190 protein-coding genes, 1 tRNA gene and 2 pseudogenes (2 of these 193 only partly in view) are annotated in these 230,686 nt (G+C 37.7%); 66 read left to right on the top strand and 127 right to left on the bottom strand.

The window, feature by feature from the left end; all coding sequences use genetic code 11:
• Window positions 1-1,023, top strand: the 3' portion of a protein-coding gene (locus JP39_RS01195; protein WP_041499745.1) for a cytosine permease. Its footprint begins 333 nt before the window's first position; only the last 1,023 of its 1,356 coding nucleotides appear in the window; the start codon falls outside the window, past its left edge; its stop codon occupies window positions 1,021-1,023.
• A 478-nt stretch (window positions 1,024-1,501) separates the two neighbouring features.
• Here the strand turns inward: JP39_RS01195 and JP39_RS01190 are convergent, their stop codons facing one another.
• Window positions 1,502-2,920, bottom strand: a complete 1,419-nt coding sequence (locus tag JP39_RS01190; RefSeq protein WP_041499744.1) for an MFS transporter — start codon at window positions 2,918-2,920, stop codon at window positions 1,502-1,504.
• 71 nt (window positions 2,921-2,991) lie between these two features.
• Between JP39_RS01190 and JP39_RS01185 the strand changes: the two genes are divergently transcribed.
• Entirely contained in the window at window positions 2,992-3,516 is a 525-nt protein-coding gene (locus JP39_RS01185; protein ID WP_048698757.1) for a PadR family transcriptional regulator, read from the top strand.
• Window positions 3,517-3,579: 63 nt separating this feature from the next.
• Here JP39_RS01185 and JP39_RS01180 read toward each other — a convergent pair whose 3' ends face one another.
• From JP39_RS01180 to JP39_RS01120, 12 genes are all read right to left on the bottom strand, one after another.
• Window positions 3,580-4,428 carry a DegV family protein gene (locus tag JP39_RS01180; protein ID WP_041499743.1) on the bottom strand — a complete coding sequence of 283 codons (849 nt, stop codon included), beginning with the start codon at window positions 4,426-4,428 and terminating at the stop codon, window positions 3,580-3,582.
• Between the two features lie 5 nt (window positions 4,429-4,433).
• Window positions 4,434-4,967 (bottom strand): DUF1836 domain-containing protein, encoded by a 534-nt coding sequence (locus JP39_RS01175; RefSeq protein ID WP_041499742.1) that lies wholly within the window; start codon window positions 4,965-4,967, stop codon window positions 4,434-4,436.
• A 505-nt stretch (window positions 4,968-5,472) separates the two neighbouring features.
• Window positions 5,473-7,101, bottom strand: a complete 1,629-nt coding sequence (locus JP39_RS01170) for an APC family permease (RefSeq protein WP_041499741.1) — start codon at window positions 7,099-7,101, stop codon at window positions 5,473-5,475.
• Between the two features lie 587 nt (window positions 7,102-7,688).
• On the bottom strand, window positions 7,689-9,311 hold the full coding sequence (locus tag JP39_RS01165) for an APC family permease (protein WP_041499739.1): 1,623 nt from the start codon (window positions 9,309-9,311) through the stop codon (window positions 7,689-7,691).
• 687 nt (window positions 9,312-9,998) lie between these two features.
• On the bottom strand, window positions 9,999-10,607 hold the full coding sequence (locus tag JP39_RS01160) for an NAD-dependent epimerase/dehydratase family protein (RefSeq protein ID WP_041499738.1): 609 nt from the start codon (window positions 10,605-10,607) through the stop codon (window positions 9,999-10,001).
• 28 nt (window positions 10,608-10,635) lie between these two features.
• Complete coding sequence (locus tag JP39_RS01155) at window positions 10,636-11,556, bottom strand: aldo/keto reductase (protein WP_041499736.1); 921 nt, start codon at window positions 11,554-11,556, stop codon at window positions 10,636-10,638.
• Between the two features lie 117 nt (window positions 11,557-11,673).
• On the bottom strand, window positions 11,674-12,783 hold the full coding sequence (locus JP39_RS01150; protein WP_041499735.1) for a DMT family transporter: 1,110 nt from the start codon (window positions 12,781-12,783) through the stop codon (window positions 11,674-11,676).
• A 397-nt stretch (window positions 12,784-13,180) separates the two neighbouring features.
• Window positions 13,181-15,067, bottom strand: a complete 1,887-nt coding sequence (locus JP39_RS01145; protein ID WP_048698755.1) for an LTA synthase family protein — start codon at window positions 15,065-15,067, stop codon at window positions 13,181-13,183.
• 374 nt (window positions 15,068-15,441) lie between these two features.
• Window positions 15,442-17,325, bottom strand: coding sequence for an LTA synthase family protein (locus JP39_RS01135; RefSeq protein ID WP_048698753.1), 1,884 nt, complete (start codon window positions 17,323-17,325; stop codon window positions 15,442-15,444).
• A gap of 243 nt (window positions 17,326-17,568) precedes the next feature.
• A complete protein-coding gene (ltrA, locus tag JP39_RS01130; protein ID WP_048698678.1) occupies window positions 17,569-18,945 on the bottom strand; it encodes a group II intron reverse transcriptase/maturase in 1,377 nt (458 codons plus the stop codon).
• A gap of 833 nt (window positions 18,946-19,778) precedes the next feature.
• Window positions 19,779-20,369, bottom strand: a complete 591-nt coding sequence (locus tag JP39_RS01125) for an NAD(P)H-dependent oxidoreductase (protein ID WP_041501556.1) — start codon at window positions 20,367-20,369, stop codon at window positions 19,779-19,781.
• Window positions 20,370-20,578: 209 nt separating this feature from the next.
• Window positions 20,579-21,430, bottom strand: a complete 852-nt coding sequence (locus JP39_RS01120) for a YitT family protein (protein WP_041501555.1) — start codon at window positions 21,428-21,430, stop codon at window positions 20,579-20,581.
• Between the two features lie 755 nt (window positions 21,431-22,185).
• Here JP39_RS01120 and JP39_RS01115 point away from each other — a divergent pair.
• Window positions 22,186-23,049 carry an NAD(P)-dependent oxidoreductase gene (locus JP39_RS01115; RefSeq protein WP_041501554.1) on the top strand — a complete coding sequence of 288 codons (864 nt, stop codon included), beginning with the start codon at window positions 22,186-22,188 and terminating at the stop codon, window positions 23,047-23,049.
• 29 nt (window positions 23,050-23,078) lie between these two features.
• Here JP39_RS01115 and JP39_RS01110 read toward each other — a convergent pair whose 3' ends face one another.
• The 3 genes from JP39_RS01110 to JP39_RS01100 are packed head-to-tail and all read right to left on the bottom strand — an operon-like array spanning window position 23,079 to window position 27,080.
• Complete coding sequence (locus JP39_RS01110; RefSeq protein WP_041501553.1) at window positions 23,079-24,002, bottom strand: sce7725 family protein; 924 nt, start codon at window positions 24,000-24,002, stop codon at window positions 23,079-23,081.
• Window positions 23,999-24,715, bottom strand: coding sequence for a hypothetical protein (locus JP39_RS01105; RefSeq protein WP_041501552.1), 717 nt, complete (start codon window positions 24,713-24,715; stop codon window positions 23,999-24,001). Before JP39_RS01105 ends, JP39_RS01110 begins: the two co-directional genes overlap by 4 nt.
• Complete coding sequence (locus tag JP39_RS01100; RefSeq protein WP_041501551.1) at window positions 24,705-27,080, bottom strand: ATP-dependent DNA helicase; 2,376 nt, start codon at window positions 27,078-27,080, stop codon at window positions 24,705-24,707. Before JP39_RS01100 ends, JP39_RS01105 begins: the two co-directional genes overlap by 11 nt.
• A gap of 665 nt (window positions 27,081-27,745) precedes the next feature.
• Between JP39_RS01100 and JP39_RS01095 the strand changes: the two genes are divergently transcribed.
• Window positions 27,746-28,300: a TetR/AcrR family transcriptional regulator gene (locus JP39_RS01095; RefSeq protein ID WP_041501550.1), complete on the top strand. Its 555-nt coding sequence runs from the start codon at window positions 27,746-27,748 to the stop codon at window positions 28,298-28,300.
• Between the two features lie 129 nt (window positions 28,301-28,429).
• Here JP39_RS01095 and JP39_RS01090 read toward each other — a convergent pair whose 3' ends face one another.
• The 7 genes from JP39_RS01090 to JP39_RS01060 form a co-directional block, all read right to left on the bottom strand.
• Window positions 28,430-29,263, bottom strand: a complete 834-nt coding sequence (locus tag JP39_RS01090) for a methyltransferase domain-containing protein (protein WP_041501549.1) — start codon at window positions 29,261-29,263, stop codon at window positions 28,430-28,432.
• A gap of 6 nt (window positions 29,264-29,269) precedes the next feature.
• Window positions 29,270-29,836, bottom strand: coding sequence for an SOS response-associated peptidase (locus JP39_RS01085; RefSeq protein WP_041501548.1), 567 nt, complete (start codon window positions 29,834-29,836; stop codon window positions 29,270-29,272).
• A gap of 150 nt (window positions 29,837-29,986) precedes the next feature.
• A complete protein-coding gene (locus JP39_RS01080) occupies window positions 29,987-30,403 on the bottom strand; it encodes a DUF805 domain-containing protein (protein ID WP_245626343.1) in 417 nt (138 codons plus the stop codon).
• Between the two features lie 18 nt (window positions 30,404-30,421).
• Window positions 30,422-30,766: a fluoride efflux transporter FluC gene (locus JP39_RS01075; RefSeq protein ID WP_245626342.1), complete on the bottom strand. Its 345-nt coding sequence runs from the start codon at window positions 30,764-30,766 to the stop codon at window positions 30,422-30,424.
• Complete coding sequence (locus JP39_RS01070) at window positions 30,763-31,182, bottom strand: fluoride efflux transporter FluC (protein ID WP_041501546.1); 420 nt, start codon at window positions 31,180-31,182, stop codon at window positions 30,763-30,765. The genes JP39_RS01075 and JP39_RS01070 overlap by 4 nt, the downstream gene beginning before the upstream one ends.
• Before the next feature lie 59 nt (window positions 31,183-31,241).
• Complete coding sequence (gnd, locus tag JP39_RS01065; protein WP_041501545.1) at window positions 31,242-32,144, bottom strand: phosphogluconate dehydrogenase (NAD(+)-dependent, decarboxylating); 903 nt, start codon at window positions 32,142-32,144, stop codon at window positions 31,242-31,244.
• Between the two features lie 123 nt (window positions 32,145-32,267).
• Window positions 32,268-32,831, bottom strand: coding sequence for a MerR family transcriptional regulator (locus tag JP39_RS01060; protein ID WP_053085061.1), 564 nt, complete (start codon window positions 32,829-32,831; stop codon window positions 32,268-32,270).
• A 224-nt stretch (window positions 32,832-33,055) separates the two neighbouring features.
• Between JP39_RS01060 and JP39_RS01055 the strand changes: the two genes are divergently transcribed.
• Window positions 33,056-34,444 (top strand): hemolysin family protein, encoded by a 1,389-nt coding sequence (locus tag JP39_RS01055; protein ID WP_048699201.1) that lies wholly within the window; start codon window positions 33,056-33,058, stop codon window positions 34,442-34,444.
• Between the two features lie 212 nt (window positions 34,445-34,656).
• Here the strand turns inward: JP39_RS01055 and JP39_RS01050 are convergent, their stop codons facing one another.
• The 6 genes from JP39_RS01050 to JP39_RS01025 form a co-directional block, all read right to left on the bottom strand.
• Entirely contained in the window at window positions 34,657-35,412 is a 756-nt protein-coding gene (locus JP39_RS01050) for a class I SAM-dependent methyltransferase (protein ID WP_041501658.1), read from the bottom strand.
• A 301-nt stretch (window positions 35,413-35,713) separates the two neighbouring features.
• A complete protein-coding gene (locus JP39_RS01045; protein ID WP_041501657.1) occupies window positions 35,714-37,423 on the bottom strand; it encodes a glycosyltransferase family protein in 1,710 nt (569 codons plus the stop codon).
• 49 nt (window positions 37,424-37,472) lie between these two features.
• Window positions 37,473-39,143, bottom strand: a complete 1,671-nt coding sequence (locus tag JP39_RS01040; RefSeq protein WP_041501656.1) for a glycosyltransferase family protein — start codon at window positions 39,141-39,143, stop codon at window positions 37,473-37,475.
• A 127-nt stretch (window positions 39,144-39,270) separates the two neighbouring features.
• Window positions 39,271-39,618: an iron-sulfur cluster biosynthesis family protein gene (locus JP39_RS01035; RefSeq protein WP_041501655.1), complete on the bottom strand. Its 348-nt coding sequence runs from the start codon at window positions 39,616-39,618 to the stop codon at window positions 39,271-39,273.
• Window positions 39,619-40,210: 592 nt separating this feature from the next.
• Window positions 40,211-41,026, bottom strand: a complete 816-nt coding sequence (locus tag JP39_RS01030; protein WP_041501654.1) for a hypothetical protein — start codon at window positions 41,024-41,026, stop codon at window positions 40,211-40,213.
• A gap of 6 nt (window positions 41,027-41,032) precedes the next feature.
• The gene (locus JP39_RS01025) at window positions 41,033-41,695 is read right to left on the bottom strand and encodes an HAD hydrolase-like protein (RefSeq protein ID WP_041501653.1); all 663 of its coding nucleotides are present in this window, start codon (window positions 41,693-41,695) and stop codon (window positions 41,033-41,035) included.
• A gap of 320 nt (window positions 41,696-42,015) precedes the next feature.
• Here JP39_RS01025 and JP39_RS01020 point away from each other — a divergent pair, with 320 nt between their 5' ends.
• On the top strand, window positions 42,016-44,349 hold the full coding sequence (locus JP39_RS01020) for an HAD-IC family P-type ATPase (RefSeq protein WP_041501652.1): 2,334 nt from the start codon (window positions 42,016-42,018) through the stop codon (window positions 44,347-44,349).
• Window positions 44,350-44,617: 268 nt separating this feature from the next.
• Here the strand turns inward: JP39_RS01020 and JP39_RS12520 are convergent, their stop codons facing one another.
• The 5 genes and pseudogenes from JP39_RS12520 to JP39_RS01005 form a co-directional block, all read right to left on the bottom strand.
• Complete coding sequence (locus JP39_RS12520; protein ID WP_157492446.1) at window positions 44,618-44,773, bottom strand: hypothetical protein; 156 nt, start codon at window positions 44,771-44,773, stop codon at window positions 44,618-44,620.
• A gap of 11 nt (window positions 44,774-44,784) precedes the next feature.
• Window positions 44,785-44,949: a hypothetical protein gene (locus tag JP39_RS12515; RefSeq protein WP_157492445.1), complete on the bottom strand. Its 165-nt coding sequence runs from the start codon at window positions 44,947-44,949 to the stop codon at window positions 44,785-44,787.
• A gap of 95 nt (window positions 44,950-45,044) precedes the next feature.
• Complete coding sequence (locus tag JP39_RS01015; RefSeq protein WP_041501651.1) at window positions 45,045-47,201, bottom strand: SLAP domain-containing protein; 2,157 nt, start codon at window positions 47,199-47,201, stop codon at window positions 45,045-45,047.
• 151 nt (window positions 47,202-47,352) lie between these two features.
• Window positions 47,353-47,547 carry a hypothetical protein gene (locus JP39_RS01010; protein ID WP_041501650.1) on the bottom strand — a complete coding sequence of 65 codons (195 nt, stop codon included), beginning with the start codon at window positions 47,545-47,547 and terminating at the stop codon, window positions 47,353-47,355.
• Window positions 47,548-47,629: 82 nt separating this feature from the next.
• A pseudogene (locus tag JP39_RS01005) lies at window positions 47,630-49,072 on the bottom strand (glycoside hydrolase family 1 protein).
• Between the two features lie 279 nt (window positions 49,073-49,351).
• Here JP39_RS01005 and JP39_RS01000 point away from each other — a divergent pair.
• Window positions 49,352-49,726, top strand: a complete 375-nt coding sequence (locus JP39_RS01000) for a hypothetical protein (RefSeq protein WP_041501649.1) — start codon at window positions 49,352-49,354, stop codon at window positions 49,724-49,726.
• A 343-nt stretch (window positions 49,727-50,069) separates the two neighbouring features.
• On the opposite strand, the gene JP39_RS00995 is transcribed toward JP39_RS01000, so the two are convergent.
• Both JP39_RS00995 and JP39_RS00990 read right to left on the bottom strand, forming a co-directional pair.
• The gene (locus tag JP39_RS00995; RefSeq protein WP_041501648.1) at window positions 50,070-51,050 is read right to left on the bottom strand and encodes a ribose-phosphate diphosphokinase; all 981 of its coding nucleotides are present in this window, start codon (window positions 51,048-51,050) and stop codon (window positions 50,070-50,072) included.
• A 14-nt stretch (window positions 51,051-51,064) separates the two neighbouring features.
• Window positions 51,065-51,445 carry a YueI family protein gene (locus JP39_RS00990; RefSeq protein WP_041501647.1) on the bottom strand — a complete coding sequence of 127 codons (381 nt, stop codon included), beginning with the start codon at window positions 51,443-51,445 and terminating at the stop codon, window positions 51,065-51,067.
• A 466-nt stretch (window positions 51,446-51,911) separates the two neighbouring features.
• Between JP39_RS00990 and JP39_RS00985 the strand changes: the two genes are divergently transcribed.
• The gene (locus JP39_RS00985) at window positions 51,912-52,151 is read left to right on the top strand and encodes a hypothetical protein (RefSeq protein ID WP_041501646.1); all 240 of its coding nucleotides are present in this window, start codon (window positions 51,912-51,914) and stop codon (window positions 52,149-52,151) included.
• Between the two features lie 44 nt (window positions 52,152-52,195).
• Here the strand turns inward: JP39_RS00985 and JP39_RS00980 are convergent, their stop codons facing one another.
• The 5 genes from JP39_RS00980 to JP39_RS00960 form a co-directional block, all read right to left on the bottom strand.
• Window positions 52,196-53,158 (bottom strand): helix-turn-helix transcriptional regulator, encoded by a 963-nt coding sequence (locus tag JP39_RS00980; RefSeq protein WP_041501645.1) that lies wholly within the window; start codon window positions 53,156-53,158, stop codon window positions 52,196-52,198.
• Window positions 53,159-53,406: 248 nt separating this feature from the next.
• A complete protein-coding gene (locus JP39_RS00975) occupies window positions 53,407-54,072 on the bottom strand; it encodes a type 1 glutamine amidotransferase (protein WP_041501644.1) in 666 nt (221 codons plus the stop codon).
• Between the two features lie 70 nt (window positions 54,073-54,142).
• Complete coding sequence (locus tag JP39_RS12435; RefSeq protein ID WP_041501643.1) at window positions 54,143-54,952, bottom strand: MerR family transcriptional regulator; 810 nt, start codon at window positions 54,950-54,952, stop codon at window positions 54,143-54,145.
• Window positions 54,953-54,986: 34 nt separating this feature from the next.
• Complete coding sequence (locus JP39_RS00965) at window positions 54,987-55,334, bottom strand: nucleotide pyrophosphohydrolase (RefSeq protein WP_041501642.1); 348 nt, start codon at window positions 55,332-55,334, stop codon at window positions 54,987-54,989.
• A gap of 2 nt (window positions 55,335-55,336) precedes the next feature.
• Window positions 55,337-57,148 carry a DUF2075 domain-containing protein gene (locus tag JP39_RS00960; protein ID WP_048699209.1) on the bottom strand — a complete coding sequence of 604 codons (1,812 nt, stop codon included), beginning with the start codon at window positions 57,146-57,148 and terminating at the stop codon, window positions 55,337-55,339.
• Window positions 57,149-57,309: 161 nt separating this feature from the next.
• Here JP39_RS00960 and JP39_RS00955 point away from each other — a divergent pair, with 161 nt between their 5' ends.
• Window positions 57,310-58,104: a hypothetical protein gene (locus tag JP39_RS00955; RefSeq protein WP_041501640.1), complete on the top strand. Its 795-nt coding sequence runs from the start codon at window positions 57,310-57,312 to the stop codon at window positions 58,102-58,104.
• A gap of 252 nt (window positions 58,105-58,356) precedes the next feature.
• Here JP39_RS00955 and JP39_RS00950 read toward each other — a convergent pair whose 3' ends face one another.
• On the bottom strand, window positions 58,357-59,307 hold the full coding sequence (locus JP39_RS00950; RefSeq protein ID WP_041501639.1) for a zinc-binding dehydrogenase: 951 nt from the start codon (window positions 59,305-59,307) through the stop codon (window positions 58,357-58,359).
• 287 nt (window positions 59,308-59,594) lie between these two features.
• The gene (locus JP39_RS00945; RefSeq protein WP_041501638.1) at window positions 59,595-60,356 is read right to left on the bottom strand and encodes a glycosyltransferase family 2 protein; all 762 of its coding nucleotides are present in this window, start codon (window positions 60,354-60,356) and stop codon (window positions 59,595-59,597) included.
• A gap of 66 nt (window positions 60,357-60,422) precedes the next feature.
• Here JP39_RS00945 and JP39_RS00940 point away from each other — a divergent pair, with 66 nt between their 5' ends.
• From JP39_RS00940 to JP39_RS00910, 7 genes are all read left to right on the top strand, one after another.
• Window positions 60,423-61,187 (top strand): tyrosine-protein phosphatase, encoded by a 765-nt coding sequence (locus JP39_RS00940; RefSeq protein WP_041501637.1) that lies wholly within the window; start codon window positions 60,423-60,425, stop codon window positions 61,185-61,187.
• Window positions 61,188-61,857: 670 nt separating this feature from the next.
• Complete coding sequence (locus tag JP39_RS00935) at window positions 61,858-63,054, top strand: sensor histidine kinase (protein WP_041501636.1); 1,197 nt, start codon at window positions 61,858-61,860, stop codon at window positions 63,052-63,054.
• Window positions 63,047-63,670 carry a response regulator transcription factor gene (locus JP39_RS00930; protein ID WP_041501635.1) on the top strand — a complete coding sequence of 208 codons (624 nt, stop codon included), beginning with the start codon at window positions 63,047-63,049 and terminating at the stop codon, window positions 63,668-63,670. Before JP39_RS00935 ends, JP39_RS00930 begins: the two co-directional genes overlap by 8 nt.
• An 848-nt stretch (window positions 63,671-64,518) precedes the next feature.
• Complete coding sequence (locus tag JP39_RS00925) at window positions 64,519-66,459, top strand: ABC transporter ATP-binding protein/permease (RefSeq protein ID WP_041500971.1); 1,941 nt, start codon at window positions 64,519-64,521, stop codon at window positions 66,457-66,459.
• Between the two features lie 737 nt (window positions 66,460-67,196).
• The gene (locus tag JP39_RS00920; protein WP_041500972.1) at window positions 67,197-68,561 is read left to right on the top strand and encodes a zinc ribbon domain-containing protein; all 1,365 of its coding nucleotides are present in this window, start codon (window positions 67,197-67,199) and stop codon (window positions 68,559-68,561) included.
• 635 nt (window positions 68,562-69,196) lie between these two features.
• Entirely contained in the window at window positions 69,197-71,167 is a 1,971-nt protein-coding gene (locus JP39_RS00915) for an Ig-like domain-containing protein (RefSeq protein WP_041500973.1), read from the top strand.
• A gap of 151 nt (window positions 71,168-71,318) precedes the next feature.
• A complete protein-coding gene (locus JP39_RS00910; RefSeq protein WP_041500974.1) occupies window positions 71,319-73,298 on the top strand; it encodes a hypothetical protein in 1,980 nt (659 codons plus the stop codon).
• Window positions 73,299-73,727: 429 nt separating this feature from the next.
• Here JP39_RS00910 and JP39_RS00905 read toward each other — a convergent pair whose 3' ends face one another.
• The 14 genes from JP39_RS00905 to JP39_RS00825 all read right to left on the bottom strand — a co-directional run bounded on the left by JP39_RS00905 (window position 73,728) and on the right by JP39_RS00825 (window position 90,761).
• Window positions 73,728-74,471, bottom strand: a complete 744-nt coding sequence (locus JP39_RS00905) for a glycerophosphodiester phosphodiesterase family protein (RefSeq protein WP_041500975.1) — start codon at window positions 74,469-74,471, stop codon at window positions 73,728-73,730.
• Window positions 74,472-74,778: 307 nt separating this feature from the next.
• A complete protein-coding gene (gene nagA, locus JP39_RS00900) occupies window positions 74,779-75,939 on the bottom strand; it encodes an N-acetylglucosamine-6-phosphate deacetylase (RefSeq protein WP_041500976.1) in 1,161 nt (386 codons plus the stop codon).
• A 590-nt stretch (window positions 75,940-76,529) separates the two neighbouring features.
• Window positions 76,530-77,690, bottom strand: a complete 1,161-nt coding sequence (gene nagA / locus JP39_RS00890) for an N-acetylglucosamine-6-phosphate deacetylase (protein WP_041500978.1) — start codon at window positions 77,688-77,690, stop codon at window positions 76,530-76,532.
• 606 nt (window positions 77,691-78,296) lie between these two features.
• A complete protein-coding gene (locus JP39_RS00880; protein WP_041500980.1) occupies window positions 78,297-79,469 on the bottom strand; it encodes an SIS domain-containing protein in 1,173 nt (390 codons plus the stop codon).
• 28 nt (window positions 79,470-79,497) lie between these two features.
• Window positions 79,498-81,513 carry a hypothetical protein gene (locus tag JP39_RS00875; protein ID WP_041500981.1) on the bottom strand — a complete coding sequence of 672 codons (2,016 nt, stop codon included), beginning with the start codon at window positions 81,511-81,513 and terminating at the stop codon, window positions 79,498-79,500.
• Window positions 81,506-81,931, bottom strand: coding sequence for a PTS sugar transporter subunit IIA (locus JP39_RS00870; RefSeq protein WP_041500982.1), 426 nt, complete (start codon window positions 81,929-81,931; stop codon window positions 81,506-81,508). Before JP39_RS00870 ends, JP39_RS00875 begins: the two co-directional genes overlap by 8 nt.
• Before the next feature lie 14 nt (window positions 81,932-81,945).
• Window positions 81,946-82,761 (bottom strand): PTS system mannose/fructose/sorbose family transporter subunit IID, encoded by an 816-nt coding sequence (locus JP39_RS00865; protein WP_041500983.1) that lies wholly within the window; start codon window positions 82,759-82,761, stop codon window positions 81,946-81,948.
• Window positions 82,748-83,686: a PTS mannose/fructose/sorbose/N-acetylgalactosamine transporter subunit IIC gene (locus JP39_RS00860; RefSeq protein WP_041500984.1), complete on the bottom strand. Its 939-nt coding sequence runs from the start codon at window positions 83,684-83,686 to the stop codon at window positions 82,748-82,750. Before JP39_RS00860 ends, JP39_RS00865 begins: the two co-directional genes overlap by 14 nt.
• A gap of 24 nt (window positions 83,687-83,710) precedes the next feature.
• Entirely contained in the window at window positions 83,711-84,199 is a 489-nt protein-coding gene (locus JP39_RS00855) for a PTS sugar transporter subunit IIB (protein ID WP_041500985.1), read from the bottom strand.
• A 30-nt stretch (window positions 84,200-84,229) separates the two neighbouring features.
• On the bottom strand, window positions 84,230-84,946 hold the full coding sequence (locus tag JP39_RS00850) for a GntR family transcriptional regulator (protein WP_041500986.1): 717 nt from the start codon (window positions 84,944-84,946) through the stop codon (window positions 84,230-84,232).
• A 360-nt stretch (window positions 84,947-85,306) separates the two neighbouring features.
• Entirely contained in the window at window positions 85,307-86,245 is a 939-nt protein-coding gene (locus tag JP39_RS00845) for an L-lactate dehydrogenase (RefSeq protein ID WP_041500987.1), read from the bottom strand.
• 131 nt (window positions 86,246-86,376) lie between these two features.
• The gene (locus JP39_RS00840; protein ID WP_041500988.1) at window positions 86,377-87,993 is read right to left on the bottom strand and encodes a DUF262 domain-containing protein; all 1,617 of its coding nucleotides are present in this window, start codon (window positions 87,991-87,993) and stop codon (window positions 86,377-86,379) included.
• Between the two features lie 169 nt (window positions 87,994-88,162).
• Window positions 88,163-89,074, bottom strand: coding sequence for an L-lactate dehydrogenase (locus JP39_RS00835; RefSeq protein ID WP_041500989.1), 912 nt, complete (start codon window positions 89,072-89,074; stop codon window positions 88,163-88,165).
• Window positions 89,075-89,705: 631 nt separating this feature from the next.
• On the bottom strand, window positions 89,706-90,761 hold the full coding sequence (locus JP39_RS00825; RefSeq protein WP_041500991.1) for a D-alanine--D-alanine ligase: 1,056 nt from the start codon (window positions 90,759-90,761) through the stop codon (window positions 89,706-89,708).
• A 192-nt stretch (window positions 90,762-90,953) separates the two neighbouring features.
• Between JP39_RS00825 and JP39_RS00820 the strand changes: the two genes are divergently transcribed.
• Window positions 90,954-91,880, top strand: a complete 927-nt coding sequence (locus JP39_RS00820; RefSeq protein WP_245626385.1) for a DUF1002 domain-containing protein — start codon at window positions 90,954-90,956, stop codon at window positions 91,878-91,880.
• Window positions 91,881-93,320: 1,440 nt separating this feature from the next.
• A complete protein-coding gene (locus JP39_RS00815) occupies window positions 93,321-95,972 on the top strand; it encodes an HAD-IC family P-type ATPase (RefSeq protein WP_245626383.1) in 2,652 nt (883 codons plus the stop codon).
• A gap of 364 nt (window positions 95,973-96,336) precedes the next feature.
• Here JP39_RS00815 and JP39_RS00810 read toward each other — a convergent pair whose 3' ends face one another.
• Window positions 96,337-97,047 (bottom strand): ribonuclease H family protein, encoded by a 711-nt coding sequence (locus tag JP39_RS00810; RefSeq protein WP_041500994.1) that lies wholly within the window; start codon window positions 97,045-97,047, stop codon window positions 96,337-96,339.
• 69 nt (window positions 97,048-97,116) lie between these two features.
• Between JP39_RS00810 and JP39_RS00805 the strand changes: the two genes are divergently transcribed.
• The 5 genes from JP39_RS00805 (at window position 97,117) to cls (ending at window position 104,040) form a co-directional block, all read left to right on the top strand.
• Window positions 97,117-97,872 (top strand): alpha/beta hydrolase, encoded by a 756-nt coding sequence (locus JP39_RS00805; protein ID WP_041500995.1) that lies wholly within the window; start codon window positions 97,117-97,119, stop codon window positions 97,870-97,872.
• A 41-nt stretch (window positions 97,873-97,913) separates the two neighbouring features.
• On the top strand, window positions 97,914-100,673 hold the full coding sequence (locus JP39_RS00800) for a YhgE/Pip domain-containing protein (RefSeq protein ID WP_174795708.1): 2,760 nt from the start codon (window positions 97,914-97,916) through the stop codon (window positions 100,671-100,673).
• Window positions 100,674-100,703: 30 nt separating this feature from the next.
• Window positions 100,704-101,153 (top strand): hypothetical protein, encoded by a 450-nt coding sequence (locus JP39_RS00795; RefSeq protein ID WP_041500996.1) that lies wholly within the window; start codon window positions 100,704-100,706, stop codon window positions 101,151-101,153.
• A gap of 5 nt (window positions 101,154-101,158) precedes the next feature.
• The gene (locus JP39_RS00790) at window positions 101,159-101,857 is read left to right on the top strand and encodes a zinc metallopeptidase (protein WP_041500997.1); all 699 of its coding nucleotides are present in this window, start codon (window positions 101,159-101,161) and stop codon (window positions 101,855-101,857) included.
• 716 nt (window positions 101,858-102,573) lie between these two features.
• Window positions 102,574-104,040, top strand: coding sequence for a cardiolipin synthase (gene cls, locus JP39_RS00785; RefSeq protein WP_041500998.1), 1,467 nt, complete (start codon window positions 102,574-102,576; stop codon window positions 104,038-104,040).
• Between the two features lie 99 nt (window positions 104,041-104,139).
• On the opposite strand, the gene JP39_RS00780 is transcribed toward cls, so the two are convergent.
• Both JP39_RS00780 and JP39_RS00775 read right to left on the bottom strand, forming a co-directional pair.
• Window positions 104,140-104,550: a hypothetical protein gene (locus tag JP39_RS00780; RefSeq protein ID WP_041500999.1), complete on the bottom strand. Its 411-nt coding sequence runs from the start codon at window positions 104,548-104,550 to the stop codon at window positions 104,140-104,142.
• A gap of 120 nt (window positions 104,551-104,670) precedes the next feature.
• Window positions 104,671-107,199, bottom strand: a complete 2,529-nt coding sequence (locus tag JP39_RS00775) for an L-type lectin family protein (RefSeq protein WP_041501000.1) — start codon at window positions 107,197-107,199, stop codon at window positions 104,671-104,673.
• 338 nt (window positions 107,200-107,537) lie between these two features.
• Between JP39_RS00775 and pcp the strand changes: the two genes are divergently transcribed.
• Window positions 107,538-108,185 carry a pyroglutamyl-peptidase I gene (pcp, locus tag JP39_RS00770; RefSeq protein ID WP_041501001.1) on the top strand — a complete coding sequence of 216 codons (648 nt, stop codon included), beginning with the start codon at window positions 107,538-107,540 and terminating at the stop codon, window positions 108,183-108,185.
• A gap of 225 nt (window positions 108,186-108,410) precedes the next feature.
• Window positions 108,411-109,055, top strand: a complete 645-nt coding sequence (gene vat(E) / locus JP39_RS00765) for a streptogramin A O-acetyltransferase Vat(E) (protein WP_041501002.1) — start codon at window positions 108,411-108,413, stop codon at window positions 109,053-109,055.
• 129 nt (window positions 109,056-109,184) lie between these two features.
• Here vat(E) and JP39_RS00760 read toward each other — a convergent pair whose 3' ends face one another.
• Window positions 109,185-109,451: a hypothetical protein gene (locus JP39_RS00760; RefSeq protein ID WP_002328812.1), complete on the bottom strand. Its 267-nt coding sequence runs from the start codon at window positions 109,449-109,451 to the stop codon at window positions 109,185-109,187.
• A gap of 154 nt (window positions 109,452-109,605) precedes the next feature.
• Between JP39_RS00760 and JP39_RS00755 the strand changes: the two genes are divergently transcribed.
• Window positions 109,606-110,232, top strand: coding sequence for an endonuclease III domain-containing protein (locus JP39_RS00755; RefSeq protein WP_048699193.1), 627 nt, complete (start codon window positions 109,606-109,608; stop codon window positions 110,230-110,232).
• Window positions 110,233-110,561: 329 nt separating this feature from the next.
• Here JP39_RS00755 and JP39_RS00750 read toward each other — a convergent pair whose 3' ends face one another.
• Both JP39_RS00750 and JP39_RS00745 read right to left on the bottom strand, forming a co-directional pair.
• Window positions 110,562-111,824 (bottom strand): methionine gamma-lyase family protein, encoded by a 1,263-nt coding sequence (locus JP39_RS00750; RefSeq protein WP_041501003.1) that lies wholly within the window; start codon window positions 111,822-111,824, stop codon window positions 110,562-110,564.
• 561 nt (window positions 111,825-112,385) lie between these two features.
• Window positions 112,386-114,473 (bottom strand): putative ornithine decarboxylase, encoded by a 2,088-nt coding sequence (locus tag JP39_RS00745; RefSeq protein WP_041501004.1) that lies wholly within the window; start codon window positions 114,471-114,473, stop codon window positions 112,386-112,388.
• Window positions 114,474-114,719: 246 nt separating this feature from the next.
• Between JP39_RS00745 and JP39_RS00740 the strand changes: the two genes are divergently transcribed.
• The gene (locus JP39_RS00740) at window positions 114,720-116,168 is read left to right on the top strand and encodes an APC family permease (RefSeq protein WP_048699188.1); all 1,449 of its coding nucleotides are present in this window, start codon (window positions 114,720-114,722) and stop codon (window positions 116,166-116,168) included.
• Window positions 116,169-116,260: 92 nt separating this feature from the next.
• Here the strand turns inward: JP39_RS00740 and JP39_RS00735 are convergent, their stop codons facing one another.
• The 3 genes from JP39_RS00735 to JP39_RS00725 all read right to left on the bottom strand — a co-directional run bounded on the left by JP39_RS00735 (window position 116,261) and on the right by JP39_RS00725 (window position 118,163).
• Window positions 116,261-116,542 carry a type II toxin-antitoxin system RelB/DinJ family antitoxin gene (locus JP39_RS00735; protein WP_041501006.1) on the bottom strand — a complete coding sequence of 94 codons (282 nt, stop codon included), beginning with the start codon at window positions 116,540-116,542 and terminating at the stop codon, window positions 116,261-116,263.
• Window positions 116,543-117,204: 662 nt separating this feature from the next.
• Window positions 117,205-117,402 (bottom strand): hypothetical protein, encoded by a 198-nt coding sequence (locus JP39_RS00730; RefSeq protein ID WP_048699184.1) that lies wholly within the window; start codon window positions 117,400-117,402, stop codon window positions 117,205-117,207.
• Between the two features lie 32 nt (window positions 117,403-117,434).
• Window positions 117,435-118,163 (bottom strand): CPBP family intramembrane glutamic endopeptidase, encoded by a 729-nt coding sequence (locus JP39_RS00725; protein ID WP_041501008.1) that lies wholly within the window; start codon window positions 118,161-118,163, stop codon window positions 117,435-117,437.
• 352 nt (window positions 118,164-118,515) lie between these two features.
• Here JP39_RS00725 and JP39_RS12645 point away from each other — a divergent pair, with 352 nt between their 5' ends.
• Window positions 118,516-118,815 carry a hypothetical protein gene (locus tag JP39_RS12645; protein WP_137619762.1) on the top strand — a complete coding sequence of 100 codons (300 nt, stop codon included), beginning with the start codon at window positions 118,516-118,518 and terminating at the stop codon, window positions 118,813-118,815.
• Between the two features lie 289 nt (window positions 118,816-119,104).
• Here the strand turns inward: JP39_RS12645 and JP39_RS00720 are convergent, their stop codons facing one another.
• On the bottom strand, window positions 119,105-119,407 hold the full coding sequence (locus JP39_RS00720; protein ID WP_041501009.1) for a hypothetical protein: 303 nt from the start codon (window positions 119,405-119,407) through the stop codon (window positions 119,105-119,107).
• A gap of 149 nt (window positions 119,408-119,556) precedes the next feature.
• Window positions 119,557-119,751, bottom strand: a complete 195-nt coding sequence (locus tag JP39_RS00715; RefSeq protein ID WP_041501010.1) for a hypothetical protein — start codon at window positions 119,749-119,751, stop codon at window positions 119,557-119,559.
• Window positions 119,752-120,003: 252 nt separating this feature from the next.
• Here JP39_RS00715 and JP39_RS00710 point away from each other — a divergent pair, with 252 nt between their 5' ends.
• From JP39_RS00710 to JP39_RS00695, 4 genes are all read left to right on the top strand, one after another.
• A complete protein-coding gene (locus JP39_RS00710; RefSeq protein WP_048699177.1) occupies window positions 120,004-120,324 on the top strand; it encodes a bacteriocin immunity protein in 321 nt (106 codons plus the stop codon).
• A gap of 268 nt (window positions 120,325-120,592) precedes the next feature.
• Window positions 120,593-120,793 (top strand): protein Asterix, encoded by a 201-nt coding sequence (locus JP39_RS00705; protein ID WP_041501012.1) that lies wholly within the window; start codon window positions 120,593-120,595, stop codon window positions 120,791-120,793.
• 459 nt (window positions 120,794-121,252) lie between these two features.
• A complete protein-coding gene (locus JP39_RS00700; RefSeq protein ID WP_041501013.1) occupies window positions 121,253-121,438 on the top strand; it encodes a hypothetical protein in 186 nt (61 codons plus the stop codon).
• Window positions 121,439-121,647: 209 nt separating this feature from the next.
• Window positions 121,648-121,845, top strand: coding sequence for a hypothetical protein (locus tag JP39_RS00695; RefSeq protein WP_041501014.1), 198 nt, complete (start codon window positions 121,648-121,650; stop codon window positions 121,843-121,845).
• A gap of 204 nt (window positions 121,846-122,049) precedes the next feature.
• Here the strand turns inward: JP39_RS00695 and JP39_RS00690 are convergent, their stop codons facing one another.
• Window positions 122,050-122,517: a hypothetical protein gene (locus JP39_RS00690; RefSeq protein ID WP_041501015.1), complete on the bottom strand. Its 468-nt coding sequence runs from the start codon at window positions 122,515-122,517 to the stop codon at window positions 122,050-122,052.
• A gap of 422 nt (window positions 122,518-122,939) precedes the next feature.
• Here JP39_RS00690 and JP39_RS00685 point away from each other — a divergent pair, with 422 nt between their 5' ends.
• Together JP39_RS00685 and JP39_RS00680 are read left to right on the top strand one after the other, a co-directional pair.
• On the top strand, window positions 122,940-124,304 hold the full coding sequence (locus tag JP39_RS00685) for an Nramp family divalent metal transporter (RefSeq protein WP_041501016.1): 1,365 nt from the start codon (window positions 122,940-122,942) through the stop codon (window positions 124,302-124,304).
• 600 nt (window positions 124,305-124,904) lie between these two features.
• A complete protein-coding gene (locus JP39_RS00680; protein WP_041501017.1) occupies window positions 124,905-125,675 on the top strand; it encodes a TerC family protein in 771 nt (256 codons plus the stop codon).
• Between the two features lie 262 nt (window positions 125,676-125,937).
• Here JP39_RS00680 and JP39_RS00675 read toward each other — a convergent pair.
• The 3 genes and pseudogenes from JP39_RS00675 to JP39_RS00665 all read right to left on the bottom strand — a co-directional run bounded on the left by JP39_RS00675 (window position 125,938) and on the right by JP39_RS00665 (window position 129,202).
• Window positions 125,938-127,337, bottom strand: a pseudogene (locus tag JP39_RS00675) (APC family permease).
• 635 nt (window positions 127,338-127,972) lie between these two features.
• The gene (locus JP39_RS00670) at window positions 127,973-128,815 is read right to left on the bottom strand and encodes an AraC family transcriptional regulator (protein ID WP_041501019.1); all 843 of its coding nucleotides are present in this window, start codon (window positions 128,813-128,815) and stop codon (window positions 127,973-127,975) included.
• 27 nt (window positions 128,816-128,842) lie between these two features.
• Entirely contained in the window at window positions 128,843-129,202 is a 360-nt protein-coding gene (locus tag JP39_RS00665; RefSeq protein WP_041501020.1) for a DUF488 domain-containing protein, read from the bottom strand.
• A gap of 170 nt (window positions 129,203-129,372) precedes the next feature.
• Here JP39_RS00665 and JP39_RS00660 point away from each other — a divergent pair, with 170 nt between their 5' ends.
• Entirely contained in the window at window positions 129,373-129,810 is a 438-nt protein-coding gene (locus JP39_RS00660) for an Hsp20/alpha crystallin family protein (RefSeq protein WP_041501021.1), read from the top strand.
• Window positions 129,811-131,410: 1,600 nt separating this feature from the next.
• Here the strand turns inward: JP39_RS00660 and JP39_RS00655 are convergent.
• The 3 genes from JP39_RS00655 to JP39_RS00645 all read right to left on the bottom strand — a co-directional run bounded on the left by JP39_RS00655 (window position 131,411) and on the right by JP39_RS00645 (window position 133,924).
• Window positions 131,411-132,361: a LacI family DNA-binding transcriptional regulator gene (locus tag JP39_RS00655; RefSeq protein WP_041501022.1), complete on the bottom strand. Its 951-nt coding sequence runs from the start codon at window positions 132,359-132,361 to the stop codon at window positions 131,411-131,413.
• A gap of 240 nt (window positions 132,362-132,601) precedes the next feature.
• A complete protein-coding gene (gene ubiE / locus JP39_RS00650) occupies window positions 132,602-133,306 on the bottom strand; it encodes a bifunctional demethylmenaquinone methyltransferase/2-methoxy-6-polyprenyl-1,4-benzoquinol methylase UbiE (RefSeq protein WP_041501023.1) in 705 nt (234 codons plus the stop codon).
• A gap of 9 nt (window positions 133,307-133,315) precedes the next feature.
• Window positions 133,316-133,924: a histidine phosphatase family protein gene (locus JP39_RS00645; RefSeq protein ID WP_041501024.1), complete on the bottom strand. Its 609-nt coding sequence runs from the start codon at window positions 133,922-133,924 to the stop codon at window positions 133,316-133,318.
• 218 nt (window positions 133,925-134,142) lie between these two features.
• Here JP39_RS00645 and JP39_RS00640 point away from each other — a divergent pair, with 218 nt between their 5' ends.
• Complete coding sequence (locus JP39_RS00640) at window positions 134,143-135,474, top strand: uracil-xanthine permease family protein (RefSeq protein WP_041501025.1); 1,332 nt, start codon at window positions 134,143-134,145, stop codon at window positions 135,472-135,474.
• A gap of 426 nt (window positions 135,475-135,900) precedes the next feature.
• Here JP39_RS00640 and JP39_RS00635 read toward each other — a convergent pair whose 3' ends face one another.
• Window positions 135,901-137,877, bottom strand: coding sequence for a fructose-bisphosphatase class III (locus JP39_RS00635; protein ID WP_245626340.1), 1,977 nt, complete (start codon window positions 137,875-137,877; stop codon window positions 135,901-135,903).
• A gap of 42 nt (window positions 137,878-137,919) precedes the next feature.
• Between JP39_RS00635 and JP39_RS00630 the strand changes: the two genes are divergently transcribed.
• Window positions 137,920-138,822: an aldo/keto reductase gene (locus JP39_RS00630; protein WP_041501027.1), complete on the top strand. Its 903-nt coding sequence runs from the start codon at window positions 137,920-137,922 to the stop codon at window positions 138,820-138,822.
• A gap of 197 nt (window positions 138,823-139,019) precedes the next feature.
• Entirely contained in the window at window positions 139,020-141,407 is a 2,388-nt protein-coding gene (locus tag JP39_RS00625; RefSeq protein ID WP_041501028.1) for an SLAP domain-containing protein, read from the top strand.
• 36 nt (window positions 141,408-141,443) lie between these two features.
• Here JP39_RS00625 and JP39_RS00620 read toward each other — a convergent pair whose 3' ends face one another.
• From JP39_RS00620 to JP39_RS00605, 4 genes are all read right to left on the bottom strand, one after another.
• Entirely contained in the window at window positions 141,444-142,205 is a 762-nt protein-coding gene (locus JP39_RS00620) for an FAD:protein FMN transferase (protein ID WP_041501029.1), read from the bottom strand.
• Window positions 142,206-142,466: 261 nt separating this feature from the next.
• Entirely contained in the window at window positions 142,467-144,635 is a 2,169-nt protein-coding gene (locus JP39_RS00615) for a BspA family leucine-rich repeat surface protein (RefSeq protein ID WP_041501030.1), read from the bottom strand.
• Window positions 144,636-144,902: 267 nt separating this feature from the next.
• Window positions 144,903-145,682 carry an FAD:protein FMN transferase gene (locus JP39_RS00610; protein WP_041501031.1) on the bottom strand — a complete coding sequence of 260 codons (780 nt, stop codon included), beginning with the start codon at window positions 145,680-145,682 and terminating at the stop codon, window positions 144,903-144,905.
• A gap of 123 nt (window positions 145,683-145,805) precedes the next feature.
• Window positions 145,806-147,098, bottom strand: a complete 1,293-nt coding sequence (locus JP39_RS00605; protein WP_041501032.1) for a nucleobase:cation symporter-2 family protein — start codon at window positions 147,096-147,098, stop codon at window positions 145,806-145,808.
• A gap of 883 nt (window positions 147,099-147,981) precedes the next feature.
• On the opposite strand from JP39_RS00605, the gene JP39_RS00600 reads away from it, so the two are divergent.
• The 11 genes from JP39_RS00600 (at window position 147,982) to JP39_RS00550 (ending at window position 161,972) form a co-directional block, all read left to right on the top strand.
• Window positions 147,982-149,418 (top strand): C69 family dipeptidase, encoded by a 1,437-nt coding sequence (locus JP39_RS00600; RefSeq protein ID WP_041499212.1) that lies wholly within the window; start codon window positions 147,982-147,984, stop codon window positions 149,416-149,418.
• 107 nt (window positions 149,419-149,525) lie between these two features.
• The gene (greA, locus tag JP39_RS00595) at window positions 149,526-149,993 is read left to right on the top strand and encodes a transcription elongation factor GreA (protein WP_041499210.1); all 468 of its coding nucleotides are present in this window, start codon (window positions 149,526-149,528) and stop codon (window positions 149,991-149,993) included.
• Window positions 149,994-150,176: 183 nt separating this feature from the next.
• Entirely contained in the window at window positions 150,177-151,094 is a 918-nt protein-coding gene (locus JP39_RS00590) for a DMT family transporter (protein ID WP_041499209.1), read from the top strand.
• A gap of 702 nt (window positions 151,095-151,796) precedes the next feature.
• Entirely contained in the window at window positions 151,797-152,789 is a 993-nt protein-coding gene (locus tag JP39_RS00585) for a ketopantoate reductase family protein (RefSeq protein WP_041499208.1), read from the top strand.
• A gap of 243 nt (window positions 152,790-153,032) precedes the next feature.
• Window positions 153,033-154,040, top strand: coding sequence for a D-2-hydroxyacid dehydrogenase (locus tag JP39_RS00580; protein WP_041499207.1), 1,008 nt, complete (start codon window positions 153,033-153,035; stop codon window positions 154,038-154,040).
• A 422-nt stretch (window positions 154,041-154,462) separates the two neighbouring features.
• Entirely contained in the window at window positions 154,463-155,467 is a 1,005-nt protein-coding gene (locus JP39_RS00575; RefSeq protein ID WP_041499205.1) for a D-2-hydroxyacid dehydrogenase, read from the top strand.
• A gap of 596 nt (window positions 155,468-156,063) precedes the next feature.
• Window positions 156,064-157,194, top strand: coding sequence for a 5-methyltetrahydropteroyltriglutamate--homocysteine S-methyltransferase (locus JP39_RS00570; protein WP_041499204.1), 1,131 nt, complete (start codon window positions 156,064-156,066; stop codon window positions 157,192-157,194).
• Window positions 157,195-157,937: 743 nt separating this feature from the next.
• Window positions 157,938-158,321, top strand: a complete 384-nt coding sequence (locus tag JP39_RS00565; RefSeq protein ID WP_041499203.1) for a YxeA family protein — start codon at window positions 157,938-157,940, stop codon at window positions 158,319-158,321.
• 44 nt (window positions 158,322-158,365) lie between these two features.
• Window positions 158,366-158,746: a YxeA family protein gene (locus JP39_RS00560; protein ID WP_041499201.1), complete on the top strand. Its 381-nt coding sequence runs from the start codon at window positions 158,366-158,368 to the stop codon at window positions 158,744-158,746.
• A 678-nt stretch (window positions 158,747-159,424) separates the two neighbouring features.
• Window positions 159,425-160,798, top strand: coding sequence for an MDR family MFS transporter (locus tag JP39_RS00555; protein WP_041499199.1), 1,374 nt, complete (start codon window positions 159,425-159,427; stop codon window positions 160,796-160,798).
• A 97-nt stretch (window positions 160,799-160,895) separates the two neighbouring features.
• A complete protein-coding gene (locus tag JP39_RS00550) occupies window positions 160,896-161,972 on the top strand; it encodes a GGDEF domain-containing protein (RefSeq protein WP_048699173.1) in 1,077 nt (358 codons plus the stop codon).
• Between the two features lie 106 nt (window positions 161,973-162,078).
• Here JP39_RS00550 and JP39_RS12790 read toward each other — a convergent pair whose 3' ends face one another.
• The 5 genes from JP39_RS12790 to JP39_RS00530 all read right to left on the bottom strand — a co-directional run bounded on the left by JP39_RS12790 (window position 162,079) and on the right by JP39_RS00530 (window position 167,795).
• Entirely contained in the window at window positions 162,079-162,213 is a 135-nt protein-coding gene (locus tag JP39_RS12790) for a hypothetical protein (RefSeq protein WP_010018183.1), read from the bottom strand.
• Between the two features lie 749 nt (window positions 162,214-162,962).
• Window positions 162,963-164,432 (bottom strand): MFS transporter, encoded by a 1,470-nt coding sequence (locus tag JP39_RS00545; protein ID WP_041499197.1) that lies wholly within the window; start codon window positions 164,430-164,432, stop codon window positions 162,963-162,965.
• A gap of 534 nt (window positions 164,433-164,966) precedes the next feature.
• Complete coding sequence (locus JP39_RS00540) at window positions 164,967-165,830, bottom strand: metallophosphoesterase (protein ID WP_041499195.1); 864 nt, start codon at window positions 165,828-165,830, stop codon at window positions 164,967-164,969.
• 289 nt (window positions 165,831-166,119) lie between these two features.
• A complete protein-coding gene (locus JP39_RS00535; protein ID WP_041499194.1) occupies window positions 166,120-167,049 on the bottom strand; it encodes a DUF7916 family protein in 930 nt (309 codons plus the stop codon).
• A gap of 101 nt (window positions 167,050-167,150) precedes the next feature.
• Window positions 167,151-167,795, bottom strand: coding sequence for an SDR family oxidoreductase (locus tag JP39_RS00530; RefSeq protein WP_041499193.1), 645 nt, complete (start codon window positions 167,793-167,795; stop codon window positions 167,151-167,153).
• Between the two features lie 841 nt (window positions 167,796-168,636).
• Between JP39_RS00530 and JP39_RS00525 the strand changes: the two genes are divergently transcribed.
• The 3 genes from JP39_RS00525 (at window position 168,637) to JP39_RS00515 (ending at window position 170,712) form a co-directional block, all read left to right on the top strand.
• Window positions 168,637-169,059: a MarR family winged helix-turn-helix transcriptional regulator gene (locus JP39_RS00525; protein ID WP_041499191.1), complete on the top strand. Its 423-nt coding sequence runs from the start codon at window positions 168,637-168,639 to the stop codon at window positions 169,057-169,059.
• Window positions 169,060-169,071: 12 nt separating this feature from the next.
• On the top strand, window positions 169,072-170,010 hold the full coding sequence (locus JP39_RS00520) for a nucleoside hydrolase (RefSeq protein ID WP_041499190.1): 939 nt from the start codon (window positions 169,072-169,074) through the stop codon (window positions 170,008-170,010).
• Between the two features lie 120 nt (window positions 170,011-170,130).
• Window positions 170,131-170,712, top strand: coding sequence for a TMEM175 family protein (locus JP39_RS00515; RefSeq protein WP_041499189.1), 582 nt, complete (start codon window positions 170,131-170,133; stop codon window positions 170,710-170,712).
• A 162-nt stretch (window positions 170,713-170,874) separates the two neighbouring features.
• On the opposite strand, the gene JP39_RS00510 is transcribed toward JP39_RS00515, so the two are convergent.
• From JP39_RS00510 to JP39_RS00490, 5 genes are all read right to left on the bottom strand, one after another.
• Entirely contained in the window at window positions 170,875-172,005 is a 1,131-nt protein-coding gene (locus JP39_RS00510; protein ID WP_041499188.1) for an acetylornithine transaminase, read from the bottom strand.
• Window positions 172,006-172,024: 19 nt separating this feature from the next.
• On the bottom strand, window positions 172,025-172,768 hold the full coding sequence (argB, locus tag JP39_RS00505) for an acetylglutamate kinase (RefSeq protein WP_041499187.1): 744 nt from the start codon (window positions 172,766-172,768) through the stop codon (window positions 172,025-172,027).
• 27 nt (window positions 172,769-172,795) lie between these two features.
• A complete protein-coding gene (gene argJ / locus JP39_RS00500) occupies window positions 172,796-174,022 on the bottom strand; it encodes a bifunctional glutamate N-acetyltransferase/amino-acid acetyltransferase ArgJ (protein ID WP_048699170.1) in 1,227 nt (408 codons plus the stop codon).
• A gap of 17 nt (window positions 174,023-174,039) precedes the next feature.
• A complete protein-coding gene (gene argC, locus JP39_RS00495) occupies window positions 174,040-175,065 on the bottom strand; it encodes an N-acetyl-gamma-glutamyl-phosphate reductase (RefSeq protein WP_041499186.1) in 1,026 nt (341 codons plus the stop codon).
• 1,023 nt (window positions 175,066-176,088) lie between these two features.
• On the bottom strand, window positions 176,089-177,435 hold the full coding sequence (locus JP39_RS00490) for an SLAP domain-containing protein (RefSeq protein WP_041499185.1): 1,347 nt from the start codon (window positions 177,433-177,435) through the stop codon (window positions 176,089-176,091).
• Between the two features lie 162 nt (window positions 177,436-177,597).
• Between JP39_RS00490 and JP39_RS00485 the strand changes: the two genes are divergently transcribed.
• Window positions 177,598-178,497: a PhzF family isomerase gene (locus JP39_RS00485; RefSeq protein ID WP_041499183.1), complete on the top strand. Its 900-nt coding sequence runs from the start codon at window positions 177,598-177,600 to the stop codon at window positions 178,495-178,497.
• A 330-nt stretch (window positions 178,498-178,827) separates the two neighbouring features.
• Here the strand turns inward: JP39_RS00485 and rlmH are convergent, their stop codons facing one another.
• From rlmH to yycF, 8 genes are all read right to left on the bottom strand, one after another.
• The gene (rlmH, locus tag JP39_RS00480; protein ID WP_041499182.1) at window positions 178,828-179,307 is read right to left on the bottom strand and encodes a 23S rRNA (pseudouridine(1915)-N(3))-methyltransferase RlmH; all 480 of its coding nucleotides are present in this window, start codon (window positions 179,305-179,307) and stop codon (window positions 178,828-178,830) included.
• Between the two features lie 619 nt (window positions 179,308-179,926).
• Window positions 179,927-181,300: a S1C family serine protease gene (locus tag JP39_RS00475; protein ID WP_041499181.1), complete on the bottom strand. Its 1,374-nt coding sequence runs from the start codon at window positions 181,298-181,300 to the stop codon at window positions 179,927-179,929.
• Between the two features lie 370 nt (window positions 181,301-181,670).
• Window positions 181,671-182,477, bottom strand: coding sequence for an MBL fold metallo-hydrolase (locus JP39_RS00470; protein ID WP_041499179.1), 807 nt, complete (start codon window positions 182,475-182,477; stop codon window positions 181,671-181,673).
• Complete coding sequence (locus JP39_RS00465; RefSeq protein WP_041499178.1) at window positions 182,467-183,279, bottom strand: two-component system regulatory protein YycI; 813 nt, start codon at window positions 183,277-183,279, stop codon at window positions 182,467-182,469. The genes JP39_RS00470 and JP39_RS00465 overlap by 11 nt, the downstream gene beginning before the upstream one ends.
• Window positions 183,280-184,593, bottom strand: coding sequence for a YycH family regulatory protein (locus JP39_RS00460; RefSeq protein ID WP_041499176.1), 1,314 nt, complete (start codon window positions 184,591-184,593; stop codon window positions 183,280-183,282).
• Window positions 184,583-186,478, bottom strand: coding sequence for a cell wall metabolism sensor histidine kinase WalK (walK, locus tag JP39_RS00455; RefSeq protein ID WP_041499174.1), 1,896 nt, complete (start codon window positions 186,476-186,478; stop codon window positions 184,583-184,585). Before walK ends, JP39_RS00460 begins: the two co-directional genes overlap by 11 nt.
• Window positions 186,479-186,723: 245 nt before the next feature.
• Entirely contained in the window at window positions 186,724-187,941 is a 1,218-nt protein-coding gene (locus JP39_RS00450; protein ID WP_041501566.1) for an IS110 family RNA-guided transposase, read from the bottom strand.
• Window positions 187,942-188,498: 557 nt separating this feature from the next.
• Complete coding sequence (gene yycF / locus JP39_RS00445) at window positions 188,499-189,200, bottom strand: response regulator YycF (protein ID WP_041501435.1); 702 nt, start codon at window positions 189,198-189,200, stop codon at window positions 188,499-188,501.
• A 523-nt stretch (window positions 189,201-189,723) separates the two neighbouring features.
• Here yycF and JP39_RS00440 point away from each other — a divergent pair.
• Both JP39_RS00440 and JP39_RS12430 read left to right on the top strand, forming a co-directional pair.
• A tRNA-Lys gene (locus tag JP39_RS00440) sits at window positions 189,724-189,796 on the top strand.
• Window positions 189,797-190,139: 343 nt separating this feature from the next.
• On the top strand, window positions 190,140-190,229 hold the full coding sequence (locus JP39_RS12430) for a putative holin-like toxin (protein ID WP_169751858.1): 90 nt from the start codon (window positions 190,140-190,142) through the stop codon (window positions 190,227-190,229).
• A 271-nt stretch (window positions 190,230-190,500) separates the two neighbouring features.
• Here the strand turns inward: JP39_RS12430 and JP39_RS00435 are convergent, their stop codons facing one another.
• The 3 genes from JP39_RS00435 to JP39_RS00425 form a co-directional block, all read right to left on the bottom strand.
• Window positions 190,501-191,058, bottom strand: a complete 558-nt coding sequence (locus tag JP39_RS00435; RefSeq protein ID WP_245626339.1) for a 5-formyltetrahydrofolate cyclo-ligase — start codon at window positions 191,056-191,058, stop codon at window positions 190,501-190,503.
• 108 nt (window positions 191,059-191,166) lie between these two features.
• Entirely contained in the window at window positions 191,167-191,619 is a 453-nt protein-coding gene (locus JP39_RS00430; RefSeq protein WP_048699219.1) for a MarR family winged helix-turn-helix transcriptional regulator, read from the bottom strand.
• A complete protein-coding gene (locus tag JP39_RS00425) occupies window positions 191,619-192,572 on the bottom strand; it encodes a quinone oxidoreductase family protein (protein ID WP_041501436.1) in 954 nt (317 codons plus the stop codon). The genes JP39_RS00430 and JP39_RS00425 overlap by 1 nt, the downstream gene beginning before the upstream one ends.
• A 409-nt stretch (window positions 192,573-192,981) precedes the next feature.
• Between JP39_RS00425 and JP39_RS00420 the strand changes: the two genes are divergently transcribed.
• Window positions 192,982-193,386, top strand: a complete 405-nt coding sequence (locus JP39_RS00420) for a hypothetical protein (protein WP_041501437.1) — start codon at window positions 192,982-192,984, stop codon at window positions 193,384-193,386.
• A 385-nt stretch (window positions 193,387-193,771) separates the two neighbouring features.
• On the opposite strand, the gene JP39_RS00415 is transcribed toward JP39_RS00420, so the two are convergent.
• The 3 genes from JP39_RS00415 to mmuM all read right to left on the bottom strand — a co-directional run bounded on the left by JP39_RS00415 (window position 193,772) and on the right by mmuM (window position 197,705).
• Window positions 193,772-194,533: an SLAP domain-containing protein gene (locus JP39_RS00415; protein ID WP_041501438.1), complete on the bottom strand. Its 762-nt coding sequence runs from the start codon at window positions 194,531-194,533 to the stop codon at window positions 193,772-193,774.
• Between the two features lie 249 nt (window positions 194,534-194,782).
• Window positions 194,783-196,366, bottom strand: coding sequence for a cation:proton antiporter (locus JP39_RS00410; RefSeq protein ID WP_041501439.1), 1,584 nt, complete (start codon window positions 196,364-196,366; stop codon window positions 194,783-194,785).
• 391 nt (window positions 196,367-196,757) lie between these two features.
• Complete coding sequence (gene mmuM, locus JP39_RS00405; RefSeq protein WP_041501440.1) at window positions 196,758-197,705, bottom strand: homocysteine S-methyltransferase; 948 nt, start codon at window positions 197,703-197,705, stop codon at window positions 196,758-196,760.
• Between the two features lie 115 nt (window positions 197,706-197,820).
• Between mmuM and JP39_RS00400 the strand changes: the two genes are divergently transcribed.
• Both JP39_RS00400 and JP39_RS00395 read left to right on the top strand, forming a co-directional pair.
• Complete coding sequence (locus JP39_RS00400) at window positions 197,821-199,224, top strand: amino acid permease (RefSeq protein ID WP_041501441.1); 1,404 nt, start codon at window positions 197,821-197,823, stop codon at window positions 199,222-199,224.
• A 90-nt stretch (window positions 199,225-199,314) separates the two neighbouring features.
• Complete coding sequence (locus JP39_RS00395; RefSeq protein ID WP_041501442.1) at window positions 199,315-199,821, top strand: GtrA family protein; 507 nt, start codon at window positions 199,315-199,317, stop codon at window positions 199,819-199,821.
• 201 nt (window positions 199,822-200,022) lie between these two features.
• Here JP39_RS00395 and JP39_RS00390 read toward each other — a convergent pair whose 3' ends face one another.
• From JP39_RS00390 to JP39_RS00380, 3 genes are all read right to left on the bottom strand, one after another.
• Window positions 200,023-201,948, bottom strand: coding sequence for a copper-translocating P-type ATPase (locus JP39_RS00390; RefSeq protein ID WP_041501443.1), 1,926 nt, complete (start codon window positions 201,946-201,948; stop codon window positions 200,023-200,025).
• A gap of 23 nt (window positions 201,949-201,971) precedes the next feature.
• Window positions 201,972-202,343, bottom strand: a complete 372-nt coding sequence (locus JP39_RS00385; protein WP_041501444.1) for a cupredoxin domain-containing protein — start codon at window positions 202,341-202,343, stop codon at window positions 201,972-201,974.
• Between the two features lie 102 nt (window positions 202,344-202,445).
• Complete coding sequence (locus JP39_RS00380; RefSeq protein ID WP_041501445.1) at window positions 202,446-203,081, bottom strand: pentapeptide repeat-containing protein; 636 nt, start codon at window positions 203,079-203,081, stop codon at window positions 202,446-202,448.
• Window positions 203,082-203,619: 538 nt separating this feature from the next.
• Between JP39_RS00380 and JP39_RS00375 the strand changes: the two genes are divergently transcribed.
• The 5 genes from JP39_RS00375 (at window position 203,620) to JP39_RS00355 (ending at window position 208,095) form a co-directional block, all read left to right on the top strand.
• Entirely contained in the window at window positions 203,620-204,504 is an 885-nt protein-coding gene (locus JP39_RS00375; RefSeq protein WP_041499152.1) for an ABC transporter ATP-binding protein, read from the top strand.
• The gene (locus tag JP39_RS00370) at window positions 204,497-205,258 is read left to right on the top strand and encodes an ABC transporter permease (protein WP_041499150.1); all 762 of its coding nucleotides are present in this window, start codon (window positions 204,497-204,499) and stop codon (window positions 205,256-205,258) included. Before JP39_RS00375 ends, JP39_RS00370 begins: the two co-directional genes overlap by 8 nt.
• Window positions 205,255-206,352, top strand: coding sequence for a sensor histidine kinase (locus tag JP39_RS00365; protein ID WP_041499149.1), 1,098 nt, complete (start codon window positions 205,255-205,257; stop codon window positions 206,350-206,352). The genes JP39_RS00370 and JP39_RS00365 overlap by 4 nt, the downstream gene beginning before the upstream one ends.
• Window position 206,353: 1 nt before the next feature.
• Entirely contained in the window at window positions 206,354-206,959 is a 606-nt protein-coding gene (locus JP39_RS00360; RefSeq protein WP_041499148.1) for a response regulator transcription factor, read from the top strand.
• 146 nt (window positions 206,960-207,105) lie between these two features.
• Complete coding sequence (locus tag JP39_RS00355; RefSeq protein WP_041499146.1) at window positions 207,106-208,095, top strand: nucleoid-associated protein; 990 nt, start codon at window positions 207,106-207,108, stop codon at window positions 208,093-208,095.
• Between the two features lie 178 nt (window positions 208,096-208,273).
• Here JP39_RS00355 and JP39_RS00350 read toward each other — a convergent pair whose 3' ends face one another.
• Window positions 208,274-208,606 (bottom strand): ASCH domain-containing protein, encoded by a 333-nt coding sequence (locus JP39_RS00350; RefSeq protein WP_048699222.1) that lies wholly within the window; start codon window positions 208,604-208,606, stop codon window positions 208,274-208,276.
• Window positions 208,607-208,932: 326 nt separating this feature from the next.
• On the opposite strand from JP39_RS00350, the gene JP39_RS00345 reads away from it, so the two are divergent.
• Window positions 208,933-210,711, top strand: a complete 1,779-nt coding sequence (locus JP39_RS00345; protein WP_041499144.1) for a glycerophosphoryl diester phosphodiesterase membrane domain-containing protein — start codon at window positions 208,933-208,935, stop codon at window positions 210,709-210,711.
• A gap of 11 nt (window positions 210,712-210,722) precedes the next feature.
• Here the strand turns inward: JP39_RS00345 and JP39_RS00340 are convergent, their stop codons facing one another.
• Window positions 210,723-211,139, bottom strand: a complete 417-nt coding sequence (locus JP39_RS00340) for a winged helix-turn-helix transcriptional regulator (RefSeq protein WP_048699225.1) — start codon at window positions 211,137-211,139, stop codon at window positions 210,723-210,725.
• Between the two features lie 244 nt (window positions 211,140-211,383).
• Here JP39_RS00340 and JP39_RS00335 point away from each other — a divergent pair, with 244 nt between their 5' ends.
• A complete protein-coding gene (locus JP39_RS00335) occupies window positions 211,384-212,559 on the top strand; it encodes an NADH-dependent flavin oxidoreductase (RefSeq protein WP_041499143.1) in 1,176 nt (391 codons plus the stop codon).
• A 224-nt stretch (window positions 212,560-212,783) separates the two neighbouring features.
• Here the strand turns inward: JP39_RS00335 and JP39_RS00330 are convergent, their stop codons facing one another.
• The 8 genes from JP39_RS00330 to JP39_RS00290 form a co-directional block, all read right to left on the bottom strand.
• Entirely contained in the window at window positions 212,784-213,776 is a 993-nt protein-coding gene (locus JP39_RS00330) for a sugar kinase (RefSeq protein ID WP_041499142.1), read from the bottom strand.
• Window positions 213,777-213,786: 10 nt separating this feature from the next.
• Window positions 213,787-214,521 (bottom strand): 2-dehydro-3-deoxy-phosphogluconate aldolase, encoded by a 735-nt coding sequence (dagF, locus tag JP39_RS00325; protein ID WP_041499140.1) that lies wholly within the window; start codon window positions 214,519-214,521, stop codon window positions 213,787-213,789.
• 2 nt (window positions 214,522-214,523) lie between these two features.
• Window positions 214,524-215,621 carry a DgaE family pyridoxal phosphate-dependent ammonia lyase gene (locus JP39_RS00320; RefSeq protein WP_041499139.1) on the bottom strand — a complete coding sequence of 366 codons (1,098 nt, stop codon included), beginning with the start codon at window positions 215,619-215,621 and terminating at the stop codon, window positions 214,524-214,526.
• A gap of 1 nt (window position 215,622) precedes the next feature.
• On the bottom strand, window positions 215,623-216,735 hold the full coding sequence (locus JP39_RS00315) for an amidohydrolase/deacetylase family metallohydrolase (RefSeq protein WP_041499138.1): 1,113 nt from the start codon (window positions 216,733-216,735) through the stop codon (window positions 215,623-215,625).
• Window positions 216,736-216,739: 4 nt separating this feature from the next.
• A complete protein-coding gene (locus tag JP39_RS00310) occupies window positions 216,740-217,828 on the bottom strand; it encodes a DUF871 domain-containing protein (protein ID WP_041499137.1) in 1,089 nt (362 codons plus the stop codon).
• A gap of 269 nt (window positions 217,829-218,097) precedes the next feature.
• Window positions 218,098-219,375: a PTS sugar transporter subunit IIC gene (locus JP39_RS00300; protein ID WP_041499134.1), complete on the bottom strand. Its 1,278-nt coding sequence runs from the start codon at window positions 219,373-219,375 to the stop codon at window positions 218,098-218,100.
• A gap of 318 nt (window positions 219,376-219,693) precedes the next feature.
• Window positions 219,694-220,389, bottom strand: a complete 696-nt coding sequence (locus tag JP39_RS00295; protein ID WP_048699228.1) for a GntR family transcriptional regulator — start codon at window positions 220,387-220,389, stop codon at window positions 219,694-219,696.
• 382 nt (window positions 220,390-220,771) lie between these two features.
• On the bottom strand, window positions 220,772-221,227 hold the full coding sequence (locus JP39_RS00290; RefSeq protein ID WP_041499133.1) for a DUF2798 domain-containing protein: 456 nt from the start codon (window positions 221,225-221,227) through the stop codon (window positions 220,772-220,774).
• Between the two features lie 107 nt (window positions 221,228-221,334).
• On the opposite strand from JP39_RS00290, the gene JP39_RS00285 reads away from it, so the two are divergent.
• Complete coding sequence (locus JP39_RS00285) at window positions 221,335-221,766, top strand: MarR family winged helix-turn-helix transcriptional regulator (protein WP_041499132.1); 432 nt, start codon at window positions 221,335-221,337, stop codon at window positions 221,764-221,766.
• Between the two features lie 46 nt (window positions 221,767-221,812).
• Here the strand turns inward: JP39_RS00285 and JP39_RS00280 are convergent, their stop codons facing one another.
• The 10 genes from JP39_RS00280 to JP39_RS00235 form a co-directional block, all read right to left on the bottom strand.
• On the bottom strand, window positions 221,813-222,220 hold the full coding sequence (locus tag JP39_RS00280; RefSeq protein ID WP_041499131.1) for a DUF3021 domain-containing protein: 408 nt from the start codon (window positions 222,218-222,220) through the stop codon (window positions 221,813-221,815).
• Window positions 222,221-222,230: 10 nt separating this feature from the next.
• Complete coding sequence (locus JP39_RS00275) at window positions 222,231-222,683, bottom strand: LytTR family DNA-binding domain-containing protein (protein WP_041499130.1); 453 nt, start codon at window positions 222,681-222,683, stop codon at window positions 222,231-222,233.
• Between the two features lie 18 nt (window positions 222,684-222,701).
• Window positions 222,702-223,574 carry an ABC transporter permease gene (locus tag JP39_RS00270; protein ID WP_041499129.1) on the bottom strand — a complete coding sequence of 291 codons (873 nt, stop codon included), beginning with the start codon at window positions 223,572-223,574 and terminating at the stop codon, window positions 222,702-222,704.
• A 1-nt stretch (window position 223,575) separates the two neighbouring features.
• On the bottom strand, window positions 223,576-224,409 hold the full coding sequence (locus JP39_RS00265; RefSeq protein WP_041499127.1) for an ABC transporter ATP-binding protein: 834 nt from the start codon (window positions 224,407-224,409) through the stop codon (window positions 223,576-223,578).
• A 180-nt stretch (window positions 224,410-224,589) separates the two neighbouring features.
• The gene (locus tag JP39_RS00260; RefSeq protein ID WP_041499126.1) at window positions 224,590-225,462 is read right to left on the bottom strand and encodes a MurR/RpiR family transcriptional regulator; all 873 of its coding nucleotides are present in this window, start codon (window positions 225,460-225,462) and stop codon (window positions 224,590-224,592) included.
• 8 nt (window positions 225,463-225,470) lie between these two features.
• Window positions 225,471-226,370, bottom strand: coding sequence for an N-acetylmuramic acid 6-phosphate etherase (murQ, locus tag JP39_RS00255; RefSeq protein WP_041499125.1), 900 nt, complete (start codon window positions 226,368-226,370; stop codon window positions 225,471-225,473).
• A gap of 3 nt (window positions 226,371-226,373) precedes the next feature.
• Window positions 226,374-227,429 carry a MupG family TIM beta-alpha barrel fold protein gene (locus JP39_RS00250; protein ID WP_041499124.1) on the bottom strand — a complete coding sequence of 352 codons (1,056 nt, stop codon included), beginning with the start codon at window positions 227,427-227,429 and terminating at the stop codon, window positions 226,374-226,376.
• Between the two features lie 12 nt (window positions 227,430-227,441).
• The gene (locus JP39_RS00245; RefSeq protein WP_041499123.1) at window positions 227,442-228,890 is read right to left on the bottom strand and encodes a PTS transporter subunit EIIC; all 1,449 of its coding nucleotides are present in this window, start codon (window positions 228,888-228,890) and stop codon (window positions 227,442-227,444) included.
• Between the two features lie 19 nt (window positions 228,891-228,909).
• A complete protein-coding gene (locus JP39_RS00240) occupies window positions 228,910-229,809 on the bottom strand; it encodes an alpha/beta hydrolase (RefSeq protein ID WP_041499122.1) in 900 nt (299 codons plus the stop codon).
• A 786-nt stretch (window positions 229,810-230,595) separates the two neighbouring features.
• A protein-coding gene (locus JP39_RS00235) for an FAD:protein FMN transferase (protein ID WP_041499120.1) crosses the window boundary here: on the bottom strand, window positions 230,596-230,686 show its 3' portion. Its footprint extends 860 nt past the window's final position; only the last 91 of its 951 coding nucleotides appear in the window; its start codon lies off the right edge, out of view — the gene reads right to left on this strand; its stop codon occupies window positions 230,596-230,598.

Raw genomic sequence — 230,686 nt, 5'->3', positions numbered from 1 at the left:
TTTATCGCCGCAACATCAATCAGTATCATCCTCAAAGATATCCTCGGTTGGAACAGTTCTTCCTTCCACAATCAATTCAGTATTATCATCGGCATTGTCGTTATGTCCATTCTACATCTAATCTCGATTTCATTAGGTGAAAAATCTGTTAAATGGATCGAACGTGTCGGAATTATTCTTGTTATTATTCTAGTTACTTGGGAATCAATCGTCGTTTTGAAGACTGTTCCATTCCACGAAATCGTTAAATATGAACCAGCTGCTAAGTTCCAATTGCCTAGTGGAAAAATCGTTGATATCTTAGCTGCCTTTAACTTAGCTTGGGTAACAGCTGCCGCAGACTTCAGCCGTTTTACAAAAGATAAGCATGCTGCAACAACAGCTTCATTCTTAGGTGCTAACGTTGGTTTATTCTGGTTTGCTTTCATCGGTCTGATTGCCACTATTGCCACAGCCATCACCATCAATAAGTTTGATCCTAATAATGCCGATCCTAGTACAATCGCTGCCAAACTTGGCTTAGGAATCCTGGCTATGTTGGTCATCGTTATCACTAGTACAACTGCCAACGCCGTTAACTTGATGGCTGCAGGCTCAGCTTTAACAAATATTTTCCATCGCTTAAAATTAACACCTGCACTTTGGATTGTTACATTAGTCGCAACAGTAATGACATTCATCCCCGTTTACATCGCAAGTTTCCTAACAACTTTTGAAACCTTCTTGGATGGGATTGGTATGTTCTTGGGACCAGAAATTGCAATCTTCTTAATTGACTTCTTCGTCATTAAACAAAAGAACTATCAAGTTTCCGAATTCTCTAAAGTCAACGGTAGTTACTGGTATACCAAAGGCGTCAATCCAATCGCCATCGTCACATGGGCAATCGGTGTAATCAGTTACCTTATCTTGAATAAACTGGGATTCATCATCGCTACAACCGGAGCAACTTTCCCAGCAATGTTCATCACAGCAATCTGTTACTTAGTTGCTAACAAAATGGTTAATAGTAAACAAAACTAAAAATAGACTAATACTTATGATTACTCGTTATAAGTATTAGTCTATTATTTTTGTATTAATTAACGGTTAATTTAATGTAAAAATTTAGTAAATCTGACTTTAAACATCCCGTCTACAGAGCTGGGAAATATTCTCAAGCTGTGCGGAACGGTCCGAGCCAAAGTTCGGTCTCGAACCTCGGTTTGAAGCCTTGACACAGTTCGTCAAGTCTCCAAACACGTCCGGTGGTATGAGTACGGGAGATTCCTCCCGTACTCATACCACTACCACGGCACACAAATATTTCCCAGCTCTTCCGACTAATTAATCTGTAATAATTGATATAAATCTTTAAATAAATTATTGCTTAACACTACACTTCATCAAAAAAATAAATTAGTTGGAAGAATTGAGAGTATTCAACCAAGTTTCGAGGCTGCTCTTGAACTCGGTCAGCTCCGCACGGCAGATAAATAATCTCAGTTCTAAAAAAAACAAATTATTTCTGAGTAGCCTTACGATGCCACAAGAAAATTCCTAACAACAATATCACACTGATCAGGCACGATAAGCCAAATGTCATGTGCATCCCATCAATAAATAGTTGCGGTTTACTTGGGATATATGATTTAACTCGGCTGCCATCCAAAATTGACATTGAACCGAATAATAATGTTGTCGACATTGCTGAACCAACTACCATCCCGACTGTTCTGGCTAAACTGTAAACACTGCCTGCTGAACCATAGTCCTTCTCATCGACATTTTCCATAACTAAAACATTATTTGGCGAATGGAATAATCCATTACCTAAACCTGCAAAAGCTGCTCCGATGGCAAAAATCCAGATTGGATTATGGAGTCCACTAATGACGTAGAAAATCTGTCCAAAACTGATAATTGCTAAACCAACTAACGTAATTTTAAATGGATCGTGACGGTCAGCTAACGAACCTGACATTGGAGCAATAAACAATTGCACAACTGGGAATATCAACAAGAAAAAGCCACTGAATAGTGGACTGAAGCCACGTGCATTTTGTAGATAAAATGGTGCCAAAACATCGAAGAAGAAATCAACGATAAAGACCATGAAACAAGCTAACAATTGCATCGTAAACCATTTATTTTTAAATAACGCAACTGGTAGAATCGGTTCAGCTTGCTTGGACTCATAACGATAAAGAATAACTAACAGGATTAAACCGACAATCGTCAAACTGAGAATACGCCAATCAGCCCAGCCCCACTGTTGACTCAAGAGAATTCCGATAAACATACTGGTAAATCCGACTAATAATAAAACTGAACCAGCCAGGTCAAATCCATCATTGGCAAAGGTTTTATCCAATTTACTAGGTAAATATTTAACTAAAATATACGTTGCGATAAATCCTATTGGAACATTCAACCAGAAAATAATGTGCCATGGGAAAAAGTTCAATAAAATTCCACCCAAACTTGGTCCAATAATACCACCGAGTGAAACGAATGAACCCATCCACCCCAACGCTTGACCGCGACGATTGTCTGGAAAGACTTCTACAATAATCCCATTTGAAGTAGCCATCGTCATTGCGGCCCCAATTGCCTGCAGACTTCGTGACAAAATCAACGATAGCCAATTCACAGACAAGGCACACAGAGCTGAACTGATAACGAAAATCACTGTTCCTAATTTGAAAAATTTTATCTTGCCATACTTGTCACCTAATTTTCCAAATATCATCAGCGTACTGCTCATCACGATTAGATACATCGTCACGACCCAGTTAATCAAACTCATATTGGTACTCAATGCCTTACTCAAGACTGGTAGCGCCACGGTGACAATGCTACTATCTAGAGTAGACATGAATATCACAATGCCGATACCAAGCAAAATCATCGTTAAATTTTTATTCTCAACTTGTTTCATAATTCCCCTCGATACTATATATTAATATATATAGTTTAATACATAGTTTAGAATTGTAAAGGAGATTCTATATGGCACGTTCTAACACGCTACAATACATAATTCTAGGCTTACTGACGCGTAATCCATTAACCGGTTATGACATTAAGCAAACCTTCGACAAAGAAAAAGCAGAATTTTGGACAGCACCTTTCAGCCAAATATATCCCGAATTAAATCGAATGCTGAATAACGATTTAATCAGTCTCTTGCCTCCTACTGATATCAATACTCGTAAGAAAACTTACCAATTAACTGAGCATGGTCGCGATACTTTTGAGGAATGGTTGAAATTGCCACTATCTTCGCCTGAATCCACTTTAGATAACGACAACTTTATTCTGCGATTGCACTTTCTAGGAGATACGGATCCAACCTTTTTGAAGCAGTTATTAGCTTTACGAGTTAAAACACTCAATCTTGAAATTGCCCAATTAGAATTTGAATTAGCTGAGGTCGTCAATCATCCGGAACAGTACGGACGTGAACTCATTATCAAAAAAGAACTAACTAATAAGAAGTCCGATGTTAAGCTTTGGAAAAAAGAACTAAAATAATATTTTGGTCATTAAAATAGCGTTGCTAATCACGAAAGTGATTAACAACGCTATTATTTTTTTCTAAATTTTAACGATTCCAATTCCAATCAAACCAGGTCCGGTATGAACTCCCAAAGCAGGTCCAACTTGACCTAAGAATTCTTGCTTACCCTTAATTCCATTATCATGCAATAAATCCAGCATCTTTTGACCACCAGGTTCGTCAGCACCATGTCCAACTGCCAAAAGACAATCACTGCCATCACTCAAGAATTCCTGAGCAAAGTTCAACAACATCTTCTGACCTTTCTTCATACCACGTGCCTTAGCAGCAATCGTATATGAGCCATCGGTTTTACATGTAATAATTGGTGCCAATCTTAACATTCCACCAACTGCAGCGGCGGCAGCACTGATTCGTCCACCAGCACGCAAGTATTCCAATGTTGGAATGCAGAAGTAAACAACCGTTTTGGTAATCATTTCAGCAACTTTAGCTGTAACGTCAGCGAATTCTTTGCCATCGTCAATCATATTCTTGGCTCCAACAGCAATCAAACCTGCCGCTACAGCAACTTGCTTCGTATCAAAATAAGCTGAAGTGAATCTATCGTCATCATCAAGAAAGACTTTCAAGAAATTAAATGTTCCGCTCAAACTGGATGAAACCGAGATTGAGACAATGTGATCATATCCATCCGCAGCAATTTTATCGAGCGTCTCTTGAATCGACTCACCTGAAGGCAATGAAGTCTTAGGAATTTCAACTGGTAAATCTTGGTAAACTTTTTCAGCCGAAATTTCGACACGATCAAGGTATGTTCGGTCATGGTAAGCAATTTGCATTGGTAATTCATAAATACCAGGCTTTTCGAGATATTCTTTCGGTAAATCGCAACAGGAATCTACCAATACAGCAATCTTTTCCATTATAATTAACTCTTTTCGTCTAAATTATTCGTTTCAATCATTAATATTTTTTTCGTAATTAATTTCGTAGCAAAGGCCATCGTGACCATTTCCACCAACAAATAGGCTGATGATTGGTCTTTTTCGGAAAGCACTTGGCCTTCTTCACGATGATTGAGCATCTTCAATGCCAATTCCTGTTTGTCACAGAAAAAGTCATATGCTTTAGCAATACCGCCTTTTGATCTCGTCTGAACTTCAAGTCCCTCTTGAATGTCATTGATAGAAACAACTTGTTTCAAAAAAGTAATGGCAATCAAATAGGCTAAATGTTCACGAGTATACCGTTTCTTCTCAGGATGTGGCAACAAGCCATTTTTAACATAGTTATTAACCATTGAGGTTGTGACAACTGGACTATTCTCCAACCAAACTGGGCCAATATATTTATCAACTAGTGTTAATAATTGATCACGATACAAGTCCAATTCAGGTAGTTCCTCAAATCTTGGCAAGTGATAGTTTTCCATATTATCTAACCATGTTTGCAATTCATCCATAAGTAACCGCTCTCCTTTTGTAATTACCATTATAATTTATCATAGTTATTCTAACTATTCAATCTAGTTTCTAAAACTAGGTGTAAAAATATTATATATGTGTCTGCCGTTTCCAGAGCTGAGAGTATTCATTCTGCTGCGCGGCACGGCTCGAGCCAAAGGACGGTCTCGAACCTCGGTTGAAGCCTTTCCAAAAGGCGGAAAGTCTCCAACACGTCCGGTGGTGTAAGAGCTGAAGCTCTAACGCCACTTTCGCTGCAGATGAATACTCTCAGCTCTTCCAACTAATTTTTTATTTAGGATATTTAATCACCGAATACTTAAGATATGGTAAATTAAACCATCTGTTTTAATGGCGATGCTCATATCCAATTCAAATCTTTCAAATTTCAATAGATCAAAAGGTGTAAATTCGAACCCAACTTGAAGCTTTCAAAACCATAAAATTTCAAATAACGAATATTCTCTGTCCTGGAGACGGAAAGCAAAAAAAGCCCTGAATACTTTATTCAAGACTTTCCTTCAAATCATGTTCACGCCAACCCATCGCTATTACTAGCACAAGGCCCGCAGCTGTCAATAAAATAATATAACCAATATTACGGCCGAAATTGGTATCGCCTAAATACAAATCGCCTAGTAAAGTTGCCATCACGGCTACCCAGATTCCAACGCGTTGAACTCTTGTAAAGGCTGTCCCAGTTTGGCTCCGTCTTTCTCTCTTCGTAATATATGGTAATACAAAACCTAATCCAATTAAAACAATAATGGCTACAAAATTAATAACCAATTCATACCACCACATTGATGAACCGAATGGGACATCTTGTGGCCCTACGGCAGCGACTGTAGCTACTCCTGTGAGTAACAAACACCACCAACCGACAATTAATGATAATTTTTTATTTTTAATATAAACGTATCCCGAACTGAACTTGTCATCATGCCATCTGACTTTAATAAAGGACCAGAAGATCCAACAAGTTACACCGGGTGAAATAATTCCGTTCAAGTTTAGCAGCCAGTTGAAGATATCTTTCATGTTTGGCAACAAAATACCTAAGAACATGATAAAGGCACTCAAACCAACTGTTAATAAATACCCATTGATAGGTAATCCTGCGGAATTAGTTTTGCGCAAAAACTTTGGCATATATTTATTACCTGTATCAGAAATCAACATTCTCGTCATCGCATTTAACAAGACGGCCAACAAAGCAGCTAAGTAGAAAATTTCGGTAAAGGCAAAGAAATACATCAGCGTATTTCCCATATGGAATCGCTCGCCTAAAGCTTGGAACGCATAATAGGATCCGTTGATTTTCAAATCATCTGGCAAATGATAGGCGTTGAAAAAGACACCTAATGAGAATGATCCAAAAATCGTTAAGAATCCAGTCATTATAGACAACATAATCATGGCTTTAGGAAAGTCACGATTAGGATTACGCATCTTCGTTACAAATGGCGCAATTCTTTCAGCACCATTAATGGCAAAGATCAAAAATCCTAAAGTCGTCAGATAATGCAAATTAAATGTTGGTACAATCGTGTGGACGGTCAACGGCTTGGTCGCAATATGACCACCCATCGAAAGAGCTGTTACGGTCATCAAAACGAATAAGACCGTCATCCCAAACATGGCGATTCCACCAATAGTACTCAATATTTCAAGCGATCGCTCGAAACGGGATTGGATGATTATGAAAAAGATAAAGATCAACAATGTAAATAGTGCGAAATGACTGTTTGACATCTGTGTCTGTAGCTTAGCGTTACCGTTAACGACCCATCCCAATGCTACCGCGATAGTATTTGCGGTATCTACAACATAAGGAATCGAGGCAGCCCAATACGTCCAAGCTGCGAAATAGCCTAAGAACTCTCCACTAGTTTCTCTTACCCAAGATGTTAATCCACCACCGTCGTCATCGAACGTGGACCCCAACTGGCCCACCATCAACGAGTACGGAATAACATAAAGGAGAATCATAATGATCCAGGACGTTATAACGCCCATACCTTGGTTTTGGAAGTTGTAAGTCAGGTCATCGAACCCAACAACTGTCACAAAATCCATCAGGGCCAACACTGGCCAGCTGATATACTTCTTCTTTGTATCTAATTCTGTCATGGCGTTTTCCTCAAGTGAAAATAAATCATTCTTCCAAATTTATTCACCTAACGGTTACTTCAAATATACAATATTTAAAAATAAATAGTAGAAAAATGATTTAAAAATATCAAAAAAATTAAGCGCTTACTTCCCCGACATGACCGCAATCGCAAAGATTGACCTTTTGGTATACATTATGGAAAGTTAAGCAACTCGAAATATTTTACCATAAAAAAACTAGCTAGCATACAGAAATATTTTATGTAACCTTTTCTTGACGATACCATTAAAAAAAGAACGTGATAAAAGTTAATTTACCACGTTCTTTTTGAATTCTATTAAATTTAATTTATCAAATTATTCAGCTTGAAATATTCAACTACATATAAGTCAAACTAATATCCTAGCCGGAGGTGTTCAGTAATGCAGTCTGCAATGGAGGTGGCGTTATGGCTTTAGCCATTACACCACGGGACGAGTTTGGAGACTTACCGAACTTTAGTAAGTCTTCAAATCGAGGTTCGAGACCGCTCTTTGGCTCGGGCCGGTCCCCATAGCAGAACTACATTACTGATCACCTTCGGCGGCATACCTAAAAAAACAAATTATTTTTCAGCTAAATTATATTCTTTCCAGCCAAATGCAATTACAAGTGCAATTCCCAAAATACTTAACATAACAATTGAAACGATGTTGTGCTCGTAATTAGAACCACCCAAGTATAAATCACCAACAATTGTTAAGAACAATGCAGCTAAGATACCAGTCCATTGTAGACGTGTAAACGCTGAACCTGTTGTACTACGTGTCTCACGACGAGTAACGTATGGCAACAATGCCCCTAATCCAATCAAGACAATCAGAGATACAAAGTTAATAATTAATTCGTACCACCAAGTTGATCCACCAAAGGTAACATCTTGAGGTCCGATACCAAAAATTGTCGCTACGGCAGTGATAATTAAGCACCACCAACCAACTGACAATGCCAATTTATCATTTTTGATATAAACATAATCAGATGGGAACTTCTTACTATCTTGACGAATTTTAATAAATGCAAAGAAAATCCAGCAAGTAACACCTGGCGAAATGATTCCGTTCAAGTTTAATAGCCAGTTGAAAATATCATTCATACTTGGCAAGAAAATACCCAGTAACATGATGAATGCACTCAAACCACAAGTTAATAAGTAACCATTAACTGGCAATCCATTACCATTGGTTTTACGCAAAACTTTTGGCATATATTTAGCACCAGTATCTGAAATCAACATTCTTGTCATCGCATCCAACAAGACTGCCAACAACGCTGCTAAATAGAAAACTTCTGTCCAAGCAAAGATATACATTAACAAATTACCTAGATGATATTGTTCACCCAAGGCTTGGAATGCATAGTATGAACCATTCATTTTCAAATCATTTGGTAAATGATAAGCGTCAAAGAATACACCCAATGAGAATGATCCAAAGATAGTTAAAAAGGCCGTCATAACGGCTAACATAATCATAGCTTTAGGAAATTCACGTTTTGGATGGCGCATTTTCGTAACGAACGGTGCAATCAATTCAGCACCATTAACGGCATAAATCAATAAACCGATAGTTGTTAAATAATGTAAATCAAATTTCGGAACAATTGTATGAATATTCATTGGTTGCGTTGCGATGTGACCGCCCATTGATAAAGCAGTGAATGTCATCAGAACGAATAATACGGTCATTCCGAACATCGCAATTCCACCAATCGTACTCAATACTTCCAGTGAACGTTTGAAACGAGACTGAACAAAAATAAAGACGATAAAAGTTATTAAAGTCCAAAAGGCAAACCAGCCGTTCGACATATGGCTTTGTAAATGAGCATTACCATAATAAGCCCAGCCTAAACCAACAACAATTGAGTTGGCTGTATCAACAACGTAAGGAATTGACGCTGCCCAGTAAGTCCACGCAGTAAAATATCCTAAAAACTCCCCACTAGTTCCGCGGACCCATGAAGTCAGCCCACCACCTTCGTGATTGAAAACTGATCCTAATTGACCAACCATTAATGAATATGGGATAACATATAAAAATAGCATGATAATCCATGAAGTAATAACACCCATACCTTGGTTTTGAAAGTTATACGTTAAATCATCAAAACCGATTACGGTAACAAAATCCATTAAGGCAAGAATTGGCCAACTAATATAGCTCTTTTTTGGTTCCAAATCTTCCATAAATAATCTCCCCGATAAAATATTTATATATAAAACACAAGTTTATATTTTACAACTTATTAAATTACAACAATAGGGATGAAAACACTTACTTCTGATTTTATTTGCCGTCTCCAGAGCTGAGAGCGAGTATTCGCCTGCTATGCGGACCGGTCCGAACCTGGGGTGCGGTCTCGTACCTCGGTTTGAAGCCTTACCAAAGTTCGGAAAGTCTCCAAACTCGCCCGGTGGTGTAACGGCTAAAGCCGTAACGCCACACCCACAGCATGTGATACTCGCTCTCAGCTCTTCCGACTAATCTGTCTTTTACCATTTGTTAAATGATACTGACTATATATAATGACAACCAATATCAAAAATTGCTTTAAGCACTAAACAAGCAGGACATAAATTTGGAACTGGTCATTATTCCATTTAGAACCCAAGTTAATTCGAAAACAAAGAAATTAAAGCAATACCATAAGCGGAGGTCGTCAGTAATATAGTCCAGCTGTGAAGGTGGCGTTACGGCTTTAGCCGTTACACCACAGGACGAATTTTGAGATTCGCGCACTTTGCGAAGCTCAAAATCGAGGGTCGAGACCGCTCTCTGGCTCGAGCCAGTCCCATAACAGGACTATATTACTGACGACCGGAGCGGACCAAATAAAAAAGGCATCTCAATTATGAGATACCCGCTTTCAAAATCTATTCATTTACTTCATCGTTATCTAATTCTTCAATTCCTAATGTAACGTTCTTCTTAGAGTTTTCTACAGCATCAATTCCGACTAAAGCTACCATATCAACTGTAATACTGTGATACTTCTCGCTTGCATCAACTTTATCATCACTTGTTACCATGGTTGTTGGACGGATGACAACTGTTCTGAAACTGCGTTTGTTCAAGTTATCTTCAGCATCACGTTTGGTTTGGATATAACGCTTGTTAGCTCCAGGAATGTCTTCGGCTGAAATATAAACGAAGACGGGAACTTTATTTGCTTCAGCAGCGTCCGCAATATTCAAAGCACTTTGATAATTAACTTTTTCGAAAGTTAAATTCTCGTTTGGTTGTTCCTTATATTCACCAATTGTATCTACTACAACGTCAGCGTCTTTCAAATTTTCACTCCAGAATCCCTTTGACAAAGCATTGCCGATTTTCCAATCAACTTGTTTGTGCCATGCATCATTGCCTAGTGGCTCACCTGTTCTGGAAACGCTAGTTACTGAATCTCCATTTTCGATAAATGCCTTGGCAAACTCACTACCAACAAATCCATTTGCACCAAAGATTACTACTTTTTTTGCCATAATTACTATTTCTCCCTTATTCTAAGTTCTATTCGAAATCGGAAAATGCTTCGTCAATTGCATGATAGTCGGTATTTCCTAGATCCACGTTTAATGCGTTAACATTTTGTTCAACTTGTGCTGGTTTTCTAGCTCCTGGTATAACGATCGAAATATCAGGGTTCTTCATGTACCAAGCCAAGATAACTTGTGCAACGGTAGCATCGTACTTTTTAGCCAACTTGCGAACTTGGTCAATCGCTGCCAACACTTGATTGAATTGTGCCGGTGTATACTGACTAAATTTTTTAGCATCAGCCGCACTGTACTTTCCCGTCAACAAACCTGATGCTAATGGGAAATATGGTACAAATGAAATATTATTTTGACGCAAGTATGGGAACAATTCCTTTTCTGCATCCCGATGTAGCAGACTGTAATTATCCTCAACGATGTCGACCAAACCATCCTTATTAGCTTCCTTAATTTGAGCCAATGAGAAATTCGAAACACCAATGGCCTTGATTTTGCCAGCTTGCTTAAGTTCATTCAAAGCAGCGACAGCCTCATTCTTTGGTGTTTGTTCATCTGGAAAATGAATGTAAAAGATATCAATATAATCTGTCTTGAGACGTTTTAAAGCCTCATCAACAGCATTCTTTAAAAATTTTGGATCATTATTATTCTTTAAATCATTGTTTGCATCTTGAGCAGCCTTAGTGGCAATCACTAACTTACTCCGATCATAGTTTTGAATCACATCACCAATAATCTCTTCGGAACGCCCCAAGCCATACATGTAAGCCGTATCCAAAGTCGTAATGCCACTCTCAATTGCTTCTTTAACGACTGCATAACCGTCCTCATCTTTCAAATTCGGGAAGAGATTATGTCCTCCAACCTTGTTAGTACCAAGGCCGATTTTCTTACTTGTCACATCTGTGTTACCAATTCTAATCAAATTCTCCATTAGCAACGCACCTCCTCATTACAATCGGGTTGTTTTGAAACCGTTACCTTTATAATAGCTCAATGAAAACAAAAAAAATAAGATTATGCATAATTAGCATAATCTTATTTTTATATTTTAGTCTTCAGAAGGTAATTCGCGACTTTCACGTTTCTCCTCCAAGGAGTTACGAACAGCCTCTTCCGTAGCTTTACGGCGTTTAGCAAGTTCGCTATTTTCAATTTTATCTTTAACAACTTCCAATTCGTCAACTTGTGGATGTGCTTCAGGATTATTACGTCTGAAGATAGCCATAACTCCGTAAGCAATCTTTTCGCCCATAAGTGTGATCAATGAACCAAGTAAGATTACGACAATACCGAAAATAGTATTGGCATTCATCGATTCACCAAGAACGAACAAAGCTAGAACGGGAGCCAAAGCTGGTTTAACGAGGAAAATCAATGATGCTTGTAGAATACCAACTTTTTCCATTGATACGAAGTACAAACCGAAAGCCACACCAGTGACAAGTACGGAAATGTAAAGAATCAATGGCAATGTTTGAAGACTGATACCTTGGAAATATGGAATTCTAGCAAATTCTGAAAAGCCACTAGGAATAGCGTTAGCAACTGCTGGAATATGAGTAATACCCATTAAAATACCAAGCTCTGTAGCACCAAACAAGAAAGCTAAACAAGTCATTGAAAGACCGTTCAAGCCTAACTTGCCGCCATAGACACGTGACATAACTCCATAAATACCAAAGATAATTGATGACAAAAGACCTAAGACGATCCCCATTGCCCCGGAAAGGTGGAATGGATTGATGATAATCAAGAGACCAACTAATGTTAGGATCAAAGCCAAGACGTTAGTTCTGGATAATTTTTCTTTTAGGAACACGAAGCCAATGATCAAACCGAAAATTGGGTTGGCACTCAACATGATGGCAATGACAGAAGCTTTAGTCATTCCAATTGATAGTTGATAAAGTGTCATACTCAAAACTACGATAACAAATCCAGTTAGAGCAATTTTTCCCCAACCTGATCTGTTGATTCGAACATTATTCTTCTTTAGGTAAAGAATAGTAAATGGTAACAAAGCCAATCCACCAATCAAGAATCTAATGAAATTCAATTCGATTGGATTAAATTGTCCTCCAGCAATCTTCAACGCAATTTCCATTGAGCTGAACAAGAATGTTGGTATCAATATGTATAGAAAACCCTTTAAATTCAAAACTTAATGTCATCCCCATTTTTTGTAAGTGAATATCTTCAGTGTACTCTCATTTTTGGGTCGCAAAAAATGTAAGTGTTTCCATGTCTTAAATTATTCCGTCTCCGGAGTTGAGAGCGAGTATTTCGCCTGCTGTGCGGACTGGCCTGAGCCAAAGTACGGTCTCAGACCTCGGTTTGAAGCCTTACCAAAGACCGGTAAGTCTCCAAACTCGCCCGGTGGTGTAACGGCTAAAGCCGTAACGCCACTTTCACTGCACGTGAATACTCGCTCTCAGCTCCTCCGACTAATTTATCTTTTTAATTAATAATAATAAGAATATTTAAGAATCATTTTCGTATATAAATAGACTACAGTTTATCCTATTATGGAAAAACTGTAGTCTATTCAATATTACTTACTTATTAATTGTTGCTTTACTATAATCTTTGCCGACTGTTAAATCGTATTGGACTAGTTTGTAATCATGCAACAATTTCTTCTGTGATTCTGTTAAATCCTTTGTTGAAACTTGCTTACTATTGGAATCCACATAGAGATTCTCATTCTCTCCAACACTGTTTTTCGCCATTGCTGGTATCTTCTCTTGAACCTTTGTTAATAGAGCATAGTAAGGTGTTACTTGTTGATTCATCTGTTTCAACGCCAACGGAATGAAACCGTTTGGATCGGTTATTTTGGTTGAATCAGTTAACTTCTTGGTTCCATAATTATGGTCAATCGCATATTTATTACTATATATAAAGTAATCTGTTTCGTGCTGAATGACGTTATAATCATTCATTGAATTCTTAGCGTACAAGCCTGGCAAGTGGTCGCCGTACCAAACAACAGTAATTGGTTTCTTGATTGTATCTAACTTATCCAAGAAATCTTGGGTTGAATTATCAGTAAAATTAATACTTTTAGCATAATTTCCTACTTGCAGTGGAATCTCAGCACCTTTACCATTCGTTACGGTAAATTGATTATTGTCATACATAACGTTATAAGGCATGTGATTTTGCATCGTGACCAAACTTATAAATTGACCCCCTTTATTTTGATTAACTTGCCACAAAGTATTTTTGTAAGAGGCTTCATCGCTGACATAAGGATTATTGCCGATTGTATCGGTATATTTGAGTGCTAGTTTTCCTTTAGAATCAATATTGCGAAAACTTTGGAAACCAAATTTTGGATATACCGTCTGACGGTCGTAAAAGTTTCCGTGGAATGGGTGAATGGCCGCCGACTTCTTGAAACTATTGACGATATTGACTGGGTGATCTTGTTTCGTAACCAGCTGCGTATATGGAGATTGTAACGATTTCGAAAATTGATTGTATGCCAAGCCGGTGAAAGTCATGTATTCCATATTGGCAGTTCCCCCGCCATAACCCGAACTGAGCATCAATCCAGAAGTATTTTCCTTTTTGATATTCATAATCTTGGGTGCAGCTTCTGAACTAATTTTAATATTTGGTACTCGACTTGGATCAGCAAAACTTTCACTCAAAACAAAGATCAATGTTTGGTCGCTCAAATTATTATTGGGACGATCTTGATTAATATTATCAGCAACATTTTGATATTTAGTAACAAGATTTTTCATAGCTGTCTTATTATAGCCACTTGGTTGATCCATAATATCGACATGCATATTGCCTAAAAAGGTTAACAGCGGTCCATTAGTTGTGGCCGTCATACTGATATTTGGCGTGAAATTAGAGTAGCCAGCTTTCGTCATCAACTTATTAATGGTTGAGCCCTCTTTATTAACGTTATAAAAGACACCAATACTTGAAATTGCCAAAACCACTAGGACAACTCTTGTAACGATGTTAAAACGCCATAACTTATTCGAGAAAATCTTCTCCAAAATTACACAAGCTGTAACGACCAGTAAAATGACGGAAACGACAATCAAAACCACTTTGCCACTGATCATTGAGAGCATTTCTTTAGCGTTGGACAGAAATCCCAAATCACTTGGTAACACTGGCTCTGAGCGGTACATAACTTTTAATTTATTTGCCACAATATAAATCGCAAAGAATACGTAAAATACGGCAGTCGCATAGAAAAAGCGATTAAACAATCCGTACACACCTAAATACAGTAACGTTAAAATCAAGGCCGTTATTAAATATGGAACGACATTTGTTTTGAACAAAATACCGTTAGTCATTTCGAAGATTCCAGTCTGCGAATAGTTCAGTAGATAACCGACAATAAACGCCGATAGAATAATAAAGAATATTTGCAGACAATGTAAGAAGATATTAGATTTATTTTTATGCATAATAAAAACACCCTTATTTATTAATTCAATAACTTATATAGTAACCCATTTTCAACGGTACTCTAAAATTAATGTAATAAAAAAATGTGAATTCCAATAAATGAAATTCACATTTTTAATATGTTGATGATGTTTTCTTCTAGAATACGATAATTATGTATACTAAAACTTCTTGATTAAGAAACACATTTAGCTGGAGGTTGGCAGTGATTTTTACCTGCTGTGAAAGTGGCGTTAGAGCTTTAGCTCTTACACCACAGGACGACTTTGGAGACTTGCCGGTTTTGCAAGGCTTCAAATCGAGGGTCGAGACCGCACTTTGGCTCGAGCCGGTCCTCATAGCTGGTAAAAAATCACTGCCAACCGGAAGCAACCTACTTGTTGATAGTGGCCTTTGAATAATTCTTGCCGGCTGTTAAATCATATTGAACCAATTCATAATCACGAATCAATTTCTTTTGCTTAGCCGTCATATCCTTCGTAGTTACTTCCTTACTATCCTTGTTGACGTACAATGAATTGCTACCCTCGGCAACGTTTTTAGCCATCGCAGGTACTTCTTCTTGTACTTTAGTCAATAAAGCATAATAAGGTGTGACTTTTTGATTCATTTGTTTCAATGCTAATGGAATAAACCCGTTCGGATCAGTTACTTCAGTCGCATCAGTTAGTTTAGTTGTTCCGTAATTGTGGTCTCGAGCATACTTATTACTGTAAATAAAATAGTCCGTCTCATGTTCAGGAACATTGTATTCATACATATTGTCATTATCGTAAATACCTGGCAAATGATCGCCGTACCAGACAATCGTAATTGGCTTTTTAATATTGTCCAGTTTAGCCAAAAAATCTTTGGTTTCGGTATCGGTGATGCTGACGCCTTTAGCATAATTATTAACTTGATCACGCGTCTTATCCAGCACACCTGAGCCAGTATTCTTAAAGTCATTTTTTGCATATTGGTTCAAATATGGCATGTGATTTTGCATCGTTATCAAATTGATAAATTGACCGCCACTTGTTTGATTGATTTGCCAAAGCGCATCTTTGTAGGCTGAATCATCACTAATATATTCCATTCCCGGAATTGTGTTGGTGTATTTAAGTGCTAAATCCCCTTTAGTATCAAGGTTTCTAAAGGATTGGATTCCAAAACTTCTATAGACTGAATTTCTATTATAAAAGTTACCGTGATAAGGATGAATAGCCGCAGAAGTCTTAAAGTTATTAGAAATATTGATAGGATCATCTTGTTTGTTAACAACTTGTGTATAAGGCGATTGCAAGGTATCGGAAAATTGATTCATCGCCAAACCGGTCAAAGCCATGTACTCCATGTTGGCAGTCCCACCGCCGTAGCCAGAACTCATCATCAATCCTGAAGTTGTATTGTCCTTGATGTTTCTAATATTAGGCATTGGATCTTGATTCATCTTAATATTAGGCACACGATTTGGGTCAGAGAAACTTTCACTTAACACAAAAATTAATGTTTGCTTGCTCAAATTGTTGTTATCACGGTCTTTATTGATACTCTTAGCTTCTCTGCGATATTCCTTAACAATATCTTCCATCGCTTGTTTGTTGTAACCTTTCGGTTTATCCATAATATCGACGTGAATATTGCCCAAAAACGTCAGCATTGGACCATTAGTATTAGCTGATTTATTAATATTTGAGTCCAAATTTGTGTAACCCGTTGCAGCTAAGATTTTATAAGTTGCTGAATTAGTATCACTGGCTGTATAAAATATCCCGATACTGAAAGCAGTCAACGCAATAAAGATCAGTCTTGTAACGGGTCTAAAACGCATTGTTAACTTTCCAAAATGACGTTCTAACAAGATAAACAAGCCAACTGCCACGATAAATACGACAATCATCGCAACAATTAGCTTCGCCGTTACCATTGACATCAAACTCTTGATGTTCTTCAATAGTAAGAGATCACTTGGCAAAACGGGTTCGGAACGATAAGTAACTTTCAAACGATCGGCCACAGCGTAAATCAAAAAGAAGATAAAGTAGAACGCTGAAGCATAGAAAAATCGATTGAATAATCCATATAACCCCAAATAAATTATAAATAAAATCAAGACGGTTAATAAATACGTATTCAAATTACTTAACAGTACGATTGACATTGTAAATAGAAAATCATTAGTTTGAGCGTAGTTTAAAACAATCCCCACAGCGAAAGACGATGCTATCATAAATAGTATCTGCAAAATTCCTAAGACATTAATTTTTTTATGCATTAAATAAAACATCCTCATCTTATAATCATAATATGTATTTTAAACCATTTATTTTTAATATCTAGGGAAATATTATAACGACCATCAAATAATAGCAACATTGGTTGGCGTTATATTGAGTTTATTGCCGTTTTCCGTTTCCAGAGCTTAGAATATTCATCTGCTGATCGAGTAGGAGGTATCTCACGATACCGACCTCTCACACCACCGTACGTACGGTTCCGTATACGGCGGTTCATTAATTTAAGCATTTTGCAAAGACTGGAGTCTTTTGGTCATGTCTATTAGGCCAAAAGATTCTAGCTTTTTCTTGCTTAGGGCGTGTTGCACCACACTGCTGTGCGCTGTTCGCCAGTATCCTTTACTGGAGTTTGCACAGATAAACGCTTGACGCCGTGTCACGCCTAATTTAACCAACTTCCTATACTTTGCTTTGGGTCTTTTCCATGACTTCCAAATATATTGTCTAATACGTGCTCGCAACCAAGAATCAAGTTTTCTGATAAAATCCTTCATCGCACCAATTCCATAGTAATTGAGCCATCCAACCATCTTTTGTCTTATTTCTTTCAGGATAACTTCAAGCTTTCGACCTCGATTCCTCTTTGTGAGTTTTCTTAGCGATTGCTTGACCCTCTTTTCGGCTTGATAGCTCGGGCGTAAACATACGCCCTTGTTGGTAAAGCCTAAAGAGAATCCTAAAAACTTTGACTTTGTTGGCACTGTAATTTTGGTCTTTTCTTGGTTTAAAGTTAGCTTTAAACCACTTTCTAGGAACCTTGAAATACTATTCAGGACTCTTCTTCCTGCTCGTTTACTTTTGACATAAATATTACAGTCATCAGCGTAGCGGACGAATTTATGACCACGGGTGGTCAATAACTTGTCCAGCTCATTTAAATATATGTTGGCCAAGAGTGGAGAAAGGTTACCGCCTTGAGGCGTACCTTTTTCCATTTCTTGAAATAGTTTTCCATCCATTACGCCACTGGTTAGGAACTTACGAATTAGATTTAACAACCATTCATCATCAGTATATTGCTTGATGAACTTGATAAGTAAATCATGGTTCACCGTGTCGAAGTAAGACTTTAGGTCAAGGTCTATCACAACGTGATAGCCTTGCTTGTAAAAACTCACAACCTGTTTTACTGCGTCATGGGCACTTCGATTTGGTCTAAATCCAAAGCTGTTGTTAGAGAAGATTTTCTCAAAGATAGGGCTCATAACCTGCGCCACTGCTTGTTGTACCACACGGTCGAAGACTGTTGGTATACCAAGCTTACGCATAGTCCCATTTGGCTTAGGTATTTCTACCCTTTTGACGGGGCTAGGTTTATAAGTTGAATCACTTAAGGACTTAAGTAGTGCTTCCTTGTTCTTACGAATATAGTCGAACAAGTCATAGACAGTCATTCCATCTATGCCAGCTCCACCCTTGTTTTCCTTGACTCGCTTATAGGCTCTATTGAGATTATTTTCATCTAAAACTAGTTGCTTAAATGAAATGCCATTCTTATTCGTATTTTCGCCAGAAGCGGCGCTACGTACCATCATTTGTTCACATATGTGAGCATTAAAATGGTCGAATTTACATTCTATTTTCTGCGATTGTCGCATCGCTTCCACCTCCAATATCGAAAAGAATTATTAATGTTCAGTCCTTCGTCGCAAAGCGACTACTATGACCTCTGCTGACTTCTGCATCGTTCAGTTAGACATCACGGCCTAATTTGTCTGTAGGACTCATTTCGAGTCCTTGCCAGACATTCGATACAGACCTCCCTGGGTAAGAACGTTAACTTTCGTACCATGTAGCTGTTGGCTCTACTTGATTTGCCCTTGCAGTAGTGATCGGATTTGAATTCCGCGGCACCCTTATCCTGCAAATCCAGCCTTATAGCCACTTCTTGTACATCAGCTCGGTACTTTGCCTTGGACTTCCTTCAGATTCCACCTCACGATGGACACCCTTGTCCTAAGCTAGTGATTCCGACTACTACGGTTCACAGAGGACTTTCACCTCTAAGTTAACGCCCATGCCAGGCGCACCGCGGTACGGTCCGAGCCAAAGTACGGTCTCGTACCTCGGTTGAAGCCTTGCAAACCCGGCAAGCCTCCAACACGCCCGGTGGTGTAATGGTTAAAGCCATAACGCCACTTTCGCGGCATATGAATATTCTAAGCTCTTCCAACTAATTCAATTTTTAAAATAAATAATAAAGTACAACTATAATTGTTGCGAAAACAGTTATGGTTGTACTTTTTTAACTTTCATTCAGTTATATATATTCGCATAGATTATATTTCAGTATATAAAATTAGCTGAGAACAAAAACAATTGAATACTTTTAGATTCAATTAATATGGATTAACTAGTCGGAGGAACTGGGAAATATTTCCCAGCTCTGTAGACAGAATATTTACTGATACTACACGTTAATGTAAATCTTTTATCCTTTAATATTCTTGGCATAAAGCTGCGGTACTTCATCTAAAAACTTTTCTCTTTTTTCGTCTGTTGTTACATTGGCTTCACCAAAATGTATCCAGTTAACCGTCTTTGGATCAATTCCTAAATCGGCTAAGGTTCTATTAATGAAAACATCTTTGATTGGATTGCCACAATTCTTTTCTAAATATGACTCGGGCACGGTTGATGTCGTTATAACGGTAACCCGCTTAATGTACGTTAATAAGCCTTTCCAACCATTATCTTCGTTATAGGCAAAGCCTTTTAACATCGTTTTATCTAAAAATCCCTTTAGCATTGCGGGTGTACCTTGCCACCAAATTGGGAAAATAAAAATCAACTCATCAGAGGCCGCAATTCTGCGTTGATACCTTCTAACTAATTCGTCATCTGTTTTGCCCTGACTGTAAAGCTTTAATTCTGCATCGGTCAAAGTTGGATTGAAGTTGTCGGCATAAGGATTGATTATTTCAAACTCTTCATCATTTTTTGAAAAAGAATTCGACAATCTATTTAAAATCTCATGGTTAAAGCTACCCGCATATGGATGAGTATAAATAATTGTTTTCATATTCAAAATCTCCTTGTCACTTCTTGCATACAGTATATTATCTTTTGAGCGGTTACCGGATTCAATAAAGGGTGATTTTTATATTCTAATTTGACTTTGGTATATCATTTCTTCCGACTAATTTAATTTTGCACAGTAAAAAAGTCGAGTTCTTCCAAGATAAATTGGAATTACTCGACTTATAAAGTTATTAGCCATAAGCGGCTTCTTTAGTTATCGCTGAACTTTCCAGAGATAGACATTGTTGGTTGAATATTGATAAATGCATCTGGATCGACGTTCATAATAATTTTCTTTGCAAAGAATAGCTGATACTTTGTTAAAACAGTTGTAATTGATCCGATTTCTTCGCCAGAATAAGCACCACGTAAGTGATAATCCAACGTTAATCCACGATTTAACGACTTTAATAATTCTTTTGAAATATCATCGACTTTGTGTGAATAGATCGTAACGGTAATTTTTTGTTGTTGAATATACATTTTATCAATCACTACATTTGTAATGTAAATTGAAATAATTGTATACAAAGCTAATTCCCAACCAAAAGCAAAACCAGCGATTGTAATAATGATTGCATTAATAGCAAAACTAACTTGACCAACTGAACGACCGGTACTCTTTTGAACAATCAAGGCGATAATATCGGTCCCACCTGTTGAGAATCCGTAACGGAAACACAGTCCAATCCCTGCTCCAGAAAGGATTCCACCAAAGACTGCTGATAAAAGTGGATCTTTTGTTAATGGATATAGTGGAACAATCAAGATGAAGAGTGATGCTGAAACAACGGATATTATTGATAAAATCGTAAACTTTCTACCTAATTTGAACCATGCCAACAATATAAGTGGCAAATTCAACAATGCATACCACAGATAAACTGGTGTATCCATATGAGCAAATTCATTTAACAAGTTGACAATCAACTGTGATGCACCAGTAACACCACTGGTATAAAGCTTGGCCGGCTGTAGAAGTAATTGAATACCTAAAGCCGAGGTTATTCCATAAAATAAAGCTGCTAAAATACTTTTATAATAGTTCTTCACAAATGTCATGAAATCCCCTCCCACATCTATTTAGATTTGATTACACATCACCTGAATTATAGCAAACAAGGCACCTGAAAAAATACCTTAAGCAGATTATTGTTGATAAGTTTTTTTGCACTCTATAATTAGTCTAAATATTCCGTCTCCAGAGCTGGGAAATATTCTCAAGCTGTGCGGAACGGTCCGAGCCAAAGAGCGGTCTCGAACCTCGGTTTGAAGCCTTGACAAAGTTCGTCAAGTCTCCAAACACGTCCGGTGGTATAAGAACGGGAGGAATCTCCCGTTCTTATACCACTACCACGGCACACAAATATTTCCCAGCTCTTCCGACTAGTCAGTCAGTAATAATTGAAGGTTACATTATACAAATTTTCTAACTCAAGAAAATTCCACGCTCTCATCATTTATAATAGAGATAGTTAAAGATTGAAGGACGAAAATCACACATAAATACTGTTGCTACAGTTATAGTAACGATTTATTAAGTAATACAAAATCATTATTTGATTATCATTCACAAAGATAAATGAGTTGGAAGAGCTGAGAGTATTCATCTGCAGCGAAAGTGGCGTTAGAGCTTTAGCTCTTACGCCACCGGACGTGTTGGAGACTTTCCGTATTTTGGAAAGGCTTCAACCGAGGTTCGAGACCGCACTTTGGCTCGAGCCGTGCCGCGCAGCAGAATGAATACTCTCAACTCTGGAAACGGTATACTTCAATAATCTTTCAAACTTTGAATATTCCAATGGAGGTCATATACAATGCAAAAAATCGGATTTATTGGTACTGGTGTTATGGGTAGCGGTATTATTAATAATCTGCTCAAGGCCCATTATGATGTTGATATTTATACTCGAACGAAGTCTCGGGCTGAACCTTTGATCAATGAAGGTGCCAAATGGTTTGCTAATCCTAAGGACGTTGCCGAAAATGCTGACATTATTTTTTCAATGGTCGGTTTTCCCAAGGACGTTGAAGATGTTTACTTCAAGGACAATGGTATCATCGCTGGCCTAAGTGAGGGCAAAATTGTCGTTGATATGACAACAAGTACACCTACCTTGGCTAAAAAAATCGGTGAGAAAGCTCAATCCATTGGCGTTGAATGTATTGACGCTCCTGTTTCTGGTGGCGATGTCGGTGCTCGTGATGGAAAATTAACTATCATGGTTGGTGGTTCCAAAAAGGCTTTCGAAACACTTCAACCAATCTTCAATATTATTGGTAAAACTAATCACTACTTCGGTTCTTACGGTGCCGGTCAACATGCGAAAATGGCTAACCAGATTATGATTGCTGGAACTATGACTGGTTTAACTGAAATGTTTGTTTATGCTAAAGCCGCTGGACTTGATCTTTCAGCAGTCTTAGAAACTGTTGAAGGCGGCGGTGGCGACAACTGGAGTTTGGAAAATTATGGTCCCAGAATTCTAAATAATGATTTCAAACCGGGATTTTATTCCAAACATTTCTTGAAGGACTTGCGTATTGCGCTCGATGAAAGTGAAAAAATGGGTCTTGACCTTCCATCAACTAAACAAGCTAAGAAACTTTACGAAACATTAGTCGATGAACAAAAACTCGGTGATGATGGTACTCAAGCATTAATTAAATTATGGTGGTAAAAAAAACTGGTAATCACAATTCGTGGTTATCAGCTTTTTTTGTCTAAATTCAATAATCGATTCATTAGTTCTAAATGATGCATCAATGATAACTTTTTGACCATCCCTAGACCGGGAAATTTATCGTGATTACCGTACTCCAATAATTCTGCCAAAGCTGGCGTCGCGTTCAATCCTTTAATATTCTCTGAACACCAAGCAATCATCTTTCGTAACGCTTCGAAAAACTTATCCTTTTGACCACTCATTTTCTCATTACTATCCGAAACAAAATGGTGGATTCGCAACGTGCCATCTTTGGTGACATAAATTAAATGCAACGCAATGGCGCGTGACGGCATACCCTTATCAAAATAAACGTGTCCAACCATCGAGTAATCACCGAATCCATTATAATTTCCAATTTGATGGTACCAATCGGCCGGTTCGAAGAACTCATCATCTAAGTCGGCATAATCTTCCACATGACGAACGAACGTCAACGGATCAGTCAACGACGCTGCCTGCTGTCCAACTATCTTATGAATCCGCGCTACGTCTGGTATCAACACCTTATCCACAGCTTTCAAAACAGGTGTACCTTTATATGCTTTCAACAGTTCATAATTCTTAGCTATCAACAATGATTGTTGGTTTTTCCCAGTTTTAACAAAATCACTGCTGAAATCAGCTGCCAAAATGGCACTCGGATAATAAAAATCCAAGTTATTAACATCTGGCAGTGGATAAAGTTTCGTATCGTTTAATCCATACACACTAACTTGGGGATTAGCTATCACGCTAAATGGCTGCTCATGGTCAATGAACGTCTGGACCGTCTGCTGCAATTCCTTGGAATCACGGACTGGCTCAATAATCGGCACAATTTTGGAACTCAATTGCTTCTGTTCGCATAATTCCTTTAGAGCCAGTAAATCATACATTCGACCGCGAAAATATGGAAAATAAATCATATCTTATCCTCCAAATTTGGCTGTTGTAATTGCTGCAATTGCATTTTCAACTCTTGATACTCCGCATTTCTAGCATCAAGTTCTTCTTGTAACGCCGTTACGGCATCATCTTGTAAATCGTCCACAAAACGGTCATAAATATTATGATCTGGCGTATAGACATCATAGCCTGCTTTGGCACGCTTCTTTAATTCTTTAAATAATTGGTCATCACTATAAAGTTGCAAGCCCTTTTCAACCCGCTTGGCTTTATCGACTTCACGGAATAACGACGCTACAAAGTGACTAGTCAATTGCTTTTCATCAACTTGTAAATCTTGATATTGTGCTTTCTTAGCAACTGTTAAAAAGCCTGGGGCCCGTAACGTTTGAGGTGACGCCTCCATAGCTTTCTTATCAAACGCCCGATAAATTAAAACGCCGATATGACTGGGAATCTCATCTTCAACTTCATCGTATAATTTCTGTGGTAAAACAAAGTAATTATAATTTCCAATAAATGACAGCTTAGCTTTGGAATGGAAATCGGACTTAGTAACCTTCAGTTCATAACAACGCCATTCAATCTGATTATCAGCCAACTGTTGATAACTCAAAGTGTCGACAATTCCCTTTTTATCAGGCATGGAAACTTCTTCGACCACATATGAACCTTGCTCAAAGCAATACTGATAGAGCGTACTTTCTAGCTCTTTCGTTAACTTAGTTTTCATCTTGTCTTCCCCTCCAAAAGTTATGCACATCAGCATCTAATTGTGGCAATGAACTAACCCTGCGGTAATTTCGCCAGTGCTGTGGAAAAAGTTGGGTATATCTGGCACTGCCGAACCGTTGGTCCAATAATAAAATTATCCCGGCATCATGACTACTCCGAATCAAGCGACCTGCTGCCTGTAAAACATTATTAAATCCGGGCATTTGATAAGCATATTCAAATCCACGACCATTTTCGGCATCATAATAATCACGAATCAAGTTATTCTCAGCACTCAATCCGGGCAAACCAACGCTGACAACTGCTACACCAATTAGCCGGTCACCCCGCAAATCAATTCCTTCAGAGAAAATTCCTCCGAGCACACAAAAGGCGACCAACGTATGATCCGGGTTTTCCGTAAATTGATCTAGAAACTCTTGTCGTGCTTGATTTTCCATCTCACCTTGTTGAGCAATCACATCTACCTCGGGGTGAGCAATTTCAAAGGCATCCTTAACTTGTTTCAAATAGCTATATGACGGGAAAAAGCACAGATAATTGCCGGTTTTACTAGTAATCATCGTATTCAAACTTTGCACAATGCTGTCCTGACTAAATTGTCTTTGTCGATATGTCGTCTGTATATATTGCGTTATTAAAATTTCTTGGTTTTGCACAGGAAACGGCGATGGCAGTTGATAAGCCAAACTATTATCGATTCCCCCTAAAACACTGCGATAGTAGTCCATTGGCGACAATGTAGCGGAGAACAACACTGCACCCAAACCGAGATTCAGCGACTCATTAATAAAGTGGCTCGGATCAAGACAGAGCTCTTTTACAACCAAATTCTTGCCATCCAAAACGATTCTAGTTTTATAACTGTCATCAAATAGTGCACCGATTTTTACAAATGTCAGTGAATTGAAGAAATAGTCTTTCGTATCATCTAAAAAGTCTGACGGCTTTTGTTCAGCCATCCAATCACCCATGAAATCATTGAATTTACCCAAAGTATTAATCAATTTCTCTGGAGCGTCTGAGGTGATCTTCTCCTCCTGGTCATCTTCCTTCAAAACTTTTTTCATCTGTGTAAAAACTCGGCGAACTTTTTTCAATTGTTTCTGAAAATCTTCACTCGCTTTAGTATCAATAGCCCTAGCTTCCTTCAACAATTTAGCAATCGGAGCTTCAGGGATTTCGGCCGAATACATATCTCGAGAGCGGCTGACCAAATTGTGGACTTCATCAATCAGGAAGAAATTATCCGTATCCTTTTCCACAAAGAATCGTTGTAAATACACTAATGGATCGAATAAATAATTGTAATCGCAAATAATTAAATCACAGAATAATGAAGCATCAAGCGAAAACTCGAACGGGTCAACCGTATGTTTTTTGGCATATTTTTCAATTACCGACCTAGTTATGGCATCTTCATTAGTCAATAAATCTGACAATGCCGGTTTTAGTCGGTCATAATAACCTATCATATAAGGATTTTCTTCAGGTGGAACATCCTGTTCTTCCGGAAAACGAATCTTATCTTTGGCGGTCAAAGTAATGCTCTTCAATTTCAAACCTTTGCCAGCCATCAATTCAACCGTTTCTTCAGCAACATGCCGGGTACTCTGCTTGGCGGTTAAATAAAACAATCGTTGAACCTTTTCCTCACCCATAGCCTTGATTGCGGGAAAGAGTGTGGAAATAGTTTTACCAGTTCCAGTTGGCGCTTCAACAAAGAGCCTTTTCTCCAACAAAATTGACTTATACACAGCCGCAGCCATCTCGTGTTGACCAGCTCGAAATTTATCAAAAGGAAACGGCATCTTTTTTATCGAATCATTTCTAGTTTTACGTAATTTGGCTCGTAGAGTAATCCAATATTCATATTCAGTAATCAAGTCTTCGAAAAACTTGTCTAATTCCTCGTGTCCAAGTGTTTGTTCATCTATGGTGACTTCTTCATTGCTAACCTGAAAGTACGTCAGCTGTAACGTTACATGCTTTAATTCAGGGTGTTCTTGCAACAGGATGTAGCCATAGACTTTCACCTGACCCCAATATAACTCCAAGGTGTTGTCACTCAACTCATCGTAAGGTTGATCAGACGTTTTAATTTCTTCAATCAAAGCTTTATCCTTGGTCAAAGTTATCCCATCCGCTCGACCAGAAATAACATACTGATTATCATTCATCGTGACATCAGTTTTTAAATAAACTTCACTTTCATAATCATCATTCTTCGAACGTACTTTTTGGAGTCGACGATGGATTCGGGCACCATTCAGAGCCGTATTCTGACTATTTTTTGTTTCAACTAAATCTCCACTACGTAAAACGAACTCTACCAACTGGCGAATCCCAATCTTAGTCGTCATATACTTTCTCCCTTGCATTAAGTTAGCCGTCTACAGAGCTGAGAACATTTACCTGCTATGCGGACCGGACCGAGCCAAAGTCCGGTCTCGAACCTCGGTTTGAAGCCTTACCAAAGCCCGGTAAGTCTCCAAACTCGCCCGGTGGTGTAATGGCTAAAGCCATAACGCCACACCCACAGCTGGCAAATATTCCCAGCCCTTCCGACTAATTTATTTCATCTTCTATTGATTTAATTCTACTAATAATCTGTTCTTGTAATTTTCATCTTTAATTTTTTTCAATTAACTCATAGTTAAATAACAAAATAATATTACTTATTCAATCTCAAAACATCCAACAAAAACACTAGCCACGGGTTGCGAGGAATGGAGACTGCAGTGAAAGTGGTGATAGGCTGGTGAACTCCCGGCCTCACAGCACAGGACGTATTTTGAGACTTGCTGGTTTTGCAAAGCTCAAAATCGAGGGTCGAGACCGCTCTTTGGCTCGAGCCGATCCCACAGCAGGCTCCATTCCTCGCAACCCGTGGCGGCAAACCCAAACAACTAAATATCATTGTAAAACATGTGTTCGTTTTTGTCTTTAAACATTTTTTTCCAATGACGTTTTCATGAAAAAAATATATAATAAAAGGCACTTAACTACTTGGGGGGAATTAAATTCAATGTCATCTGATACTAAAAACGTCTTACGTGCTTCTCTTTGTGCCGCTCTACATCACAAACCTATTGATAAAATTACAATTAAAGACGTTGTTAGTGAATGTAATTTAACTCGACAAACTTTTTATAATCATTTTTCAGACATTTATGACTTAGTCGAATACTCGGCCAGTCTAGTTGCCAAGGAAGCTCTGGATAACAAATCCGACTACGATAATTGGCAAGAAGGCTTTTATCAGGTCATGGTTCTGATCAAAGATAACCATCGTTTAGCAAAGAACGTTTATCTTTCAGTTTATCGCGACGTTATGCACAAGTATATCTATGAGGTTATCTACAAATACATCATCGAAATTGTGGAAAAACAGGCTATTGGTATGAATGTTGACCAAAAGCATAAAAATTTCATTGCCCACTTTTATACTCTAGCTTTTATCTCGCTTATTTTTGAGTGGGTTAACAACGATATGAAAGAAGATCCGCAAGATATTGTTAATGAACTGGCCGTTTTAGTTCAAGGGGATTTTCAGAAAGCTCTAACAAAATACGCAAAATAAACGAGTTGGACAAAAACAATCAACTTCCAAATGCACGCTAAACAGGGACCGTAATCCGATTTTGATTACGGTCCCTGTTTGGGTTATTGACACAAATTTAACGAATCCCATAACTCTTTCATAACACCGTTATGCTTTAATCTTACCTACTAAGATTGTTGAACCAACAGTGATTTGCTTAACTTTATTCCAATCGATCAAACTGTTATCAACACTGAATAATAACGGCGTCATATTGATAAATGCTGTCCGCTCTTCATCAGAAACATCATACGTCTTGGTTGCATCGATTTGATCAACCAAATCGTAATGTTCCCCAAAGTAATCCAAAACTTTCTTATTGGAATATTTTTCTTGTTGCAACTGGTTTTTAGCTTGTTCACGCAATTCCTGCACATGAAATTCATTGGGAATAACTTTTAAGACATAACCACCTGGTTGCAAAATTCGATTGAATTCTTGATAGTTGGCTGGTGAAAAAATATCGATGATCCCGTCAATACTCTGTTTTTGAATTGGCAAGTGAGCTAAATCGCCAATGAACCACTCAACTGGAGTGTTGGGGCCTTTGGCAGCTAGCTGAATTGAATCCTTTGAAATATCGAAAGCTAACACTTTACGGTCAGCTAATTCAGCGATTTTTTTTGAGTAGTAACCTTCGCCACAACCGACATCTAAAATACTCTTCAGATTTAACTTTTCAATCAAAGCCAGCATCTTTTCAGCAATATGGTCGTACATACCGTGTTCCAAAATCAGATGACGATTCTCAAAAGAAGCCAAATCATAATTTTTCTGTTGCTTATTATTCAAAACAAAATCGACAAAGCCCTTTTTGGAAATATCAAAATTATGATTTTGCTCACAAACCAAGCTATTGCCCACGAGAACTAGTCTTTCTCCACAAATTGGGCATTGAAAATACTTGTTACTATTACTAAACTTTTGAATTTTACTATTCATGTGCACCTATTCTTCTGCTTGCGATATCAACTGTGGCATTGCACTATTCAAAAAATTCTTTGCAAAGTCATCGTTATATATCCAAGCATTAATTTGATTTTTAGCCAATATTAAAGGCATACGGTCGTGAATTTCAATCATCGACTCATTGGGCTGGGTGGTAAATAAAATGCTCTGTGCCACATCATCAAAATAATTATAACAACCTGCGATGAATAAAGTTTGCGGATCGTTACTAAAATTGAATTTATATTTCTGTTTAGCTTTACTCCACTCAAAGAACCCAGTCGTTGGATAGACGCAACGGCGTTTCAAAAAAGAGTCCGCAAACATGGATTTTTGTTGAACCGTTTCTGAACGAGCATTGATAATCGATTGACCAGCTTTAAAGCCAGGAAAGCCCCACTTCATCGCAACTACTTTAACTTGTCGCTCTCCTGCTACAATCAGCGCCGTTTCATCAGTCGGAAACACTTCACCAGTTTTAGGACTATAACCAGCATCAACAGCCAATTGATAAATTCGTTTAATCTCAGGATTCTTATCTGGTTGAAACATATAACGTCCGCACATAGCCTTCACCTCATTAAAATTATTACATAATTTATCTGCTTAAAACAAATAAGAGTGCGACAAAACATGACCAAATTTTGAGCATTAATGCGAATAGAGACCGTAATCCGATTTTGGATTACGGTCTCTATTTGTTTTAAACGAAAAAAATTATATTTGCTTAGGCCATCTATTTCCAAAATCATGTTGTGGCAAGCAAAGTAAGACTATCAGACCAATCTCACCAACGAACGGTACCAATCCAATCAATACCCACCAACCATGCAATTTTCGGTCATGTAAACGTCTGATTGTGGCTGTGAAAACTGAGATCCAATAGTAACCTGCCGTAATTGCCAAAGCCACGCCTACGATTGAACTCCAGTAGAAATCATCGACCGGCATCTTGGTAATTATCCACGCTAACAAACTAACTATAACGCCCGCAACGATGGTCATTCCTAAGAATCCCCACCAAAAATCTTTGCGGCTCATACGTTTTGCACCAACGAATAAATCTTGGAAATACAACCTTGTTGAAGAAATTATTCCTGGGCGAAAACTTTCATTCCATACTGATTCTCTCATTTGCATTTTAAATTTCTCCTAAATGTGGATACCAACGACGAATCCCAAAATTCCGAATATGTACGTCAAAGTAAAATACCAGAAACAGCGCCAACCTTGGCGTTGAAACCATAGTTGACTCAATTCCATATTGAATGTTCCGTACGTGGTAAATCCTCCACAGAATCCAGTGCCTAGCAATAATAATATCGCACCATTCTGAATTTGTGCAGTGAAAATACCCAGAGCAATCGCACCAGTGATATTTATCAACAGCGTTATGACGGGGAAATCAATTTTAATTTTAGATTGTATCAGCGTCAACTCGTTGCGTAAGAATGCCCCCACTGCGGCGCCACAACCAACAATTAGAAAATTCATCATTTGTGCGACCCCTTTTCTTTAAAATAATCATTGAATGCACTGGATGCTGCCCAATAATTACCGAGTAATGCGACAAAAAAGCCGCCAAACATCGTTATAGTCATATAAATCAACAACGACCACCACTGACCGTTGATATATAACCGATATGCATCTGCCGTGAACGTGGAAAAAGTTGTATATGAACCCAACATTCCAGTACTCAACGTCAAAATCATTTTGGATGACAAGTTAAATCGATCTTGTAAATAATGAATCAAAAATGGCAAAAATAAGGCCCCACTCAAGTTAGCAATCAGCGTTCCTAAAGGAAATCCATGACTAGTTTTAAAATTTAAACTTTCCAAATAACGTAAGTCGCTCCCGATAAAAGCACCAATAAACAAAAATACGAATATTTCGCCTCTTTTTTTCATAATTCAATAATTCTCCTCTAAAAACAAAAAAACTTGTCATCGACAAGTTTTTTTACAAATTATTTTTTACTATCAACAGCGTGTCCACCGAATTCATTTCGTAAGGCTGCAACAACTTTACCAGTGAATGTATCGTCTTCTAGCGAACGATAACGCATCATCAATGAGGCAGCAATAACGGGTGTTGGAACTTGAAGTTTCAAGGCTTCGTCCAAAGTCCACTTACCTTCACCTGATGAATGCATAACGCCTTTAATTTCATCTAATTTAGGATCTTTTGAAAATGCTGATTGTGTTAACTCCATCAACCATCCACGAATAACGGAACCATGTTCCCAAACCTTCGCAACAGCTTCGTTATCATAATCGAATTGGCTGTGTTCCAAAACGTCGAATCCTTCAGCAATTGCTTGCATCATTCCGTATTCGATACCGTTATGAACCATCTTCAAGTAGTGACCGCTACCAGCTTTTCCGGTATATAAGTAACCATCAGTTTGTGCAATACCTTTGAAAATAGGTTCAATATATTCAAAAGTTTTTTCATCATCTCCACCAATCATGAAGTTACCATCACGATTAGCACCGCTCATACCGCCTGATGTACCAACATCGAAGAACTTAATATTTTTGGCAGTCAAAATTTTGTTGTGTTGCAATGAATCTTTGTAAAATGAATTTCCACCGTCAATTACGATGTCATTTTCATCAAGAATTTCACTCAAGGTATCAATTGTTTGATTAGTTGGATCCCCAGCAGGCAACATTACCCAAACAATTCGTGGTGCACTCAAAGTCTCAACAGCTTCTTGTAAGCTCTCTTTAACCTGTGCCCCAAGTGTTGAAGCATCATTTCTAGCGCCATCGCTTAAATCAAAAGCAACCACTTCATTACCGTTACGAATCAAATTCTCGGTTAAATTGATTCCCATCTTACCGAGCCCAATCATTGCTAATTTCAAAATTAATCCTCCTAATTTGTCCTATCACAAGTTCTAATTATACATAAAAAAGCCGCGCCAAAACTAACATTTTGGTACGACCCGATTACGTAAGAGGTTGATATCATAGGATTAATTGGCTGACTAGCCTTTAAATCTGTTCCACCAGTGACCTTTTTTGTCGTCATTAACTTTTTCATTTACACGTTCTTTGATGTTTTCATCAACTTTGACGTCATTCTTTTCAGCTTTTTCAGCAGCTTGTTGTTTCAAAGTATCCAACTCAGCTTGGAGTTGTTCCTTTGCTTTTTGAGCATCAGCTAACTCTTGCTGAAGATCTTTGATCGTCAATTCGCGTTTCTTATTCTCAGATTCCAATTTAGCGACTGTTGTCTGCAATTCAGCAACTTCATCGCTTTGTTTCGTTGTATCGGTGTCAGTTTTAACATCGGCAGCGGGATAAATTTGCACGGCAGCAGTTTCTAGAGTCATCTTTGGACCATGACTCAACTTAACCATTTCTTTGAAGTCTTCGATATTTTTTTGAGTATATAGGCGATTGTTTTGAGTGTTACGCTCAAAATATTGGCTATTCTCGGTTGTTCTCTCTACTATCAAAGAGTATTTACGTAGCGTTGCAACGCTGATTCCTAAGTCCTTAGCAGCTTGTGCAGGAGTTAATAAATTGTTCGTTTTTACTTTACTCAAAAGGATTCCCCCAAGGTTGTTCATTCTCTTCATTATAAAAATAATGATTGGTAAGTTCAACTACAAAATTGTAGCGTTCCAAATTAAAATCGTCATAACTACATTTTAACCATAAAATTGGATATACTAAAGATGTAAAAATAAAATATTTACTCTCAGCCGACGCAGTCGGTTTTTCTTTGGTGTATAATTCGTCTTACAAGAATAGAAGGGGAAATCATATATTGTCTAGTTCTACAATTACAACTAATTTTATCATCATTTTGATAACCTTTATCTTTGCCTTCTTCTTCGTGGCTGCTGAATTTGCCCTCGTGCAAACTAGGTCCAGTCAATTGGAAGATGCAATTCAAAAAGGTACAGGTAACAAAAAGAAATTACAACGAGCACTCATGATGGTTAATAACTTGAACGAATACTTGTCTACAACACAGGTCGGTACTAGTATCGCTGGTATCATCTTAGGTTGGATTGGTGAAGGTACAATCGAATATCTTTTAGTAGAAGTTTTCGGTCTCGTTCACCTCTCAGCCAGTAGTAGTGGCGGTCTACACGCACTGAGTTCCATTATTGGTGTTCTTCTTCTAACTTACTTAGAAGTTGTTTTAACGGAAATCGTACCTAAGAATATCGCGATTGACATGCCAATGACAACATTGATGTTAGTCGTTACACCATTACGTTTCTTCCATTTAGCTGTTTATCCGTTCGTTTGGTTGTTAAACGTTTCAGCATCCGGTATCGTTCGTTTGCTAGGTATGAAACCAGCCGACTCAGAAAATGAAGTCTTTTCACAGTCAGAAATTCTCAGACTTTCCAAATCGTCAATTAAAGGTGGCGATATGGAACCTGACGATGTTATCTTCATGCAACGTGCATTCGAGTTAAACGATAAGGTTGCTAAGGATATCATGGTCGACCGGACAAGTCTTTACGTTGTTGATATCACTGACAAAGTCAAAGATGTCATTAAAGATTACTTACAACAAGGCTTTTCAAGATTCCCAGTTGTTGCAGATAATGATAAAGATAAAGTTTTAGGTTATGTTTATGCTTACGATATCGTTCGTCAGAATCAAGTAGACGGCGACGTTGGCATCAGCCGAATTTTAAGATCAGTCAATACCGTTCCTGAAACAATGCCTATCCAAGATATTTTGGATAAGATGATTAAGAAACAAACACCTATCGTTGTAGTCGTTGATGAATACGGTGGTACCAGTGGTATCGTTACAGATAAAGATATTTACGAAGAATTATTCGGAACTGTTAAAGATGAAATCGATGATGTTTCCGATGAATATATCGTTAAAAACGATGACGGTTCATATAACGTTTCAGGTAAAACGACGTTATACGACTTTGAGCGATACTTCAGAACCGACGTCAAGGAATTCCAAAAATCAGATATTATCACCGTTGGTGGCTATTTGATTGAGAAGTACCCTGACCTACACAAAGATTCCGAAATCACAATGGGCAACTTCAGATTTGTAGTAGCCGAATTCGATCACGGGTTTGTTAACTGGTTTAAAGTTTCAGTTGATAAAAAAGCCGTTACGAAACAAGATAATTTAGCTTCATTGACGGATGTTGATGATTTAAAGGAATAGAGCAAAGCAGAGAGTGGAGCAGGCCTGGGAATCCCCGAGCATTTGCATGACTTCACGAATTATCCGCGCTTTTTGCGGATGATTTGTGAAGTTAGGCAAAGCGGAAGGGATTGGCCTGCGGAACTCGTTTTAGAGCCACTGCCTATATAAAAAAACACAAACAAAAGAGCCAGTAATCAAATTTTCCATAATCTGATTACTGGCTCTATTTTTTATCTCTTAACAACATAACTAGCCCAGAACGTAGGGACATTAAAATCATGCAGTCTACCCTCGCTATTAGTATCCTCATACAAATCAACAATCTGGAAACCAGCCTTAATCTGACCACGCAACTGTTCATTCAAAGTATGTGAGAACTGAACGCCCTCTTCTTCAATTGGAAATTCCTTGTTAACCGAAGGATCCTTCAAAGGATTATAAGGCAATTTTTGAAAGAGCTTAGTTTCAGCTTTGTCAAAAATATAATTAATACCATTATCCAAACCAGTAATCATCCGACCACCCGGCTTTAAAATACGATAGCATTCGTTCCAAACCGGCTGAACATCTTCAATATAACAGTTGGCAACAGGTTGAATAATCATATCGAAACCATTATCCACAAAAGGTAATGGCTTAGTCATATCACCACGGACAATATCAATATCGTAGCCTTCCCTTTCAGCAACCAACTTTTCAGCATCCAACTGCTTTTGAGAGTAATCAAAGACAGTACAAATTCCACCTAAAGCGGTCAGAATAGGCATTTGTTGCCCACCACCAGAAGCTAATCCCAGAATCTTTTTGCCCTTAATAGGATTAGGATACCAATCATCAGGTATAGCAATATTAGGAGTTAAAACCAGTTTAAAGTCACCTTTAGTAGCAGCCACATATTCCTCATGACTAACTGGCTTACCCCATTCCCAGCCTTCTTCGACCCAACTATCGACAATCTTAGCGTTGTAATCTGTATAGTCTTTCATTATTAATCCTCTTTTCGATACAAAATTTCCAACAATTATACTCCAATTAATGGGTCTTTGGCGTTTCCAGAGCTGAGAGTATTCATCTGCTGCGCGGACGGACCGAGCCAAAGGACGGTCTCGGTCCTCGGTTGAAGCCTTGCAAAACCGGCAAGTCTCCAACACGTCCGGTGGTGTAATGGCTAAAGCCATTACACCACCTTCGCTGCGGATGAATACTCTCAGCTCTTCCAACCAATTTTTTTATGATTAGTATCCGTAAAAAATAGGCTGAACTCTCAAATGAGAATTCAGCCTATTTCTAACGAGTTTTATTACTTCTTAAACCTTCAATTTTATTAAAATCAACGAGATTCAATTTATGAATGAAACTAATTGCGATAATAACTAATAACGTCAAGAACGAGATGCGACGGCTGACTTTTTGTAACATCGTTTCAAAATAATCGACCGTTACTTTACCGTCACCATTGATCGTAACTTGCGCTAAATTGTTGTTATCTTTATCCATTGTCAACTTAGAAACTTTTCCTTTGGATTGGGTTGACTGGAATCCATAATAAGCAATAATTGGCAAATCAACTTTCGCGTTTTTGGCATCTTCAAAGTCAAAACTCAGTCTAGTACCGTACTGCTTGAAGTTGTTAATCTTAACCTTACCGCTCTGAATTTCAGGCTTATGAGCCGTTCGTTGCAGTTCACTGACACTTGTATCAACCGGCAAATATTCTTGTCCAGCACCAATACTGAAGGGCTCCTGCTGATTATAAGTGGCATAGTCGTTCAGTTGTATCTGCGAACCGTTGACCAAACGATAGCTGCTTGAAATGGCAAATAGGAAAACTAAACTCATCAAGCCAATTTTGGCATATTTACTTGAAAGAAATCCTAATGGATCAGCCGCTATAACGATGGCTAACAGAATTGTGGCAATCATATCAAAACGCCAAGGATATTGAATCATCTTGAACGGCGTGTGGTTGAAAATCACCCAAGGCATAACTTTCGTCGTACACAATAACATCAAAATTCCGATGACAGAAAATTGTTTCAGAATCGGATTCTTAATTTTAGTAATCAAAACTAGCAGAATAAACGCTGCTACAATCATCACCAAACCAATACTTGGCTGACCGATTCCGTTATTCAAACTAAACGTTACCATATCGGCAAAGTCAGTCGCCCCATTTGGCAAAAGGCTCTTGGTCTGAGTCAAAATAAATTTAGTATGACGCATCTGCTCCATCATTGGGACAAAATAGGCTAAGCTCAAAAGTCCTGAACATAACGTTGCCCACAATAGTGACACCAAACGTTTCGGATTAGCTTTCAACTCTGGAATTTGTGCGATTGCTATCAAAATAATCAAGACAGCAACTAAAATTGGCGAGATAGCGTGAGAATATATAATCCCCGTCATACCAAAAACTAGATATAACCAGTGTTTGCGCTCACCGTAGAAAATTTCATAAATTCCTAACACCGCAATTGGTAGAAAAATAAACGCTCCCACCTCACCAATATCTTGGCGAAAAAGCATGTCATGCAAGCGATATGTCGATAAGGTGTAAACAAAACTGAAAACTAAACTATTGAGGTATTTAGGCATGACTTTGTAAAAGCAAAGAAATGATACGCCAAAAGTTAAGAAGTTCAAGAACCAGAAGTAATATACAACTGTCTGAGCACTGGAGAGCCCTAACAGACGTAAGAATGCTGCTGGATAGAGCAAGAAATCTGAGTAGAAAATATTAACGATATAGCCAAATCCGTTCATAAATGACATATTAATAAACGGAAAAAATTGGTGCCGTTGTATCGAATGGTACAATCCTTCAATTCTCATCATGTGGAAACGATTGTCGCTGCTTCCTAGAAAAGCCCAGATTTTACCGTGAGAAACCTCCGTTTGATAAATTGCTAAAAAACTAACGAGGGCAAATAGTGCAATGGTAAAGATAACTGCAGCAATTTTCTTTGTTTTCTGATTTTTCAAAAAAGTTAATTGCATAAATATTGATACCTTCCTTTGTAACATGCAATAAACCTTATTATACTAACTACTTCTCAAATAAAGATACTCTATTTCGCATTCTTTTCTGAAAAATAATTGCAACTATCAGAATCAATAAACTAAAAATTGAAATTAACCGACTATATCTTTGAATGGCGGTCTCATAATAATTAATTCTCACAGTCCCAGTTCCATTGACAATCACTTGTCCCAAGCCATTATTATTGAGATCCATCTTAAATTTAGAAACTTCCCCAGTCGAATCCTTGGCTGAATAACCATAGTAACCAATCACCGGAACATCAATTTCTCCATTGTTGGCATTTTGGAAATTAAAACTAAGATGCGAACCTTGTTGAGAAAAGTCCGTTATAACGGCCGTACCACTCTCCAATTTTGGCATATGTGGTGTTGACATTAATACACTCAAATCAGCATTCATCGGCAAGTATTCCTCACCACTACCAATACTGTAGCTGTCCAACTTATTGAATGACTGATACGAACTATATTCTTGGGGATAATCAATAATCATTTTCTGTTCCGCTCCAACAATCAATCCCAAAGACAAACTGACCAACAGCCCTTTTTTCCACCAGGAACCGAACCAATTCAACGGATCACTGGCCAGAAAAATTGTGAATAAAATGGTCACCAACAAATCAAAGCGCCAAGGAAACTGAATCATGTTAAGTGGCGTGTGGTCAAAATATTGCCATGGAAAAAATTTAGTCGTCATAAACAACAGAATTTCACCGATAATGGCAAAATCACGTAGCGCTGGATTTTTCACGAACCAAATAGTCACCGGAATCAAAACGGCAATAATTAACATCAACAAGCCAATATTTTGATTGAATAAATCATCCGTCACGCTACCATGAATCAAATCATATAACGTCATTCCACTCTGTGATACGTAAATTAACGGTGCATGAGTCAACTTAAATTGAGTCCGCCGTAATTGTTCGACCATCGGCAAAAAGTACGCTAACGTCAACATCACTGACCAAAAAGCCGCTTTTAATAGCGACAAGATTCTTCCAGGTTCTTGAATCAATTTTTTAACTCTAAAAATAATTACCAAACAAATAAAAATGACAATCAAAACCGGCGACAACGCATGTGAATAAATCACCGCAACCATCCCAAACGTCAAATACAGCCAGCGATGCCAATCGCCGTAGAAAATTTCATAAACTCCCAATACGACCAAAGGTAAAAACGCCAACGTCAATGCTTCACCAATATCAAACCGCCTTACCATATCAAAAATACGATAAAACGAGACAGTATAAAGCAGACTGAAAACTAAACTTTTATCGTACTTACGACTAACTTGATAAAATGACCAAAACGAAATTACTAGTGTGCAAAAATTTAAAATAACGTAAAAACTGACAAAAGCCTGAACAGTCGTAAATCCTAATAATCTCAAGAATGCCGCTGGATAGAGCCACAAATCAGAATAAAAAATATTGGCAATATATCCAAATCCATCCATAAATGACATATTCACACTTGGGAAATAAACACCACGTTTCAATGATTGATATAATCCTTCAATCCGCATGACGTGAAACCGACCATCATCGTTCATTCCCAAAAAAGCCCAGATATGACCGTTCAAATCAGTCAGGTAAATTGAGGCAACACTGACAAAGGCAAATAACAATAAAGTAAACAATAATTTATGTTGAGAAAATAATTTTTTCATAATTTCCCTACCTTGACGGAAAAAGGGAGCCCGAAGACAAACGTCTCCAAGCTCCCTCAATATTTTACATTTACAAAACATACCAGCTTATTCCTCAAAACCACAGCTGGCATACATTCAAGATTAACTATTTAGCATCAATTATATTAACACTCTTATCGATAATTTCCTTTGTGTTAGAGAAGACCAATAATTGTGTTTTAGGATCAACCTTCAACGACATCCCATCATCCAAAAAGGCTTTAGCGCTATCCTTAAAATAAATAGTACCAATTGGACTTTCCAAATGAACCGAATAATCACTCAAATCAGCACCCTCATCGAGCACAAGAATCCGAAACTTAGTTAACAAAGCACAAGTACCCTCATCGGAATATCGGCCAAAACCATCATCAAGATCCAAAAGAATCTTTTTATCAGCTTCAACATATTTTTCCAATTTAGCTTGTGCTTGTTCAGTAACTTCAATTTTCATAAATAATTTACTTCGACTTTTATATAGTTGGTATTTAGCTTGTAGTGCTAATTAAATATCCCGTCTCCAGAGCTGGGAAATATTCTCAAGCTGTGCGGAACGGTCCGAGCCAAAGAGCGGTCTCGAACCTCGGTTTGAAGCCTTGACACAGTTCGTCAAGGCTCCAAACACGCCCGGTGGTATAAGTACGGGAGATGCCTCCCGTACTTATACCACTACCACGGCACACAAATATTTCCCAGCTCTTCCGACTAATTAATCTATATTAATTGAACATAAGAAGTATTCAATTACTTTTATGTTCAACCAATTTTATATGCTGAAATACAATCTATGCGGACATCTGCAATAAACTAGCACTATGCGTTATTTAGTCTTAGTACAGAAACTCAAAAAATAAACTAGCCGGAGGTCGACAGTGATATTAGTCTGCAATGGAGGTGGCGTTATGGCTTTAGCCATTACACCACGGGACGAGCTTGGAGACTTGCGGTTTTTGCAAGGCCTCAAGTCGAGGTTCGAGACCGTATTTTGGCTCGGACCGGTCCCCATAGCAGAACTAATATCACTGTCGACCGGAGGCGGCGGCATATTAATACTTATACTTGGTAGTACTACCCCAATCCAACAAACTAACAATAAAGACCATGAAAATGATTGAGATATAACTAAGCAAAATACCATTTAACACATTATATAAGACATCACGGATATTGTAATCGATGTTGCTTACAATTAAATCCTGAAGCGGATAATAGGTACATCCCAGCAATATTAATAACAGAATTGACGTACAAATACCGACAGTTCCCAAGTGATGGAAAAATAACATACCTGAGCCAACTTTTATCCGTAAACGAATAGCCAACAGCACAAATATGACTGCCGCAATAATCATAACCATTTTTATCAAACGTTTAATGGTTTGAATCTGCTCGATCACTTGCTCGATTTGACCTAAATCATTGTCGACAATTTGGTTCATAATGCCCTCATTGCTATGAATGACCGTATCAATTTCACTGTCAATATTTAGGCCATTTTGCCTAGCTTCTTTTTTTAATTTAGAACTGATTGTTGCTAAAATAGCAGTCCCAACAGTTAATTTTGAGTCATCACTGTATACTTCATCCACAGATGTATTAATAATTTTCTTAACATCATTATTAGTCAGAGTAACCGCTGAAAGATTGGATGACGCAGAGTAACTATTTACCAAACGTCCCAGTCTTTGATTGGTATAATTTCTAATCAACGTAACATTAGTTTCACTGCTGACCACTTTTTTGACATAGTTACTGTTCAAAACGGTTGAAAGAGTGATGCCTAAAAATACGATTACCATCAAACAAATTGATAATAAAACTAATGTGAATCCGTGTCTGTTATATGACAATGACTTGCTCATAATTTTCTAATTCTCCATAGCTAGTTTAGCAATCTCCTGTGGACTATTTACGATCCATTCAGAGTTAGCGGCTTTTAATTCGTCGTAATCACCAAAGCCATATGTCACCCCGATAGCTTTGAGATTATTCTTATGTGCCCCCACAATATCACTGCTACGATCCCCAACCATAACAAGATTCTTTGTATCTAATTCAACTGAAGTTTTTTCAATTCCGTAAGAAATTACGTCCTCTTTTAACGAACGAATCGATTCATCTTCAGCGGCGCCAAAAACGTGTCTAACATAATCTTTCATATTTAATTGATCGATAATTTTTTTCGCAAAAATCTCTGGTTTCGAAGTTGCGATAAAAATCTCTTTATCAGCATGTTTCAAGGATTCCATCATATCATAGATACCGTCAAAAACTGTATATTCTTCCCAGCCTTCAACTTGATAATACTCACGGAAGGCATTTATACTTTGAGTAATAAACGGATCATCTGGCGCGACGTGATCATATTTCTCAATTGAAGCGCCAATAGTTGGACCGATAAAAGTATGTAACGTTGCATCATCATGTGGCACATAGCCTAAAGTCTTCTTATACATGTACTTCAAACTTTTCATAATTCCAATTTCAGAATTAATAATTGTCCCATCCAAATCAAAAAATAAATTGTTCAAATTAAATTCATCCTTTTATGTTAAATTTAAGTTATATAACGTATTTGCCGTCTCCAGAGCTGAGAAGTATTTCACCTGCTGTGCGACCGGTTCGAGCCAGAGTGCGGTCTCGAACCTCGATTTTGAGCTTTGCAAAAACCGCAAATTTCAAAATACGTCGGTGGTGTAATGGCTAAAGCCATAACGCCACTTCCACTGCTGGTGAATACTTCTCAGCTCTTCCGACTAGTTCTTTTTATTAATCAAGACCACCACAAAATACGTTTATGTAAAGAGTATATAGCATTCCATAGAAAATAACTAACAGGCATAGGTAGAGTATGGTAAAAATAAAAAAGCCTAATGAATACACCGACCTCAAAACGGGTTTAACTGCTGCTCAGGTTGATGCTAAAGTCAAAGCAGGACTTACAAATGTCCAGATTAAAAAGCTATCACGACCCATTCCTAAAATTCTGGCCGATAACTTATTCACATTATTTAACTTTCTAAATTTAGTCATTGCTATCCTAATTTTCTTAACTGGCTCCTATCGGAATTTATTCTTCTTAGGACCCGTTGTGGCTAATATCATTATCGGAAGTTATCAAGAAATTCGTGCCAAAGTGACGATTGATAAAATCAGTTTGGTCAATTCAGCTACTTTCACAGTCACTCGAGATGGCACTGATCAGGAAATTGATATTGCTGACCTCGTTGAAGATGACATTGTTTCTATTAAACGTGGCGATACGATTCCAGCCGATGGAATTGTTCGTTATTCTAACGGATTACAGACCAATGAATCAAGTATTACAGGTGAAGCTGACACAATTAGTAAGAAAACTGACGATGAAGTCTTCTCTGGTAGCTTTGCAATTGCTGGTCAGGCTAAAGTTCAATTAACTCAAGTCGGGACCGAAAGTTTTGTTTCTTCAATTTCCGCAGCCGTTGGTAAAGAGAAACGTTCCGTCAGTGTCTTGATGAAAATTATCAATAATATCATTAAAATTCTAACATATACGATTATTCCTGTCGGGTTAATGTTATTCTTCCGTTCATTCCTAAAAAGTGGTGACTTTGCCAAAGCCATTCTAGGTACTTCAGCGTCAGTTATCGGAATGATTCCTGAAGGATTAGTTCTATTAACATCCGTTGCCCTAGCGACTGGTGCCTATAATTTAACCAAACGTCAAATTCTCGTTCGTTCCCTCAGTGCTATTGAAACATTGGCTCGTGTCGACGTCCTCTGTTTGGATAAAACTGGGACTATCACAACTGGTAAATTGACCGTTAAGAAAACTGAGACTTTTGGCGTTAGCGAACAACAAGTTCATGCAATCGCCCAAAAGATTGTCGATGCTACTCAAGAAACCAACGCCACAGCTATGGCAGTTGAGGCTTTAAAGGCAACGCCACTACAACAAGAAGTCAAAGAAGTTATTCCTTTCTCATCTGAAACTAAATATTCCGGATTCGTAACTAATGACAATACCCGTTATATCATGGGTGCTCCTGAATTTATTATTAAAAACCCTACTCCAGAGGTCACCAAAACAGTTGAAAAAGCAGCCGAACATGGATTTCGTGTCATCGCCATTTTAAAAGAAGCGCCCGAACAAACACTGTTAGGACTACTATTAATTTCCGATGAAGTGAGAAAACAAGCTCCCGATACCTTCAATTATTTACACAATCAAGGTATCGATTTACGAATTATTTCTGGTGATAATCCTGTCACAGTTGCTAACGTTGCTGCACAAGCTGGAATTGATTCTGGTAAAAACTACATCGACATGAGTACTGTTACTGAAGACGATGACTATCACAACCTAGTTAAGAAATATAAAATTTTTGGTCGTGTCCGTCCTAGTCAAAAAGCTGAACTCATCAAGGCCATGCAAGATAACGGTCTAACCGTTGGTATGACTGGTGATGGTGTCAACGATGTTCTGGCAATGCGTCAATCAGATTGTAGTGTTGCCATTGCCGGAGAAAGTGATGCTGCCGAGGCTTCAGCTGATTTCGTACTATTAAATCGTAATTTTGATTCAATGATTTTTATGCTCAACGAAGGACGTCGAGTTATCAATAACGTTGAACGTGTGGCATCCTTATTCTTGATCAAGACAATTTATTCAGTCGTTCTCTCGATTATCTTTATCATTCTAGGAACCGGCTACCCATTCCAACCTTCACAATTAACACCAATCAATGCTTTAACAGTTGGTATTCCAACATTCATCCTGGCATTGGAGCCAAATTACACCCCACCAGCCGGAAGATTTATGCGAAATGTTATGGAAATCGCGTTGCCTGCAGCCATCTGCAATATACTGTTAATCATGACCATTTCAATTTTAGGCAACCATTTAAACTTCAGTTACGAAACAACCTCAACCCTAGCCGTCTTCACCATCGGACTAATCGGTTACTGTGCATTAATATCCATCAGTAATCCTTTATATTTGCGAAAGAAAATCATGATAGGAATATCATTTGTGTTATTCGTAGTAACATTCATCTTTAGTGGCAATGCTTTCGGCTTACAGAGCATTTTAAGCTGGCAGTACACTTATATTTACATAGCGTTACTGCTAGTCTCATGGCCATTATTTATGTTTATGAGGGAAGTATTGGGGAGAAGAGTGTTCTCTAGGATAAATTGGAAGTAAGAGAGAGCGGAACAAGGGCGGTCAGCTCCCGAGCATTTTCGTGTTTTTGTGAATTGCACGCGCACCTTGCGGGCGATTTACAAAAACATGAAAAGCGGAAGGAGTTGCCCTTGTGTAGCTCGTTTTAGAGCCACCGCCTATATAAACAGTATTTAAAAAGACAAAAAATAAATCTAACCAAACCAAAAATAGGAGCTGCAAATCCAAAATCGGATTACAGCTCCTATTTACGTAACTCTAAAAATTTGAGCATATTTTGCCCACTTTTTTATGATTTCATTCTTCTCAAAATAATAGTACTAATAATCAAAATAACCAACAAAGCCCCACCGATTACCGTTTGACTAACATGTAACATGCTCAAGCCAAAGATAACGACAAAAGCTACGAAACCTAAAACCATTCCTTGTGTCATTCTGTCCATGGTTTTTCCCCCTATTTGTGGATTCTCATAATCAAGGCGATTGCATAGATGACTAACCCAACTAAAACGGCATAGATAATACTCTGTAAAATTCCATTCATCCGTAAAGTCGAAACAATGGCAACAACAAGTCCGGCTACCAACACAACAACTAACATTTCAATCATCTGACGCATCCAATCAACCCCTTACTTTAATACCAAGTGTACTCTTTTGTGAAAGCGCAGACAAAAAAATACACCAATATTTAAATTAGTGTATTTTCTGATAATTATCTTAATGTTGAATCAGAAGCTTTAATCCATTCATCAGTAGCGACACGATACATCTTTTGACCCCTGATAGTTGCAGAACGGTCTGTGTACCAAGGAGTATTTGTATCAAGCGCACGGTCGATAATTACTTGACCACGACTGTTATAAACTGGCGTCAAATTCTTACCATTTGTTGTAGCAACAGTTTGTAGAGGTGTGTACTTATAAACGTCACTAGCCTTTACATATTCGTTAGTAGCAACACGATAGTATTCTGCACCATTAATAGTCAATGACTTGTCAATGATCCAACTTGAACCTTCCGAAAGAACAACATCATTGTTCAACTTACCTTTTTCGTCATAAATCTTGATGTAGCCATTCTTTGGATAACCCGAAACGATGTTATCTTCAGTTTGATCAGATTTTTGAACGTAAACAGTTGATGTTGGTGTGTCCTTATCAATTGTGTAGTTGACATCATCGGCGTTAACAAATGCATAGTCTGTTGGGGCCTTTAGAACAATCTTAGAACCATCAGCACCCTTGCCAGCTTCAGTACCAACTTCTTTACCAGTATCTTGGTCGACATAGGAAATACTATATGGTGTGTCAGCGGCAACAACATATTTAGTTACGTTTTGGTTGTTCTTGAGTAGTAAGAACCCATTATCAAGAACGGAAGCAAAGGCATAACCATCTGGTGCAGTTAAGCCGATGTAATCACCTAAAGCTCCTTCACTCTTAACGGGGGTGCCAACTACTTTTTTAGTAGTTTTATCTTTATATGTAACTGTATATGAAAGATTGCCTACTGTGTTTTGAGTTTTCTTAACATAAATATTCTCAGTTGATTTGTCAGCATCTAATGTTTGTATTAAGTCGCCCGCATTAACCAATTGATAACCTGATGGGATTTGTGCTAGAGCAGTTATAGAGCCATTATCTCCTGATAAGGATTCAGTTGATTTTAATTGTTCACCTGAATTTATATCGTAATAATTTACTGTCGTATTTGCCTGCTTGGTAACTGTGAACGCAATATCTTTAGCAGTTGCCAAATCATACTCTTTTTGACTACCTTTTAATTTATAATCACTCCCCAGAGCTGAAGTAACAACGCTACTATTTTTATCAATGGTGTCAGTACTCTTACCAGACTCATCTACCGTATAAATGGGATTACCAGTTTTATAATCATTAAAGACAAGGGTATATCCAACTGGATTGTCAGCATCAGGTTTGACAATTACTTTTCCAGTAGAAGTTGTCTCATAAGATATCTCAGTACCATCTACTGAATCCTTTATAGGATTACCGGATGCATCAATTGGAGTGACATTATATGTAACTGTACCTGTCGGATTCTCAGCTGAAATATTTGAAGTACTTTCCTGTACTGGTTTAGCCAAGAATCTCTGATTACCAACAAAAAATACATATGGATCATTAGCGTTTTCTGGAGTTGCAACAGTACGATCACTTACATTTGGAACCTTATCATAAATATTTACTGTTCCGGTAGCTGGAATACCGTCTCCATAAATATCACTAGGTGTAAATTCAACCGCACCACTAGCAGTAACTGAAGCAGGAACTGGGCTCAACTTAGGCTTATTAACATTTCCCTTAGCATCATCACCATTTGTTGTTTTAGCAGTAACTAGATTACTTAAATTAGCCTTAGCTTCATCAGTAGACTTAAAGTTCATTGTTGTTCCCTTACTAAAGGAAACTGTTGGTTTCGTCAAATTATAACTGACTGTTGCTTTCTTAGTCGTTCCATTTAGAGTGTAACTAACATCGGTAGCAAAACCATGATTATTACTCTCAGTAACAGTCATGGGAACTAATTGCCCTTTATCATCTACGATGTTCAATTCACTTTGGAGAGTACTTGAGAATTCACTTGCGGACTTCTTACCAAAAATTGGTGTAGCAGTTAATTTACTGCCATCTTCCAAATCGGAAAAATTAGTCTGAGGATTTACCTTATTTGCTGTTGTTTTTGAATTCAATAATTCATTAATAACTTGAATAACATTATTAGCAATTGCACTTGTATCAACATTTAACGGATTATTACTTGCAGCCTTAACGACTGAAGTATTTGCCCCTAAAACGGCACTGGATAGCAGAACACCAGCTAAAACCATCTTCGTATATTTTTTCATAAACACATATCTCCCTGATCAAAATTAATATATATCTACACATCTATAGCATATCAGTAATGTATAAAAAAAGAAGGCATTTTTTGTCAAAAATGTCTTCCGCTTTCAATTTTCTTAAATAAATCTTAAATTTTATTACGTAATTTAGGAATTACTCTTTACGACGGTGCCGCATGAACTTATCGTGATCTTTTTCCATGCCACATAAATACACAGCCGACAAAACAATCACCGCAAATAATGCCAACATCGCGTTTGGTTGATTAATAAAAAAGAGTCCTATCGCAATTAATACCAGTACAATTATCGATACTCTCAGCGTGACCCTCGGTACTTTGTCTTTCATAAATAATTACCTCTTTGCTTTGAGATTGTACTACCATTATGAAAGCTTTTTTCCCATCACGCAATCAAGAGGCTCAAAAATTTTATAATTCGTCACCATTCGATTCGATAACTTTCTTATACCAGTAATAACTCTTCTTTGGCTTACGGCTAAAGTCGCCCTTTTCATCGTCGTCACGGTCAACATAAACGAAGCCATAACGCTTAGCCATTTGACCAGTACCTGCTGAAACCAAATCAATACAGCCCCAAGGTGTATAACCGATTAAATCAACGCCATCTTTGATAGCTTCCTTCATTTGTTCAATGTGACCTCTGAGATAATCGATTCGATAGTCATCATTGATTGATCCATCTTTTTCAACTGTATCTCGAGCCCCTAGTCCATTTTCAACAACCATAATTGGAATTCCATAACGGCCATAAACGTCGTTTAGATACCAACGTAAGCCTTTAGGATCCATACTCCAGCCCCATTCGCTGTACTTCAAGTAAGGATTCTTCACACCAGTTGAAAAGTTTCCGGCAGCCTCGCCTTTACTCTTATCGGTAGTCAAGGTGTTTGATGAATAGTAACTGAAACTATAGTAGTCAACAGTACCTTCCTTTAAAACTTCCGCATCTTCAGCTGTGATATTCAATTTAACATTGTGTTCATCCCAGAAACGTTGGGCAAAGTGTGGATAAGCACCACAAACTTGAACATCGCCACAGTAATAATTGTTAATCTCGTTAGCTAGCTAAGCTTTCAAAATATCGTCTGGATTAGATGTTAATGGATAGTTGACATTACCAGCAATCATGCAACCAATCATATTGTCAGAACTAATCTTGTGACCAATTTTAACAGCCAGAGCACTGGCAACAAATTGATGATGCAAACCTTGCAAGTTATTTTGAATATCCGCATCAGTCATTTCAGTATTGAAAGGTGCTGAACCGTCTTTAACAGGCAAACCAAGTGACATATAGCCACCGAATAACATTCCGATATTGATTTCGTTGAAAGTTAACCAATATTTAACGAGACCCTTGTATTCTTTGAACAAAGTTTTTGCATATTTAACATAGAAGTCGATAACCTTGCGGCTCCCCCAACCACCATATGCTTCAGTCAAATGGTAAGGCATTTCGTAGTGAGAAATAGTTACCAAAGGTTCGATCCCGTATTTGTGGCATTCTTCAAAAACATTCCGATAAAAATCTAATCCCTTTTGGTTTGGTGTCGCATCGTCGCCATTAGGGAAAATTCTTGTCCAAGCAACTGACATACGATAAGTTTTATATCCCATACCAGCTAATAATTTAATATCCTCTTTATAGTGGTGGTAGAAATCACTACCTTGATGAGATGGATAATAAGCACCTTTTTGAACCTCTTTAGTAAAAGTACGAGGTTTTTCGTAAGTTCAACCTAACAAAAGGTCGGCTGTGCTGACACCCTTACCGTCAACATCCCAGGCACCCTCATATTGATTGGCGGCAGTGGCACCACCCCATAAAAAGTTCTTTGGAAATACACTCATATGAATTACTCCTTCTTTTTAAACTATATATCTATGGTAACGCTTTCTATACTTTAAAATAAACATTGAATTTTATGGAAAACTTTGACTAACAATATCCCGTCTACAGAGTTGATAAATATTTGTATGCCAATCCCTCAATTTTTTAGAATACGTACCCGACAAATCGTCTGGCTAATTCAATTCGTTTAACTTCACAAATTAGTCACGCTTTCATTAAAATAAATGAAAATACTTGTGATATGATGAACTTAAAGCTAAATGAAAGGAGTCTTAAAAATGTCGAGAAGAGTTGTCGCCGTTGCGATTGATATCAAAAAGATTCCCTATGTTAATGACACAGAAGTTATTTTTACACCTGGGAAACAAAAAATTTGGTACACTGCCAATACTGTTTCAATTGAAATCCCCAAGGTTATTCAATTTGGAGATGTAATGATAAATAAGTTTATAAATAAATTTTTGAAGAAGTCGAAAAAACAAGATATTCTGAAATTAAGATATTTCACCATGCAGGTTGCAAAACTTTTAACGAAATCTGATTATAACGAAATTATATTTGAGAATGACGAATTAAAAAATCGGATTTCTTCCAAGTTAACCAAGGATTATGTCATTAGAGATGCAAAAGGAGCTTTATCCACTGAAGGATAAGCTCCTTTTTTATTTGCCGCCTCCGATTGTCAGTAATGCAGTCTGCTATGTGACCGGTGCGAGCCAAAGTACGGTCTCGCACCTCGATTTTGAACTTTGCAAAGACCGCAAATTTCAAAATACGTCAGTGGAGTAAGAGCTAAAGCTCTAACACCACTCTCACAGCTGTCTGCATTACTGACAATCGGAGACTAGGTTTTCGTATACATGCTAATTAGTTTATATTTCTAATTTCTTAAGCAACGAGACTAAATTCTATTTTAGAAAACACATTGAATACTCTCAGCTCTGGAAACGGCATAAAAAAATCTCAACCAAATTAATGGTTGAGATTTTTTTATAACTATTTGATTTCTGTAAAGCTATCACGTACTTCAAACAATGAATCGATTGATTCATTCATTTCTGTCATACGAATGGCATCGCCGACTAGATCTGTCACTGACAAAATCTTGAGTTTGTCAAAGCGGCATTCATCTGGAACAACGATTGAGTCAGAAACTAGAACTTCCATCAAAATAGAGTTTTCTAGTCTCTTGGCAGCATCTTTAGAAAAGATTGGGTGTGTTGCTGCAGCAGAAATAGTTTTGGCACCGGCAGCTTCAACAGCTTTAGCACTATTAACCATTCTTGTTCCGGTATCAATCAAGTCATCAACGATAACACATTGTTTACCTTCAACATCACCGATAATATCAGGAACAACTTCTTCATCTTCTGTCGATCTTTGATCAACAATCGCAATTTGTGAGCCAAAGACTTCAGCCAATGAACGAGCACGTTTTGTTGAATTGTGATCAGGAGCTACAAAGACGAAATCGTCTGGGTTCTTGATTTTCTTTTCGAAATAGCTGGCAAAGATTGGCATTGCACGCAAGTGATCAACCGGGATATCAAAGAATCCTTGAATTTGGTCAGCATGCATATCAAGTGCCATAACACGATCAACGCTACCTAATTCCAACATATTAGCAAATAACTTAGCCGAGATAGGTTCTCTTGAACGAGACTTTCTATCTGAACGAGTATATGCAAAATATGGCAAGACACAAGTGATTGTTGCGGCACTAGCACGTCTCAATGCATCAACAGCAATCATCAATTCCATAAAGTTATCATTTACGGGATCTGAAACTGAATGGATAATGTAAACGTCTCTTCCACGAATACTTTCATTGATTTGAATGTTAATTTCACCATCACTAAAGTGTGAAACGGAAGCATCCAACAATGGAACTCCCATGTAATCAGAAATTCTCTTAGCTAATGGTTTATTACCATTTAAAGAAAGTAAAGCAATTTTATCTAATGAATTATTAGACATATTGTCCTCCAAAATTATATAAGCACTGGTCTATCAACAGGTTTACCCTCGTTAGCAATAACCAATCCCATGTCATTATCAGTCAATTGACGGTCTCGATTACGCATTCCCGATTGTGAAACTATTGTAAACTTATACTTTAATTTTACACTCAAACGGAGGTAATTATCCAGTATATATGAATCTATTTTTCCATTTAGGTAAAGATGATACCCCGGATATTTTTTCATAACGCTTTCAACTGTCGCTTGATTTTCCTCGTTTTTAAGCTGTGCAACCGTTAAAGCGATTGCAACACGTTCGGCAAAGTTACCTAAGAATTTGTTCTTCTCATCAGGCTTTAATTGCGGTTTCCCAAAAATATTATCTTTGATGTAATCTTCAACGTTAGTCATATTTTGCCCTCCATATGCCATAGTATATCTAAAATGTTGTTGTATTAAAAGAAAACTACTGTTTTTGCTGCCGCCTTCGGGTGTGAGAAATTCTGCCTGCTGTGGGACCGGCTCGAGCCAAAGTACGGTCTCGGGCTTCGCTTTTGAGCCGAAAACCGCGTCTCAAAAGTCGTCCATGTTATAAGGACTCACGTCCTTATAACATCTTCACTGCTGGCAGATTTCTCACACCCGAAGGCTAGTTATCTTTTAGTTCAAAAGATTTTGATATTACTCCCATTGAAATATACTTCCAATCTTATTGAAGGAAATACAATAACTCTCTAAGAAACAAAAGTAAATTCTTTATATCATACTTAATAAATTGAAATTAATCGGAAGTGCTGAGAATATTCTCAGCACTGGAGATGGTCAACTTTCAACCTTTAGCTGTATAATAATAGCAAAGAGAAAGGATGTGTTACTTATGGACGAAATAGTATTTTTTAATCCCGGCGATGCAATTGCCAATTCAAAAGATTACGGCGAAGCTGTCCGTGGAGCACAAATTTACAAGGCAAAAGATCCGTATGAATCATCCCTAATTATTGCTGAGGATGTTAGCGATAATAAGAGTTTTGCTGTTTACTTTGCTAAAGATGAGAAATCTCACCTTAAAGATTCTGACTCTAGCGTTGTTCAATATCACTTGAAGAAAAAAATTTAGGTTATTAACACAAAAACTCCAAATCCGTGCGATTTGGAGTTTTTTTATTTCTCATCTGAATAATATTCCAAAGTTTTCTTCAATTCTTTACGTAATCGTTCAATTAAAGATTGTGGTCCCAGAACTTTAACCTGTGCACCCTGGCTCAAAACCCACAATAAAGCTCCTTCTGAAAACAAATCTCCCTCAACAATTGTCACATCAGGATTCTCAGGGTCATCATCGTTAGAAAGATATGAATTTGGCACATTCTCTAATGTTACCTGTTCATTGCCTTCATAACTAAATTTATAATGAACATGATTTCCACCACTTAACAAAAAAGTCTTATTAATCATGCGACCAATATCTGGCCGTTTGTCTGCTGGAACATTGACCGCCTTTCCATTGGGAACAATTTTTCCAAACTGATCCATGCGATAAAGAAAAGTTTTGTCAGCGTCAATCAAATACATCATTATATAAAAATGATGATTATCATAATACATGCTCAGAGGTACGCCAACTTGGGCTTCTAAAACATTGGTCCCATTGGAAACTCCATTGTATTTGAATGTAATTGATTTCTTAGCAATAATCCAATCGGAGAATTGCTTAACTCTTGGAAAAATCAATCCATCCACGGCTGGAATATAACTTTCACTTGTCGTCGTCAAAAGTGTTTTAATATTCGATTGATCTTCAGTTGCGACAGACTCCAACAGTTGCTCAGTCACATCATTTAGTTCTTTTTTGCTTAAAGCACGGCTGCCAATCAGAATTTTCAAAATTGCCAAAACCTCAGCTGAATTTATAACTCCTATATTAGTAACGTAATATTTCTTTTGGACAGTATTGTAATGCAACACATATCTGGCTGAAAAGTCCTCGTTATTTCTAATTGCCTCTAAATCTCTGTGGAAAGTTCGACCCGATTTCCCATAGATAGCTCGGTAATTATCGAAATCGATTTTCCCGCCTCGTAACATTCTCATCAATATATTAACAATCCGTTCACTACTGTTCATTTGTTTATCCCCACTTTTTGATACTCAGGATTTCTCAAATGGCTTACTGATTAATCCTTGTAACAAAATTCAGACTATCATCTGGGGGTGTCACATTATGGCGATACAGAAGACTGAACAAAATTTCTTCAAAAAATATTAGTTTAATTTGAAAATGGTGGGAACGGACTTGATCGGATATTGAACATTAGATGCAAATAAGAGCTGCAATCCGATTGGGGATTACAGCTCTTATTTGTATTGGCACGTTAAATTGTTATGAAATCTAATAGTTTATAAAGCGTTTGTTTATTATCATCAGAAATTCTAGTTTGTAAAATTTCTTCACTTGTTTGGTTTAAAACTGAATTTTTTATATATGGAAAATCATTTACAACCATCTCACGTACATTGTCAGCCTTTGGTTCCAAATGAAATTGTAGGCCAACAATACGATGATTCATGATGAAACCTTGATTCTCCAACTTATCACTTGAGAATAACAATTGAGCTTGAGCAGGGATTTCAAACATTTCTTCATGCCAATGTAACACGTTCAACTCTTCGGGAATGTTAAGAAACTTTACATCGCGTCGATAAACTGGTGCAAAACCGACTTCTTTAGCTGGGGCCTTGGTAACGTCATATCCCAAAGTCTTAACAATTTGTTGGGCGCCGTAACAAACTCCAAAGATTGGTTTCTCTTGATCCATCAACGTTTGAATCAACTCACGTTCTTGCTCAATCCAAGGCAAATCGTCATTTGGACTCATTGGTCCGCCTAAGATTACAAGCATGTCAGTTTCTTCAGCGGTTGGTAAATAACCGAATTGATAAGGATGATAAATATACATTTCATGACCATTTTTTTGCGACCAATCCTGAATCATCCCTGGTCCTTCATTAGGTGTATGCTGTAAAACGTTTATTCTCATAAGAATCCTTTCACATCAACGGCAATGTTTGATTTGGGTATCGCCAATACCTCAAGATAAAGTAAGTATATCACGCTGCCTCAATCAAATATTCCAAAAAGGCAAACTTGGTACCACCGTGCTCTTTCAACGCTTCACCACCAGTATCCATTTGCCATAAATCAGAATTCAATTTGTAATTATTCTTTACACAGAATTCGTTTAATTGTTTCAAACCTTTACAAATTCCCGGAGTATTATTCTCAACTTTGACGACTGCATATTTTCCAGCTTGCTTTTCAATCTTAGGCATAGCTTTTCCACTGTTGTTAGTCGTCGACTCTTTGATTACTCTAAAACCAGCGTCCGCGTACAAATCAGCTTGGGCTCCAGGTAAATCGGTCAAAAATCCTGACTGCGAACCATCCATCAAGGCTAAAGTATCTAATTGTTTATAAAAACTGGAGAATAACTCTGCAACTTCCTCAGCAGTACAAGATACCGATGCCTTTGAACACCAGAATTCAACTTGTGGTCGTTGGAGAACCATAGATTGATAAAGTGGAACTTCTAACTCAGTTTCTTTATTCAACTTTTGCGCCACAACATCTTTAATCTTCGATAATTCATCAATCTTGGAATCAATACTAGCTTGGACATCTAACAATTCGTGGACCATAGCCTTGTCAGTCGTGGACTGTAACTCTTTGATGCGGCTCAAAGACACGCCCATTTTCTTCAGTCCTAAAATGAATAACAAATCATATAACTGACTGTATTCATAATAACGATAACCAGCGTCATTACGGGATTTGGGTTGAAATATGCCCTCTTCATCATAAAAAATCAGAGTTCGTCTTGTTGTGTTGGCTAGTTTAGCCATTTCACTTATTTTTAGCATAGTTACCTCCTAACTTTAAAGATATAAAACTCTATTATTTATCAGTATCTTTCAATTCATTATATTTCAAATTCTTACCGTAACTCTGATCAACTGGATATTTGGCACTATCCTTCTTTAACTTCTCATCCATGATTTCGTCAATATCTAGTCCCAAGTTGTCTGCCATCATATAAGAATAAATCAGTACATCAGCCAACTCCTCTTTTAGTTCAGTTGGCTTTTTTGATACAACCTCATCGGACTTTTTCCATTGAAATAATTCCAACAATTCTGAAGCTTCTAAAGAAATTGAAATGGCCAAATCTTTTTCATTATGATATTGGCGCCAATTTCTATCATCACGAAACTTATTTACCTTGTCCATAGTTTCTTTTGTCATATTTACAATGTTCCTTTCTGCGCTTCTAATAATCTATTCTGCAATTGTTCATCCACAGCGTATATATACAAGCCATGCACTCCACGTGTTAACAAAACATTTAACTCATTTTTCAACAGAGTATCCGATGCGTCAATCTTTTCCCCTTCATAGGTTCTTCTCTGTTTTGCTTTGGTATTTTGACTAGCACTTTTATCAAAGATAATCTTTCCGTCTCGATATTTTACAGAAGGACCAATTATCACTCCTGCATAATTAAGATCAAACCCTTGAATAGTAAATGTTGAACCCACTTCTCCAATGGTTTGTTCTTGTTCTGCCCAAGCTAATCCTTTATTATGACGCTTTTGTTCTTTCGTTTGTGGCAATTGTAAATTCCATGGCATTGAGAAATCACCAACAGTCACATTCCAATACTTTTCACCATTATCTGGTTTTTTCTTATCAATATATTTCCAATCAAAAGTTGCCAATAGCCTTGAAATACCAGACTCTTCATTCAATGATTTCTTGCTTAACTGGCCATACAATTCTTCAGGTGAATTAAAAACCTTTAAGTCATACTTATTATCCATTGGAATATTAGTGACTTTCTGCTCATCTGTAATTCGTCTAATCCACTCAACAGTATTTTTATTACCATCAATCCGCATTTGGTTGTGTAATTCTACTAAATTACCCTCACTCAATGCGTCAAGAGTCATACGGTTCAGTTTATCCAAACCCCAATATTGCTCTCTGGATAGAATCTGATTAGGGTCAAAAACTGCAACAACCACACGTGCACATTTTAAAAGGTCATCCAGTTGATTTTCGCCCTGATAAGATTGTTTACCCTGTGTCCACAACAAATGTGCTTCATCAACTAGTACAACATCAACCATACTTTTACCTAAATGATCATTAATAAACTTAGTTGGCTTCTCCACAGTCTCTGGATTGACTTTGGATCTGATACCTAACTTATTAGCTATTTGCTTATAAACCTTTAATTGTTGATCATGATTTACTAACAGTGTTTGTGTCTTATTTTTTAAAATACTATTATCACTATTTTCAGCTGCCATTTGCGTTAAATCATAAAAAAGATTGCTCAACAGCACTGTCTTTCCGGCTCCAGCCTCACCCTTTACTAAAATCAGTTGCCCAACTTTATCTCTATTCAAAGCCTCTTCAATCTTCATAATAATGGTATCTTTCGCAGCGAGTTGTTCTGATGTTAACCGATGAAACGGTGATGCTTTAAAAATGGCTGAGTCACGAATCACACTCAAGACTGGGAATAAATTCTTATCTATTTTCCTTAATTGTCCCCATATTTTATAGAAAATAGGGTCAAGTTCATCCGATGTGTAATATTCATCCTGCTGATTAGAACGACCATTGTGCACAAGCTCAACAGTATCCACGCCAGTCATATAGTGCATTAATTTATTTTCAATATCCAAAGTTAACGACTTATTAAAGTGGTCATGTCCAATCAGGAACATTTTTGCATCATTTGATTCATCAATCTTTTTCCAAAAAGTATCTAATCTGGAATCATCTTGTAAATGTTCAGATGTTCTTCGTTTAATATTATTTGTCTCACCAACATAAACAGAATATTTATTAGGTGTCACTTCGTCATTAACAATATAAATAGTTGGATATCTTAATAAATATTTCGAATTTTTTTCATTTTTGATTTCATTTTCAAAATCATCGATTGAATCATTATTATAAGAAATTTCACGAATAATCGGCGTTGATATATTTTTCAAAGCTATGACCCTCACTGTTTTAGTCTCTTTATTTATGATACCTTCTGACATCAATAAGTAAAAGCGTTTATGAATAACAAAAATCAACGAATAATCTATCGGAAAGTATTATTAAAATAATACTTTTACTTTTTTCAAAAAATTATATGTGACACAATGTGTCATAATTGCTTGTTATAATGAACCTATAAACAAAAACATGGGGGTCAATTATGAAAACAATTAACGTTAAAACTGACTACGAATTATATAAAGCCATCAATACTGCTGATAATGGCGACACAATTTCCTTAAAACCTGGCGAATATTTTGCAACTCACTCAATATTCTTATCCCTAAAAAAAAGCTTAACTATCAAAGGCCAATACGCCAATGCTAAAGCCACAAAAATCAATGGTGGTCTCTTCTTTGGCAAAAATGTAACTCTGATTCTGGAAAATTTAGTCATGACTTTCGATGATGAAAAAGGCAACACGCTCGCATTGTATGAAGGCGCCAAACTCTACTGTAACAACGTTATTATTGACCGCTCAAACACCTCCTCTTGGGACACCATTTATTGCTCTAATTCTTTTCTTTCTCTCAAAAACTCTGATATCCGTTCTGATCGTCAAAAAACTGCTACCAGTACATCCCTCGAAAATAGTCAATTGATTTCCATTGGCTCAAACATGCATATGCCTAAACTAATCAATTCTACTGCTTACTTGAAAGACTCATTCGTTTCCTATTCACTTATATTGAAAGAAAAATCTAAATTATTCTTCACTGATCTCGCCATTGATTCAACCCAAAATAGTGAATACAGTGATTTCTATGTTTCTGGCGAATCGACTGTCAATGGCGAAAACCTTGATTTTTACAAAGACGAACCCTTTATTGACGTCCTAAATAGTGATTTTGAAGGCAATAACTTCTTTGCTGGAAAAGATAAAGTCCGCTGGCGCTACGATAATGATTCAAATGTTCTTCTTGATGGCAATCAACCATTCAATAATGCTTTATAAAATAAAAACTGCAATCGATAACCTGATTGCAGTTTTTATTTGTCTTAATATTCAAAATTTGATTGTATCTAATATATTTATTCGAAAAACTTAATATTAAATACTTTTACATCCAACTAATACCGATTAACTAGTCGGAAGAGCTGGGAAATATTTGTGTGCCGTGGTAGAGACCGCCCTTTGGCTAGGGCCGTTCCGCACGGCTTGAGAATATTTCCCAGCTCTGGAGACGGCATACCACACATTATTTAGTTAGTCTGTTGTAACAATAACCTGGCCCATTGGACGATCATGTTTCATGATATACTCTTGTGCCGCTTGAATTTCATCAAGTTTGAATACCTTAGCAACTGGAATTGTTAAATGATTGTCATTAATCAACTTAAACATTTCCGTAATAATTTCATCATTAACATCAACACCATCAAACGCTGTGGCATATTTTCCACCAAGACTTTCAAATGGATCAAAGTTCTTCCAGACCCACTCGCCAGCTAGTAAACCGACAGTCGTATAGTAACCGCCACGTTTAACATGTGACAATGAATCGCCAACAACAGAAGCACCGACCATATCCAAAAGTCCATCGTATGATTCATCAGTTTGCAACTTGCCATCTTGATCAATAACAACGTCGTCTGCACCCATATCCAACAACATTTGGCGGCGTTCTTCACGTCTTGTAGTTGAAGTAACTTTGATACCCATAGCTTTTGCCAAAACTAAAGCTGCCATACCAACACCAGTTGTACCACCACGAACTAGCAATGTTTGACCAGCCTTCACCTTAGTAGTCTTCAAAGCACCAAAAGCTGTGTAAAATGTTTCTGGATAGTTGGCAAATTCAGCCCATGAACCATCGAAATCAACTGGATGAATAATGTCGTCGGGAACCAAAGCATATTCTTCCTCGCTACCATCAAAAGCACGACCAAAGCCACCATTAACAACCATGATTTTTTGACCCTTGACTAACTTACTATTTTTAGAAGGTTCTGAAACTTCCCCAACCGCTTCAACACCGATAACTCTAGGAAATTTGACCGATGGTGAACCGCCTTCACGTGTCAAAACTTCATAACGATGTACCGCAAAAGCTTTGATATTGATGACAGATTGATCATCTGTTGCCTTAGGCATTGGGCGTTCCTCAATCTTCAATACTTCTGGTCCACCGGCCTTACTAATAACAACTGCTCTCATATTTAAATATCTCCTCTTTTTAAAAATCAACTTCCAATCTCTATGCTCTTACTATAAACCGTCCCGTTACGTTACAGTCAATACCTAACTCTTTCAAAAAGTTTTTGAAAGCAATCTCACCCCCTAAAATGGTATTCTTAAGGGGAATCGGGATACAAAAAAAGCCGAGCAATCAACTCAGCTTACCCGCTATTTATATATATTCTAAAAGCTCAAAACAATTTCTAATTCAAGATTCAATAATATGGTCAACCCATTCTGTTGGAACAACAAACCGAGTGGAAGCCCTAGATTTGGTCTTTCTCTTTTCGAGTGCTATCTCGAATAGCCTTATAGACCTTCATTCTAGCTACACCAACATCGCGGACATTTTCCACCGCAAACTTCTGCGTAATACTGCCCTTACGGGAAATGTAATGATATAACGGAACATTATCGAGATAAAATTTTCTAGCAACCGTCGCATATTCCACGTTGAAAACTTGATCTTCCATCAAATCAAGATCAGTTTGAAAGCCGAGGTTATTTTCCTCAATAATCGAGCGGACATACGCTTTGTTCCATGTGTAACCCATTACTGTGCCGGTCATTTTAATTATCTGCTTGATAACCTCATCGCGGCCAACGATACTTGTTTGACGTTTAGCAACCTTATTTTTGACCTTGCCATTTTCGTTTTGATTGAAAAATCCGCAAGTGACCATATCGACATCTTCATCATTAAAGATTTTCAAAAAGTGGTCTACATAATCGGGTTCAACCCAATCATCGCCATCAATAAACGTTACTAACTCACCGTTTGCCATTGAAAGTCCCGTATTTCTCGCTGCAGAGACTCCGGAATTCTTGGTATGGCAAACAACAGATATCCAATCATACTTTTTTTCATACAGACGGATTATCTTCTGAGTTTGATCTGTAGAGCAATCGTCCACAATAATTAGATTGAAATTCTGATTAGTTTGAGCAACAACTGAATCAATCGAACTAGAAATGTAATTAGCTACATTATAAGCTGTCATAATAATTGAAAGTTTATTCTTCACCATAAATCACCTTAGTATTATTTTACTTCTAATGACCTAAAATACGCAACGACTCAGGGAGGAGAAAAAATGAAACGCATATTAAATCTCGAAGGTGCCATAAATTTACGTGAACTTGGTGGATATCCCACTAAAGATGGTACGACAATTAAATATAATAAACTCTTACGTTCAGGGGATATAAGTAACTTAACAGGAAAATCTTTAGCCTACCTTAAAAAATATGGTTTAAAGTATGTTGTTGATTTCCGTTCCAACGATGAACAACGCAATTGGGCAGATACGACTTCTGATTTTTACAAAATTTATTCAGACCCAGTTTATCCGCTCAAAGGCAATGGCGACAAGCTAGCTGGCATTATTAATCAAGGCAGTTACAACTATTTGGGCATGATTTATCAAAGCGTGGTTCTCGACGCCCACGGTCAACAAGCATATAAATTATTTTTCGATTTAATGTTGCACAATGATAAACCAGACCAATCATTGCTTTTCCACTGTGCTGCCGGAAAAGATCGGACCGGTATCGGTGCCCTCCTAATTCTCAAAGCCCTTGGGGTCGACGACGAAATTATCACTAAAGATTACCTATTGACTAATTTGATGTACGAAAATGACCAGACGATTGAAGACATTTTGAACGATAAAGATGGCAATCAAGACGTCAATCAAATGAATATGACCAAAGGTGATTTAGAAAGTATCACCTCAGTCTTTAAAGCAATCGAGCATTACTATGGAAGTTTCGAGAATTATTTGGACAAAGCTTTGGACATCGATGCCGATAAACTAGCTCAATTGAAGTCTATTTATACTACGCGTGACGCCAAATGATAATGTGTTAGAAATATTTTTTTGCTTAAGATAGTCGGAAGAGCTGAGAGTATTTATACTGAATAATCAGCAGCTTAATATCCTGTTATATCAAACTAGGTTGGCAATGTTAAATTCAGATTAGTTATAATTAGCTTGCAGGGGAGACGAACCTCACCTCTTACAAATCCAGCCTGTTCTTCCCTGTCATTTCCAGTGTGTAACATTTCCATACCTTAAAGTTTTGACTAATACAAAACCAACAATCGTTTTCCTCATACATCTTCCCAAATGTATGAGGTTTTTTTGCGTCCTCAAAAATAGTATCCTACCTACGTATGGTAATAGTTAAATATGCCGTCTCCAGAGCTGGGAAATATTCTCAAGCTGTGCGGAACGGCTCGAGCCAAAGAGCGGTCTCGAACCTCGGTTTGAAGCCTTGACACAGTTCGTCATGTCTCCAAACACGTCCGGTGGTATAAGTCGGGGAGAAAGCTCCCCGACTTATACCACTACCACGGCACACAAATATTTCCCAGCTCTTCCGACTAATTAATTGTTATTATTTGAATGTAAAAGTATTCAAGCAATTTTAAACTATGAAATATTTGTCATAGGCTATCAATTAGTAACATGCGTAGTATCCTATAATTAATTTAGCTAAAATAATTACCCATAAAGGAAAATCAGGATGAAATTTAAAAAACATGTCGGCTTTTATTTGCGATTCTTTACTTTACTAATCGTTATCGCAGAAATATCAATCAAAAATTTCACCCCGGTCTCGAAGACTTTTTACTTGGTGATTTTGATTCTCACTATTTTTTCAGAGTTTTTATTCTTCGGGCCTTTCAACAAACATCTCGATGAAAAATACTTTGAATATTTTGGTTACTTAACTTTCATTCTGCTAGGAATAATTCAGCTGGCTGATCACCAGACCATACTCATAATTTATTATTATTTTATAGCTGTTTCCGTGGCTGAATATGTCGTTAAACAGAATCCTAGGCCGAAACATATTATTATTATTCTATTTATAATTTACTTTGCGTTTTTCACGGTTCCGCGCTCTCTGGATTTAGATTACAGTTCATGGGTCAGTTATATCCAAGTAATCCTATCCCCTTACACAGTCCAGTTTTGGAGTACTTATCTGATTTCCTATTTATATTTAAATCTGGTCGAAAAGAACCGTGCCATTGATGCCTTGAACAAAGAATTGATGACTAAAGTTGATCAACTGCAAGACTATTCTAGTAAAATTAAGGAACTAACGCTGATTGAAGAACGCCAACGGATTTCCCAAAATTTGCATGACATGTTGGGGCATTCTTTGATTGGACTGCGGCTACATTTGGACGCCTTGAATCAGGTTATCGACAAAGATCCTGTAAAATCACATCAAATTCTCGACAAATCCAAAGGAATCATTGACCACAGTTTGGTTGAATTGCGGGAGACCGTCAACGAACTGAAGGAAACTAAGGAATTAGCTGATCTCGCGACTGCACTGCAAGAATTACAGAGTTCTATTTCGGTGACCGACAAAGTTAAAGTTGACTTGCAGATGTATTTTGACGTCAATAAATTGGATATTTCAGTTAAAGATATGATTTACAAAACTTGTCAGGAATTTATCACTAACAGTATCAAGCACGGTCAAAGCTCCCTAATTACAATTAAATTACGCAAAATTGATGATATTATGACGATGAATCTCAAAAATAATGGTTTAGATGCAAAAAATATTGTCGCCTCAAATGGTATCAATGGCATCAAAGAGCGCGTCAAAAAACTGAATGGTCAGGTCAACTTTGGCGCTAATAAACCAAGTGGTTTCAAGATTGACATAACAATTCCAATTGGAGAAAAAACTAATGATTAAAATGATTATCGCTGATGATCAAGCCATAGTTCGTGAAGGATTAAGCCTTGTTCTAGGTTTTGACGACGAAATAGAAATAGTTTTACAAGCCAAAAACGGTCAAGAAGCAGTCGAATATTTAAAAGATAACGAATGTGACATTGTCCTGATGGATATTAAAATGCCCGTCCTTAATGGTGTTGAGGCTACCAAAATAATCCATCAAGAATATCCCAACGTCAAAATTTTAATTTTAACAACATTCAACGATTACGAATATATTTTCCAAGCCCTAAAAAATGGAGCCAACGGTTACCTACTAAAAGATACCGACGGCAAAGAGTTGATTGCGGACGTCAAAAAAGTCTATAACAACGAGTCAATCATCGGCAGTCAAATCAGTAATAGCCTAGTAGCCGGACTACAAAATAACTCTCAACAAGACATGATTGCATCATTAACTTCCAGGGAACTAGAAATTGCCAGAGCAATCGCCGACGGAAAGAGCAACAAAGAAATCAGCACAATGTTGTTTCTATCCGAAGGAACAGTCAAAAATTACGTCACGAATATCTTTGAGAAACTTCAATTAAGCAATCGAACCGAAGTAGCGTTATTTATGAAGAAGTACGAATAATATCAACTATACATATTGAACTAACACAAAAAACATCTGAGAATAATTCAGGTGTTTTTTTATTTGATCTAAGATACTGAACTTTTCTTTCACTAGAGGTTTCATTCACCACTGCCGAACACGGTAACCAATCATCCACCCCCAAAAAATAGCCTTCGGGTATCAGTAAATTTACCTGCTGTGGAGGTGGTGTTATGGTTTTAGCCATTACACCACGGGGCGAACTTGGAGACTGGCCGAACTGTGGCAAGGCTTCAAGTCGAGGTTCGAGACCGCACTCTGGCTCGAACCGGTCCCCATAGCGGTAAAATTTACTGATACCCGAAGGCGGCAAGCCGCCATATGACTAAAGTCATAATAAACTCATGACCATTCTCAATTACCTTCAAAAAGTAATAATTATATACTTTTAACTGTTGAAAAATTAATAAACATATTTAGCACAAGCAGTAAACTTTAAAAATATTTAAATAAATTTACAATAAAATGCATATGGTGCTAGTTGATAACCTACTACAAATATTTCACAGTTTAAAATTGCTTAAATACTTTTACATTCAATTAATACCGAATAATTAGTCGGAAGAGCTGGGAAATATTTGTGTGCCGTGGTAGTGGTATAAGTACGGGAGGAATCTCCCGTACTTATACCACCGGACGTGTTTGGAGACTTGACGAACTATGTCAAGGCTTCAAACCGAGGCCCGAGACCGCTCTTTGGCTCGAGCCATTCCGCACAGCTTGAGAATATTTCCCAGCTCTGGAGACGGCATACTTAACTAGCACCACATGTAATAAATGCGTATGTATTACAATGCTTGCTAATATGACAGAAGAGGGGTAACTAAATGACCTTACTTGAGTTGAAGAACGTAAAGAAATCATTTATGTTAAATAAACAAGAGTTTCCAGTTCTAAAAGGTATTGATCTAAAACTTGACCGTGGTGAATTTGTTTCGATTCTTGGTGAATCAGGTGGTGGTAAAACTACCTTACTAAACACTATCGGTGGTCTAGATTCTCAATTCCAAGGTGACATTTTTGTTAATGGTCAGTCACTAAAGAAAGGCTCCGACAAAGCCTTAGATAATTATCGTAGTCATACAGTTGGTTTCGTTTTCCAAAGTTTCCATCTAATTAGCCACCTAACTATTTTAGAAAACGTTATGGTGCCTTTGGAAATGTCTTCATTAAATAAATCTCAGAGAACTGACCGTGCCAAGTCCTTACTAGCCAAAGTTGGCCTTTCAGAACATCTCGATAAGCATCCTAATCAATTATCCGGTGGTCAAAAACAACGTGTCGCTATTGCCCGTGCTTTAGCAAATGACCCAGAAATCATTATCGCTGATGAGCCAACCGGAGCTTTGGATTCTGAAAATACTGAAGAAGTATTGAAGATTTTGGATGAAATTGCTAAAGAAGGTAAATTGGTTATTGCCGTTACCCACTCGCAAATCGTTGCTGACTACGGAACTCGAATCGTCCACCTGCAAGATGGTAAAGTCGACTCTGATAAGAAATTACGGGACTCTTACTCAGTTCCTAATGAAACTTCAACTGAAAAGAAAATTACTCACTTGAGTTTTGGCGACACCTTCCGTTTAGCTTGGGAACACATGCGTTACACCAAAGGACGGAATATTTTAATCATCATTGGTGCAGCTATCGGTATTTTCTCCGTTATCTTCATGCTTGGCTTGGGTTCTGGTATCACCAGCTATATCAACGGTGAAATGACTAAGCAAGTCAATCCCAATGCCATTCAAGTAACCAAAAATGTGTCACGTGATAACACTGATCCTAATAGCATCAATGTCAGCAGTTCCGATATTAATCGGTTCAAAAAAATCAAAAATGTTAAAAAAGTTGAAAAAGCTTATTTCACGCAATCACCAAAGGTTAACTACAATAGTAAAAATGTATCCGTCCCTATTTTCCAAACTTGGAACGCAACTGAAAAACCCGATGACATTACTAAAGGTACGAAACCGGGCAATAATCAGATTATATTATTGAAATCTGACGCTCAAAAACTAGATAAGAAAAATTACAAGAATATGGTTGGCAAGACCGTCAAGATGTACGTGACAAGTCTTGATAAGAATAATCAACCAACACAAATTGCTATGAATCTAAAAGTCTCTGGTATCATCAAATCTGGTTCCTCAGCAATTACTTACAACACCTTGGAATCAGCTGCTAAAGATGCCAACGTCGCCTTAAAGCCAAATTTTGCCACTATCACGGTAAATGAGACATTGAACGTTAAAGCAGTTCAAGAAAAGGTTAAGTCATACAAGACAACCATCGATAAGAAGAAACAAAACAGATATGTTATCACTGGTGTCGGTGCAATTATCGATTCACTGAATACTTACTTGAGATTAGCCTTTGACGTACTCGCAGCCATTGCCGGTATTTCACTACTAGTTTCAGCAATCATGATAATCGTGGTACTTTACATCAGCGTTTCCGAACGTACACAAGAAATTGGTATTCTTCGTGCTATCGGTGCCAGAAAGAAAGATATTAGAAATATGTTCATTTCCGAATCATTCTTGATTGGACTTCTGTCAGGCGTCTTTGCTTCAATCATCGCTTGGCTAGTACAGATGGGAACCAATTCCATCGCCCAAAGTGCTTTCAAGGCGACAATCGTGTCAATCTCCCCAGGTAACTTTATCTTCGGTATCGTTATCAGTATTGTCATCAGTTTGTTAGCCGCCCTAGCACCTTCAAGACGTGCCGCAAAACTAGATCCACGTGATTCATTGACAGATGAATAATAAGCAATAAATAAATTAATCCTCTAACAGTTGTTGTTAGGGGATTTTTATTGGTTTATTGCCGCCGAAGATTGTGAGAAATTTCAACCTGCAGTGTGACCGGCTCGAGCCAAAGTGCATTCTCGACCCTCGATTTTGAACCGAGGTCTCAAAATACGTCCTGTGCTGTAAGAGTGGAAAATCACCCCTCTAACACCACTTTCACTGCGGGCAGAATTTCTCACAATCTCCGGCTAAGTTTGTTTTAATAATTTGGGATATTTGAAATTATTCAGATACGATTTAATACCTCTCAAATTTATATATGATCAAAATATTTTAGATGAAATTAAAAGGTAAAATTATATATAAATCTATTTATAGTCCACGCAATATATAATATTGAAATTAGTCGGAAGAGCTGAGAGTATTCATCCGCTGTGGGTGTGGCGTTAGGACGGCCGTTCTTGCCGTTCTTACGCCACCGGGCGAGTTTGGAGACTTACCGATCTGTGGTAAGGCTTCAAACCGAGGTTCGAGACCGCCCTTCGGCTCGGACCGGTCCGCATAGCAGATGAATACTCTCAGCTCTGTAGACGGCCTTCAAAAAGAATTTTAAGCAAAGTTTAGGAAAATTTTGTATAATTGAGTTTCGGATATACAACATGTGACCTTTCTGTGAACTTTCACCTAATGTCTTCCTATAGAAAGAGTTGTCTTGTATACTTGTTTTGTCAACATACTGGAGGAATGCGTATATGTTTTGTCCAAATTGTGGCCACAAAGTAGAACCAGATCAAAAGTTCTGTGATAACTGTGGTTGGGCCCTTAAAAAGAAAAACACTGAAAATACAAATAACGAAAAAGATGATGATTCAGTTCGCTCATTGTCTGAAATTGAAAATGAATTAAATCAAGAAGAACCTACTGAAAAGCCTGCTCCAAAGCCTCATTTACAACAAGCTCCTGCTCAGGAACGTGAATATGGTTCAGTTGATAATCCTAAACCAGCACCTGTTCAACAACCAAAGCCAAAAGCTGTTCGTCCCGATCCAGAGCCTGCTATGAAGACTTATGAAGGATCCAATCGTTCATCTTTCAGCAAGTCGAGTGCATCTGAACCTGTCGATGATAAGACACAGGTTTACAGTAAAAATGATTTCAATCCTATCTCACAAAAGCCTTATAAAGCTGCTGAACACGAGGATACCTTTAAAAAGACTTTTAACGACCCTATCAAGGATCCAATTGGCAATCCCTTTGAACCAACTGAGAGTGAAAAGCGTGCCGCTGAAGCTAAGAGAAAGGCCGAAGCAGTCGACCCTAACGATGGTTTTATACACAATATGATGAAATTTGCGAAAAACAACGTCTATGTCAGTATATTTGCCGTTATCATCACAGCTATTCTTTTAGTAGTTAAGAGAAATTACGGTTATATCGCCTTAGCCATCGTTATTATTCTTTGGTTCTTGCTTTCACAATTACGTCACGGTAATGAAGTCGGCGCTAATAAAGCCCTCAAGCGAGAAACATCTTTGAAAAAAGATTCTAATAATGGCAATTCAAATCCTGCAACAGAGACTTACAACGAGCGTCCTGCTAAGCAAAAGAAGGAACGCCACGATAAATTTGACCGTCCAGCTGATCGTCTTCAACCAAATCACAAGACGACAACACAAAAGATTATTATTTTCTCATCAATCATCGGATTTATCGCCTCAGTTGCTGGTCCATTCTTAGATGGACTTTCACTTTCTGGAACCATCGCCAACGCTGCTAATTACACTGCTAATAACTTGGGTGCACAGCCAACTTGGATCACTAATGGATTCTCAGCTATCCGTTTAATCTGTTTCCTTTCACCAGTCATCGCTTTGATAGCTGGTTGCTTCAGATCACGTGGTAGTATCCGTTTGGTTAGAATCTTTACCTTCCTACCAACAATTCTCTATGCAGCCTTGTACGCTGCTTTGAATGCAGGTTTGGTAAACTCTTCAGCAATCACTGGCCAAGTTGTTATCAATGCTAGCCGTTCATTCGGAATGAGCTTCTACGTATTGTTAGCCACATCAGTTATTTCATTGATTATGGCTTACAGTTTACGTCCTAGAATTAAATAATATTTGCCGTTTCCAGAGCTGAGAGTATTCATCTGCTGCGCGGCACGGTCCGAGCCAAAGTTCGGTCTCGGGCCTCGGTTGAAGCCTTTCCAAAAACCGGAAAGTCTCCAACACGTCCGGTGGTGTAATGTTAAAGTTCTAACGCCACTTTTGCTGCTGATAAATACTCTCAGCTCTTCCAACTAATCTAATTTTTTAAAAAAACTTTAAATCATTTAAAAAGATGCCGTCTTTACTTCGGTGTCTTTTTTTGTTTGCCTAGACATTATGAAGCAACCTATAAAACATAATTAATTAAATATATTTTCCCAATCATTCACTATTATCACTAACTAAACTAGCCGGAGATTTCGAGGAAGAATAGGAGCCAGCAGTGGTTGTGATGTAAGGGCGTTTAGCCCTTATATCACAGGACGAATTTTGAGATTCGCGGTCTATGCGAAGCTCAAAATCGAGGGTCGAGACCGCCCTTTGGCTCGAGCCGGTCCACACAGCAGGATCCTATTCTTCCTCGAAACCGGAGGCGGCAACATAATTTTTATTCATATTTCAACAAATAATTTTACCAATATCTCACTATTTGTTTAAACAATTTTCGATATACTTACATTGCCCAGTATATTGGAGGTGCTCCTATGAAACATCACAAATATACCAAAACAATTATAAAATCATTTTTACTACTATTATTCCCCATCACTTTACTAATGTTTGCGACCACTGCGACCAATCACAAAATTAAAGCTGATGATGAAGAAATTGTTGTTCAACCAAAATTCAAACCGACTAAGTCACCTAAGAAATTCATCGGTATTTGGTTGACTAGTGGTTACAATTTACAGCCTCAAGAAAATTACTACACAACTGTTGAAGATTCCGTGACAATCCGTACCAATACTGGTCGTTCTGTTTGGGCGGCCATCACTGGTGCCCTTGACGGTATCCATTTCCGCTGGTGGAAGACAACTGACGGACTGACTTGGACTGAAGTTGATAAAGATGACAACGGTCAAAAAAAGAATTTTACAGTTACGCCAACTGAGACGGGAACGACTTGGTATCAATTGGATACGCAATACTACACATACCTAACCTGGTATTTAAAAACTCACCTTTATTCCCAAGTCACTGCGGTTCACGCGCTTTCCGAAGCTGTCGATGCCTTGTCGATTGACGTTACTGTTGATGACGATTACCTTTACAACACAAGTGACGAATTATCCAACACTACTTACGCACACGCCAAGCCTAACCCAACTAACGCCACCGGAAATTTGACTTGGTCTATTGATAACCCTGATTTGGCAACGATTGATGAAGACGGGCAAATTACTGCCAATAACAAGGGTAATTCAGGTGTAGTTACTGTAACTGCAACCATCACAAATAAAAATAGTCCCCCTGCCACGGGTTCTCAGAAAGTCGAAATTGGAGGTGGGCTCGATGATCAAACTGTTAAATCAGGTAATAGCGCCACTTTCGATTTGAAAGGTAATACCGGTGGCGACGCTGATGAAGATGACGACGATACAGGTACTATCACGATTGATTGGTACAAATATCTGCCTGGCTCCGATAATAAAGTTAAAGTGGCAACCGGTGAAGATACAACTTACGTTACTGACATTGCGAGCATGGATGACGATGAATCCTATTTTCAAGCTGTCATCACTTTGAAATCGGGTAAAATTACTAAGACCATTACCTCTAACAAAGCTAAGTTAACTGTCATTCCATCTGGAGAACCAGATATTGATATTAACAATACTTTGGACAATGAAACGTATACCGATTCTGAAGATACCGATTTAATCCTCAACAAAGTTATCAACAATGACAATATTACCTATCACGATACTTTGACCAATCAGAGTTCTGAAGGATTGCTGAAAAATGGTTATTATGTAATTCCCATGCGCCAAGGTACCAAAGTTAATTCGGTCATAGTTGGTGGCACTGAATTGACCGAAGATCAGTATGAAATCATCCCTGAAGATGACGACAACTCCGACAATTTGGTCATGAATATTGGCAATATAAATACCAACGGCCAAATTGAAATTGAAGTTAAAACGACCGCTCAAAACATCACCCAACAAGATACTTTCCAATCTACTCCTTACGTTTATGGAACCGATAATGATGGAAACCTTTATCGACGAGAAGCACGCAATGAAGTTATCAACTATATTTCTAACCAGCTTGAAACCAACATTCAAAATATCGATTATGGCACAATCATTTCATATAAAAAGAACATCCTGAAATATCGCCCTGACAAAATCAATAATCCCAATAATATTGTGGATATTTCCGACAATCGACGGAATAAAGATGCCATGAATGTGTATGTTTCACAGCAAGATGAATTCACCCACGAGGCCTCTGGAACTGTGCTGCCAGTGAGCTTACGCTATTATCAAAATGGCTCGTTTCAAAATATTATTAACGATAAAGTACCGGTTTCCTCTTCCCAAATTGGTGATGAGTTAGCATCAATTGCTTGGAATAAAACTGAGGGATTATTGCTACATGTTGACGACAGTCCGATGTTTGCCGGAAAATACAGTACCTCAATTATTTGGCATTTTGAAAATAGTTTATAAATTTTAAAAAAGGACCATGAAATCTCGACGATTTCATGGTCTATTTATTTAATCAGAAATTTAAACCACAACCTGTGATATTTGGTATCTCCATTTTTAGTTTTCCTATATTATTGATATTGGTATATATATTCTTGTGGGAGGAAATATTATGCTTTCATCTGGAACCATTAAACGGGGAATTAAATTAACTCTACTATTTTTATTTTTACCAATTCTAATGGCATTGTCAGTCAATGATTTTGATGCAAGGATCGATTCTACTTATATTACTGACGCACCAAGCGGCTTTGGTGAGCCCTCACCTATGGCAAATAAAGTCGGAATTCTTGTGACGAGTACTGGCATATCCAAGCAAGTCCAAGATAACTATAATGTCACTTTGGGAGATACAGTTAATATTTCTGCCGATGGTGAAAGAACCCCCTTGGATTTTGCAAGTGGTGGACTTAAGTCGGCTCTTGATTATCAATGGTCGATGGTCACTCCCAACAAAACCTGGAATGATATTGAAGGGGCAAAATCAAATACCTTAAAGTTCACTCCTCATCAGGAGGGGACTTATTGGTTTCAGCTTAAAATAACATATTACATTCAAAACTTGCTTAATCCCTTTTACCCATATCAAAATAATATGTACACCAAAGTCGCAAAGGTAATTGTCACAAAAAATAGAGTTAAAGTAGATTCTATTGATATAAAAACTAGCTCAGATTATATTTATAATAAACGTAACTTTTTCAACGATAATTCTACATACGCCTCGGCGATAATAAAACCCACCAATTCAACTGAACAAGTCAAATGGTCGCTCGTTCAAAATGATAAATTAGCTGAAATTGGTGATAATGGACAAATAAAAGCAAATCTAGTTTCAGATGAGGATAATCAGTCTGGTGAAATTGAAGTACACGCCACAGCCAATCATGACTTGCAAGAAACTGAGCTTGTACATATGGCTAAAAAAATAAACGTCGGTGGTGGTTTACTTGATACGCACGCTTCAGTTGGAAATTCAGCCTTATTTGAAATTCAGGGTATTAACTCTCCCAAGAGTAGAATAGCTACTGATAATATTAATATTACTTGGGAATGTAAGAAAAAAGGAACAGATAAATATCAAGACATCTCATCTTCAAATAAATCTGATAATAAATTTGAGTTTAAAACTTCCGATGTTTCTCTTTCAGACGACGGCGACTTATATCGTGCGACTATTAAAACATCGATTAATAATGAAGAACAAAGCTATACGACTAACCCTGCAAGATTGATAGTTCACTCACCTGAGACTTCTAATATTGATTTCTCAACTAGTATTCATAATGGCATTAATTATGATGAAAATGATAAGAATATCAATCTTTCAAATATTTCCTCACATGATGAAGTATCATATGACTTTATTCTCAGTAATTATAGTAATAATGACATCAAGGACTCCACATTAAGTATCTTAATATCCAAATATACTGACACAAATAAAGACTCCATTTTGCTCGATGGTAGTATTGAGTCACCTGAAATTCAGATAGGTGAAAATTTCAAACATCTGACATTTAAAATACCAACACTAAAGTCCAAAGAGACAAGGAAGATTCAAGTAAGAATCAATTCTACAATTATAGAAAAGAGCCAAACATTAATATTTCATCCAACATATACATATGTCCAAAATGGTTATCATACTGCTGTTGGTCCAGAGTTATCTTTAAAGTACACTTCCGATAGTATTGAACTTCATCCTAAAAATATTGTATTTGAACCAATAACCTACTTTGACCAGAATCACATAAAACATAGAACATCTTCTAATATTCCCATTACATTTGACGACCAAAGAAAAGATAAATCAAAGGGTATATCTGTATATCTACAACAAACCTCTAATTTTATGGACAAAAGCAAAAACATACTACCATTCCATTTGATTTTTTATAAATCTGACGGAAGTGCTAACGACATAAAAGATATGACTCAAATAGCCACACTTAAACCCAACTTTCCAATTGATCCAATTCATTGGGATAGGAATCATGGACTTCTTTTGCACGTCGATAACTTCAATAACCTGACCCCTGGAAACTATTCAGCAAACATTACGTGGACCGTTATACAAGCACCAAGTTGAAATGACAAACGGTACAATTCACACGCATTAAATTGGATAACGTCTCAAAATGTTTATACTTAGCATTAAGAAGAAAAGAAACGAACTAGAGTAATTCCTCTTCTTCGGAGTCTCACGAAAGTGAGCGTACATCTACCAAGACATTCGCGATTTAAAAAGGTCGCAGTTGCGGTGGTTGTAATGAATGGGAATAGTTTTACAAATTAAATTGAATCGAGATGAGGCAAAATCAAAAATTTATTTGAGTTTTGCAATATCGATCCATGTTAATTCATAAATATTGTATTTGGAGTAAGTTTCTGCCCCTTTTAAAAACCAGTAAGCTATTAATTTTCATAATGAATCCTCCGAAAAGACAACTTAGTCTAGACAAAAAGGCCCCGGGATAAATTTCAGTCTGTGCACTGAATCCCGAGGTCATTTTTGTGTTTATTTTTCTAAGAAGCTCATGCGGTCAGCAATGTTTGTGATAACTCCATCGACACCCCAGCTCAATAGTTGTTGTGCGCGATTGATGTCATCAACTGTCCAAACGTTGATTTCATAACCGTAATCTTTCATTTGTTTTACTTTATCTTCAGTTAAACCTGAACTGTCTGGATGAACGATTTTAGCATGACAAGCTTGCATTACTAAATTCCAATCGTCACCTAAAGTTGCTCGGCTGAACAAAACAGCGTATTTCAATTCAGGTCTTAATTTATACATTTTCTCAAGCATAATTGGATTGAAACTAGAGATAATCAATTCAACGTGATCATCCAATCTGTCCAAAGCTTTCGAAAATTCTTCAACTAATCGGTCAGCCAAATAATTAGCATTGTCCCCTACAACACCTTTTAGCTCGATATTAGCATTTATTTTGTGGATATTTAGAAAATCAATCAATTGATCTAGTGTTGGAACCTTTTCCCCACGATACTTTTCGGCAAACCAATATCCGGCATCAGCAGATTCAACTGTGGAACTGTCCACTGTTTCGATCGAACCAGATTGGTTAGTCGTACGATTCAATTTGTCATCGTGAATCACAAAGACCTTTTCATCCTTAGTAATGCTTAGATCAGTCTCAATCCATTTAACATCATGATTAACGACCACATTAAAAGCAGCCATCGTATTCTCTGGAGCTAAGGTTGGTATTCCTCTATGAGCAATAATTTTTTTATCCATAGTAATCCTCCAATAAGTAGAGTATACAACAATATACGAGGTACAAAAAAACCGAGAGTACAATATGTATCCTCGGTTTTATGGGATTCTTGTGATTATTTTATCGGTTTGGTTATTTTTATATAGGCAGTGGCTCTAAAACGAGCTACACAAGGGCAACTCCCTGTCTCCACTCTCTACCTAAAACGAGTTCCGCAAGCCAATTTCTTCCGCTTTGCATAGCTTCCCAAATCATCCGCAAGGTACACGGATAATTCGTGAAGCTACGCAAATGCTCGGGAATTCCCAGGCTTGCTCCACTCTCTACCTATGCTTGGTATCTTGATACTCCATCAAGATAAGTTTCTGACAATGTCATATCATCATCAAGAACGATGAAATCGGCATCTCTACCGTCAGCGATAATACCACACTTGTCAGCTACTTTTGAACTCTTAGCAGCTGTGTAACTAGCCATTTCTACGGCTTCTTCGTCTGTAGCAATGTTCCAGTCAACAACGTTCTTGATAGCATCTTTAAGCAATAGAATTGAACCGGCAAGGTTGTGTGTTTCGTCTGTTAATCTTGCTGTACCATTAGCAACTACAACTGGCAATTCACCCAATACATAGTTACCATCTGGCATCAAACCGGCACGCATACAATCAGTAATTAGGGCAACATGTTCAGCACCCTTCTTTTCGATTACGATTCTTGCAGCAAATGGGTTAACGTGGTGACCATCACAGATTAATTCGTCATCAACTAGGTGCATTGAAAGTGCAGCACCAACCATACCTGGTAGACGGTGGTTTAATCCACTCATTCCGTTATATGTGTGTGTAAATCCTGTAGCACCAGCTTCAACACAGGCTTTAGCTTGTTCAAATGTAGCATCACTGTGACCTAAGTAAACAGCAACGTCATCTGAAGCAACGGCCTTAACGAATTCTGGAGCACCTTTTCTTTCAGGAGCAATAGAAATTTTCTTAATCATACCGTGAGCAGCATCTTGCCAGTCTTTGAATTCTTCGGCATCAGGATCTCTGAAGTACTTAGGGTTTTGGGCACCCTTGTGTTTTTCAGTATAGAAAGGTCCTTCAAAGTGAATACCTTGAATTTTAGCACCAGTGGCTTTTTGATAATTGTCACCGATTGTTTGACAGATGTGTTTTAGTTGATCGTGTGAAGCTGTCAAAGTTGTTGGTAACCATGAAGTTACACCAGCTTTAAGCAAACCTTCTGACATTTCGTTCAACTTTTCAAAATCGTCATCCATAACATCGTGGCCAACAAGACCATGAATATGTGTATCAACAAGACCTGGGGCAATAAACTTGTCTGAATAATCAACAATCTTGCCTTCTGGCTTCTTTTCGTCAGCAGTAAAGAATTTACCAAACTTACCGTCATCGGTAACTTCTAGATAGCCACCGTTTTCAGTTGTGTTTTTTAAAAAGAACTTCTTAGCATGAATATAATATGACATTTTCTAGTCTCCTTACTAATTTTAACAATTTCATTATAACATTGTGTAATGGTCTATACCAAGACTAATCATGAACTTTTTCACAAAATATTATTTAATCAAAGACATTTCATTCGATACATTGAAATTTAAAATAGTAATAGAATTGGAAGTATGTTTCCAATTTTTACTTTTTTCTTACAAATTGGAAACATACTTCCAACTTTTGCTTTTTTCTTACAAATTGGAAACATACTTCCAACTTTTGCTTTTTTCTTACAAATTGGAAACATACTTCCAACTTCTGCCTTTTTCTTACAAATTGGAAACATACTTCCAACTTCTGCCTTTTTCTTACAAATTGGAAACATACTTCCAACTTTAGTTTTATTGAATTAACTAAGAACCATAATAAAAGGGATACTGAAGATTTTTGTCTTCGGTATCCCTTATTTAATCTCAATTATATAGGCAGTGGCTCTAAAACGAGTTCCGACAGGGCAACTCCTTCCGCTTTGCATACCTTCTCAAATCATCCGCAAAGTACGCGGATAATTCGTGAAGCTACGCAAATGCTCGGGAGCTAACCGCCCTGTCTCCACTCTCTCTAATTATGCTTGGTATCTTGAAACTCCATCAAGATAAGTTTCTGACAATGTCATATCATCATCAAGCACAATAAAGTCAGCATCTCTACCGTCAGCGATAATACCACATTCATCAAGTACTTTAGAACTCTTAGCAGCTGTGTAACTAGCCATTTCAACAGCTTCTTCGTCCGTAGCAATGTTCCAGTCAACAACGTTCTTAATAGCATCTTTCAATAGTAAAATCGATCCAGCTAAACTATGTGGAGCTTCCTTCAATTTAGCAGTTCCGTCGGCAACAACAACTGGTAATTCACCCAATACATAGTCGCCATCTGGCATCAAACCGGCACGCATACAGTCAGTAATCAACGCAACGTGTTCTGGTGTCTTCTTTTCGATTACAATTCTAGCAGCATATGGATTAACGTGGTGACCGTCACAGATCAATTCGTCATCAACTAGGTGCATTGAAAGTGCAGCGCCAACCATACCTGGAAGTCTGTGATTCAAACCGCTCATACCATTATATGTATGTGTAAATCCGGTAGCACCAGCTTCGACACAGGCTTTAGCTTGCTCAAATGTAGCATCACTGTGACCCAAATAAACGGCAACTTTATCAGATGCAACGGCTTTAACAAATTCTGGGGCACCCTTTCTTTCAGGAGCAATAGAAATTTTTCTAATCATGCCATGGGCAGCATCTTGCCAATCTTTGAATTCCTCAGCATCAGGATCTCTAAAGTACTTAGGATTTTGAGCACCCTTGTGTTTTTCAGTGTAGAAAGGTCCTTCAAAGTGAATACCTTGAATCTTAGCACCGGTAACTTTCTTATAGTTATCACCGATTGTGTGGCAAATACTCAATAATTGATCATGTGAAGCTGTCAAAGTTGTTGGCAACCATGAAGTTACACCAGCTTTCAACAAACCTTCTGACATTTCATTGAGCTTGTCAAAATCATCATCCATAACATCGTGGCCGCAAAGACCATGAATATGAGTATCAACTAAACCAGGGGCAATAAATTTGTCAGAGTAATCAACAATCTTGCCAGCTGGTTTTTCTTCATCAGCAGTATAAAACTTACCGAATTTACCGTCATCAGTGACTTCTAGATAACCACCGTTTTCAGTAGTATTTTTCAAAAAGAACTTCTTAGCATGAATAAAATATGACATTCTCAAATCTCCTTCTACTTTTTTCATTGATAATTAAATATGCCGTTTCCAGAGCCGAGAGCATTTATCTGCTATGCGGACCGGCCCGAGCCAAAGTTCGGTCTCGAACCTCGGTTTGAAGCCTTACCAAAGACCGGTAAGTCTCCAAACACGCCCGGTGGTGTAAGAGCTAAAGCTCTAACGCCACACCCACAGCGGGTAAATAATCTCATCTCTTCCGACTAATTTAAATACTTTATTCCTCAATTACATTACTAAATATCTACGCGTTCAATTGGGGTTCTATCCAATATTATAATTCTCCACTTTAAATCAAACACATCAGTTCAATCCCAAGAGAATAATAATTCCAATATTTTAATTAACCTAGCCTCCGGTTGACAGTTATTCACCAGTAGTGGAGGTGGCGTTATGGCTTTAGCCATTACACCACGGGGCGACTTTGGAGACTCGCCGGTTTTGCGAGGCTTCAAAGCGAGGTGTGAGACCTTGGCTCACGCCGGTCCCCACATCAGGCGAAATAACTGTCAACCGGAGGCGGCAGTGAACACAACACATAAAAGGTTGAAACAAATTAATGTTTCAACCTTTTTGTTTCATTAATTACTATTCGTAATCGTGAATTGTAACACCTTTGACAACACGGTTTACTGTACCGCTTGCTGATGGTGTATCAGGTGTGTTGTTAACTTTGATTGAGTTCATCAATGCAAATGTTTGTGCGAACACTACGTCTGGTAATGCTTGATATAGTTCTGGTAGATCTTTGGCTCCAGCTTTAATGAAGAAGTTGTCGCCTGAGAAGTCGTTGTCATCTGATGTACCAACTCCAACAACTTTCTCACAAATTTCGTCACCCTTGATTTCTTCCAAGATATCTACATCGTATTGACGAGTATATTTATCATTGCTCATGAAATCAAAGACGATTGTCTTTCCGTTAACATATGACTTTGGACCGTGACGGAATCCCATTGATGAATCAAAGATTGTTGTCAATGCTCCGGCAGTTAATTCTAGTACCTTCAATTGGGCTTCACGAGTAAGTCCTGAAAGTGAACCACTACCTAAGTATGTAATACGGTCATAGTCTAAATCAGCGTAGGCTTGAATTTCGTCCTCACGACTAATAACTTCTTGACCCATCTTAATCATTGTATCAACCCAAGCTGTTTTCTTATCTTCAGCACTTGTATCAAAAATCAATGCGGCCGTTAAGGTCATGCAAGAGAAGCTTCCGGTCATGGCGAATCCCTTATCATTTGAAAGTGCTGGTTGAAGAAGTAGAAGATTACCGTCTTCGTTTTCAGCTTTCTTAGCTAAATGTCCTTCTGGAGCACAAGTGATAGTGATTTGATACAAATTCTTGATAAGCTTTTCAGCTAGTTCTACAGTAGCAACACTTTCAGGAGAGTTACCACTTCTAGCGAATGATACTAAAATTGTTGGATCATCACTTCTTAAGTTATCTAGTGGAGCAGAAACAATATCAGTTGTAGGAATACTTTCAAAAACAAAGTGTGAAGTATCGCCAGCACGGTTTAAATATGGTCTAAGCGTATCCCCTACATAAGCTGAAGTACCAGCACCTGTGAAGATAACTCTGATTTTTTGGTCTGGATATGTCGAAGTTATTTTACCTAAAAAGCTATCTATCTCAGATTTTTTAGCTGTGTAGTTTTGGAAAGCTTCTTTCCATAAGTCTGGCTGTTGTTGAATTTCACGAGTAGTGATCTTAGCACCCATCTTTTCTAGTTCTTGATCTGTTTTTGTAAACATGATATTGGATCCCTTCTCTAAATAATTTTTAACCTAAGAATTTTATGTGAAGCACTGCTAATTCTTTAACGGTAAAGTCAACGTGATAGATTCCTTTAGAATCCAAGGTGACATCTAATACTTGGTTTTGAACTGAATTATCCGTGTCACGATATGTAACTGAAACTTGTTTAACATTACGATCTTTCAAGAAGAAATTAATCCCATCAACATCATCAATCGACCAGTTGCTGATAATCATTTCTGATTGGTTTTCATCAATGATCATCTTGCAATTGTACATGTTGACCAAATGTGGCACGCTTAATTGTTCTTCAAAGAATTGCTTCAAATCTCCCTCACGAATGTCAGTATATTGAGCTTGCCAACCATACTTTGGAGAATCTGTCATTGGTAGGACATAGAACTTATCGTCGCTGACAGTTACTGGTCCTAACTTGTTCTCTAAACGGTCATAAGCTGATGAATGTACTGTCACCTGAGATTTATAATCAACTTTTACATAGTCGCCTGTGTGAGTTAACATGGTCAATCTTGGATTATTGATGCCAGAAATCGTTTCACCATCAAATTGTTCAAATGATTGATGTCCAGAACGATTCTTGATAACTTCAATATCCGTTGCATTGATCAAATTCAATAGATGACGATTGTTCAAGATAATTACGGCATCCCCGTCCAAAAGAACGAAGTTACGTGTAAACATCTGTCTGATTTGTTCATCAGATAAGGTATTCAAAAAGTTTCCGGTAATCGCAACACACTTATTTTTGATTTCCTGACCAATATAATTAAGTGGCTTGGTTGCAATACCAAGTGTTGACAGCAACTCTAACCATTGTGTCTGCGAAGCCATCAAACCTTCAAGTGTTCCCTCATTGTCGATTTTCGTCTTAGCAACGTCTTGATTCATTGGAACAATAACACCACTTCTATGTTCAATGGCGATTCCATTTTCATATAAGAAGTCTAAATACGCTTTATCATCGTTTAATAGGGAGTCATAACGATACGTCGTATTAATGCCATCACCCATCATGCTGAACATGTTAAGTAGAACACCATCCGCATGAACAAAACTAGTTGTATCTAATTGAAATTGCGTAAATTTATTTGATTTAGCATATTGCGAATACAAGAAACTTTCCATTTCAGGATAAATCTTGTGTTTATCACCAATTTCAGTTCTCGTAGCAACTGTATATTTCTCAAAATCACGAGCATATTGTTGAGGACTGACCTCGTTATATGCTGGTAAATGTGGACGTGATACAGCTGGTGTATCTTCACCGCTCAATTCGTCCAAGAGCTTTTGCCAATCACGACCTTCGAGTGCGTGAACTTCTGGCCAAGAACTCATCAAACCTAGGCGAGTCGTTGGAGATACAGCGTGAACTTTTTGTTCAATCATATGTGCAACATGTAAAATCTCCGCACGTGCAACTTGTAAATATGCATTACGATATTTATTTTCTCCACCAGTGAACATCTTGGCCACGAAATCTTCGCGGGATAAGTCTGTTTCCAAAATCTCATTGTATTGCTTCATGTGATCTTCACAGAAACATCCCAGAGCGAAAGGAGCATTTTTATAATGTCTGAAATCATCTTCCAGCCATAGTTCATTGGGGTGAATACTTGCCCAGATGGCATAGATATCACTGATATAATCAGTCCAACCTTTATATCCGGGGCAAGCCATAGAAATACTTTTGACACCTTGATAGTTAACCATCGGTTTAATATCAAGTTCTGGTTTAATATGGATACCACGATCTGAGTGATTCATGGTTGTCCAAGGGTTCAAACTTACGGTGATACCAAGTTCTTTTAGTGGCTGACTAATTTCGTCAACGTTAGTAATTAATTCTTTAGCTTTTTCTAGAGTTATATGAGCATCTGATAATTCTTCTTGATTGATGAAAAAGGCAACATCGGAAACATGGGCTTTTTTGACAAAATCAATCAATCGCTGTTTTTTATCAGCATCATAAACGTTACTATCTATTGCTAGACGCAGAGTATAACGATAAGGATTATTCATCCTCTTCATCATCCTCATCAGAGTCAGAATTTATAAAGGCGTTAACGTCAACGATACCATCCTTGGCTTCCTTCATAAGATCTGCAACTTTGATATCTGAACCGATAAATTTTTGATTAGCGTAATTAATAACCATTGGTAGATTTAAGCCAGAAATAACATGCATGTCAGGGTAAGTTTGTGTCAAGTTAACGGCGACGTTACCTGGTGTACCACCAAGTAGATCAACGATTAAGAAAACTGGTTCCTTGCCGTAATATTTTTTAATTTCTGTTTCAGCTTTTGCCTTCAAGTCTTCAGGACCATCTGATTTTTCTAGGCCTAAAGCACTTGTTTCAGGTAATTCACCGATAATTAATTCTGCTGATTTTAATGTTTCGATTGCCATATTTCCATGGCTCATCAAGATTAATGCCATAATTTAAAAACCTCCTAGATTTTGCCAAGAACGCCGATTGCTGAAAGGATAACTGCAAAAATGATAACGATGAAGATAACCTTTGTAGATGTCATGCCTTTTTTACCTAATAACCAGTAAACAAGACCAACGATACATGCTGGAACTAGCTTTGGAAGAATCATATCAATATTCGTTTGAACTGATAGTGAAACTTTACCCATGTGAGCAACTAATGGAACTTGAACGTTGATCATAGTAGCAACCAAAGCACCAACGATGAAGACACCAAGCAATGTAGCAGCGTCTGTTAAAGCATTCAATTGACCTTGCATTTCAGAAACAAGTTTTGTACCTGTCTTATAAGCAAAGTGAAGTTGTTTCCAACGGAATACCATGATAGCAATATTAACTGCTAACCATAGGAATAATCCAAGTGGGTTACCTTGTGAAGCCATTGTAGCAGCGATAGCACCCATGATTGTTGGTACCAAAGCAGCGAAAAGTGAATCACCAATAGCAGCGAAAGGTCCCATAAGACCTGTCTTAATACCAGAAACAGTATCTAGTGAATCAGCACCTTCCTTACCTTCAATGGCAAGATCGATACCTGTAACGATTGTGTTAAAGAAATTACTTGTGTTGAAAAATTGGTTGTGAGTCTTCATAGCTTCTTTTAGCTCTGGAGTACCTTCACCATAAATTTTTCTTAGTTGTGGCAAGATTATATATAAGTAACCTGAAGCTTGCATTCTTTCATAGTTCCAACCCATTTGGAAACCAAACATACTACGTTTGTTAATTTGGTTGAAATCTTTTTTAGTTAATTCATACTCTTTATTCTTCTTCATCACCGTCTACCTCCCCATTAGCGTCTTCAATTTCATCGTCTTCGTCTTCATCTTCGTCGTCAGAAGCAGTGTTCTTAGGACCAGCAGCTTGAGCGCCGTTAATCTTAGCAATTGACTTCTTGTATTCAAGAATGGCAAATGCAGCACCGATTAAAGCGATAGCTAACATTGGAAGAGCGTTAAATGTTGTTGTAAATGCTTTGTTTGCAGCTGTAAGACCAGTACCAAGTGTTTGGATACTTGTAAATACTGTTGATAGTAGAGCTGTAATTGTGAAACCAAGGATCAAGTAAGCGATGTGTTTCTTAACTGGTAAGTAGTGAAGCAAGATAGCGAAACCAACGGCAGGAAGTGTAGCACCAGCTGTTTGTAGACCAGTGTTCAACCATTGTAAGTCTCCGTTTAGATATGTAACCATTGTCTTAACAACACCTTGACCTAGAGCCAAAGCTAAGAATACAGGGATACCACGTGATAGACACCATGGAAGTGCACCCATGATTGTGTGTCTTTCAATACCTTTGTAGTTGAAGTTTTCAATATCCTTATCAACTTTGTGTTGGAAATATGTGTTAGTAAATCTAGCAAGAATATCAAATGATGTTAGAAGTGCGGCAACTGGAACACCGATAGCGGCAATAGCTGTAGCAGCCTTCATACCAGTACCGATTGAAAAGGCAGTAGCCAAAACAGTACCTGAGTTGGCATCGATCTTTGAAGCACCACCGAATGTACCAACACCTAGAACTGTCAATTGAAGTGCAGCCCCGATAATAAGCCCTGTCTTCATGTCACCCATGATTAAACCAGAAATCATTCCGGCCCAAACGGGTTGACTCAATGATGAATTCATTTGTAATTCATCATAGATGTTATACATAGAATATGCCGTGAGAAGCAATATTTGAACAATTGTAAAACTCATAGTTCTTTCCCCCAAATTCAGTTTTTATTTTTTGTACTCTTTCAAGATACCTGCAAAGTCCTTGATTGGGTCACTTGGAACCATTTGTGCTGTTACTTTAACGCCAGCATCCATAATCTTGTGGAATGCATCGTAATCGTCATCAGTAACGTTGATTGATTGTGTCAAATGTTGAGTTGTGTCTTTTTGTGACATATTACCAACATTGATTGTGTCGAATTTAACGCCTTCTTCAATCATGCTTACAAGTGTTGCTGGTTTCTTTACAACAAGGAATACTTTTTGTGAATCGTATTTTCCGGCTAAGATATTGGCTGAAGATTTCTTTGTTCCTAAAATACTTAGGTTGACCCCAGCTGGTTTAGCTAATTTAAGGGCAGTTTTTTGAATATCACTCTTTATAATTTCGTTATCAACTACCATGATTCTTGATGCTTGTAATTTAGTTGTCCATAAATTAGCTACTTGTCCGTGAATTAATCTTTCATCAATTCTTACTGCAATAATACCCATATCTTTTTACCTCCAAATGTTTACTCTTCCTTAGGATTTGTTACTGATATCGTGTCGAATGTGATACGCGAATTGATCACTTCTGGCAACGCTCAAAGTAAACTCAATAATTTGATTGTGTGGATCATAAGTTTGTCGTCTGAGATTCAAACAAGGTGCGCCTTCTTTGATGTCCAAATATTTACTGTCGTTAGCACTTGTAATGCCGGCTAAGAAATATTCGTCAGCATAGTAAACTTGCTCGTTGAACTCTTCTGAGAAAACTGAATATAATGATCGATTGCTCAACATCGATTCAGTCATTAAATTGAAGTGGTCAGCCGGTAGATAAGTGCGTTCCAACATTACTGGGATTCCATCGGCAAATCGGAGTCGCTTAATCTTGATTATTTGACTACCCACTTCAGTTTCCAAATTCTTAGCGAAATATGCATTGGCCTCCTTTCGTTCAAAGCTAAGAACTTTAGTTTGTGGTTTCTTCCCCAGCGAAATCATCTGCTTATTGAAACTATAACTACTATTCAAATCGCTATTTAGATCAACCCTATTAACAAAAGTGCCTTTACCATGTACCCGACGAATCATTCCGGTAACTTCCAGTTCCATCAAAGCGGCTCTGACAGTTGTACGGGACAACTCATACTTTTCAGCCAATTCCCTTTCGGAAGGCAATTTAGCGTTGGCTGGTAAAGTTTGAATGTAATTAGTCAGCAAGTTGATTAACTGTTCTTGAAGAGTAATTTTCATACGAATCGAATCCTTTCTGGTATCAACCACAAGACCATTGTATACGGTTCCAGTACATAAGACAACAACTGGGATAGACCGGTTTTGCGGTGGTTTTTTATGTTAAATCAATGATACCACGGGCTTTAACAGTTCCAAATCCAAGTGGTACTTTTTACGATACCTTATCGAAAAGATACCAGTTAAAAATTGGTCTAACCAATTTTTCAAATGTATATTCTTTTTTCATTAATGTCATGCTAAATACCTATGGCGTTATATATACCAGGGATACAAAAAAAGAACGTAGCGTTACGGCTGCGTTCTTACTGTTAATTATTTTGTGTTTTTTGATTATTTCTTCCTATACTAATTGAATATTTAATCCACTGCGGTTTCTTTAAATTCTTCAGGCAATTTACTCTTAATATAATCAGCTGAATATTGAAGTTTATCTAATTCCTCTTGAGGAAGGTTCAATTGAATCTGTTGTTCAATCCCATCACGGCCAACAATAACTGGATATGATAAGTAAACACCATATTCTTCACGGAAGTTAGAAACTGGCAATTCAATATAAGCATCATTTAAAATTGCCAAGGTTAGTTTAACGGCCGCAGTTGAAATACCATAATTGGTATATTTCTTACCACTAAAGACAGTGAAACCACCCATTCTAATGTCTTCATTCAATTTATCAAGATCCAAGCCATCTTTTTCAGCTAATTCAGCGATTGAATGGTCCAAAACTTTGACGGTTGACCAAGCAGTAAATTGTGAATTACCGTGTTCACCCAAGTTATAACCTTGCACAGAGCGAGGATCAACGTTCAAAGCTGCCCCAACAGCACGTTTCATTCTAGCTGAATCCAACAAAGTTCCTGTCCCCATGACATGAGCTTTTGGTAACCCAGTAATTTTTTGATAAATAGAAACCATGACATCGTTAGGATTGCTGATTACCACGATTTTTCCATCAAATTTAGTTGCTTTAATTTTAGTAGCAACATCGATAACTGCCTTACTTGTGAAATCCAATTCAGCGAATCGGTCAGGTTTAACTCGATCTTGCAATTTAATATTACCAACGGCAGAAATAATTACATCTGTGTCGTCCAATTGAGAGTAATCATTAACAAAAACATTAGTATGGAGCGGCAAATTTGCCATCGCATCTTCAAAGTCTAAAGCATCTGCTTTAACCTTTTTCTCATTAATATCAATCATTACTAAATCGTCTACAAAACCACTGCTAACGATATAATGCGCACAGGCTGCCCCAACATTACCTGTTCCGATAATTGCTACTTTTCTTGTCATATAATCTACCTCTCAGTTCAAAATAAGTTGTAGTTGCCATTATACTCTAATTTCATTAAAAATTAATTAATAATCTTATTTTTTCATAAAAAAAGCGGCATTCCTATGCGAAATGCCGTTTTTATTCATTCTTACTTCCAGAAAGATACCGCATAATCTGCGTTTTCTGCTTGAACTTTTTTGACCTCATCCTCAGTAATATCGGGATTCTCAGCCATTTTTCTTGTATAACTGAATTTGGATTCTCTTAAAATATCAAATTTAAGTCCTGGTGATTGTTTAATCCTACCAGACTCGTTTTTAGTAACTAAAACTTTGTTACCAAGTGAATCGGGATCATTTATATTCTTATTGATATTAATAACCTTTACATTATCCATATCAATTTTTTCGATTTCGTTTGAATAGAAAATATCCGCCAATATATGCTTACTTGCTTTTTCAGTTTTAACTTGTGCTTGTTCAAAATCTACTCTAAATTTCTCATCTGGAACTGTGTCCTTAGAAATATCGCTATTAATATCGTCTATTGATCCATACGTTCCCTTATTTATATCAATAGCAATTTTAGAAAAGGTCTTTTCATATTTGTTAGCAACCAAGCCACCAATAGTAAAGTTTCTAACGACAAATGAAATTATCTTATGAACAACTTTTAAAATATCGGAATCGCTATAACCATTTTCACTTAGGGCCAGAATAACCGGATAATATGTTTTAACCCCAAAATCTGACAGAGCAATTAATTCTTTATTCAATTCCGCATTAGAAAAGTATTCTGTTGTTTTTGGTTCTGATATCGCACTATATACAGGGGCCAGATTGTTCAAACTAACGATAAGACTTTTAGCATCTGCACGATTCTGAACCTTTGTATAAATTTTCTTATACAAAAGCTTTTCTGTCGTAAAATCATTTTTCGAATTCCAATATGATCTTACAAATTTAGTTACATTCTTAGCTCCACCATTCAATGAATCTACCATTAAGTCCCAGTATTTCTTCACTTCATCAATGTCATCCCCGGATATTCTCAAAAGATGATTCTTTAATAAATCACTGGCACTTAGCTCAGTTCCTCTATCATTCAATGTTTCAAATATAACAAAGGCATCTGATCGACTAGTGGTTGATAGTGTAATTACATAGAAGTTTTCCAAAAAACTATTTAGAATTCTATACAACAATTTAACCTTTTCATTAGGTTGTTGCTCTTCACTTAATTTTCCATTAACCCATTTTCTAATTGTATCGTAGGTATGAAAAACATTCTTTTCAGATGATTGTTTACTAGATAACTCATCACTAAAGGTGTTCTTATTCATAATGTTGCGTTCAAAATAATCGTTTAAATCTTTACTTTGCCCAAAGCGATAACTTCCTCTTTCTCCAAAATAATTATCTTGAAGATCATCAGCCCTTAGCTGTGCTCTAGCATCATCATATTTTTCATTCAATTTCGAAAATTCATTTCTTACTACTGCCAAAAATATAAAACTAGTCGTTATACGTTGTTGACCGTCAATCACGTATTTCTTTTTATCTTGCGCATCACTATTTAAAACTATTAATCCAAAAAAGTGAGCATCTTGTTTTTCGTCAATAACTTCGGACAAATCATCCATCATTTCATCAACTTGATTAGTTTGCCAATCATAGCCACGTTGATAGAGTGGAACTTGCAAGTTCCCAAACTCCTTAAAGAATGCATCCATCGTGAATCTTTGAGTATTCAATTCCCCAGTCAATATTTAAATCTCCTTCTATTTCTGATTCTGTTAACGTCTTAACCATTAAGACTTTTACCTCATTAATCGTAACTACACCATTTTATCCTGAAATAAATAATTTAAATACCTTATTTTGCAAATAAAATAAAAACGACATCTCAATTAAGAAATGTCGTTTAATTTCATTCTATTTAATATTTTTCTTAATATAATCAGCTGATTCTTGCAACTTATCCAACTCAGCTTGTGGCAAATCCAATTGTAATTGCTTCAAAATACCTTCACGACCAACGATTGCTGGATATGAAAGATAAACGCCATATTCTTCACGGAAATTAGAAACTGGCAATTCGATATGAGCATCATTCAAAATTGCTAACGACAATCTTACAGCAGCGGTTGAAATACCGTAGTTGGTATAACCTTTACCATCAAAGACTGTAAATCCACCCATACGAACATCTTCGTTAATTTGGTCCAAATCAAGTCCTGAATCTTTAGCCAATTTCTCGACTGGTTTATCCATAACTTTAACAGTTGACCAAGCAGTAAATTGTGAATTACCATGCTCACCCAAGTTGTAGCCAGAAACTGAACGAGGGTCAACAGAGAATGCTTTACCAACAGCACGTTTCATTCGAGCTGAATCTAGCAAAGTACCAGTTCCGATAACACGTTCCTTAGGGAAACCAAGAACTTGTTGATACATTGAAGTCATAACATCATTAGGGTTACTGATAACAACCATAATACCGTTAAACTTAGTTTGTTTGATCTTTTCGGCAACCTCAGTCACTGAATCACCAGTTGGCTTCAATTCGCCAAAACGGTTAGGATGATCTCCACCAATCAACTTGATGTGACCAACAGCAGAAATAATAATATCAGCATCATCCAATTGAGAATAATCATTTACAAAAATATTAGTATGGTATGGCAAATTGGCCATAGCATCTTCAAAATCCAATGCATCAGCCTTAACTTTCTTTTCATTCTTGTCAATCAAAACTAAATCATCGACAAAACCACCAGCAACAATGTAGTGAGCACATGCAGCACCAACATTACCCATACCGATAATTCCTATTTTTCTAGTCATAAATAAAATTCCTCGCAATCAAAGATTTTTAAATAACTTCCATATAACATCATACACTAAAGATAACCAATATCCAAAGCGCTACCATCGTTGGTAATATGGGAATTAATCCATCTCCGGAGCTGATAGTATTCACCTGCTATGCGGACCGATCCGAGCCAGAATACGGTCTCGAATCTCGGTTTGAAGCCTTACCACAGTTCGGTAAGTCTCCAAACACGCCCGGTGGTGTAATGGCTAAAGCCATAACGCCACACCCACAGCGGGTAAATACTATCAGCTCCTCCGACTAACCTATTTTCCTATTAAAAATGTTCGTATATATATCCCATTATGATTGATTCTAAGATTTTCATTCAATTGACATTCATATATAACTATTAAACTACAGCAACCCATTAGCTGGAGGTTTACAGTGATTTTGCCCGCAGTGAAAGTGGCGTTAGAAAGGTGGTTTTCCTTTCTTACACCACTGACGTATTTTGAGATTTGCGGTTTTTGCAAAGCTCAAAATCGAGGCGCGAGACCCTGGCTCGCACCGGTCTCACAGCAGGCAAAAATCACTGTAAACCGGAAGCGGCAAACAAAAAAGACATATCCCATCACAGGACATGCCTAAAAAATAAAACAACTATTGACGATTTTCGTAATACTTAACTTTACTCTTAATGATTCTTTCACATAAGTCAGGGTATGAAATGCCGGCAGCTTCTGCTTCTCTTGGCATCAATGACAACGGTGTCATACCTGGCAAAGTGTTTGCTTCCATGACGTACAATTGACCGTCACGTAACAAGAAGTCCACACGACCATAATTGCTCATGCCTAATGATTCGAAAGTCTTCTTTGTCAAAGCTTGCATCTTAGCATGAATTTCATCATCCAAGTTATCTGGTGGTGTGATGAAATGTGTCACATTGTTTTCTTGGAACTTGTGTTGGAAATCATACCAACCTGTATCAACGGTAACTTCGACTGCTGGAAGTACTAATCCATCAACGATGGCAACTGAGAATTCGCGACCCTTGATATATTCTTCAATCAAAACTTCGCTATCAAATCTCAAAGCATCGGCCACTGATTCTCTCAATTCAGTCGCATTTCTAACGATATGTGTACCAACACTTGAACCACCGTTTGATGGTTTAACTACCATTGGATAGTTGAACGGAATATCTTCAGACAAGATCTTAGCTGTCTTAGTTGTTGTATATTGAGCTGTTGGAATCTTATCTTGAACAAAAATTTCTTTAGAATACTTCTTATCCATGGCAAGACCTGAAGCAAGTGAGCCACTACCTGTATATCTAATATCAAAGACATCAAATACTGCTTGCATCTTACCATTTTCGCCATCTTCACCGTGAAGTCCCATGTAGACGATATCGGCGTGTTGACAAATTTTCAAAACATTACGGCCCAAAAGACCACGAGTTCCATCGGTACGAAGTGCATTGATTTTTTCATCAGTTAAAACTTCATCATCAATGATAAGTTTGCTTTCACTCTCTGGTTCAGTTGTAAAAAGATCGTCAATCTTATCTTCATCAACATCCTTACCTAAAAATGAATCAACGTATGCGACTTCATAACCCTTGCTACGTAGTGCGTTGGTGATTTTAACTCCGGAAGATAAAGAAACATTTCTTTCTGTACTTCTTCCACCTGAAAGAACGACAATTTTCATTGTGTTTCACCTAATCCTTTTAATTTTATTACTTAAGCGTAATCCTAGAACCTACAGAATAGCACAATGGCAACGAAAAAACCATTTCAGAGATTAAGTTTCCGAAAAAATTTAGCGAACTTCTCGAAATTTTCACACATTTTTGGTTTAATTGGGTTTAAGGAGGATATAACCTTGAAAAAGTTAAATATTATTTTATTAGGTTTATTATCTGTAATCACGCTGGGAATCTTCTCAGCACAAAGCGTTAAAGCTGATGATTTGAATGATCAACCAGTCATGACTTTGGGAACATCTTTAACTAGCGACCAACGTCAAGGGACAATCAATGCCCTATCTTCACAAATTAACAATGGTAGTTACAAGACCATCACCGTAACTGGTGACACATTGGTTAAGTATTTGAATCCAAGTGGTAACTCATTCACAAGTAATTCCGGTGTTTGGTCATCTGCTTTGATTCAAAAGACTTCATCCGGTTCAGGTATTAACGTTAAAATCGTTGACTATAATGGTAAAAACAACATCACAACTATTACAGCCGACCAATATCGTAATGCCGCCGTCACTGCCGGTATCAGCGATGCTAATATCTATGTAACATCAGCTACACCAATTGATGGATCTGGTGCCCTAGCCGGTATCTATGCCGCTTACGCTAATAGTGGTGATAACTTGAATCAAAGCCAAGTTAACGCTGCACAAAAGGAAATGAGCGTCTTGAGTGGCATTACTGATGCTAATAAAGGTACCGATGGCTACTCTGATAAACAATTAAACAATGCCGTTGCTGGTATCAAATCAGATATGGCTCAAAAAGGCGATACCATCACTAATAATCAAATTACAACAATTGTAAATAACAACTTACAAAAGAACAATTTGCAAAACATCATCACTGACAATCAAAAAACACAGATTATTAACTTGATGGTCCAAATTAAGAATTCCGGAGCTTTGAACAATTCAAACTTCAAAGAACAAGCTTCTAAACTAAGTAGCGATATCATGAGTAAAGCTAAGAATGTTTTCAACAACTTAAACACTCAAGAAAACCGCAACTTCCTACAAAGAATTTGGGACAGTATCGTTTCATTCTTCAGCGGTCTATTCAACTAATGGTTTGTTGAAGTATGCCGTTTCCAGAGCTGAGAGTATTCATCTCCTGCGCGGTACGGTCCGAGCCAAAGTACGGTCTCGAACCTCGGTTGAAGCCTTTCCACAGACCGGAAAGTCTCCAACACGCCCGGTGGTGTAATGGCTAAAGCCATAACGCCACTTTTGCGGCTAATGAATACTCTCAGCTCTTCCAACTAATTTGTTTTTGTGAGTGACTACTATACAATAGCTTTTTACTCTTTTAATAAATAACGTTTAAAATCGATATAATATCATTCACATACGATTTCTAATTTTAAGTATTTAGACTAATAATCACAAAATCCCTGCAGCAATCAATAAAAGATTGTACAGGGATTTTTTATAATTATCGTTTATTTTTTGATACAAGGAAAATCGATTCCCTATATACTATGGCTAGAGTCATGCTGTCGAAGACTTGCTATCTTTGTTGACTTTAGTCAGCCAGTTAAATGGTGCAACACCCCTCGCCTATTCCGTTTTGATGGAGGTGTATGACTTGATAACAAGGATCAGATTGAAGGTGTGGTTTTGCAGCTCTTAGAGTTTGCAATTAGTGTTTATTACTTGGCGAAAGCGTATTTCATATTTATCAAAGCCAAGGCACTAAAAAAAGACTAATCACTTAGATTAGTCTTACCCATTAGTAAATCATTTTCCGTCTGATGATTGAGGCTACAGGAGCGCATTCCTGTGGTCTCTTTTCATTTGTTATTATATGAGATTAAGAAATTGAAATCAACCTTTTAGAACATTCCGATAAAATTAAATTTAGACTTATGTGTAACAATCAAAATCATTCCAATAATGCCAAATATGATGTATATTGCTATCTTTAACCCAATTATTAGGCAAGCAGATGAAAAATCCTTTGACAATAGGCATTGAGCCCCATATCATAATATACACAAATATAATTATATGAATGTCAGAGGTTGAATTAAACTAACTATAGACAAACTGAAGTTCAAAATATGAAAATTCATTACAGGCTTTGCTATGATCCACTTAAAACAGCAGAATTCTTTATCCAATTATTCATTTTAAGAAAATAAACCAGTTGGAAGAGCTGATAGTATTCATCAGCAGCGAAAGTGGCGTTAGAGCTTTAGCTCTTACACCACCGGGCGTGTTGGAGACTTGCCGGTTTTGCAAGGCTTCAACCGAGGTTCGAGACCGCTCTTTGGCTCGGGCCGTTCCGCGCAGCAGATGAATACTATCAGCTCTGGAAACGTCATACTTAGTATACCTTTAGGCAAATAATTGAAAGGGAGTGGGCACCTTGGTCTTCGTTAAAAAGATCCATCATAATTTAATAGATAAATACAATTAGGAGTAGAAAATTAAATGTTAGAAGAAAGTACTAGTTCCAAAGATAACTCTAAGGAGCCCCCGAGGGGCTCTCAAAAATTATGGCAAATGGATGCCAAAGATATTAACAAATTATTCCAAACTGACGCTGAAGATGGCCTTACCAGTGCTGAAGTTAAACGTCGTTTGGATCGTGATGGACGTAATGAACTAGAAGTTAAGAAGACTTCCAAATTCATTCAATTCATCAAGCAATTCAACAACAGTATCATCTATATTTTGGCCGCAGCTGCGATCATGACCTTCTTGATGCATCGCTATTCCGATTCGATCGTTATCGGATTGGTTATTATCGCCAACGCCATTATTGGTTACGTTCAAGAACAACAAGCCGGTAATGCTCTGGAAAAAATCCGTGAAATGTTGGTTTCGAAAAACTTTGTCTTCCGTAACGGTGAAAAGTTGGAAATCGATGCTCGAGATTTAGTTGTCGGAGATTTAGTCAATTTGGAAGCTGGAGACGCTGTTCCAGCTGACTTACGATTAATTTCTGCCGATAACTTGAGTGTTCAAGAGTCTGTTTTAACTGGTGAAACTAATGCCGTCGAAAAGATTGAAGAAGCTATTCCAGACAACAAATTACCATTGGCTGAACGTCAAAATATGGTTTTCGCTTCCACTGCCGTAACGCACGGTTCTGCTTTGGGAGTCGTAACTGCCACAGCTGGTGATACTGAAATTGGTCAAATTCAAAACTCAGTTGAGTCCGTCAAAGAAAAGCCCACACCTTTGATGCAAAACTTGAATTCACTTGGATTTGGCTTGTCAATTGCCATCCTAGTTGCTGCTGTAGTCTTATTCATTATTGGTTACTTTATCGATACTTACAGTTTGCCAACATTATTGATTGCCGTTATAACGATGGTCGTTGGTTCAATGCCCGAAGGTTTGCCAGCCAGTACCTCTGTTGTACTAGCCATGGGAACTCGTAAAATGACTAAGCGTAACGTGATTGTTAAATCATTGCCCGCTGTTGAAACTTTAGGTGCCGTTGATATTGTTAATACCGATAAAACTGGTACTTTAACTAAGAACGAAATGACCGTTAAAAAAGTTGTAACGCCGTCACATGATTTTGATGTCACAGGCGTTGGATATGATAGTGATGGAGCCATCGACTTTTCCGGTAGTTTAAAACTTGGGGATAAAAATTACGATTGGCAACAAGATGACAGTATGAAATGGCTAGTCAATATTGCTGGTCAAACAACTGACGCTCAACTTCACTTTGAAAATAATCACTGGGAACTAACCGGTGAACCAACTGATGGTGCCCTAACTACCCTTTATCGCAAGATGACTGGTAATGACCCTGAAGTTGATGAAATTGATTCATTACCGTTCGATTCAGCCTTCCGTTTTTCAGCCCGTTTAGCCAACTTGAATAACCAAAGAGTGTTGATGGTCAAGGGTTCACCTACTACTATCATTAATGCCTCGGTTAAAACAACTGACGAAGATTATTGGAACAACAAGATTAAAGAACTTTCATCCGAAGGACTACGTGTGGTTGCTTTAGCTTATAAAATTGTCGATGATAGTTTTGAAGAAATTCAACCTGACCAAATTGGTGACTTAACGTTAGCCGGTATGGTCGGTATCATTGATCCACCGCGTGAAGAAGCCAGAGCCTCAATCCATGAATTACGAATGGCTGGTATCAAAGTCAAGATGATCACTGGTGACCACCCTGATACAGCCTCAGCAATCGCGGAAAAACTCGACTTAGATTCAGTTATCAAAGCCGTTACTGGTCCTGAAATTGACGCTATGTCAGACGAAGAATTAAATGAAAAAATTGACGATTACAATGTCTTTGCTCGAACGACTCCGGCTAACAAATTACGGATTGTTCGCGCCCAACAAGCCAACAATCACGTTGTTTCCATGACCGGTGATGGTGTCAACGATGCCCCTGCTTTGAAACAAGCTGACATTGGTGTTGCCATGGGTATTAAAGGTACCGAAGTTGCGAAAGAATCAGCCAACATGGTTTTAGCCGATGATGACTTTGCCGATATCGTTGTGGCCGTTCGTGAAGGTCGCCACGTCTTTGACAATATTCGTAAGACAATCCGGTTCCTACTTCCAACCAGTTTTGCGGAAGGTTTAATCGTGGTAATCAGTATCCTGTTAGGTCAAGATTTGCCACTTTACCCTGCACAATTGCTTTGGATCAACATGGTTTCAGCTTTAACAATTCAATTTGCCTTTATATTCGAACCACCAGAAGCTGGAATTATGGCTCGTGGACCTCGTAATGTTAAAAAAGGATTGTTGACGAAACTCGATACATTCGAAATCGTCTACGTTTCCCTATTGATTTCTGGATTAGGAATCTGGGCATTCGACTTCTTAACAGATAAAGGTATGCCTGAAGTAGTTGGTAGTACGATGGCATTAAATATTATCATCTTTGGTAAGATTTTCTACCTATTCAATTTGCGAAATGACCATCCCGTTATTTCCAAATATTTCTTCCAAAACAAAATGGCTTTCTACATCATCGGAATTTTAATTGCTTTACAATTGGGAATAATTTACCTCCCATTCATGCAATCAATCTTCCACACAACAAACATCAACTTCACATACGGTTGGCTAATTCCAATCGTGGCCGGAGTGATTGTCCTTGCCGTGACCGAATTAGGAAAGTTCATTCGTTTCCATATGTTGCAACGAACTAAAACTATTAAATAGTACGTTAAAAGGTATCGAAGTCTGAAGATTTCGATATCTTTTTTAATTCCAATTTTTTTTAAAATTGAATCCACTATTTTTGCAATCAAAAAAACGCAAGCATCCATTAAAGATTGCTTGTGTCTCATAATTGTCTGTTCAATTTAAACATAGAAAATAATACATTCAATCCATAAAGAAACTAGCACACGAGTGCCAGCGATGGTGACCCGCTGTGCAAGTGGAGTTGGGGCTTTAGCCCTTACTCCACAGGACGACTTTTGAGACACGAACTTTGGCTCAAAAGCGAGGTGTGAGACCTTGGCTCACACCGGTCCGCATAGCGGGTCAACCATCGCTGGCGCTCGTGGGCGGCACAAAACCACTACATCTTATCCATTGTCTCATTCAACAATTCATCGACCCGATTATTTCCTATATTAGTAGCATGACCCTTAGTCCACTCAAAAGTTTTTGTAGGAACGGTTGGCAACAATCCATCCAATTCCTTCCACAATTCCACATTGACCGGAACGCTGCCATCAGCCTTTTTATAGCCACGTTTTTTCCAGCCCGTCAACCAATTTTTCGTGATTGCGTTCAAAACATACTGAGAATCTAAGACAAATATCGTATTTTGTTGATTGATTTTTAACTCATTTAATCGTTTAATACTTTGAATCAGGGCCATTATCTCCATGCGGTTATTAGTTACGCCAAATTCACCAGCGGTTCCCTCAAATACTTCGTCATGATTGCTGATATGATAGGCCCAAGCGCCTTTATCAGTCGTCTTGACATGCCCACCTTTAAAATTACCATGATTTCTCGAACCACCATCAGTGTAAACGACAGTATCAAAATCTTTTATATCAGATACAGTTTTTTTAGATGCTTTTGCTTGTGGCTTCGATTTTTGATTCGTTGTACTCTTAACGTAAGAATCCTTACCGCCAAGAAACGCTTCAGCTTGGGCTCGATCGGGAAAACTTTTGTATCTTGCACCAGCAAATCCGTCGACCTGAGCCTTGCATTCTGCCCATGTTAAATAGATTCCGGGCTTCTTGCCTCGTCTTACAGCATAAAATTTTTGCAATTGTCATACCTCATTAGGTTAAAATTTCTCAATAATAATTATATAATAATATCTTGTTGGGGTGAATTTATGAAAAATGGGCAATGGCCGATTCTCTACATCCACGGATTTCGGGGTGGAGACTATACGACTCAAAAAATGATTGAATCAGCTTTGGAATGTAATGGTAAGAAAAAAGATCAATTTCTCAAAGCAAATATTAATTGGCGCGGCAAAGTTACATATGAGGGAGCTTGGACTGATGATGAACATCCCATCGTTCAAGTAGTTTTCCAAAATAAATGGGTTGGCAGTAACCAAATGGAATATTGGTTAGTTAAACTCTTATTTGATTTACGTTTGAAACATGAATTTACTACATATGACGCTATTGGGCACTCATTGGGTGCCGTCGCTTTAGTCCTAGTCAATCTGAGGGAAAAAATGCGTCCTTATATGCCTCGACTCAAAAAATTAGTACTCATCGCTGGACCATTCAACGGCATTTTAGGTTTGGGAGATCTTCCTAATATTAACCGAATCAAGCCAAATGGCAAACCAGCTTTTATGAGTCCAACATATTTTAGAATATTTATGAATCGAAATAACGTATCAGATGATCTGCGTGTTTTAAATATTTACGGTAACGTTGGTGATCACTCAAATAGTGACAAGTACATCTCCGTTACATCAGCAAAGTCAATTTCTTACATTCTCGAACCCCGAGCAAAAGAATACACCGAATATTTAATCAAGGGCTCTACCGCCGAACACTCGATGCTTCATGATGATTCAGAGATTTTAGATACGGTTAATGGTTTCATATACTACAATCCGTTATCGTAACGTTATATAATGACATTACGTCATGCACTTTTTAGAGAGATTTGGAGGGGATTTCTATCAAAGCTTGGGAGCTATTCAGATTAGATATAAAAAGAACCCTACAGTCAAAGCCCGCAACATTGTTAATGTTAGCTTTGATCATTTTACCATGTCTATATTGCTGGTTTAATGTTTGGGCCTTATGGGATCCATATTCAAATACAAGTGACCTAAAAGTTGCCGTTTACTCAGATGACCAATCGGTTAAACTTGAAGGACAAAAAATTGAAATTGGTGACCAATTAATTGACAACCTAAAGAAGAATCACAAACTAGGTTGGACATTCGTTGATTCAAAGAAACAACTAGATAAGGGAGTTAAGGATGGTTCATACTACGCCGGTATCTACATCCCTAAGAACTTCTCAAAGGATATTGTTAGTTTCCTATCAGGTAACATTAAGAAACCAGCACTGGTCTTCAAAGTTAATCAGAAGATAAACGCCATCGCCCCGAAGCTGACTGAGACAGGTGCGACGACGTTACAAAATACAATCTCAGATGAATTTATTGGAACGATAAGTAAGACCGTTACAACGGTGCTAAATAAGTCAGGCGTTGACCTTGAGCATAATTTGCCAATGTTAAGAAGACTTTCCACACTGCTTGTAACGACTGATGACAACTTGCCCGAATTGCAAAATATTATGGACAAAGTTCAACAAGCCAACACAATCGTGCCAAATTTGAACAACAAATTACAACAAGCTAATGACATGTACGGCTACATGCCACTATTAAATCAAGATGCTCAAAAGATCGTCAATTTGAATAACTTCCTACCATTAGCTGATGCTGGTGGTACGGCTGCTAAAGATTTGCAGACAAAGATTCCGCAAATTAAGAGTGCCGGTTCACAAGTTAACGAAATCGACAACGACTTTGGCAAAATCTCTAATTTAATGGATAACAGTATCACCCAAGTTGACAACGGAATTCAGGTCATCAACAAGGTTCAAAACGTTATGCCTGATATTCAACAACTTGGTCGAGATGCCGAAAATGCTACCAACAAAGTTAATAATGAATTGATTCCAAAGATTCAACAAGCTTTACCTGTTATTAAAACAACCGTTGATACTGGACTATCAATGATTTTCAACATTGTTAAGCAGATCAGTGCTTCAATGCAAAATATCAACACATTGATCGACAAGATTAAGGAAGATCCTAAGAACCAAGAACTCAAGGAACAACTTAAAAATGTCATTCAAAACGTCGCTGACGATGCCACACAAGTATCCAAAGTAAGTACACAATTGGCTTCATCTTTGACTGACCTTCAAGACTTGTACAACCGTTTGGCTGAGCAATTAGGCCACGATCAGACGACGATTTTCAACACTCCTATCAAACACCTAACCGACCTCGCTGCACTAAACGATACTTTGGCTTCCAAAGCTAACGACATCATCGAAAACTACAGTGACCTCGATACAACAGCGTTACAAGCTAAGTTGACTGACTTACAAGCTCAAGCAGATAAGATTGCTGACGGCGTTACTGCTATCAAAGAACTCAACATTATGGACAGCGTTTCAAACACCATCAATGATGTTTCAACATTGCTCAAGGATGCCAGTTCTACTTTGAGCCAAGTCAATAACAATATTATCCCTGCTATTCCAGGACTTTTGAACAACACTAAGGGTGTCCTTGAAACAGCCTTGACTTACCTTCAAAAGTATCAAAAACAATTGCCTGCTGTTGGTAGTGAAATTCACGATGCCAACCAACTGTTGAACGGAAATATGGGTAATATCGTTACGGGTATTAATTTGGTCAATGACTTCTACAACAACGACTACCCTACATTGAAGAAGAAAATGGCAACGGCCTCCTTCTTTGTTCAATATCAATTGCCACAGATTGAAAATGAGTTGACGACTACCTTGAACTTAGTTAACTCCAAGACACCAGAGCTTGAAAAAGCTCTTTCAACAGCTAATGATTTTGCCGTCAATGACTGGCCACAGTTGAAGAAAGATGTTCATCACTCCGCTAAACTCTTGAAGAAGGGTGAAAAGGATGTTGACCTTGGTGCTTTGATTAAGTTGATGAAATCCGATGCTAACAAGGAATCTGACTTCTTCTCTAACCCAGTTAAATTGAAGCAAGAGAACCTTTATGACGTTCCAAACTATGGTTCTGCCAGTGCTCCGTTCTACTTGGCATTGTGTATCTGGGTTGGTGCCTTGCTCCTATCCAGTGTCTTCACAGTTCACTTCCAGTTAAATGATCGTCAAAAATATCGTTATTCATTTAAGCAAAGATTTAACGGACGTTACTTAACCTTTGGTTTCTTGAACCAGCTCCAAGCTATTGCGGCTGCTTTAGGTAACCTATATATCTTGAATGCTTATACGAAGGAAAAAGTTTGGTTAGTTGTCTTCTGTATGCTGGTAAGTTTCGTCTTCATTTCGATTCTGTACTCGTTAGTTCAAATGTTTGGGACAGTTGGTAAAGGATTAGGTATTATCATTCTGGTGCTTTCAATTTCTGGTGCCGGTGGTAACTTCCCAGTTGTCCTATCCGATGGATTCTTTAGATTCATCAATCCATACTTGCCATTTACTTACGCAGTCAACCTGATTCGTGAGTCGGTCGGTGGAATATATTGGCCTAATGCTACCAAAGATATTATTATATTAGTGGCCTTTGGCGTAGTCTTCTACCTACTGGGCTTACTAACAACTGAAAAACTCAAGCCATTCATGCACAAACTACACAAGAGTGCCAAGAAGAGTATGATTATCGAGTAATTTGGTTTGTAAGAGGGAGAAATTATTTTAATGTCTGATATAAAATTGAAATCGTATCGACCTTTCATGACTGAGAATTTCTTCTGGGACTTTCCCACACACTTCAATTTAAAAGAAGTCAGTAAATTTCTAGGCATGGAAATCGATCCAACTACTGAGTACATTTCCAATACTGCTAAAACTATCATGCGAAACGACGGTATTTACTGGTTTATTCAAAAGAAACATCACGAAGATATCGTTGCTTTGATTTCTTTAAGCGACGTTGACCTAACTAAAAAACAAGCTGCATTGATGGTTACTTTCAAAGATTTGAGCGATACAGAAAAGGAAGAAATTTCTCAACGCTTACTAGTCTTTTTAAAGAATCAAATTGATCTTAAATCAATCGAAATCAACCAACTTGATCGTATTATTCAAGAAAACTTCACAAATAATGGATATAATGTTTCTAACAACAATCTACTAAAGAGGAGTTAACATCTATGTACGGATATGGTTATGGTTTTGGTCCCAGCTATCTATTGATAATCATTGGTTTGGCTATCAGTTTGTGGGCATCGTGGTATGTAAATCATAATTTCAAAAAGTATGACCAGTTCACTAGTCACCGTGGTAAAAGCGGGGCTGATGCTGCTAGATATATTTTAGATAGTGCCGGACTACAAGATATTCAAATTAATAAAGTCAGTGGTAATTTAACTGATAACTACAATCCCGGTAACAAGACTTTGAATCTTTCGGAATCAACTTACGATTCAACTTCAGTTGCGGCCATCGGTGTTGCGGCCCATGAATGTGGACATGCAATTCAAGACCAAACAAGCTATGTACCAATGCGTGTCAGAGCTGCTTTGGTTCCAGCCGTCAACCTCGGTTCAAACGCTTCAATTCCCTTGATTATCATCGGTGCCCTTTTGGGAATGAATCAAACACTGATTACTCTCGGAATCTGGTTGTTTGCCCTAGTCGTCTTGTTCCAAGTTGTCACCTTGCCAGTTGAATTCAATGCTTCAGGACGTGCCATCAAGATCTTAGGATCAGGTGACATCCTCGACAGCGATGAAGTTCCAATGGTCAAGCAAGTATTGTTCGCAGCAGCCTTAACTTACGTTGCTGCAGCAATTTCAACAGCGTTGCAATTATTACGTCTAATCATAATATTTGGCGACAATCGCAATTAAAAGCCCTTTCAAAGGCTTTTTTTTGTTGTCTAAATATGCCGCCGGAGGAAGGCAGAGAATTTCGCCTGCTATGAGGACCGGTGTGAGCCAAGGTCTCACACCTCGCTTTTAAGACTTGCCACAGTTCGGCAAGTCTCAAAAGTCGCCCTGTGGTGTAAGTGCTGAAGCACTAACGCCACTTCCATAGCTGGTGAATTCTCTGCCCGCCTCCCGCTCGTTTATCCGTTCCAACAAATTTAAAACAGCTTTATAGCTTCTCACTTACTTGATTGTTTTCACTTAATTGGTTTATTTTGACAAAAAAATTAAGCAATCAAGTCCCTAGAATTTATTACTTGGCAAATTGTCATAATAAAACATCAAAACACAACTCATGAATCACCCACATTACGTCCTACAAGCCAACTTAAAAATTGATGTAATCCCAACTAAACCCCAGACCAACTAGTCGAAAGAGCTGAGAGTATTCACCAGCTGTGGGCGTGGTGTAATGGCTTTAGCCATTACACCACCGGGCGAGTTTGGAGACTTACCGGTCTGTGGTAAGGCTTCAAACCGAGGGACGAGACCTTGGCTCGGCCCGGTCCGCATAGCAGGCGAAATACTCTCGGCTCTTTCGACGGAATATTTAAATAAATATAATACTGTTTAAATTAGATTTTATTAGTATTTTGAAGTAAACTTTCTAGTAAGAATAACAGAGGGGAATTTATTTTATGATTGATATTTGGATCATCTGGCTAATTCTCATAATCTTAGTAGTCAATACAGTTTCCGCACTGATCACTGTTTTCCATAGACCACGTAATATTGTTACTACCTGGGCCTGGATCTTGGTCCTTGTCTTATTGCCAATTGTAGGATTCCTTATTTACGCGTTCCTCGGCCGTGGAATTGCTCAGGAAAAAATCTTCAATATCAGTAAGCAAGAGCATTACAGTTTAAGTCAGTTGAAGCGAATGGCAATTGCTGCTCAGAAACGGCCACAGAATGCTTCTAGATACGACGAAACACGTTACGCTGACCACATCATTCGATTCTTCAATGAAACCGAGGAAGCGCCTCTTACGCGCCATAACGAAATTGAACTTTTCTTCGATGGTAAAGAAAAATTCAAGAGTATGTTCGAGGATATTAAAAATGCTAAGGAAACTATCCATGTCGAATATTATGCTTTTATCAAAAGTAATATCGGAGACGAGTTTCTAAAACTACTTACTCAAAAAGCTAACGAAGGCTTGGAAGTCCGTTTGCTTTACGATCCATGGGGATCTGGCGGAACTAAACCACGCTATTTCAAAGATTTCAAAGCTGCCGGTGGTGAAGTCCTACCTTTCATCACCTCTAAAAATGTTATTGCCAAAACCCGTTTGAACTATCACTTGCACCGTAAGATTGTTGTTATTGATGGTACAACTGGCTGGATTGGTGGTTTCAACGTTGGTGACCAATACGTCAATACAACTGAGAAATTCGGTTATTGGCGTGATACGCACTCAAGAATCTTTGGAGCCGCTACATTACTTTTGCAAGAACGGTTCTTCCGTGACTGGAATGCTTCATTGGATCGAAACGCCGAACCTTTGGCATTCTTAGAAAAATACTTTCCATCTGACAAATTCGATACCACAGCTAATTTGCCAATCCAAATTATTTCTGATGGACCGGATAACCGTGAAGAAATCCTCAAAGATGGCTTTATCGATATGATTGTCAGTGCCAAGAAGAGTGTTTGGATTCAATCGCCTTACCTAGTTCCTGACGATGCCATGTTCACTGCGCTAACTATTGCTGCTCGTTCCGGAGTCGATGTCAGAATCATGATTCCATGTATGCCTGACCATCCCTTCATCTACCGTGCTACGCAATATTATGCCAACCTACTGACAACTTACGGTATTAAAATTTACAGTTACCAAAAGGGATTCTTGCACTCTAAGACATCAGTTTTTGATGGCAAAATTTGTTCAGTTGGTTCAATGAATCATGACTTTAGAAGCTATTCATTAAACTTCGAGGCCAACGCTTTTATCTATGATGCCAAAGTTTCACATCAAATTGCCCGTGCATTTGAAAAAGACATGAGTGATTCATTGTTGTTAACACCAGAAATTATCAAAGAACAAGGTGCTTGGCTACACTTCAAGCAACGTTTCTCAAGATTACTATCCCCTATTTTATAGAGGTATTATTAGAATTAAATCAGCAATTTAAACAAAAGAATAGGCATAGGTAACTCCGATAAATTCTGGAATTACCTATGCCTATTTTGATATTTAGAACTATATACTATCAGTTAAATCCCAATTTAGCCCTCCGCTATATGAACCAGCAAAAGGATTGGAATCTACTTTCAACAAAATACCGGAATCAGCCGACCAACTATCGGAAATAGGATACTTATAAGTGGTTTCAGAATCATTTTCACTTAATGTCACTGGAGAAGTCATTGATTGAGAAATCCCTGTCTTAGGATCAACGTAAACCAACCCACCAGATAATGTATGAGTATCGGTTGACCCACCAGTCGTCAACGGATCAGCGCTAGCAGTTAATTTATACTTCGAATCGACTGTATTAACGACAACATCCCAGTCACTAGTTCTCTTAACTAGTCGTGACCCTTGGCTTTGATTCAATGATCCGAACGAATAACTATCTTTGTACGTTAAACTTGCAGTACTGTAAAGCATTTTCAGCGTAAACGTTAATTCTGACGTACGTCCATATGGATCAGTCGCTGTGAATGTAACCGTGTGTTTATCTGAAGTATCATTCGCATCAATACCTAGTTCTTTTCGTGTTAAAGCTCTTTAAAAATAGTATGTAGACTGTGGTGTATTACTTTTTATACTATCAACAGTAATAGGACTATTAGTATCAACTTTCGCAGTAAATTTCATATCTGAAGGTTTGAATTTCTCACCATTCTCATACGCAATATTCATTGGAAAGGTAATATCACCATCTTCAGATGCAACGACCGTCATCTCACCATTATTTTTATCACCATATGTAAGAACAGGCTTCGTATCTTCAACATCAATAACAAAAGTCAATACATTAGATACATGCTTACCTGGGTCAGTGAACTTTACTGTAACGGTATTCTCTCCGACACTTAGACCATTAGAATTTGATATGCTCAAATTATATTGACGATTTCCACCACCAGTTCCCTCACTCAAACTTGGATATGGGGTATCGCTAAATGAAATAGGTTGGCCATTATTTTTGTTTGGATTAGAAATAGTATAGTCAACCTGATCATTGCCATCTTCTAAACCCGAACCATCGTTATGTTTAAGTGTGATCGTAGGTAATGGGACCAACTTATCATTTAACGTAGTTATCTTATCAGTATTCGTAGCAGTTGCGACTAAGCCAGTTTCATTCACATTAACTGTGTAATGTATCTTCTTAGAACCAACCGTCTCAATTGTGCCAGATGAACTCTTGTAATTAGTATACACAGCCTGAACTGTTATATCATTTTCACCAACTTTCAATTCTGAACCGTCAATTGGAATTGAAAACTTACTTGCATCATCACTAGTAGCGTGACCAAGAACATCAGCTCCACCATTTATAGAATAGTGAAGGTCATAATCTTCAGAATTAGTAATAGGAGTGACGGTACCGCCCTTTTTGAATGTCAAATGACCATTTAAATTAGCCGTACCAGTTTGGAAAATATCCTGTGGATCTGGAGCATCTTTAGTAATATCCAATGTAGCTTCTGGTTCAACAATCTTGAACGCATCAGTCTGAGCATCAGATTTATAGTTAGTACCCGTGAAGTTAACGTGAGAGAAAGGTACCTTAAGTGATGTAGAACCACTCGGAATATCACTGGCCGTACCATCAAGTTCAATTTTTACTGCTGTCCAATCTGCGCCTTTAGCATTATCAAGCGTTTCAACATTATATGTCAAAGTAGAACCATCGGTGCTGACATTATTAGCCTTGGTTAAGTCAACATGTTCAGTTTTCGTTCCATCAGCACTAACATATGTGACTTTACCAATCACATCGCTATTAAATGTCACATTACTAGGAATGTTCAAAGTCGATTTAATGTCCGTGGCGGCCTGTTTACCGCCTTCATACTTGATACCATACTTAAACTTAAGATCATCACCAGGATGAGCCTCTGTAGTAATTGGTAATGCCTTATCTTCGTCTTCAACATAACTTGGATTTGCATCACCCGTATCAGTATCGACTCTAGATTTAGATGTATCGTCAACAACATAGGCTGTCGATTGAGCTTGTACAATAGAAGGAATAGATTCAAATACCACCCACATACTACCGGGTTTCATATTTCCCTCAGAAGAAGTAAATCCGAAACGTAGCTTATTGCTGTCATCAAGGTGGAATTGGCTAGTATCTAAATCGACTGAATGATAAATCAAATTTTGTCCCGTTGTCTCATAAGTAGAAAGATTATTTTCATGTTTATCTGCACTCTTAGTATTAAATGAATAATCTAATTTAGCAATTCCACCCTTTGTTGCTGGTGGGGTATAGTTAATCATTACATGATGCCAGCCCCATTGTGGGTGGCCTAATCCATTTAAGTATAAAGTTTCTGGATTATTATGAACTAGCTGAAAAATACCATTGGTGGAAGGAATTGGCTTATATGAACTAGCTAATCCAGGGTAGTTCCACCCAGTGTGTTGATCACTCATCGATCTGTTAGCCTCTAAATCATATGTGTCATATGAACTACCCATCGTTTCGGTTTTTCCGCTACTATCATTACCATCACGATGATCATCAAACTCAAGCGCCCAACTATTTTTAATGGCTGAATTAGCAATTGAGTCAGCAGTCTTATTTGCGTTAGAGTTAACACCCCAGACGCCTAGAGTTTGTCCGCCAACGATACCAGAACCATCAGATGAAATAGCATCAGTTCCACGAGAATCATTTTGTAAAACAAATGCCATACCATCAACGTTTGTACTAGAATCACCTAAATAAATCCAAAATGACAAATCTTGCTTTTTAGTAATATCAATGTAGTTATCTGCATCAAGATTACTCCAAACACTAGTTACTGAATCAGCTGTTGAGCCATTTAATTTAAGAATGGAATAATTACCATTATTATCACTAATTATTGTTGGAACATATTTTCCATTATTCTTTCCATTAACAAACAATGATGAAGTTGGATTAATCAAATTATTAAGTTCCAGTCCACTTGGAGTATACTTCATAGCATCACTATCATAATATGCTTTGACTGTTGTGGTCTGTCCCCAAAATAATCCCACAATCAATAAAAATGAAAACACAAATAAAAATGCATTTTTCTCTTTTCTTAACATAATTAGCCCCCTCTTCTAGACTTATGCCACAGATCTAAGAAATATGTGTATTAACTCGCATAGATATTATGCCATGCTTATAACTTTAAAATTTCTCTGTTATCATAAAAATTATTGTTCTAATATAAAATATATATTATTGACCTCATCCTCTTAACTTCTATTATAGTAGGATTATCTGTCTACACACTTTTAATAGTAAACAAATTATAAGCAAAAACAAATTAAGTAATAAAACAAAAATTCCACTGTTGCCGCTACACTTTGAATGACTATTGAATATTGTGATACATTGATGGTGCCAATGTATTTCTTAGCATTTTAAGGAGGAGAAATTCATGAAAATTCTTGTAACCGGCTTTGATCCATTTGGAACAGATAAAATTAACCCTGCCATCGAGGCTGTTAAGAAACTTCCTGACGAAATTGCGGGTGCCGAAATAATCAAAGTTGAAATCCCCACAATTTTTAATAAGTGTGCTGAAGTCGTTCACCAAGCAATACTCGACAACAAACCTGATTACGTCTTAGATATTGGACAAGCTGGAGGAAGATTTGCATTGACTCCAGAACGAGTTGCCATAAATTTTGACGATGGAAGAATTGCTGATAACGCAGGCTTTCAACCACTCAATCAATCCATTCACGAAGACGGTCAAAACGCCTACTTCACCCAATTGCCAGTCAAAGCTATGGCTCAAGCAATCTTAGACGCTGGTATACCAAGTTACGTTTCAACAACTGCTGGAACATACGTCTGCAATCACATCATGTACCAAGTTCAATATATGATTGACAAAGAATTCCCCGATTTGAAAGCAGGATTCATGCATATCCCATTCCTGCCCAATCAAGTCGTGGCACGTCCTGATACACCATGCTTGTCATTAGCCGATGATGTAACTGGAATAACCGTCGCAATCAAAGCTATCGTTAAACAAGATGGCAAAGGTGATATTGAAGCAATCGGTGGTTCTATAAACTAAAGAGTGTGACAAAACATGGTTAGCTTTCGAGCATTAAGGCAAATGGCTCCGGTAATCCGATTTTGGATTGCCGAAGCCATTTGTTTTAAGCGGAAAAAGCTATGTTTTGTTGCACGTTTATGCTACATGTTTAAGGTGAAAATAGTTATGTCACAACTCCCTATTTTTTTACCCAATCTTCTAGACTATAATTAAAATCAAATAACTCAATTCGGAGGTACTAACATGACTATACCTGACGCAAATGCAATTTATCCCAATCCAGCCATCAAAGAGGTTGTCTTTATCAAGAACGTGATCAAAAGTCCCAATATTGAAATTGGGGACTACACCTATTATGACGACCCAGTAAATCCCACCGATTTTGAGAAACATGTTACCCATCACTACGAATTTCTAGGCGACAAATTAATCATCGGTAAATTCTGTTCTATCGCCAGTGGTATTGAATTTATTATGAACGGTGCCAATCACGTAATGAAAGGTATTTCAACTTATCCATTTAATATTTTGGGTGGCGATTGGCAGAAATATACTCCTGAACTGGCTGATTTGCCGTTGAAAGGTGATACTGTAGTCGGAAATGACGTGTGGTTTGGGCAAAATGTGACCGTCCTACCAGGCGTAAAAATCGGTGACGGTGCCATTATCGGAGCAAATAGTGTTGTAACAAAAGACGTCGCTCCATATACAATTGTCGGTGGCAATCCAATTCAACTCATCAGACCAAGATTTGAACCAGAAGTTATTCAAGCATTAGAAAACCTGGCATGGTGGAATAAAGATGTTGAATGGATAACTGTTAATGTTCCTAAACTAATGCAAACAACACCCACAGTTGAATTGATAAACAGTTTAATGGAAAAATAAAAGCAAAAAAGCCGTGCAAGCAATCCAAAAATGATTGTTTACACGGCCTTTACTATTTAGTGAATCCAATTTATTAATAATAGATATGATATACCAGTAAAAAATACACTAGCCACCTCTGGCGGTACTCTACTCGTATATTTTATTTACGACCTTCTGATGATAAAGGTCACTTCCCTGTCCCCAGAAAATAAAGCTTAGTGAAACATAAACGACAGCCAATATTATATTGAAAACATCGAATTTCATGTTATTAGTGAGCATCATTCCAACGATAAAGGCAATTGCTAAAAATGGAATAATTGCGCCTAACCAAACATGTGAATTGTTACCTAGCACATATTTCTCAAGAATCAGAGAGGCGATTGAAACTACAATAAAAATAATCCCTAACATAATTACACCCCCATAATTAATTCAGCGTATATTATGTTAACACTAATAATTTTCTGAAATAAAGGAAAATGTCTTTGAAAACGTCTCCAAGAAACAATTCAACACTTTTTTGCCATCTTATTGGATAATTAAAAGTACTGGGGGATTTTTAATCTTGTACAAACAAATTACTATTTATGATTTATTAGAAATTTTATCAAAGAAATTGGGACCACAGAATTGGTGGCCAGCAGAAAATACCGAAGACATGCTTTCGGGAATGATTTTAATCCAAAACACAAATTGGAAGAATGCCGATCGATCATTAGCTAACCTCAAACAAGCGACTAACTTTGAGACTGACCGTATTCTGGCCTTATCAACTGATGAGATGGAACAGCTGATTCAACCGAGTGGATTCTTTCATAACAAAGCCATCTATTTACGTTCAATGTTGACCGCATATCGTGACAATTTTGACGACTGGTCCAAGTTATCGACACCACTATTACGAAAAAAATTAATTGCGATGAAAGGTGTTGGCAATGAAACCGCCGACGTATTATTGCTCTACTACTTCCACCGTCCAGCATTTGTGGCCGACAACTATTCAATGAAATTGTTTACTAAATTGCACACCTTTACGACAAAACCAACTTACATACAATTAAAGACAGCTGTCGAACGAGACTTCAAATTGGAATCGAAGCAAGCTGAGGAGTTACACGCGTTAATTGACGAATTTGGTAAATTGAAGAGCGACTATTTCGACGATTATCAACTTAAATTGCCTTATTTGTAACCATTAAGACTACTAAAATATGCCGTCTCCAGAGCTGGGAAATATTCTCAAGCTGTGCGGAACGGCTCGAGCCGAAGAGCGGTCTCGAACCTCGGCACACAAATACTTCCCAGCTCTTCCGACTAATTAATCATCATTATTTGAATGTAAAAGTATTCAAGCAATTTTAGACTTTAAAATGTTTTTATAGTAGGGCTGTCAACTAGCATTGCTATAACACTTATTAAAAACTCTATTTATTCAAAAAAATGTAGCGAACCCACTAACCGGATTCGCTACATTTTTTTGAATAAAGTTATTAGAGCTAGCCAAAAGCGGCAGCCTAAATCTTATTTATAGAATGTTTCTCTAACAGCTTGTGCAATCGCAATCTGCACGTGAGCGTATGACAATCCGCCTTGAATATATAGTGAATATGGAGGTCTTAATGGACCATCGGATGACAATTCAATTGTTGAACCTTCAACGAAACTACCTGAGGCCATAACGACATCATCTTCATAGCCATCTTGGTGACTAGGAATTGGATCAACGAATGAGTTCATTGGTGAGTAATGTTGGATAGCAGCACAGAAAGCAATCATTGGTTCTGGCTTTCCAAATGAAACTGTTTGAACGATATCAGTTCTAGGAGCGTCCCATTTTGGTGAAACGTTCATACCCATTTCTTCGCAGAGTGCAGACGTAAAGACCATACCTTTCAAAGCTTCACCAGTTGTATGAGCTGCCATGAAGAATCCTTGGTAGAAGTCACGCAAGTAACCCCAAGTAGCACCCTCACCTTTACCCGCACCAGGAACAGTCAAACGTGAACCAGCACCTTCAACTAAATCCTGACGACCAACGATGTAAGCACCACTCTTAACAATTCCGGCACCAGCATTTTTGTACAATGAACCAGCCATAATATCAGCACCGTAGAAAGTAGGTTCTTCCATTTCGGAAAATTCACCGTAACAGTTATCGATGAAAATATTAACATCTGGACGAATTGACTTAACAAACTTAATCATCTTGGCGATTTTTTCAACTGTAAAACTATCACGAACCGCATAACCACGCGAACGTTGGATAGCAACAACTTTAATTGAGTCATCCTTCAAATCTTTTTCAGCATTATCGTAATCAACTGAGCCGTCATCCAACAATTCAGTCGTCTTGAAATTGATGCCATATTCTGACATATTCCCAGGCTTGTTACCAGCTAGACCGATTACTTCTTGAATCGTGTCATAAGGAGTACCAGTCAAATAATAAAGCGTATTGCTAGGACGTAACATACTGAACAAGGCTGTTGAAATAGCATGTGTTCCAGAAGCGAATTGTGGACGAACTAAGGCATCATCAACTTTGAAATAGTCAGCGTAAATTTGTTCAATCTTGTCTCGACCAATATCATCGTAACCATAACCAGTTGAAGGAACCAAGTCCTCTTCACCGACATGGTGTTCTCTAAACAAGTTCAAGACACGTTGTTGGTTGTAAAGAACTTGTTGATCAATTTCATCCAAACGAGGACGAATCATTTTTTCAACTTTATCAATTTTTTCACTTAAATCCTTAGGTAAATCGTTTTTCCATGATAATGCCATTATTATTTCCTCTTTTATTATTATTTTTGCTTATTAAAGATGCCGTCTCCAGAGCTGGGAAATATTCTCAAGCTGTGCGGAACGGCCCGAGCCAAAGAGCGGTCTCGGGCCTCGGTTTGAAGCCTTACCAAAACCTGGTAAGTCTCCAAACACGTCCGGTGGTATAAGAACGGGAGGAACCTCCCGTTCTTATACCACTACCACGGCACACAAATATTTCCCAGCTCTTCCGACTAATTAATCGTTATAAATCGAACGTAATAATATTCAAATACATTTAAATCAAATAGCATTGAGCATATTCTTGTATGTTTTGATTTTTATGAGATAAACGAACCCAATCATCAAATCCATCTATATTAATTCCAGTTAACCCAGCCTCCGGGTGACAGAGATTTCACGTGCAGTGAAAGTTGCGTTAGAGCAGTGATTTTCTGCTCTTACACAACTGACGTATTTTGAGACTTGCGGTTTCTGCAAGTCTCAAAATCGAGATTCGAGACCTTGGCTCGAATCGGTCTCACAGCAGGCGAAAATCTCTGTCACTCGGAGGCGGCATTTTTATCGTTTCAATACTTCGGCTTGAACTGAAATACTGCCATCTGCATTTTTATTCCAATAAACACCTTGGATTTCAGGTACAAAACCAGGGAATCGTTCAATTGCTCCAACTAAATCTTCAAAATACTTCAAATCGACATCGGCCCACTTTTCGCCGGGTGCTACGATAAATACCCCTGGAGGGTATGGCAATGCTCCCTCGACAGCAACTCGGCCTTTGATATCTTTCAAATCAACTAACTCACTTTGATTCTTCATAAATAGTTGATCAGCCTTTGCTGGTGTCATTGTGTAGTCTTGCATGTCGGTTTTAGCAAACAGTTCTTTTTGTAAGGTGAAAGTTTCGTTATCACGATAATATTGATGCATTTCTTGGCACAACTTTTGTAATGTATAGCCGTTATAACGGTCAGGATACTGTGCTGCCAACCTAGGCAATACCTCAGTTAACGGCGCATCTTCCATATACAAGCGCTCGAATTCCAAGAAGGCATTCAATAACGTATCCAATTCTTCTTTTGTGTCGCCAGGTGTTAGCAAGAATAATAATGAATTTAAATCATCTTTGGCACGAATGATACGTTTTTCCATTAAAAATTCAGCTACCACGGGACCGGGAATTCCAGTTTCTTGATATTTGGCGTTTTCTACATCAATACCCGGCGTTATAACGGTGATCTTTGATGGATCAATCATCGCCTGTCCATCGGCCATCTCCTTAAATCCATGCCATTTATCGCCATGATTCATTTCCCAATACTTACTGTCAGACATTAACTCGTCAGTACTGATATTTGCAAAGTTATCTGGTACAAACGGACGGAACAATTTTGATTTCTGCAATAATTCTTTACGCCATTCAATACCCAAGCGCAAGGTTTCATCCCACCAGTTGAGATTACCTTGACCTGATGTTAGATAAGCGTTGACGGTCAATGAAGCATAAACTGGATATGAATAACTTGAAGTCACGAATTTCAAATAAGCATTGTTGAAATGTTTGTGGTCAACATAACGCTCCTGACCTTTCAAATGTGCGTCCTTCTTGAGAATTTGCGACGTCTGAGCTAAACCGGCTTGTTGTTTATGTAACGACTGTGTAACCAAGATTCCGGGATCTTCGGGGCCATATTCCAATGATAATGGCGACAAACGTTTCATAATTGGAACGAATTGCTCAAAACCACCCCAAGCACAGTCAAATAAAATGTAATCACAGAGTTTACCGATCTTATCAATCATCCATTTGGCATCGTAAAAGACACCGTCATAAGTTTCTAATTGGACAATTGCCAAACGGAATGGTCGCTTAGCTTTGGCCTTTTCAGGATCTACTTTAGCGATTTCTTTTCTAATATTAGCTTCATCCAAAGCTTCTGGATTCATTTCACCAATCAAACCGAGAGCGTTACGGTCAGTTGGAATATAAACTGGCTTAGCTCCACTCATGACTAATGCACTGTTATAAAGCGATTTGTGGTTATTACGGTCAAACAATACTAAATCGTCTTGAGCTAACAAAGCACTGGCACAGATGGAATTAGCACTAGTTGTTCCGTTAGTACAGAAATAAACTTTGTCGGCGTTGTAAGTTTTGGCAGCTTTTTGTTCAGCAGTTAAAGGCGTTCCACCATGGGTCATCGTATCGCCCAATTCATCGACCGTGTCGCTCGTATCAGCAAACATCAGGTTCTTACCAAAGAAGCGATTAAAAACGACTCCAGCTGGGTGTTTTTCGTAATACTGGCCATTGTGGTGTCCGGGTGTCGTAAAACTAATAGGACGGTCTTTGGCAAAATTGATTAAATCTGTCAAAAATCCTGGCACCATCTTCTCTTGATAGGCTGCTACTTCGGCGCTGATATCTTTTTCAGAAATTTCAGGCGTCTTAATTTGGATAATAGGGATACCAAGTCCTGATGTTCTTTGTAGATCTTTCGCAATATCGATGGCAGTCGTATCATGCTCATTAAGCACGATTGCGGCTAATTCGGCAACATCGATGTCCATCGTAAATGGAACTGTCGACCATTCGATTGCGTCGTTGATTTTCACATCATTACCTGTGGCAATTTTCAGAAAATTCATAAATTTCCCCCTATTTTAATTTATTTTCATAAAAAGTATTGCAAATAAGATATAAATACCTATAATTTTCTGGGTATGTTTTTTTAATATTGGAATATTATTTATGAAAAATATTACGGAATTGATTATATATATATATTGAGGTCGTACACAAGTGAAAATCAACAGTTCTTTGCTTACTTTGAAGCCCCCTAACTTCAAAAAGCCTTTCTAACAAGACTTTTAAACAATTCGGGGGAAATAAAATTGGAAACATTAGAACCAAATAAAACACATTATTTAAGATGGCAAGTCATCGCATTGATTGACTTCGTTACCATTATCAGTTTTGAAAATATTTTCTATCCTTTTCAAAACCAAGGTCTTTCCGTGGTTATCTCATGGATCTTCCTATTATTCTCTTACGTTATTCCTTATGCTTTGATTTCCAGTCAAATGAGTTTAACCTTTGACAATCAAGCCGGTGGTCTAGCTTCTTGGGTCCGTCACAGTAGTAACGATACTTTGGGTTACTGGACTTCATGGATGTATTGGGTCCAAAGTGTGCCTTATATCGTGGACGTTTCCAACTCAGTTATCGTTTCATTCAGTTGGATGTTCCTAGGTAACAACACATTGGATGATAAAATGTCACCATTCTGGTTTGGTATTTTAACATTCGTTATTATTTTAGTTTTCATCATGCTAGAAAATGTTATCAAGAATTCACTAGAAATCCTTTCTTTGATTGGTGGGGGCGCAATGTTCATCATGTCAGCCCTCTTCGTTTTACTAGCTAGTTACGCCGTTTTACATGGTCACCATATCGCTACACAACCATTCAACTGGGGTGCTTTCAAGCCAACATTTAGTTTGAAATACTTCTCAACGACCGGATTATTAATTTTCGCTATGTCAGGTGCTGAATTAGCTGCCCCTTACGTAGTTCAAATGCGTGATCCGAAACATGAATTTCCTAAAGCTATGTGGCTCTTGGCTATCATGACAGGTTTCTTAACTATCTTTGGTACATTAGCCTTAGCAATGTTCTTCAACGCCAACCACATTCCACATGACTTTAAGATGAACGGTCCTTACTATGCTTTCCAACTATTAGGTAACAGTTTAGGCGTCGGTAAATTATTGATGTACATCTTCGCCGTTGTCCAAGCAATCTTCATGATGGCGCAATTAGCTGTCTTGTTGGATGCTTCCAGTCGTGTCTTTGCCGGTGATGTCGCTGACAAATTCATGCCTAAGTGGTTGACTAAGAAAAACAAAAAAGGTCGTCCAATTCACAGTTATACAATGACAACTGGTTTGAGTTTATTCCTATTGTTATTGACAGGTACTTTGCCAAATATCAATACCATTTATAACTGGCTACTAAACATTAACGGAATCATTTCACCATATAAGACTTGTTGGGTCTTCTTCGCCTTCGTAGCAATGCGTTGGCATCAAGATAAGTTCCATTCTGATTACACATTTATCAAGAATAGAACCGGTGCTCTACTAGTCGGTGGCTGGTGTCTCGCCTTTACCTTTATCTGTGCTACTTTAGGGTTCATCCCTCAAGAAGCCAAATTTGGTACCGATGCATTCAACCATCAATTAATGTTAAACTTCATCACCGTTATCGTTTTATTCGGACTTGGCTTCGTTATGCCATGGTTACGTAAACGTGAACAACGTCGTGAAGGTTTGATTGATTAAAGAGGGATATAAATCAGAATCCTTCTTAGTTTTAGTTCTATGACAGACTATAAAAAAAGTGACTAGATAAATTTTGAATGAAATTTATCTAGTCACTTTTTTTGTTCTATTATATCAATCCAAACATCAAAATCATCTAATGAACCAACAGTCTTTACTTGACTGGCTTCAGCCTCTTCTTTTGCCTTCAGTGCTTCTGATGAATCCAAAAAGCTTACTAAACGAACCTCATTGTTAGCGGCTTTAACCAAAGATAAGCGAATAAACTCAGAAACGGTCAATCCTTGCTTAGCCAAATTATCCTTAGCCCTTTCGCTAATATCTGCAGTAACACGTGTTGAAACTATTTTATCTTCAATAATACTAGCACTCATAGCATTCTCCTCCTTTTGCTTACCACCGCACTACATCATTGTGTTTTGTTTTTTAAAATTCTTGCAACTAATTACTCTACTATTTTTTATTCGTTCGAATTCATCTGAGAATAATAAAAAGAACTCACATTAAGCAAGTTCTCTATCTTTAGAATAATAACTATTATGAAACCAGTTAATCATTATTTCTAATATTTCCTATCAATCATAAAAGATATTGGAAATAAGGATTATCAGTAAATTTGAATACAGTTTAACTATTGTTTCTTGCTCTTATCCCTTATAACCACCGCATAGTAAATTCGCACTAGTGCAGCCACTACCCACAGTGCTGATATGATATAAAAAGAATTTAGGAACGTTCTAATGCTGATAATAAGAAACAGAATTGCTAAATATAAATCGATGCTTTCATAAAACTTTTTATTGAACCGTATACGATAATTAATCACAACACCTTCACCTTCTAAACTTATTTTTTAATAGGTATAAAACTAACCTAATACCCACACTAACTTTACCAATTATCTTACCCATTCAAAAACAACCTTATACCATCCCCCTTCAAAATTAGTTCTTGTTCAATAATTTATCACGATAATATTTTAAAATAATCCTCCATTTCAAAAAAATAAGCCTAAATAATAAGGCCTATTTTCCATTTAAAGAAATGCAGAAAGACCTAAAACTGTTAAAGTAACTCCAACTACAAGTGATGACCACATTGCTACGGGAGCAAATGGAGATGTGTCTTTATTTGCATGTTTCTTTAAATTTCTAAAATAAACAATTGTTACAAATATTTGCCAAATACCAATGACCAAAAATAGAATAGCCGCAATTATGTCGATTTTACTCATTATAATGTCACCCCTACAATTATTTTAAAATCTTACGTTATTGGACTGCTTTTTTTACTAAATCTATGGAGCTGAACTAAAGAAATAAGACAAGCAATTAAACTGATTACTAACACTATCATTAATATTCCATATGTTTGGGAGTTGGTAAGTACTGCCGCCGATCCATTGGAAGCTAGTAAAGGCAGGTCACTAATGAAGTGAAGGACGATAACAAGTGATAAATTTTTTGATTTTAAATATAAAGTTCCAAATAACATTCCTGTTGCAAATGCTAAAATTATCTGAGATAAAACCACGAGGAAAGATCCATGTTCAAAATTGACTATATGAGCAAAGGCAAAACCAATACTGCTAATTAGTACTGATATGAATAATCTATTATTCGTTAATCTTAGGCTCAAGGGAATCAAAATTCCCCTATATATGTACTCTTCGCAAATGGCAATCATTAGTATAGTCATAAAGCCCATGAGAACTGGACTTTTAATAGAGAGTACAAAAGGATTCTTTGTTAACAACAGTAATACAAGTGCTGGAATAGCATTAAGAAATTGATTAAACGGTCTTTTGCCCGAAAAGAAATTAACTTCAACATGCAACCAGGTCTTATTTAAAATAATAACCATAATCAAAGCAATCAAATCACAACTTATTTGCTGATAACTTTGGGGAGACCAGAAAATTAATGACGGTATCAAGAAAAGGCAAAGTGGTAATAAAATAAACGCTGTAAAAAATTTCTCTAAGTTTTTAGACATTATACTTTTTCACACTTTCTATTTCAAAATTTAACTGCTGAACATCCATGGTTTATCTTCTTATGACTACATTATATGAACTTATGGAGATGAACTTTTATTATTGTCTTAAATGGCCCAAAACAGATCCTCAACCTAGAATTATTTAAATGATAGATATTCAAGATAACAAATCGCACCATTCAGGACATTTTGTTTTGCTCTCTACGATTTATGAAATAATAGTTCTAAGTTATATACATAAACACGCTTTGATAATTCCACTTCTAAATAGTGGGATTTTTTGCTATAAAGTTAGGAGAATAACATTAAGAATTCACAAAAAGTCAAAGAAATACACGCTACAAATACTTTGCTGCAACAACTAAACGATTCAACAAAAAATACAGCCGGCAACAAATATGTACAGTCACTAATAAGACAAGCCTATTTAGAAATAAACAAATCTGATAACATCAATAAACAATATAAGGAGATTCCAAACTCTGTATCTAGACTAAAGGCATCCTTACAATTGATTGCTATCCAAAGAAAATATCACTTCAACGCTTACCAAAACAACTTGATTAATAATTTAGATTCTGTCCATCAAAAATCATTTATTCAACAACTTTCAAGTTTAATCAACGGTCCGTCGTTCTTTCATTCATAAATTGTAATCCCCTTTTAACAGAAGCTAATTATCGCAGACATGTCCAATTAGAACACAGACTCAAAGAGGCCATTATTCACTCGGAGTAATTCGGTGAAAATGGCCTCTTTTTAATTTTGATCAGCTTGAATCAGATGAATATCATTTTTACCTTTAAATAACATGGCATGAAAAGGCTGTACAAAAGCATTGATGAATACATTTTGGTTGCTAAAGATATTTGATTTCTACACCTTTAGTCGAGCAATTAATTCATAATTACGGTATTAATCATCTTTCAGACACTAATTTAAAATTGAGCTCTAAAATCAGTTGGCCCCATCGGACCTCCATCTTTGGCTAACATTATCAGTTGCTTCAAACGATTCCAATTAGTTTGGTCGAGTCTTGAATTATTGGATGAATTGGCTAGCAAAATTCCACTGACCGTTTTAGAAGCAATTATTTGAGGTGCACTCTTTTTTTCGCTTAGATATGTACCAGCTGTCATTAAAACTTTAAGAATATCTGGATCGGTGTCGGCTTTTTGAGATAAAGAGTTGTACATTTCATCGACGATTTCGAAAACCTGTTCATAAACTGACTTTTTCATAGTACATTATTACCTCCTTCAGCATTTATAATCATCAAATAATATCTCCACGGTAATTAAGTATTAAATAGACGATCAGTCTTAAATTTCAAGTTGAACGTCTAACAAGGTTCTCTTCACATTTCATTTACAATCAAACATAAATAGAATTAGCTGTTTTCTTTTTTAAAAAACGAATCAAAAATAGCAAGTATAATAACAACCATTGTACCCCAGTTTGAAAACGAATAATCATGATTGAAAAACAAGTTTTTAATAATTTCCGGTGCTAAAATAACACCAAACCAAAACACAAATGTTTTATAGAACTCATGATTAAATCTTCTCTTCTTTAATTTCATCATTATTAGTACTCCTTTCAAACTGTTTTCATTTCAATAGATTGCCTAATTTGCTATTCAAAATCTTTATATAAACTAAATATAAAGATAATTTCAATTAAATTAGAAAAACATCCTGAATAATGTCAAATAACATCACAAGCACATTTTTAACAATTGTCATCGGTTCAGGAAGAATATTAGCCCTATTCAAGACATTTCATCCCCACTTATGGTCATCGACGTATTATACAGATAGGAAAAGAGGTTATAGAAATGGACGATACAACCCTATTTAATTTAATCGATGATTCTTATGACGAAGATCTTTCAAATCAACCCGCCGACTACAAAAAGTGTCTTTTACAAGGTGCTGAGGAGCTGAACAATGGCAATAGTAATATTAGCGTATGTTTAACTATCTATCAGGGTTATCACAATAATTTCATTGTTCCAATGACACTGCCGCCTAAGAATAGAGAACTATATCAATATATTAAAAATAAACTTAACGACCCTAGCCAAAAGACAATGCGTGATGCCAACTTAGGCTACGGTTTGATTGCGACACACTTTACCTTTGGTCCATTAAATTAAAAATTTCTGAGTCTTCAAAAATAAGGGTTGTGACATAACTATTTTTGTCTTAAGTATGCAGCATAAACGTGTAACAAAACATGACTTTTTCCACTTAAAACAAATGGCTCCAACAATCCAAAATCATGTTGTGAAAACTTTCTTAGATTTAGTTTTTTTATGCTCTTTTTCACATGGAACTTGCCAAAGCACCATGTGAAAAGGCTTTCGTAAAAATAAAAGAATATTCTATTATTCTTAGGATTTAACATGAAAGAAGTGATATCTGATGATGATGTATCCATATTTGAAATTAGGCCCTAGAGATGGAGTCTTGTTGATTTCAGTTTTTATTATGTTAGGTTTAACACTAGTTTTTAAATGGTCTATATGGGAATTTTTATTCTCAGTTGTTGCAGTCATAATTTCGTTCTTAGCGGGAAACATGAAATCAAATGATAAGAACGTGCTTGCTTTCTTGAAGAAATAGTTTGAATTGGGACAGGATACTCTGAATTATTGCAGATTCCAGACCTATGTAAAAAATCATTAATATTCAAAGAATGATCTTTTCCCATAACAAAACCAACTTTCATCATAAGCGTATACTCAATTATTAAAATGTAAGAGAAAAGAAATAGAGTCATCATCAACTTGAATAATCCAATTGATGATGACTCTATTTTTTTTAACCAAACTTGAGAAAGAACCCTAATTATTAGCAACTTTAACCTTAAATAGACAAATATACCTTATTAAACCAGCTAGAAATAACTTTTCATCAACCATCATTTGGTCACAACTACTAATGTACATTCTGTTAGGCATTGCCTTATTTCGCCCTTAGTTTAAATAGTATAATACAATTATTAAGTGAAGGACGTTGTTCTGTTAAATAACGTTAGAAGAAATTTGATGCTTCTGATAGTCGAAACAAGGAGACTTAATTATGAGAAAAGAAAATGAATTCGATAAGATGTTAGAAAAAGCAGAGAAAACCAATTTACAAAAACTGATGGATGAATCAATGTACAATCCAGATCCAGATAAAAGAAAGGTATACGAAACCCTATATACGTATGCCCTCGACAAACGTCAAGAAAAGTTGATTCGAAGCAAAGAATTTGTGATTTAATATGCGTAAAAACAATATATTATCGTTGCAGGAATTAACGGTGCTGATAAAAGTACTCTGTATCGACTTCTTAGACTGTCACTGAAAGCTTCAAGGGTTGTTTGGGTTCAACTTGTATTTGCCAAAGCACCTATATGAAAGGGTTTTCACAAAAAATAAAAGAAATGTTATACTGTTCTTAGGATTTAAAATGAAGGAAGCGATACCGGATGATATATTCGTATATAAAATTAGGCCCTAGAGATGGGATTATGTTAATTTCAGTTTTTATTATGTTAATTTTAACACTAGTTTTTAAATGGTCAGTATGGGAATTTTTGTTCTCAATTGTTGCAGTCATAATTTCGTTCTTAGCGGGAAACATGAAATCAAATGATAAGAACGTGCTTGCTTTCTTGAAGAAATAGTTTGAATTGAAACAGGATACTCTGAATTCTTGTAGATTCCAGACCTATTCTTAATCATTAAAGTTTTAAGCACATTATTATTGAAAGAAAAGACGCAACATAATGACATCTATCGAATTATCAGTATGCTGCATTCCTTTATATTCTTAATATTAGAAAAAATAATTTGATATAAAAAAATAGACCCCACACGAGGTCTATTTTTTATATCTGTCCAACTTCAACGGAAGCGTCATTAGACAATTTCTTCTGTAAATATTTTTCCATTTCTTTATAGGAAATATTGAAATTCATTTCCACTTGTTGTGGTCGTTTAGTGTTAAAAATCACTGCTACCTTTGGCTTACGTCCATCAATTTCGATTGGAATCAACGTTACGTGAACTACTGAAGCATAATCTAACACACCCGAATAGAAACCGTTCAAGACGATTTTCTTTTCGCCGACACCTCCGACACCATTCATGATATTTAACAACATGAACAACGCTACCATGACGATGTACGACAATTGATTGGTTGGTGAAACTAACAACCATGCGCCGATGAAGGCCGCAAAGATTAATGATGAAACTTTATAAATCGATCTGATTTCAATCTGTGATTGCCAATAAACATTAAAGACAGCACCGAGAAAAAAGATGACATCAACTATTAATAGTATTGTACTCATTTAATTTATCCCTTTTCTAGTCATTATAATTAATCTGATTTTATTTTCAAAAATACTTATGGACTAAGTTTAACAGTAAATCGACTACTGAGGTAATAGCCCAATTCTATCTCTTTGAATCAGTCTGTACAGCCGATTAATACGCTCAGCTCCACGGACAGCCCATCTATTTACTACCTATATTGTATCGTACTTAGGAGGTAAATTCATGATAGTACTCTTTTATTGGTCAAATGCATATTTGTGTTCAGCCAATTTCATAAAATATCATAAATTAATCTATTTTATAAAAGCTCAGAAACACCTTGACATCAACTTCCATCTAGTTTTTATTAGGTAGCCTTAATTTTTTTGTTTATAGGGTTTAAAGTCGGTCTCTAACATGATATTATATCTGGAGACAAAAAAAGGGGGATATAAGCTTGAGTGAAAAAAATAAAAAGCACGAAAGCCTTATTCATTATGCTAACGGCCCTTCCTTGGAAGAAATTAACGACACCGTTGAAGTTCCGACTGATGCTGGTTTCTTTAAAACCCTATTAGCATATAGTGGTCCCGGCGCATTAGTTGCCGTGGGTTACATGGATCCAGGTAACTGGGTTACATCAATTGCCGGTGGGGCACAGTTTAAGTACAAATTACTATCCGTTATCTTGATTTCTAGTTTGATTGCGATGCTTTTGCAATACATGGCAGCTAAACTAGGCATTGTGACCGGAAGAGATTTGGCTCAATTAACTAGAGATAGAAGTTCCCGTGTGGGTGGCTTTATCCTTTGGGTAATTACTGAGTTAGCCATAATGGCAACTGATATTGCAGAAATTATTGGTTCCGCAATCGCGTTGAAATTACTATTCAATATACCGGTACTCTGGGGTGTCATCATCACCGCCTTTGACGTATTGTTACTACTGGTATTAATGAAGTTAGGTTTTAGAAAAATTGAGGCTATCGTGGCCACATTAATCATGGTTATTCTCTTTGTATTCTTATATGAAGTTATCCTAGCAAGACCAGATATGGGCCAAATGGTCGTCGGTTTTGTGCCTGATCCAAAAATTTTACAAAACCAAAGCATGCTTTACCTATCATTAGGTATCGTTGGTGCAACGGTTATGCCACATAATCTTTACCTGCACTCTTCAATTTCACAGGCCAGAAAATATGACCGTAGCGATTCAAAGAGTGTTCATCAAGCCGTTCGTTTCTCAACTTGGGATTCAAACATTCAATTAACTTTAGCTTTCATCGTTAATACTTTGCTATTACTATTGGGAGCCGCTTTATTCTATGGTACAAACAGCGATTTAGGACGTTTCGTTGACTTGTTCAATGCACTTCAAGATCCTAAAGTTGCTGGTGCAGTTGCCAGTCCCGTTCTAAGTATTCTCTTCGCGGTAGCACTTTTGGCTTCTGGTCAAAATTCAACTATCACCGGAACACTTTCAGGACAAATCGTTATGGAAGGTTTCGTCCACATGAAGATGAAACTTTGGGTACGAAGAGTTATCACACGTTTGTTGTCAATTCTTCCAGTTATCACCTTCGCCATTATGTATAACGGCAACGAAGCCAAAATCGAATCACTTTTGACATTCTCACAAGTATTCTTGAGTGTCGCATTACCATTCTCGATTTTCCCATTGATTAAATTCACTAGTAACAAGGAATTGATGGGCGAATTTGCTAATAATAAATTTGTCGAGTATTTAGGATATTTCATCGCTATTGTACTGACAATCCTTAATGTTTGGTTGATTTATACTACATTTGTTCCTAGCGTGTAGAAAAATTCCGCCTCCGGTTGTGAGGATAGTCAGCCTGCCATGAGACCGGTGCGAGCCAAGGTCTCGCGCCTCGATTTTGAGCTTCGCAAAGTACGCGAATCTCAAAATACGTCTGTGTTGTAAGGACAGAAAACCACTGTCCTAACGACACTTTCATGGCTGGCAGACTACCTCACAACCTCCGGCTAAGTTATCTGTTCAATATTTATTTCATACTCGAAATTAAAAGAGGTCATGCAATTCTTGGAAATTAATCCAATAATTGCATGGCTTTTATTTTTGATTTTGAAATACTTGAAGAATAGAAGAAAAAATTAATCATGAATCCAATGAGTCGGAAGTGCTGAGAATATTTACCGGCTGTGGTAGTGAAGTTAGAGCTTTAGCTCTTACTCCACCGGGCGAGTTTGGAGACTTACCGGTCTATGGTAAGGCTTCAAACCGAGGTTCGAGACCGCACTGTGGCTCGGGCCGTTCCGCATAGCAGGTAAATGTTCTCAGCACTGGAGATGGTCAAATTTTTGGTAGCCTAATTGTCAACTTATGATATAATCTGGTATCATCAAACTAATAAAACAAATAGAAAGTAAGGAATGTTGATTGAATGCACTTATAAATATGTATGGTCCATTCTTTGATCTCCATAACTGGGCAACAGTTATCGAGTCGGGGGAAGATTGGTTAGTTATTTTATCTTTGGTAGTCATGGAATGTATGTTGTCCGTTGATAACGCGGTTGTTTTAGCAGCTCAAACACAGTCATTACCTAACAAAGTTGAACAAGAAAAGTCACTATTTTACGGACTTTTCGGTGCTTATATTTTTAGATTTTTAGTAATCGGGATTGGTGTGTATTTAATCGATTTCTGGTGGATTAAGGTCCTCGGCGCAGGTTACCTCTTCTACCTATTCTTGAATCACTTCTTTTTCAACAAAAACAAGCAAGTTTCTGAAGCTCCAACTGAACGTAAAGAGAATGCTTTAGAAAAACATTTGCACATCTCACGCTTCTGGCAAGTTGTCATTTCAATTGAGTTGATGGATATCGTCTTCTCAATCGATTCAGTTTTGGCATCATTGGCAGTTTCAAGCAACCCAGTAATCGTGCTAATCGGTGGTATGATTGGGATTCTAGCAATGAGAGGAATCGCTGAAATGATTATGGGACTTATGAGTAAAATTCCAGAACTAAACGGAATGGCATACTTCCTGATACTTTTCATCTCAGTCAAATTGTTCCTATCAATACCAGCAATCGATATTGAAATTCCCAACCTAGTCTTCGTAGGTGTCTTAATCACAGCAATCATCGTCACATTGATTATTCATCAAATCAACAATAACAGAGCTCCAAAGAGCAAAAAAAAATAGTCTCCTAAAGGAGGCTATTTTTTTATTTATTTTTTTCTTTTTTAACAAAACCCTAGTTTATTGATTACCCTAAAAAATCCAGTAAATCTAGCCTCCGGGAGCCAGTGATTTCACCAGCAGTGAAGGTTAAGTTAGAGCTTTAGCTCTTACTCAACAGACGCCTTTTGAGACGTGGTTTTCGGCTCAAAAGCGAGGTTCGAGACCTTGGCTCGAACCGGTCTCACAGCAGGCGAAAATCACTGGCTCTCGGAGGGCGGCATGTTTATTTATTTTGAAGTTTAGAATGCTTCAATCCATAAACTAGATAAACCACTATTCCGATTGCAATCCAGATTCCCACACTAATTTTAGAAATTGCAGGCAACATTAACAAGAAATACAAACTGGCTAATCCAGCAAAGATTGGTAACACTGGATAAAATGGCATTTTGAAACCATCATTTGGAATATCCTTACGTTTTCTCAAGAAAATAATACCGAATGAAATGAAGACAAAGGCCAACAGTGTTCCAGCATTAATCAATGACGTTAATTCCGTTAATGGAACCATTCCAGCGAAAAATGCTTGTACAATTGCGGCAACCCAGACAGCGTTTCTAGGTACAGAGAACTTTTCGTCCACCTCACCCATTTTTTCTGGCAATAATCCATCACGTCCGAGCGCATAAACTAGTCGTGAACCACCGAAGAACATCGTCAATAATGATGTAAAAATTCCGACTAATGCTCCAACGGTAATCAACTTATTCCATGTGTCCAAGTGGACAACTTTCAACGCATAAGCTGCGGGATCATCAACGTTCAAGTCTTTATAGTTAACGATTCCAGTCAAGACGAAAGAAAAGCCAACATATAAAATTACGGCAACAACAACGGTTCCCAACACTCCACGAACAACATCTTTTTTAGGATTAATTGTTTCAGCCGAGTTAGCGGCCAAAGCATCAAACCCTACGAAGGCGAAGAAAACAGTCGCTGTGGCAGTTGAAATACCACCCATTCCAAATGGTTCTGTGTGAAATTGCTTGGGATAAAATGGCACGTAATTACTTGTTTTGATATAAAAGGCACCCACGATAATAAATAAAATAATAATGGCAACCTTAATTAAGACAGCAACATTTTCAACCTTTTTAGAAAGACTGGCTCCTTGGAGGATAATTGCGGCGATTATCAACACAATCAAAGTAGCAGACAAGTTGATTCCTCCCCTTCCAAAGGCCCCGCAGCAAGGAACTTAGGCATTTTAACGCCAAAAGCTCCCAAAATATTGTTATTAAAATATGAAGCAAATCCGACCGCTTCCGCAGAAACAGTTAAGAAATATTCCAAAATTAACGCCCAACCGAGAATCCATCCAACGATTTCTCCATAAATAACCGCTCCGAATGAATACGCCGATCCGGCAACTGGCATCGCTGATGAAAATTCAGCATAAGCCATTCCCACAAAACCAGAAACAATCGCAGCAATTAGGAAAGCTATCGTAACAGCTGGTCCTGCGTGCAATGCAGCCTCGTGTCCGGGAAGAATAAAAATACCTGTACCAATTACAGCACCAATTCCTAAAGATAGTAAATCTCTGGCGCCAAGACTCTTTGTCAGTCTGGAATCGGCTTCGAGATACGTATCGACCGATTCCTTCTTAAAGACATTTTTCATGAATTTTCTCCTTAAAACTGCGTAACCAAAATTACACTAAGTCTAAAGTCTACTACAATTTTTTTCATGAAAAAAGATATTTTGTGCAGAAAATGTAAACAATTGTTCAATTTCACTTCACAGTCCACATAAAATACTGTATTTCCGCCTCCGGTCACCAGTAATATATAGTCTGCTGTGAGGACCGGCCCGAGCCAAAGAACGGTCTCGAGCCTCGATTTGAAGCCCTGCCACAGCCCAGCAGGTCTTCAAAGTCGTCCGTGGTGTAATTGCTAAAGCAATAACGCCACCTTCACTGCATACTATATATTACTGGTAACCTACGGCTATTGTATTTTCGACTTTAAATTTATTGAAATATTCATATTATTTTCAGTAAACGCAGATATTCTTGATTTACATAATGTGATTAATAAAAGGTTAGAAAAAAACATACAACGAAAAAAAGCCAGACAACTCCAATATTGGAATTACCTAACCCTCAATTTATGAATAATATTTTAATTTCTTAATAACAAATGCATAGGATACTCGTTAATTTACGCCAAAAAATCAAACTAGTCTTCAGGCGCTAGACCTTGGCTCGCACCAGTCTCACAGCATAAAGACTACCTCACACCCAAAGACGGAACATCCTACTTACCCTCAGTACGATACTTTGTTGGTGCGACCCCAGTGTATTTTTTGAATGTCTGACTGAAATAACTCAGACGTGTGAATCCCAGTGAATCGGAAATGTCGTTGACACTCTTGTCTGACTCCTTCAACAGCAGCATTGCCTTTTGAATTTTACGGGCATTCAAATAAACGGAAAAGCTCAAACCAGTTTCACGCTTAAACAATTTGCTAAAATAGTAATCCGATAAATAAACTTTACTAGACACCTGATCCAATGTTAGTCGCTTATTCAAATTGCTATCAATATATTCGATTGCTGAAATGATAGAGCTATTTGACGTTGACATGACTTTGATTTGTTGCAAAGCATGCCCCTCACTATCCGCCAATTCATCCATTGCCTCGTTGACATCTAAGGAATATCTAATAACAAAGTTATCGATTCCCCGATCTTTAATAATCAATTTGGCAACGCTTTCTGCCATATTACGCAAAAAAAGAACATGTTCCTGTAATTGCTGCATGGCACGAAGATGTTCTTCATTCGTACCCTTTTGAATATCCTTAGCCACGCAGACTTTACCCACTCGTTGATTGATACTACTGATTCGTAACGGTGCATCAGCGTATTCTAAATTATACTTAAATTTATTGACACTTAATTTGGATAAGTCAGTCATTTTATTCATCCTGGTCAAAGCACTGCCTTCTGCCAAGTCACCAAATATACCCGCCTGTAAATGGTCGTCTGTGCCCAAGACAAATACAGCGATGTCATTTGTTTGTGCGTAAGACTGCAACAAGCGGATAATCACTTTTTCATTGCTAGATAATAAAGACTGTAAATCAAATTCTTCCATAATTATTAGCCAACCAATCTACAATATTTAAATCTTCGAATTTAGATATTCCATTAGGACTACCGCATCATTATGTTCCTCATCTTTAGCGCTAAATAATATAAGAACATCTTGTTTTTCTAATGCCGTTTTTAAATTTGTCAAAAACTCTTCTGTGTAAGGATTTGCATTTATTTCTGCTAAATACTTTGTTTTAAAGTCCGCGTATTTTTCAGGATCATGACTGAACCACTTGCGCAATTCGGCAGTTGGAGCAATTTCTTTAGCCCAAAGGTCCAAATCTGCTCGAACTTTTGAGATGCCACGAGGCCAAAGACGATCCACAAGAACTCGATATCCCTCAGGCAATTCCTTGTCATAAATACGTTTCATAATCAACTTAGTCATTTTTGATAACCTTCTCTCATCCATTTTAATTGTATCACAGGAATTACTAATGATTTTTGTTAATTTTTTGACTAATTTAGCACTCGACAATCAAGAGTGCTAAATTCTTGAATTCTATCCGAGACGATTTTACAATGTATTTGTAATAAAGGGAAAGGAAGTAACATAGTATGACAAATGAAATTATGGATCGTAATAATTTGATGAGAAACTGGTTCAACAATGATTCGTGGATGAACAATTTTCCATCTATATTTGACAACAATTTCCCAGAGGACTCAACTCTAAAAACTGATATTAAGGAAACAGATAAGAATTATGAGGTCCATGTGGATATGCCGGCATTTGATAAGAAGGATATTGACATCAATTATGAAAATAATGTTTTAACAGTTAGTGGCCATCGTGATAGTTTCAATGATCACAATGATAAGAACGGTGACATGATTATGAGTGAACGTTCAAGCGGCCGCTTTATGAGACAATATCACTTGCCAGCAGTCGATACTAAAAATATCAAAGCTAATTATGACAAGGGTGTCTTGATGATTGATCTTCCAAAGTTGGAAAACAAGGTTGATTCTGGACATCACGTTGATATTGACTAGTTTTTCTTGAACTGCCGCCTCCGGTTGCCAGAGATATTTCGTCTGCTGTGAGGACCGATTCGAGCTAAAGCTCTAACTCCACCTTCACCGCTGGTGAATATCTCTGTCAGCCTACGGCTAATGTTTTGAAATTAATCAGTTAGATTTTTGAAACATAAATAAATTTGGTCGAAAGTATTTTTTAACATTTTTAATACTTTCAGCCTTTAAAACTTAGTATCAATTTAACTTCGACTTTTCAAATGAGTCTAACAATCTTAAGAATTTAGATTGTCAGGCTCTTTTTTTGATCTCATTTATATATTTCGAAGTCTTGATAAACTCTAATCCAGAAATACACTAGCCAGAGGTTTTCAGCAATTTAGTTACGCAATGACGGTGGCGTTATTGCTTTAGCAATTACACCACGGACGTGTTTTGAGATTTGCGTACTTTGCGAAGCTCAAAATCGAGGTTCGAGACCGCTTTCTGGCTCTGGCCGGTTCCCATAGCGTAAACTAAATTGCTGAAAACTGGAGGCGAAACTCTACAAAATGTAACTTTTGGCACCAAATTCACAAAATCTTCACATTTTCAGAATATTTAATTCATAAAGATTCAGTATTATATAAATTGTAGATGAGAGATATAAGTAATCCCTTTTCTCACCCCCTATAACATATATATTTAATCCCCTAAATAAAAACACCTTTCCCCGAGGTGTTTTTTTATGTATTTTAGGTGCCTGCCGGTAGTAGTTGAGCAAAAAATAAGCTATACTAATATGTGCAGAGCGGAATTTTTCCACTCTCGTGGGATGTAGCGAATTTTGCTACAAAAGGACAAAAGAATTTATACAATAAAAAAAGACTTATCAACAATGGGCTATCCAGATTCAAATGATTTTTAGAAATTTAAACAACAAATAACTTTATGATAAGCCTGCAATTATAAACCGTAGATTAGAGACAACGACTCTATTCTCATCCCCCCTATTAACAATATTCAATCCCCTAAGAAAAAGGCATCCTTCCCCAAGGATGTCTTTTTTGTTTTGCCGTCTCCGGTTTCACGAGATATTTCGCCTGCTGTGAGGACCGATTCGAGCCAAAGTTCGGTCTCGAATCTCGCTTTTAAGCCTTGCAAAACCGGCAAGTCTCAAAAGTCGTCCGTGGAGTAAGAGCTGAAGCTCTAACTCCACCTTCACTGCTGGTGAATATCTCGTGAAACCTCCGACTAATTTATTCTTCATATATGCAGCAAATTACAGGTATCTTAGAATACAATCACAAACGACAAGAAAAAAATAACCCTGATCTAACGCTTTAATATTTTAAGCATTGATCAAGATTATCCATCCATTCAAAATTCATTCAACTACGTTATCCAAAACATCCGTAATTTAAATATACAGTAACATTTAAAACTCCAAATACCCTAGCTGGAGGGCGCCGGTGAATGGTAGTACGCAGTGAAGGTGGCGTTATTGCTTTAGCAATTACACCACGGACGTGTTTTGAGACGCGATTTTCGGCTCAAAACCGAGGTTCGAGACCGCCTTTTGGCTCGGACCGGTCCTCACAGCGGACTGCCATTCACCGGCACCCGGAAGCGGCATATACTATTTAATCAATTGACCACGCAAAATAAATTCTGATGGAATTGACTTCTTTACGATGTCTTTTTCGAAAATAGACCAGAAAGCATACTCGCCGATTTCCATTAATTTATGATCAATAGTAGAAAAGTTCATCAAACGACTGTAATCTAAATCTTCCTGACCAATTACAGGGATATCAATATTCATTTTGTGCAACTCTGATAAAACTCCAACTGCCACTTGATCACTGTTAGCGAAAACCACTTGTAACTTTGGATCTCGCTCTATCAGATATTTAGCAGCTTTTACTCCTTCACTATAACCTTGAGCTCCCATATACAAATGCTTGGGGGTGATTTTTTTACCAAATACTTTTTCAAAGGAACCCTTAGTTTGCTTAGTCGATTGGCTATATTCTTCACTTCGGGAGAGTGTAACGCCGATATGCTCAAATTTTAATCTGCGCAACAGGTCGAATACTTTGGTATATGACTCTTCACGATTGGTATACGCACAAGAAATTGGATAGTCGAAAGTATCTTCGCAACAGGTAATCGTTCCATACTGTTGATACTCCATAATTTTTTCAAAGGAAATTTTTCGAGAAGTAAAGATTAAGCCATCGAATGACTGATGCTTCAACATTTCCAAATACTTTATCTCATTTTTGGCACTATAATCTGATGGCAATAGTGTCACTTGATAGTTTTCTTTAAACGCCGCTTCAGTAATAGCCGAAATCAACTTTTGGAAATATGGAATATTAATATACGGCAAAACGACCCCGACCATATGAGTTTTACCTGTACTCAAGGCCCGCGCCACATCGTTTGGATGGTAGTCCAATTCTTCCATTGCCCGCAAAATATCTTGTTTCGTATCGTCGGCAACGTAACTTAAATTATTGATGACCCGTGAGACAGTCGAAACTGAATGACCGGATCTTTTGGCAACATCGCGAATATTTGACATGATTTTCACTCCAATTTCTGATTGTTAGCTTGCTACGTATTAAATTATTGACTTATTTATAGAAAAAATCAAAATTCATAATTTCTTCACATTTTCAAAATATTTGGTTCACACTTATCAAGTATAGTATTAGTTGTAGATGAGAGATAAGAAATCTCATCTCATCCCCCCTATAACATATATATTTAATCCCCTAAAAAATTAAAAGAACACCTTCCCCGGGTGTTCTTTTTTCGTGCATTATTTTTCAGCTGCGTGAATGGCTGCCGCCTTGAACATTAGATCATCAACAGTGATATTTTTAAACCCAACATCCTGCATCATCTCAGCCAATCGTTTGATACTGACAAATTTGTTAACTGAATCATCTAAATATTGATACTCCGGCTGACTCTTGGCGAAAACTTTGCCCATCAAAGGCATTATATGATTGAAATACATCTGCCAGCCAATTTTGATAACTGGAGTTTCCACTTTGAAAGCTTCCAGACAGATTAACTGCCCACCGGGTTTCAAAACTCGATAGATTTCTTGTAGAGCCTTATCGGCGTCTGGTACATTGCGCAAGCCAAAGCCAATCGTGACTACCTCGAAACTATTATCCTGATAGGCCAGTTTCATAGCATCGCCAATTTCCAAATTCACGTTGGTTACTTCAGCGGCACTGACTTTTTGTTGGGCAATCTTCAACATCTCTTGGCTGAAATCCATTCCAATTACTTTGGCATGGGGATAACGTTTGGCTAAAGTAATTGTCCAGTCTGCTGTCCCACAACAGAGATCCAAAATATTATCAGGTCCCACCGTGATTTTCGATGTTGCCTTTTGACGCCACTTTTGATGTGTTCCCAAACTCATGATTGAGTTCAGCTTGTCATAATTTTCAGCAATATTATTGAACGTTTTTTGCACGTCTTTTTCTGGTACTTTATTGGTCAGTCCCATAATTTACCTCTAATCGATGTTGTTTACTCGTCCATAATAGTACATGTATTTAACACCACTGTCAGAAATAACAAATTTTGAAACACCAGCGTTATCTGGTTGGATGATTTGTGAAATATTTTGTGCTCCGGTAACAACTTTCATAAATGAACGACTGACAAATCCGTGACAGACGACCATGATTTTTTCGTCACCTTTTTTTGCCATATCATCCATAAAATCTTCAACACGTTTGTAGACGTCCGCATATTCCTCACCATCTTTGGCATATTTAGTATAACCAGGCAATAAATAGTTATTTTCATCGAATACATCAGGATATTTATCGTGCAACTCTGACTCTTTAAGTCCATCCCATGAACCATAATCTGCTTCATAAAGACGTTTGTCTTGTTTAATTTCGTGAACATTTTGATTCAAAATCTCGGCTGTCTGCATAGCACGTTTCATTGGACTTGAATAAATTTCATCAAATTTATTAATATCAATATATTTTTTTAATTCTTCAACTTGGGCAATTCCTTTGGCGTTAAGTGGCTTGTCAGTAGACATACCATTGATACGTCCCTCATAGTTGGTATCCGTTTCGCCATGTCTTACAATATATAACTCGACCATAAAAATACTCCTCTGTGTTAGCGCTTTAATTTAACACCTTTTAGTATTTCATTATTGACTTTGCATTGCAACTCAATTATAGTGAAAGCAATCAAATAGAATCCTTTAAACATTGGTCCCGTGAGGCTAAGAAGGAAACACGTTCAGTCTTTTATTTCGCATACACGGGATGGAGGACTATTTTTTTTGCAAAATTTTACTTGGGGGAGATGTTCATTATGGATCCAAATAGTAAAGACTATCGCAATCCGGATGCAGTTTTAGACGTTTATGAAAAGCCACCTTTAAGCACGTGGGCTTTCCTATCATTACAGCACTTATTCTCAATGTTTGGCGCCACCGTTTTAGTGCCACTACTTGTTGGACTTGATCCAAGTATCGCGCTATTCAGTTCTGGTGTCGGAACAATTATTCATATTTTAATAACTCACCGGAAGATTCCAGCTTACATGAGTTCCAGTTTCTCATTCATTGTGCCGATGGTCGCGTTGATGAAGACCGTAGGTTATGCCGGAGTCGCTCAAGGTACCATTGCCGTTGGCTGTGTTTACCTAATTGTTTCATTGATTGTTGGCTTCGTTGGTTCTGACTGGATCGACAAAGCTTTGCCACCTATCGTTGTTGGACCAATCGTTATCGTCATTGGTATGTCAGTTGCCGGAAGTGCTGCTAACAACGCCATGATGAACGGTTCTCACTACGATTTGAAATACTTCGGAGTTGCCATGTTCACACTTTTCTTAACCGTCCTATTGAACATGTATCTCCGTGGTTTCTGGAGTAATATTGCTATTTTACTAGGTATCGTTGGTGGATACATTCTATCCGTTGCCTTAGGTATCGTTGATTTTTCAAAAGTCATCTCAACACCTTGGCTTAAGTTACCTGCTTTCGATTTAATGTTCGTTAACTACATGCCCAAACAAATTTATTGGGGCGCTATCCTGAGTTTTGCGCCGATTGCCTTCGTTACAATGGCTGAACACTTGGGACATATCATGGTGCTAGATGAATTGACTCACCGTGATTTCTTCAAAGATCCTGGTCTTCACAAAACTCTAGCCGGTGATGGTACAGCTTCAATCGTGGCTGCCTTCCTTGGTGGTCCTCCTATCACATCATACGGTGAAAACATTGGTGTTATGGCCGTTAACAAAATTTTCAGTGTGTACGTTGTTATGGGTGCCGCAGTCTTCGCTGCCTTGTTCGGGTTCGTTGGTAAACTGAGTGCCTTAATCCAAACAGTTCCCGGTCCTGTAATCGGTGGTATCAGTTTCGTCTTGTTCGGTGTTATTTCATCTAGTGGTTTGAGAATCCTAGTTGATAATAAAGTCGATTTTAACGAGAAACGTAACTTGATGATTGCCTCGGTTATCTTGGTTATCGGTATCGGTAATGCCTACCTCCAAATCGGTACTTTCCAGTTTACTGGTGTTGGTGTGGCTACTGTTGTTGGTATTATTCTCAACTTGATTTTGCCTAAATATGCCCTCTCAGAAAATTGGGACGATGATAAAGACAAATGGGAAAAAGATAAAAAAACTAAGTAGAATTTAAAAGGTAGTCCTGACAAGGGGCTACCTTTTTTGGTTGGTATTAAAATATGGTGCTTCCGGTTTCCGGTGAATGAAGTTACGCTATGGGGACCGGTCCGAGCCAAAGTACGGTCTCGAACCTCGATTTTGAACTTCGCATAAACCGCGAATTTCAAAACTCGTCCCGTGGTGTAATGGCTAAAGCCATAACGCCACCTCCATTGCTGTAACTTCATTCACCGGAAACCTACAGCTGGGCCTTGTTTTAAAACTAAATTTCTCTTAATTCTAATGTTTAATTTCTACTTCCAATTGACAAATAACTTTCAATATTAAAAGCAAGAAAACGCAAAAAAGATGTATCGAATAATCGGAACAAATTGACTCATTCTGATTATTTAATACATCTTTTTCTTCGTAATATATATTAGAGCCAAAAAGTTACTGTAGCATCGCTGTTAATTTTTCGATCTGTTTCTTTATTTTTTGTCCATAATCCGTATCTTTAACGGTTATTCTTTCGGACGAACGCTCTACTATTTGTTTTGCTATCACTACGTCTGACATTTCTTCAATCGACTTTTTTCTTGATGTGAAGGACTTCAATGTTTCCAAACGCATGCCGTATGAATCGAATAGCAATGCATAGCCACCTATTTCACTATTCCTGTCATCTGCTTCTGATAACCCATTTACCACAACAATTTTCTTATTTGCCATGATTGGTGATTCATCGGCATCTGGTGTGTGGCCGTTGATTATGTGTCCACGGCTATTTAGTTCAAACTCCTTCATTAACTTATCCGCAAACCACTCTTCCTTACACAATTTAAAGAATGGATTACAGTGTTCTTTTTGGAGTTCTGTGTCGTCAATGAAATAGCGCTCAAACGTTGCCATTTTATCTCTGCCAAATAATGGAGAATTTTTTCCTTCCCATAAGTACCAGATGAAATCGGAGTTATAACAATCGCCAGTTGTTGGGTGTCTCATACCATCTTTTAGCACGTATTCTGAATAATCACAGAAACTCTTGCCTGAATACTCATGACCATCTTGTTGCCACTTTAGAAAGTTACCTTTCTCATCAACTGGAATACAGCCGTGGAAAAGTAGATTGCCATTATGCTTCAGATACATTGAACCATTGTCGAGCATGTACCACATGTGTTCATTCAATTGCGATGAATGCGTGAATTGATTGATCAGATCGATAATAACGGTCTGTTCACTATGCGTAATTTGATAAGGATTGGCGGGATTGACTGTTTGAAAACAGCCGTGTTTGATAGGGTAAGTTTTATCCCCGATGGTAACTGATTTCTTATCTAAACTTAGTTTATCCAACAATAGGCGGTCATTCATGCCAAATTCAGGACGGCGTTTGATTGCTTGACCTTCCAGCTTGAATTGCATGATAGCCGCAGCTTGTTGAACACAGTTGTCGATATCCTTTTCCTCATTAGTTTCCCCAGTGATGTTAACTTTCGATTCGAAATTTGGGATTGGCACATAGGCGTGGGTCGCAAACTTTATCATTGAAGTTAAATCGATGCCATAAACATCTTCCAACAACCTGAGATTATGATAACGAGCACAGATGCGGATCACATTTAGCATACATAATTTAGAGCCGGCCAAACTTCCCATCCATAATATATCGTGATTGCCCCATTCGAAATCAAAGTTTTGCCAGGTGTCACTCAACTGTTTAATGACACTTTCGGGGTGACGACCACGGTCATAAACATCCCCAATAATATGGATTCGTTCGATAGCTAATTTTTGAATAGCGTGACAGATTGAGATGATAAATTCTTCGCCCATCTGCAAATTTACTAGTGTTTTGACCATTTCACGATAATACTGTTGCTTGTCCTGCGTGTCCAAATTGCCGAAAACTATCTTTTCTGAGATGTCGCGGAGATTGCTGTCGAGAGCATCATAGACAATATTGCGGGGATACTTGCCAGAAATATAACGAACGATTTCAACTAAACGATTAATTGTTTCCATATACCATTGCTTGGCATCGTCTGTATCAGTTAGCTTTTCATTTATATTCTCCAAAACTTCTTCGGGATAGTAAATTAGACAGACTAACTTCTTTTGATTCAGCTTGGTCAAACGTCCATTGAAAACTTCTTCAACTTTACGGCTGACATTACCCGCACCACTACGAATAATATTTAAATATTTATCATCATTACCATGAATATCGCTGATAAAAGCTTCAGTTCCTTTTGGTAAATTCAAGTTTGATGTTAAATTAACTATTTTAGTCTTTATCTCATTAATATTTGTGAATTCGTTGTCCATTTTATGTGCTATGCCTTCCCAAGATAATCCGTCATCTTCAGTTCTGATAGCGTATACAATTGAACTATACCAAATGAATTCATTAATTCCAAGTATCACAATTATATTTGAGTTAAAATTATAGTTATAGGAGGATATATTATGAATTTAAACTTAGATTCTACAGTAACTTTGAACAATGGTGTTGAAATGCCTCAACTTGGATTGGGTGTTTGGAAAGTTAACAACTCTGGTGCTTCTCAATCAGTCCAATGGGCATTAAAACATGGCTATAAAGCTATTGATACTGCTAAACAATATGGTAATGAAGCCGGCGTTGGCGATGGATTACAAAAAGGATTAGCAGAAAATGGACTCAAGCGCGAAGATATTTTTCTAACAACTAAGATCTTTAACGGTGACCAAGGCTATCAATCAGTGCTAGATAACTTTGAAGGCCAATTAAAGAGATTGCAAACCGATTATGTGGACCTACTTTTGATTCACTGGCCTGTAAGTGGTACTTATGTAGACACTTGGCGTGCTCTAGAAACTATTTACAAAGCTGGCAAAGCACGTGCTATCGGTGTTTCAAACTTCAATATTGAACGACTAAGCAATATTCTCAAGTTCTGTTCAATTAAACCTGCAGTTAACCAAATGGAATATCACCCACTTTGCCAAGAAGTAGATATCAAGAATTTCTGTGAAGAAAATAATATTTACCTCGAAGCATGGTCTCCACTTGGCGGTGGTTCAGTTCTAGGCGACACAAGACTCAAGACAATTGCCGACAAGTACAATAAGTCAGTTGCCCAAGTAATCCTTCGTTGGGACTTACAAAACGGCATTATCACAATTCCTAAGTCAGTTCACGAAGCTAGAATTATTCAAAATGCGGACGTTTATGACTTTGAAATCAGTGATGACGATATGGAAGAAATCAATGGCTTTGACGCTGACAAACGCAGTCTTTGGTATGGTGACTTCTATTGGAGCGGCAATCCTGATGGATTCAAGGATAGCGTTGATGTTTGGGACGACCAAGATCAATTTAATAAATAATTTAATTATATAAAGTATACAAAATGGATTGTGGACTCTTGAAAAAGAGCTCACAATCCTTTTTGTTTAAACAAATACTCATTTTATGAAATATTTTTTATAAAGTTATGACTCAAACTATCCATTTTGTCATTTTATACTGTGAAAGCGATATACAAAAGAATTTATTTTTCAAACAAAACGGAGGTTCTTGCATTATGAAAGTAAACAAAGCCGCTAGAATCCTTAGCATTCTACTTTGCTCATCTTTAGCTTTAGGCAACGTGCTGGTTCAACCAGTAAAAGCTGTTACAACTAGTTTGCAGCCTGACACAACAACTACTCCCGCAAATGATGCCAACAGTGTGGATGTTGACGATACTGACACCACAGATGACACAGATACTCAAACGGTGAATATCACTTTTGTCGATCAGAACAATAATAAAGTTGTCGACAGCCAAGGCACACCTTATACATTTTCAAAAGACTATGAAGTCGGCACTGAAATTGATCCTGCCGATTTGGCTGCAACGGTGAGTTCTGATTTGAATGGTGGTTATACTCTCGATGATAATCAAGATTCAATTACAGTCGCAGATAGCAATAACAATTATGTTTTAAAAGTCATTGCCAAAACTTATGACCATATTACGATTGCCCTTCGGGATCCCAACGGAAATGGTGAAGGCGTATCTTACAGTAACTCAGCTACCGTCGGACAAAAAAGTGAACAACTTATTTTCAGTAAAAAGGTAACTTACGACAAGATTCCTATCAAAGATTACATATATAATGGTTACGCTCTATCGTATCTTTCATTTACTGGATTCGACAAAATCCCTAATTCCAACTCTGATGGTACGCTAACACTCACCTATGATATGATTCCGGAATTTGAAAAAACATATCAAAATATTAATTATTATGTTTTGAAAGCAATTTACTCCGTCCCATTGGACCAAACAATTACACTGCAACATGTTGATGACAAAGGAACAGCGATTCCAGGCACTACTGATGAAACTCTTTCTGGATATAAAACTGGCGATGTCATAGAGAATCCTTACTCTCTTGCTGAGGTTAAAGAAATTCCCGGTTACACATTCTTCAAAACTACCAGTCCCTATGTCGTATCTGAAGAAAATCAAATCAAGCTGATTTATACCAAAGGTGACATTAACTATTTAACAGTAAATTATAAGGACAAAGCTACTGGAAAAATAATTTATACTGACTACTTACGTGGCAATTCCGGCGATACTGTGAATATCCAAGATATTGCAAACATTCAAGGATTTGACAGTTACAGATCATCTAATCCCGATTCAATCGGAGATTATACACTGACAGCTAACAACGAAAGTATAAATATTGACGTACAGATGAAAGACCCTTTTACAATATCTATAATTCAATCATCTGATAGTAACATCAGTCTTACGTCTAAAGCGACTTTCGAATATGGCAGCGCCACAAATAATGATTGGGTAACATTTTTGGATAATAATTTATCTAACGTAGAATCGTTTACCGTCATTTCGGAATTTGAAGGAGAAACAAACTCTGAACAGCTAGATATCGATTATGTACTTTCGCTTGGGATTTCAGATTTATACGACGTATTTAACGGCGTACTCATTCCTGGAACAATCATTAACGATGATTCAGATACTAGTGGCCTAGTCGCAAAGGTTGAAATAAATTATCGTCCTGAAACAATTAACGACAAGCCTATCAATGTAACTTATCAAACAACTGATAATAAAGTCGTCGAAAATAAGGCTTTGACAAATGATTCTGCAGACACCGTTGATGCAGGCAATTTAGTCAAAACAGGTCTTCCTAAAGGTTATGAGTTCGATGACACAGATAATATCTACTCCATTAATTCCGTCAACAATGATTCCATAGAGCTCATTTCTCAAGTCAAAAAAATATCAGACTCCGGCTCTGGTGGAGGCAATAATGGTGGTGGAAATAACTCCGGCGGCTCAAATAATAACAATAATAATAAACCTGGCGACATTACTGATATAACAGAATCTATTAGCACTCACCCTGGTTCATCCGACATAACTATTTTTGACAACAATGGTAAAGATACTAGTAAAACTGTTTCATCTAACACTGACTTCTCTGCCGATCAAAAGATGACTCTGAATGGCAAAACTTACTATCGTATCGCTGACAACCAATGGATAAACGCTGATGACACTTACACTTTCTATGCCAGCCAAACAAGCGTTAAAACTTTCTCCGATTCAGCTAAGTCATTAGTGAGTTCAAATAATAAAGCTATCTCTTACCGCATGCTAGGTAACGATAGCGACTGGTATACCGACCGTTACACTTACCTAAACGGGCAAAAATATTATCGTATCGCTACTAACGAATGGGTTAGTGCCAATGATACTTTTGAATATCAATCGGCAAATAAAGTTGTACAACCGACTTCAAATGCAAAATTGTACGATGACCGTGGAATTTTCGTTCGTAATGCACCAACATACAGTCTCAAAACTGACAAAGTTTCAACGATTAATGGTGTTCAAATGTATCGGGTTGCTACTAACCAATGGTTACCTATTACTGACGTGAAATAACAAAAGGTACTTGGAAAAATTCCAAGTACCTTTTTACTATCTTCGAACTGTTAAATTTTTATTATCAATTATAGAGCCAAGATTAAAGTTCACGATATTAGTTCCAACGGCGATTCCCGTCAGATTATAATGTGCCACAAATGGCATAAACTCATCCACACTGGCCTCTGTACCAACTAAAGCCCAGATACCAGCCTCAACTAGGCTACTGCGAATAACAGTCGTTTGTTTATCATTATTTTTAGCCGTAGCGATGGCACCGTTTTGTAAATAATATGTTGTAATCACGTTCGCATTGTTCTTAGGTTCAGTGATATCAATCTGCCAACGGAAATCTGAACTTTGCTTGGTCGCAAATTTTGAATTGTCATCGCCACTCAAATATACTGCCACGATTTCAGGATTCTTTAACATGGGTTTCAATTCATCATTAAAGACCTGCTCAATTGCCCAATTTCTAACGATTTCTGAAGGGTCAAATCTGCCAGCAAAATATGGTCGATAGATTCCATTCGTCATTTGTTGCGACAAAACAGCTGAGTTATAAATTTCTTTGAATTCGTTTGAGGACGTCAAAGGCGTTTGATCTCCACGTTGAAATTTTGAAACTAGTGAATCATAACGAAACGGCGAAAACATTTCGTCAATTTCTTGAAGATGTTCACCGACACGCTTGGTAACAAATTTCATCTGTTCCATAATTTCAGTACTTGAGCTTAGTGCTACTAATTTAATTACAATATTCATATTCATTTGATTAATTTCATTTTTAAGTAAAACTTGATTGTTAGTTTTCATTGAGAGATACCTCATTTCTTAGTACAAAACAAAGTATACGGAGAAACTTTGAATGTTTTATGACGAAGATTCGAAAAAAGATGTAAAAAAAGAGAGTGTGACAAAACATGGTCAGCTTTCGAGTATTAAGGCAACCAAGACTAGTAATCCGATTTTGGATTGCTAGTCTTGGTTGTTTTAAGCGGAAAAAGCTATGTTTTGTTGCACGTTTATGCTGCATATTTAAGACAAAAATAGTTATGTCACAGCCCCTTTGAAATCTTATAAATTATCTTGAACATCTTCAGCGTTAACCCATTCATTGGTTGCTACACGATAGAATTTAGTTCCATTAAAGAAAGCATATCTATCCGTCTTCCAAGCTGTATCGGACATAAGCATCCGGTCAGAAACGTTTTGTGAATGCTCGTTAGACAATGATTTTGGTGAGCCATTCTTCGTTACGATAGTAGCTGCATGATCAACGTAAACTAAAGCATCTTCCGCTTTGACTAATTCATTAGTCGCTACACGATAATATTTAACATTGTCGCGTGTTACTACTTCATCGGAGAACCAATCCGTCCCGGGATATAGTTCACGATTGGTGATTTCTTGACCATCCATTGTATAAAGTTTGACGTTATCCTGATTGTGATATGTCATTACTGTTTGGTTAAGTTGCTCAACTGAATTGGTGTTTTTATCTGAACCTGAGTGATGTGATGAACCACCACTGGGTTTCTTAGGTGTTGGGGTATAAATAACGCTTTGAGTTGGCGTGATTCCAGTTGATTCGACATCGGCCTCAACCTTTGTTAAATCCGGTGTATATCCATCTACTTCCGGTACTTCTACATTGAACACACCCTCTTTGGGAACAGCAGGACCGGTGACATGGACTACTTTGTCTCCCAAATTGGTCTTAATTGTTACGTCAGTATCAATGTACCAAGAGTAGTTTGCAGCCACTCGAGGTTCATCCCCCTCAAAAGAATATGCACTTTCTAATTCTTTTGATGTAAAAATTTTACCCTCATCGTTTACCCATCTGCCACTATATATACCTGTAGGGTCAATCGTTGACAGATTAGAATCTTGTAAAATAGTTGTCTGATTTACCTTTATCTGTTTAAGATTAAAATGTTCTACATCGTCTATATAACTTTGAAATCTTCCGACATTGAGTAGTGCTGTGGCACCATATCTATCAGCGTATTTCATTTGCATTCCAGATAAATCAATTGACTTCAAATTACTACATCCTTGAAATGCACCAACATATCCAGAAACCTTTGCATTATCGAAATTGGGCAAATCAATTGAATTTAAATAAGTATCCCCTTTAAACATTCCTTCAATCGAAGTAACATTATTAACATCAAAATTAGATAAATTTAATTCATGTATTCCAACTTTTGGATCAGGCCATTTAGGATCCGGGTTATCAGAATCAGAGCTAGGATTATCAGGATTAACTCCCATTTCATAAGATAAATCAGTCATTTCTCCAAACATTCCGGACATATTTATTACATTTCCAGTCTTAAAATTTGATAGATCAAGTGATTGAAATCCTGATGCATCAAACATATTGCTCATATTCGTTACTGCACTCGTATCAAGTTTGTCAGTGTCGGCTGACCTTAAATGTTTATCAAATTGAAACAAACTAGTCATATTTGTTGTATTACTAGTATCTAAATTACCTAGTCCCTCAATACTTTCCAACTGACCAAAACCGAAAAAACCACCTGTAGCATCAGGTCCTATAGTGATTTTTTTACCATCTGTTGGACCATCAATAATAATCTTTTTTACATCATCGGAACCAGTAACTTTTGAAAAGAAAGATGAATCTGGTTCTCCATTATTATCATGACTACCGTTGAAAGTTCCGCTAACCATATGTAAATCCCCATTTGAGTCTAAATTCCAAACGCCAGAATCATCCGTATCATTTGATTCAACAATGGTTGTATCACCGTTTGCGGATTGGTTTATATTATCAGTTTCATTATGTTGGGGTACATTTTTGATAGAAGCGGGAACGCTATAGGTCTCTTCTTTTTGTTTTGAACTGGATTCTTGAGATAAATTATTTGTAACAACTTGACTGCCTTGAGATTTTGCTTGAGATACCGGTTGAGAACTCGCCTTTTCGCTCATCTGAAGTTCAGCGTGCGGATTATTATAAGTAAGTGCATTGTTTACCGATTGTCGCTCAACATTTCCAGCCGTATTCGCTTGAGTTCCAGAAGTCATCGATTCGAAATGCGAATTATTTCCATTAACATCATCGGCGTGAACTGCCATGGGATTACCCATAAAAACTAATCCAGCACCAAAAAAGCACATTGATACAACAAACCAACCTGCCTTACCTTTTTTCATCTTGTTTCTTAATTTCACATTGCCAGAACGCTTCAACTGCAAGAATCTTAAATACATAATTAATCCCCCTATTAATTACCAAGATATTAGTCAAAGCATACTCTTTATAATATTTTTATTCCTTATATTTTCAGAAGTTTTGAATTTATTTAGTCATTTTATTTATAAAAAGTATAATAAATAACGAATTTTAAGTTGAGAATTTCTGATTTTTGATTTTTTTTGCATTTTGCCTAAAAAAAAGCTCTTTTATTCAAAAAAATTAGAATTTATCTTCGAAATTAATCCATAAAAAAAACGAGACACATAACGGCGTTATGTGTCTCATTTTGACATTGCTATTTTATCTGAAAATCCATCACGGAAGTTTTCCATTCCTGCATATTTATCAACTAGCATGCCCGTTAAATGATATTTAGAGATAAACTGAGGAAACTTCTTTGTTCCTGCCGCAACTCCCGCTGAGGACCAAATATTGGCATCCAGCGCATTGCTACCGACAATCGTTACTTGCTCAACATTACTTGGTTCCTTTCTCAAACTGCGTTTCTCATTGGATGTTGAAACGGCACCATTTTGCAGGTAATACGTTGCCAGCAGGATATCCAAATTCATTGGGTCTTTAATCGCAATCCGCCATCTAAAGTCAATATTAGGTCGACTGGCTAAACGGACATCTTCACCACACTTGAGTGACACGCCATCAATGCCTTCACTACTCAACAACGACAATAGATAATGGTTAAAAATTTGGTCAATCATCCAGCCATTTAACAATCCGATTGGATCATACTTGCCATTGAAGTAGGAACTGAAGTAATGCTGCGTCATCTGTTCAGCGGTAATTGTTTGTTCGTAAACTTCTTGAAAAATCTTGGATGACATCAATCCACTTTCGTCTCCATCTTCAAATCTGGATAATAGTGAGTTGTTATTTTCTAATGAAAATGCATCGTCATATTCTTTAATATTTTCAGAAATTTCAGCAACTGTCTCATCAATTAATTTAGTATTAATCAGCTCAGAATCTTGAGTTGCCAACTTGATTTCAAATGGCTGGTCAAACTTGTTAATCACAATGCTGATATATTTATATTCGGTCATATTTTTCACTCCTTTGCATAAAAAAAATACGTGTACTTTATCTAACTTTTCGATAAGTATACGTATTAAATGTGATGAAAATATGACCAAACTTTGTATTTGTTTTGAAAGTGTTTAAACTAGCTAATTTGTCTTTTTATGTGTATTCAACAATAGATTTAACAGAATGGCTGAAAAACTTCCGACAACTAATCCGTTATTCAAAATTGTTTGAACGGTTGATGGCAAGAAATGTAATAGTGTTGGTTGAACAGTTACACCAAGACCTAAACTGATTGAAACAGCCATGATCATAATGTTATTGTTATTCATTTCAACTCTAGTTAGCATCTTGATTCCTTCAATACCAACTGTACCGAACATAATCAACATGGCACCACCTAAAACGGCGTTAGGAATCAATTCTGCCACAGCTCCAACCTTAGGAATCAACCCCAAGATAATCAATAAGAAAGCTGAGAAGTAAACTGGCTTGTTCTTCTTAATACCTGACAATTGAACAACTGCAACGTTTTGCGAGAAAGTTGAGTATGGGAATGTATTGAAAATACCACCCAAGATAGCTGCCAAACCTTCTGAAGCATAACCACGTTGTAAATCATTTTCGTCCAAATCGTCACCCGTCAATTCAGCTAAGGCATAGTAAACCCCAGTTGATTCGATCATACATGTCAAAGCAGCAAGCAACATGACCAAAATCGATGACCATTCAAACTTAGGTGTCGCAAAGTAGAAAGGCTGTGGAATTTGGAACCAGTGAGCTGAGCCGACTGTTTTAAAGCCAATCTCACCCATACCGATACCAAGTAAATATCCAGCCACGATACCAATCAAGACCGCAATTTGTTTAACGAAACCGCGACCCCAAATACTAATAATTACAATAATTAAGGCTGTCGTAAATCCTAAAATTAAGTTAGTTGGGTTACCAAAACTTTTATCAGCAACGTTACCGCCACCGATATTTTGAAACGCAACAGGTATCAAAGTAAAGCCGATCAATGTGATCAATGAGCCAGTAACTACTGGAGGGAAGAATCTCTTCAAACTGGCAAACAACTTCGAAATCAACATGATGAAAACACCTGCTGCGATGATAGCACCATACATATAGGCAATCCCAAAGTGATGCCCAATGTTTTGTAACGGCGTTACGTATTCAACGGCTGATCCTAAAACAACTGGCAAACCAATCCCAGTCAGCGGAGTCCGCTTAATCTGCAAGAGTGTTGCCACCCCACACATAAAAATATCGACTGAAATTAAGTAAGTCATTTCTTTAGCGCTAAATCCTAGTGATGCTCCAATCAAAATTGGAATTAAGATATCCCCGGAATACATGGCTAATAAATGCTGAAACCCTAAGAGCAGATTTTTTAGAAAAGAATCGCTCTGATTTTTTGTATCAAGATCCATTATTGCCCCTCCTATTATTTAGAAAATTATAGCATTATTTTCAGAGGTTATTAAAGGACAAGTTTTCAAAACGTTAATTCCGTCTCCAGAGCTGAGAGAATATTCACCTGCTATACGGACCGATTCGAGCCAAAGTACGGTCTCGAATCTCGGTTTGAAGCCTTACCAAAGACCGGTAAGTCTCCAAACTCGCCCGGTGGTGTAATGGCTAAAGCCATAACGCCACACCCACAGCGGGTGAATATTCTCTCAGCTCCTCCGACTCTTGTTTTACAATGAATCTTTATGATATTTTAATAAGATAAAATGTCAGCTAGAATTTCTAATAGTCGGATGTAAATAAATGTATTTAAAAATTGAAAACAGGATAAATTAATTACCAATATCTTCATATTTAATGCCACAAATCAAATCCACTTAAACTAATTAATGCACATAATAATTCGCAAGATGCTAATTGATAAACACAATATTTCATCTTCTAAAATTGCTGGAATACAAATACATTTGAACAATATTACCTTCAATTAACACCGATTAATTAGTCGGAAGAGCTGGGAAATATTTGTGTGCCGTGGTAGTGGTATAAGTACGGGAGGAATCTCCCGTACTTATACCACCGGACGTGTTTGGAGACTTGACGAACTATGTCAAGGCTTCAAACCGAGGCCCGAGACCGCTCTTTGGCTCGGGCCGTTCCGCACAGCTTGTGAATATTTCCCAGCTCTGGAGACGGCATATTTGATTACAACCATCCGGCTGCATATATAAAAAATTACAAATATTTAAATAGTACATTTAAGAGTTTCCATCCTTATGAAGCCAACTCTTAACTTCAGATATGCTAAAATGAAATCAGTATAAAGAGGAGGAATTCTTAGATATGAAGAAAAATCATTTGGATGACGCTTGTACGACAATTTTAGTTGGTAAAAACGCCAGTTTAGATGGCTCAACAATGATCGCCAGAAACGACGATACATTCTTTGCTGTTGCACCACACAGCTTCGTATTAAACCCAGCTGTTAACGGCGAAAAAGGTCGCAAGGTTAAGTCATGGTTGAATGGCTTTGAATCTGAAGTACCCGAAAATGGTTACAAGTGGCCTGCTGTTCCAAACGTAGACTACAAGAAATTTGGTTATTACGATGAAAGTGGTATTAATGGCAAGAACGTTGCTATGTCAGCTACTGAAAGTACTTACGGTAACGAACGTGCACTTGCTTTTGACCCACTAGTTAAAGATGGTATGGACGAAGATGTTATCGTTCGTATGGTTCTTCCTTACGTTGATTCAGCTAAGGGTGCTGTTGAACGTACTGGCGAATTGATCAAGAAATTTGGTTCACCTGCTGGTAACTCTGTCCTATTCAGTGACAAAGATGACGTTTGGTACATGGAAATCGTTACTGGTCACCACTGGGTAGCTCAAAGAATTCCTGACGACAGTTATGCTGTTTGTGCTAACCGTGTTTCAATCCAACAAGTTGACTTTACTAACTCTGATGAATTTATGTGGTCAGAAGGTATCCAAGAATTCGTTGAAAAGAACCACTTGAACACAGATAAAACTGGTTGGAACTTCAGACACATCTTTGGTACTGACAACTTGAAGGATCGCCACTACAACACACCACGTGTTTGGTACGGTCAAAAATTCTTCAATCCAGAAATCCAACAAGATCCAGAAGATGGTGAATTACCTTTCATCATGAAGACAGATCACAAGATTTCTGTTGACGATATCGAATATGTTCTTGGTTCACACTACAACGAAACACCATTCGATCCATACAGCCCATATGCTTCAGACGAAGACAAGCACCGTTACCGTCCAATCGGCTTGAACAGAACACAAAACTCACACGTTCTTCAAATCAGAAATGACGTTCCTGAAGAATACGCTGCTATTATGTGGTTATGTATCGGATTCCCAACATTCACACCATACATTCCTTTCTACACAAACATGAACGCAACAGATGCTTCATATGATGACGCATCACTTTCATTCAACTTTAAGGATGCATACTGGATGTACAACGCTTTGTCAGTTCTTGTTGAATCAAACTACAGTGAATTCATTCAAGACGACATCGACTACCTAACAGAAGTTCGTCAAGACCTTCGTATGGCCGTTGCTGAAACTGATAAACTTGCTGCTGACTACTCAGGCGACGAATTAGTTGAATTCTTAACTGACCGTAACCAAAAAGTCGTTAAAGAAATGCAAGACAAGGCTCACAAACTATTTGGTGACCTTTATACAAAGGGTATCAATATTTCAAAACTTACATTTAACATGGATGAAAATCTATAGCATCAAAAAAGAAGTATCCTTGCAAAGGATGCTTCTTTTTTTTGCGTTAAATTTAATTTTGCGATAAATTGGTCTTAGAAATTCAAGAAATTCGAGGTTTTACTATTATGGAGCCAATTTTCAATAAAATGACCCCGGCTGGTTATCAAGCCATCGAGCAAGAAATTAAAGAGTTAAAACAACAACGTCCCCAGAAAATTAAAAATCTTGCGGCAGCTGCTGCTTTAGGAGACCGTTCCGAAAACGCTGAATACACTACATCTAAGCAAGAATTAGGTCGTTTAAACGGTCGCTTACATTTCTTAACTAAACAACTACAATATGCCAAAGTCGTTGAACCTGCTGATAATGGCATTCTTGATCTTGGTAAATTCGTGACAGTCGAATTCATGGACGATCACGATCAATTGACCTACCAATTAGTTGGCAAGCAAGAGGCTAATTTGGACGAAAATAAGATTTCATTCACTTCACCTATTGGTCGAGCTTTGAATAAACATACTATTGGTGACATCGTTACCGTCGAATCCCCAGCCGGTTCTTATCAGGTAAAAATCATCAAAATTCATATTTAATTACCAATCTTTCATATTATAAAAAAATAAATACGGTATACATAAAACACTAGAAAGTCACTATTGTCATGGTATTACGTGTTTATCTTTTATGCCAAAAGTCCTGATATTAAAAAAATAATAGTCAAAACCGAATAACGACAGGTATAATAGTCCTATTAGTTTTTAGGAGGATATTTTTTAATGGAAGAAAGTAAAAAGTTAGCCAAGAAAACTCTTGATCGAGGGTTCTGGTTGGCATTTTGTGCTTCTGCTCTCTGGGGAATTTCTGGTACCGTTCTACAAGTTGTAGCCAAAAACCTTAATATCCCTGCGATGTGGTTTATCGCCACCAGAACAACTGTTGCAGGAATTATCTTATTAGTTATAGGACTATTCGTTCTACCAAAAAGTGAATTTTTCGCTGTATTTAAAAACTGGAAAGATCTTTTAACATTACTTAGCTTTGCTGTCTTTGGACTGCTAGCTAATATGTTCACCTTCTTTCATGCTATTAAAACAGGTAATTCATCGACTGCTACCATCTTGCAGTATCTCTCACCACTTTTCATAATGATTGGTGCAGTCATATTTACTAAAAAGAAAACCTCTCGTGTTGATGTCATCTCCTTTGTCCTCGCAATGATTGGTGTTGCTTTAATGATTACTCGTGGAGATATCGGTCACTTATCAATTCCGCTTATCTCTGTTATCTGGGGTATCGGCAGTGGTATCACAGCTGCCCTTTACATCACCATTCCCCAAACTTTGATTGCTAAATATCACGGTATTTTGATTACCGGTTGGGGTATGTTGATAGCTGGTATTATTTCCAACTTCTTCAATCCCATTTGGGTTAATCCACCTAAAATGAGTATGGCTAGCGTCCTAGGCGTTGGTACAGTTATCTTATTGGGAACAGTTATGGCTTTCCTACTCATGGTTATGAGTACAAAATATACAACGGCAGCTATTATTAGTATCACTGATGCCGTTCAACCATTCACAACATTAGTTTTAAGTATCATCTTCTTGCAATATGCAGTTAATATTCCTGAAATCATTGGTGCTGTGATCGTTGTTCTAGCAATTTATGTCTTAAATCGCTATGATGCAGATTAATTTTTTAGACGAAATCTCAATGGTTTCGTCTTTTTATTTGCCTTTTTTCCGATAAAACCACCCCCTAGAGATAAAAATAGGGACCCCAAGTCTACGTTCAACTTGGAGTCCCTATCGTCATTCATTGCCAAAATTCTTAATTAGTTGGTAGGCGAATCACAAGGTCCAAGTTGTTTTGCAAAATAATAATGACAGCAATAATTGGCAAAATAATAAACATTGTGACTACCTCCCTTCAAAATTAAAATTTGATTAGATTTAAATTGTGCTAATCATATAATCCTCAAGACAATTTGTCAATATTTAATTTTGATTTCTCCGGAGGACAAGGATATAAGTCCGCTATGGGGACCGGCTCGAGCCAAAGAACGGTCTCGACCCTCGCTTTGAAGACTTGCCACAGTTCGGCAAGTCTCCAAAGTCGCCCCGTGGTGTAATGGCTAAAGCCATAACGCCACCTCCACAGCGTACTTATATCCCTGTCCTCCTCCGATTAATTTAACTTTACTCACTGTAAAAGTAACCACAATCTCATAACTATCAGGTCATTCTACAAAAAATATAATTATTTTTTTGGAGCTTTATGTACTATATTAGCCCACCTAAAGCCGTCATCTGCTCCAGTTAGAATCGTCTAATTTTATATTGACATTCTCTAATTTAGTTCTAATATTGCAATTACAAATTTCGGAGGTGGTATTTATGAAATACGCAGTATTGGGTGCAGGTGCTATGGGCCTGCGATATGGGGTTCTTTTACAGGAAGCTGGTTTTGATGTTGATTTCGTTGAGATCTGGCAGCCTCAGGTTGATAAGATTCAGCAGCAAAATGGAGTTTTTGTTTCTCGTGATCATGAAAACAAGCACTTGGTGCCCGTTGACATTTACACTCCCGAAAACTATCAAGGCGACCCAGATGTCTGGATTGTCTTTACTAAACAAATGCAATTGGCTGATGCCTTGAAACGCACTGCTCGTTGCTTTAAAGATCATCAATATGTTGTCTCGCCAATGAACGGTATGGGTCATTTGGAAAAGCTCAATCAATACTTTGACGAAACTAAAGTTATTGGCGCTACTGCCATGATTGGTACTGTCTTGAATGGACCTGGCGATGTCGATTTTATCGGTGCTAAGGGTGCCGGCAGTATGCATATGGCCAACGAAACTGAAGTTCCTGATGAAATGACTCATAAGATTTTTGACGATTTTCAAAAGGCCAACTTGAATCCTGTTTTGACCACAAATTTGTTGGGAACATTGATGGCTAAAGTTGTCTTCAACTCTGTCGTCAACACTCTCTGTACCATGTTCAGTATTCAAATGGGCGAGTTTATTCAATCTCCCGTCGCTCAAAAGTTAAGCAAACAGTTGATTGATGAAGCTTTCGACGTCTGTGAACGTGCTGGAATCACTTTGTTGAATACTCGTGAAGAAGAATGGCAGACTGTTCAGAAAGTCAGTGCTGTCAGTAATCCTCTGCACTACCCTTCAATGTATCAAGATATGTCAAAGGATCGTAATACCGAGGTCGATTATATCAACGGCTATATCTACAAATTAGGCTTGAAACATCATTACGAAGCCAAAACTCACGACTTCTTGAGAAATCTAGTTCATCTGGCAGAATTCTCACGTGATTTTGATGTTGAAGCATTGGAAAAATCAGTCCAAGCGGCAGAACTAGCAAGTTAACAAATCTTAAAATCAAAAAAATATATTTACCTACGGTTGGTAGATAGTCACTGCCATACCTTAAATTTGTCATTACAAAATCCTTCAAAAAAATCATCTCAATCGGAATGCGAGATGATTTTTTTATGGAAATTTTTAAATTCACTTTCTTTTATAAAAAATAGCGTTAAACTTAATAACAACCAATTATTAGAAAAAGCTAATTAATTTAGAAAACTCTAATAATAAAGAAAGAGGGATTACATGAAAATTTTTCTATACGGAATTCGTGAAGACGAAAAAGGCTACTTAAAAGAATGGACAGATGTTCACCCCGAGGTGGATATTGCCTATACGGATCAATTTTTAACTACTGAAACTGCGAAATTAGCCAAAGGATATAACGGTGTTGTAACGTTACAAATGTTATCTTATTCTCGTGAGGCGCTGCAAAAATTGCACGATTATGGCATCACTAAAATTTCAGTTCGTAATGTTGGTTTGGACGGTTTCGACTTCCAAGATCTCCGTGACCTAGGATTTTCATTAACCAATGTCCCTGTTTACTCACCTAATGCGATTGCTGAACACACTACCAGCTTGATTTTGCGATTGCTTCGTCGTGTACCTGAGTTCGACAAGAAGTTCAATAACGCTGACTACAGCTGGTTCCCAACTATCGGTGAGGAAATCAATGGCAAAACAGTTGGTATTGTCGGTACTGGTCACATTGGTTCCGTCGTTGCGCGAATTATGCAGGCCATGGGCGCTAAAGTCGTTGCTTACGATATCAAACCTAATCCATACTTAGAAAACCTCGGTATTTACGTTGATAGTTTGGATGAAGTTTTAAAACAAGCTGACATCCTAACACTCCATACTCCACTGGCTAAAAAGGACGTTCATATGATTGATGCCGCAGCCATTGCCAAGATGAAAGATGGTGTCGTAATTATCAACGCTGCCCGTGGTGCTTTAATTGATACTGACGCCTTAATTGCTGGACTAGATAGTGGCAAAGTTGGTGGTGCTGGACTCGATGTCCTTGAAAGTGAAAATGCAGTCTTCCAAAAGAAATTCAACAGTCTCGATGACGTCAAAGATCCTCAATTTAAAGCTTTGATTAATCGTGATAATGTTATCATCACACCGCATACAGCTTTCTACACAACAACAGCAGTTCACAATATGGTGTTTGATTCATTAACAGATAATTTAAAAATGTTGGAAAATAAAGCTCCTAAATATCCAGTCGATATTTCAGAAGATTAATTTCCAAGCCAAGGTCGCAAACTTAAATGTTTACGGCCTTTTTTAATGGTTAAATTTTGAAGCGGTTCCAATTTTCTGTTTTAATGAACATATACAACGTGCAATAACCGTTAAGCATGCCGCCATTTCGAATGATTATTTAATATTGAATTGAATGTAAAAATTTCATTTCATTATTGATTTATTTAAATAATTAGTTGGAAGAGCTGAGAGTATTCATATGCTGCGAAAGTGGCGTTAGAGCTTTAGCTCTTACACCACCGGGCGTGTTGGAGACTTTCCGATTTTTGGAAAGGCTTCAACCGAGGTTCGAGACCGCTCTTTGGCTCGGACCGTACCGCGCAGCAGATGAATACTCGCAGCTCTGGAAACGGCAACTAACATAACACGTTATACAGGTTCTATAGGAGGAACAGAAAAAAATGAAAATATTTGCATACGGAATCCGTGAAGATGAACAGCCTTCTCTAAAGAAATGGGAAGCTGCTCATCCAGACATTGAAGTGGGCTTTACTGAATACACTTTAACTGCTGATTCAGCACGTTTGGCTGAAGGTAGTAACGGTGTCGTAACGCTCCAAACTTCACCATATACACGTGAAGCACTGGAAGTTCTCCACCAATTAGGTATTAAATATATTTCCATTCGTAACGTCGGTTTCGACAATTTTAAGTTCCAAGATCTCAACGATTTAGGATTCACTTTAACAAACGTTCCAGTTTATTCTCCAAATGCAATCGCTGAACATACCGTAATTTTGATGGGACGCTTACTTCGTCGTGTACCAGAGTTTGACCAAAAAATGGATAACGGCGACTTCACTTGGGCTCCAACAATCGGTAAAGAATACCGTGAACAAACCGTTGGTGTCGTTGGTACAGGTCACATCGGACGTGTTGTTATCAAAATTTTACAAGGCTTCGGTGCTAAAGTTGTTGCCTATGATGTTTTCCATAATCCTGACATTAAAAAGCAAGGACTATACGTTGATACACTAGAAGAACTTTACAAACAATCAGATATCATCACTCTTCACGTGCCATTATTTGACAGCAATAAGTACATGATCAACGACGAAGCTATCTCTCAAATGAAAGATGGCGTCTATATCATCAACTGTGCTCGTGGTGAATTAATCGATACTGACGCTTTAATTAAGGGCTTAGACAGTGGCAAAGTCGGCGGTGCTGGATTAGACGTTCTGGACGATGAAAACTCAGTCTTTGGAAAAGTTTGGAGCAGCATTGATAATATTCCTAACGAAAAAATCCGTAATTTAGCCAAGAGATTAAACGTTATCGTTACACCACACAGTGCTTTCTACACTGAAACAGCCATCCACAATATGATTACAACAGCCTTTGATTCCAACAAGGCATTAATCGAAGGTGAAAAGCCAGATAACATTGTTGATACAAATAAATAAAAATATTTTTAAAGAACATTTGACAAAATAAAAATCATGGTGTAAATTTATCACCAATCAAATAATTAAAACTTATTTAATCTAATTAGACGTTGAAGAGAAGAGTAAGCTAACGAGTAGTTTGTAGAGTGACCGTTGGATAGTGAAAAGACGGAACGAAAGTTAACTGAAGATGAGCTTGGAGTCTTACCTAGGTGAAAGCCAAAGGTACGCAAGGATGCGATATCATCCCGGACATGTTAGTGTCGTTGAGGTATTTTGTGTAAACAAGATACGAATTAGGGTGGTATCACGGTAATCGTCCCTACATTGCAGAGAAGTTCTGTATTTGTAGGGGCGATTTTTTTAGTTGCTCTAAGTGTCTGATACACTAAGAGCAACTAAACTGGGGTTGAACAAAGTTCAAGCCCGTTGCGACTAGTGATCAGACACATAGAGCAACTTATGGGGGCGACTAATTGTCGCCCGTATATTCCTCTTTCCTACGATTGCTTTACCTTCCTTACACTTACAAAACTCATCCACACCTTCAACTCCTACCACACAACAACAAAATAGATAAAAATAAGCTAAAAACCCTGAGGAGGATTTACACTATGACAACAAACACAACAACAAAAATCGGATTCCAACATGTAGGAAGTTTCCTACGCCCAGATGCATTAAAACAAGCTCGAGCAGATTTCGAATCTGGTAAGATTGACGCTGACGAACTAAGAAGCGTTGAAAATGACGCTATTAAAACATTGATCAACCAACAAAAAGATACCGGACTAGATTACGCAACTGATGGCGAGTTCCGTCGTTCATATTGGCATCTAGATTTCTTCTGGGGCTTTGAAGGTGTTAAACACACACATATTGGTGAAGGGTATGACTTTTCCAACGGTCGCTCCCGTGATGATACAGCCGTCCTAACTGATAAAATCAGTTTCAACGCTGACACTCACCCATTCATCCAAGATTTCAAATTCACTAAATCAATCACTGACAAAATCGGTGGCATCCTTCCAAAGCAAACCATCCCTGCTCCCGCTCAACTCTACCGTGAATTGACTCGTGGCAAAAATCTCGACGCTTTGAATCGCATTTATCCAGACAAACAGGAATTCTACAATGATGTTGAAAAAGCTTATCACGATGCCATCCTAGCCTTTTATAACGAAGGAGCTCGTGTCATTCAATTAGACGACTGTTCATGGGGACGCTTGTTAGATAAGAAATTCCTAGCAACTGACGAAGGCAAAAAGTTGGTCGCCGAAAATGTCCAAGATATCTATCTCGAACTAAACAATGGCGCAATCGCTGACCTACCCGACGATCTAACCATCAACACACACATCTGCCGTGGTAACTTCCATTCCTCATTCCTATTCTCTGGTGGTTATGACAACGTTGCCGACAACCTCTTTGGTCAAGAAAATGTTGATACTTACTTCCTCGAATATGATTCTGACCGTGCCGGTAGTTTCGCTCCATTGGCAAAAGTTTCTGGCGATAAGAAAGTTGTTCTTGGTTTGATTACATCTAAAACCGGTAAACTTGAGAAACGCCAAGATATCATCGACCGTATACACGAAGCTAGTCAATATCTTCCATTAGACCGTCTCTGGTTATCAACTCAATGTGGTTTTGCTTCCACTGAAGAAGGAAATGTAATTACTCCTGAACAACAATGGGAAAAATTAGCTTTAGTTAAATCTATTATTGATGAAGTTTGGGGCTAATCAAAATCAGACTTTCAAACAAAAAAGTAACGCTTGGGATTTAGAATTTATATCTAATCCAAAGCGTTACTTTTTTTATCCAATTAGGAATTACTAACTGCTGTGCTATCCCTAATATACAGGTCTATTTTCACCTTGCGTATCCGCAAGCAACGTTGCTGGCCTCATCCCTAAATGCTATCTTCTTTAACATTGGGATTTCCGTGGGTTGTGAAGGACAAATTGTTTATCCCTCATCCATGTAAAGAAGTATAGGTTTTAAACACTGAAAGAAAAATTACTACTTGAGTAAGGTAGTATACGTAATAAGTATGGTGGTAGATTTCTTATATATACAAGGAATTAGTCGGAAGAGCTGAGAAGTATTCACCACCGGACGAGTTGGAGACTTGCTGATTTTGCAAGGCTTCAACCGAGGTTCGAGACCGCACTGTGGCTCGAGCCGTTCCGAATAGCAGGCGAAATACTTCTCAGCTCTGGAGACGGCAAATAAATATCATTAATAATTGATAGCGCTTTCAATAAGAACTATAATGTAGTTAAGAAAAAGTGTTTATATATATAGTTGGAGGTGTTAGCTATGATGAAATTTGTAGCAGACTTGTTCAACAGAATTGTAGACTACACGCTTAACTTTGATTGGTGGTAAAAAGCTGGCTTACAAATCTGTAAGAATAATGTAAGTGAATCAAATGTATAAAAAAAAGCAAAACTCTTAATATACTTGTCAGGAGGTAATTCAAATGAGAAGTTTTTTAAGAGTTTTTTTGTTGGGTATTGTAGTTATGATAATCGGTTATTTCGGGGTTTGTTTCTCAGTCAAGGACAGCACTAGCCAATCAGCACAGGCTTTCAACGCCTATAACGTATTGGTTAAGCGTGAACCTAAATATGTAAAAATTGATAATAAAGAGGCCAAAGACGAAGATGGTTATGGTAATTACACATATGATCTTAAAAGTTATGATGACGCTGGTAATGAGCATCCTATAAAATTCATGGGTATGGGTAAGTTGAAACAAGGTCACTTCCTAAAGCTCGATACTAAAGGCAGTTACGTTTATTCATATAAAGAAGTTTTCAAAAAAGATATGCCTAGCGACGTTTATACCAAATTAAATCTATAGTTAGGGCCTGAAATGGCTCTTTTTTTATACAGTCTGGAGGAATTATGAAAAAATTTATTAACGCCCTATTTATGGGACTAATCGTGCTAGGACTAGGCTATTACATGGCCGGTTCCTATCTCAAAGACAAAAATACTGAGTTTGCACAAAGTTTTAACCACTACAACCTGCTAGCCAAACGTAGCCCAAAGTTTATGCAGGTCGACTATGAGGATGCCGACAAAGAAAGCGACGGTAGCTATACCTTCTACGCCGATTCATACGACCGCCAAGGAAACTGGCACGAAATCGATCTACACTCCGATGACGACTTGAACAATGGTCAACTAGTAAAATTGGATACCAAAGGCAGCTATGTCAAAGACTACCAAGTAATCAGCCCGGATGACTTGCCTTACAAGCTTTATCGAATGTTTAACAACTAAAAGTTTATTGAAACATGCCGTTTCCAGAGAGGAGAGTATTCATCTGCTGCGCGGAACGGTCCGAGCCAAAGAGCGGTCTCGAGCCTCGGTTGAAGCCTTACCAAAGACCGGTAAGTCTCCAACACGTCCGGTGGTGTAATTGCTAAAGCAATAACGCCACTTTCGCTGCGGATAAATACTCTCCTCTCTTCCAACTTATTTATTTTCCTGAACGATAAACGAATGATAACTCATAATAGCTTAAACAAATCTCCATTGACGCCGTTGTAGCGGTATTTTTATCGAGTTTTTACCAAAAGATATAATATAAAAATGAATCCATTTTTGGCGTTGAACGGTAAATTATACTCATAACGTATAATTTCTGAATCCATTCGAAACCTCATACATCACATTCAAGAACAACATTGAATCCAAACATAAACTAGCCGGAGGTTGGCAGTGATTTTTGCCAGCAATGAAGGTGGCGTTAGTGCTTTAGCACTTACACCACGGACGACTTTTGAGGCGCGATTTTCGGCTCAAAAGCGAGGCGCGAGACCTTGGCTCGCACCGGTCCTCATAGCAGGCAAAAAAATCACTGCCAGCCTCCGGCGGCATTATATCGTATTGACCTTCCCAATTTTAATAACTAAAATAAATAGGTTACTACTTTACAAATTGGGAGCGCACAAACACATGTCGAAACAAATCAAAAAAGCACTTTATATTATGGTCTTTGGGACCTTCTTTGGTGTTTTGTGCTCTACTTTAATGAACACCGCCCTGCCCGTTTTTATGCAGGTTTTTCACGTCAATTCTTCAACAGTCCAATGGTTAACAAACGGATATACCTTGGTCAATGCAATCATGATTCCTACTAGTGCCTACTTTATTAAGAAATTTTCCTTTAGACATCTTTTCATTACCTTTAGTTCAATTTTCTTAGTGGGGACACTTCTTGGAGCCATCGCCAATACTTTTTCCATGGTTATTATTGGTCGAATGATTCAAGCTATCGGTACCGGAATGATGATGCCACTGGTCAACGTCCTCGCTATGCAATACACGACTAGAGCCAAGCAGGGCGCCGTGATGGGAATTATCGGATTAGCCTTTAATTTCTCCCCCATCATTGGTCCAACGCTGTCTGGAGTCATTTTGCAGTACTTTTCATGGCAATACCTATTTATTCTCATCTTGCCATTCATTATCGCAGTCGTTCTGTTATCGATTTTTCAATTGCCACAAATTGAAACACATGATAATCCTAAATTTGACGTTCCCAGCTTAATTACCATCAGTTTGGGATTACTCTTCCTATTAAGTGGATTCTCGAATATCGGTCAAAACAACTTTCTATCATTTAAAGTCCTCGGATTCACAGTTATTGGTTTGATTCTGATTGTTATTTTCTCAATTATGGAAAACAAATCATCCAAACCTATTATTAATTTCGAAATTTTTGAACATCCGCAGTTCACATTCGCAACAGTTATCAATATGTTGATTGTGCTCACAATGTACGGCAATACAATCCTTTTGCCACTAATGATCCAGATGATTCTACATAAGAGTCCACTGATTTCAGGTTTGGCTTTACTTCCTGGAGCAGTTTTGACCGGATTCATGTCGCCAGTCAGTGGTCGGTTATTCGACAAGTACCCTATTAAACGTATCGTTGTCACTGGGGTTTTGATCGACTGTTTCGGTACATTCATGCAAGCGTTCATCGACGTCAATGCCTCAGTTTTGATGCTAACGTTCGGCCAGATGATTCGCCAATTGGGATTAGTTTTAATCTTAATTCCAATCCAAACACACGCTTTAAGTGCGTTACCAAAGAAATATTTATCCGATGGTGTCGCAACATTCAACACCCTCCGACAGATAGCCGCATCCTTTGGTACAGCCATTATCATCGCCGTAATCACCATGGCTGACAAAATTATCACTGGCAGCACAGTCAATCAATCAGTCGGAATCCAAGCGGGATTTCTAGCATGCTTGGTATTCTTGCTTGTCGCATTATCATTAACATTTAGATTACGAAGACCTGACGTTGTCGATTAAAAAAAGTGCCCTTCAGAGACATAAATCTCTGGAGAACACTTTTTTTGAATTGAAGTTGCATGGTAGACTTAAGTAACACGGATTGGGGGTAGCAATTTTGCTAACAAGTTATGTAATCGGTAAGGCCTCACTACTGACCAGCCTATTCTTCATCATGGGAGTCTTCATCGTCTTCCAGGTTTCTTTCGCTGGAATCAAAAAGATATTGAATTTCAACGACATTAATTTTGATGAATATACACTCCGGGCTATTTTGGGAATTATTTATATCCTTGTCATCCTGTTCACCCTACAAATTTCCGTTCGTGGACATTCGCACTCTTGGACATTCATTAATTTCCAATTAGTTGCGGTAATTTTCTACACGGTTATTCTCAATGTTCCATTCAAATTTCATCTATTTGCACCAATCGTTCTGGCTTTTATGGTATTCAATTCTGCCATAACTAGTTGGGAATCGTGGTGCTTAGGATTTATTCTGATTGCTTTTTTTTACACACTCAACTACATCAAAACTCATACCGATAAAAAATTTCCATATTTCTATTACTTAGGTTCCAGCATTTTCTTCGGTGCCGCCTATTGGTTCTTCGCTAAAATAAAGTTTGCCATCAGCTATCCAATCTTTTGGAAAGAGATTCTCTATTTAGCAGTCCTAGAAATATTCACTTTCGGCTATATTGCAACCTTGTTTGCGGACATCGAGTCCCGAACTGCCCTCTTTAGAGACGCTACTCACGATAAATTGACCTCAGCTTATAATTACGATGCCTTTGACATTGAATTACGTGAACTGTTTCGAAAAGTTAAAACTTCCGATACCAAATTTACCATGTTGATGTTCGATATCGACCACTTCAAGAGTATCAATGACACTTACGGACATCTTGCCGGCGATGCAGTCTTAAAGAACGTTGTCAGTATCGTCCAAACTGTTATCAGCCAGAATGATCCAAAGATAAAGTTATACCGAACCGGTGGCGAGGAATTCAACGTCATCTTTCCAAATTACGAATTAAACGACACCAAAAATATCATAGAAGAAATCTTTTCAGCTCTGAATCATTCAGAAACTGAATCCGGTGGCAAAATCATCCATTTAACCGTTTCAATGGGCGTTTCCGAAATGACCAAAGCAGATATTTTCAATCAACGATTTCTATTCCCGAGTTGACGAAGCACTGTATCATTCCAAACGTAATGGACGCCAAGAGATCACCGTTGAATAGAAAGCACAAAAAAAGCTAACAGACATAATCTGTTAGCTTTTTTATTTAGAATTATTTAGATTCTTTAGTGTCGCGACTCTTTAAGAAGTCAAGGACAGCTTGTGTGTTAGCGCGTTTTTCTGCACCATTTTTTTGGTTTACAGGACGGCGGTGGCCAGTCATACCTTTATGTGTATTTTGTGACATCTAAAAAACCCTCCTTCCCGTTATTACATTTAACTTATTTTATTAACCCTATTATTATAAGAGAATTCATCTTACATTTCAACTGTAAATTGATATTCATGTTAGATAACTTAAAAATTCCGTCTCCAGAGCTGAAAAGTATTTCGCCTGCTATGCGAAACGGCCCGAGCCACAGTGCGGTCTCGAACCTCGGTTGAAGCCTTTTCAAAGCCCGAAAAGTCTTCAACTAGCCCGGTGGTGTAACGGCTAAAGCCGTAACGCCACTTCCATAGCTGGTGAATACTTCTCAGCTCTTCCGACTAAGTTATTCTTTGAAATCAAGGCTAAAGCCGATCGATGAATTCCTTATTTATTCCCATTAAGCCGTAATTCATACCTAATTTAATCCCTTAAAATTAAGATAAAACAACGACCATTTTCAGAAAGTACTCTAATGAAGCAAATTATAACTCAACTGCCGAAAACCCTCTGTAAAACAGCCAACAATAAGCCGGAGGTCGGCAGTAATATATAGTCTGCGGTGCAGGTGGCGTTATGGCTTTAGCCATTACACCACGGGACGAGTTTGGATACTTGCCGAACTGTGGCAAGGATTCAAATCGAGGTGCGAGACCGCACTTTGGCTCGCACCGGTCCCCACCACAGAAATATATTACTGCCGACCGGAGGCACCCCAACAAAAAAACCAATCAATTACCGTCTTGATTGGCTCTTTTCGTATCAATTGTTCTAACTGATCAACTCAGCGACTAGTTTAAATCAGTAGCAGTACTTTCAGCCTTATCTGTTACAGGCTTTGATTCTTTAGAACTAACTGTTTCTTTGCTTTTATTGTGGACACGGAATGCCAAGATAAATCCAAAGACAGCTAATACTAATGTAAACATAAATCCGTAGTGAGCGCCATTAGTAAATGCTAATTTTGATGAATTTCCACCATCAGCGAAGTAGTTTGCTTGACCAGTACTCAACAAGATTGTTGCGATACCAGTTGCAACGGCACCGATAACTTGTTGGAAAGTATTGATAATAGCAGAACCATCAGCCGATTGATAAGCATCTAGTGAGTTCAATCCATATGTTTGTGATGGTGACATAGCTAAAGGAACACCAATCATCAAGACGATATGGGCAGCGATAATGTAACCTAGTGAACTGTTTTGGTTACTGAATAGGAACATAGCTGCACCAATGATTGAGACTAAGAAACCTAGGCGTGATAGTACTTTAGCACCGATTTTATCATAAGCACGACCGGCACCGAATGAAACGGCCGCATTGATAATACCACCCGGCAACATAACCATACCTGTTAGGGCAACAGCTACGCCTAAACCATTTTGTAAGTACATTGGCAACAAGTACATTGCTGACAATGTGATACCAAAGTTGATCATAACTAGCACAGAACCAGTTACAAATTCAGGGTTCTTCAAAACGGCGAAATCCAAAGTTGGTGTTTCAGCGTGCAATTGTTGTCTGATATAAACAACCAATAGCACTAGACCAACGACTAAGGAAATCAAAGCTAATGTGATACTTTTACTTAAATAACTAACTCCGAAGACGATTAAACCAAAACTAATAGTTGAAAGTGCAATAGCTAACCAGTCAACTTTTGGCTTAGTTACTTCAAAGACATTCGTCAAATTCTTTTCCATGATTACTAAACCAATCAATAAGAAAATGTTGAATGACCAGAAAATAAATCTCCATGATGATACTCCCAAGATAATACCGGAAATTGTAGGTCCGATAGCTGGGGCAAACATGATGACAAGAGCTGCCATACCAAGTGCTGCACCTAACTTATTAGGTGGGAAGATTCTCATCGCAATCGAGAACATCAATGGCAAGATAATACCTGTGGCAATACCTTGGATCATACGTCCGACTAATAACATTGGGAAGCTGATAGCAAGTGCTGCGATCACTGAACCCACGATGAAATCTAATATACCAAATCTAACTAATCCCCTAGTTGAGAAATGTTTTGTCAATAAACTTGAAAGTGGCAAGACGATGGCGATAACTAGCATGTAGCCAGTAACTAACCATTGAGCAGTACCTGTTTCAATATTAAAAGCTTTCATAATAGATGGAAGAGCAATATTCAATGAAGTTTCACTGAACATGCCGACGAATCCACCGATAAGAACACCCATTAGTGACAATAATGGATGAAGAGGTTTTGTATTAATTTTTTGAGCTTGACTCATAAGTTACCTCCAAATTGTTGCAACAGTGGATTAATATACCAGAAAAAATCCTTCTTCGTAAGTCTTTTCTGAAATTATTTTTTTATTTTCAATAAATTTGGTTATATTGCCGTCTCCGGTTGCCAGAAAAAATGAGCCTGCTGTGAGGACCGGCCCGAGCCAAAAAGCGGTCTCGAACCTCGGTTTTGAGCCGAAACCCACGTCTCAAAACACGTCCGTGGTGTAATTGCTAAAGCAATAACGCCACCTTCACTGCTGGCTCTTTTTTTCTGGCAACCTCCGACTAATTCAGCTTTTCATAACATGGTATCGAGACAACAAAAAAACTAGTCCCTTCTTATTTTATAGGGCTAGTTTTTGGGTAATTATTATGCATTGCATCTGTTACTAATCAAAATCCTAGTTATAATCTAAGCTCAAATAATCTGGATTATTAACCTAATAAAACAAATTAGTTGGAAGAGCTGAGAGTATTCCTTGGCCGCGCAGCAGATGAATACTCTCAGCTCTGGAAACGGCAAAACACGACACCCTTTATTCTGTGAAAAGTAAGTTCTTCCTTTGTAATCCATCGTTATACAAGTCTATCTGTGTAACGCCTCTAGTTAAGTCGCTGCCGCAGTTATAGCCTGTAACGTTCCCATAATTTAAGTGGATTCCAGCGTATGAACCCGAGAAATTATTATAGTGGTCATGACCCGCAAATAACGCTTTGACATTGTTTTGTTTTAGAATTTCATGGAAGAGTCCTGAGTTGAGGTCAGCTGAACAAACTGGCTCACCAAAAATACCAGTTATTCTCTCTGGATCAACTTTTCCATACTCTGGTAATGGCGTATGCATAAATCCAAGGTCAAATGTTTTGTGAGCATACGATTTGGATGTATCGACATACCAGTTGATTTGGTCAAGATCGATAGCTGCATAAAGGCTGACTTCTGGCCATTTTGAATATGCACCACTATCCCAGACAAAAATTTTATTCACTACTTCGCCGGTTGCTTTATCTAAAACTTCCAACATATAATTCTCATGTTCGCCAGACATAAAAATATGTGTTTTATCAGCCAAATGACTCAATTCTTTTTCAAAAGAACGAATATAAGCTCGACCGTAACGTCCTTCGGTATCGTGATTCCCATAAGTTATGGCTACTGGCGTTTCAAACTCGTTCAATAAATCGAAGAGAACTTGTAAACTCTTGTGCGGATCTTCGTTGTATTCGCCCCAAATCAAGTCCCCTGTTAACATCAGCAAATCAAACCGATTATTTTCCAAAACATTTCTTAACTGATCAATCATCTTTTCATCGGTTCTTTCCAAAGGATATTCTCCCATGTGAATATCGGTTAGTTGGCCTATTTTAAAAGCCTGACCCGCTTCAACATATAATTTCACTCATCTTACCTCACTTGATAATTACTTTCTGAAAACGAAATTATCAAACGATTATGTATTTTTTGTATATAAAATGGACCATTACCAGCGTTTTAGCTAAATGAGTTATTGGTAAAATTGATATTTTTATAGATTAATTTACGTTAATTCATCTTTAGCGTTTCCAAAACTTCAATTGGTACGAAAAACAGACAACGCACTTTTAACATGTATTAAATCTAAATATATTTATAAATTAAGTCCATTATCAAAAAAAGACTCTCCCAATAAGGATTGTCTGATTTTTTTATTACCTATTGATTGAACGAGCCATTCTAGCAATTGCATGTCTTTCGCCACGAATAGTTTTACTCAATGCATAAATATTTTCGATTGGTGATTGAATTCCCCACGCGGCATCTCCGATATGTTGAATATCAACACCTGCAATTTTATTACGAATGGCAATATTTTGAATAAAGCTGCTACCGGACCCTTCTTGACTAGTTCCAATTGTACTCATGACCAAAGCTCCACGACTGTGAGCCAATTTAACAATTTCTTTCAACTCAGCATCGTCAAAACCGGGAACCGTTCCAACAGCTGGAACCAAAATAACGTCAGCTCCAGCATCCAAGAATGCTTCAACTGATTCAGGACTGACAACAGCTTCGTCAACCCCAGCACCGTGCATTTTTCCGGCGATTACTAAACCAGAGAACACTTTTTTAGCCACTTTGATATTAGCAGCGATTTGTTTATTAGTTACCCCAGTTCCGGGATTACCAGTTAAAACTACGAAATTAAAGCCGAGTTTTTCGACTTCTTTTAAAGTTTTCTCACTAGCCATACGTCCTTCAGGAATAACCAAGCGGTCTTCAGCCATTTTGGCGTTAGGATCAACTGGCTCCAAATTAACACCAATTGGACGACCAACTAACTTTTGCAAACGGTGGATTGACTCCCCATCATGATGTGCTTTAGCCGTAGCCATAGTTTCTTCTCCGTCATAAAGTCCCAAAATTAGTGGATTCAACACATCCAAAGCATTCAATAAAATCAGATCTGCACCAAAAGCAGCCGCAATTTCTGAAGTTGTAATGCCATCCAAAGGTTCATGTACGACAACATTTTCACTCAAAACGACACGACCTTCACTGGCCTTGATACTTTGTTTCAATTCTGCACCATTCATTGCCAACATCTCACTTGAATTGGCACTAATTAAACGTTTAACCATTTATTTTTCTCCTTTGACTTGCAAACGATTACAAAACCACCATAGCATTTTTACGTAATTTCAGCCACAAAAAAAATGCGCTATTACACGCATTTGATTCTTTAATACCAAGCAGGCTTATCCCCGTCAGTATTAGGCTTGTTAACACCAATTGACTCGCGTTTAAACTTGTCAGGATCTTGGAAAATATCGACAACAACTTGAGCGATTGATCTTCTTGAAACTTCAGTTCCTTTGAAGGCTTCACCCTTTTGTGTCACTTCATAATCAACTTCTGGCTTGTCAGTCAACCAAGCTGGACGAATGATTGTGTAGTCAAGATCTGAATCTTCAATAACTTTAGCTGCAGCAGCGTATGTAGTGATGTAGTTACCCAAAGTCTTGTTGTTCCATTCACCGAATTTACCAGGTACTTCATCATAAATACCCAAAGTAGAAATCCAGACTAGACGTGTCTTCTTTTCGGCATGCATAGCTTCAACAACAGCCTTAGCTTCATCTTCAATATTGCCACCAGCTAAGTTTGCGTAAACCATATCAACGTCTGACATTGATTCGCTCAATGCGGCAACATCAGTAGCGTCACCCTCAACGGTTTCAACCAATTTGTGTGAATCAGCGAAATCCTTTAAACGTCCAGCATTTCTCAAATATAATCTTAAATCTGCATCAGTTGTATCAACAAAAATATGTTCAGCCAAACGAGCAATTTTCCCGTTAGCACCTAAAATTAAAACTTTAGCCATTTACTTTTCCCCCTGTATTAGTTTCTACAGTCCAATATAGGTGAGTTTTGAAATTAATACAAAGAATGTTTCTCGAGGGATTTAGAAAGAACTAAAAATTATAAATCTGGTTGGGGGGCCGCCTGAGGATGACAGTGATTTTTTGCCGCTATGAGGACCGGCGTGAGCCAAGGTCTCACACCTCGATTTGAAGCCTTGCCACAGTTCGGCAAGTCTCCAAATTCGCCCTGTGGTGTAACGGCTAAAGCCGTAACGCCACCTCCACAGCAGGCAAAAATCACTGTCATCCTCAGGCTAATGTATTGGTAAAATGTTTTGTATTTCTCATTTTGGATACATAAATAATACTGAATTATTAGGTATCTTCCTCCATCTTGTACCTTGGTGGAACTCAAAAAAGTACAAAAATCAGAACTAAATAATATTACGTATTAATACTAAATTATCAGACTATTAATAATTTGTTCTGTTGATCACTTTAAGACAATTCTATTCAAACTATTTGATAAATGAGTTATAGATTTAAGGGTTTCCTAAACATCCAGAAAACCTCTAGCCTCCGGGTGTCAGTAATGTAGACCGCAGTGAAAGTTGCGTTATAGCGGTGATTTTCCGCTATTACACAACTGACGTATTTTGAGATTTGCGTACTTTGCAAAGCTCAAAATCGAGGCGCGAGACCTTGGCTCGCACCGGTCTCACCGCAGGCTACATTACTGACGCCCGGAGGCGGCATCCTTCTACAATAAAAAGTTGTGAATAATTTTACAATCATTAAAGATAGAACAAATACATGATGTTATAATTATTGAGTAATACAATGCTCTAAGGAGGATCTTTTATGACGAGTGACGTGGCTCATTTGATTAAGGTTGCATCGAATGAAATTTCCCGTGGTATCAATACTTTTGCGGCTAAATATGGACTGACTGGTACTCAGGTACAGATTATTCATTACTTGGCTGACCACCATAATGTCGAGATTTATCAAAAAGATATTGAGAGAGAATTCAATATTCGCCGCTCTACTGCGACTAATATTTTGAAGACTATGGAAAAAGATGAATTAATTATTCGACGTAGCGTTAAAAGTGACTCGCGTTTGAAACGTATCGTTTTGTCTGACAAGTCTAAAGAGATGCAAGATGCTATCGATAAATTTATGACCGATAATGATCAGAAAATTCTCTCGACTTTAGGTACATTAGAACGGCATAGTTTTGTTCGCGCTCTCAAAAAGATTCCCTTAAAATTAAAAAAGTGAGGTAAGGATTTAATGACAAAAGTAATTATGGACTGTGATCCTGGTATTGATGATGCGATTGCTCTAACAGTTTTACTTGCACATCCCGAAAAAGCTGATTTGATGGGTGTTACTACCGTTGGTGGTAACGTTAAACTTGAATATGTTACACAAAATGCTAAGAAGCTACTAACATTTTTAGGCTCAAAGGCAGAACTTGCATCTGGTCAAGCATCCCCACTAGTAAAACCAATTGAAACTGCTGGTGAAATCCACGGTAAAACTGGTATGGAAGGTTATGACTTTCCCGAAAACAGTCTTGACTATCCTTTGACAAGCGACAACGCCGTAACATACATGTACGACCGCATTTCTAAGAGTGACGAAAAGGTCAACTTGGTTGCCACTGCTCCATTATCAAACGTTGCCCTTCTATTGAAGACTTTCCCAGACGTTAAGAAAAATATCGAACACATCTATATTATGGGTGGCTCAACTCTTCAAGGTAACATCACTCTAGCTGCCGAATTCAACGCTTACGTTGACCCAGAAGCTATGGATATCGTCTTCAACTCAGGATTGCCAATTACTTTATCAGGTCTAAACTTAACCGAAAACAAGGCTTATCTAACAATGGACGAAATCGGTAAGATTAAAGATCTCGGTCGCGTTGGTAAAATGGCCAGCTCCATCTTGGATTTCTACGCTTCAGCTGAATTAGCTAAAGGTATGACAAAGATTCCAATTCACGATGCCTGTGCCGTTATCAGTTTGATTGCTCCAGAATTATTCACTAAGAGCACAAACTATTCAATGGATGTTTGCCTAACTAACGACCAATATCGTGGTATGACATATCCCGACCGTCGTACAGATGCTCCACAAAAGAACAGTATCAAAGTTCTTGAAGATGTTGACCGTGAAGCATTTGTTAAATTCATTTTTGATTCATTAGCAAGCTACGACAAATAAATATTAAAAAATTCAATTGGTTATCAAATCTCACCAAATCCATAACTGATGCTTAGATACCGTCCTTTTGACTGGGGCGATATCTTTTTTTATACTCTTACGCAAGGGGGAACAAAACTTATGAGCAAAGAAAGACTTGTTGCATTCACAGATGCTGTATTAGCTATCGTCATTACCATATTAGTATTGGAACTGGATAAGCCCACACAAGTAACTTGGGCAGGAATTTTTGCACTCCGAGAAAATTATTTCGCATATACTACTTCATTTTTCTGGATTGGATTAATGTGGTTGTCACACCATAACGGTTGGCAAGAGGTTAAAAAAATTAATAGTTCGATTGTCATACTCTCGTTAGTAATGCTATTCTTCACATCATTTTTTCCATACACAACCAGCATTATGGCTTCACATTTCAACAATTCCGTTGCCCAAGCATTATATGGAATCAATGTAATTCTGGTTACTTTCAGTAATATAGCCATCTCACAGGCGCTCAACCATGCCAATAGACACCTTCACTTTGGATTATTATTTACGACACCAAATTGGGTCATGATCTTGAATTTACTGCTAAAGTTTATTGGTCTAATCATAACTTTAACAATTTACCCTCCAATGATGACTTGGGTTGTCATGTTTGATGTTGCCTTTTTATCAGTTATTATGTGGATTACGCGTAACAATGACCAGACAATTTGATTTAAAAAAATAGACTATGAATTCTACAATCAGAGTTAATCACTCCGATATTAATTAGGATTCATAGTCTATTTTTGTTTTATGTGAATTTTCGGCAATCTTTATACTGTGAAAACTTTTAAATGATACTTTACTATCATCTCAAATATCTTACCTTTTTTATTACTGTAAAATTTCTTTGATAATATCTAAACCTTCATTTAATTTATCATCATCCATAATCAATGGTGGCAACAAACGCAAAGTATTGTGCTTAGCTGACAATGTCAGTAAACCTTTATCCTGCAGTTTTGTTATCACTTCATTGACATCTAATGTCGTATCCAAATGAATCCCAATCATTAGACCCATTCCAGTTACCTCGGTCACAGATAATAATGGTAGAATTTCTGTCTCTAGTTTTTGCCAGACTTTAGCTGACTTAGCTTGAACCTCTGCCAAAAATTCTGGTGTTAATTGTTGTAAAACGCCTTGAGCAGATGCCATAGCTAACTTATTACCGCCAAAAGTTGTTCCATGTGACCCAGGGCCAAAGGCTCCGATCATTTCCTTTTTACCAATCATCGCGCCAATCGGAATACCGTTACCTAACGCTTTTGCCAAAGTGATGATATCAGGTTTCAACCCAAAGTTTTCAAAGGCAAATTTCTTACCCGTTCTGCCAATTCCACTTTGAACTTCATCAATAATCAGTAAAACGCCGTTATCATGGCAAGCTTGTTGAATATCGGTCAACCACTTCTGGTCAGCTACATAAACGCCGCCCTCACCTTGAATTACTTCAAGAATTACCGCTGCTAAATGCGAGTCAATCAATTCAAGCGCTTCGTTATCGTTATAGTCCGCAAATTCTACATCTGGAACTAATGGACCAAAGCCTTTTTGAATATCTGGATTACCGGTCAATGACATCGAACCATAACTCCGACCATGGAACCCGTTGTTGAATGCTAGAACTGCTGTTTTACCATTATATTTACGAGCCAACTTGAACGCAGCTTCGTTAGCTTCAGTACCTGAATTACAGAAGAAAGCTAACTGATCATCGTCACACAACATTGCGGCAACATCGTCTTGAATCTGACTTTCATACAAGTTAGAAATATGCCAAATTTTACCTAATTGATTTTGAACGTTACTTTGAATAATTTCATTGCTGTAACCAAAACTACAGACACCAATACCGCTAGTGAAATCCAAATAAGTTTTATCATGATTGTCGGTTAAATAGACATCCTCACCTTTAACTAAATCAAATGGGAAACGCGCGTACGTTGGGAATACATGTTCCATAATGAACCTCCAGAAATTTTTATTTTTCGACGTATTGGAACTGTGTTCCCGGTCGTCCTAAATCATTGGTGATAAAAGTTTGGTTAACGCCATTTCTCAAAGCATTGAATGAAGCCTTAATTTTGGGCATCATCCCTGATTTGATAATGTGTTGTTGGAATAAATCATCAGCCACTGTTTCCGTTAATTTGGGAACGACTTTACCAGAATTTAAAACTCCTGGCACATCTGTCAACAAAACTAACGATTCAGCGTGCAACTGAATGGCAATTGTCGCAGCAGCCATATCCGCATTGACGTTCAACCACTGGCCTTCATGGGTCTGGGCTAATGGTGCCAAAATTCCAATCTGATTCTGTAATTCTTCTTGCAACCATTTTTTATTAATTTTAGTAACCTGACCAACTTCGCCATATTCAGCTTGATTTAAATACTTGCCTTCTAACAAGTGATTATCACTGGCATTTAAGCCGATAACGGGCAAACCAGCATTACCGATAAATTGACAAAGTTTTGGTTGAACTAAGCCTAATAGAACCGCCTTGGTAACGTTCAAAGTTTCGTTATTCGTTACCCTGATACCGTTAATTTTCTTCACAGGCAACTGTAATTTCTCGCTCCATTGCGATATTTGTGGACCGCCACCATGGATAATCAAGATTTGTTTACCTTCGAGCCACCAGGTTTCCAGTTGCTTAAAGAAAGTCGTTGGTAACTGGTCGCTCGCATTGCCACCTATTTTTACAACAATCGTTTCCTTCATAATCTTCACCTCATACGTATTTTTTAATTAGCTTCTGTATGTGGCGTTGATTCGGACGTAATTGTAAGTTAAATCACAGCCCCAGGCCTGACCAGTCGCATTTCCGGAATGAAGATCAACCAAAATCGTAATCTTATTTTCGGATAAAGTCTGTTTCATAACTGCTTCGTCAAAATCAGCACTGTGACTGTCAGTAACGAGTGGTAAATCGTTCAACCAAACTGACGTGTGATCGACATCGACTTGAGCATTCGTCTGTCCAATAGCTGCGATAATCCGACCCCAGTTGGCATCTTCACCAAAAATTGCTGCTTTGACTAAGTTAGAACCGACAACTGCTTTAGCAACCTTCTGTGCATCAGCGTGGTTAGCCGCATTTTCAACGTTAACTTCGACCAATTTTGTTGAGCCCTCACCATCAGCTGCAATGTCCTGAGCCAATTGTGTTAAAACGGCGTTATAAGCATTTAGAAAAGTCTGTGCATTAGCACTATCGTCATTTTCAATCGGTTCATTTCCAGCTAGACCATTGGCCATCGTTACAACCATGTCATTAGTAGAAGTATCGCCGTCAACGGTAATCTGGTTAAAAGTTGAATCAACTTCTTGGCTCAACATTCCCTGCAAAGCTCCATCAGCAATCTTGGCATCAGTAACGACAAACCCAAGCATTGTTGCCATCTTTGGATGAATCATCCCTGAACCCTTACAAAAGCCACTAATAGTTACTGTCTGACCGTCTAACTCGATTTGAGTTGAGATAGTCTTAGTATGTTTATCGGTCGTCAGAACAGCTTCAGTTACGTAGAAATTATCCAACAGCTGTAATTTATCGACACCTTTTTTAATCAAATTCATTGGCAATGGTTCACCGATAACTCCGGTTGAGGCGACCCCAACTAAATCACTGTCAACAGCCATTTTTTCGGCTGCCCAAGCTTGCATTTGTAACGCATCAATCATGCCTTGCTTACCAGTTACGGAATTAGCATTGGCAGTGTTCATCACAATACCTTGTAAAAGATGTTCTTTATTAATTGTCTGTTTAGTTAATTTTGTGGGAGCAGCTTGGAATTGGTTGGTCGTATAAGTTCCAGCAGCTTGAGCAGGAACTTCTGAATAAAGCCAACCCATATCTTTTTTCTCAGGATTCTTACGCAATCCTACGTAAACTCCATCGGCTTTGTAACCCTTAGGCCATGTAAAAGGTACTACTTCATAAGTTTTTTCTTCTTCTTCGATAAATGATTGCATAAAAAAATCCTCCTAATTTATGGCAAGGTTGGAATTAAATCCAATCCTAGACCTGGCTCGTATTCAAACATTTGGTTAAAGTTTTGAATTGCTTGCCCGGCTGCACCTTTTAGGAGGTTATCAATTACACTGACTACGACAATTTGATGGGTAACAGGGTTTAATTGATAACCGATGTCACAGAAGTTAGTTCCGACAACTTGTTTAAGTGTTGGGAAAACTCCTTCAGTAGCATTCACAAAGGTATCAGCTGAGTAAGTTTGATTAAAGGACTTTCGGACATCCTCTTCAGTTATCTCAGGCCTTGCCTTGATGTAGCAACTGGCCATTATTCCACGTGTCAGTGGTAATAAAGTTGTTGTGAACTGAATATAAGGTACGTCATTGTCCCAAAGTTTTAATTGTTGAACGATTTCTGGAATATGTTGATGTTGATTTACCTTATACAGTTGCAGATTTTCATTTGTTTGGCTGAAATGAGTTAATTCACTCAATTTCTTTCCCGCACCGGATGTACCAGATTTGGCATCCACTACGATTGAAGTTGGATCAATCAGATGATTTTTAACTAATGGCGCTAAAGCTAAAATTGTCGCTGTAGCGTAGCATCCCGGGTTAGAAACATAAGTTACACCCTTTGAGCTAGTAAAATCAGCTAATCCATAATGTGACTTTTCAAGATACTTCATTTCTGGAGCATCCTTCTTATACCATTTTTTGTATACGTCACGTGACTTCAATCGAAAGTCTCCGGCTAGATCAATCACTGGAAAGTCCTTGTCAATAAACGGCTTGGCTAATTCAGTGGTAACACCAGCAGATGTTGCGAAAAATACCATTTGATTGTTCTTCATGATATCAGCAGGATCATAAGGCAAAATGTTAGCTCGTCGTCGTAGTTGAGGTAGGACCGATTCTAAAGATTTTATTTCCGATTGTGCATGCCCATAGAGGTTGACCGAATCAACTTCTGGGTGATGCAATAATAGTTCGTACAAGACGCTACCGCTATAACCAGTAACGCCGACAAGACCAACATTCATACGTATCATCCTTTCTTGACGTCTTTGTTCTACTTTTCGTTCGTAGAAATTAATAGTTAGAGTACGCCTGATTATTAGAAATAACAAGCATTTTTCTAATCAAATAATTATTTCTTTAATGTTGTTTTTGGTTGGAAATCGTTTCCAATATTGATAGATAAAGGTTAAAAACATTTAAAAAAAATCTTAATTATTGAAATTATTTTTTTATTGCCGCCTCCGGTTGTCAGTAATGCAGCCTGCTGTGCGACCGGTGCAAGCCAAGGTCTCGAACCTCGATTTTGAGCTTCGCAAAAACCGCGAATCTCAAAATACGTCGGTGGTGTAATAGCAGAAAACCGCTGCTATAACGCCACTTGCACTGCGGTCTGCATTACTGACAACCGAAGGCTAGGGTGTTTTTTTATCTGATGTTTGGTTGGAATCTTTTTAACTGTCAATTCAATAACTGAAATATTTTAAATTCAAAACTAACAGATAATTAACAGATAATTTGTTGCTCAAAATACTTATATATCAGTATTCTAAGTATGATTTGAATTTCAAGCTAACAGATAACTAGCAGTAATTAGCAGTAATTAGCAGTAAACTGACAGATAATTTGTTACTCAAAATCCTTATACATCAACATTCCAAGTATGCTTTGAATTCAAAACTAACAGATAACTAGCAGTAATTAGCAGTAAACTGACAGATAATTTGTTACTCAAAATCCTTATACATCAACATTCCAAGTATGCTATGAATTCAAAACTAACAGATAACTAGCAGTAAATTAACAGAAACACTAGCCAGGGATTGCCAGAGAATTTCACCCGCAATGGAGGTGGCGTTAGTGCTTTAGCACTTACACCACAGGACGAATTTTGAGACGCGAACTTCAGCTCAAAATCGAGGGTCGAGACCGCCCTTTGGCTCGAGCCGGTCCCATAGCAGGTGAAAATTCTCTGGCAATCCCCGGCGGCAGGCAAAGAACACAAAAAAAATACACCTTCATTTCTGAAGATGTATCTCATAAATGTATTATTTAATAATGCTTGTACCAAATTCTGGTTCGTAATATGAATTTGACTTCAAGTTCAATCCACCGTTCAAGTTAACATCAGAGATCCAAACCCAATCGTTTGTTCCAACTTGACCCCAATATGAACCATATTTGTTAACAACTAATTTACTAATTTTCCATGATGTATTAGCTGGTAAGCTTTGATCATATCTGTTAGTTGCTGTGTTATATGTTTGGATATTTTTCTTTGTTGTAGCAATCAAACCATTGCCAGGTGTTGGCATGCTTGAATTTGTATTGGTATTTGTTGTTGGTGTAGATGTTGTTGTATCGTCAGCAATATTTACATAGGCAACTGAAATATATTCGTTTGTAGCGATTTGATAGTACGTTTGCTTGTCATAATGTAAAATATCTCCACCAAGAATCCACTTACTACCTACTGGTACAGTTTTTCCAGTATTATCACCGTGACCATTTACGATATCGGTTGTAACTGTAACTGTTCCGGTCTTACCTGCATCTGTTGATCCAGACGTGATGTAACTACCATTTCCAGAATAGTCTGTATTGTTATTTGTAGTTGTTGAACTAGCAACTGACATATCGGCAAATGAGACCCATTCGTTAGTAGCAACTTGATAGAATGTTTGCTTGTCACGGTGCATAGCTTTTCCAAGTTTCCATGAACTATTAACTGGCAAAACAATTCCGGTATTTGTACCTTGATCGTTAACTACGGCAGCGACTTGAGTTATGGTACCAGTCTTGCCAAAGTTACCGTCTGTTTCAACATAATTATCGGCAGCAGTATTTGAGTTGTTATTGTCATTTTCACCATCAATGGTTACATCGAGTGATTGAATGTATTGATTATTTCCGACTTGGTAGTAAACCATACGGTTGGCATGCATTACTTCACCAATAACCCAACGGCTACCAGCTGGTAAAGAAGTTCCTGTTTCGTTACCATAACGGTCAACAATTCCTAACTTTTGATTAGCTGTAACAGTTTTTCCAGCATCGGGATTAGTATTATATGTGATGGCTGGTCCAAATTCAGGATCAACAGAGTTTGTTGCTCCAGTAACATTTGTAACAACTGAAGCTGGAATATACTCATTTGTACCAATTAAGTAATGAGCTACTCCGTTGATGGTTTCTTGTTGACCTAATTGCCACTTACTTCCACTTGGCAAAGTTTGACCTGTTTGTTTACCACTTGCGTTATAAACTGGCGTTGTAGTGGCGACAGTTCCCACAGCACTGGCATCCACTGTTTGTTGTGGTAGAGCATTCAAAGCAGCTGGTGCTAGCATGATGGCAACTGCTGATGCTACTAAAATATTATTTCTTTTTTTCATTATATCCATCTCCACTGAAGAATATTCTTACTTATATTCATGTTAAGTTTATAATTCATACATATAAGGAAGCAACGAATTTTCGTAAATATTACGAAACCTTTACAATTATAATTTATTTACATAGTGGTCTATTTATTTCTCTTTAAGGAGTCAGAAATCATGAAAAATTATCACGTTTATCAAGTCGATGCCTTCACAAAAACTAAGTTAGCTGGCAACCCTGCTGGAGTAGTCACAAACGCTGATGGATTAACCGAAAAACAAATGCAACAAATTGCTCGGGAAATGAATAACTCGGAAACTGCCTTTATTCTTCCCTCAACGACTGACGAAGCTGACATTCGAATTCGTTTTTTCACACCTACAACTGAAGTCCCAATCTGCGGTCATGCCACGATTGGCGCTAATTTTGCTTGGGCGGTCGAAAATAATTTACCATCACAAACTATCGTTCAAGAAACTGGTGCGGGCAACCTTCCAATTGATATTTTGAAAACTGGCGATACTTATCAAATCACTATGACTCAAGGTCAAATATCGGTTGATGAACCTTTAGCTGCTGAAATCCAATTACGTATTCTCAAGGCCTTGGGAATTTCTGAACAACAACGCAATCTTAAATTTCCAATGGCAATTGCCTCAACCGGTGCAGCCAAAGTCATGATCGCAGTCGATAATCAACAGACACTCGACAATTTAACTCCTGATTTAGAAGCACTAAAAGCTATCACGCCAGACATTAATTGCAACGGATATTACGTCTTTTTCGCCACACCAGATAAAAAAGAATTGATACACGGCCGCATGTTTTCACCAGCCAGCGGTATCAACGAAGATCCCGTAACTGGCAATGCCAACGGACCTTTGGGTGCTTACCTCATCAAATATAATTTAGTCGAAACACACGGCGATACCTTTGAATTTTCAATCGTTCAAGGTGAAAAAATAAAAAGACCCGGAACCATGTTGGTTCGAGTCCATCTGGATCACGGTCAACCGGTTAAAATTCAGATTGTCGGTGATGCAGTGATTGCCTTTTATACTAATATTTATTTATAATTTATATCTTCAATATCAAACAAGACAGGCAATCCCAAATCGGATTCCTGTCTTATTTTTTCAATAATTAAATATTTTTACATTCAATTATTAACGATTAATTAGTCGGAAGAGCTGGGAGTATTCATATTTAGAATACTCTAGCCGGAGACCGACAATAATGTAGTCCGCTGTGAAGGTGGCGTTAGAGCTTTAGCTCTTACACCACGGGGCGAGTTTTGAAATTCGCGTACTTTGCGAAGTTCAAAATCGAGGTTCGAGACCGCACTTTGGCTCGGACCGGTCCCCATAGCGCAGAACTACATTATTGTCGGTCTCTGGCGGAACCTTTTACTTGTGATATGTTCGATGATTAATAATCATGAATGAACGATAGATTTGTTCAGTCAATACCAAACGCATCAATTGATGTGGCAACGTAAACTTACCAAAACAGATGCTGTAATCAGCCCGTTTAGTAACTTCGGGGCTAACTCCTAATGATCCACCAATTACAAAAGTGATATCAGAAGTTCCATATGTGGATAAGTCATCGATTTTTTTGGCCATTTCCTCAGAAGTGAGTTCTTTTCCACGTAAATCGAGCAAAATCACATATTCCTTATCCTTAATTTTGCCTAATATTCGTTCTCCTTCGATTTGTTTCACTTTGAGATCCTGAGCTTCACTCAAACTTTCAGGAGCTTTTTCATCCGGACACTCAACAATTTGAAACTTACAAAAGGCGCCTAAACGCTTGGCATACTCTGCTATACCAGCTTTGAAGTACTTTTCTTTTAACTTTCCAACGGTAACAATTTTAATATTCATAGCAAAATCTCCTCGTTATTTATCATACGAAATTATCGTTTAATTTCCAAATTAATTTTCAAAATACGAATTATCATGAGTTTTTATTTGTGCACAGAAAAATAAAAGTTTGTCTGTTTTTGTGTAACACTTATCATTCCTGAAATATCGGCCATTATACTAGCAACTGGAGATATTTTTGAAAAGATATACACAGCTGTGGGTAATTTTGTGGATAACTTTTCTACAACGGTTTTTCTTAATTTTTGGCACTTATACACAAGTTATTAACATCTGTGGATAACTCCTGTTTATTAGTTTTCTGAAAAGTCGAAATAAATATCCAAAATGTACATTAAAGTTCAAAAAAAAGCGTGAAACCCTGATTGTACGGTTTCACGCTTTTTGAACTCTATATTTTACGACTATAGCTTAACGTCTAATTTAAATATATTTCTTAGATGGAGGGTACAAGTGATTTTTGCCTGCAATGGAGGTGGCGTTATGGCTTTAGCCATTACACCACGGGACGAGTTTGGAGACTTGCCGAACTCTGGCAAGGCTTCAAATCGAGGTGCGAGACCTTGGCTCGCACCGGTCCCCATAGCGGCAAAAGATCACTTGTACCCGGAGACGACCATTATTCGGTTGTTTGCTTTGTTAAGTGAACCTTGGCTGTATTCAATTTACCATTTCTGTAATATTGAATACTTACAGTATCACCAACTGAATGTGAATATAAGGCTGTATGCAAGTCTGCAACGGACGTTACGGTCTTGTCACCCAATTTCACGATTACATCGTACTTCTTCATACCAGCGGCTTTAGCGACTGATCCTGAGGTTGTACTGTAAACAACGACACCTTTAGTTACGCTGCTTGGCAACTTCAAGCTTGATTGTGAATCATCAGTAATTTGATCAAGGTCCAAGACTTTGATACCGAGTGATGGACGTTCAACTTTACCATTGGCAACTAATTGATTGATAATCTTAACCACTTCGTTACTTGGAATAGCGAAGCCCATCCCTTCAACTGAAGAACCATCGGTGCTTGAAGCCAATTTCATTGAGTTAATACCAACGATTTGACCAGCTGCATTAACTAACGGACCACCTGAATTACCGGGATTAATTGCGGCATCAGTTTGTAAAACAGTTGCCTGTCCGGTTGCTTGTCCAGTATTTTGGTCTTGAGTTGTCACAGTTCTGTTGGTAGCTGAAATGATACCTTGAGTAACTGTCGTTGCGTATTCACTACCTAATGGCGAACCAATAGCAATTACAGGGTCACCGGGTGAAACGTTGTCTGAGTTACCAAATGAAGCTGTAGCGGGCACTTTACTGCCAGGAATCTCCAAGACAGCCAAGTCAGTTGCTGTATCAGTACCAACTAATTTAGCAGCTACTTTAGTCCCGTCTTCCAAAATGATTTCTAGTGAATCAGAACCAGAAACAACGTGGTTGTTAGTTACGATATAACCTTTACCATTTTGTTTAGCATAGATTACACCGGAACCTTCACTGTACTCTTGCAATTTACTGTTATTTGAAGAATTGGAGTTGGAATCGCCACTGTTGCCATTCTCATCAGCTTGGCCTTGAGCATCATCTGATGAAGAGCTGTCTGACGAAGAACCACTATCTCCAAACAAATCACCAAAAATGGATGAAATACTGCCATCACCAGAACTCTGTTCCTTTTGTTTCTGCAAGTTGATAACGGAAACGACAGCTCCATTAACTTTCTTGTAAGCTCCAGACATTGAACTGGATGTATTTACCTTCGTATTGCTAACTTGAGTTGTTCCGGCGGTATTGCCGACACTAGCTGTATCGGAAGAGTTATTGCCGAAATATGTGAATCCTGCAAAAGCAATTACCACACCTAAAGCGGCGGAGATAAATGCTACAATTCCCGTCTTAAGCAAAGAACCATTCCCAGAATTCTTAGTGGAACCACGCTTCTTTTCTTCTACTCTTGATTCAGATTTGTCGTTATTGTCATTATTCATACATTTTCACTTCCCCACATATTTACTAATGCATCGTGCTAGTTAATAGGTCCTTTTTAATATTAAATATGCTTATTATCATTTACAACAAAAAGAACTAGTCGGAAGATCTGATAGTATTTACTCGCAGTGGAAGTGGTGTTAGAGCTTTAGCTCTTACACCACCGGGCGTGTTTGGAGACTTACCGTTTTTTGGTAAGGCTTCAAACCGAGGTTCGAGACCGCTCTTTGGCTCGGACCGGTCCGCACAGCAGGGGAATACTATCAGATCTGGAGACGGCATCAACTATACACCCCACATTCATTAATTCTAATATACCGTTGAAATATGAAAAATTTATGAACGACTTATGATTAAATTGTTCACTTTTTACAATGCAATCAACGGATCTGCCACTGCTGGGTCGGTATCGTTGATTTTAAAGTCATGACCCACACCAAAATCGTGGTCTTCCAAAACTTGAGTAACCTCTTGTCTGGCAGCCGCTTTGGTGTTGTTTTCGTGGCTCAAATGTCCCAAGAAAATCTGTTTAGTATTATTACCGATAACGTCCATCAACGTTCTGGCACCATCTTCATTTGATAAGTGACCTTTTTCGCTGAGAATTCGTTGTTTCAAAGGCCATGGATAGATACCTTCACGCAACATTTCAACATCGTGGTTGCATTCCATCAAATAACCATCGGCATTCTCGATTGTCTTTTGAACTCGATCAGACACGTAGCCTGTATCAGTTAAGATAACAAACTCCTTGCCATTGTGATAAAACTTATAGAATTGAGGATCGACCGCATCGTGAGAAACGGCAAAACTTTCGACATCCAAATCATCTAAAGACATAACTTTGTTGTGATTGAAGATATTTATCTGGTCCTCAGAAACCTTACCAATCTTTGGCAACATGGCTTCCCAAGTCTTTTCGTTAGCATAGACACTTAATCCATAGCGACGGGCCAAAACGCCGACACCTTGAATATGGTCAGTATGTTCATGAGTCACAAAGAGGGAATCGACTTTCGTAATATCCTTACCGATGCTATCCATAGCACGTTTAATTTTGATACCAGACAATCCGGCATCGACTAAGACACGGCGCTTGGGCGTTTCGATATAAGTGGCATTTCCAGAACTGCTGCTGGCTAAGACACTGATTTTTAAACTATCATCATTGGGCACTGTAATTATCTCCGTTTGTTGAACTCTTTATAATATTGCCTGTAAAGGCATTAACTTTCTTTGTTGCTGAAACTTTACTATCTTTATTCTTAATCGTTACGAACCAAACCGGAATATAAATGGTACTATCCTTGGCTTCCAACAATTTCGTATAGGCTAAGTTAGCGTATGAAATTTTAGAATTGTTAGGGATTTCCGAATTGGCATACAAATTAGTAATGACATCTTTCTCACTCTTGATTGGTTGCTTTTCATGCAAGACAATCAACTTCTTGACATAAGTCTGAGTATAACCTACCACTTCGTCATCGGAAATAGAAAAGATTAGCTGAGCTGTTTTATCATAAACGTCACCTAACGAACCAGTTTCAATGTAAACCATTTGGGAATTAGTTGAAAGTTGGGGTGCATATTTATAATGCTTCCCAAACAAAATATTGCTTTCTTTTTTAACAAAATTGTTCATAACTGTTTTTCTATTGGCATCTGTCACGGCAATAGGATCATCCAAAGTACTTGAAACCATGTGATTAACATCTTCATAGTTAATCTTTTGGTCACGTAATTTTTGGAGATTTTGAGCCAATGATTCATCTGGCTGCGATCCTAAATAATAGGCATTGCCACTCTTGGTATCCAAACTGCCAAAACTGATATTACGTTTACGCATTTCGGTCACGGTCGAAGTGTTGGTACTAGTACTGCTGACCAGTTGCTGACTGTTGCGGAATGACAAGAACAAAAAGATATCTAGTGAGAAAAAAACTATTAGGAATATAACTTCAATTCTTCTAAAATCCATTTAATCTTCCTCCGCACTTTCATTTGTCCACTCATCGTATGACTTCCAATGACTATCGATTTTAACATAATAAGTAGGTTTCAAATCGACAACTTTCTCATTGTCAGCCTCAGCTTCCCACTGATAACCAACTTCAATATCTTCCACATCGTTAGGAGAATAACCAGCTCGTTGTAAGCCTTTAAAGATGGCATTCGTTGACTTCAATTTAGTGGCTGCTTGGTTAGATGGCACAGGAACTTCGAGAACTTTATTCAAGAAATGCTCGGTACTGCCCTTACGACTAAATTTGATACGAATCGAACCAAACTGGCTCTTTTTAAAGATTGGGAAACCTTCAACATATTCGCGGAAAACCAAATCTTTGTCATCCCAATTAGCACTGTAAAGACGCAAGTTAGAGATAGAATTTTGAAGATTAGTAATCTTTTGATAGCCTCGTTGCAAAAATGCCAACTGCGTTTTTGGAACAGACGTATCAGTATAATCTTCAAAAGTTAACTCATCGGTATTGTGATCAGAAATTAAACGTTTCGATTCTCCGTAATTATATGTATATACGCCATTATCTTCCGAAGTTACTAAACCATTCGTATTGGAATCAAACAAAGCAGTCGTGTATTCGCCGTCTTGTTTACCACTGATGACATATGAGTATGTCTTCAACTTGATAGGATCAACGTAAAACGTGAAGACACCATGTTTCATAATATTCAAACGAACTTTTAAGTTAATATTTGCTTTCTTAACTAGCTTCTTTAATGGTACCGATGAAGCATTCTTCAACTTGGCTTTATAAACGGCATAATTATTGTCATTAGCCAAATAAATATTAGGGTCTTTCTTATCCTTTAAATTAACCAAAATACGATTGAATTGATTAGACTTATCATTTTTCAAACTATCATTGTTCAACAAGTAACCAAAAGTATTGATGGAAATTGCGGTTGGATAGACCATCTGCAACATATTCTTACCCTGAATAATCTTTTGGTAATAAGCTCCATCCTTTGAAGAAACTTGTTTAGGTTCGCTAATCTTCCAATCCTGCATAACTTTTTGGATACTTAGTGAAATGTTTTCATTACTGTTATAAATCAAATGTTGATCATCTTCATCGTGCCAAATTACCGAAGTCGGACTGATAACTTGGTTCATCGGAATTTCATTCTTATTTGATTCAGCGGACGTCACATCAATGTTTCTGCCTCGTTGATAGCGCGCAGTATTAGTCCAGATGAAGAAGGATAGGACAATACTGGTAATCACTGCCACGGCTAAAAATACCTGGACAATTAATCGACTAAACTTCATCCCATTCTCCTCCTGTCTCGTTAGGATCAAATGGCAAGGAAATGTAGAATGTTGATCCCTTACCTTCAGCACTGTTGACCCAGATTCTACCCTTATGTTGCTCAACAATTTCTTTCGAAATGGATAGACCTAGTCCGGTACCACCTTGTTTTCTAGAACGTGCTTTATCAACACGATAGAAACGTTCAAAGACTTTCTTAATATCCTTTCTAGGAATACCAAGGCCTTCATCGGAAATACTAATAATAATATGTTTATTAGTCTCCAACAAACGACAAGTTATGACACCCCCATCTGGTGAATACTTGATGGCATTATTCATAATATTATCGATAACTTGGGTCATCTTATCAGTATCAATTTCGACCCAAAGGTCCTTGCTGGTGAAAATACGCTTGATACGATAGTTTTTAACAACTTTCGTATCATCTTCTTTAGCATCAGCCTTTTCCTTTTTCAACATCATATCAAAACGATCCAAAATGTATGAGAAAAATTCATTGAAGTTAACTAACTCTTTATCAAGTTTCGAACGACCTTGATCCATTCGTGACAAACTCAAGAGATCCTTAATCATTCGAATCATTCGGTCAGTTTCTTCAGCTGTAACGCCCAAGAACTGTGGTGCCAACTTCTGATCTTTCCAAGCACCGTTGTTCAAAGCATCAATATAACTACTGATACTTGTCAAAGGTGTTCTCAACTCATGCGAAACATTGGAAACGAATTGACGACGTTCGCTATCGATTTTTTGTTGTTCAGTGACATCATGTAGAACACAAACCATACCACTGATAAAGCCACTATTTCTTTGAATCAACGAGAAATCAGCGTTTAAAATCAACGAATTATCATCAGTTTCATCGTAATCATCATTGTTATCGTTCGTTTCAATAACCATTGGGTCAGGGTTTTCCAGCAAGTCATCAAAACTTGTCCGATCCTTGATACCCAAAACTTCTACTAATGGTTGACCGATAGCTTCATCTTCATCTTTTTCCAAAAATTCTTGAGCCATTTCGTTGATAACAGTAATATTTCCCAAACGATTTGTGGCGATAACACCATCTGACATTTGGGTCAAAACACTGTCCAGCCTTCGTCGCTCAGACTCCGAGTTCTCGGTGGCCTCTTCGACTTTAACCGACAAATCATTAACAGCCATCGCCAATTGTCCCAACTCATCAGGAGAGTAAACACGAACTTGTCCGGAATAATCTCCCTCAGCCATTCTGACCGCCTGCTGCTTCATTTCATCAATAGGTCGAGTAATTGCTCGTGAAATGAAAATGGCAATCGTGGCACCCAATAAGCCGGCTACTAAGGACGCTGTTAGGAAAATCAGAATAATACTGTTGATACCGGTATAAACTGATTCCATGCTGGCACGAACATAAATAGCTCCGACAACCGTACTATTATCCGGTGAAGTTACTGGTACGATTGACTCGTAAGAACTACCATTTTGTTTTTCATAGTAAATTTGGGTAATTTTTTTATCAGTTCGAATACTTTGTTTGATGTTATCTTTCAAAGTCTGCGTTCCGACAATATTGGCACCATCCGAATCCTTGGCACCCACGATAATGCCGCTACGATCAATTACTTGTACGTCGGTAATATCGGTGCTGACACGTGAATAATCTTGAATCGCATTTCCGATATTTTCACGGGTATGTTGATCATTATCCGTTAAATTTTCCGAAATTTGATTAATTGTATAAGCCGGCACCTGAACGGAAGTTTCAAAATTAGCAACATTTTGATCCTCCAGCTGACGCACAAAATAGGCCCCAATGATTTCAATTGTGACGATTAAAATTAAAATAAAAGACAATCCGATTTTGAAGTTAATCGAATGTAAAAAGACAAATCTATTTTTCAAAATATTTCCACCTAAATTGTACAGACTTATGTATATTATACAGCTTCCAGATTAAATGTGCCGTATCCAGAGCTGAGAGTATTAACCTGCTATGCGGACCGGTCCGAGCCAAAGAGCGGTCTCGAACCTCGGTTTCCTACGATTAGTCAAGTGAGAATCAGGAAAATGAGAGTATTCTAAACAGTACTTCATAACTTATGACTTTAAAATTATGAAGGTAAGAGTTAGTATTTGGAATAGAGATACTAGAGTGTCTCTATGGACCTTGAGTCCGTATATGCATAAGCATATTTAGTCTTGTTTCTAATCATGGAGAACAGACATTTCAGTGTCTTGTTCATGCAAGCCACTGTGGCAACCTTGTCCCTTTTAGGGACGGGTTGCCTTTTTAGTTTGTAGTAATAGTCCACGATGTGATTAGGTGCAGCTGCTTGTTGCTTTATCATATTTCTGACAGTGAGGAATAGAATCTCTCTTGCTTTGGGATTTCCACGTTTATTTATGTGATCTTTTCTGAGATACTGACCAGATTGGTACCTAATAAGGTCAATCCCAACGTAAGCATTCAATTGATTAGAAGTATCAAATCTGGCGAAATCTCCGATTTCACCCAGTAACATGGCAGCTGTTAATTCACCAATGCCTGGCATTGAAGCAATAATTTCAAATTCGGGTAATGTTTTTCCGAGTTGAATCATTTGTTTTCTAAGTTTTCTTTTTTCAATAGTGAGGTCTTTTAATTTACGTGCATAATATTTAACTTCTTGCACTTGAACATTATCTACACGTACTGCTGGAGAGCTATTCTTAGCAAAGACTATTAACTTTTCAGCATACTCCAGTGCTTTATCACTGGAGATTTTTTTATCGGTCTTACTCATCAAAATATTCTTTAATTTTGTCCTAGAAATACCAGACACTAAATCAGGATGCGGAAAAAGACTAACCAAATTTAAAGATAGAATAGATGTCTTATTAGTAAACAGTTGTTCCATTTCTGGAAACGTCTGTTGTAACTCGTTATGTAATTCAACTTTATTGAATTTACGAGAGTCTTCGACTCTCTCGTAAAATCTACACCATTCTCTAAGATCTAGATATTTAGGATTTTGAAATGCCATCAACCGATAACTATTATCATAGGCGCTAAGAGCTATCTTATGCGCATCTTTATTATCGGTTTTAACACGACGCAAATTCTCTGTCTTGAGGTGTAATTCAAGAGGATTTAACAAAGCATAGGGTATCTTATTATCCCTGCAAAATCTTTCTATGGGGCGAGAGTATATACCCGTAGCCTCAAAATAAAAAGTTGGATTATTAGCACGTTTAACGGTTTCGCTTAGTTTGGCGAAACCTAGTTTATTATGTTCAAAATCAAATTCTTTCACGCAGTTACCATCGCTGTAATGCACACAATAACTGTGTCCTTTGGACACATCTAAAGCAATTATATCTGACATATTTTTCCTTTCTAAAGCTATCCGTATCAACATTTCGAATCTCATTTCCTAAACACGAACTCGAAGTCCCACAACCTAAAACCTGATTAAAGAAATGAAGATAACGGAGATCATTTTTTAATACGGACTCGAAGTCCCGAGGTTCATGCACGATCTTAGCTTTGTCTCCAGTGTACAAAAAAAGTTCTAAGAGAAGAAATTGATCTTCCCTCAGAACTAATCTTAGGTTGTTTTGAAGCCTTACCAAAAACCGGTAAGTCTCCAAACACGCCCGGTGGTGTAATGGCTGAAGCCATAACGCCACACCCACAGCTGGTTAATACTCTCAGCTCTTCCTACTAATTTATTCTATTTCATCAACGTCTATTTCTATTTTAATTATTTTTCTTTCCAAATTTAAGTTACTAATAAAAAAAACTGACTCGCATTTTCTGCTAATCAGTTTTTTTAGAATTTCTATTTGAAATTTACGAGGGATATCCATCAGAGCCTAAAATCAAAATTCAATACCTGCCCTCACAGCAGAAGAATACTTTCAGCTATGAAGACGGAACTACCTACTCACTATCTGGGTCTCTTAAATAGTAACCAACGCCACGTCTTGTCATTAACCATTCTGGTTGACTTGGATTGTTTTCAATCTTTTCACGTAAACGTCTAACGGTAACGTCAACTGTTCTGACATCACCAAAATAATCGTAGCCCCATACTGTTTGAAGCAAGTGTTCACGTTTCATTACTTGTCCAATATGTTGAGCTAGATAATGTAACAATTCGAACTCACGATGAGTTAATTCAATTTCCTTACCGTTTTTTGTGACAGTATAAGCATCGGGAAGAATAGTTAAATCACCAATTTTAATCTCACTAGTTTTAGTATCTTCACTGCGAGCGTGTGTTTGGGTTCTTAACCGTGCCTTAACACGGGCAACTAATTCCCGATTAGAGAATGGCTTAGTGACATAATCATCTGCCCCAAGTTCTAGGCCAATAACCTTATCAATTTCGGTATCCTTGGCCGTTAACATAATAATTGGAGTATCTTTAGTTTTTCTGATAGTTCTTGCTACTTCAAGACCGTCAATAACCGGAAGCATTAGATCAAGCAAAATAAGGTCTGGATCATCCTCATCAACTTTATCCAAAGCTTCTTGTCCATCAAAAGCAGTTATGACTTCGTAGCCTTCATTTTCCAAATTATATTTAACAATGTCGGAAATTGGTTTTTCATCATCTACTACTAGAATTTTTTTAGCCATATAATTTATCTCCTTGACGTGAATATTATACAAGTTATTAGTTATTAAAACAAAAGCACCATAAGATTGAGAGTTTATTGGCGTATTCCGTTTCAAGAGCTGAGAGTATTCATCTGCTGCGTGGCACGGTCCGAGCCAAAGAACGGTCTCGGGCCTCGGTTGAAGCCTTTCCCGAAACCGGAAAGTCTCCAACACGTCCGGTGGTGTAATTGCTAAAGCAATAACGCCACTTTCGCTGCGGATGAATACTCTCAGCTCTTCCAACTAATTTATTTTTTATAGTATGAATAACTACATAGATTTTTACTATTTCAAATGAATGGTACTATTGATAATTTATTACAACCAAAATCTTACAAAATAGGTTATTTTAAACACTCATCTTTCAACCTTAATAAAGCCACCTTAAAGCTACGTTAAATTTTTTGAATTTTTTTCAAAAAAAAGCTTGTCATAAATTTGGAGCTTATGGTATGATATATCTCGTTGGTTGAGAGAGATACGCAATCAACTACAGATACATGGGTGGTTAGCTCAGCTGGCAGAGCAACGGACTCTTAATCCGTGGGTCTGGGGTTCGATCCCCCAACCACCCATAAATGCGATTATCGCTTAACCGATTATGATGAAAATCATGATCGGTTTTTTAGTGTCTACAATTGTTTCCAGCAAGTAGTTATCTTAACATCTTTGGATTGCCTAGTACAATAATTTGAATTAAGAACTGGCTTATATCCACAATGACTTTTTACATGATCTCAATAATAAGAGAAAATATTAATCTTAAGCAACCTGCTTTTATTGATATCTAGAAAAAAATATTTGGTAGATAATAATAATCGATAGTAAGTTAATGACGGTGGCTTATATCGAAAGAAGTGATGCTTATGGTTTTTTACACATGAGTTCCTACATTTCGAGGAAAGGAGGTTGCTCTTTTTGTCTGTTTTTGACGCTATGAGCTTGATGTTAACTTTCGGCATATTTTTGATTGCCTTGCTAACATACATTCATAACGACAAAAAGTGAACAAAAAAATAACCGTCTTAAACTTTAGCTGAGTTTACGGTTATCTTAGTTACACTATAAAATAATTAGTAGCTACCGTCTTAACGGGCTATCGAGTTTCACAGGAAAAGGGATGCTGAGAACATCTCTTTTTTTGTTGCTGAAAATGTCAAACCTTCTTATATTGTAAGGAGATTCAAATCACAAATTCATTATAACAAGGGGGATTAAAAAGTCCAGTCAACTGGCCTAATATTAAACATCCTAAAAATTCATATTTATAATGTGCCTTTTAATCTAAACAGATCAAGCGTTGAATCTTAATATCATAATCTTCAATTTCCCAATCTGCTGTGTCAAAATGCATTGATGATGGGACCAAAGCCACGGTTTTACCAGGATATTTTGCCAAGAAACGGTCATAATAACCACCACCAAAGCCAACTCGATAATTAGAATCTTCAGCGAAAGCTAATCCCGGAACAATGACTAAATCAGGTGTCTGATTGACCAAATCCTCATTATAAACTGGTTCGAGTATGCCATAATCACTTCTTACCAAATCATCGCTATTTGTGAATGGTAGAAATGCCATTTGGCGATGTGGCATCGTTTTTGGTAGATAAACTTCCTTACCCTCTGCTTGAGCAGCCTCAATTATTGGTGTCGTGGGAACTTCGATAAGCGAACTGACCGTTGTTGCAATAGTCTTTGCATTCTTCCACTCAGGAGTCTCCTGTAATCTTTTCAGTAACTGTAATCCCTCAGTGCGAGTCAGTGCCTTATTTTTATGCAATTTCTTAGTCTGTTGTTTACGTAATTCCTTCTTATCGATAAGCTTGCCCTCCAAACCCGTTATTTACTATCTAATAGTTTACAGTTAAGTCATCCAAAGTTAAAACTGATATGCCTGATAATACCAAAAAGATTGAAGTCTTTGATGTGACTTCAATCTTTTTTATTTGCTAGAATCAGTATCTTCAAATCCATTTAGTGTAGTTGCCAAATGCTGTAGATTTTTAAGTAAATCGTCTTTCTCACTATCAGACCAATCATCAAGCGCCTTACTAATATTGTTCATTCTAGTTTTGTCCAAAACTTCTTTTAATTTCTTACCATCTGCCGACAACTCAATCGAACGAACTCGAGCATCTTTAGAACCATCTTTTGTCTTTACCAAGCCCTTTTTCTCAAGTTTATCAATTTGGCGGCTGACACTGGAGTGACTTTTGCCCAACATATTAGCCAATTCACTGACATTTGTAGGTTGCTCCCGACCAATCGTGGCAAAAAGTTGAAATGACGTTGTTTCTAAATCAACACCGGCATCTTTAATGAAGGCTTTGTCTCGATCGGTTCGATTAAAGAATGAAACAATCGTTATCAAAGCTTTAATTAATTCATTTTCCATTATTTCACCGTTACAACCGCACGTGGTGTCAACGGTACCTTCCAAGCTTCATCGATATCTGATAAATCAAAATTATTAGTCGTCATAGTTATTTTCTCCTTTGCGGCCCATTGAAAGACCCCATTGATGGCTGAAATCAATTGTGACATAGTTGCACTTTTTACACCACTACCCAAAATTTCAATCGCTGAAGAGCGTAAAACTGCTGATGGTAAAGCAATATCAGTTTGTCCGGCCGATGCTCCAATACTTACGAAGCGAGTAACATTGTGACCACTAAACATAGCGACAGCCTTCATAATAGCAAGAGCACTGTCACCCCATAAATAATCGAGCACAACATCAACGCCAGATTGCATCTGTTTTGCCAAATCAGCGGTTAATTTATCTGCCCCGCCTTCAGAATTCATATCAAAAGCTACCATTTCATCAGCGCCTAATTTGCTTAACTTTTCACTATTACGACCAGTCACGATAACTTTCTTAGCTCCCAAGTGATAAGCAATCTTGACTGCTAAACTGCCGGCTGTTCCAGTGGCTCCGTTAATCAAAACAGTCTGACCGGCTTCAAAATGGGCTCGACTTACCAAGGCTGCCCACGAAGACATCCCTGGATTGGCAATAGCTGCTGCCGTAACATCATCGATTCCATCGGGTAATGGCAAAATTAAATGTTCATCGATCAAAGTTTTCTCAGCTAACGAACCATAAGGAGCATTGGTAGCTAGAAAATAAACTCTTTTACCATTCAAAACTCCAACGCCATCAGTTCCAGCAACATTTGGATAAATTGTATCGGCTGAATAATGTCGACCCATGGCACGCATTTTCGTTAAATTGCTCAAAGCAGATGCTTTCACATCAACAATTACATTACCTTCCTTTAATTTTGGTTCCTCAAAATTTTCATAAATTGGTGCTTTTCTTTTCTCAGTTACAATTGCTGCTTTCATAATTTACTACCTCTTTTTTTAAAGTTATTTTATTTTTATATTTATGTGCGTTTTGCACTTAATTAAATTAACACGATTAGGTGCATTATGCAACTAATTTCAATTTAATTGCTCCAAATCCTGCCTTTACCGATAAATAAAAAAAGAGCCCAATAATATCAGGTTCTCCTTTGATTAAACTAATCCACTTTCTCCACCTACAACATAATCCTAAATTAATATGAAAGGTTCTCAAGAAAAATTATTTTTCTTGATTTTAGAATTGCTAGCATTCGGGATTCCATTGTATTATTTTGCTGTATTATTCAACCATTTAAAAAAAATATATATTTCCTCATTATGCCTATCGATCATTGGACTACAGGCTGAACTAACGAAAACCATAAAAACTCCGAAGGAAGTGTCTATTATGCAAACTATTCTGTTTTTTACCTCTTTTGTTTTAATAAATCTTGGACTTTTAATCGAGTATTTGTTCAACTCAAAATATTCTGCAGTTTATGAAAAAGAGGTTGGGTCGCTTATTAAACACAAAGACCCAATTGATTCTTTGAAAGACATCGCAAATTTAAAGACAAATTCACCCAACATGGAAATAGGTAAACGTCATCCGTACTTAGAAACTTTTATCCTATCCGCTCTGTGTATCACTAATTTATTTTTATTAGTTCATTCCATACATTCAACTGTTCAGTCCAATCAACTAATTCTTGTAGCACTCGCAAATATTGGCTTTTTTATTTACTCTTTGGGCGCATCATACGACCTTAACCAAAAAGCTAAATCTCTAAAAAAAGCAACATTCAAATTCTAAGCAACCTTATACAATTACTTACGCATGGTGCCAGTTGATAACCTACTACAAATATTCCATATCTTAAAACCGCTTAAATACTTTTATATTCAACTAATACCGATTAATTAGTCGGAAGAGCTGGGAAATATTTGTGTGCCGTGGTAGTGGTAAGGCTTCAAACCGAGGTCCGAGACCGTACTTTGGCTCGGGCCGTTCCGCACAGCTTGAAAATATTTCCCAGCTCTGGAGACGGCATACTTAACTAGCTCCACACGTAATTACTTATCGTCTTTAAACAAAAATGCCTCAATAATCTAAACAGACTATCAAGGCAGTTTATTTTTAATAATTTTCTGAGATTTTAAAAATTGATTATATATCAAGGCTAATGAAAATGCCCCAGTTACTTTAGAGTTTCATATACATCAGCAGCGACAACATATTCGTCAGTTGCGACACGTAAATACCCTGTGCCACCAGTACTGGAGAATTCATCGGTATACCACTTAGTGTTTGGAGCTAAAGCACGATCAGTAATAAGTTGGCCGTTGACATCATATAGTGGAGTTGGATTACCAGGTCCCGTTGTCACAACGCCACTAATTGCTTTGAAAAAGCCAGCCTCATAAAGACGGACGTCTGTAGCGCTAACGTATTCGCCCAAACCAACACGATAATAAGTACCACTGGCGACATTATTTATCTGATCAATTTTCCAAATTGAACCATCGGGCAAATTTTTTCCAATTGGTGATCCAGCAGCGTCATAAAGTGCTGCGCCATAATCTGAAGTTACCACGACACCATCATAATTTCCGGGAGATTGAACACCGTAGCCACTAAATCCAGCTTTCATCTCGTAACGAACATCGGAAGCTTTAACATATTCGTCAGCACCAATGCCATAATACGAGCCATCATAGAGTGTATTTTCCAAATTAGTCTGCCACCGTGAATTCATTGGTAAATACTTGCCAGTTGGAATTCCGTAAGCATTATAAATTTGTGCACCAGTGTCTCTAACCGTTACAACCGAGGTAGCAAGTGCCGTGTAGCCGTAATAGTTATCATCAGCTTTGGCAGTTGCCGCGCCAGAAATGGCAGTCGCTCCAACACTTAGTGCTAATAATGAAGAAAATAATAAACCTTGTGTAAATCTCTTCATAATAAACTCATCTTCTTTAAGAAAATCAATAACAAATTCTGTTATCAGCTTGTATATTAGCAAGGTTTTATGGTTTGGGTATTAATTAACGCTAGTCATTTAGTATATGGAACCGTCTCCGGTAATCAGTAATGTAAGCTTGCTTACTAAAATTATTTATACAACTAAAAATGCTCCAACATAACTTTGCATTTTAAACAAAATTATATTGGAGCACTCATGAGTATTTTACAACTCTATACCGGATATTTAAGTTTCCTCGTCTGGTACGGTTGGACCGATAACTAATGATTCAGCCATCAATATTTCGTTATACAATTCAAAAACTGAGTTTTGATACTTAACTTCACTCTGTGAAATCATATCCAGATACTGTCGTTCCTGACTGAAAGCATTCATAAATGCTCTCATTTCCAATTCTTTTTCCGAACCAGTAAATTCAGGATGTTTGACGACATTTATCCATTCTTTAACAAAATCACTAGTCCTTGTTCGTTGTTTTTGAGCCATCAAATCAAAGATAACTGATTTTTTAACATTTTCGGGCAAATACATTTTATTGACCGCTTCAACAGCTTTATGAACCATGTTAGTCCTGATTTCAGCCACCTCAGCGATAACTTCCTCATTGGGCATTTTTCGTTTCAGAATAAACTGGAATACAATTGTCGGCACTATCAAACTCAATATAATCAAGACACTTTCAGACATCAAAACTAAATTAAAGTCGGCAGTTTTAACATGATATTCTGCCAATGTATATGCTAAAGCTAGAGTTACCGCTCCATGCACACCTCCCAAAGCGAAAATCCAACTGGACCGTCGACTGAGTTTCAGCCTAATTCGTCCGTACACACATCTAGCTAGCACGTTAACAATATACAGAACACCACCGATAAGCAGCCATTTTATGGAACTAACGGTGAAACGCTCTTCAGACATAATTTTGGTAAACATGAATCCCAATACTACGAAAACGACACTATTAAATATTTCCGTAATCATGCTCTTCATATCGTCGCCCAAGTGAACCTGTGGCGCATTCGTCAGTCGACTTCGTTGTGCTTCCGCATTGGAAACCAGTCCTGCACAGACGACGGCGATAATACCAGAAATATGTATTCCCTCAGCCAAGTAATATAGGACAAATGGTTCAACAATATACAATAAAATTTGAGCATTCTGTGAATTATAGGATGTACGAACTAAACTTTGTCGGAATAAAACCATGATCCAAGAAAAAATAAAACCAACTATCACTCCACCGACCGCTGAAATCAAAAAATCAACAATCGTTTCACTATAATTGATGTATCCATTGACGTACCACAAAGTTGCCATATTTAACAAAATGATTCCGGTAGCGTCATTAAATAAAGACTCCATTTTTAAGAAAGTCCCTTCATCTCCCGGCATTTTGAGCCCGTTGGTGACAGACTCCATGGCTGTAGCATCGGTTGGCGTGCTGATAGCTGCTAGGATAAAAGCTAGTGGCAAACTAACCCCAGCGGCTATCCAAACTCCAAATCCTGCAAAAAGCATACATATAATAACTAGAGCAACTGTCATTTGAACAATATGCTTTAACTCTTTTCCTACTGAATTGAGATGCGTTGCCTGTCCCTCAAAAAATAACAACGGCGCCACAATAACTCCAATAAAAATTTCAGAATTAAACTCACCAATACGACTGCCCAAGCTGGGAACCAAAAAGATTCCTGCTCCAAGAATCATACTGATGTAACTGACCGATATCTTCTGAAAAATCTGTGCCAGAAAAATACTTATTACAGCAGTCAACATCAGGATAAATGTTGAAATCATCAGACCCATTGCAATCCCTCCCTCAATTGTTTAAAAGACCAATATCCCTCTAAATTTTTACCAACATAAATATAGCACATTACGACGAAAATCCCCGCTCTTAACTAGCGCCACACGTTAATTATTGGAATAAAAATACAGTAAAACAAATAGGAGCACCATCACGCTTGAAATAATCAAGTGTAACGGTGCTCCTACTCTCTTATAACTAAATAACACATGGTGCTGATTGATGTCTAAAACTGCTTAAATGCTTTCCCATTCAACTAATAACGATTAATTAATCAAAATAGTCAAAAATCCCAAAATTTTTCACTTTTGGCATTATTATTTCAATTTGTTTCACATGGAACATATGGTATTTTCACATCACAAAAACACTATATATGGTATTGGAATATTAATTGATATAATTACTTATTTCTTTGATGTCATTTGGAGTTGTTCGGCAACATCCACCAATCAACTTGGCACCTGCTTCAAGCCACTCTGGCACTAAGTCAGAAAAGGTGTCTGCTTGGGGATTTGCCTGCCAAGTTTTAGTAACTGGATCGTAAATATCACCATTATTAGGATAAACAATAATTGGTTTATCAGTCACTTGATTAACATTACGGACAATTTCATGGATATTCTCTAAAGTTGTACAGTTAACGCCAATCGCCGAAATCTGGTCAGCACCGTTAAAGTATTTCACTGCTTCAGACAAAGATGTTCCATCGCACAAAGTTGAATCATCTTTAACACTGAAAGTTAACCAAGCCTGTTGCTTTGGAAATTTATCCATTAACAGGTCAACTAAAGCATTGGCTTCATCAAAATTGGGCTGAGTTTCAAACGCAAATAAGTCGACTCCAGCGTGATCCAGTAATTCCATTCTCGAATAATGAAACTCCTGATACTCTGATTTGCTCAAATTATAATCACCGGTGTACTCGCTGCCATCAGCCAAATATGCACCGTAAGGTCCAACACTACCAGCGACTAAAGGATGTGGTGCCCGTTTTTGACGAACATCTTTAGGCAAAGAATCGAAATAATTGCTACGGGCTTTCTTAGCTAATTCCACAGCTTTAATTATTAAATTTTCACTTTCAGACTCACTAAATCCTAATTCCATAAATTTTGAAACATTAGCCTGATAAGTATTGGTTGTGGCAACATCTGCCCCATTTTGGAAATAACTTTCGTGAACAGCTGTTATTGCTTCGGGATTTTCAATTAAAGCCTTGGCTGACCAAAGATCACTGTCAGTATTAATACCACGTTTTTCTAATTCAGTGGCCATGGCACCGTCGACTACTAGCCCTTTTCTGTTCTTCAAATCTGCTGCAATCAAATCGCTCAAATTGTTACCTCCTATGCTCTAACGTAACTTGCCTTCTATAATAATGTAGTTTATCATAAAAATTAAACTTTTTTAATCTTATTCTAATTTATCTTGCTACATAAGGTGTCTACCTATGGAAAATAATAACAATACCCACATTAAATTGAAAAGAAATATGGAATCTCGTCACTTGTTCATGATTTCCCTTGGAGGAGTCATTGGAACGGGTCTCTTTTTGAGCTCAGGTTATACGATTCACGAAGCCGGTCCAATTGGCACAATTTTAGCCTATGGAATCGGAGCAATTGTCGTTTATCTAGTCATGCTTTGTCTGGGTGAATTATCCGTTGCGATGCCAGAAACTGGCTCTTTTCACGTTTACGCTGACAAATATATAGGGCCGGGAACTGGTTTCACCGTTGCTATCCTTTATTGGTTAACGTGGACGGTCGCATTAGGGTCAGAATTTACGGCAGCTGGATTGATTATGCAGCAGTGGTTTCCACATTCTCCGACTTGGATTTGGAGCGCTCTATTCATGGCTGTCATCTTTATTTCCAACGCTTTATCCGTTAGATTTTTCGCCGAAACTGAGTTCTGGTTCTCCAGTATTAAAGTTATCGCCATTATTTTATTCATCGTGATTGGGTTTTTAGCAATCTTTGGTGTCATTCATATCAAAGGTACTACCCAAGCACCAATGTTTACCAACTTATTCAAAGATGGACTCTTTCCCAACGGATTTAAAGCCGTCTTTACGACCATGTTGACTGTTAACTTTGCCTTTTCTGGAACCGAGTTAATTGGTGTGACAGCGGGTGAAACAAAGGATCCAAGCAAGAACATCCCTAGAGCAATCCACACTACTTTACTAAGATTAATCATCTTTTTCATCGGCAGTATCGTGGTCATGTCTGCCTTAATTCCATGGCAAAAAGCTGGTGTTAATCAAAGCCCCTTCGTGCTTGTGTTCAAAAGTATTGGCTTTCCTTTCGCCGGAGATTTAATGAATTTTGTTGTCCTCACTGCCATACTTTCCGCCGCCAATTCGGGATTATACGCATCGACCAGAATGTTATGGTCACTCGCACACGAAGGCATGATTCCACTAAAATATGCCAAAACTAACTCTCGAGGTGTCCCAATGACTGCCCTATGTTTGAGTATGATTGGTGGAGTTTTAGCGTTAGTTTCCAGTGTTGTCGCCGCTTCAACCGTTTATTTAGTCCTAGTTTCAATCTCTGGTTTAGCTGTGGTAATTGTCTGGATGGCAATTGCTTTATCGGAAATCAACTTTCGTAAAAGCTTTCTAAAATCCGGTCACAAAGTAGACGAATTGAAATTCAAAACTCCATGGTATCCGTTCGTGCCTTGGGCCGCATTTATCATGAGCCTTCTATCATGCGTTCTAATCATATTCGACCCCAACCAACGTTCCGCCCTCTTCTACATGATTCCTTTTTTGATACTCTGCTATGCAGTTTATTATGGAAAAGAATATCTCAAGAAGCGCCACGCAAAAATTTCCAACGATTAATTTAGCTTTTCAGTCACAAGATTTGTTCTTAGCTGAATAAAAAGGTTTAATATAAAGGTATAGGCACTAAATTTGGGAGAGATTGACACTATGAACAAGAAAACAGATCTTAACGAAGAAAGTCCATTAACAAAAGTTATTGATGATGTTTCAGAGGGTATTAATGATGCTGGAACTGTTTTCAATTCTGAAGAAACACCAGAAATTGAAGATAGCACTAGTAAAGAAGCGGTCCGTTATTTACTTTGGGGATTACTTTCAGTTGTTGTAAACTTTGGAACATTCTTCATTTTGTACCACGCAATGCACCTCAATTATCAGTTTGCCAATATCGTCGCTTGGTTCCTCGGCGTACAAGTCGGATTCTGGGTTGACCGAATTATCGTCTTCCGCCACAAATCCAACACTGCATTTAGAGAAATGTTAGCCTTTTACGGTACAAGAATCTTAACATTCTTAATAGAAACAGCCACACTATGGGTCGGAATTTCCGTACTAAGCGCCAATGGTACAGGTTCAAAGATTGTGGGACAGATTTTGGCAATTGTTGGTAATTATGTATTGTCGAAGTTCTTTATATTTAAGAATAAAAAGTAGAGAGCGGAGCAGGCCTGGGAATTTCTGAGCATTTGCATGACTTCACGAATTGTCCGCGTACTTTGCGGATGATTTGGGAAGTTAGGCAAAGCGGAAGAAATTGGCCTGTGTAGCTCGTTTCAGAGCCACCGCATATATACATATACACATATAATCTTATACATAATAAAAAAGAGACCTCCTTTAGGAAGTCTCTTTTTACTATGCAATTTCAACATCACTAGAAATTTTAGCTTTATTCAAAAGTACTGAACTTGTCACAACTGACAATGAACTGAATGCCATAGCCAATCCCGCCAATTCAGGGCTGAGCGTCAATCCAATAGCGTAGAAAATCCCAGCAGCAACAGGAATTCCCAAGACGTTATAAACAAATGCCCAGAACAAATTCAATTTAATACGGTTGAATGTCTTTCGACTCAATTCCAAAGCTTTCGCAACATCACGCAAGTCATTCTTCATCAAGACGATTCCACCAGATTCAATCGCAATATCCGTTCCTGAACCCATGGCAATTCCGACGTCAGCCATTGTTAAAGCAGGCGCATCATTGATACCGTCACCGACAAAGGCAACTTTTCCATTCTTCTGCAACGCTTCAACATGATCAGCCTTATCACCAGGTAAAACGTCCGCAATAACTTCGTCAATACCAACTTCTTGAGCAATTGCTTGGGCAACACGTTTGTTATCACCCGTCAACATAACAGTTCTCAAACCACGTGCTTTCAAAGTGGCAATAGCTGACTTAGATGTTTCTTTCGGAGCATCTTGAATAGCAATCAAACCAATAATTGTTTGATCCATTCCGACAAAGACAACTGTCTTAGCTTCATTTTGCAAACGAATCATTTGTTCATTCAATTCAGAATCAATTTTAATATCATTTAATAATTTATCATTTCCGACAAAGGCTTGCTGTCCATCGATTGTGGCAGAAACTCCCTTACCTTCAATAGCTTGGAAATCACTAACTGTTGAAGCTTCAATCTTATCCGAATTAGCTTTGTCCAAAATGGCAGTAGCTAATGGATGTTCAGAAGATTCTTCAAGCGCAGCCGCAATACTCAAAACTTGCTTCTTATCGCCGACAATATCAGTTACCTCAGGCTTACCTTTAGTAATTGTTCCAGTTTTATCAAAGACAACTGTCTTAACATCGTTTACTTCTTCAAGAACTTCACCGTTTTTGATCAAGATACCCATTTTAGCACCACGACCAGTTCCAACCATTAAAGCAGTTGGAGTCGCTAAACCTAACGCACATGGACAAGCAATGACCACTACTGATACTGCAAAAATTAAGGCATTAGCTACGGTAGCACCAAGGAAAACGTACCAAACTAAGAATGTTAAAATCGATAAACTCAAAACTACCGGAACAAAGATTTCCGATACTTTATCGGTTAAATTTTGAATTGGGGCATGACTGTTTTGAGCCTTTTTAACCAATTCAACAATTTGCGAAAGCATTGTATCTGAACCAACCTTTTCAGCTTTGAACATAAAAGTTCCGTTGCTGTTCATAGTTGAACCGATAACTTTATCACCAATATTTTTGGCAACTGGCATACTCTCACCGGTAACCATCGATTCGTCAACAGTTGAGCTACCCTCAGTGATTTCACCATCAACGGCAATCTTTTGGCCCGGTTTAACTCGAAGAACGTCACCGACCACAATTTCTGATAGAGGTACTTTAACAATTTGACCATTACGCATAACTTCCGCATCTTTGGCCTGTAAATCAACTAACTCTTCAATCGCATTGGAAGCATTGTTCCGCATTCTTTCCTCGAAAACTTGTCCCAACAAAACGAATGTGACAACAAAGGCTGCACTTTCGAAGAAGACTGGTTGATGAGTAATCATTGCGTAAATACTGTAAATATAGGCTGTGACCGTCCCAATAGCGACCAAAGTATCCATATTTGAATGGTGCTTTTTAAATGATGCCCAGGCACTATCAACGAATGGACGAGCTGCAACCGCCATCACGATAGTTGTTAGGACAAACTGAATCCATTCGCTGCCCGGAACCATAATTCCAAAAGGCATCAAAATCATCCCAATTAACATCGGAATTGAAAAAATTAATGAAATCCAAAAACGTTTTGTAATCGTCATACTTAACCCTCCTCACAGCAGTATTACTTTACGATAATTTTTCCGTGGAACATATCCATTCCACAAGCCCATTGATATTCGCCAGGCTTACTTGTATCGATTTCAATCGATTGTTGTTCGTTTTGTGGCAATTCCTTGTTGATCCCAAAATCGGAAAAGACAACCCGATCCAAGCAACTAGAAGCATCTTTTCTCGTGAAATTCAACGTTGCTGGAACGCCCTTTTTCAAAGTAACAACTTCAGGTGAATAACCACCCTTAACCTCAACATCGACACTTTGCTTGTTGTCATCGATTGCTGCTGTGGCACTGGCAACTTCATGTTTACCGAAGAACCACCAGAAAATAAAACCAATCATTGCTAAACACGCTATCAAAACTAAAATTCTTGCCATAATGTTATCCCCATTTCTTGTTTACAAATGTAATCTACTTAAAGTATATTATCGTTAAAGTTTACAATTGTCAACTAGATTGAAATAAAAAAAGATATCTCATCAATAAGATACCTTGATTCCTAAGAAATATCTGGCTAAAAAGGTTGCTTGTTCAGCGTTAACCTTGAGACCTTTAATCCCAGACTCTTCAATATCGATGGTTTCAAAGCGGCAACTACTGAAGTCCATCCCTTTTAATTTGGTACTGAGAATCGTCATTTTATTTAAGTCACAATCGTCAAAAAATACTTGCTTCAACTTATTTTCATTAAAACTCATATCTTTCAGACTGCTTGATTCAAAACTAGTTTCCTTCAAATTTGCTTGATTAATATTACCCAAGTCCATCAAACAATTTTTGAACAAAACATTATTAAAGTAGGATTTATCCAGATTAACGCCAATCATCTTACAATTTTGGAATTCAACGCGATATAAACTGGCTTTAGTTAAAAGGCAATTCGACAAATCACAACCTTTGAAGATAACGTCAGTCAATTCCAACTTATCAAAATCACATTCACTAAATGTGACGTGTTCAAAAATAGTTTTCTCAATAATCGGATGGTTAATAATTTGTTTTTCAACAAACTCGCCTTCAACAGTTTTGTCATGTAAGAAATAGTCCTCTTCATTAAAAATGTCGAAGAATGATGCCGACTCCAGATAGTCTTCACTGATTTTGGGATGGTCCATATTTTTAGCTCCTTAGTCACTTGTCTATAAAGTATCATATCAGATATTTTATTACGCGTGGTGCTAGTTAAGTATGCCGTCTCCAGAGCTGGGAAATATTCTCAAGCTGTGCGGAGCGGCCCGAGCCAAAATGCGGTCTCGAACCTCGGTTTGAAGACTTGACACAGTTCGTCAAGTCTCCAAACACGTCCGGTGGTATAAGTACGGAAGATTCCTTCCGTACTTATACCACTACCACGGCACACAAATATTTCCCAGCTCTTCCGACTAATTAATCGTTATTAGTTGAATGTGAAAGCATGTAAATTTACAAACCATTAAAAAAGTTGAAATAGATTATTAAAATTCACGTGCTTTGCGAAGTTCAAAATCAAGACAAAAGGCCTCGGCTTTTGTCGATTCCCATAATGACCTAAATTTCTCACTCCTGAAGGCAGTCAATGACAAATGTCATATGAGGTTATGACATCCCCCACTATTTATTAACAACCCCAAGAATTAAACTTACGTTGTTTCATAAATAAAGGAGGAAAAACCTATGACCTCATTAATCAGTGTTAATCATTTAAACAAAAGCTATGGTAAAAAGGAAGTTTTACATGATATTAATTTTGACGTCTCTAATCAACAAATTATCGCTTTAATTGGTGAAAATGGTGCTGGTAAATCAACCCTAATCAATATCTTGCTTAACTTAATTTCTGCCAGCTCGGGAACAGTTAATCTTTTAGATTCTTCAAAAGATTTACATGAACATATTGGTGTTATGATGCAACAAAATATTTCAATTACACGAATTACCGTGAAGGAAATTTTGAAACTGACACAAAGTTATTATCAACATCCATACCCTTACGAGGACTTAATTAAATTAGCTGGTTTAAAGGATTTAGAAAATTCAGAAATGCCCAAATTATCAGGTGGGCAAAAGCGACGATTATCTTTTGCTTTAGCAGTTGCGGGAAATCCCGATCTCTTATTTCTCGACGAACCAACGGCCGGTATGGATAGTCAAAGTCGCACAAAGTTCTGGCAAACTATTATTGATATGAAAAGACAACATAAAACTATCTTTGTAACCAGCCATTACCTAGCTGAATTAGAGTCGGTAGCTGACCGGATTATGATTTTACAAAATAAATCGATTAATTTTGATGGGACTTTAGCTGATTTACGTAATTTAGAAGGCGAAAAACTAATTGAATTTGATAGTGAATTGACACCCGAAATTTTCCAATCCCTATCAGAAATCATCGCTTTCAAACATATGGGAAAACATTATCAACTGACAACTAAAACTGCCGAATCATTAATTAAAGAATTAACTCCATATTTAACTGCCATCAAAAATCTACAAGTTAAACAAAATTCACTTGATTCACTATTTATCAACTTTAATAAGGAAGGTGCTCAACATGAGTAGTTTTATTTATCAAGTTCAAATAAATTTTAAACGTATCATCCTTCGTAACAAGCGCTTCTTTTTCTTTGATATTGTTCTGCCAATTTTATTCTATATTTTGTACTCTAAAATATTTGTCGGAAACGCTGCTCAAACTGAATTGAAAGTCTGGCAATTGAATTATCTTATCAGCATGATTATTTACGGCTGTTTACTAGGTTCCACAATCACTGTTGCTAATACACTACTGGAAGATCAGACTAGTCATTTTGATACGCTCTCTCGCCTAACACCCTTGCCTAGATGGAAATATTATTTGTCACGTGTGATTATTTTTCTACTATTAAATCTAATCGCTGCTGTCGGTATTTGCATAACTGGAATTTTAATTAACCATTTATCATTACCAATCAAAACTTGGTCTTTCATCATCTTAGCAACAATTATTGGCACTATTCCACTTATTTTTATAGGTATTCTCATTTCTCTATCTGGAAATCCAGCAACTGTGAACTTACTAAATAATCTGGTCACCTTCCCTTTAGCCATTATTAGTGGACTGTGGATGCCTATAAACGCCATGCCTAAATGGCTCCAAAGCATTGGTAAATTAACCCCCACTTTTCAATTATCCAATATTGATAAAGCCCTGCTTAATAGTAAATCAATAGACATTTCGTCCATTATAGGCATTATACTTTGGTTCCTTATTCTAATTGTGGGAACCTTACTAGTAATAAAGTATCAAAAACATCGGGAGTTGACCTTCGCATGAAATTTTTGGAAAAACATATTTTATTTCCTAAACGATTCGGTATTATTCCCTACTTTTGGGTATTTTCTTTGATATCATTATCCAGTGAAACCTTACTTAAACATGGGTTTGACTGGATTTTGTTTTCGTTATTATTGCTTTTTTTAAAATTATACCGTGATGGTTATGTAATAAACCGCTGGCTACCAGTTCAAATAACTGGTCAATTACTTATAACGACCTATCTAGTCTACCAATATGGCTTAGGAACCCTTTTTATTTATACAGCCTGGGAAATTGGTTCATTACCATTCAAAAAAAGTCAATTTTACAAATATACTGCCCTCTATTTGGTCTTCAGCGTATTTTGTATCCTTGGCAACATAATCTATAATTTCGAGCAATACCAATTTTTTGGAATTATTATCACGATGTTTTTCGCTATTGGATCTCCTTTTGCCGCACGCTCACTAGGAAACAGCTACCGCCGCTTGTATAGTTTAAAGCAAAACAATAAGCGTTTGGAGACTATTATTAAACAGCAAGAACGTGAACGAATTGCCAAAGATTTACATGACAATCTCGGTCAATCTTTCTCAGTGATTACTTTGAAGGCTGAATTGGCTGACAAATTAATAGATAAAAGTCCTAATCAAGCACGACAAGAAATCAAAGATATCGCAACAACTTCAAGAGCAAGCCTAACCATGGTGCGAAAAATTGTCAGTAATTTGAATCAGAAGTCAATTGCCGAAGCAATGATTGAAGAGGAACACAACCTACGTCTAGTCAATATCATGCAAAGCTCGAATAACGAAAAAATCTCTATCAACTGGCCCATCAAAGTTCAAACTGTTTTAGCAGCCATTATTAAAGAAGCATCAACTAATATTATCCGCTATAGCCAAGCTCATATTGCTACATTTAATTTTAATGAAGACGACGATAATTACTATCTATCCATTAAAGATGACGGCATTGGCTATCAAAAAAATCAACAAGACTCATTTGGTATCCAAGGTATGGCACAACGGTTATCTAACATTAACGGCACAATCACAATTGTATCAAGTTCAGGCATCACCCTAAAAATCCAGATTAAAAAGGACAAGTAATATGACAACAATTTTTCTGGCAGAAGATCAAAAGCTTTTGAATACCGCACTGGCAACGTTACTAAGTTTAGAAGATGACCTCGAAGTCATTGGCACTTCTACAGACGGAGAGGATGCTTTATCATCAATCATCACTAAAAATCCTGACGTTGCTATTCTTGATATCGAGATGCCTAAACTATCAGGATTAGACGTCGCCCAACAAATTCATTTACTCAGACTGCCAATCAAAGTCATTATTTTAACGACATTTGCTAATGCACAATATTTTGCTCAAGCCGTTGCAGCGGACGTTAACGGATATTTATTGAAAGATAATCCGACCGAACAGTTAGTCAAAGCAATTCATGAGGTCCTAGATGGGAAAACAATTTTCTCACCAGAATTAGTTTCGACGATTATTTCAGCTGAAAAGAATCCCTTAACGAAACGTGAATTAGATGTTCTAAAAGAGATTAAAACTGGAAAAAGCAGTAAGGATATTGCTAAAGCAGTCTTTTTGTCAGAAGGAACAGTTAGAAATTATATTTCTTCTATTCTTAGTAAGACGGGAACTTCTTCACGAATTGAAGCTTTGAATGTCGCTGAGAAGAATAAATGGATTTAAAAAAATAAGTGTCACTCTGTTTTGACAGAATAAGGGTGGCTGGTGGCGATAGCTTTCGTAGTCAACACTAGATATAATGATATTAAATGGTTTTTACCAGCAACTAAACCGTATTTCAATACCGTTATGCATAGTGAGGAAAAGTAATGCGAATTCTAAATGTGATTGACCATATCTTGGATAAGGACTCCGGCAACGTTGTTTTGTCGCAAAAAGAGATTGCTAAGGATAACCTTGAAATTTCCAATTACGTTGAAAAAGTGATTGATAAATTTGAAAAAAGTGAATATGTAGAGTTAGAGCTATCACGTATTCCGATGCTCGAACAGTTCTGGAATGGGCGTGACGATTTTCAAAAACTGACGGAAAAATTTGCGTTGGATTATTTTGACAGTATCAAGGTCAATGAAAAAATTCCCGGTGGCGACTTGTTGTTCTTTAACGTCGAACTAGAGAACTTGAGCCAAATGATTGGGATTGCCAAGTTGGATTACACTCAGCGCTATATCCATAACGTTGAGTATGACGAGGATGTTTTGGTTAATAACATCGTTCAAAACAATAGTATCCTGCCATCGCCTAGTCAGGGGGTCAAGAACATGCTCCTGATTGATGGCGATAAAATTCAGTTACGTGAACAGCAGTACACGGGTGCCAGTGGTAAGTGGCTGATGTCGCGGGATTTTCTTAACGTTGCGGCGGTTCCCATCAAAGTTTCGAACAACGTTAAGCAGATCAAAAAATCGATTCAAAAAATTTCGGAAAAGTACGATGACGGGGATGACTTCACCATCACGTCCAAGACACAGCAGGCGATTCATGACAGTATCGAGACGGATGGCGTCATTGATAATGATTATATCGCCGACGTGGTGTTTGACCAGAAAGAAGAAGCTAAAGCAGAATTTAAGGACCAACTGGCCAAAAAGGCGATTGAACCAGTCGTTACCGTCCCCAACGTGGATTATTTTGAAAAGAAATATGAGCGTCAAAAGATCAAGTTAGATAATGGGATTGAAATCAACGTGCCGATTAGCTTGTTGAAGAATCGGGATGCGATTGAGTTTGAAACGAATCCGGATGGCAGTACTTCGGTGGTGATTAAGAATATTGGGAGTTTGAAGAGTCAGTTTTAGGTGCGTGAGTAAGATAGATTTGTGAATAAAACGCTAAAAATCGAATGATGGTTATTCGATTTTTAGCGTTTTTGATAAGTAACTGTTCGGCCGTCAGTTTCTTGACGGCTTAATTATTCTAAACATTTTGACATTATTTTTCGGCTACCAAGCCTATGAAGCCTGGTTTTGTGGAAGATTAATTGACCAACTTAATCTTAATTGCTAATGCTCCATACTTTTCTTCCATTTCTCGTGAATAAATCTCCTGATTCTCTTGATCCAGCTCAGCAATCGATTCATCCTCAGGACTACCAATAATTACACCAGAATATTTTCGGAACAAATCCTTAAAACTAGCGAATCGTTCCAATCCGAGAATTTCCGTCACAACTGTTTCGTTAGTTTTCAAATCAGTAAAGCGAATCTCTTCACCAACTTGTAACTTTGATCTCTTCTCATCATTCAATCTAACTTCAATCGTCTTCGTTCCATTCTTAATTGCCATAAATGGCTGGTGATTCAAATGCATGTCTATCAAATTATCACTCGATTCTTTTAAATTAATTATTTTATATCTCCCTAAAACTCTATAATTATGTAATATATAGTACGCATGGATATTAGTTGATAACCTATTATAATTATTTCATAGTCTAAAGTTGCTTGAATGCTTTTACATTCAATTAATAACGATTAATTAGTCGGAAGAGCTGGGAAATATTTGTGTGCCGTGGTTCGAGACCGCTCTTTGGCTCGGGCCGGTCCGCACAGCTTGTGAATATTTTCCAGCTCTGGAGACGGCATATTTAACTAGCATCACATGTATTATATAGTAGAAACATAGGGGGGATAAATATGGGGTCACTTCGTGAATTACGTTATCAAAACCGTAATTTCTGGAAATATTTCTGGAAATACGGTCAAATTATTATTTTGATTCAATTAAGTATTAATTTTATTTTCGTGCCGATATTAAACGCCATGGCTAATGGCATCAACTATCTCGGCAATGTTAATTATATTTCTTATAGCAACGCAATCGACTTGATTACTCACAAGCCGTTGGTCGTTCTCGGGCTGATTTTTGTTTTATTAATAATACTGTTGCTGGTTTTCGCCCAGTTCACGTTAATGCTAGTCAGTTTTCAAGCTATCAAATCCAATGCCAGTTTGAGTTGGTGGGATTATCTCAAGAGTGTCAGTAAAAATCTCTTCGGTCTTCCCTTCAAAGCTTTCGGATTTTTCCTACTATATTTCCTAATTATCACGCCATTCGGCAGCTTGGGCATGTCCTCCACGCTTTTGAGCAAAGTTAAAGTTCCCCAATTTATTATTGATTGGTTATTTCAAGAACATTTACCATTAGGACTGCTTCTAATTGCTGTTTATCTCGTAATTTTTTATATTGGATTACGTTGGCTCTTCGTTTTGCCAATGATGATTTTTGAAAATAAAGATATCAAAGATGCTATCAAACGCAGTTGGCACATGACTCAAGGTAAAATGCTTTATTACTTGGGGCTTTTCTTAGGATTGGTTGTCATCGTTGCCCTTTTTGTCATGATTAGTAACGGATTTTTCGTTGGTATGCAGGCAATTGTCGACAATCTTTCATTCCTAAAAGTTATCGACTTTCCAATGGCAGTCATCAATATGACTATCATTCGATTGCTAAATTACGTTGTAAGTTTGTACGCTGCTGGCATGTCCGTCTTGATTCTGCTCAGCCACACGCACACACATTACTTCTATCCTCGAAGAAAACATCGCAGTCACAAATGGTTCTGGGGTATTTTGGGAACAGTTTTTGCAATCTCATTTATCGGATACAATTCATTTTACTTCAATGATTTATTTTTGACTCCACCATTAACAATTTCTCACCGTGGTGTTGACGATGGCAATGGTGTCCAAAATACTATTCAATCGCTCGAAGCCACTGCTAAAGAAAAGCCAGATTATATTGAGATGGACGTTCAAGAAACTAAAGATCATCAATTTGTCGTTTTCCATGACAACACGCTTAAAGGTTTGGCCGGCATCAACAAGCGACCTAGCCAGATGACTTTGGATGAATTGACCCAAACACAGATTCACGAAAATGGTAAAGTCACCCACATCGCCAGTTTTGACGATTACTTGGCAACATCAACGCGCCTACATCAAAAACTGTTGGTCGAACTGAAATCTGTTCCTGGTAATAAGAAGGATTTTGTAAAACTATTTGCTAAAAAATATCAAAAACAACTCTTAAAAAATAAGGCTATGGTTCACTCTTTGAATTATAACTATATCGAGGAAACCAAAAATCTGATTCCAAAAATCACCACCAGTTATATCTTGCCGTTCAATCTTTTCGGCGTTCCATTCACCAATGCCAATGCTTTCACCATGGAGTACACAACTCTAAATCAATCATTCATCGACAATGCCCATCTGCAACAAAAGAAAGTCTTTGCTTGGACCGCTAACGATGAAGAATCCATGGATCGAATGATTTTCATGGGCGCTGACGGCGTTATAACGGACAACTTAACTGAATTGCAAACGGAAAATGACGACTTATTCAAACACGCTACTTACACTAAACGTATGGCCGCCTATATTTCACAGATGCAAGATCCATTTGAATAAAAAGAAGGACGCTATTCAGCCATTCGCTGATCAACGTCCTTTTTTGGTGTCTCCATATTTATATATCCATCGTAATCGGTATGTTTGAACGAAATATTCTGACCTTCACCAGCCATTTTAGCAGCATGTTTTCGGCCCCAAATCGACATATCAATCAGAACTTTTTGCAATGATTTGCCCTCTTCCGTCAACGAATATTGCACGCAAAGTGGCAAAACAGGATAACTTACTCTTTGAACAATCTTATCGTCGATCAATTCGTTCAACTGTTGTGTCAAAACCTTCTGACTGATTCCAGAAATCTTACGTAGCAGTTCACCATTGCGCATTGGTTGCTTACCTAAGTGGCATAGAATCATGGATTTCCACTTTCCGTTAATAACTGAAAGAGTCAGATCCATGCTCATATGATAATTTTTTTCTTCCATATATAAAAGCCTCTATCTATTTTAAAATCAATGCTCTAAATTAAGATTATTCACAAACTTTACGAGCCTATTATCTTACTGTTTAACACTTTAACTTATTTTAATATATTCAACAAATGAAGACGCTCTAGCTTTCGGATGACAGTGACATTCTCGTAGTTACTAAATAGTGCGTACTATGATTTTAGCATATAACTCTTTACAATAATCCCATTGATACTTTTAGGAAATGAGGTCCTGATTTATGACAGAAAAATATAACTTTTTAAAGCCCTACACTTTTAAAAACGGCGTTACGATTAAAAACCGCATTGTCATTCCACCAATGACCGAAGCTGCAGCCCTAGAAAACGGTGCTGTCTCGCAAGACGAATTGCGCTATTTCGATATTCACACCGGTGGCGTTGGTATGTTCATCATCCCCACAATGAATGTTTCTGACGATGGCAAAGGTTTCGAAGGTGAACCTTCAGTCGCTGACGATAAATTCATGCCCGGTTTGAAGAAATTGGCTAGTACCGTTAAACAAAATGGCACAAAGGCTATTTTACAAATTTTCCACGCCGGTAGAATGTCTAATTCTAAAATCTTACGTGGCGTTCAACCTGTTTCTGCTAGTGCTGTCGCTGCATTGCGTCCCAACGCTGAAACTCCTCGTGAATTAACTGAACCTGAAATCGAACAAATTATCGAAGACTTTGGCCAAGCTACTCGTCGTGCTATCCAAGCTGGCTTTGACGGTATCGAATTGCATGGCGCCAACACATATTTGATGCAACAATTTTTCTCACCACACTCAAACCGTCGTACTGACAAATGGGGTGGCAACCTTGAAAATCGCATGCGCTTCCCTCTTGAAGTTATTAAGAGTGTTCACGCCGCCGTTGAAAAATACGCTGATGATAAGTTTATCGTTGGTTACCGTATTTCTCCTGAGGAAATTGAAGAACCTGGTATCAGACTAGATGACACGTTGAAATTTATCGATGTTCTAGCCGACCAACCCATCAACTACTTACACGTATCAATGGGTTATGCTTGGCGAACTTCATTGAACGATAAATCCGATGACGAACCAATTATTCTCAAGGTGAAGAAAGTCGTCAACGACCGTCTACCATTGATTTCAGTCGGTTCAATCGAGAAACCCGCTGACGCTGAAAAGATTGTCGATTCAGGTATCGATTTCGCTGCCATTGGCCGTGAATCAATTCGTGATCCAAAGTGGGTCCAAAAAGTTGAACTCGGACAAGAAAACTCAATCAGATATCAAATGTCACTAACAGAGCTCGATGAATTAGGCGTTAACTCAGCCTTTCTCGACTTCTTATATGCTTTACATGCCGATCTACACTTGGTCGGTTCAGATCAACCTAAAGATGACTTTGCTGAAAAGCTTGGTGGAGTTGAGGGTAACTAAATCTAAATAAGAGAGTGCGACAAAACATGGTCAGCTTTCGAGCATTAAGGCAAATAAGACGCGTAATCCGATTTTGGATTGCGCGTCTTATTTGTTTTAAGCGGAAAAAGCTATGTTTTGTTGCACGTTTATGCTGAATATTTAAGATGAAAATAGTTATGTCACAGCTTCTTCTCTTATTTTTTTAATTTATGAAGGGTGAAACTAAAATTAAAACATTAATGCTATCTTATTAAATCGTTCTTTCCATCAGTATCAATATAATGGAATACATCGGCCTTGCTAAAAATCGGAGAATCGTTCATTGAAGCTTGTGCCAAAACTGAATTAGCAATCGCAAACTCCAAAATATCTTCAAAGTCCCATTTTTCAATTAAACCTGTCAGAATGCCGCTGGCAAAGGCATCCCCACTACCGATTCGATCGAGAATATTCAATTCTTTAGCGGCAGAACGATAAATTTTATCATGATGGAACAAGAAACCCTCAAAGTATTTGCGATTATCAATGAAATTACGTTTACTTCCTGCAAAAAAGTTAATTTGATAATCCTGACAGAATTTTTGATAGAGCTTCGTTTCATCATCAACTTGATAATCCAATAAATCAGTTAAATCTCGGCGACTGCCAAAAGCTATATCGACAAATGGCAAAATTTTCTGATAACGTTTCTTCATCGTCTCGTGATTGTTGTCCTCATTGAGACTCATCCGATAATTGAAATCGAAACAAACGGTCTTATGACGTTCATGAGCCACTTCTGCTAAATGTAAAGCAGCTTTACGTGTTTGGCGATTCAAACTCAAGGCAATCCCACAAATGTGAACCATATCAACGCCAATTAATGCTTTTTCAAAGTCATAATCATCAGCGTTCATCAGGCAAAAAGAACTCGACAGGCGGTCTTGATAAGTCACTCGTTGCGGACGGGCTCCCTGCCCTAATTCAACGAAAAAGCTGCCTAAATTTTTCCCACGATAAAGAATATTTTTGTCAGAAATGCCTAATTTACGCACATCCGCTGCAGCTTTTTTACCAATAGGATTATCCGGCAATACCGTTAACATAGACGTTTCATAGCCAAAATGTGCCAAACTACTCAAAAGATTCACACCAGTTCCGACAGTCGACATTGTCAGCTGATCACTCTGCTCCAGCATCATTCTATCAGCCACGGTGAAACGCAGCATGACCTCGCCAAAAGCTAAAATATTCATATTCTAACCTCTAAAACTTCTTGATAATCTCGTATAATTTAGCGACATCTTCTGGTCTAGTATCGCCAGTTTCTTTATCGATAATTGAACTGTAAACGTGTGGAATGATTCGTTTAACGCCGGCATCAACTGCGATTTTGACAATTGTTTCAAAGTTTTCTAAGTCGATTCCACCAGTTGGTTCCAAGTCAAAATCGTTAGCAGCACAGGCACGAGCTACTTCTTTGAATTCTTCAACGTGTGCTAAACCTTTCATTGGGAAAAACTTGATTGATGAACCACCCATATCTTTTAACAAAGCAATGGCAGTTTCAATTGGTACTTCAGTTGGAGCAGCTTGGCTACTCAAAGGACCAGTGGCAAGGTTGACGAGCCCTACTTTACCAGTTGGTGAAACTAGCCCATTAATGATTGTTTCATTTTGACCCAAGGCTTCTCTAGTAGCGCCCACACCTGTGAAAACTTGGTTGACGTGTTGTGGTTGAATTTCTTTTGAAACTCGAGTTACCATTCCACTTTGCTTTGGATCACCGGCACCTAAACCAACCGAAACGGCGTTGTCAATTTCTGCTTGATACAATTTCATGTCAGCAATTGCGGCTTCATCACTTGGGTAATTTTTCGTCAAAACTCCGAGTACCACGTGACCTTCAGCGGCTTCATAACAATCTTTGGCGTTTTGAACTGAATTAGCTAGTACGTTCAAACAAATTCCATTTGCTAAATAATTAGGTAGTAAATTCATCTTTATTTTCCTCCAACGATTTTCTTTAAACTGGATACAATTTGATACATTTCAACATCATCGACCGCTCTAATATCAAACTCGATAATGCCTTCATTAACACGATATTCACGAGCATAAATCGCTACATCGCCGTTACGTAACTGTTCACAAATTTCTTTAGCTGACAAATCTCCAGTCGGAGTCACTTCAGCTCGATAAATTTGCCGACCAGCCGCATCTTGAACGACTCTAACTTTCAAGCCAGATACTTCGGATAAATTCTCAACAAACGGTTGTAATCTAGCTTTCATTGACTCACCAGATTCAGAACCATCCTGCAAATACTTGGCAATTGCGGCAGTTAAACCGATAATGTTTTCCTTACCGATTTTCATTGCTCGACCTATTCCAGCACCCTGCATGCGAGCCCAACGAATGTATTTTTCTTTACCGATGATTACTCCAGAAGCTGGTCCTTCGATTGCTTTAGCACCACTGTAAATCACGACATCAGCGCCAAGCTTGAGATATTTCAACAAGTCTTCTTCAGCAGCCGCATCCAAAACTAGTGGCAAATTGTGATGGTGGGCCACTTCAATAGCTTCACGAATCGTCAGCATACTCTTTTGAACCGTGTGGTGACTCTTGATATAAAGAATAGCCGCTGTCTGATCAGTTATTTGCATTTCCAAATGTTCAGGTGTACACATATTGGCGTATCCAGCAGGAACCATTTTGGCACCAGCAACACCAAGCATGACATCAACTGGCGCACCATAGTCAACGTCATGTCCCATAGGCAAAATAACTTCTCGTTTAGAAATTCGGTCAGTATATGGATGATAAACGTGATAATGACTGCCTTGTCCAATGATTCCAGCAATCGTTTCGGCGATACCAGCTGAAGCCGAGTTAACTACTAAAGCATCTTCACTATTAACCAAATGGGCTAAATATTTACCCGTTTGAATAAGCAGGTCACCCATTTCAAAAAAGTTTTGGGCACCTTGTTTTTGAGCTTCAACCACTTCATCAGACACCTTAGAAACACCAAGGATAGTCATTTTTCCATCAGCGTTGATGACGTGCTTCAAGTTATATTTTTTATAAATATCCATATTATTCTCCAATCAGATACGCGTTGCCGCCGACAATACTATAGATTGGTTCGACAGTCTTGGTACTTTTACGAGTGTTGCCATCTGAATCAACCAACGTTTTGGAAAAATCTTCAATATTGAAAATCGTTACGTCAGCGTCCATGCCAATAGCCAATTTTCCTTTATTGGTTAAGTGATAATTGGCTGCTGGAACAGTCGTGATCATTGGCAAAATTTCTGGCAGATCAAAACCAAGATACAACATCTTTTCGATACACGTTGCCAGATTATAAACTGGACCATGTTCACGATTACCGTGGTAAATATCGGTACTGAGACTCTGCGGATAAATATGATTCTTGAATGCCGCCTCAGCTGTTTCAAAATTGAAACTTTCCGTTCCGTGACCGACATCAAAAATAATGCCTTTATCGAGACCTTCACGAACGAAATCTTTGATTGAACCATCCGGATTGAGAATGCCATTATCCTTACCATTGAAGCAATGCGTCATAATATCGCCAGATTCCATGACATCCATAATCTCTGATAACTCTGGTGGATTAGTCCCGACATGCACCATTAGTGGCAATCGTTGTGATAATTTCTTTTGAAATTCTTTAGCAACTATTAGTGGCTTAATCCCATTACCAACGACAACCGATTTACTGATACGAGCTTTCAAGCCAATAATAAAGTTCGGATAATCGTTGATAGCCTGTTGTAAATCATCAAATTGAAGTCGATCCATATCGCCTAATTCATCTTGAGCCAAGATTCCCGTTTTAGAAATGTTAATCATCGCATAGACGTTAGTTTTCTTTGCTTGTGCCAGATGATAAAAGTCACCGATATTGTCAGCACCTGTTGAGCCCGCATCAATCACCGTTGTAACGCCGTTACAGCAGCCAACCAAGTCAGGGTCATCATAGTAAAGCGACATTTTTTCATAACAGTGGACATGGTCATCAATCCAACCTGCAGAAACGTACGAATGTCCTTGCAAATTGATAACTTCATCAGCGACGACATCTAATTGCGGTGCCATATCGATAATTTTTCCATCTTCCAATAACAATTCCAAAGGCTGTTCATCGATATCCTTACCGTTTTTTATATAGAGACTATTCACAAGATCATCTCCTAAAACGGAATTTGTCCCATGGTCCGATGTAATCTAATAGGAACAATTCATCTGTTGGAATTTGGGCGACACGATTTTTTCTGATATCGCTGTGGTCCTGTAAAACAACCTGCAATTCATTCTTATACTTGCCGAATTCATCGTTACCAATGACAATATCGCCACGGACAAAGGTATGTGTATCGGAATTAACGGGATTATCGTTAGCTTTATACTTCTTACGAACTTCAGTCGAACGGATAACTAAATCAGTGATATCACCACGTCTGACATGTTGATTATCAAGCAGAACTTCACGCTCCAATTGAGTAATGCCTTCGGATAAAGCCACATTGAAGACTAGTTGATAACGATCCAATTCTCCAAGACGACGTAACTCATCTTCCGAGGCATAAGCATTTCCGATAATTACGCAGTCAATCAAGTTGGTAGCGAAAAGATGTTTAGCTTGAACATCCAATGGCAAATCACGGTGCATTTCCAAAGTTGGCAAGCCATCATTGATATCCCAAGGTCCGATTGTTCCAGCTTGCGAAGTGATAAAGGCAGCTGTTTCGATACCTTGATTCTTAAATCTCTGCGAGGCTCTGATGAAGAAATCTAGTGGTAAACCAGTCCCACGTTGAGGATAGAAGTTGTGGCAACCGTAGATGAAAGGTCGATTAGATGAATAGCTCAAAATATTATCCAGATAAGCCACATCATTACTCATGTTCAACTCGATATTCATTTCTTGAGGATTGAATGATAGTAAGGCTTCTTTTTGACCATCGAATCCTTGATCAAGTCTGATAGCGTCAGCACCTAATTCAGAGAAGAAGTCCAAATCATCATAAGAAATGCCTAATTGATCAAAGATATTGGGAGCAATATCCAAAGTAGTTGAGAATCCCAGACCTTTAGCAAATTTAATCAAATCGGTAAATTTTTGAGCAACTTTTTCTTTACCTTCTGAAACTTCCAACATACTCATAAAAATTCTGGTGAATCCATACTGACTAGCAAGTACGAGGTAACGCTTATCTTCGTTCACATCGCTGTGGTCTGGATATAGCGAGATACCTAAAGTTCTCTTGGTCATATTTTTTTACCCCTCTCCATTTTCTGGAATTCTTTCAAGTAGTAATTCGAAATCACAACGGAAAAATAAATTGTACTGAGTATTACTAGAACCACGGCATATTTTACGTAGAAGCTAATCACCGCTAAAGTTAAAATTACGGACAATGAAATGAAAATTAACTTTCCAGCGTGAAATTTTTTTAAAAATCTAGGCATAATATCTTTTTGAACCAGAATTTCACAGGCAATAAAATAGATTGCTAAAAATAGTAAAGCCATTATTCTCACCTATTCCTTTTCTAGTTGTTGTTTTTCAAAAATCTTGAAGAATGGGTAGTAAATTGCCAAGTCGATCAAGAAGTTAACAAATACCAAAATCATGGCTGGAATACTCCAGTTTGTACTACTGAATGCACCCAATGGACTGGGAACGGTAAATGGTAAACGGGCCATCATCATTGGCACAACGCCCCAGATAGTCATGAAATACGAGAGTGTTCCGGTAACTAAAGGTGCCACGATGAATGGAATACCTAAGATTGGATTCATAACAATTGGTGCACCGAAGATAACTGGTTCATTGATGTTGAAAAGTCCTGGCAGAATCGCAAGTTTTCCCAAATCCTTGAGATATGCTGACTTAGAGAACATGAACAAAACAACTAAGGCCAAAGTACCACCGGCTCCACCAATCCAAAGGAACCATTGTAAGAATTGTTCAGTGAAGATTGTTGAAAGGTGATTAGCACTAGTTCCACCAGCAAATTCACTCATATTTTGGGCGATTGACATTTCCCAGAAAGGTCTTGTAATTGGCGCCATGATAGCTGCACCGTGAATACCCAACGTCCAAAAGCCGGTAATCAAGAGAATTGTTAGTAAGCCACCGAAGAGACTGTTACCAACTAAGACACCCTTTAATGGCATCAAGATCAAACTCAAGAATGATGAAATATTGAAGTTTAAAATGTAACGAATGAACCAGAAGAAAATCAGGATAAATGCAGCTGGAATCAAGGCGACAAAGGAATTAGAAACCTCTGGTGGTACACCTTGCGGCATTTTGATGGTGATATTCCGTTCTTTGAAGAAACGATAAATTTCAACCGACAAAAGTCCGGTCACAATTGAAGCGAACAACGATGAAGCACTCAAATTAGAAATATCGATGTAACGTCCCGCCGAAATCACACCTTTAACATCTTCGGTGATGTGAATTGGTGCGGCTGTTGAAACTAAGAAAGCTAAAACGGCCAAAACTCCGTTGCTCAATTTATCTAATTTGTAACTGTCAGCCAATGACGATGCGATACCGAATGTGGCATACAAAGCTAAAATACCGACAGTATAACGAAACGGTATATCTAAAATTTCCTTATAAGGAGCTATTGCATCAGCCCACGCTTGAATTGGGGGATTATTGATCAAAGTAAAGAATGAACCAACAATGGTCAGTGGTAGTGTTGAAATAACCCCCTTTCTGATTGCCATCATGTGTCGTTGTGTCCCAACTCGATTGGCAACTGGCAAGATCTTGGCGTTCAAAAAATTAACAAAATTATCCATATGTACCCTCCTCTTTTTTCGCAATCATCATAACATTATAATGTTATGATGTAAACGCTTAAATAAATTCCTGAATGAGGCCGTTTCCAGAGCGGAGAGTATTCAACTGCTGCGCGGAACGGCTCGAGCCAAAGAGCGGTCTCGAGCCTCGGTTGAACCCTTGCAAAAACCGCAAGTCTCCAACACGCCCGGTGGTGTAATGGCTAAAGCCATAACGCCACTTTCGCTGCTGATGAATACTCTCCACTCTTCCAACTAGTTTTATTTTAATAATATAAATAATCCAATTAAGAATTCTGTTTATTTGAACAAAAAACACTAAATTTCATATTCAATTTTGTATGGCATTTTATTGCTGTCATAAATGGATTCAGTATATTCAATCAAATTTCCTTTATTATCAAAACCTCGTCTGATTCGTTTCAATGCTAAAGTATCATCTTTGTTTAACAATTTTTGATCCGCAGTACTGATGTTAACTGCGCTGAACTCATCTTTGAAACTATTGATTTCTTGCCCACTATCCTTAAGAAACTTGTACAATGATTGGTTTTTCAAATTTCTTTTTTCAGTTGGAATTTCAACGTTAGGTAAATAATGGCTCACAATAATAAAAGGTTTATTATCCAATGAATATAAACGTTTGATATAAACAATATTCTGGTCGCCAAATTCAGTTGCTATTGGGGTCTCTTCGGCAGACACATTAGCAACTTCTAAAACTTGTTTCGTTAACTGATCATTTTCTCTGACGATTGTTGAATATGACTTGGCTTTTGATAATTTATTGAACAAGTGATTGCTGACAACTCGTGTTCCAATTCCACTCTTCTTCATCAAATAACCTTCAGCAACTAACTGTTCAACGGCTTTACGAACGGTAATTTTACTGACGGAATACTTCTTCTCAAGGTCATTTTCAGTGGGAATCAAGCTATCTAATTCATAAACGCCGGACAAGATATTTTTCTTGATATCATCGGCCACTTTTTGATACAAAATTTCTGCAACCATGAGCGAATTCTCCAAATAATGTATTTTGCTGTCTTCGGGGCGTGGAGAAATATTTCTCCCCACTCCTCCGACTAATTCAATTTCCAATTGATTATAAAGATACTTAATGGTTATTCTCTGACAATAACCTAACGCATGGTGCTAGTTGATAACCTATTACAAATATTTCATAGTCTAAAATTGTTTAAATGCTTTCACATTCAACTAATAACAATTAACTAGCACCACGCGTAATAACCTAATATAATTTATATCTATTATAGCAATACTTATACTAACAGAATTTGTTATTTATGTAAGCGGATAACATAAAGCTAAATAAAAAGGCTTGAATTTTATTGTGAATTCAAACCTTCCGTAAGTTATTTAACTCGATTATTTTTTAAACTACTGGTCTAAAAAGAATTCGTCTTACCAATGGCATGATAACAACATCACGGACAAAATATGCCATCGTCAATGTTCCAAAATATCCCAGGATAAACTGCACTACTGTCATATGTGAAAGTGTTCCGCTGATCCAAAGAGCTCTCGTACTCATCGTAAAACTCATCATAATCAACATTGTCCAGCCACGAATCGCCCCTGCTTTTAGACCAATAACTTTTTCATCAGTTATATTCTTCGTGAGTAATTTAACCAACAAATTGCTTATATTGCTGACAATCAAAAAGTTAAATACAAAGGCAAACGCTATCGTTGGCAAAACTGATATCAAAAATACGCGCCACATCGAGCTATTGATTCCTTGATTCGTAGCCAATTTTAACCAGCTCATACTGCCACCCATGCCGATACACATAAATAATATAAATAATACTTGTCGTTTAAAAGCCATTTTGTCCTCCATTAGTTGATAAAGCAACTATTGTAGAATATAGTCTCATTTAGTTTATTTGTCAACTATATTTTATGCTATACTGAAACAAAAAGGAGGTCGTTGTCTTGGATATTATAAAACTGGGAAAGTTCATTGGAGCCTTGCATCGACGCTTTCAGACCGCTATGAGTCACGAACTTACTCTTCCTGAAATCAATGCCAGTAACGCTAATTTTCTACTCTTAATCAGTGATAATAATAGAATTACCGCAAAACAAATAACAACTGAACTCGCCATTAACAAAGGGCTAGTTAGTCGAGAAATGACACACCTTGAAAAAGCTGGATATATCACGAGAATATCTGATGACAGCGACCATCGGACAACTTGGATCACCATCACACCCAAAGGAACGGACGCTTGTAAAACGCTTCGCCAAATTAAAGAGGAACTGTGGAATCAAATACTTGAGGAAACCCACACTACCGATACTGATTTAAAGACCGTTTTTAATCAATTGGAAAGTTGGAGTGAAGCTGCAAAAAATTTTAATTAAAAAATCGAAGTAACCTTAATTAGGCTATCTTCGATTTTTTTATTGATTATTTAGATTTTCTTTTACGTAGCACCGCATTCATTTTTTTAGTATTGATGACATCTGCCAAATACAACATCACCCAAACGCCGATATATGTTATACCAACGCTAGTTAAAAATGAGACCACATGTCCTGCAACAACTTGATTCCACCAACCGGCAAAATACATCATCATACCAACAATCACTATCGTAATTAACAAATGTATTAATAATCTAATTGGAAAATTGAACCACTCGGCTTCAAAAATCATTGAGACAATTCCAATCAAGCCACTGAAAAAGAACAGTGATAGCACACCTTTTGGGGAAACCATCATCTCGCCACCAAGTAAGATTATCAATAAGAAACTGAATGATCCTAATAAAACTCCAATCGCAAAATACTTCACAACTTTTAATATATTAGCCATATTCAACACCTCACATCCCCAATTGTTTTTTCAAGTCAGATAGATATTTTCGACTGACACTAAACTTCAAATCATCGGTTAAAAAAGCTGTCATATTGCCTGAGAAAGCCGCTTCTAAGGAATCCAAATGGTTCAAATTAATCACCGTATTCTTAGATATTTGAACAAAATTTCCATCATTGATTCGTTCAGTCATTTTCTTCAATTGACCGCGTAAACGATAATTTTTTTCAGGCGTATAAACAGTTAGTTCATTCTCAAACACTTCCACAGCAATGATTTGCTCGATTTGAACCATAACTACTCGATCATCGACTGACAAAGGAATGGCGGAAAACTTAGCGTTCAATTCTTCCAACTTGCGCATTAATTCTTGAACTTCATTCGAGAAATTAGCTGCTTTAACCGTTATATCTATTTCATTTTTGGGAATTTTATCATCTTGGTTGAAGTTTATTTTCATATTCGGTTCCCCTTAAAATCAAGCTTTGCTAATGACCACACGTTGACTAAATTTGGAAATAAGCACCGTTATCAAGCTAATCACTACCGCAAAGCCGATAATTACCCAGATATTTTGTTGAATCGTCAGAATCTGACTGCCCCATTTAACATTGATACCCATCTTTTCATCAAATTCATTTGCAATTGAAACAGGCAAATTTCTAAACGAATTTTTCAACTGAGTATTCAGCAAAATATTCCGGTATATAGCTGTATTATACAGTGCTGGCGTGTATTTCATAAATTCTTGAACTCCAGTTGGCAAAATTCCAATCGGAATATAAACACCTGCCAGAAAACCGGATGCTGTTCCGACAATCGTCCCAATTTTACCCAAAGTATCAATTTTTTTAACAAACGATAATAAAAGTAAATTAAAAGTCGTCCAAATAAAACTGCTCAAGACAGCGGTACCTAGAATTTGTGAAAAAACCGTCATATTCAGTGGACTCTTATCAGCGATCATAAAGTAGCCGCCCATCATGAAATACATTACCAGCTGCATAACGGTACCGACAATCATTGCTGTCAGTAAATACGAACACTGAATTCCCAAGTAACTAACATCGGTCAAACTCAGATCAGACAAAATATTTTTCTCACGGTCTTGAACCATTAAACTCAGGCTACTCAAAGTGGTCGTTATCGCCGTAATGGTCATCGTGCCACCAATCAGCCATGGATCCAGTAACAACTTCGTATCTGGTACGTCACTCCAGCTATTAACCATATTTTGGCTCAAGAATATTAAGTACAGAACAAAGGAAATCAACGCTCCCATCAAAGAAAAGAAGACCCCACTTTTATTGGAGAAATAAATTTTTAAGTTACGATACATTAATCCTTTCATATTAACGAATCTCCTTTCCTGTTAAATTCATAAAGACATCATCCATTGTGCCAGGACGATACTCGAAATTGGCTAACAACTTAGCGTTTTCCGTCAAAATCTTAATAGCCTCATCTTTGTTATCAAGAGTTTCTGTTTTGGACTCGCCATTTAAATAATCCAGTTGTAAAACATTTTGAGTATATTTTTTCTGTAAACCAGCCACAGTATCTTCAGCGATGACCTGGCCTTGATCCATGATATAAATGTAATCGGCATTTTCCGATTCTTCCAAATAATGCGTTGTAAAGACGATGGTCAGACCGGTTTCTTTTCGTAATTGCTCCAGTACTTCCCAAATTTTAGTTCTTGTCTGTATATCCAAACCAGTTGATGGTTCATCTAGAAATAACAATTTAGGACTGCTGACCAAAGCACGGGCAATATCTACTCGGCGTCTTTGTCCACCAGAAAGACTGCAGTAAGGCTGTTTCCAAATACTTTCTAATTCAAATTTTTTAATCAAACTATTTAGTTGCACTGGTTTAGCATACATATTAGCTCGCGTCATAATGTTATCTTTGACAGTCAAATCATCATCTAAAACGCTGCCTTGAAAAACAACGCCAATTTCAGTTTTATAATCTTTAATATTAGTGGATTTCTCGCCAAAGATTATTTGTCCATTTGTCGGCTGGCTAACACCAATCATCATGTTGAGAGTAGTCGATTTACCAGCACCATTGGGTCCTAGTAAGGCAACTAGCTCGCCTTGATTGATTGTTAAGGAGATATTATTTACAGCTAATTTATTGGGAAATTTTTTAGTTAAGTTTATTGCTTGAAGTAGTTTCATCATAATCACTTCTTTCATGTTTATGATTATTATTTTATGCAAAAAGGTTCATTTGTATTCGACTTTGCAATAAGTGGTCGATATTTGAGGATTAGTGGTTATTCTAGGGTACTGTATGATGTTGTCTCCGGAGATGAGACACAAAAAAGGATTCAATCTGTAAATGAGATTGAATCCTTTTTAACGTTTCTTCGTTTTCTTAGCAAAATATTCATCAACTAAAAGATGTGATTCTTTCAGTCTTTGAACATTTTTATCGTAATCTCGTTGTAGGTAGAGATAATATATCAAATCAACAGCATACAGCTGACTGATAAGAGATGTTGTCGCAGCTGATCTAACCTTATCCTTCGGCACACTATCACTTGTCAAAATATGAATATCCGACACTTTAGCCAAACTACTATTTGTATTCGACGTCAAACTGATAACCGGAATACCTTTTTTCTTAGCTAATTTAGCCAATGTCAAAGTCTCCACAGTTTCACCTGAATCAGAAATCAAGAAGATAACTTGACTATTGTGTTGGGTCAAAAAATTCGACGCCAACTCGTGAGTATCTTGTGTATTGATCACATTTAAACCAATTCGAGAAAACTTCTGTGTAAAGTCTTCGGCAACTAAATTAGAAGCACCAAGTCCGTAAACTTGAATGACATTAACACTGACAAGCAAATCGACAGTTTTTTTCAAAATATCTTTATCCAGACCCTGACTAGTTGTTTCCAACGTATGTTGAATCCGGATAACTAGCTTTTCTTTCAACTCATCAATGCCGTCATCTGGCGAAATTTCGTCGTACAAGCCATTAGTTACATCGTCCATGGAACAGCGTGCTAATTCCACTTTTAAACCTTTAAAACCATCCACGCCTAAATTTTGGGCAAATCTAACTATTGTGGCCTGACTGACACCACTTTGCTTCGACAATTCAGCCACACTCATTCCAGGAATCAATTGGACATTTTTTAAAATGTACTCACCCAGAACTTTTTCGGCTTTACTAGCGTTCTCCATTTTCGAACGAATTGTTAATAAAATTGTATTGACCATGTGCTACCTCACTTGATTGCTTGACGTACAAAACCACCTGACTCTGTTAATTTTTGCTCGGCTGCAGCTTGATCCATCTTGTTTGAAATCATCACGATGGCATCTTTAACTGAGTAGTTAGCTTCTTCTAAAGTAGCTTGAGCAATATCAGCTTTCACACCGGTAACTTCCACAATAATGTTAATTGAACGTTGAACTAGCTTCTTATTAGTTGGTTTAACATCGACCATCAAATTGCCATAAGTCTTACCGACACCGACCATTGCGGCTGTGGACAACATGTTGAGTACCATCTTTTGAGCGGTTCCTGACTTTAATCTAGTTGAACCTGACAAAACTTCGGGACCAACGACAACTTCAATTTTTGTCTCCGCATGTTGACTGATGATTGAATCTTGATTGCACGATAATGCAATTGTATCAGCTCCAACTGATTTGGCATAGTCCAAAGCGCCAACCACGTAAGGAGTTCGACCACTAGCAGCAATTCCGACCACAACATCATTTTCAGTTAAATTGTGGTCTTTCAAATCACTAGCACCGAGTTCAACATCATCTTCAGCACCTTCAACTGCCAAAGTCATGGCTTTGCCACCACCAGCAATTAAACCTTGAACCATTTCGGGCTCAGTTCCAAAAGTTGGCACACATTCAGCAGCATCCAAAACTCCAAGTCGACCACTAGTTCCAGCACCGACATAGAATAAACGACCACCCTTTTTAAAGGACTGCGAAATCTTTTCTGCGGCTGTAGCTATTTGTGGCAACTCCGGTTTGATGGCAGCTGGCACCTTTTGATCTTCTTGATTCATGACTGAGACGATTTCTAACGGACTCATCTCATCCAAGTCAGTCGTTTGAGGATTACGACCTTCGGTTGATAATTTTTTTATGTCCATAACATTCATATCCTAACTTTCAATATCAATCAGCTGAATTGCTTGATTAGCAACGCAATATTTCATCAAACCAATATCCGCGTCAACAATTTGTCCAATGACATTGACAGTATTATCGGCCGGCAATTGATATTTAACTAATTGTAATTCTCCTTGATAGCGACCTGCTAACACGTTATCAAGCGTAATTGAGCCACGACGTCTGAGACCACTATTGAGCGGCTTAATCTCAGTTTTATTGAGCAAACGCCCCTCTTTCAATCTGACAACATCTCGTGAAACGTCAGCCCGTTGATGAAAAATACTCTGAATATAATCTGGAGCCTGATTCAAATGAACTCGAATCTGCAAAGTATCTTCAACGAAATAATTCCTAAATTGTTCAAAGGTAGTCGCCGTAATTGCAGGATCACCAACATAAATCCGGTCGACGCCTAATTCATTCATATTTAAAGCTGCTACAAGTGGATTCTCATAGCGATTTTCTTCTAGAGTTGGCAAACCTTTGTACACTGGTGCACGCAAGTTTTCATCGCCAGCAATGAATGCCATCACTTTGAAACCATTCTGTTTCAGCCATTGATTCTTTTCATTAAACCAATTGACATCTAATCCAGTGTTTTCACGTGGGTAGTAATTATGCCAGGCTTCTAAATTATCGAAATTAGCTTGATCTGACTTGAGTTCATCGATTTCTGACTGGACGATGGTACTAGCATTCAAAGCGATTTTCATTTCCTGAGAGAGTTGTGCCATTTCCTGAATTGAAATACCGTCGTCGATTCGTAACATTGCTACGTGCAAATCTTGGAAAGTCTTAATATCGCGTGGTAAGTCTAAATTGAGACGCTTCAATGCACTGGATGAAATATCCAATGTCAATTCCAATTTATTCTCAGCACACAATTGACCTAAAGATTTTAAATTTGCCAGCAAAACTTCAGGATCATCTTCAGGTAAATTAATGGAGGTGAAGACTCCTTTAAAGCCAGCCTTAACAAACTTATCAAACATTACTAAATCAGCTTTTTTCAATGAACTGTGCAAGTAAGCCGAAAATCCTAACATAATTAAACTCCTTTATTCTGGATAAATTTCGTCAATTCTGTTCTCATCGACACCGAAGAACCATGTAACGATAAAGCCACCCACATAGGCAACTAGTAGTGCCAATAAGTATGTAAATTGTTGACCTGGTTGCATAATCAAGAGTCCGAACAATCCGGAAACACCTTGAGAAACAGCACCCAAGTGGAATAGTGAAGCAACGACACCACCGAAACCAGCACCGATACTGGCAGTAATAAAGGCTCTACCAAGTGGCAAGGTAACGGCATACATCAATGGTTCACCAACACCCAAGATAGCAACAGGAATTGAACTCATAACCATTTTCTTAAAACGTTTGTTCTTTGATTTGAAGTAAAGTGCAAATCCAGCACCAACTTGACCACCACCGGCCATCATTAAGATTGGTAACAAGTAGTTAATACCATGTGTAGGACCAGCAGGATCGTTTAGCAAAACGTGAATAGGAGTTAAAGCTTGGTGCAATCCAACAGATACTAAAGCCAAGAATGTTGATGATAGAATAAATCCACCAAAGACACTCAACTTTGTATAAACGAAATCCATTACGACATAGATAGCAGTTGTTAACCAAGCACCAGCAGGTTGTAGGAAGACAACAGCAATCAATGAACCAACGATAACGGTCAATAATGGGGTGAAGAATGTATCTAGAACACTAGGCATAATCTTGCGGAAATTTCTTTCCAAGAAGGCAAAGAAGATACCCATTAGTAAAGCAGTAATCAAACCACCGACACCAACAGTAAATGGTGCGTGTGTAAATGGCATTGAGATAGCTTGTGAACTCAATGGTGAACCTGTAACAGTAACACCTAAGCAAAGCGTTCCACCAATACCACCAAGAATGGCACTACCTTTAAACTCACGAGCCGCATTCATACCAACAAAGATAGGTAGGAATGTGAACAAGCCCCAGCCTAAAGTCTTAATAGTCATGTACCACCAGTCAGTTACAAAAGCTTGACCAGTTTGATAATCAATAACGTTAGCTAGACCATTGATCAATCCAGCAGCGATAATACCAGGAAGCAATGGGATAAAGACGTTGGCAATGTGTTGTAGACCACGTTGCAATGGTTTATCATGTTTAGCTTTATTAACTTTCTTATTTTCTTTAGCAATTTCTTTGATATCTTCGCCACGATTACTATCTTCAGCTACGTCGCTATCATCAGAATCACTGCCAAGAGGAACCCCTGTTAAATCAGCGAATGGTTCTGCAATTTTGTTAACTTTTCCGGGACCTAAGACAACTTGTAATGTATCAGCTTGAACAACAGCCAACACGCCGTCAACCCTCTTTAGGGCATCAACATTAACTTTATCATTGTCTTTAATGCCTAGTCTTAATCTAGTCATACATGCAACATTAGCAGTAACGTTTTCTTTGCCACCAACATTTTTTAATATTTCGTTAGCAATATCTTTATTGTTCATGTTTGTTTCCTCCCCCTATTTAAAATTCATTCATCAACCAGTTATATGCTTTTGGAGTAGCCTTAGTCCAGTATGCCCAGTTATGGTTGTCGCCAGTATCTTTGACATATTTGATTGAGACTTTATTTGTGTCCTTCTTAACGTCTTTCACGAAATGATTGACATCTTTGATAGGAACGGTTGTATCTCCAGAAGTTGTTTCGATATAGAACTTAACTGGTTTAGTCTTGTTGTTGATATATTGTGTAGGGAATAAACTGTTATAAACCTTGTCTGACCAGTGAGTCTTGCCATTAGTAAAGGCGTGCATGTTTTGTCTGATCAAATTATCCTTAGGCAACTTGTACCAAACAGAAGGTGAAACCATGATAGCTTTTGAGAAGTAGTTTGAATACTTCAATGACAATCTAGCAGCTGCGTAGCCACCCATTGAGACACCACCGACAGCGTGATCACTTCTTGATTTAGAAACTTTGTATGTTGAATTGATCTTTGGAACCAAATCCTTCATCAAAGCACTTTCAACTTGAAGTCCGCCCTTTTGGTTAACGTAAAAACTATTGAAACCATCGACAAAGACGACAATTGCTTTACTGTTATTACGTTTCATCGCACCATCAAGCATTTGTTGAGAGTTAAATCTCTCGAGTAAATTTCTATGATTTCCGTATAATCCATGCATCATGTAAAGCACTGGATATCTCTTATTGGCACTAGGATTATATCCAGCAGGTAAATAAACATCGTAATTCCAATCCAAATGCATTTTTTTAGAATACATTGTGGTGGTCGTTACTGTACTGATAGGTGAAACCTTAGCTGCAGCAGCTTGCACATTTGTAGCCGTAAACGTAGCTATTCCCAACATCCCTACGATGCCGGATAAAATAACTAAAAATCTTTTAACATATGATTTCATATTTCTTACCCCCGAATTTCTTGTAATCGTTTACATTTATGATGATACAACTTTTGAACAAAATTTCAATAATACACGGTGAAAAATAATATTTATAAAATAATATTTCATATTTGGAATATTATTTTATGCTTTTTACATAAAATCTGTTGTTTTCTTACATCTATATAGACCATTGCCGCTTCCGATTGGCAGTGATTTTTCGCCTGCTATGGGGACCGGTGCGAGCCAAGGTCTCGCACCTCGCTTTTAAGCCGAAAACCACGTCTCAAAAGTCGCCCCGTGGTGTAATGGCTAAAGCCATAACGCCACACCCATAGCTGGTGAAAATCACTACCAATCTCCAGCTAAAGTATGTTTTATCTGAAAATAAAATTTAAAAATAACTCGGATTATCAACGTAATTTATCTCGGATTCTTAATAATTATTCTATTAAATTAGAAATGCCTCGAGTAAAAACAAGTCCAATAGTAAATAGTTACTATGTATGTAATAATCAGAAATTTTGATTAGATCATTACCTCCATTAAAAAAATAATCTAGTTGGAAGAGCTGAGAGTATTCATCAGCCGCGAAAGTGGCGTTATTGCTTTAGCAATTACACCACCGGACGAGTTGGAGACTTTCCGGCTTTTGGAAAGGCTTCAACCGAGGTTCGAGACCGCACGTTGGCTCGAGCCGTGCCGCGCAGCAGATGAATACTCTCAGCTCTGGAAACGGCATCCTTCAATACAAAAAAAATCGATGAATTGCATTCCGTAGAAGTACAATCTCATCGAATTTTTTTATTGAACTACTTTAAAGACTGAATCGGTAATTTGAAACTTGTCGCGAAGATTATCCGTTAAGCGTACAGTCATATCTTTATAAACAAAG

The sequence above is a fragment of the Companilactobacillus heilongjiangensis genome, assembly GCF_000831645.3.
Classification (GTDB): Bacteria; Bacillota; Bacilli; order Lactobacillales; family Lactobacillaceae; genus Companilactobacillus; species Companilactobacillus heilongjiangensis.
This window is presented reverse-complemented; position numbering and strand designations above follow the sequence as displayed.

Excerpts from the sequence above, each read along its gene's own strand:
- JP39_RS00375 (WP_041499152.1), top strand. The coding sequence starts at position 203,620 with ATGACCTCATTAATCAGTGTTAATCATTTAAACAAAAGCTATGGTAAA.
- dagF (WP_041499140.1), bottom strand. The coding sequence starts at position 214,521 with ATGAATTTACTACCTAATTATTTAGCAAATGGAATTTGTTTGAACGTA.
- JP39_RS00585 (WP_041499208.1), top strand. The coding sequence starts at position 151,797 with ATGAAATACGCAGTATTGGGTGCAGGTGCTATGGGCCTGCGATATGGG.
- JP39_RS00425 (WP_041501436.1), bottom strand. The coding sequence starts at position 192,572 with ATGAAAGCAGCAATTGTAACTGAGAAAAGAAAAGCACCAATTTATGAA.
- JP39_RS00990 (WP_041501647.1), bottom strand. The coding sequence starts at position 51,445 with ATGACTAACGTTGAAGATTACATCAAAGATAATATTTTTGGGAAACCG.
- JP39_RS00950 (WP_041501639.1), bottom strand. The coding sequence starts at position 59,307 with ATGAGAGCAGTTGTTATTAGTAAGGCCGGTGGACCAGAAGTATTGAAG.
- JP39_RS00420 (WP_041501437.1), top strand. The coding sequence starts at position 192,982 with ATGCAAACTATTCTGTTTTTTACCTCTTTTGTTTTAATAAATCTTGGA.
- cls (WP_041500998.1), top strand. The coding sequence starts at position 102,574 with ATGATTGATATTTGGATCATCTGGCTAATTCTCATAATCTTAGTAGTC.
- JP39_RS00945 (WP_041501638.1), bottom strand. The coding sequence starts at position 60,356 with ATGGTGAAGAATAAACTTTCAATTATTATGACAGCTTATAATGTAGCT.
- JP39_RS00985 (WP_041501646.1), top strand. The coding sequence starts at position 51,912 with ATGGACGAAATAGTATTTTTTAATCCCGGCGATGCAATTGCCAATTCA.
- JP39_RS00935 (WP_041501636.1), top strand. The coding sequence starts at position 61,858 with ATGAAATTTAAAAAACATGTCGGCTTTTATTTGCGATTCTTTACTTTA.
- JP39_RS00395 (WP_041501442.1), top strand. The coding sequence starts at position 199,315 with ATGAACAAGAAAACAGATCTTAACGAAGAAAGTCCATTAACAAAAGTT.
- JP39_RS00410 (WP_041501439.1), bottom strand. The coding sequence starts at position 196,366 with ATGGGTCTGATGATTTCAACATTTATCCTGATGTTGACTGCTGTAATA.
- JP39_RS00240 (WP_041499122.1), bottom strand. The coding sequence starts at position 229,809 with ATGAAATCATATGTTAAAAGATTTTTAGTTATTTTATCCGGCATCGTA.
- JP39_RS00730 (WP_048699184.1), bottom strand. The coding sequence starts at position 117,402 with ATGAGTAAAATCGACATAATTGCGGCTATTCTATTTTTGGTCATTGGT.
- JP39_RS00320 (WP_041499139.1), bottom strand. The coding sequence starts at position 215,621 with ATGGATATTTATAAAAAATATAACTTGAAGCACGTCATCAACGCTGAT.
- JP39_RS01045 (WP_041501657.1), bottom strand. The coding sequence starts at position 37,423 with ATGCAATTAACTTTTTTGAAAAATCAGAAAACAAAGAAAATTGCTGCA.
- JP39_RS00620 (WP_041501029.1), bottom strand. The coding sequence starts at position 142,205 with ATGAAAACTAACAATCAAGTTTTACTTAAAAATGAAATTAATCAAATG.
- JP39_RS00980 (WP_041501645.1), bottom strand. The coding sequence starts at position 53,158 with ATGAACAGTAGTGAACGGATTGTTAATATATTGATGAGAATGTTACGA.
- JP39_RS00825 (WP_041500991.1), bottom strand. The coding sequence starts at position 90,761 with ATGAAAATTGTCGTTCTTTCAGGTGGAAGAAGTACAGAAAGAAATGTT.
- JP39_RS00270 (WP_041499129.1), bottom strand. The coding sequence starts at position 223,574 with ATGAAAGGATTAATGTATCGTAACTTAAAAATTTATTTCTCCAATAAA.
- JP39_RS01010 (WP_041501650.1), bottom strand. The coding sequence starts at position 47,547 with ATGAAAGACAAAGTACCGAGGGTCACGCTGAGAGTATCGATAATTGTA.
- JP39_RS00560 (WP_041499201.1), top strand. The coding sequence starts at position 158,366 with ATGAAAAAATTTATTAACGCCCTATTTATGGGACTAATCGTGCTAGGA.
- JP39_RS00580 (WP_041499207.1), top strand. The coding sequence starts at position 153,033 with ATGAAAATTTTTCTATACGGAATTCGTGAAGACGAAAAAGGCTACTTA.
- JP39_RS00570 (WP_041499204.1), top strand. The coding sequence starts at position 156,064 with ATGACAACAAACACAACAACAAAAATCGGATTCCAACATGTAGGAAGT.
- ltrA (WP_048698678.1), bottom strand. The coding sequence starts at position 18,945 with ATGCGACAATCGCAGAAAATAGAATGTAAATTCGACCATTTTAATGCT.
- JP39_RS00865 (WP_041500983.1), bottom strand. The coding sequence starts at position 82,761 with ATGAAGAAGAATAAAGAGTATGAATTAACTAAAAAAGATTTCAACCAA.
- JP39_RS00510 (WP_041499188.1), bottom strand. The coding sequence starts at position 172,005 with ATGGAACATGTATTCCCAACGTACGCGCGTTTCCCATTTGATTTAGTT.
- JP39_RS00335 (WP_041499143.1), top strand. The coding sequence starts at position 211,384 with ATGACAGAAAAATATAACTTTTTAAAGCCCTACACTTTTAAAAACGGC.
- JP39_RS01040 (WP_041501656.1), bottom strand. The coding sequence starts at position 39,143 with ATGAAAAAATTATTTTCTCAACATAAATTATTGTTTACTTTATTGTTA.
- JP39_RS01020 (WP_041501652.1), top strand. The coding sequence starts at position 42,016 with ATGGTAAAAATAAAAAAGCCTAATGAATACACCGACCTCAAAACGGGT.
- JP39_RS01160 (WP_041499738.1), bottom strand. The coding sequence starts at position 10,607 with ATGGCAAAAAAAGTAGTAATCTTTGGTGCAAATGGATTTGTTGGTAGT.
- JP39_RS00630 (WP_041501027.1), top strand. The coding sequence starts at position 137,920 with ATGAATTTAAACTTAGATTCTACAGTAACTTTGAACAATGGTGTTGAA.
- nagA (WP_041500976.1), bottom strand. The coding sequence starts at position 75,939 with ATGTCATATTATATTCATGCTAAGAAGTTCTTTTTAAAAAACACAACT.
- JP39_RS00780 (WP_041500999.1), bottom strand. The coding sequence starts at position 104,550 with ATGCTTTACAGTACTGCAAGTTTAACGTACAAAGATAGTTATTCGTTC.
- JP39_RS00520 (WP_041499190.1), top strand. The coding sequence starts at position 169,072 with ATGACAAAAGTAATTATGGACTGTGATCCTGGTATTGATGATGCGATT.
- JP39_RS01015 (WP_041501651.1), bottom strand. The coding sequence starts at position 47,201 with ATGAAAAAATATACGAAGATGGTTTTAGCTGGTGTTCTGCTATCCAGT.
- JP39_RS00460 (WP_041499176.1), bottom strand. The coding sequence starts at position 184,593 with ATGAAGTTTAGTCGATTAATTGTCCAGGTATTTTTAGCCGTGGCAGTG.
- JP39_RS00815 (WP_245626383.1), top strand. The coding sequence starts at position 93,321 with ATGGATGCCAAAGATATTAACAAATTATTCCAAACTGACGCTGAAGAT.
- JP39_RS01115 (WP_041501554.1), top strand. The coding sequence starts at position 22,186 with ATGCAAAAAATCGGATTTATTGGTACTGGTGTTATGGGTAGCGGTATT.
- JP39_RS00555 (WP_041499199.1), top strand. The coding sequence starts at position 159,425 with ATGTCGAAACAAATCAAAAAAGCACTTTATATTATGGTCTTTGGGACC.
- JP39_RS00710 (WP_048699177.1), top strand. The coding sequence starts at position 120,004 with ATGGACGATACAACCCTATTTAATTTAATCGATGATTCTTATGACGAA.
- JP39_RS00545 (WP_041499197.1), bottom strand. The coding sequence starts at position 164,432 with ATGAGTCAAGCTCAAAAAATTAATACAAAACCTCTTCATCCATTATTG.
- JP39_RS00955 (WP_041501640.1), top strand. The coding sequence starts at position 57,310 with ATGAAAACAATTAACGTTAAAACTGACTACGAATTATATAAAGCCATC.
- JP39_RS00530 (WP_041499193.1), bottom strand. The coding sequence starts at position 167,795 with ATGGCTAAAGTTTTAATTTTAGGTGCTAACGGGAAAATTGCTCGTTTG.
- JP39_RS00835 (WP_041500989.1), bottom strand. The coding sequence starts at position 89,074 with ATGACTAGAAAAATAGGAATTATCGGTATGGGTAATGTTGGTGCTGCA.
- JP39_RS00465 (WP_041499178.1), bottom strand. The coding sequence starts at position 183,279 with ATGGATTTTAGAAGAATTGAAGTTATATTCCTAATAGTTTTTTTCTCA.
- JP39_RS00790 (WP_041500997.1), top strand. The coding sequence starts at position 101,159 with ATGTACGGATATGGTTATGGTTTTGGTCCCAGCTATCTATTGATAATC.
- JP39_RS00640 (WP_041501025.1), top strand. The coding sequence starts at position 134,143 with ATGGATCCAAATAGTAAAGACTATCGCAATCCGGATGCAGTTTTAGAC.
- JP39_RS00905 (WP_041500975.1), bottom strand. The coding sequence starts at position 74,471 with ATGGATAAAAAAATTATTGCTCATAGAGGAATACCAACCTTAGCTCCA.
- JP39_RS00415 (WP_041501438.1), bottom strand. The coding sequence starts at position 194,533 with ATGAAGAGATTTACACAAGGTTTATTATTTTCTTCATTATTAGCACTA.
- JP39_RS00960 (WP_048699209.1), bottom strand. The coding sequence starts at position 57,148 with ATGTCAGAAGGTATCATAAATAAAGAGACTAAAACAGTGAGGGTCATA.
- JP39_RS00965 (WP_041501642.1), bottom strand. The coding sequence starts at position 55,334 with ATGACAAAAGAAACTATGGACAAGGTAAATAAGTTTCGTGATGATAGA.
- JP39_RS00565 (WP_041499203.1), top strand. The coding sequence starts at position 157,938 with ATGAGAAGTTTTTTAAGAGTTTTTTTGTTGGGTATTGTAGTTATGATA.
- JP39_RS00515 (WP_041499189.1), top strand. The coding sequence starts at position 170,131 with ATGAGCAAAGAAAGACTTGTTGCATTCACAGATGCTGTATTAGCTATC.
- JP39_RS01185 (WP_048698757.1), top strand. The coding sequence starts at position 2,992 with ATGGCACGTTCTAACACGCTACAATACATAATTCTAGGCTTACTGACG.
- JP39_RS01050 (WP_041501658.1), bottom strand. The coding sequence starts at position 35,412 with ATGAAAGACTATACAGATTACAACGCTAAGATTGTCGATAGTTGGGTC.
- JP39_RS00590 (WP_041499209.1), top strand. The coding sequence starts at position 150,177 with ATGGAAGAAAGTAAAAAGTTAGCCAAGAAAACTCTTGATCGAGGGTTC.
- JP39_RS01175 (WP_041499742.1), bottom strand. The coding sequence starts at position 4,967 with ATGGATGAATTGCAAACATGGTTAGATAATATGGAAAACTATCACTTG.
- JP39_RS00760 (WP_002328812.1), bottom strand. The coding sequence starts at position 109,451 with ATGTTAGGGATTATTTTTATTGTAGTTTCAATCGCCTCTCTGATTCTT.
- JP39_RS00360 (WP_041499148.1), top strand. The coding sequence starts at position 206,354 with ATGACAACAATTTTTCTGGCAGAAGATCAAAAGCTTTTGAATACCGCA.
- JP39_RS00390 (WP_041501443.1), bottom strand. The coding sequence starts at position 201,948 with ATGACGATTACAAAACGTTTTTGGATTTCATTAATTTTTTCAATTCCG.
- JP39_RS00930 (WP_041501635.1), top strand. The coding sequence starts at position 63,047 with ATGATTAAAATGATTATCGCTGATGATCAAGCCATAGTTCGTGAAGGA.
- JP39_RS01085 (WP_041501548.1), bottom strand. The coding sequence starts at position 29,836 with ATGTGCGGACGTTATATGTTTCAACCAGATAAGAATCCTGAGATTAAA.
- JP39_RS12515 (WP_157492445.1), bottom strand. The coding sequence starts at position 44,949 with ATGCGTCAGATGATTGAAATGTTAGTTGTTGTGTTGGTAGCCGGACTT.
- JP39_RS00535 (WP_041499194.1), bottom strand. The coding sequence starts at position 167,049 with ATGGTTAAACGTTTAATTAGTGCCAATTCAAGTGAGATGTTGGCAATG.
- JP39_RS00280 (WP_041499131.1), bottom strand. The coding sequence starts at position 222,220 with ATGGCTAATATATTAAAAGTTGTGAAGTATTTTGCGATTGGAGTTTTA.
- JP39_RS00725 (WP_041501008.1), bottom strand. The coding sequence starts at position 118,163 with ATGTCTAAAAACTTAGAGAAATTTTTTACAGCGTTTATTTTATTACCA.
- JP39_RS00355 (WP_041499146.1), top strand. The coding sequence starts at position 207,106 with ATGCGAATTCTAAATGTGATTGACCATATCTTGGATAAGGACTCCGGC.
- JP39_RS00475 (WP_041499181.1), bottom strand. The coding sequence starts at position 181,300 with ATGAATAATGACAATAACGACAAATCTGAATCAAGAGTAGAAGAAAAG.
- JP39_RS00695 (WP_041501014.1), top strand. The coding sequence starts at position 121,648 with ATGATATATTCGTATATAAAATTAGGCCCTAGAGATGGGATTATGTTA.
- JP39_RS12790 (WP_010018183.1), bottom strand. The coding sequence starts at position 162,213 with ATGTCACAAAATACACATAAAGGTATGACTGGCCACCGCCGTCCTGTA.
- JP39_RS01035 (WP_041501655.1), bottom strand. The coding sequence starts at position 39,618 with ATGAAAATTGAAGTTACTGAACAAGCACAAGCTAAATTGGAAAAATAT.
- JP39_RS00610 (WP_041501031.1), bottom strand. The coding sequence starts at position 145,682 with ATGACCGAATATAAATATATCAGCATTGTGATTAACAAGTTTGACCAG.
- JP39_RS00340 (WP_048699225.1), bottom strand. The coding sequence starts at position 211,139 with ATGGAAGAAAAAAATTATCATATGAGCATGGATCTGACTCTTTCAGTT.
- JP39_RS00265 (WP_041499127.1), bottom strand. The coding sequence starts at position 224,409 with ATGAAACTACTTCAAGCAATAAACTTAACTAAAAAATTTCCCAATAAA.
- JP39_RS00490 (WP_041499185.1), bottom strand. The coding sequence starts at position 177,435 with ATGAAAAAAAGAAATAATATTTTAGTAGCATCAGCAGTTGCCATCATG.
- JP39_RS00295 (WP_048699228.1), bottom strand. The coding sequence starts at position 220,389 with ATGGTTGCAGAAATTTTGTATCAAAAAGTGGCCGATGATATCAAGAAA.
- JP39_RS01145 (WP_048698755.1), bottom strand. The coding sequence starts at position 15,067 with ATGCATAAAAATAAATCTAATATCTTCTTACATTGTCTGCAAATATTC.
- JP39_RS12520 (WP_157492446.1), bottom strand. The coding sequence starts at position 44,773 with ATGGACAGAATGACACAAGGAATGGTTTTAGGTTTCGTAGCTTTTGTC.
- JP39_RS00750 (WP_041501003.1), bottom strand. The coding sequence starts at position 111,824 with ATGGCATTATCATGGAAAAACGATTTACCTAAGGATTTAAGTGAAAAA.
- JP39_RS01090 (WP_041501549.1), bottom strand. The coding sequence starts at position 29,263 with ATGAATAGTAAAATTCAAAAGTTTAGTAATAGTAACAAGTATTTTCAA.
- JP39_RS00975 (WP_041501644.1), bottom strand. The coding sequence starts at position 54,072 with ATGAGAATAAACGTTTTACAGCATACACCTAATGAAGGACCAGGGATG.
- JP39_RS00430 (WP_048699219.1), bottom strand. The coding sequence starts at position 191,619 with ATGGAAAATGAATTAATTAAAGCTTTGATAACGATTGTTTCATTCTTT.
- JP39_RS00910 (WP_041500974.1), top strand. The coding sequence starts at position 71,319 with ATGCTTTCATCTGGAACCATTAAACGGGGAATTAAATTAACTCTACTA.
- JP39_RS00715 (WP_041501010.1), bottom strand. The coding sequence starts at position 119,751 with ATGATGAAATTAAAGAAGAGAAGATTTAATCATGAGTTCTATAAAACA.
- JP39_RS00880 (WP_041500980.1), bottom strand. The coding sequence starts at position 79,469 with ATGTTTACAAAAACAGATCAAGAACTAGAAAAGATGGGTGCTAAGATC.
- JP39_RS00655 (WP_041501022.1), bottom strand. The coding sequence starts at position 132,361 with ATGTCAAATATTCGCGATGTTGCCAAAAGATCCGGTCATTCAGTTTCG.
- JP39_RS00525 (WP_041499191.1), top strand. The coding sequence starts at position 168,637 with ATGACGAGTGACGTGGCTCATTTGATTAAGGTTGCATCGAATGAAATT.
- JP39_RS00625 (WP_041501028.1), top strand. The coding sequence starts at position 139,020 with ATGAAAGTAAACAAAGCCGCTAGAATCCTTAGCATTCTACTTTGCTCA.
- JP39_RS00850 (WP_041500986.1), bottom strand. The coding sequence starts at position 84,946 with ATGAAAATTACTCTTCAAGAACAGTTAATCAACTTGCTGACTAATTAC.
- JP39_RS00605 (WP_041501032.1), bottom strand. The coding sequence starts at position 147,098 with ATGGATCTTGATACAAAAAATCAGAGCGATTCTTTTCTAAAAAATCTG.
- JP39_RS01170 (WP_041499741.1), bottom strand. The coding sequence starts at position 7,101 with ATGACAGAATTAGATACAAAGAAGAAGTATATCAGCTGGCCAGTGTTG.
- JP39_RS01030 (WP_041501654.1), bottom strand. The coding sequence starts at position 41,026 with ATGAGCAAGTCATTGTCATATAACAGACACGGATTCACATTAGTTTTA.
- JP39_RS01000 (WP_041501649.1), top strand. The coding sequence starts at position 49,352 with ATGTCGAGAAGAGTTGTCGCCGTTGCGATTGATATCAAAAAGATTCCC.
- JP39_RS01100 (WP_041501551.1), bottom strand. The coding sequence starts at position 27,080 with ATGACGACTAAGATTGGGATTCGCCAGTTGGTAGAGTTCGTTTTACGT.
- JP39_RS01080 (WP_245626343.1), bottom strand. The coding sequence starts at position 30,403 with ATGAGAGAATCAGTATGGAATGAAAGTTTTCGCCCAGGAATAATTTCT.
- JP39_RS00995 (WP_041501648.1), bottom strand. The coding sequence starts at position 51,050 with ATGTCTAATAATTCATTAGATAAAATTGCTTTACTTTCTTTAAATGGT.
- JP39_RS00615 (WP_041501030.1), bottom strand. The coding sequence starts at position 144,635 with ATGTATTTAAGATTCTTGCAGTTGAAGCGTTCTGGCAATGTGAAATTA.
- pcp (WP_041501001.1), top strand. The coding sequence starts at position 107,538 with ATGAAAATTCTTGTAACCGGCTTTGATCCATTTGGAACAGATAAAATT.
- JP39_RS00805 (WP_041500995.1), top strand. The coding sequence starts at position 97,117 with ATGAAAAATGGGCAATGGCCGATTCTCTACATCCACGGATTTCGGGGT.
- JP39_RS00745 (WP_041501004.1), bottom strand. The coding sequence starts at position 114,473 with ATGAATTTTCTGAAAATTGCCACAGGTAATGATGTGAAAATCAACGAC.
- JP39_RS00290 (WP_041499133.1), bottom strand. The coding sequence starts at position 221,227 with ATGGCTTTTAAACGACAAGTATTATTTATATTATTTATGTGTATCGGC.
- JP39_RS00370 (WP_041499150.1), top strand. The coding sequence starts at position 204,497 with ATGAGTAGTTTTATTTATCAAGTTCAAATAAATTTTAAACGTATCATC.
- JP39_RS00670 (WP_041501019.1), bottom strand. The coding sequence starts at position 128,815 with ATGGAAGAATTTGATTTACAGTCTTTATTATCTAGCAATGAAAAAGTG.
- JP39_RS00485 (WP_041499183.1), top strand. The coding sequence starts at position 177,598 with ATGAAAAATTATCACGTTTATCAAGTCGATGCCTTCACAAAAACTAAG.
- JP39_RS00365 (WP_041499149.1), top strand. The coding sequence starts at position 205,255 with ATGAAATTTTTGGAAAAACATATTTTATTTCCTAAACGATTCGGTATT.
- JP39_RS01190 (WP_041499744.1), bottom strand. The coding sequence starts at position 2,920 with ATGAAACAAGTTGAGAATAAAAATTTAACGATGATTTTGCTTGGTATC.
- JP39_RS01075 (WP_245626342.1), bottom strand. The coding sequence starts at position 30,766 with ATGATGAATTTTCTAATTGTTGGTTGTGGCGCCGCAGTGGGGGCATTC.
- JP39_RS01095 (WP_041501550.1), top strand. The coding sequence starts at position 27,746 with ATGTCATCTGATACTAAAAACGTCTTACGTGCTTCTCTTTGTGCCGCT.
- JP39_RS00855 (WP_041500985.1), bottom strand. The coding sequence starts at position 84,199 with ATGGGTATTATTGCAGTAAGAATTGATGAAAGATTAATTCACGGACAA.
- JP39_RS00600 (WP_041499212.1), top strand. The coding sequence starts at position 147,982 with ATGAAGAAAAATCATTTGGATGACGCTTGTACGACAATTTTAGTTGGT.
- JP39_RS00870 (WP_041500982.1), bottom strand. The coding sequence starts at position 81,931 with ATGGCATTAATCTTGATGAGCCATGGAAATATGGCAATCGAAACATTA.
- JP39_RS00700 (WP_041501013.1), top strand. The coding sequence starts at position 121,253 with ATGAGAAAAGAAAATGAATTCGATAAGATGTTAGAAAAAGCAGAGAAA.
- JP39_RS01110 (WP_041501553.1), bottom strand. The coding sequence starts at position 24,002 with ATGATTTATTTTCCATATTTTCGCGGTCGAATGTATGATTTACTGGCT.
- JP39_RS00720 (WP_041501009.1), bottom strand. The coding sequence starts at position 119,407 with ATGAAAAAGTCAGTTTATGAACAGGTTTTCGAAATCGTCGATGAAATG.
- JP39_RS01125 (WP_041501556.1), bottom strand. The coding sequence starts at position 20,369 with ATGAAAACAATTATTTATACTCATCCATATGCGGGTAGCTTTAACCAT.
- JP39_RS00380 (WP_041501445.1), bottom strand. The coding sequence starts at position 203,081 with ATGGACCATCCCAAAATCAGTGAAGACTATCTGGAGTCGGCATCATTC.
- JP39_RS00260 (WP_041499126.1), bottom strand. The coding sequence starts at position 225,462 with ATGGTCAATACAATTTTATTAACAATTCGTTCGAAAATGGAGAACGCT.
- argJ (WP_048699170.1), bottom strand. The coding sequence starts at position 174,022 with ATGCAATCATTTATCGAAGAAGAAGAAAAAACTTATGAAGTAGTACCT.
- JP39_RS00245 (WP_041499123.1), bottom strand. The coding sequence starts at position 228,890 with ATGAACAATAAAGATATTGCTAACGAAATATTAAAAAATGTTGGTGGC.
- JP39_RS01155 (WP_041499736.1), bottom strand. The coding sequence starts at position 11,556 with ATGGAGAATTTGATTAGAATTGGTAACACAGATGTGACAAGTAAGAAA.
- JP39_RS01120 (WP_041501555.1), bottom strand. The coding sequence starts at position 21,430 with ATGACATTTGTGAAGAACTATTATAAAAGTATTTTAGCAGCTTTATTT.
- JP39_RS00775 (WP_041501000.1), bottom strand. The coding sequence starts at position 107,199 with ATGTTAAGAAAAGAGAAAAATGCATTTTTATTTGTGTTTTCATTTTTA.
- JP39_RS00860 (WP_041500984.1), bottom strand. The coding sequence starts at position 83,686 with ATGAGTTTTACAATTGTTCAAATATTGCTTCTCACGGCATATTCTATG.
- JP39_RS00920 (WP_041500972.1), top strand. The coding sequence starts at position 67,197 with ATGTTTTGTCCAAATTGTGGCCACAAAGTAGAACCAGATCAAAAGTTC.
- JP39_RS00300 (WP_041499134.1), bottom strand. The coding sequence starts at position 219,375 with ATGGATAATTTTGTTAATTTTTTGAACGCCAAGATCTTGCCAGTTGCC.
- JP39_RS12435 (WP_041501643.1), bottom strand. The coding sequence starts at position 54,952 with ATGCTAAAAATAAGTGAAATGGCTAAACTAGCCAACACAACAAGACGA.
- JP39_RS00400 (WP_041501441.1), top strand. The coding sequence starts at position 197,821 with ATGGAAAATAATAACAATACCCACATTAAATTGAAAAGAAATATGGAA.
- JP39_RS00645 (WP_041501024.1), bottom strand. The coding sequence starts at position 133,924 with ATGGTCGAGTTATATATTGTAAGACATGGCGAAACGGATACCAACTAT.
- JP39_RS01165 (WP_041499739.1), bottom strand. The coding sequence starts at position 9,311 with ATGGAAGATTTGGAACCAAAAAAGAGCTATATTAGTTGGCCAATTCTT.
- JP39_RS00385 (WP_041501444.1), bottom strand. The coding sequence starts at position 202,343 with ATGGCAAGAATTTTAGTTTTGATAGCGTGTTTAGCAATGATTGGTTTT.
- JP39_RS00940 (WP_041501637.1), top strand. The coding sequence starts at position 60,423 with ATGAAACGCATATTAAATCTCGAAGGTGCCATAAATTTACGTGAACTT.
- yycF (WP_041501435.1), bottom strand. The coding sequence starts at position 189,200 with ATGGCTAAAAAAATTCTAGTAGTAGATGATGAAAAACCAATTTCCGAC.
- JP39_RS00450 (WP_041501566.1), bottom strand. The coding sequence starts at position 187,941 with ATGTCAGATATAATTGCTTTAGATGTGTCCAAAGGACACAGTTATTGT.
- murQ (WP_041499125.1), bottom strand. The coding sequence starts at position 226,370 with ATGAATGTTATGGACATAAAAAAATTATCAACCGAAGGTCGTAATCCT.
- JP39_RS00250 (WP_041499124.1), bottom strand. The coding sequence starts at position 227,429 with ATGTTAGGATTTTCGGCTTACTTGCACAGTTCATTGAAAAAAGCTGAT.
- JP39_RS00665 (WP_041501020.1), bottom strand. The coding sequence starts at position 129,202 with ATGACTAAGTTGATTATGAAACGTATTTATGACAAGGAATTGCCTGAG.
- JP39_RS01105 (WP_041501552.1), bottom strand. The coding sequence starts at position 24,715 with ATGAAAACTAAGTTAACGAAAGAGCTAGAAAGTACGCTCTATCAGTAT.
- nagA (WP_041500978.1), bottom strand. The coding sequence starts at position 77,690 with ATGTCATATTTTATTCATGCTAAGAAGTTCTTTTTGAAAAATACTACT.
- argC (WP_041499186.1), bottom strand. The coding sequence starts at position 175,065 with ATGAATGTTGGTCTTGTCGGCGTTACTGGTTATAGCGGTAGCGTCTTG.
- JP39_RS01135 (WP_048698753.1), bottom strand. The coding sequence starts at position 17,325 with ATGCATAAAAAAATTAATGTCTTAGGAATTTTGCAGATACTATTTATG.
- ubiE (WP_041501023.1), bottom strand. The coding sequence starts at position 133,306 with ATGGGACTGACCAATAAAGTACCAGAAAAAGACGTGCAAAAAACGTTC.
- JP39_RS01070 (WP_041501546.1), bottom strand. The coding sequence starts at position 31,182 with ATGAAAAAAAGAGGCGAAATATTCGTATTTTTGTTTATTGGTGCTTTT.
- JP39_RS00925 (WP_041500971.1), top strand. The coding sequence starts at position 64,519 with ATGACCTTACTTGAGTTGAAGAACGTAAAGAAATCATTTATGTTAAAT.
- JP39_RS00330 (WP_041499142.1), bottom strand. The coding sequence starts at position 213,776 with ATGAATATTTTAGCTTTTGGCGAGGTCATGCTGCGTTTCACCGTGGCT.
- JP39_RS00845 (WP_041500987.1), bottom strand. The coding sequence starts at position 86,245 with ATGACAAGAAAAGTAGCAATTATCGGAACAGGTAATGTTGGGGCAGCC.
- JP39_RS00705 (WP_041501012.1), top strand. The coding sequence starts at position 120,593 with ATGATGATGTATCCATATTTGAAATTAGGCCCTAGAGATGGAGTCTTG.
- argB (WP_041499187.1), bottom strand. The coding sequence starts at position 172,768 with ATGAAGGAAACGATTGTTGTAAAAATAGGTGGCAATGCGAGCGACCAG.
- JP39_RS00875 (WP_041500981.1), bottom strand. The coding sequence starts at position 81,513 with ATGAATAATCCTTATCGTTATACTCTGCGTCTAGCAATAGATAGTAAC.
- JP39_RS00275 (WP_041499130.1), bottom strand. The coding sequence starts at position 222,683 with ATGAAAATAAACTTCAACCAAGATGATAAAATTCCCAAAAATGAAATA.
- JP39_RS01180 (WP_041499743.1), bottom strand. The coding sequence starts at position 4,428 with ATGGAAAAGATTGCTGTATTGGTAGATTCCTGTTGCGATTTACCGAAA.
- JP39_RS00660 (WP_041501021.1), top strand. The coding sequence starts at position 129,373 with ATGACAAATGAAATTATGGATCGTAATAATTTGATGAGAAACTGGTTC.
- JP39_RS00795 (WP_041500996.1), top strand. The coding sequence starts at position 100,704 with ATGTCTGATATAAAATTGAAATCGTATCGACCTTTCATGACTGAGAAT.
- JP39_RS00735 (WP_041501006.1), bottom strand. The coding sequence starts at position 116,542 with ATGAGTGCTAGTATTATTGAAGATAAAATAGTTTCAACACGTGTTACT.
- JP39_RS00345 (WP_041499144.1), top strand. The coding sequence starts at position 208,933 with ATGGGGTCACTTCGTGAATTACGTTATCAAAACCGTAATTTCTGGAAA.
- JP39_RS00690 (WP_041501015.1), bottom strand. The coding sequence starts at position 122,517 with ATGAGTACAATACTATTAATAGTTGATGTCATCTTTTTTCTCGGTGCT.
- JP39_RS00915 (WP_041500973.1), top strand. The coding sequence starts at position 69,197 with ATGAAACATCACAAATATACCAAAACAATTATAAAATCATTTTTACTA.
- JP39_RS00350 (WP_048699222.1), bottom strand. The coding sequence starts at position 208,606 with ATGCATTTGAATCACCAGCCATTTATGGCAATTAAGAATGGAACGAAG.
- JP39_RS00310 (WP_041499137.1), bottom strand. The coding sequence starts at position 217,828 with ATGACCAAGAGAACTTTAGGTATCTCGCTATATCCAGACCACAGCGAT.
- JP39_RS00575 (WP_041499205.1), top strand. The coding sequence starts at position 154,463 with ATGAAAATATTTGCATACGGAATCCGTGAAGATGAACAGCCTTCTCTA.
- greA (WP_041499210.1), top strand. The coding sequence starts at position 149,526 with ATGGAGCCAATTTTCAATAAAATGACCCCGGCTGGTTATCAAGCCATC.
- rlmH (WP_041499182.1), bottom strand. The coding sequence starts at position 179,307 with ATGAATATTAAAATTGTTACCGTTGGAAAGTTAAAAGAAAAGTACTTC.